Raw genomic sequence first — 203,628 nt, forward strand, 5'->3', positions numbered from 1 at the left:
CCCGACGCCCGACGCCCGACGCCCGACGCCCGACGCCCGACGCCCGACGCCCGACGCCCGACGCCCGACGCCCGACGCCCGACGCCCGACGCCCGACGCCCGACGCCCGACGCCCGACGCCCGACGCCCGACGCTGTCGGGGATCGCGATGCCGACGGCGATCGGCTTGTGGCCGGCGGTGGCCCTCGGGTGCTGGGTCCAACCCCGGGGAGCGCCCGGCGGGACCTCCACGGGCATCATCTGGCGATGGCCGGCTGGCAGGCTGAGGACGGGAGTGCACTTTCTCGGCAAATCCTGCGTAAAAGCTCTCCGACGGTCGATGGCAGACGCGATGACCGGGGGCGGCGGACGCCGGAGTCGCGGGAGCCCCGACGCCGGCGGCGGTTCCGGCGCTTCGCGGGCAACCGTCCACAGCCTGTGGACGAGGTGTCCTCACCTCAGAGATCCCCGGTTTCGGTCGGCACGTATCATGGCCTTGTCATGACCGTAAACCAGAAGAAATTTCGCCTGTCAGGCCCCAAACCGGGTCGCTGGCAGGGATTTACTGGACGCTTGCACAATTAGCGGCCTTCAGAGCCTTCATATCCGTGGAGTGCCTGCGTAGACTCCCGGCACCGGCCAAGGTGATCTGGCGGAACGCGGATTCAACCGGAAGCGGCACCCACAACCCGGATGGTGCCGCAACACCCGCCGAGGAAAAGTGCAGCACCGCCCGGGCAGGACGACCGGTCTTGCCGAGGAGAACGATGAGCAGGCACATGCTGGCACTGGAGCCAGCGTCCAATCTGGCCCTGAGCGGAAACAATCTCACCATCGTGATCGTGGTCGCCGCGGTCGCACTTATCGCGCTAGCCGTCGCCGGCGGCCTGGTACGCGAAGTGCTGTCCGCCGGCCAGGGCACCGAACGCATGCAGAACATCGCGCGCGCCGTGCAAGAAGGCGCCGCGGCCTACCTGACCCGACAGTTCCGCACGCTGGCGATCTTCGTCGTCGTGATTCCCTTCCTGCTGCTCCTCCTCCCCGGAGAGATGGACGTCCGCATCGGGCGATCGATCTTCTTCGTGGTCGGGGCGGTGTTCTCCGCGCTGACCGGGTTCATCGGCATGTGGCTGGCCGTGCGCGGAAACGTGCGCGTCGCCGCCGCGGCCAACGACTCCGGCGAGAAGCGCGCCATGCGCATCGCGTTCCGCACCGGGGGCGTGGCCGGGATGTTCACCGTGGGCCTCGGCCTGCTCGGCGCGGCCGTGGTCGTGGTCATCTACCAGGGCAACGCCCCCGGCGTGCTTGAGGGCTTCGGCTTCGGCGCGGCGCTGCTGGCGATGTTCATGCGAGTCGGCGGCGGCATCTTCACCAAGGCCGCCGACGTCGGCGCCGACCTGGTCGGCAAGGTGGAGCAGGGCATCCCCGAGGACGACCCGCGCAACGCCGCCACCATCGCCGACAACGTGGGCGACAACGTCGGCGACTGCGCCGGCATGGCGGCCGACCTGTTCGAGTCGTACGCCGTCATGCTGGTCGCCAGCCTCATCCTGGGCCGCGTGGCCTTCGGCGAGGAGGGGCTCGTCTTCCCCCTCATCGTCCCGATGATCGGTGTGGTCACCGCGATCATCGGCATCTTCGTCACCGGGATGCGCGACCGCGACCGCAACGGCATGGCGGCGATCAACCGCAGCTTCTTCATCTCGGCCGCCATCTCGGCGGTGCTCGTCACGGCGGCCGCGTTCTGGTACCTGCCCAGCAGCTTCAGCGGCCTGACCGGCGCCGCCGTCGAGTCCACCGCCGACCCGCGGCTCATCGCCATCGGCGCGGTCCTCATCGGTCTGGTGCTGGCGAGCGCCATCCAGCTGCTGACCGGCTACTTCACCGAGACCAACCGGCGTCCCGTGCGCGAGATCGGCGAGAGCTCGGCCACCGGCCCGGCCACCGTCATCCTGGCCGGCATCAGCGTCGGCCTGGAGTCGGCCGTCTACTCCGCCCTGATCATCGGCGGCGCGGTCTACGGCGCGTTCCTGCTCGGCTTCGGCAACGTGACGATCGCGCTGTTCGCGGTGGCCCTGGCGGGCACCGGCCTGCTGACCACGGTCGGCGTCATCGTGTCGATGGACACCTTCGGCCCGGTCTCCGACAACGCCCAGGGCATCGCCGAGATGTCCGGTGACGTCGAGGGCGAGGGCGCCCGCGTGCTCACCAGCCTGGACGCCGTCGGCAACACCACCAAGGCCATCACCAAGGGCATCGCGATCGCCACGGCCGTGCTGGCGGCGACCGCGCTCTTCGGCGCCTTCCGCACGGCGGTCGAGACCGAGCTGACCGCGGCGAGCGCGGCGGTCAAGGAGACGCTCGGCACGTTCTCCTCGTTCAGCCTCAGCATCGACCAGCCCAACGTGCTCGTCGGCCTGATCATCGGCGCCGCGGTCGTGTTCCTCTTCTCGGGGCTCGCGATCTCGGCGGTCGGCCGGGCCGCGATGCGCGTGGTCTTCGAGGTGCGCGACCAGTTCCGCAACAAGCCGGGCATCATGGACGGCACCGAGAAGCCGGAGTACGGCCGGGTCGTCGACATCTGCACCCGCGACTCGCTGCGCGAGCTGGCCACGCCCGGCCTGCTGGCGGTCATGACCCCGATCGCGGTCGGGTTCGCCCTCGGTTATGCGCCGCTGGGCGCGTTCCTGGCCGGAGCCATCGCCTGCGGCACCCTGATGGCCGTCTTCCTGTCCAACTCGGGTGGGGCCTGGGACAACGCCAAGAAGCTGGTGGAGGACGGTCACCACGGCGGCAAGGGTTCGGAGGCCCACGCCGCCACGGTCATCGGCGACACGGTCGGCGACCCGTTCAAGGACACCGCGGGCCCGGCCATCAACCCGCTGATCAAGGTGATGAACCTGGTGGCGCTGCTGGTCGCCCCGGCGGTGGTCCTCTACGCGGGCAGCCCGGCGATCCGCATCGGCATCACCGTGATCGCCGTGGGCGTGGTGGTCGCGGCCATCATCGTGTCCAAGCGGCGGTCGGTGACGAGCGAGCCGGCCAACGACAACAACCGCGACAAGGAAACCGTCTCGTCGTGACCCGCTGAACCAGCGAACGCCCGCTCCCTCCCGGGGGCGGGCGTTCCGCTTCCCCAGGTCCCGCCCGGGGCGACGCCCGCTTCACCAGGGAGCTCCCAGGGGAACGTCTTCCACGGGAAGTCCGGGGTAGATCCGGATTTCCAGGGGAGTCGAGGAACCTGAGCATCCCGATGGGAGACTGGGCACGTGAACGATGACAAGCGGCCGAGCGGAGGCAAGGCCCTGGGTTTCATCCTGCTGGCGATGCTGGTCGTCCTGGCCGTGCTCGTCGGGCTGGCCACCTGGGCGACGAGGAATGGATGACCGGTGCGGACCTTGATTGTGCTTCGCCACGCGAAGGCCGCCCAGATCGCCGGCCTGCTCGACCGCGAGCGGCCGCTGACCGACCGGGGCGAGCGCGACGCCGAGCGGGCGGGCGACGAGATAAGGGCGGCCGGGTTCGCCCCCGAGGTGGTGCTCTGCTCGCCGGCGCTGCGGACCAGGCGCACGGCGGAGCTCGCCTTCCCCGACGCTGAGATCAGCTACGAGCGCGACATCTACGAGGCGTACCCGGACGAGCTGCTCGAGCTGGTGCGCGGGTGTGATCCGGGGCTGGGCACGGTGGTGTTGTGCGGGCACAACCCGGGCGTGCACGAGCTGGCGCTGGGGCTGGCGGGCGGCGACTACGTGTTCAGGCCCGGGGCCTTCGCGGCGATCGGGGTCGAGTCGCCGTGGGCGGAGCTTGCGCCGGGTGAGGGCCGTCTGGTCACCCGCTGGGATCCCAAGGAGGGCTGACTCAGCCCGCCGTGAGCACGCCGTCCTCGGCGTCGGCCGCCTCCACCTCGTCGCGCGAGATGCCCAGCAGGTAGAGGATGGAGTCGAGGTAGGGGGTGTTGACCGCGGTGTCGGCCGCCTGGCGTACGACGGGCTTGGCGTTGAAGGCGATGCCCAGCCCGGCCGCCGCGATCATGTCGAGGTCGTTGGCGCCGTCGCCGATGGCCACCGTCTGCGGGATCGGCAGGCCGGCCTCGCGGGCGAACCTCTCCAGCGCCCGCGCCTTGCCAGGACGGTCGACGACCTCCCCGACCACGCGGCCGGTCAGCCGGCCGTCGATCACTTCGAGCACGTTCGCCGCGGAGTAGTCGATGCCGAGCTCCTCCACCAGGCCGTCGGTGATCTGCGTGAACCCGCCGCTGACGATGGCGAAGCGGTAGTCGAGCCGTTTGAGCGTGCGGACCAGCGTGCGGGCGCCCGGTGTGAGCACGACCTCCTTGCGCACGTGGTCGATCACCTCGGCGGGCAGCCCTTCGAGCAGCGCCACCCGCCGCCGCAGGGACTCGGCGAAGTCGAGCTCGCCGCGCATGGCCTCCTCGGTGACCCTGGCCACCTCGTCGAGGCAGCCCGCGTGCGCGGCCAGCAGCTCGATGACCTCGCCCTGGATGAGGGTCGAGTCGACGTCCATGACGATCAGGCGCTTGGCCCGCCGCGACAGGCCGGTGCGCTGCACGGCCACGTCGACCTCCTGGGCGGCGGCTTCGGCGGCCAGCTCGACCCGCAACGACGTGGGGTCGGCGCCGGAGACCGACAGCTCGATGCACGTGACGGGCCACTGGGCGAGGCGTTCGATGCGGTCGATGTTGGCTCCGGCGGCGGCGATGCGGCCGGCGATGCCCGCGATGGCGGCCGGCTGCAGGGTGGCGCCGAGCACGCTGACCGACAGGCGGCCGCGGCGGCGCTGCTCCTTGGCCTGGGAGCCGGTGGACAGCTCCACCTCCATGCCGAGGTCTTCGGCCACCCGCTCGACGGCGGTCCACATGGCGCCGAGTGTCGTGCCGGTGCCGGTGGAGGGGCCGCCGGCGTAGGCGACGAGCACGCCGAGCGTGAGCCGGCCTCGGATGACGACCTGCTCGATGTCCGCAACCGTCACCGGAAAGCCGGACAGAACGGAAAAAAGCCGTGAAGTAACGCCCGGGCGGTCAGGGCCGTTCAATGTGATCAGGAGGGTGCGCTGGTCCACATCCAGTCACGGTACTGCGCCCGCTCGGATGCTCGCGAAGCAGGATGGGCTTTGGGACGCGGGTGTGACCATCGGAGTGCGCCGTCCACCGGCCCGCCGCCGCCCGGCAAAATATCGGCAAAGGCCGGGCATGTCGGCGCCGGCGAGGGCAGCGCAGGGCCGCAGGCCACAGGCTAGCTCCGCAGGATCAGGTGGGTGTCGCCGAACTCGTGCCACAGATACCGCTCCCGCAGCGCCGCCTCGTACGCGCGGGCCAGCACCTTCTCGCCCGCGATCGCGCTCAGCATGAGCAGGTGGCTGGAGCGCGGCTCGTGCAACCCGGTGATCAGCCCCGTGACGGCCCGCACGCCGAGCTCGGGCGTGACGACGTGCCGGGTCCAGCCCGCCGACGCGGCCACGCGCCCGTCCGCGCCGGCGGCCGTCTCCAGAGCGCGTACGACGGTCGTGCCCGCGGCCACCACCCGGTTGCCGCTCTCCCTGGCCAGGTTCACCAGCCGCGCCGTCGGCCCCGGCACGTCGTACCGCTCCGCGTAGGGCGGCTCGTCCTTCTCCGGCGAGGCCACGCCCGTGTGCAGGGTGATCGGCGCGATCCCGATCCCGTGCGCCACGAGCGCCGCCACCAGGTCGGCGGTGAACGGCCGGGCCGCGCTCGGCATCTCGGCGCTGCCCGGCACGGTCGCGAACACCGTCTGGTAGTCCTCGATCGGCCAGTCCCGCTCCACGTACGAGTAGCGGATCGGCACCCCGTGACCGCGCAGGTACCGCTTCACGTCCCGGTCGAGCTCGGCGCGCCACAGGCGCGGCGTCTCCCGTTCGATCAGCCGCAACGTCGCCCGTCCCGGCAGCGGCAGCCACTCGCCGGGCTCGCCGCCGCCGTAGGGCTCGGACGCCTTGGAGGTACGGCGGCGCAGCTCCACCAGCCACGTGCCGTCCTCCCGCGCGGTCGAGAAGTGCACGGCCAGCCGGTCCAGCCGGACCGCCGCCGGCAGGGTCGCCGAGTTGTTCACCACGATCAGGTCGCCGGGGTCGAGCAGCTTCGGCAGGTCGGAGAAGCGGTGGTGGAGGGGGTCCAGGTCGCCGCGCGAGACCATCAGGCGTACCGCGTCCCTGGCCGTCCCCCTCGCCTCCGGCGGCTCGTGGGCGGACAGGCCGGGCGGCAGCGAGAAGTCCAGCGCGCCGCTCAGCGACGCGGTCATTGGAGGCTCACCTTGCCGCTGGCCGCGCGGGCGGCGACCATGTCGTGCAGCGCCGCGGCGACCTTGGCGGGGTCGCCCGCCGCGCCGGCCTCCTCGGCGCCCACGGCGTCGGCCAGCATGCGGGTGTTCATCTCGCCCGGGTCCACCCACCAGACGCGCAGCTCGGGCTCCTCGGCGGCCAGCACGTTGGACAGCTGCTCCAGCGCCGCCTTGCTGGCCCCGTAGCCGCCCCAGCCCTCGTACGGGCCCGTGGCGGCGTCGGAGGTGACGTTCACCACCGCGCCCTGGGCCGCCCGCAGCGCGGGCAGCGTGGCCTGGATGAGGGCGAGGGGAGCGGTCACGTTCGTCTCCAGCAACGTCCTGAAGGCCTCCAGCGGGTAGTCGGCGAGCGGCGGCAACGGGGTGACGCCCAGGTCGCTGGCGTTGTTGACCAGCAGATCCAGCTCGGGAGCGGCCCCGGCGAGCCGCCGGACGTGCGCCGGGTCCCGCACGTCGCCGGGTATGGCGGTGGCGCCCAGCTCGGCGGCGACCCGTTCCAGGTCGTCCGCGCCGCGGGCGGTGAGTACGAGGTTCCATCCCGCTCCTGCCAGGGACCTCGCCAGGGCGAGGCCGAGGCCGCGGGACGCGCCGGTGATGAGTGCGGTGTTCGTCATGCCCACGACGTTAGGAACGCGACGTGCGGCGGGCATCGGGCTGAGGGCCGGACCGGCCCTGGAACGATGGTCCTAGGACCTTAAGGTAGGTGACGTGGCCACCGATCGAGACGCAGTCCTGCAGGCGGTGAGCTCCGCGGTGCTCGCGGTCACCCGCCACCTGTCGGTCCGCGAGGTGCTGCAGGTCATCGTCCGCTCGGCGCAGCGGCTGCTCGACGCCCGCTACGCCGCGCTCGGCGTGCCCGACGACGACGGGTCGTTCGCCGAGTTCGTCGCCGAGGGCATCACCGACAAGCAGTGGGACGCGATCGGGCCGCTGCCGAGGCAGCACGGCATGCTGGGGGCGATGCTCCGCGACGGGGTGTCCGCCCGGCTGCCCGACCTGCGTGAGGACCCGCGGTTCGAGTGGTGGCCGAAGGCGCACCCGGTCATGAAGGACTTCCTCGGCGTCCCGATCCGCGACGGCGACGAGGTGCTGGGCATCATCTTCCTCGCCAACAAGCGCACCCCCGGCGGCTTCACGCAGGAGGACCAGGACCTCCTCACGCTCTTCGCGGCGCACGCCGCGATCGCGCTGACCAACGCCCGCCTCTACGAACGCGGCCGCGAGCTGGCCATGCTGGAGGAGCGCAACCGGGTCGCCCACGAGCTGCACGACGCGGTCACGCAGAAGTTGTTCTCGCTCAGGCTGACCGCCCAGGCGGCGCAGGCCATGCTCGACAAGGCCCCCGGCAAGGTCGCCCCTGAGCTCGAACGCGTCCAGCGGCTGGCCGGCGAGGCCCTGACCGAGCTGCGCGCGGTGATCGTCGAGCTGCGCCCGGCCGAGCTCGACCGGCACGGCCTGTCGGAGACGCTGCGCAAGCACGTGCGCATGCTCGACCGGCTCCACCCGTCCCTGGTGGTGTTCGAGTGCGGCGAGTTGCCGCCGCTGGACCCGGCGGTCGAGGTGGCGGCGCTCAGGGTGGCCCAGGAGGCGCTGCACAACGCGCTCAGGCACTCCGAGGCGTCCCGCGTCTCGGTGCGCCTGGCATACGAGGAGGGCAAGCTGGTGTTGACCGTCGAAGACGACGGCAGAGGCTTCGAGCAGGCCGACTCGCGCGGGCTTGGCCTGGCGTCGATGCGTGACAGGGCCGAGTCCGTCGGCGGCGTCATGACCGTCGAGTCGGCCCCGGGTAGGGGGACCATGGTGTGCGTGGAGGTGGGCGCGTGATCCGGGTGCTGATCGCCGACGATCACCCGGTGGTGCGTCAGGGGCTGCGGACGTTCCTCGATCTCCAGGACGACATCGCCGTGGTCGCCGAGGCGGGCGACGGGGCCCAGGCCGTCGAGCTGGTCGGCGAGCACTGCCCCGACGTGCTGCTGCTGGATCTGAAGATGCCCGTGCTCGACGGCCTCGGCGCGCTGGAGCGGCTGACCGGCACGGCGACCAGGATCGTCGTGCTGACGTCGGTGAGCGACCGGTCCGACGTGGGCCCCGCGATGCGCGCGGGAGCGTCCGGGTTCCTCTACAAGGACGTTGATCCGTCCGCGCTGGTCCAGGCGGTGCGCGCGGTGCACGGCGGCCAGGTGCTGCTCGCCCCCGAGGCGGCGGAGGCGATGCTGGCCTCGCCCGACGGCGCGTCCGGGGTGCCGGGGCCGGTGCCGCTGACCGAGCGGGAGCGGGAGGTGTTGTCGCTCATCGCGGCCGGCCGGTCCAACAAGGAGATCGCGCGGAGCCTGGCCGTGGCGGAGAAGACGGTCAAGACCCACGTGTCCAACGTGCTGATGAAGCTCGGCGTGCAGGACCGCACCCAGGCCGCGCTCTACGCCGTGCGGCACGGCCTCGGCTGAGCCGGCTACTGGTTCCTGATCGGCTCGAAGATCGCGTGGTGGGCCGCCACGAGCGCGCGGCGTACCGCACGGTCGAGCTCGCGCAGGGCCGCTCCTCGCGCCGCGACCTGCGCGACCGTGAGGCCGCGGTCGTCAGCCAGGCGCAGTACGGTGGCCAGCCGCGTGGCGAGCGTGGCCACGCGGTGCGCGCGAGCCGGATAACCCGGCGCAAGCTCGCCGCCGCGCTGCCCCAGCCGTTCGGGACGGTCGGCAACCGGGCCGTCGACGGAGGCCAGCGCTTCGGTGGCCGACCGCATCGCGTCGGACAGGTCGCGCTCGGCCTCGGCGAGCGAGGGCAGGTCATGGCGTACGGGGCCGGAGTCGTGCACTTCCAGACGCACACCGACATAGGACGATCCGCGGCGGTCCGGCAGGGGCAGCAGGCCGGTGTTCCGGCCGTCGGCCACGGCGATCGCGGCCTGGCCGGCGTCGACCGCGGCCGAGTTGAACGGCGCCGGGCCCGACAGGCCCAGCGGGTCGCCGGGCGCCGGCAGGGCGAGCCGAAGCTCGCGCAGGCCGCCCACGCGGAGATCTGCGAGGTATTTACGCAACGGAACGTCGCCCGCGACGACGGGACCGCCGGCGGCTTCCACGTGGTCAGCCGCCTCGTCGAGGCCGACGTGACCGGCGAGCCAGGCGTTGCCCCAGGCGACCAGGGAGGGACAGACAGGCGATTCAGGGCGCACCGATCCACGATAAGCGCTCGCCCTGCAATAGGTTTGTCCCCGTGGGTGACTCCTGAAGGAGGGATCGGGGATGGGTGGTCAGGTGCTGCGGCTCCAGGACGTCGCCGTCAGGCGCGACGGAGCGGCCCTGCTGCGCGGCATCGACTGGACGGTCAACGAGGACGAGCGTTGGGTGGTCATCGGCCCCAATGGCGCAGGTAAGACCACGTTGCTGCAGGTCGCTGCCACGTTGCTCTATCCGAGTGAGGGCCTGGTCGAGGTGCTGGGCGAGCGGTTGGGGCAGGCGGACGTCTTCGATCTGCGGCCGCGGATCGGGCTGGCGAGCGCCGCGCTGGCCGAGCGCATCCCGCCTGAGGAGAAGGTCATCGACCTCGTGCTGACCGCGTCGTACGCGATCATGGGCCGCTGGACGGAGGAGTACGACTCCAACGACGTCACGAGGGCCGTCGAGTTGATCGACATGATGGGCGCGGCCCATCTGATCAGGCGGAGGTTCGGCACGCTGTCCGAGGGCGAGCGCAAGCGGGTGCAGATCGCCCGCGCGCTCATGCCGGACCCCGAGATGCTGCTGCTCGACGAGCCGGCCGCCGGGCTCGACCTGGGCGGGCGCGAGGATCTGGTGCGCCGTCTGGCGCTGCTGGCGGGCGACTACCGCTCGCCGACGCTGGTGCTGGTGACGCACCACGTGGAGGAGGTGCCCACGGGGTTCACGCACGGGCTGCTGCTCCGGCACGGCTCTGTGGTGGCCCAGGGGCCGCTGGAGCACGTGATGACATCCGACAATCTCTCCCACACGTTCGGCGTGCCGCTCTCGCTGGAGCGGAGCGGTGAGGGCCGCTGGTACGCACGTCCGCACTAGATCGCCATTTATGCCGATAAAGTCGCTCGTCACTGAGTAGACGTTGCGGATAGCGGAAACCAAATAAGATCTACGGAGTCGGTCCCCTCGACTTCGGAGCGTCGCCATGTCCATCGAGCAGCTCATCGTCGCCCTTGTCGTGGTCGCGGCGGTGGGCTTCGCGGTGGCCCGTACGATCCGCATCATCCCGCAGGCCACGGCGGCCATCATCGAGCGCCTCGGCCGCTACCACCGCACGCTGACGCCGGGGCTCAACCTGGTGGTGCCGTTCATCGACCGCATCAAGGACCTGATCGACCTGCGCGAGCAGGTGGTGTCGTTCCCGCCGCAGCCGGTGATCACCTCCGACAACCTGGTCGTCTCGATCGACACCGTCATCTACTTCCAGGTCACCAACCCCAAGGCGGCCACCTACGAGATCGCCAACTTCCTGACCGGCGTCGAGCAGCTCACGGTCACGACGCTGCGCAACGTCGTCGGCGGCATGGATCTCGAGCGCACGCTGACCTCGCGCGAGGACATCAACACCGCGCTGCGCGGCGTGCTCGACGAGGCCACCGGCAAGTGGGGCATCCGGGTCAACCGGGTCGAGCTCAAGGCGATCGACCCCCCGGCCTCCATCCAGGACTCGATGGAGAAGCAGATGCGCGCCGACCGCGACAAGCGCGCCGCGGTGCTGGCCGCCGAGGGGCAGCGCCAGGCCTCCATCCTCGCGGCCGAGGGCGACAAGCAGGCCTCGGTGTTGCGGGCGCGCGGCGAGGCGGAGGCGGCCGTGCTGCGCGCCCAGGCGGACGCCGAGGCCCAGGCCATGCGCGCCAAGGGGCAGGCCGACGCGATCGGCATGGTCTTCAGGGCCATCCACGAGGGAAAGCCCGACCAGCAGTTGCTCGCCTACCAATACCTGCAGACCCTGCCGGAGATCGCCAAGGGCGAGGCCAATAAGATCTGGATCGTGCCGTCGGAGATGGGCAAGGCGCTGGAGAATCTCGGCGGTCTCTTCACACCCCCCAAAAACTCGGACACCCAGTGAGCGACCCGCTGCGAGGGCCATCGCCCCGGCCTTAGGCATGGCCGGCGGCGGTCCGGCGAGCGGGTTTCTCGGGTCAGGGAGGGTTTGTGACGGGGTGGGAACTGGCTGCGGTCTGCGTGGCCGGGGTGATGGCGGGCGCCATCAACGCGGTCGTCGGGTCGGGGTCGCTGATCACGTTCCCCACGCTGGTGGCGGTGGGCATCGATCCCGTCACCGCCAACGTGTCCAACACGATCGGGCTGGTGCCGGGCTCCTTCACGGCCGCCTACGGCTACCGCGTGGAGCTGCAGGGCCAGCGCGAACGCCTGGTGCGCCTGGGCGCGGCCTCGGCGCTCGGCGCGCTGATCGGCGGCATCCTGCTGCTGTTCCTCGATCCCGACGTGTTCGAGGTGGTCGTCGTCGCGCTGATCGCGCTGGCCTGCCTGCTGGTCCTGGTGCAGCCCAGGCTCAACGCCTGGCTGGCCGAGCGGCGGGGGAGGGCGCATCCGCACGGCGGCCTGGCGTTGTGGCTGGGCGTGCTGGCCTCGGGCGTCTACGGCGGCTATTTCGGAGCCGCCCAGGGGGTGCTGCTGATCGGGTTGATCGGCATCTTCCTCGATGAGGGCCTCCAGCGGGTGAACGCCGCAAAGAACGTGCTCGCGCTGCTGGTCAACGCCGTGGCCGCGGTGCTGTTCACGGTGGTCGCGGATGTCGACTGGCAGGCCGTGGCCGGGGTGGCGCTGGGCGCGATGGCCGGCGGCTTCCTGGGGGCCAGGCTGGGCCGGCGCATCCCGGCGCCCGTGCTGCGCGGGGTCATCGTCTGCGTGGGAATCGCGGCCATTATCGTACTGGTGTACGGATAAATTTCCGGCTATCTGGGTATGAATCTGTACATGAAGGGTGATTGGGTGGAGATCGTCATTGACGCGGGAGGGTCACCGCGTACCTACGAGATCACGGCCACCCGCGCCGGCCGGCGGGTCGAGGTGAACACGCGGCGGGGGCTCGTCGAGGTCAGCGAGGTCACCAGGACCGGCACCCCGGTGCGTACGGCCCGGTTCATGTCCAGTCGCATCCTCGCCCTCGTGGAGCACCCCGCCGACGAGGTCAGCTGAAGTCCGCCGCGCGGTCCTCCGCCCACCGGCGGAACGTCAGCGCGGGCCGCCCGAGCAGCCGCTCCACCGTGTCGGTGACCCGCTCGGGGCGGGTCACGAACGCCTCCCATCCCTGCAACGCCAGGTCCACGAAGGACGGGTCGCCCCAGGCCGCCAGGAGCTGCTCGCGGGCCTCGTCCACAGGGAGTTCCTCCCAGCGCACCTCGCGGCCGAGCACCTCGCCGATGACGCGCACCTGCTCGGCCTGGGTGAGCTGCTCGGGACCCGTGAGCACGTATTTCGCGCCGTTGTGCCCGGCGGAGGTCAGCACGTGCACGGCCACGGCCGCGATGTCCTTCTCGTGGATCAGCGACCTGGCGGCCTGCCCGAACGGCCAGCGCACGACGCCCTGCCCGATCTGGTCGGCCCACATGAGCGTGTTGGCCGCGAATCCGCCGGGTCGCAGGAACGTCCAGCCGACTCCCGAGTGCCGGATCAGCCGCTCCACTTCCTGGTGGAAGTACGCCGGCTCCCGGTCGTCCGCCAGATCCTCGACGTCCGCCGACAGGTAGACCACGCGCCGCGCGTGCTTGGCGATCGCCGTGATCGTGCCCGCGGCGCCCTCGGTGGAAGGGCCGGGCCAGAGCAGGAACACGCTCTCCACCCCGTCGAGGGCGGGCTCCAGGGTCTCGGGGGAGGTCAGGTCGCCGCGTACGGTCTCGACGGGCAGTTGCGCCCGTTCGGGATCCCTGGCGAGCGCCCGGACCTCCAGCCCGGCCTTCGCGAGCCGGGTCGCCACATGCCTGCCAACGTTGCCGGTCGCGCCGGTCACCAGAATCTTTCCCATGCGGCGACCGTAGGACCTCAAGCAAACTTCAGGTCAACCCCGGGCGCACCTGGAGCGTGCCGTCGCGCCTCACGCGCGTCTCGAACATGGGCGCGGGGGCGGTCGCGGGGCCGTGTTTCACCGAGCCGTCGGCCAGCCGGAACGTGCTGCTGTGCCACGGGCAGACCACACACGCCTCGCCGTCCTCCATGACGAGCCTGCCCTGGTGCAGCGGCCCGGCCAGATGGGGGCAGCGGTCGCCGAGCACGGTCACGGCCTCGCCCCGGCGCAGCACGAAGAGCTGGATGTAGCCGAGCCTGCGCGCCACGGGACGGCCGTCGGGCAGGTCTTTCAGCGCGCACAGGTCGTGCCAGCCCAGCGGCACCAGGTGGGTGACCTGCGGGGCGTGGTTGGCCCCTGCCGCCTGCCGGTAGGCCAGGTGGCCGCCGAGGTAGGCGCCGAGGCTGCCCACGCCGAGCCCGGCGAACGACAACAACCGGCCGGGACGCTCGTGCCCGCGCATCCGTGCCAGCAGCGAGGCGGAGAACAGGCCGAGGGCGGCCACGTTCGACGCCATGTGCACGAGACCCACCCGCTGCTGCTCGCGGTGGAGGGACGACCAGTCGGTCAGTCCCGCCGCGGCCGTCGGCAGGGCGTTGGCGATGCCGGTGGCCAGCAGCAGGCGCGAGGCCCGGGGGTCGGCGCGCGCCAGGTCCAGCACGGCGGCCGACATCCAGCAGCCGAGGCTCACCGTGGCGAGTGGCGGGTGCAGCGGCTTGCCGGTGGGCACGCCGTGCAGCAGGTCGCGTACCCGTCCCTGGGGGATGCGCCGGCGCACGGCCTTCGCCAGCGCCATGACGGCTTTGTCCATGGCTCTCGACTTCTCGAGCCGATCGGCGAGGGCGACCGGCCCGGCGAAACCCCTTAGCTGCCGACGCTTCGCTCGCACTTCCTCTTTCACGACAAGTCCCCTACCCCGGCCATGAGGGCATCACTCGGACAGGTGACCTCTCGCCGCGGAGAGCTCAACCAGCTCCAGCGCGTACGAACCGAGCGAGGGCGAGCCCTCCTCGATGATCCGCACCTTCTCCCTGACCTGGGCGGCCGTCACCTTGAACAGCGGCCACGTGCCGCCCTCCGTGTGGTGGTTGGCCAGGATCGGGGCGAAGCGGTCGAGTGCCTTGGCGAACTTCGCCTCCGGCGTCTTCCTGGCCTCGAACTCGTCCCACAACTCCCGCATCCGCGCCGCCTGGTCGGCGGGCAGCAGGCCGAAGATGCGGTCGGCGGCGGCCCGTTCGGCCTCGACCTGGGCGGAGACGGCCACCGGATCGTAGAGGAAGGTGTCACCGGCGTCGATCTCCACCAGGTCGTGCACCAGGAGCATGGCCACCACCCGTTGGAGGTCGGTCCCCGGTGGGGCGTGCTCGCCGAGGATCATCGCCAACGTGCCCACGTACCAGGAGTGCTCTGCGGTGTTCTCCCGTCGCGAACCGTCGATGAGATGGTTGCGGCGGATGATCCGCTTCAACTTGTCGATCTCGATGGCGAAGGCGATCTGGGTGTTCAGGCGGTCCTCTTCTGGTGCGATAGTCACGCGCGACACCCTATTGTGCGGTGATCACCCGGGATGGTGAAATCCTGACCGGATCTCCGCTGAACAGTGCGTGACCACCCGGAACGTCGAGCGCATGGGGAAGCCCCGGAGCCCCCGCGTGGTCTCCGGGGCTCGTGCCCCTGGGGTAGGCGCGGTCCCCCAGGTCTAGTGGCCGGCCCGCGCCAGCGTCATGTCCGCGCGGAGATCAGGCGGCTCCTCGACGTCGGGTCGTAGCGAGATCCACGCTCGCCGGCCGTACAACCTGTCCAGGCCGGGGGAGGCCGTGCCCGGCGCCTCGTCGCGCCGGACGATCTCCACGATCAGGAACTGCGAGCGCGTGCGGTGCCGGTAGACGTTCGCGCTCCTGGCCCAGCACGCTGCGGCGATCTCCTCGCTGTACGCCTCGAACTCCTCGGCGCAGATCCCGGCCCTCGTCAGGATCAGCGCCTTCTCGCCCCTGGACGTGGGCGTGATCCAGAGCACCAGCGGGATCCGCCCGGCCCTGGTGTGCATCGTGGTCTCCAGGCAGACCCGCTGCAGGCGGTGCCGGGAGATCACGCACCAGATGTGCGAGGTGACCCAGTTGCGGCCGGTCCTGGTCGCGGCCGGCACCGAGATGGCGCTGCTCAGCAGGATGAAGGGCATCCACCGGCCCTCCTGGGCGGCGCCGAGCAGCGACAGCGTGAACAGCGTCAGCGCCGCCGCGAGCAGCAGCTCCGTACGGATCCGCCAGAGCCTGACGAACCGGCCGCTCCGGCCGGGGGCGGGCAGGTCCTCGTAGCCGGGGTAGATCTGGTTACGCGGGTTCCTCGGCACGTCAAGACACCTCCTCCGTCACGCGGTGCGGGAGGCGGAGCTGGTCGAAGCGCGGGTCGCGGTAGCGGCGGGCGCCGAGTCCCACCCGCTCGACGGTCCAGCCCATGCGGTGCGCGAACTCGTCGGGCTCCATGCAGATCTCCCGGTCGGCCCATGCGACGAGTTCCCGGATCCGGGACTTGATTCGGCTGAGTCCCTTGGTACCTTGTGAGTACATAGAAGACCCCTTTCGCGGCATTTTGAGGTGGCTTCTTGGCCGGTCCGACGGCTGATGGCCGGTCTCGTCGCAGGGTGGCAGCCCATATGCGGCGAGTCGGATATCGGCCTCGGACCGGCTTTTTGCGTGCTCGAATGAGCGGACTCTCGCTGCGCGGTCAGGCGATGAAGTGGTCCTTCCGGCAAGTGGCCTCCCTGGGGTGGATTCTCAGTTCCGGGACGGCGACGTTGCCGGCGAGGCGGCCCGCGTGAGGGCGCGCGATCGTGGGCGGAAGGCCTGATGCGTACGGCCGTGTGGTCATATCGGCCTCCTCACCATCCAAGGTCCCTCCTGAGATCGATCGTCCCCCTAGGCCTGCGATGCTGCAAGACTTTGGGCAAGGGAAGATTTAAGTTTCTTCGCGACTTGCTTCACGGCTTGCGATGCAACTTGCACGAGAAGAGTCATAGGTCGGTCGACCTGCCACGAACTCCGGCTTCGCCACCCCTACCGAGCCTGTCTTGCCCCTACGCTCTCCCCGTGAAAGCCTTCATGGCAAGGCCGTACGCGACTATCCATGCAAGTTGCATGTACGATTGGCCGTACGGCCCACAAAGCCGGGCCCCCAAACGACCCCTTCCGGCTACACCTTCATTCCCGACAAGGAGAGTGGACGGTGCCATCGCAGCAGGGCAGTCCCACAGTACGCAGGCTCCGGCTCGGGCAGGAGCTGCGCCTCCTCCGGGAGCGAAGGAAACTCACCGGCGCCAAGGCCGCCCGCGAACTCGGCTGGTCGGCGAGCAAGGTCAGCCGCATCGAGGCGGCCAAGACCATGCCCGTCGCCGACGACATCAAGGCCCTGGCCGAGCTCTACCGCGTCGACGGGACGAAACTTGACGAGCTCTTCGGCCTGTTGCGGGATGCGGAGCAGCGCGGGTGGTGGGAAGATTACGAAGACACTCTTCCTGAGGAATACACAAGATTCCTCGGGCTTGAGGCGGAGGCGACCTCACAACGATCGTGGGAACCACAGATCGTGCCCGGTCTCCTGCAAACCGAGGACTACGCGCGGGAAGTCATCCTGGCCTCCCGGGGCATCGCGCGCATCACGCACAGCGGTGTCCGGAGCCGCGTCGAGGCCCGCCTCGACCGGCAGCGTCGCGTTCTGCACCGGGCACATCCCTGCGCGCTCACGGTCGTGCTGGATGAGTCGGCGCTGACGCGCCGCTTCGGGGAGCCTTCGGTGATGCACGAGCAGATGGAGCATCTCCTGGAGATCTCCCTGCTGCCGCACGTCAGCATCCATGTCCTCGCCCTGGACGCACTTCACCCGGTGAACACGAGCGCGTTCATCCACCTGAAGTTCCGTGACTTCGACGACGTGGTCTATCTCGAACAGCTGTACACCGCCCACTTCGTCGAAGATCTCGAACGCGTGGCAGGCTATGAGGCGGCCTTCGGCCACATCAGGTCGGAGGCGCTGGATGAGGACGAGTCGCGCGTGCTCATCCAACGTAAAGCTATGCTGTGGCGGCGTTAGTAACACCGAAACCTCAACAAGGGGCAATGGGGCCCCTTTGTCTATTTGGGGAGAGCATGCACATCCAACCTGTCGAGGCGGCTTGGCGGAAGAGCACCTTCTGCAATGGCGCAGACGCCTGCATTGAAGTCGCACCCTTGGCCAACGGTAATGTCGCGCTGCGCGACAGTAAAGAGCAGGACGGCCCTGTCCTGGTCTTCACTCCGGCGGAGTGGGAGGCTTTCACCGCGGGAGTCCGTGACGGTGAATTCGACATGGCCACCCTAGGGGCCGGCGCATAGAGAACGGCCCTGGCGCGTTGCTGACACAACCTTCAGGGCCGTTCGAGACGAGGCCTGGCACGCCTCGCCGCACTCCGGCTCACCTGCAGACTTGAGCACAGAAGACCTTCCAATGATGGCACACCCACAGTCCGGTTGATCAAGCGGCACGCATCAGGTGCCCCCGATATCCGCGCGATCCCGCCTCCGTGACAGCGGCGCCCCGCACTCTTTTCTCAAGCATTTGTCGCCGGGGCCCGACAGGGCGAGATGAATGGCCGTCTCCCGGCCCGTTCCCGCGAAAAAAATATGGTGCGAACGGCCTGCGTCCTGGATGGGGCGCAGGCCGTTCTTGTGCGGTGGTCGGGAAAGGCCAGGCCCTGGGCGACACCCTGCGTGAATGGTGCTCCCCGTGTTCGACGACACGCTTTCCGAGCCGCCCGTGACCTCCGGCGGCCGACGTCGCTGATCAGGTGAGGTCGGTCGACGTCGGAGGAGGGCGCACGGCTGTCCGTGGTGGGTCGTCGGGCCGTCGCGCGTGTGGCCAGGCGGAACGACGGGCCACGTGACGCGATGTCCGATTTGTTGTCAAACGTGTGGACTGCACGGTAACCGCCCTGCATGGCATGCTCGATCCCTGGAAGACAGGATTCGAGTGGAAGTGGCGGTAGATGAAACTCCCCCATGCCCTCCCGGTGCTCGCTGTCGTCGTGTCCCTGGCGGCATGCTCGTCGCCGCCGGAGAGGGAGCCGCAACGCGGGCAGGTGGAGCAGCAGCGGGCACCCTCCACGCCCTCGGCCACGCCCTCGGCGAAGCCGACGCCGCAGCGGCGGCCGTACACGATCGCCTTCGGCGGGGACGTGCACTTCGAGGGGATGTTGCGCCCCCGGCTCTCCAACCCGCGCACGGCTCTCGGGCCGATCGCGAGCGTGTTGCGCAAGGCCGATTTATCCATGGTGAACCTGGAGACGGCCATCACCACCGGAGGTACGCCGGCGCCGGGCAAGCAGTACACGTTCAGAGCCCCGCCCAGCGCGTTGAGCGCGTTGAAGGCCGCCGGGGTCGACGTGGCGTCCATGGCCAACAACCACGGCATGGACTACATGGACGACGGGCTGGCCGACACGCTGGCGGCGATCAAGCGCAGCAAGTTCCCCGTGGTGGGGATCGGGAAGGACGCGGCGCGGGCGTACCGGCCGTACCGGAAGACCGTGAACGGCAACCGGGTGGCGGTCATCGGGGCCACCCAGGTCATGGACGCGGAGTTCATCCAGTCGTGGACGGCCACGTCCGGCAAGGGCGGGCTGGCCTCGGCCAAGGACGAGGCGAGCCTGCTCCGGGCCGTACGCAAGGCGCGCAAGAACTCCGACACGGTGATCGTCCACCTGCACTGGGGGACCGAGATGCAGAAGTGCCCCAACCCGGCGCAGCGCTCGCTCGCCCCCAAGCTGGTCGAGGCGGGCGCCGACGTGGTGGTCGGCGGGCACGCCCACATCCTGCTCGGGTCGGGATATCTCAAGAACGCGTACGTCAACTACGGCATGGGCAACTTCGTCTTCTACAACTCCAACCCGGCGACCACGGGCAGGACCGGGGTGCTGACGTTGACGATCAACGGGCGGAAGGTGCTGAAGGACACCTGGACGCCGGCCACCATCCAGGGCGGCGTCCCGGTGCCGATGAAGGGGTCGTCCAGGACGCGGGCGGTCGCGGACTGGAAGGAGTTGCGCTCGTGTACGGGCCTGTCGGCCCGGCCCGGCAAGTGATCCCTCCCGTTGGTATTCTGCTGGACAGTGCGTCCAATAGGAGGTCGCGATGCGGTGGGTCGAGTCCGGTGACGTACGCCTGGCGCTCTTCGAGGAGGGTGACCCCGATCGGCCGACGATCGTCCTCCTCCACGGCTATCCCGACACCCACCGCGTCTGGGACGAGGTGGCCGCGCTCCTGCGCGACCGCTTCCACGTGGTGCGTTACGACGTGCGCGGGGCGGGCAGGTCCTCGGCCCCGCGCGACCGGCGCGCCTACGACTTCGACCACCTGATCGCCGACCTCGGCGCAGTGCTCGACGCCGTGGGCAAGTCCAGGGTCCACCTCGTGGGCCACGACTGGGGATCGCTGCAGGGCTGGGAGGCCGTCGCGCGGGAGGGCATCCGTGACCGGGTGGCCTCGTTCACCAGCCTGGGCGGGCCAGGGCTGCGGCAGATGCGGCATTTCATGCGGCACGGGCGGCGGCGTGACGTCGCGGCGCAGCGGACGAGGTCGTGGTACATCGGCGCCTTTCTGCTGCCCGCGCTGCCCGAGCTGGCCTGGGGCTCCGTCATGCCGCGGATCGTCACCCGCGCCCTGCTCGGCGAGGGCGTCACGCCACGGCCGGGGCATCCGGCGCCCACCCTGGCCGAGGACGGGCGCAACGGGCTCTGGCTCTACCGGCGCAACATGGCCGCCACGCTCGGCGACCCGGGCCTCGACCCGAGCGTCTCCGACGTGCCCGTGCAGATCATCGAGGCCACGCGGGACCGGTTCGTGACGCCCGCGCTGCCGGCCTCGTTCGACCGGTGGGTGAGCGGGTTGTGGCGCCGCAGGCTCGCGGCCGGGCACTGGGCCCACCGCAGCCGTCCCGGCGCCGTCGCCGGGATGATCGCCGAGTTCGCCTGCCATGTCGAGGGCGCCCGGGCCGGCACGGCGTTGCGGCGGGCGCGGGTGGGGAGCGGGCGAAGGAGGTTCGGCGGGCGGCTGGTGGTGGTGACGGGGGCCGGGTCGGGGATCGGGCTGGCGACGGCGCGGGCGTTCGCGGCGCACGGCGCCGAGGTGGTCTGCGCGGACATCGATCTCGCCGCCGCCCGGCGGGCCGCCGAGACGATCGGGAAGGACCTCGGGGGTACGGCACACGCGGTGCGGGTCGATGTCGCGGATACGGAGGAAATGGAGAACTTCTCGCGAAATATCATCGCCCAATATGGAGTGCCGGACATTGTGGTGAACAATGCCGGAATCGCGGTCGTTGGATCGTTTCTCGACCACACCGTGGACGACTGGCGCAGGACCGTCGACATCAATCTGTGGGGCGTTGTGCACGGATGCCGCCTGTTCGCCGCCGCCATGGTCGAGCGCGGCCAGGGCGGCCACATCGTCAACATCGCCTCCCTGGCCGCCTTCGCGCCCTCACGGCTGCTGCCCGCGTACTCCGCCTCGAAGGCCGCGGTGAAGATGCTCAGCGACTGCCTGCGGGCCGAGCTGGCCGGGCACGACATCGGGGTGAGCGCCATCTGCCCGGGCTTCGTCTCCACGGCCATCGCCCGCAACGCCATGTACACCGGTGCGGACCTGTACGACGACGCCGTACGCGGCCTGGCGCGGCGCGGATATCCACCCGAGCGCGTGGCCGCGCACGTTCTGCGTGCGGTGCACAGAAATCAGGCGGTCGTTCCGGTCAACCTGGAAGGAAAAATCGGATACGCCCTATCGCGGATTTCGCCACGGGCGATGCGCGGGCTGGCACGGTTGACCGGAACCACGTCGGTATCCAGAAATCGCGGGTAACGATCGCACGTACGGGAGAAGATGATTCCGTGTCCTCGCCGCAAATTGATGAAGACTGCAGCCAGCCCAAAGCACTCAGGCGGCAACCCGCACAGCGCCGCAGCGCCCGGCGCGTCGAGCGCATGCTCGACGCCTGCGCCGAACTGCTCGACGAGACCGGGTACGAAGCCCTGTCCACCACCCGCATCGCCGAGCGGGCAGGCGTGGCGATCGGGTCGGTCTACCAGTTCTTTCCCGACAAGCGCGCGATCACGCAGGAGCTCACCCGGCGCAACGTCGAGGAGTTCGTCCGCCGGGTCGACCGCAAGTTCCTGGAGGAGGACCACCGAGGGTGGTGGGAGGCGGTCGACGCGATCATCGACGAATACGTCGACATGCACCGCACGGTCGCCGGCTTCAAGAGCCTGCACTTCGGTGACGTCGTCGACCTCAACCTGCTCGACTCCGACTCCGACAACAACACCGTGATCGCCGGGCGGCTGCGCGGGTTGTTCCTGAAGGAGTTCGGCCTGGCCGACAGCCCCGAACTCGACCTCGCGGTGCTGGTGGCGGTCGAGGCGGGCGACGCGGTGCTGAAACTCGCCTTCCGCCGCGACCCCGACGGGGAACCGGAGATCATCGAGGCGGCCAAACACCTGATCCGCGGCTTTCTCTCCCGCCAGCTGCGTTCATGGTCGCCGCACGACTGAGCGCTCAGTGGCCGCCCGCGTACGGCGGCTCCGTCACCAGACCGGGCAGCCAGGCGGGCACGTCGTCCGGCTGCCAGTGCCGCCGCTGGCCGAGCGCGGCCGTCGGCAGTTCCTCATAGCCCGGCGCGGCAGGCGTGCGCAGGCACGGCCCCGGGTAGGAGACGGGACGCGCGTCCCTGGCCTCCCTGATGTGCAGGCGGGTCTCCAGGGCGCGCAGGCTGCGCTCCGCCGACTCGATGGCCTCGAGACGTGCCGACAGATAGCCGGCGAGGCCGGGGACGAGGGCCGACAGTACGACAGCGCAGGCCAGCGTGAAGGTCATCTGCTTGGACACGCCCATCACGGCCCCCTTCGCTCGCTTGACAGCGGAGCATCTGCTATATGCCCTGTGACCTGCACGAACACGCTCAGGGGGCGCAGAGTTGGGCGAGTCGTTACCGATTTGTGAGTGTGTGGATTGGCCAGGCAAACGGCCGGGCGGCTCGGTAGTCTCGCGGTGTGGCGCATGTGACCCGTGAGCACCTTGATCGTCTGCTTGAGCAGGCTCTATTGGCCGACGACCACGATTCCCTGGCCAGTCGGCTCTACGACGTCGCGCTCGACTATTCCTCGGGCGACGTCTCCCGGGCTTCCATCCTGGTCCTCGCCGCCGAGGAGTGGCGGGCGGCGGGCCAGCCGGCGCGCGCGATGGAGTGTTTCCAGCGCGCGGTCGAGGACGGTGGCGAGGCGGGTTTCGACCCGCGTGCCGGCATCGCCGACACGCTCTTCGAGCTCGACAGGCCCGACGAGGCGAGGGAGGTCATCGAGACGATACGCGCCGAGGGCGACGTCTCCACGGCGACCGCCCACACGATCGCCGAGACGCTCGTCGCCTACGGAGACCTCCGGGGTGGGCTCGAATGGGCCACCCAGGCGGTCCTCGACTGCGACGAGAACGACCCCGAGCAGGTGGCGCTGCTGCGCACCCGCTACCGCATCAGGGTCGATCTCGGGCTCCCGGAGGACGAGCTCGACGAGATGGTCTCCTGACCCGATCGCCTCGCGCGACGTCGCGGCCCGTCCCAGGGCGGGGCCGCCGGTGGCCGGAGTTCGCTGCGGCATGCCCGCAGAACAGCGCCGCAGAACAGCGCCGCAGAACAGGGGCCGCAGAACAGGGCCCGCAGAACAGGGCCCGCAGAACGGCGGCAGGATGCGAAGGGGCCGCGGCCGGACGGCCGCGGCCCCTTCGGTTATGGAGATCCGGGCGCGGCAGGCACGTTCCGCGCCCGGACGAGATGGCCGGACTGCGCGCTCACCGCAGGCCGAGGCCGTCGGTGACCCCCGTGACGCCCGGCACCGCCGACCGGCCGCCGGTCAGCATGGAGGTGCCCTCGACGCTCTCCACCGCCTTCGGCAGCAGCACGCCGATGACGTCCTCGCCGACCTCGCGGACGGGCTTGTCCAGGTCCTTCGGCGACCGGATGCGGGAGCCCGCGATGCGGTTGCTGTGGGCGGCCTGGCCGAGCGACATCTCCGCCGGCAGCTTGGCCAGCAGCGGCGTCTCGGGCAGGGACGGCAGGGAGGGCAGCGCCGGCACGCTCGACAGGGTCGACACGTCCTTCATGCCGGCCCGGCCCGGCACCGTGGGGAACACCACGGGCGAGGCGGAAGTCAGCATCGGCATGCCCCAGGTCGCCGCGACCCCGCCGATGTCGGCGCCGCCCAGCGCCGACTTTCCGGCGGCCAGGCCCGTCAGGCCCAGCTGCCTGGCCAGCCGCCCGGTCGCCATGGCCAGCTTGCCCGACTCCTCGGCGACCATCCGGCTGCCGCCAGTGCCGCCGTCGTTGATGTCCACCCTCGACTGCTCGTGGCAGAAGGACAGGGCCGAGTCCGGCGACAACACGACCGGCTTGGTGTTCGAGCAGGAGTCAGCCGTCGAGGGGGTCGCGGCCCACCACGTGACACCAGCGGTCACCGCCGCCACCGCGAGGATGCTTCGGACTTTCTGGGATGACACTGCACGTCCCCCTGATCGATTTCGCTGATCTGACGAACGCTGAACGTAGCCAGCCGGCCGGCCGGGGGAGCGCGGCTTGTCCGAAGTGTGGGGCGAACCTTACCCAGCTCCATGCCGCATGACCGCGGCATGACACGCCGGAGCTCGCGGAGCCCGGAAACCGTTCGGGTCTCCGGGCTCCCGGCCGGGCCTCAGCCGCGCTGGATGAGCAGCTCGTCGTCGCCGAGCTCCACCATGACCTTGTCGCCGTCGGCGATCTCGCCCGACAACACCGCCTTGGCCAGCTTGTCGCCGATGGCCGACTGGACCAGGCGGCGCAGCGGGCGGGCGCCGTACATCGGGTCGTAGCCCGTCAGCGCCAGCCACTCGCGGGCCGCCGGCGTGACCTCCAGCGTCAGCCTGCGGTCGGCCAGGCGCTGCGCCAGGCGGTCGACCTGCAGGTCGACGATGCGTGCCAGCTCCTCGGAGCCGAGCGCGTCGAAGAGGATCACGTCGTCGAGCCGGTTGAGGAACTCCGGCTTGAACGAGTTGCGCACCGCCCCCATGACGGCCTCGCGCTTGGCGCCGTTCTCCAGCTTGGGATCGACGAGGAACTGCGAGCCGATGTTGGAGGTGAGGATCAGGATCGTGTTGCGGAAGTCGACCGTGCGGCCCTGGCCGTCGGTCAGCCGCCCGTCGTCGAGCACCTGCAGCAGGATGTCGAACACCTCGGGGTGGGCCTTCTCCACCTCGTCGAGCAGCACCACGGTGTACGGGCGCCGCCTGACGGCCTCGGTGAGCTGGCCGCCCTCCTCGTAGCCGACGTAGCCGGGGGGCGCGCCGACGAGCCTGGCCACGCTGTGCTTCTCGGAGTATTCGCTCATGTCGATGCGGGTCATCGCCCGCTCGTCGTCGAACAGGAACTCCGCCAGCGCCTTGGCCAGCTCGGTCTTGCCCACACCGGTCGGCCCGAGGAACACGAACGAGCCCGTCGGCCTGTCGGGGTCGGCGATGCCGGCCCGGCTGCGGCGTACGGCGTCGGAAACGGCCTGTACGGCCTGCTGCTGGCCGATGAGCCGCCTGCCCAGCTCCTCCTCCATGCGCAGCAGCTTGGCCGTCTCCGCCTCCAGGAGCCGCCCCGCGGGAATGCCGGTCCACGACGAGATCACCTCGGCGATGTCGTCGGCCCCGACCTCCTCCTTGACCATGGTGTTGTCGGGCTGCGCCGCCTCGGACGCGGACTTCAGCACCTGCTCCAGCCGCGGCACCTCGGCGTACATGAGCCGGGACGCGGCCTCGAAGTCGCCGTCGCGCTGGGCCCGCTCGGCGGCGCTCCTGGCCTCGTCGAGCTGCTTCTTCAGCTCGCCGACCTTGTTGAGCCCGGCCTTCTCGTGCTCCCAGCGGCCGACCAGGGCGTTGAGCTCCTCCTGGCGGTCGGCCAGCTCCTGGCGCAGGCGTTCGAGCCGCTGGACGGAGGCCTCGTCGGTCTCCTTGGACAGCGCCAGCTCCTCCATCTTCATCCGGTCGACGTTGCGCTGGAGCTGGTCGATCTCCACGGGACGGGAGTCGATCTCCATGCGCAGCCGCGAGGCGGCCTCGTCGACCAGGTCGATGGCCTTGTCGGGGAGGAAGCGGTTGGTGATGTAGCGGTCGGACAGCGCGGCGGCGGCCACCAGCGCGCTGTCGGCGATCTGCACCTGGTGGTGGGCTTCGTAGCGGCCCTTGAGCCCGCGCAGGATGGCGATCGTGTCCTCGACCGTGGGCTCGCCCACGTAGACCTGCTGGAAGCGGCGCTCCAGCGCGGGGTCCTTCTCGATGCGCTCGCGGTATTCGTCGAGCGTGGTAGCGCCGATCATGCGCAGCTCGCCGCGGGCCAGCATGGGCTTGAGCATGTTGCCGGCGTCCATCGCGCCCTCGGCGGCCCCCGCGCCGACGACGGTGTGCAACTCGTCGATGAACGTCACGATCTGCCCGTCGCTCTCCTTGATCTCGGAGAGCACGGCCTTGAGCCGCTCCTCGAACTCGCCGCGGTATTTCGCGCCCGCCACCATCGCGCCCAGGTCGAGCGAGATCAGCCGCTTGTTGCGCAACGATTCGGGCACGTCGCCGGCCACGATGCGCTGGGCCAGCCCTTCGACGACGGCGGTCTTGCCGACGCCCGGCTCGCCGATGAGCACCGGGTTGTTCTTGGTGCGGCGGCTGAGCACCTGGATGACGCGGCGGATCTCGGAGTCGCGGCCGATGACCGGGTCGAGCTTGCCGCCCCTCGCGTGCTCGGTCAGGTCGACGCCGTACTTCTCCAGCGCCTGGTAGGTGTCCTCAGGGGTCTCGCTGGTGACGCGGGCGTGGCCGCGTACTTTCTCGAAGGCGTCGAGCAGCGCCTGCGGCGTCGCGCCCTGAGCCTTCAGCAGGTCGGCCACGGGTCCGCCGTCGGCGGCCAGGCCCACCAGCAGGTGCTCGGTCGAGACGTAGAGGTCTTCGAGCCGGTTGGCGTGCTGGGCGGCGGTGTTCATCACCGTCAGGAGGTGGCGCGAGCTCGACGGCGCCCCCACGGTCGCGCCCTGCGCCTTCGGCAGCGTTGCCAGCTGCTCCTCCGCCCGCGCCCGCAGCGCGCGCCAGTCGGCGCCGACGGCTTCGAGCAGCGGCACGGCGGTGCCGCCGGTCTGGGAGAGCAGCGTGGTGAGCAGGTGAACGGGGGCGATCTCGGGGTTGCCCTCGGCGGCGGCACGCCGCATGGCACCCGAGAGCGCCTCCTGGCTCTTCTGGGTGAGCTTGTAGTCCATCTTTTCTAGGCCCCCGGTGGCAGCTCGTAGCGGATCAGCGCTCGGACCATCCGCATCTCGGCACGCAGGCGGTGAACCTCCTCCCGCAGCCGCAGCGCTTCGTTCTCGAGCTCGAGAATCCGCTTGATGCCCGCGAGGTTGATGCCCTCCTCCTGGGAGAGCCGCTGCACCTCGCGGAGCTGGATGATGTCGCGTGTCGAGTAGAGGCGGCCGCGCCCCGCGGTGCGGCCGGGGCTGACCAGCCCCAGCCGGTCGTACTGGCGCAGGGTCTGGGGATGCAGCCCCGACAGCTGCGCGGCCACCGAGATCACATAAACGGGTGTGTCATCTGACAGGTCGAAATAGTTGGCGTCCATCGGCTACTCGCTTCTGGCTCGCTGAATGAGCTCAGCGCGTGGGTCCTCACTGGCGTTGGCGGTGTTGAACTCGGTGAGGAGCTCGCGCGACTTGTCGTCGAGCGTCTTCGGCACCACCACTTCGACTGTCGCGAGCATGTCGGCCTTGGTGCCGTCTTTGCGGGTGACGCCCCTGCCGCGCACGCGGAACGTGCGGCCGTTGGGCGTGCCCGGGGGGATGCGCAGCGTCACCGGCATGCCCTTGAGGACGGGCACCTTGATCTCGGCGCCCAGAGCGGCCTCCGTGAACGTCACCGGGACGGTGATCGTCAGGTTGTCGCCCGACCGGCCGAACACGGCATGCGGTTTGACGTGCGTCTGGATGTAGAGGTCGCCGGCGGGGCCGCCGTTCTCGCCCGGGGCGCCCTTGCCCTTGAGCCTGACCCGCTGGCCGTCGGCCACCCCCGCGGGGATGCGGGCCTGGATGGTGCGGGTGCTCTTGGCCCGGCCGTTGCCCTCGCACACGGGGCACGGGTCGTCCACGATCAGCCCGCGGCCCTTGCAGTCGCGGCAGGGCTCGGAGAAGGCGAAGTTGCCCAGGTTGCGGCTGGCCGCCCCGGTGCCCTCACAGGTGGGGCAGACCCTGGGGGTCGTGCCCGCCCTGGCGCCCGTGCCGGTGCACGCGGCGCAGGCGGCCGAACTCGTGAGCCTGAGCGACACCGTGGTGCCCTCGGCCGCTTCGGTGAACGTCAGCGTCACCTCGGACTCGACGTCCTGGCCGCGCCGCGGCCTGGACGTGGTCGAGGTGCGGGTGGAGCCGCCCCGGTTGAACAGCCCGCCGAACAGGTCGCCGAGCCGGTCACCCGCGCCTCCGCCGGAACCCGGCTGCGCCGTGCCGCCGAACAGGTCGCCGAAGTCGAACGGGAACCCGCCACCGCCGCCGGCCCGCTGGCCGCCCACCCCGGACCCGAACAGCGTGCGCGCCTCGTCGTACTCCTTGCGGCGCTTGCTGTCGGACAGGACGTCGTACGCCTCGGAGACCTCCTTGAACTTGGTCTCCTTGGTCGCGTCGCCCTTGTTGGTGTCGGGGTGGTATTGCCTGGCCAGCTTCCGGTAGGCCTTTTTGATCTCGTCGGCGGTGGCGGTCTTGGGCACACCAAGGACGGCGTAGTAGTCCTTCTCCAAGTAGTCCTTGGTGCTCATCTACGGCCCTTCGTCCTCGTGTCAGTTGTCGTCGTCATCGGACGCGGGGGTGGCGTCCTCGGGCTCGGCGACGGCCACCCGCGCCGGGCGTAGCACCCTGTCGCCCATCCGGTAGCCGAGCTGCAGCACCTCGACGGCGGTCGGCTCGGTCACCTCGGTCGAGTAGCTGTGCATCAGCGCCTCGTGGACCGTCGGGTCGAACGGGTCGCCCTTCTGTCCGAAGGGACTGAGCCCCAGCTTGGTGAGCACCGCTTCCAGGGACTCCGCCACCTTCGCGAAGCCTCCGGTCAGCTCGCCGTGGTCGCGGGCCCTTCCGATGTCGTCGAGCACGGGAAGGAGCTCTGTCAGCGCCCCCGCGACCGCCTGCTCGCGGACCGCCACCCGGTCGCGCTCGACCCGCCTGCGGTAGTTGGTGTATTCGGCCTGCAGCCGCTGCAGGTCGGCGGTCCGCTCGGCGAGCTGGGCCGCCAGCTCGCCGTTCTGCGCCTGCGGCGCCTCGGCGGGCGCCTCCTGCTCGTCGGCCGGGGCCTCGCGCACCTGGCCCGTCTCGGGGTCGATCTTGCGGTTGTCGCGGATCACTGGCTCCTCGTGCCCGTTTTCACGCGCCGGCATCACTTGTCCTTCTTCGGCTGGTCTTCGTCGACGATCTCGGCTTCGACCACGTCGTCATCGGCCTTCTGGCCCTCCTGACCGGACGCGGCGTCCTGCGGGGCGCCCTCGCCGCCGGCCTGCTGGCCCTGGCTCTGGGCGTAGATCGCCGAACCCATCTTCTGGCTGACGGTGGCGAGCTTCTCCGCCGAGGTGCGGATGACGTCGGTGTCGGTGCCTTCCAGAGCCTTCTTCAGCTCGGCCAGGGCGTCGTTGACCTCGGTCTTGATCTCGCCGGGGACCTTGTCGTCGTTCTCGCGGAGGAACTTCTCCGTCTGGTAGGCGAGTCCGTCGGCGTTGTTGCGGACCTCGGCCTCCTCGCGGCGCTTCTTGTCCTCCTCGGCGTACGACTCGGCCTCGCGCATCATCCGCTCGATGTCGTCCTTCGGCAGCGCGGAGCCGCCGGTGATCGTCATCGTCTGCTCCTTGCCCGTGCCCAGGTCCTTGGCGGAGACGTTGACGATGCCGTTGGCGTCGATGTCGAAGGTGACCTCGATCTGCGGGATGCCGCGCGGCGCCGGGGCGATGCCGGTCAGCTCGAACGTCGCGAGCTTCTTGTTGTAGGAGGCGATCTCGCGCTCGCCCTGGTAGACCTGGATCTGCACCGACGGCTGGTTGTCCTCGGCCGTGGTGAAGACCTCGGAGCGCTTGGTCGGGATCGTCGTGTTGCGCTCGATGATCTTGGTGAAGATGCCGCCCTTGGTCTCGATGCCCAGCGACAGCGGGGTCACGTCGAGCAGCAGGACGTCCTTGACCTCGCCCTTGAGCACGCCGGCCTGCAGGGCGGCGCCGATGGCGACGACCTCGTCGGGGTTGACGCCCTTGTTGGGCTCCTTGCCGCCGGTCAGCTCCTTGACGAGCTCGGAGACGGCGGGCATGCGGGTCGAGCCGCCGACGAGCACCACGTGGGCGATGTCGGCCACCTTGATGCCGGCGTCCTTGATGACCTGGTTGAACGGGCCCTTGGTCCGCTCGAGCAGGTCGGCCGTCAGCCGCTGGAACTCGGAGCGCGTCAGCTTCTCGTCGAGGTGCAGCGGACCCTCGGCCGAGGCCGTGATGTAGGGCAGGTTGATGTTGGTCTCGGACTGGCTGGACAGCTCGATCTTGGCCTTCTCCGCCGCCTCGCGCAGGCGCTGCAGGGCCATCTTGTCCTTGGCCAGGTCGACGCCGTGGGCGTTCTGGAAGCGCTTGACGAGCTCGTCGACGACGCGCTGGTCCCAGTCGTCGCCACCGAGGTGGTTGTCACCGGAGGTGGCCTTGACCTCGACGAAGCCGTGGCCGTCCTCCTGGCCGACGTCGAGCAGGGACACGTCGAAGGTGCCGCCGCCGAGGTCGAAGACCAGGATGGTCTGGTCCTGCTCCTTGTCGAGCCCGTAGGCGAGGGCCGCGGCGGTCGGCTCGTTGATGATGCGGAGCACGTTGAGGCCCGCGACCGTGCCGGCCTCCTTGGTGGCCTGGCGCTGGGCGTCGTTGAAGTAGGCGGGGACGGTGACCACCGCGTCGGTGATCTTCTCGCCCAGGTAGGCCTCGGCGTCCTGCTTGAGCTTCTGCAGGACGAAGGCGCTGATCTGCTGCGGCGAGAACTTCTTGCCGTCGATCTCCTGGGACCAGGTGGTGCCCATCTCCCGCTTGACCGACCGGATCGTCCGGTCCACATTGGTGACCGCCTGGCGCTTGGCGACCTCGCCGACCAGGACCTCGCCGTTCTTCGCGAAGGCGACCACGGACGGCGTGGTCCGCGAGCCCTGCGCATTCGCGATGACGGTGGGCTCACCGCCCTCGAGGATCGAGACGACGGAGTTGGTCGTCCCAAGGTCGATACCTACCGCACGTGCCATGAGTGAGTCCTTGTGGTCAAAGTTGAGTCTGGCAGACTCAAGCTAACGGATGTGTGTCGTCTTTGGCAAACGACTTGAGCCTACTCGACTCAACCCTCATGAGCGCCGAGACATTCCCGCAACAAAGGCCACATCACGCGCAACGGGGCAGCGGGTTCTGAGGTTCCGCGCCCCGCGAACCCCCGGCGCCGCGGGGGTGCGTCGCCGGGGGTTCGCGGGGCGGGCTGCTCGCGTTACGGCTTGGCGCCGTCCACCACCTTGCGCTCGCCGAGCGGCTTCTTGAGCTTGACCGTGGTGGTCTTCTCGATCGCGATCATGATGCAGGAGACGTTCTTCGCCTTGGGGGACGTGCCCTCGTACAGGGTGACCGTGACGCGCTTGGACGTCTCCTTGACCTTGACGCGGTCCAGCACCGTGCAGGGCTCCACCCCCGACTCCCACGTCAGCTGGAGCTCCTTGCCCTTGGCGACCGGCTTGGCCTTGGCCCAGCGGGCCTTGTGCACGTTGATGGCGTCGCCCGTCGGCTTGACCTGCTTGGGCCCCTTCGGGGGCGCCTTGCTGGGCACGGTGCCGACCGGGTTGGACACGACGGGCGGCTTGTCCTGGCTGGGGGAGGAGACCCGCTCGGCAGGCTGGGCCGTGCCGCAACTCGTCGCCAGCATCAGACATCCGGCCAGAAGGGGCGCTGTCATTGTCCGCATACCCCTACCACGGATCCCGCCGGCCGACGGTTCACCATAGTCTGGTCATGTGCTCCGTCAGGCATTGCTCGCTGTCTCCAAGAGCCGGCGCGCCGAGCGCCTCATCGCCGCGTCGCCGCTGACCAGGGATGTGGTCAGGCGCTATGTCGCCGGCGACGTCGGCGGCGCGGTCGACGAGCTGTCCCGCAGGGGGTTGCGCGTCTCCGTCGACCACCTCGGCGAGGATGTGACCGGCCGGGTCCAGGCCGAGGACACCGTGATCGCCTACCTGTCGCTGCTCCGCCTGCTGCCGGCGGGCGCCGACGTTTCGGTCAAGCTCACGGCGCTCGGGCTGCGGCTGTCGGAGGAGCTCGCCTTCGACCACGCCGCGGCCATCTGCAGGGCCGCGGCGGCCAGGGACGTCACCGTGACGCTCGACGCGGAGGAGCACGACACGATCGCCATGCTGCACGCCGTGCACGCCGCGCTGCGCAAGGAGCACCCCGACGTGGGCGTGGTGGTGCAGGCCTACCTGCCCGACTCGCTCGACCGCTGCGAGCAGCTCGGCGACGCCAGGGTGCGGCTGTGCAAGGGCGCCTACACCGCTCCCGGCGCCTACACCTCCACCGCCGACATCGACCGCTCGTTCGTACGCTGCCTGAAAGTGCTGATGGCCGGCGCCGGCTATCCCATGGTCGCCACCCACGACCCCAGGCTGGTGCGCATCGCCTCGACACTCGCCGTGCTCGACGGCCGCGACCCGGCCGGCTTCGAATACCAGATGTTGTACGGCGTGCGCCCCGACGAGCAGGCCCGCCTGGCGGCCCTCGGTTTCACGATGCGCGTCTACGTCCCCTACGGCGCCGACTGGTATCCCTACCTGATGCGCCGGCTGGCCGAGCGCCCCCGCAACCTGGCCTTCTTCCTGCGCTCCCTGCTGTCGCGGGGCTAGCCCGCGATGCCGGGGACGGGCCGGTAAGCTGCATCAGCGTCTATTCCTCGAGGGGCGGAAATGATCGCGATTCTGGGCACGGGCAAGATGGGCGAGGCGCTGCTGTCCGGGCTGCTGCGCGCCGGCTTCATGCCCGGCGACATCATGGCCACCACGCGCAGGGCCGAGCGGGCGCAGGCGCTGCGCGAGACCTACGGCGTGCGCACCGTCACCAACTCCGAGGCGGCCAAGGCGGCCGACACGCTGGTCCTCGCCGTCAAGCCCCAGGACATGGCCACGCTGCTGGCCGAGATCGCCCCCTACGTGCCCGCCGACCGCCTGGTGATCACCGCCGCGGCCGGCATCACGACGTCGTTCGTGGAGCAGCGGCTCGGCGTCGAGGTGCCCGTGGTCAGGGTGATGTCCAACACGCCCATCAAGTTCGACGAGGCGATGAGCGTGATCTCGGCGGGCGCGCACGCGGGCGAGGAGCATCTGAAGCTCACCGAGGCGCTGCTCAGCCCCGTCGGCAAGGTGCTGCGCATCCCCGAGTCGCAGCAGGACGCCGCCACCGCGCTCTCCGGCAGCGGCCCCGCCTACTTCTTCTACCTCGTCGAGGCCATGGTCGACGCGGGCATCCTGCTCGGCATGCCGCGGGCGGCCGCGCTCGACATGGTCACCCAGTCCATCGTCGGCGCCGCCGTGATGTTGCGCGACTCGGGCGAGCACCCGGTGATCCTGCGCGAGGCCGTCACCTCTCCTGGCGGCACCACGATCGCGGCCATCGCCGAGCTCGAGCGCCACAGCGTGCGGGCCGCGTTCCTGGCCGCCATCGAGGCGGCCCGCGACCGCGGCCGCGAGCTCGCCTCCGGCTGACCGCTCAGGCGTCGCGCCGCCGCAGCAACACGGCGCCGACGATCATGGTCACGGCGATCCAGGCGAGATAGACGCCGAAGCCGCTCCACGGGCCGCGCGAGGCGTTGCGGACCAGCGGGACGGCCACCTGCATGCCCGCGTTGGTGGTGAAGTGGTCGGCCACCGTCCGGCTCACCTCGCCCGGCAGCATGCCGGCGATCTGGGGCAGCACCAGCATCAGCGCGATGGCCGAGACGATCGCGCCGGGCGTGTGGCGTACGAGCGTGCCCAGCGCCAGCCCGAACAGGCCGCACGCGGTGAGGTAAAGGCCGCAGCCCACCACCGCCCGCACGGCCTCCGCCATGTCGAGCGAGGGCGGCTGGGTGATGGCGACGCCCACGGCGAGCGAGGCGGCCGACGCGAGCGTGCACACGACCAGGGAGGTGACCGTGAACACCACGATCTTGCCGGTCAGCAGGCTCATCCGCCTGGGCACGGCCATCAGCGACGTGCGGATACCGCCCGTACGGTATTCGCTGGAGATCACCAGCACGCCCAGCGTGGCGATGGACAGCGACGCGAACATGATGCCTGTCAGGCTCAGCATGACGGTCTGGGCGCCGGGGATGGCGTCCTCGGTCGAGCCCCTGGCGGCGGAGGCGATGAGCGTGCCGATGCCCAGCATCAGCCCTGCGGTGACGGCCAGCGTCCACATCGTGGAGCGGACCGAGCGGATCTTGGTCCATTCGGACCTGAGGATGTCGATCATGAGGTGAACTCCAGGCTGTCCTTGGTCAGCTCCATGTACGCCGCTTCCAGCGAGGGCTGCACGAACGTCAGCTCCGCCAGCGGGATCCCGGCCCGCGCGGTGAGCGTGCCGATCTCGACCGGGCTCATCGCGGTCACCCGCAGGTGGTCGTGGTGGAGCTCGCCCACCTTGATCAGCTCGGCGACCTCGGCCAGCCGGGGCGAGCGCACCCGTACGTAGCCCTGCGAGCTGCGCCCGATGAACTCCTCCACGCTCGTGTCGGCGATCAGCATGCCCTTGCCGATCACGATCAGATGGTCGGCGGTCTGCGCCATCTCGCTCATCAGGTGGCTGGAGACGAACACCGCGCGGCCCTCGGCCGCCAGCTCGCGCATGAACGTGCGGATCCACAGGATGCCGTCGGGGTCGAGCCCGTTGACGGGCTCGTCGAACAGCAGGATCTCCGGGTCGCCGAGCAGCGCGGCGGCGATGCCCAGGCGCTGCGACATGCCCAGCGAGAACCCGCCGATCCGGCGCCCCGCCACCTCGCGCAGGCCCACGGCCTCCAGCACCTCGTCCACCCGGCCGTTTTGGATGCCGTTGCTCTGCGCGATGGCCAGCAGGTGGTTGCGGGCGCTGCGCCCGCCGTGCACGGCCTTGGCGTCCAGCAGCGCGCCCACCTTGCGCAGCGGGTGCCGCAGCTCGGCGTACGGCAGCCCGTCCACGAGCGCCGTGCCGCCCGACGGCCGGTCGAGCCCCAGGATCATCCGCATGGTCGTGGACTTCCCCGCGCCGTTGGGGCCGAGGAAACCGGTCACCCGGCCGGGCTCGACGTCGAACGACAGGTCCGACACGGCTACGGTCTTGCCGTAGCGCTTGCTCAGGTTCGTTGCCCGTATCGCGGTCATGATCCCAGCGTGCCGTCGCGCGAGGTCGTGTGCCTCCTGCGCGGGAACCGCTTCCCGCGCGGGGGTCTGGGAGCCTGGTCCTACTCTCCCGGGTGGACGAGCGCCGCCTCGTAGGCGACGATCACCGCCTGCGCCCGGTCCCTTACGCCGATCTTGGCGAACAGGTTCGTCACGTGGTTCTTGACGGTCGAGGGGGACACGGACAGGGCCGCGGCGATCTCGGCGTTCGACCGGCCGCGGGCGATCAGCACGAGGATCTCCCGCTCGCGCTCCGTCAGACCGGCCACCCCGGCGGGCGCCGGGCGCCGGGGGCCCGCGTCCAGGGCTCCTGCGGCTCGTACGAACGTGCCGATCAGCCTGGTGAGCAGGCGCGGCGCGACGGCGGACTCGCCCCGGTGCACCACGCGCACGCCCTCGATCAGCTCCTCGGGGGAGACGTCCTTGGGCAGGAAGCCGCCCGCGCCCGCCCTGAGGGCCGCGACCACGTTCTCGTCCAGGTCGAACGTGCTCAGCGCGAGCACCCGGACCTCCGGCAGCTCCGACGTGATCAGCTCGGTCGCGCGAACCCCGTCGAGGCCCGGCATGTGCAGGTCCATCAGCACCACGTCGGGGCGCAGCCGCCGGCTCAGGTGCACCGCCCGCTCGCCGTCGCCGGCCTCGCCGACGACACACATGTCCGGCTGGGCGTCGAGCATCAGCTTGAAGCCCACGCGCACCAGCGCATGGTCGTCGGCCAGCAGCACTTCGATCACGGTGTCTCCAGGGGGATGCGGGCGTGTACGCGGAAACCTCCTTGCGGGGCGCGGGGCCCTGTGGAGAGCTGGCCGCCGCACAGCGCCACCCGCTCGGCCATGCCTCCGAGCCCGAACCCCGGCGACCCGGTCCCCTTCGTGCTGCCGTCGTCGACCACCTCGACCTCCACGGCGTCCGGTTCGTACGCGAGCCGCACGCTCGCCCGCGCGCCGGGTGCGTGCTTGCGCGTGTTGGTCAGCGCCTCCTGCACGATCCGGTACACCGCGTGGTCCACGACGGCGGGCAGCGCGACGGGCTCCCCCTTGACGGTCAGGTGCGCGGGCAACCCCGCCGACCTGGCCTCCTTGATCAGCGTGGGCAGCCGCTCGGCCCCCACCCCCGTGGCGGCGTCCGGCCCTTCCTGGCCGTCGGCCCTGAGCACGTCGAGCAGGCGGCGCATCTCGGACATCGCCTGGCGGGCGGTCTGCTCGGCGCTTTCCAGGGCGTCCCTGGTGACCTCCTGCTCGGCTGGGAGCGTGGCCCTGGCGCCGCCGACCAGGGCGTTGATCACGGTGATGTGGTGGGCGACCACGTCGTGCAGCTCCCTGGCGATGCGCCGCCGCTCGGCGCGGACCGCGGCGTCGGCGGCGTCGCGCCTGCCGCGTTCGTTCAGCTCGGTCCTGAGCCGGACGAGCTGCCCGACCCCGACGGGCACGCCGATGTTGAACAGGGCCGCGGCCCAGCCACCGTTGACCTGGTCCAGCTCCAGCACTGTCGCGTAGGCGACGATCGCCGCCGCGGAGGCGATCGCGGTCGTGCGGCCGGCGGTGTAGCGGCCCAGGCTGTAGTAGGCGATGAGCGCGGGGACGTTGCTGGACGGCGCGACGTCCGCCGTCACGCCGACCGCGTTGATCGCGGTGACCAGCGCGGTGACCAGGACCGGCCGGTGGCGCCGCATGAGCAGGAGCATGACGGCGACCAGGTACGGCAGCGCGGTCAGGGCGAGCGCGGTCCTCTCCATGACGAGCATGACGGGGATCCCGATGATCCCGGGGGAGCCGAGCACGATCACCAGCGTCCTGTCGAAGACCTTGGGACGCCGGAAGAAGCGGATGAGCCTGAGTAAGGACCGTGCTGGGCGCACGCTAAGACACTAAGTCACGAATCGGTGCGGTCGCGGGGAGATGTCCACCGGATGAACCCGGGCTACAACGAGGTGTCTGCGCTGCGGTAACGTCGGCGGGACAGGGCGATCGCGGAGGGGTGGCATGAGCCGGTCGACACAGGTGATCTGGGACGACGCTCTCACCTCCTACGATTTCGGCCCCGGCCATCCGCTCGCCCCCGTGCGGGTCGAGCTGACCATGGCGCTCGCCCGCGAGCTCGGCGTCCTCGACAAGGTCGAGGTGGCCGGATGCGTGCCCGCCACCGACGACGAGCTGGCCATGGTCCACGAGCGCGACTACATCGAGGCCGTCAGGCGCGTGTCCGCCGACGGCCGGCCCGATCTCGGCGCCGGGCTCGGCACCACCGACAACCCCGCGTTCAAGGGCGTGCACGACGCCTCCGCGCTGATCGCCGGCGCCTCACTGGCCGCCGCCCGCGCGGTCTGGGAGGGCTCGGCCGAGCACGCCGTCAACATCGCGGGCGGGCTGCATCACGCGATGCCCGCCACGGCCAGCGGGTTCTGCGTCTACAACGATCCCGCGCTGGCGATCGCGTGGCTGCTGCGCCAGGGTGCGGGCCGCATCGCGTACGTCGACGTGGACGTGCACCACGGCGACGGCGTGCAGGCGGCGTTCTACGACGACCCGAGGGTCCTGACGATCAGCCTGCACGAGAGCCCGCGCACGTTGTTCCCCGGCACCGGGTTCCCTCATGAGACCGGCGCCGACGGCACCGCCGTCAACGTGGCGCTCCCCGCCGGCTGCGGCGACCCCGGCTGGCTGCGGGCCTTCGACGCGGTCGTGCCGCCGCTGCTGCGCGAGTTCGGGCCGGAGATCCTGGTGACGCAGCACGGTTGCGACAGCCACGCGCTCGACCCGCTGGCCAACCTGATGCTCAGCCTCGACGGCCAGCGCACCGCCTACTCCGCCCTGCACCGCCTGGCTCACGAGACGGCGGGCGGCCGGTGGATCGCGACGGGCGGCGGCGGTTACGAGCTGGTGCAGGTGGTGCCGCGGGCGTGGACACATCTCATCGCGGAGCTGGCGGGCCATCCGATCGATCCGGCCACGCCGACGGGCGCGGAGTGGCGCCAGTTCGTACGCGATCGCACCGGCGAGACGGCGCCGCTGACCATGACCGACGGGCGCCATCCGGAATTCAACGACCTTTCCGGTGGTTATGACCCATCTGACCCCATTGACCGTGCGATCATGGCGACCCGAAACGCGGTCTTCCCCCTGCACGGGCTCGACCCCCTGCCCTGACGAGGAAGAAAAGCAGTGCTGAGCCGCGACGAACTCCGAGAGCACCTTGTCCAGAGCCGCATCGCCGGCGATGTCGCGACCTCCCGCGAGAACAACCTCGACCACTACAGTTCCCTGGCCAACGGCGATCCCTACTACATGCTGGGGCTCACGTTCGACCAGCCGTGGTCCTACCGCGACATCCTGGCGCTGATGGCGAAGTCCGCAGGCGTGGTCTCCGACCCGTCGCACCGCTGGGGCCAGGACACCATCGACCCCGACCTGACGATCGACGCGGTCGACGCCATGGCCGAGCGCGTCGCCGCCGTGCTGTCGCGGCCCTGCCCGTCCGTGTTGTTCGCCACCGGGCACCCGACCGGCCTGCTCGCCGTGCACCTGCCGCTGGCCAGGCTCTGCGCCGAGCGCGGCGCGCGGTTGCTGACCCCGGGGGAGGGCTGGACGTACTCCGGGTCGGGGTTCGCCCGGCCGCGGCAGATCCGCTATCTGCAGGGCGTCGCGATGCTCGACGACAAGGGCGGGTTCGTGCACACCCACGACGCCGACCCGATGCGCCACATGTTCTCCGAGCTCGACGGCGAGCTGCCCGATCTGGTTATCGCCGACCACGGCTGGGCAGGAGCGGCGGGAGAGGCAGGTGCGCCCACTGTGGGGTTCGCCGACAGCAATGACCCGGGGTTGTTCGTCGGTGAGGCTGAAGGGAAGATTGACGTAGTAGTGCCACTTGACGACAATGTGCTACCGCGATATTACGCTCCGTTGACGGAGCGGCTCGTCACTCTGGTCTCACGAGCCCTTCACGTCTAATTCGGTCCTCCCCATACCGTCTTTTCGCGCCTGCATTCCAAGAGGCTCGCCGTCCCTTTGCCAACTTTTGGCGGCGCTCCGGCGACTCTTATGTGTGGCAACTTGGACAGTTCCAACGTCCGGGTGAGGTGCTCGACCCGGCTGCTGGCCAGCGATTTTGCTGGTTCGGCTGACAGGTGGCTCCGTTGACTGAGAAAATAGGGGGTTTGCGCACTCGGAGTCCCGACTTACGCTGACGGCAGTACACGTGCGTGAGCAATGGCACCAGTGGGGATAACCCGTAAACACGTGCGGAAGAGGCGTCCGATGGGTGCAGGCGAAAGACCTCTCAGTGAGGTGAAGTTCCTGACCGTTGCTGAAGTGGCCACGGTCATGAGGGTGTCCAAGATGACGGTGTACCGGCTCGTCCACTCTGGCGAGCTGCCGGCCATCCGAGTCGGCCGGTCGTTCAGGGTGCCTGAGCAGGCGGTACACGACTATCTGCGGGAGGCCTACATCGAGGCTGGTTAGCGTAGCGACGTGGACGACCATGTCGTGAGTGCTGTCGCGGGAGAGGCCCGGTCGCCATAAGACGCGACCGGGTGCTCACCCCCCCAATGGGCGATCTACCGCCGATCGCCGGTAGTCTGTGAGCCGGTGTGCGCTCGCACTCCGTTCAGACTTAGTCACGACCTGGGGGTCCCGTGGGCTCTGTGATCAAGAAGCGCCGTAAGCGGATGGCGAAGAAGAAGCACCGCAAGCTGCTCAAGAAGACGCGCATCCAGCGGCGCAACAAGAAGTAACACCGACGCAGCTGCGAGGCGCTGATGACCCACACTGTGCTCGTCACCGGGGTCTCGCGCCACATAGGCGCCCGGGTGGCGAGCGAACTTGCCGCCGACCCGGACATCGGCCGTGTCATCGGAGTGGACACCGTGCCGCCCCCCTCGCTCACGCGAGACGGTGGCATCTCGCTCGGACGGACGGAGTTCGTCCGGGTGGATCTGCGCAGCCCCGACATCGCGCAGGTGATCGCGGCCGCGGACATCGGCACCGTTGTGCACATGAGCCTCGTCAGCGCTCCGTCAAGGAGCGGCGGCAGGGCCGCCATGAAAGAGCACAACGTCATCGGCACCATGCAACTGCTCGGTGCCTGCCAGCGGTCGGCGACCGTGCGGCGCGTGGTGGTCCGCTCCACCACCGCCGTCTACGGCTCGTCGCCGCGCGATCCTGCGGTGTTCACCGAGGACCTGGAGCCGCACGACGGCCCCAGCCACGGCTACGCCAAAGACGCGGTCGAGGTCGAGGGCTACGTCCGGGGTTTCGCTCGGCGCCGTCCTGACGTGACGGTGTCGCTGCTGCGCTTCGCCAACTTCATGGGTCCCGGCGTCGACTCGCCGTTGACGCGCTACTTCACCCAACCGGTGTTGCCGACCGTGCTCGGCTTCGACCCCCGGCTGCAGTTCGTCCACGAGGACGACGCGGTCGAGGTGCTGCGGCGGATGGCGACAGAGGATCACCCCGGCACGTTCAACGTGGCCGGGGTGGGCGTGTTGCTCCTGTCGCAGTGCACGAGAAGGGCGGGGCGGCCGTCGCTGCCGCTGCCCGCGCCCGCCTTCACGACGCTCGGCAGCGCCGCGCGCGGGCTCGGTCTGGTCGAATACTCGCCCGAGCAGCTCAGGCTGATGAGCCACGGACGGGCGGTCGACACCTCCAGGCTGGAGAACGAGCTCGGGTGGAGGCCCAAGTTCACGACCGCCGCGGCCTTCGACGACTTCCTGCGCTCGCGCCGCCTGCAGCCGTTCGGAGGTGCGCGGAGTTGAGCGTTCCCGACGAGGACGACGCTCGCGTCATCCCCATCAGCGCGGCGCCGTCCTACACCGGCGAGCCAGAGCCCCTGGCGAAGCTCCTGGCCTTCCTGCGCAGGCGCATCAGCGGCGACTACGACGTCGACGAGTTCGGCTACGACGCCGAGCTGACCGACAAGGTCGTCCTGGAGCTGATCAGGCCCCTCTACCACCATTGGTTCAGGGTGGAGACGGCCGAGCTGAAGAACATCCCGGACGAGGGCGGCGCGCTCGTCGTCGCCAACCACTCCGGCACGCTGCCCGTCGACGCGCTGATGTTGCAGGTCGCCCTGCACGACGAGGCGGGCAGGGCGCTGCGGCTGCTCGGCGCCGACCTGGTCTACCAGCTGCCGCTGCTCAGCCACCTGTCCCGCAAGACGGGCCACACGCTGGCCTGCCGCGAGGACGCCGACCGGCTGCTGCGCAAGGGTGAGCTGGTCGGCGTGTTCCCCGAGGGGTTCAAGGGCGTCGGCAAGCCGTTCTCCGAGCGCTACAAACTGCAGCGGTTCGGCCGTGGCGGCTTCGTGGCCTCGGCCATCCGTGCCGGGGTGCCGATCGTGCCCACCGCGATCGTCGGGGCTGAGGAGATCTATCCCAAGCTCGGCGACCTGAAGTTCCTTGCCCGGCTGCTCGGCCTCCCCTACCTGCCGATCACGCCGTTCTTCCCGCTGCTCGGGCCGCTCGGCCTGGTGCCGCTGCCGTCGAAGTGGGTGATCGAGTTCGGCGAGCCGATCCGCACCGACGACTACGAGCCGTCGGCCGCCGACGATCCCATGCTGGTCTTCAACCTCACCGACCACGTGCGCGAGGTCATCCAGCAATTGCTCAACGAGCTGCGGTTGCGGCGCGGGCCGGCTTTCCCGCTCCTTCTCTGACCGCCCGGTCTCGCACGGGCGAGGGCGCCTATGCGCTGGCCGGCTCGAGCGGGTTGCGGCGAGCTCTCCGTGACCGGCCTTCCGCCGGGGGGACAGGTCGTCAGCCCTGCGTGCGGTAGTGCCTGCGCAAGGCGATGCCCGCGGCGACGCCGCCCGCCACGGCGCCCACGCCCGCGGCGATGGGCAGCGCCGTCAGCGTGGCCTTGCGGCCGGTCCTGAAGTCCCTGATCGGCCAGTCGTGCTTCTTGGCGTATTCGCGCAGCTCGCTGTCGGGGTTGATGGCCACGGCGCGCCCGACCAGCGACAACATCGGCAGGTCGTTGGCGGAGTCGCTGTAGGCCGTGCACTGGGTCAGGTCGAGCCCCTCCCTGCGCGCCAGCGCCCTGACCGCCTCCGCCTTGGCCGGGCCATGGAGCAGGTCGCCGACCAGGCGCCCGGTGTAGACGCCGTTGCTCGACTCGGCGACCGTGCCGAGCGCGCCCGTCAGCCCGAGCCGCTGCGCGATGACCCTGGCCAGCTCGACGGGGGTGGCGGTGACCAGCCAGACCCGCTGGCCCGCGTCGAGGTGGCTCTGCGCGAGCGCCCGCGTGCCACCCCAGATGCGGTCGGCCATGACCTCGTCGTAGATCTCCTCGCCGAGGCGTACGACGTCGTCGACCTTGGCGCCGGCGACGAACGCGAGCGCGGTCTCCCTGGCCACCGCGATGTGCTCGGGGTTCTCGTTGCCGCGCAGCCGGAACACCGCCTGCCCCACCGCGAACTTGAACAGGTCGGACGTGGTGAACAACCCCCGGGTGGCCAGCCCGCGGGCGAAGTGGTAGATCGAGGCGCCGCGCATCATCGTGTTGTCGACGTCGAAGAAGGCCGCCGACTGGAGGTCGGGCTCGACCGGCGCGACGGTGACCGCTGCCTGTGCCGCGGCCTCGCCGGCGGCCTGGGGCTCCGTTTCGTGTCGTCGTCGCATTAGCCGCCACATGCGCTTCAGCTTATCGACCTACCCGGGGGCGACCAGACCTTTGATGTAGTCGAGGTAGCCCTCGGCCTGGGCCAGCTGATCCCGCTTGAGCTGCTGCAACATCGGCGCGACGACCTCCTGCTGGTGGCGGGCGAATTTTTTGATCTTCGGAGAGCGTGGTTCGGCCCGTCTCAGCCTGCTGATCCCCGCGCGCGTCGATTCCTCCATGTCCTTCAGCGTCCTGCCGACCAGCGGGCCGCCGTTGGACGAGCCGAGCAGGCTGGCGACCTCTTCCGCGCGGGCCTTGGCCGAGCGGAGCTCGCGCTCGCCGCGCGCGGCCTCGTTGGTGCTGAGCCCGACGAGAGCGCTCTCCGCGGCGCGCTTGAGAGGGTAGAGGGAGTCGCCGGGGACCGCCTGGTAGGTGGAGAAGGACGCGACCATCATGGCCGCCGCCAGTCCGAAGGCGGCCAGCTGCGACAGCAGCGGCCTCGGGCGCGGGGGCCGGCGGTGGGCGTGTCGTGGGCGGGCCGACCTCTCGGGCAGGAGTTCGCCGGTGATCGGCCCGGTGATCGGCCCGGTGATCGGCCCTGTGATCGGCCCGGTGATCGGCGCGGTGGTCGGCCCTGTGACCAGCTCGGCGCGGAGCCGGTCGCGGAAGGCGGGGTCAGGGGCGCCGCCGAGAGGCAGCCTGGGCAGGTCCGTGAGCTGCTCGAGCACGCGCTCCCGCCGTTCGCGTGCCCTACCCATGACGGCTCCCTTACGGATCCTGCTGTGACATTTGCCTAACGAGGTGCGGATGGTGGAGGTTACGCCAGGTCGTGCTTAAGAGCCCTGGCCAGCGCCCGGATGGCCCGAAACTGCAGCGCTTTGATCGCTCCGCTCTTCTTTCCCATGATGAGCGCGGTCTCCGCGAGCGACAGGCCGTGCAGGAAACGCAGGACCACGCATTCCTGCTGTTCGGGATTGAGATCCCGGACGGCACGCAGCACCCGGTCGTTGATGATGGCCGTGACCACGGCGTTCTCCGGAATGTGCGAGCCGTCGAGCGGGACATCGATCACTTCTCCCGTCGGCACCTCGAGCCGGTAGCGGCCGGACTTGAAGTGGTCGGTCACCAGGTTTCGCGCGATGGTCACGAGCCAGGCGCCGAAGTCGCGGCCCTGCCAGGTGAAGTCGGCGATCCTGCGCAGCGCGCGCAGGAAGGTCTCGCTGGTCAGGTCCTCGGCGAGGGGGTGGGAGCCCACCCGGAAATAGATGTAGCGGTAGACGAGGTCCACGTAGCGGTCGTAGAGCGTGCCAAACGACTCCGTGCAGCCGCTCTTGGCATGAAGCACCAGCGTGCGTACGTCATCGGGCACTTCTTCGTGCACGGCGAGCTCGCCCGTCAGGGCAGGCGCGGCGCCCGCTGGCGCAAGCAGCCCGGCGAACGGCGACGAGTCAGGCATCCGGTATCCCTGGGGGTAAGGGGTGCGGCTGCTCGAACACTCTAGAAATCAACCGGAAATTCCACAATCCACAGCATGCTGGCATGACTAGGCGTAATCGGAAGATACCGTGTTACCGCGAACCCCCGCCGCCTGCGGCGCGCATCTCGCTGCCCGTGGCCCCCAAGGGCGGCCCGAGCAGGCACGTTTCGTCTACGGCTACCGGCTGGGAGGCATAGTCCGGCAGCATTGGAGTCACCATGGAGATCCTCGTTGCTGTCATAGCCCTTGCCGGTGCGCTCCTGGCCGCGTTCGCGGCGGGCGCCCTGATCCAACGACTGAGGGACGAGCCGGACGGGTGGTTGATCGCCTGGACCGTCGCGGTGACCGCGCTCGCGCTGTCACTGGGCGTGATCGCCATCGGCTCCTTCTTCGGGTTCGGCAGCGTCACGTTCCGGATCTACCAGGTGACGGGGTCGTTGCTGGCCCCGCTCTGGCTGGCCGTCGGCATGGTGCAGCTGCTGGCGGAGAAGGCGCCGCCGAGATTCCTGTCCTGGTTGTTCGGCATCGCGCTCACCGTCGTCTCCGTCGCGATCATGATCTTCGACCCGCTCCGCGTCGAGCAGATGGGCCAGGCGCTGCCGTCGGGCTCGGCCGCCTGGGCGATCATCCCCAACTATCTGCTGACCGGCGTGCACGCCATCGACGCGCTGGTGATGCTGGCGATGCTCGTGGTCGCCGGGCTCAGGTGGCGCGACGGCGACGAGTACGACACCGACAACCTGCACGCCTCGGCCGTCATCGTCCCGTCAGGGCTGGCGCTCGTGGGCGCGATGCGGTTCTCGGTGCCCGCGATCTTCACCACGGCGCTGCTCGCCGTCGCCGCGGCGGCCGTCTGGTACACCGTGCTGCGGCCCCTGGCGCCGTACGAGGACGACGAGGACGACTTCGCCCCCGAGCGCGACGAGCGCCCGCCGCGCGGTGACGATCGCTCTCAGCGCCGCGACGTACGGGCACAGCACCGCGAGGAGCGGCCGGCGCCCGCGGTCCCGCCGGGGGAGCGCCCGATGTTCCGCGACGAGCAGCCGGGCCACCGGGGCCGGCCGGAGAGCGTGCCCGCCGCCGACCCGCCGCGCAGATCGTCGGGGCTGGGCGATCTTGTGGCCGAATATCGCGCGGGCGACCAGGAGGTCGACTACGCCGCCCGCATGGCGCCGCCGCCCGACGCCGGGCCCTCGACCGGCTACATCATGAACGGCGCGCCGCCCGCCGGCGCGTCGTCCCAGCGGCCCGACTTCGCCATGCCGGGCACGGGGTCGGTCTTTCCCGGCGCCGACGTGTTCACCCCGGCGCAGCAGCAGGCCGGCGGCAAGCCCTCGCCCAACATCTACGGCCTGCTCACCGTCTTCACGATCATGGACGGCGCGGGCGACGCGTTCGACATGCTGGCCGAGGCCACGGTCGAGGCGGTGCGCCGCGGCGAGCCCGACACGCTCGTCTACGCCTGCCACGCGGTCAAGTCGGCGCCCCTGCAGCGCATCGTCTACGAGCTTTATCGCGACGAGATCGCCTACCGCGACCACCAGCGCCAGCCGCACGTCGAGAGGTTCATCAACGAGCGGCAGGCGATGGTGCTGGCCACCAACGTCATCGAGCTCAACGTCAACGCCGCCAAGGTGGTGCCGCTGCCGACGGTGATGTTCTAGGCGCTGAGCGCGGCGCGCAGGCGGGTCTCGTCGACCCGCCAGAAGTCGTGCTGCACGCCGTCGATCAGCGTGACCGGGATCATCTCCCAGTATTTCTCCTTGAGCTCCTCGGAGGAGTCGATGCTGACCTCCTCCCACGGCACGCCGAGCTCGTCGGCCACTCTGGCGATGACCTCGCGCGCGTCGTCACACAGGTGGCAGCCGGGCTTGCCGAGCAGGGTGATGCGATGCATGAGGCCAACGGTATGCGAGACGTCCGCCACTTCGCGCCCGCGACTTTGTGCATCGGTTCACAAAGGGATTAACCTGAAAGACGGTTCGATTCCGTTCACCGCGGTCCCCAAGCCGCCTGTTCCCTGGAGCTCCGGCACGTGAAGAGCCCGTCCCAACCCCGTGACCGCGGCATTCCCGAGGCGACGGTCGCCAGGCTTCCGTTGTACCTGCGGGCGCTGCACGGGATGGCCGAGCGGGGCGTCGCGACCGTCAGCTCCGAGGATCTGGCCGGGGCCGCCGGGGTCAACTCCGCGAAGCTCCGCAAGGATTTGTCACATCTCGGTTCGTACGGCACGCGTGGCGTAGGCTATGAAGTCGAATACCTCGTCTACCAGATCTCGCGCGAGCTCGGCCTGACGCAAGACTGGGCGGTCGCGATCGTGGGAGTCGGCAACCTCGGGCGTGCGCTGGCCAACTACGGCGGCTTCGTCTCCAGGGGCTTTCGGGTCGCGGCGCTCGTCGATGCCGACCCCGAAGTCGTGGGCGACACCATCGCGGGATTGAATGTGGAGCACATCGACGACCTGGAAGCCGTGATCGTTCAGCGTGGAGTCTCGATCGTGGTTCTGGCGACACCTGCGGTGGCGGCGCAGAAGGTGTGTGATCGCGTGACAGCCGTGGGAGTGACCAGCATCTTGAATTTTGCCCCAGTTGTGCTTTCGGTCCCGGACGGCGTCGATGTCCGTAAAGTCGACCTATCAATCGAACTGCAGATTCTCGCGTTCCACGAGCAACGCAAGGCTGGGGGGCCACTCATGGCGGTGGACAGTCAATGAGTGTTCTGGCTATCGGACTCAGCCACCGGACGGCGCCGGTGGCCCTGCTCGAGCGCGTCTCGGTGACGGGTGACGCCCTCGCCAAGCTCCTGCACGACGTGCAGGGCGACCCCTGCGTGGCGGAGGCCATGGTCATCTCGACCTGCAACCGGGTCGAGGTCTACGTCACGGTCGACCGCTTCCACGCCGCCGTCACCGCCGTCAGCCGCCTGCTGGGCGTGCACTCGGGCGTCCCCGTCGAGGAGCTCACGCCACACCTCTACGTGCACTACGAGGAGCGGGCCGTCGAGCACCTGTTCTCCGTGGTGTGCGGCCTCGACTCCATGGTCGTCGGCGAGGGTCAGATCCTCGGCCAGGTCCGCCGCTCCCTCAAGCTGGCACAGCGCCGCGGCACCGTCGGCGCGACCCTCAACGAGCTGGTCCAGCAGGCGCTGCGGGTGGGCAAGCGGGCCCACCACGAGACCGGCATCGACCAGGCCGGAGCCTCCCTCGTCACCGCGGGCCTCACGCTGGCCGGCGACCTGGCCGGGCGGCGGGCGCTGGTGGTCGGCGCGGGCTCCATGAGCTCGCTGGCCGCCGCCACGCTGGCGCGGGCCGGGGTCACCGACATCGTCGTGGCCAACCGCACGTACGACCGCGGCGCCCGGCTGGCCGAGTCGGTCGGCGGCCGGGCGGTCGAGTTCTCCGCCGTGGCCGACGAGCTGGCCGGCGCCGACCTCGTCATCACCTGCACAGGCGCGGGCCGCCACGTCATCACGCCCGGCATGCTGACCCGGCCCGTGTTCCTGCTCGACCTGGCGCTGCCGCACGACATCGACCCCTCCGTACGCGCCGTGCCCGGCGTCACGCTGGTCGACCTGGAGACGATCCAGGACTCCGGCGTCGGCGCGCGCGAGGGCGACGCGGTCGAGTCCGTACGCGCCATCGTCGCCGAAGAGCTGCGGGCCTACGTCGACGCCGAGCGGGCCTCCAGGGTCACGCCGACCGTGGTGGCGCTGCGCAGCAAGGCGGCCGGCGTCGTCGAGTCGGAGCTCGGCCGGCTCCTCATGCGGATGCCCGACCTGGACGAGCGGGCGCGCGACGAGGTCGCCATGACCGTGCAGCGGGTCGTCGACAAGCTGCTCCACGAGCCGACCGTGCGCGTCAAGCGGCTCGCCACCTGCCCGGGCGGCGATCATTACGCCGAAGCGCTGCGCGAGCTGTTCGGCCTGGATCCGACGATGCCCGAGGCAGTGAGGGAGGTGGAGCTGTGACCTCGCTTCCGCACGCGTTGCGGCTGGGCACCCGCCGCAGTCTCATGGCGACCACGCAGTCCCAGATGGTGGCCGACGCCTACATGGAGCGCACCGGCCGCGCGATCGAGCTGGTCGGCATCACGACCTTCGGCGACGTGACCAGGGCCCACCTCGCGCAGCTCGGCGGCACGGGCGTGTTCGTCAGCGCGCTGCGCGACAAGCTGATCGACGACGAGGTCGACTTCGCTGTCCACTCGCTGAAGGACCTGCCCACCACGCAGGACCCCCGCTTCACGCTGGCCGCGCTCCCCGCCCGCCACGACCACCGCGACGCGCTGGTCGGGCCGCGCAAGTTCGCCGATCTCGCCCCCGGAGCCAGGGTCGGCACCGGCTCCCCCCGCCGGGTCGCCATGCTGAGCGCCCTGCGGCCCGACCTCGAATACGTCCCGATCCGCGGCAACGCCGACACGCGCATCGGCAAGGTCACCTCCGGCGAGCTCGACGCCGTCGTGCTCGCCTCCGCCGGCCTGAACAGGATCGGCCGCGACGCGGAGGTCGCGCAGATCTTCGAGGTCGAGGAGCTGCTGCCCGCCCCCGGGCAGGGCGCGCTGGCGGTGGAGTGCCGCGCCGACCGCGCCGACCTGGTCGAATTCCTCGGCGTGCTCGACGACCCGCGCACCCGCTCCGCGGTGACGGCCGAGCGCGCCGTGCTGAACGCGCTCGAGGCCGGATGCTCCGCACCGGTGGGTGCGTTCGCGGCCGATGACGGGCACACTCTGAACCTGACCGCAGTGGTCGTCTCGCTCGACGGCCGCGAGGCGGTCCGCAAGTCCGCCGCCGGCTCACCTTCGGAGGCTGCTAACCTGGGCCGCCTCCTGGCGGCCGAGATGATCTCCGAAGGGGCCGACAGATTGATGGGGGAGCAGTCCCATTGAGCTCCGATAGTCCAACCTCCGGTCTCGTCGCTTTCGTGGGCGCGGGACCCGGCGATCCCAAGCTGCTCACGCTCCGCGCCGCCGAGTTGCTCGGTAAGGCCGGCGTGGTGGTGCTCGACACGGAAACGCACAGCCCGCTGCTGGGGCACTGCCGCGAAGGCGTCGAGGTCGTCGAGGACGACCTCCAGTCCGCCGTCAAGCGCGCCGCGCGCGGGGAGGTCGTGGTCCGCCTGTGCGAGGGCGACCCGACGCTGTTCTCGTCGATCACCGAGGAGGTCGCGGCCTGCGCCGCGGCGGGGGTGGACTTCGAGATCGTGCCCGGCGTGCCGGCCGCGACCGCCGTGCTCGACTACGCCGGCATCCCGGCGGCCACCGAGATGCCGGAGTTCAGGGTCGTCGACGCGGCCCAGGACCAGGACTGGGCCGTCCACGCCGCCTGCCGCGGCACGCTGGTCATCTACCACGGCATCGGCGACGCCGTGGCCATCGGCAAGGCGCTCATCGCCGGAGGCAAGCCCGACACCACCCCCGTCGCGGTGACCAGCGGCGGCACCACCACCGAGCAGTACACCGTGGTGTCCTCGCTCGGTCGGCTCCAGGCCGACCTCAAGCACGCCGGGTTCATCGAGCCGGCCCTCATCGTGGTCGGCGACGCCGTGGAGTCGCGCGACAGGCTGTCGTGGTTCGAGACCAAGCCGCTGTTCGGGTGGCGGGTGCTGGTGCCGCGTACGAAGGAGCAGTCCCGCAGCCTGTCGGAGCAGCTCATCTCGTACGGCGCGGTGCCCGAGGAGGTGCCGACCATCTCGGTCGAGCCGCCCCGCACCCCGCAGCAGATGGACCGCGCCATCAAGGGCCTGGTCACCGGGCGCTACGAATGGGTGGCCTTCACCAGCGCCAACGCGGTCAAGGCCGTGCGCGAGAAGTTCGAGGAATACGGCCTCGACGCGCGCGCGTTCGCCGGGCTCAAGGTGGCCGCGGTGGGCGACGCGACCGCGCGGGCCCTGGTCGAGTTCGGGGTCAAGCCCGACCTGCTGCCGTCGGGCGAGCAGTCGTCCGAGGGGCTGGTGGCCGAGTGGCCGCCCTACGACTCGATGCTCGACCCGATCAACCGTGTGCTGCTGCCGAGGGCCGACATCTCCACCGACACGCTCGTGGCCGGGCTCACCGAGCTGGGCTGGGAGTGCGACGACGTCACCGCCTACCGCACCGTGCGGGCCGCGCCGCCGCCCGCGCCCATCCGCGAGGCCATCAAGGGCGGCGGCTTCGACGCCGTGCTCTTCACGTCGTCGTCCACCGTGCGCAACCTCGTGGGCATCGCGGGCAAGCCGCACAACGTCACCGTGATCGCGGTCATCGGGCCGCAGACGGCCAAGACCGCCGAGGAGTTCGGGCTCCGCGTCGACGTCATGGCCGGAAAACCGTCCGCGTCCGCCTTGGCCACCGCGTTGGCCGAGTTCGGAGCCAAGCAGCGCCAGGCGGCCGTGGCCGCCGGCGACACCCCGCGCCGGCCCTCGCAGAACCGCCGTGGCGCCAGGAGGAGGGCCAGATGAGCGCGCGATTCCCCGTCGCCCGTCCCCGCAGGCTGCGCAGGAGCCCCGCCCTGCGCCGCATGGTGGCCGGCACCAGGGTGCACCCCGCCGACCTGATCCTGCCCGCGTTCGTCAAGGAGGGCATCGCCGAGCCGCAGCCCGTGGCCTCGATGCCGGGCGTGGTCCAGCACACCCGTGACTCGTTGCGCAAGGCCGCCCACGAGGCCGCGCAGGCGGGTGTGGGCGGGCTGATCCTGTTCGGCATCCCGGCCGTGAAAGACGCGCGCGGCTCGGCCGCCGACGACCCCGACGGCATCCTTCAGGTCGCGCTGCGCGAGGTGAACGCCGAGGTCGGCGACGCCGTCGTGGTGATGGCCGACACGTGTCTCGACGAGTTCACCGACCACGGGCACTGCGGCATCCTCACCTCCTCGGGCGACGTCGACAACGACGCCACCCTGGAGCGGTACGCCTCGATCGCGGTCGCCCAGGCGGCGGCCGGGTCGCAGATGGTGGCGCCGAGCGGGATGATGGACGGCCAGGTGGGGGCGATCCGGGCGGCGCTCGACGGCGCCGGCCACGGCGACGTCCCTATCCTGGCCTACACCGCGAAATACGCCTCGGCCTTCTTCGGGCCGTTCCGCGAGGCCGCCGAGTGCGCACCGCAGTTCGGCGACCGCAGCACCCACCAGCAGGATCCCGCGGGCCCGCTGGAGGAGGCGCTGCGCGAGCTCCGCCTCGACCTCGCCGAGGGCGCCGACGCGGTCATGGTCAAGCCGGCCATGGCCTACCTCGACGTCATCACCCGCTTCCGCGACGAGGCCGACGTGCCCGTGGCGGCCTACCAGGTGAGCGGCGAATACGCCATGATCGAGGCTGCCGCGGGCAACGGCTGGGTCGACCGCGACCGGACGATCATGGAGTCCCTGGTCGCGATCAAGCGTGCGGGGGCCGACCTGATCCTCACCTACTGGGCGACCGAAGTGGCGCGGCGGCTCTAACCGAGGGGTTCCCGTCAACGCGTGAGGCGCGTGCGTTAGAGTGCGAGCAGACGAGAAAGCTGTTACACGGCTGCCGTTACGGCCTCGACCTGGCACGCACATGAGCAGGTTCTCGTCAGGCAACCAAGTGCCGGTGTGTCCCGCGTGTGCGTACGGCCCGGAGCCGGGACCTCCTCAGGCGCTGGACTCGACGGGAGACACCAATGGTGGGGGTACCACTGGCTCGGCGTACCAGAAAACGTTCGCGGCCTACACGCATCGATCTCGTGCTCGAATACGCCGCGATGGGCTGGCCCGCGGTGCCAGGGGCGTTCCCGCTGCGACAGGGGCCGCGCGCCTGTTCGTGTGACCGCCTCGGCTGTCCCGACCCCGGCGCCCATCCGCTGTCGCCCGCCTGGCACCTGCAGGCCACGACCGACCCGGCGCTGCTCACGCGCTGGTGGCAGGCCGAGCCGGAAGCCAACGTGATTCTTCCCACCGGCCGCGTGTTCGACGTCTTCGACGTGCCGCTCGCGATCGGACTCTCCGCACTCACCCGCATCGACAACGCCGGAGCGCACTCAGGCCCGGTCGCCGCCAAAGGCGACCGGGTCTTGTTTTACGTGGCGACACGGGGCAACCCGGAGGACGAGGACGAGTGGTGGTCGTGCCACCTCGACTGTGACCCCGCCACGATCGACGACACGCCTGGGCTGCGCTGGCACTGCCGTGACAGCTATGTCGTCGCGCCGCCCTCCACCCTGCCGGCCGGCCAGCCGGTCTCCTGGCTGCGGCCGCCCGACGGCCTGCCCCTGCCCGACCCGCTGCGCATCCTGGAGTGGCTGGCCGACTGAGGTCATGACCGGCGGATGTCGCGCTGGTCGACCTCGGTCACGACCTGCGCCACCGTGGCGAAGTCGTCGTCGACGTGCAGCACCGTGAGCCCATGGTGCACGGCGGTGGCGCACACCAGCAGATCGATGGGTCCGGCCGAGCGGTGCTGGCCTTTCTGGGTGAGTTTGTACTGTGCGTTCTCCACCCAACGCCAGGCGGTCTTCGGGACTGGCGCGAACTCGCAGAGCGTGTTGAGCTCCTCTTCCAGGTGGTCTCTATGGGCGGGGCCGGTGGCCGAATAGAGGAACTCCGTCCTGGTGGGCTCGCAGATCCGGAGCGGTTGCGTGGTGATCCGGTCGGCCCACTCCTCCAGCACATCGGTGTTCCGCAGGAGATGCCACAGTGCCGACGTGTCGACGAGGTAGGACATCAGGTGATGGCCCTTTTCCAAGCCGCTTTCGCCGCGCGGCGGGCCTGCGCCGCCTCGTCGAACTCGCCACGCTCTGCCCGGGCGGCCAGCTTCTCCAGGGCCTCGATCCGCCTTACCCGGGCGACGTACTCACGGAGGGCGACGTTCACGGTCTCCTTTTTGGTCGTCGTTCCCATCATGCGCATGGCCTCTTTGAGGGCGTCGTCATCGACGTCGATCTGTGTTACGGCCACGAATCCTCCCGATGTTGATGACCCTTATAGATAGCATACATCGCCACCATGGCGAGGTCGTCCCGCGACGAAGGGCGAGGGGGCCCGCGGCTAACCTGGGTCGGGTGAGCCGTACACAGAACTCCGAGGACCTGTTCGCCCGCGCCCGCCGGCTCGTGCCCGGGGGCGTCAACTCTCCGGTGCGCGCGTTCGGCGCGGTGGGCGGCACGCCCCGCTTCATGGCCTCGGCGCAGGGCCCCTACCTCACCGACGTCGACGGCAACCGCTACGTCGACCTGGTCTGTTCCTGGGGCCCGATGATCCTCGGCCACCGCCATCCCGCGGTCGTCGAGGCCGTGTCCGAGGCGGCCGCCCACGGCTTCTCCTACGGCACCGCCACGCCCGGCGAGGTCGAGCTGGCCGAGGAGATCGTCGGCAGGATGGCGCCCGTCGAGAAGGTGCGCCTGGTCAGCTCCGGCACCGAGGCGACGATGAGCGCCGTGCGGCTGGCGCGCGGCTTCACCGGGCGGTCCAAGGTGATCAAGTTCGCCGGGTGTTACCACGGGCACGTCGACGCGCTGCTGGCCGCGGCCGGGTCGGGGGTGGCGACGTTCGGGCTGCCGGACACGCCGGGCGTGACGGGGGCGGCGGCGGCCGACACGATCGTGCTGCCGTACAACTCGGTCGAGGCGGTAGAGCAGGCGTTCGCCGCCGGCGACGTCGCGTGCGTGATCACCGAGGCGTGCCCGGCGAACATGGGGGTGGTCCCGCCGCGCGACGGCTTCAACGCGCGGCTGCGCGAGTTGTGCACGGCCCACGGCGCGCTGCTCGTCGTCGACGAGGTGCTGACGGGCTTCAGGGTCTCGCGCTCCGGCTGGTACGGCCTCGACCCGGTCGACGCCGACCTGATGACGTTCGGCAAGGTCATGGGCGGCGGGCTGCCGGCGGCGGCGTTCGGCGGCCGGGCCGACGTCATGGCCCACCTGGCTCCTGAGGGCCCCGTCTACCAGGCGGGCACGCTGTCCGGCAATCCGCTGGCCTGCGCGGCGGGGCTGGCCACGCTCCGGGCGCTCGACGACGACGCCTACGCGCGCGTGGACGCCGCGGCGTCCCAGGTGGGCGGCGCGGCCTCGGAGGCGCTCGCCGCGGCGGGGGTGCCGCACCGGCTGCAGCGGGCGGGCAGCCTGTTCTCGATCTTCTTCACGGAGTCGGAGGTCACGAACTTCGAGGAGGCGAGGACACAGGACACCGCCGCGTTCACCGCGTTCTTCCATGCGATGCTGGAGCAGGGCGTCTACCTGCCGCCGTCGGCGTACGAAGCGTGGTTCCTGTCGGCCTCGCACGACGACGAGGCACTCAACCGCGTCGCCGACGCGCTCCCGGCGGCGGCGAAGGCGGCCGCGGCCTAGGCCGGCCGCGCGAGGGTGCTCTCCAGGCGCTCGGGGCTCCGCCGGACGCGGCGGGGCCTGCTGCCGGAGTAGAGCACGCCCGCGATGATGAGCGCCGCCGCCAGCACCGTGGGCCACGACAGCGGCTCGCCGGTCACCAGCGCCGCCGACGACATGCCGAACACCGGCACGAGCAGCGCGTACGGCCCCACGGTGGAGGCGTCGTAGCGGCGAAGCAGGAATCCCCAGGCGCCGAAGCCGCCCAGCGTGGAGACGAACGCCACGTACGCGAGGGACAACCAGCCCTCGAGCGGCGCGTCCAGCGTCGGCGCGCCCTCCAGCAGGAAGGACATGAGCAGGAGCGGCGGCGTCGACAGGGCGCTGACCCAGACCATGAAGCGCAGCGAGTCGGGGGGCGCGGCCCTGCGCTGGATGATGATGCCGACGCTCCAGGCGGCCGCGGCGGCCACGCAGAGCGCGAAGGCTCCGATCGGGCCCGACACGCCGAAGTCGAAGGCGACCAGGACGAGCCCGCAGAACGCGACGGCCAGCCCCGTGAGGCGGCGCGCGGTGAGCCGCTCACCGAGCAGCGTCGCCGCGAACAGCACGGTGAACAGTGCCTGCGTCTGCAGGACGAGCGAGCTCAGCCCGGCCGGCATGCCGGCCCGCATGCCGACGAGCAGCAGGCCGAACTGGCCCACGCCGATGGCCGCGGCCACCCCGGCCACCCAGCGCCATGCGACCCCCGGCCGCCCCACGAACAGCAGGGCGGGGAACGCCGCCAGGGCGAACCTGAGGCCGGAGTACTGCAGGGGTGCGAAGTGTCGAAGGCCGGTCTGCATGACGACGAAGTTGAAGCCTCAGACCAAGCGCAGGAGCTCGCCGCGAGAGAGCGACGTAGGAGCCAACGAGTGGCGAAGCGGGCGCGACCATGAGCACGCGGCTATGCCGACGGCGAGGGCGAGGTGCCGGGGGCTCATTCAGCGAGCGGGCTTCTGGTAGCGGATGCGCTGCTCGCGGGCCTGCTCGGCGAGGACCTTGAGGTACGAGACGGTGTCGGGGCGCTGCCTCTTCAGCTTGATGATTCTCATGCATCTATTTTCATCTGCTACACAATCAACCACAAGCGAGACTTTCTACGCTAAACCATTTAGACTGGCTTACATGTTGGACTTGAACCGGCTCAAGGCTCTTCACGCTGTGCACGTCTACGGGTCGGTCGGCGCCGCCGCCGACGCGCTGATGGTGACCCCGTCGGCGGTGTCCCAGCAGATCGCCAAGCTGGAACGGGAGACCGGCGCCAAGCTCATGGAGCGCAACGGCCGCGGCGTACGGCTGACCGACGCGGCCGGCCTGCTCGCCGAGCACGCCGAGCGCATCCTCGCCCTGGTCGAGACCGCGGAGGCCGACTTCGAGGCGCTGCGCGGCGAGGTCGTCGGCCGGCTCAACGCCGCCGCCTTCCCCACCGCCTCGCGCGGCCTCATGCCCGCCGCCCTCGTCGCGCTCAGGGGACGCCACCCCGACCTGTGGGTGCAACTGCACGAGCGCGAGCCCGAGCGCGTCGTACGCGACGTGGCCAGGGGCGAGCTCGACCTGGGCGTGATCCAGGACTGGCTCAACAGGCCCATGGCCATCCCCGACGGCCTGTCCAGGGCCACGCTGCTCGACGACATCGCCGACGTCGCGATCCCCGCCGACCACCCGCTGGCGGGCAGGAAGGAGGTGGAGCTGGCCCAGCTGCACGGCGAGCGGTGGATCAGCGGCTCGCCCGGCACCGTCTGCCACGACTGGCTGGTCTTCACGTTGCGCAGCGCCTCGATCGAGCCGGTGATCGCCTGCATGGCCGAGGAATATCCGACCCAGCTCGCGCTCGTGGCCGCCGGGCTGGGTTGCGCGATCGTGCCCCGGCTCGGCCGGGACTGCGTGCCCGACGGCGTGAGCCTCGTTCCCCTCAGGCCGCGCCAGTCACGCCGCATCTACGCGATCTGGCGCTCCGACGCAGCCCGCCGCCCCGCGATCAGGGCCATGGTCGAGGCGCTCGCCGAGGCCAGCAGGACGCAGGAGAACGCCTGGGCGGTCAGCTGAGCGTGACGGCCACGATGCCGCCGACGATCACGCCCGCCGCCAGCAGCCTGCGCCGCAGGTCGCCCTCGGCCAGCAGCCGCCCGCCGAGCAGGACCCCGATCAGCACGCTGACCTCCCGGGCCGGCGCCACCACGCTCACCGGCGCCATCGTGAAGGCGAACAACACCAGCACGTACGAAACGAAGATCAGCACAGCCGTCCCCACGATCCGGAACCGGTGCTCGCGCCACACGGGCAGCACCAGCTTGCGCCGCGTGCCCAGCACGACGGGCGCGAGCACGAGAGCACGGGCGGCCTCGCCGAGGTAGTTGAGCATGAGCGGCGCCACCGCGAACGCGGTCACCACCTGCGAGTCCCACACCGTGTAACCGGCGATGAACACCCCCGTGGCCAGCCCGGGCGCCACCGCCTTGAGCCCGGCACTCGCGTTGCCGCCGCTGAGCATGAACACGCCGATCCCGACCAGCACGATCCCCGCCACACCGGCCGGCGACGGCCGCTCGCCGAGGAACAGCACGGCGAAGAGGCTGGCCAGCATCGGCCCGGTGCCGCGCGCGACCGGATAGACGACCGACAGGTCCGCGGTGCCGTACCCCCGCTGGAGCAGCACGAAGTAGCCGAGGTGCAGGGCCATGCTGCCGCTGATCACGGCGAGGTCCTGCCAGGTAGGAAGGTCGGCCGTGACGATCAGGTATCCGGCGAACAGCGGCGCCCACACGACCGCGGCCGCGACGGCGACGAGCCAGACGAAGACGAGGCCGTCGGCCTGGGAGGCCTTCTTGCTCAAAATGTTCCACGAGGCGTGGGCGACGGCGGCGACCAGGATGAGGACGAGTGCCCATGGACTCAACGCGGCGCCTCCCCTCAGGGCGCGACTTTACCCTCGCGTGAACGCCGGGCTGACGCGGGCCCCAAGGGCTCGGCGCGTGGCTCGGCGCGACCGAGCGGATAGGCTGTGCCACACCATGGCTGAAATGACCGTCGTCCACCTTCTGCGTCACGGTGAGGTGCACAACCCCAAAGGCATCCTCTACGGCAGGCTGCCCGGCTACCACCTGTCGGAGACCGGCCGGCTCATGGCCGAGACGGTCGCCAAGGCGGTCGGCGGCCGTGACATCGTCGCCGTCTACAGCTCGCCGCTCGAGCGGGCGATGGAGACGGCGACGCCGCTCGCCGACAAGCTGGGCCTTGAGATCACGCAGGACGTCCGGCTGATCGAGGCCGGCAACCTGCTGGAGGGCCGCATCTCGGGGCCCGGCCTGGCGCTGCTGCGCAACCCGCGCAACTACCGCTATTTCTGGAATCCGCTCCGCCCGTCATGGGGCGAGTCCTATCCGGCCATCGTCCAGCGCATGCGCTCGATGATCGACGACGCCAGGGCGGCGGCGCGCGGGCACGAGACGGTGCTCGTCAGCCACCAGCTCCCCATCTGGGCGATCAGGATGGCCGCCGAGCGGCGCAGGCTCTGGCACGATCCCCGGCGCAGGCAGTGCGCGCTGGCCAGCCTCACCACGTTCACGTTCGACGGAGATCGTCTGGTCAGCGTGGGCTACAGCGAGCCGGCCGGCTCGCTCGATCCCGGCCCTTCAGTCCCCGGAGCCTGAGGCGCTCCCCGATGTACGGGGTGGGCGGCGCCGCCGGTAGAGTTGCAAGCTCTACCGGTTGTAGTACAAGGAGATCTTCCTCCGTGCGCACCAAGTCCATCCTTCTCGTTCTCCTGGCTGCGACGGTCGCCGGCTGCGCGGGCAATCAGAGCGGCCAGCCGCAGGCGGGTGACACCCGTTTCGTCGCGGGCGACGGGAAGATGCAGGTGTTCGAGGCGGGCGAGCGCAAGCCGGCGCCCGCGATCGAGGGCCCCACGCTCGACGGGGGCACCGCATCGCTCGCCGCGCACAAGGGCAAGGTCGTGGTGCTCAACTTCTGGGCCTCGTGGTGCGGCCCGTGCCGGGCCGAAGCTCCCGTGCTCAAGGAGGTCGCCGCCAAGACCAAGGACAGCGGGGTCGAGTTCCTCGGCGTCGACTTCAAGGACCGCCAGGCCGACGCGCTGGCCTTCGAGCGCACCGAGAAGACCGGCTACCCCCACATCTTCGACCAGCCCGGCAAGGTCGCGCTGGCCTTCCAGGGCACGGTGCCGCCGGCCGCCATCCCGTCCACGCTGATCATCGACGAGCGGGGCCGGATCGCGGCCAGGGCGCTGGGCGCGGTGAAATACACCGACCTGCTCAACGCGGTGACCAAGGTGCGCGATGAATGACGTCGTCGCCTCGGGCTCGCTGCTGCTCGCGGTGCCGATCGCGGTGCTCGCCGGGGTGGTGTCGTTCCTGTCGCCGTGCGTGCTGCCGCTGGTGCCCGGCTACCTGTCCTACGTGACCGGCATGAGCGCCGACCCCAAACGCGGGCGGCTGGTGCTCGGCACGGTCCTGTTCGTGGCCGGGTTCGGGCTGGTCTTCGTGCTCAGCGGGGCGCTGTTCGGCGGGCTCGGGTCGGTCATGCTCGGCAACGCCGAGATCATCACACGGGTGCTCGGCGTGCTCACCATCCTGCTGGGACTCGCGTTCCTGGGCGTCGTGCCCGGCCTGATGCGCGACGTGCGCATCCACCGGGTGCCGTCCGCGGGGCTGGCGGGCGCGCCGCTGCTCGGGGTGGTGTTCGGGCTCGGGTGGACCCCGTGCATCGGGCCCACGCTGGCCGTCGTGCTGGCGCTCGGGCTCAACGAGGGCAGCGCCGGGCGCGGGGCGCTGCTCGCGGTCGCGTACGCGCTCGGGCTCGGGCTGCCCTTCGTGGGGGCGGCGCTCGCCTACAGCAAGGCCCTGCGTACGTTCCGTGCCATCCGCAAACACTCGCGCCTGATCACCAGGGTCGGCGGCGGCATGATGGTGGCCGTCGGCGTGCTGCTCGTGACCGGGCTCTGGGGAGAGATGATCGCGGCCATGCAGGGTCTGATCGGCGCCTTCGAGCCGGTGATCTGATGAGCGTCCAGGAGCTGGAGAAGCCGCGCTCGCCCAGGCCGGCCGGGTTCGGGCCGGTGGGCTGGCTGCGCTGGGGATGGCGCACCCTCACCTCGATGCGTACGGCGCTGATCCTGCTGTTCCTGCTGGCCCTCGGCAGCGTGCCCGGCTCGGTGGTGCCGCAGCGCGGCGTCGAGCCCGGCAAGGTGGCCACGCTCTATGAGCAGAACCCGGCCCTCGCCGAGTGGTACGACAGGTTCCAGCTCTTCGAGGTGTTCTCCTCGACCTGGTTCGCCGCCGTCTACCTGCTGCTGTTCACCTCGCTCATCGGCTGCATCGTCCCGCGCACCACGACCTACCTGCGCGAGTTGCGCCGCAAGCCGCCCGCCGCGCCGAAACGGCCGTCCAGGCTGCCGCACTCCGCCACGTTCGACGGCGACCTCACGGTCGAGCAGGCCGCCCGGCGGCTGCGCGAGATGCGTTTCCGGGTCGCCACCGGCGACGGCTGGGTGTCGGCGGAGAAGGGCTACCTGCGCGAGACGGGCAACCTGTTCTTCCACGTCGCCCTGCTCGGCATCCTGATCGCGATCGGCGCCGGCTCGCTCTTCGGCTACCGGGGCAACGTCCTGGTCGTCGAGGGCGACGGGTTCGCCAACACGGTGGCCGCCTACGACCGGTTCATGCCCGGCAGCCAGGTGTCGGCCGAGTCGCTGGAGCCGTTCTCCTTCGAGCTGGCCGACCTCAAGGTCTCCTACCAGGTCACGGGCGAGAGGAAGGGCCAGGTGCTCGACTACGCGGCCCGCCTGAAGGTCAACGACTCGCCCGAGGCGCCCGCCCGCGACTACGAGCTCAAGGTCAACGAGCCCCTCGACGTCGGCGGCACCCAGACCTATCTGATCGGCAACGGCTACGCCCCCGTCTTCAGGGTGACCGACGGCAAGGGCCAGGTGGCCTTCGAAGGGCCCGTCCCGTGCCTCATCGAGGACAAGGCCACGATGACCTCGGGATGCGTGGTCAAGGCGCCCGACGCGCAGCCGGAGCAGCTGGGATTCCTGCTGCGCTTCCTGCCCACGAGCGTGCCGCTGACCGACGGCAGCCACGTCTCCGCCTTCCCCGGCGAGCTCAACCCCGAGGTGCAGGTGCTCGGAGCCTTCTCCGGTGACCTGGGCGTGCGCTCGGGCCGGCCGCAGTCGGTCTACGAGCTGGCGCCGCCCGAGGTGATGAAGAAGCTCAACCCGCTGCTCATGGCCTCCGACACGCCCAGGCCGCTGGCCGTGGGGCAGTCGGTCGACCTGCCGGGCGGCGTGGGCACGATCGAGTTCACCGGGGTCAAGGAGTGGATCACGCTCCAGACGACCTACGACCCCGGCCGCATTCCCGCGCTGGTGGCGGGCGGCACCGCCGTCGTCGCCATCGCCCTGTCGCTGATGATCAGGCGGCGCAGGGTGTTCGTCAGGATCGAGGGCGGCAAGGTCGAGGTGGGCGGCCTGACCCGCACAGAGGGTTCCGCGGCGGGCTTCACCGAGGAGTTCGCCGACATCGTCAAGGATCTATCAGCAGGAGAAAAGGATGTCCGCTGAGCAACTCGCCGAGCTGAGCGACCTTTTCGTCGTCGCCGCCGTCCTGCTCTACGTCGTCGCGATGATCGGGTTCGCGATCGAGCTCGCCTTCGGCCGGGCCCGTCCCGGTGCGGCCGCGCGGTCCGCGGCCGGCCCGCTCGCCGCCAGGAAGCCGGTCACGGTCGGCGCCACAACTGTTGACGGGGCGCCGGGCCGCGACGCGGTCACGGGGCTCCCGGGTGACCACGTGGACGCGGGCGACGACGCGACGGCGCCCGGAGGAGACGTCGCCGCGACGGTTCGGGACGGCGGCGCGCCGCAGTCGAGAACCGCGGTCAGGGCCGGTACGGCCGCCCTGGCGCTTGCGTGGCTCGGCTGGGCCGCGAACCTCGGCGCCATCGCCACCCGCGGCCTGGCCGCCGACCGGTGGCCCTGGGGCAACATGTACGAGTTCGTGGTGGCCATCTGCTTCGCCGCCGTGACCGCGTTCCTGCTCACCCAGGTGCGCACCAACGTGCGCTTCCTCGGCTCCTTCGTCATGGTCACCGCCGCGCTCGGTCTCGGCCTCGCGGTGAAGACCTTCTACACCACGGCGGGGCCGGTGGTGCCGGCGCTCGACTCGTACTGGATCGCCATCCACGTCTCCGCCGCGATCGTCGCCAGCGGCCTGTTCACGATCGCGGGGGTGTCAGGCGTGCTCTACCTGCTGCGCGGCGACGGGCTCTCGCGGCTGCCGGCCCGCGCCGACCTGGAGCGGGTGGCGCACCGGGCGATCGTGCTCGCCTTCCCGGTGTGGACGTTCGCCGTCATCGCGGGCGCTCTCTGGGCCGACCGCGCGTGGGGCCGCTACTGGGGCTGGGACCCCAAGGAGGTGTGGTCGTTCATCACGTGGATCGGCTACGCCGCCTACCTGCATGCCAGGGTGACGGCCGGCTGGCGCGGGAGGTCGGCGACGATCGTGCAGTTGGTGGCGTACGGTTGCCTCCTGTTCAACCTGGTCGGGGTCAACATCTTCTTCGAGGGCCTGCACAGCTACGCCGACGTGGACTAGCTGACGTCGTCACCGCGCATGCGGCGGTCGAGATCACGGAGGAAGTCGGGGTCGTCGTCCGGTCCCTTCGGCGTGCCGGGGCCCGGGGGGACGGGCCATGCCGCCCGCGGGGCCCGCGGGCGGCCACGGGCCATCCACACCAGGCCGCCGAGCAGCGGGATCAGCACGACTATCAGGATCCAGAGCGCTTTTGGTACGTTCCTAACTTCGTCTTCCGGCGTGGTCACCACGTCGAAGAGGGAGAAGAGCCAGAAGGCGAGCAGCCCAAGGCCGATAAGAACACCTGCCATGCCCGAACTGTAAGCCATCCTCAGCGTGATCGTGCCGCTTGATGTCCCATTTCGGGTGACTAGGAGAAGATCGACGTCGTACGGTGGAACCCGATGTGCCGGTCTGCATGGGCTTCACGGCGTTGAGGGGTGCGATGGCCTTTTCTCACGACAAGGGCCGGCATCGACGCGGACGTTGGTGGCGGCGCGGTTCCTACCTCTTCTCCCGGCGCGGCGAGGCGCCACCCGACTCCGAGCGCTCGTTCTGGTCCAACGCCCGTGAAAGGCGCAGGGAGGCCCGCGCGGCGGCCAGAGAACGCGAGGGCACGGACCGCCGGCGTCCGGCGGGCAGCGGCAAGCTCAGCGGCCGCCAGGAGCGGTCGGCCTGGCCCGGCGCGGGCCAGCCGGAACGCAGGCACTGGCCCGGGGGCGATCAGCCGGACCGCAGGCACTGGCCGGGGGCCGACCAGCCGGAGCGCGGCGCCTGGCCGATCGCCGGGCAGCCGGAGCGGGGATGGCCGGGCGGTGACCGTGCGGAGCGCGGGGCCCGGCCTGAAGGGGAGGCGGGGACGTCGCCGGGCCGTCGCGAGCGCCAGGTGACGTGGGACGCCTTCACGGTGCGCGAGCGCCGCGCGCGGCTGCCGGCCGCCGTGGCCGAGCGCCCCCGCTACACCTGGTACGACTTCGAGCTCAACGAGGAGCCGCCCAGGGCGCAGCCGAACCGGCCCGACGTGCCCTCGATGGGCGACGGTTTACGCCACTGCGGCAGGCTGGAGCAGATCCTGCACCGGCAGTGGGACGTCCGGAGAGGGCCGCCGTCCCCCGAGGTCGTCCACGCGGTGGAGAGCCTGGCCCGGCTGCCCGACGGGCTCAAGGACAAGCTCGCGGCCGGCCTCGAAGGCATCTACGTCGGCCCCGGAGGCGTGCCCGACCTCGACGACATGGGCTACTTACGCGGCGCCCCCTTACCGTCGGGCCGCGCGACCTGGGACATCTGCGCGGGTGCGTACGGGGACCGCAAGATCGTGGTGGGCGACCGTCCCTCGCCCACCCCTGACGTGATGATGCACGAGGTCGGCCACGCCATCGACGACGTCGATTCGGCGCACGGCGAGTGGGTATCGGACTCGCCCGAGTTCGTGCGGCTCTACGAGACGGCCATGCCGGTGCTGGCCTCGACGTTCCACCGCCAGGGAGGCGGGCTGGGACGCAAGGAGTTCTTCGCCGACGCCTTCGCCGCCATCGCCTCCCGCCAGCGTCCCGCCCTGGTGGACATGCTCGGAGGCGACACGCGGATGGCGCTCGACGTCATGCTGTTCTTCAACCGGCGCTACGGAATCTAGGTGGTCCACCATGTACGTCATCCGGCTCGCGGACGGGACGCTACGCGTGCCGCAGAGCCTGACCAGCGAAGACGGTCGGCTGATCGGCAACGCGTACGTGGAGCTCCAGCCCGATGATCCCGATTACGAGACGTTCCTGCCCGAGGCGCTGACGGAGGAGGAGGCAGCCGAGCGCCGCCGGCGCTGGGAAGAGGAGAACGACGATCTGGAACGCGAGTTCCTGGCCTTCAAGGCCGAGCAGGAAGGTGCCTGAGGGGGGAACGGACGGACAGGCGCCAGCCACGGTCGGCGGATGGCGCCGCCCCGTGCTCACCGTACGGAAGTGTGGCCGGGAAGCACGCAACAAGTCGATCCCGTCCGCGGTGATCCTGGCGGACAGGATCACCGACTGGACGGAACGTCAGACGCGCGGGGACTCACCTGCCGGCCTGTCGGCCGTGAGAACGTCCTCGCCTCGGAGAAGGGCGTGGACTTCCGACTCGCGGAAGCGCCGGTGCCCTCCGGGGGTGCGGATACTGCTGATGCGGCCTGCCGCAGCCCAGCGCGTAACCGTCTTTGGGTCTACCCGGAAGAGGGCGGCAACCTCTCCTGGGGTCAGCAGACGCTCGCTGCTACTCTCCACCAATCTCTCCCCCTCGCATCCCGCTTCCTGCCAGCGGGCGGACAGGTAACCAGTGTGTCGAGCGAAGCCTGATTTATCCGTGGTTTTCTACAAAGATCACGGGTTGTTATCAGCTGACTGCCCGATTGTTATATGATAGAGCCTCTTTGGGGCTCTCGTGGGTGTTTCTTTACGAAACTCCCTGACTGGGACAGTAGCAGTGCTCGCGTCTGATGCGAAGAGCGACCGCGACACGGGTCCGAGTAACCTCGAACCCGTGCGTCCCGTTCTCGTTTACACCGCGTCGCGGATCGGCCTGTTTCTGGTGACCCTGAGTGTGCTGTGGCTGCTCGGACTGACTAACCCGCTGGTGCTGATCGTCTGCTCATTCCTGATCAGCGGCATAGCCAGCTACGTCCTGCTGTCCAGACAGCGTGATGCCCTGAGTGCGCGCATCAGCGACAAGGTCGACCGGCCGAAGCCGCACGACGACTAGGGCAGGGGGAACATGCCAATCCGGGCATGGTACTCCCGTCCGAGTCTCGTCGTGTCGCTACCGACAAGTAGTCCGGTGGGATGCGCGTAAAACGCCTTCACGCCGATCCCGCGCTCGCGCGTCGGATTCCAACTCAGGGCCTTTCCCGTGCGCGGATGAATGGCGCCGATGCCGGGCCGTGACACCGCTCCAGGGCCGGCGGAGTCGCGGCCCCGCGGATTGTCCAGCCAGCGCAGGTGCCCGCCCACATAGACCGCCGCCCCCGTCACCGAGACCGCGTAGAGCGAATCGCCCCCCGTGCTGTTGACCCAGGTCGGCTTGATGCGCGAGCCCTTGGCGTAGGTCTCGAACCTGGCGGTCGTGTCGCACATGCCGGCCCTCGGGCCTCCCGTGGTGACCACCGCGAAATAGCGGCCGTCGGGGGAGAAGTCGAGGCCGCGCACGTACGACGGGAACGCGGCCATGCACTTGCGCGCGTACACGTCGGTCCGCCACGGAGCGACCCTGGCCACGCGCCCGCTGACGTCGATCAGCCCGAGCTGCGGCCTGGACGCGCCGTCGAGCGTGGTGAACGTGCCGTCCACGGCGAGCCTGTCGCGCGAGACGGCCAGCGCGTAGACCTTCACCTGCCTGGTCAGCGGCTTGCCCGGCGTGATGGCGAAGTCGGGGTCGGCCGCGCCGGTGACCGCGTCGAGCCTGGCCAGCGCGGTGCGCGGGCTGATGAAGTCGCCGCCGACGTACAGCTTGGAGCCCTGCCGGGCCAGCGTGGTCACCGTGCCGCCGCCGATGCGCGGTGCGAAGCCGGGCACCAGCGCGCCGTCGGAGAGGCGCAGCTTGGCCAGCGCCCTGGACGGCTCGTTGTTGACGCCGTAGAACTGGCCGCCGACGTAGACGGTGCCGCGCTCGCCCGCGGCCAGGCCGTGGACGGCGCCGGGGACGACGGGCGCGAAGTCCTCCAGGATCCGGCCGGTGGCCAGGTCGTAGGCGAACACGTTGGAGCGCGGATAGGTGGTGGTGCGGGCGGCGTCGGCGACCTCGCTGAACGCACCGCCGACCACGACGGTGCGACCCACGACGGCGATGGCGTTGACGATGCCGTCGAGCACGTGGGGAGTGCTGTCGATCGGGTCGGCCAGCACGACGCGAGGATGCGCGGTGGGGGCCGAGGCGATGATCGCCGCAAGGGCGAGACGGGCAAGCATTCGCCAATTTTTAGCAGACGTTGCGTAATGAGGTGGATACTTTCCGTTGAATGTTCCGGTGGCCATATGGTGTGGGCATGACGCGCGCTCAGTTGGACAAACAGCCGGACGAGGTCGCCGCGATGTTCGATCGCACCGCCCGGCGTTACGATTTCGTCAACGATGTGGTCTCCCTCGGGCAGGTCAGGCTCTGGCGCAGGGCGGCGGCCGCCGCGGTCGACGCGGGGCCCGGGGAGATCGTCCTTGACCTGGGGGCCGGCACGGGCACCTCCACCGACGCGTTCACCTCGCTGGGCGCGCGGGCGATCGCCTCCGACTTCTCGCTCGGCATGCTCCGCACCGGCGTGCGCCGCCACGGCGGCAACGCGTTGACGGGGCAGGGGGTGCCGTTCGTCGCGGGTGACGCGCTGCGGTTGCCGTTCGCCGACGACTCCTTCGACGCGGTGACGATCTCGGTGGCGCTGCGCAACGTGCACGACACCCCGCGGGCGCTGAAGGAGATGCTGCGGGTGACGAGGCCGGGCGGGCGCCTGGTGATCCTCGAGTTCTCGCACGTCACGTTCGCCCCGTTCAACCTGGTCTACCGCGAATATCTGATGAAGTTGCTGCCCAAGGTGGCCAAGGTGTTCGGGTCCAATGACGACTCCTACGAATATCTGGCGGAGTCGATCCGCGACTGGCCCGACCAGCCGACGCTGGCGCGCATGATCCAGGACGCCGGCTGGGAACGGGTGGCATGGCGCGACCTCACGATGGGGATCGTCGCCATGCACAGGGGGTTCAAGCCCGCCTGAGCTCGATGGTGATGAGGTGCGGGCACAGGCCCTGGAACCGGTGCCTGAGCACCAGTCGCGATCTCGGCTCGCCACCGCTCAGACCAGGCCCGCGGCGGCCCCGGGGGGTGGTCGATCTCCCGGCCGTTGTCTCTCGCGAACTCGTTGGGCCCGCGCCAGATCCACCTGTTCACGGCGGCGGTTGATTGTGCCCAGCTACCCTTGCGTTGTCTGCTCCCGCGTGTACTGTCGGACATGTCCGCGGCTCCGGATTTTGGTCTGAGTCAGAGTCAGGGTGCAGCGCGGCTACGGGCGGGTGGGTTCCGACCATCCGTCCATTCGCGCACCCGAAATTCCCGGATCTGCCCCTCCCTTCTTCCTCCGCATTCCTTCATGGCGGGCTACCACAAGGGTGTGCCGGAGGGCGTTCCCGTGCAATTCCCGCGGGGATGATGGCAGGGACTCTTTCCGGGGCGAAAGCAGACCTTCCCGGCGAGGATTGCCCAGTAGTTGAAATGGGCATAATCAGTGAATTCCTTGGGAGGAGCCGAGTGGTCGGAGAAATCAATCCGACACTCCGCCGCCGGAAGCTCGCCGCCGAGCTGCGGCGACTTCGCGAGGAGGCGGGGCTCCACGGCGTGCAGGTCGCGCGGTCCTTACGCTGGTCGACCTCCAAGATCTCGCGCCTCGAAACGGGCCAGGTGGCGCCTTCGGCCAAGGACGTGGCGCTGCTCCTCAAGCACTACGGAGTCGACGACGAGCTCAGCCGCCTGCTGCTCGAACTCGCCCACGGCGAGAACAAGGGGTGGTGGGACGCCTACGCGGACGTGTTCGCCGACGCCGTCGTGGAACTCTTCGGGCTGGAGGACGGCGCGAGCCTGGTCAGGGCCTGGGGGTCCTTCAGCCTCCCCGGGCTGCTGCAGACACGCGACTACGCCGAGCACATGGGTTACCTGGCCCGCATAGTCGAGATGGCGCCGCCCGGCAAGATCGAGCGCAGGACCCGTGCGAGGCTGCGCCGGCAGCGGGTGCTCATGAAGGACCCGCCGCTCAACTACTCCGTCGTGCTCGACGAGGCGGTCCTGCGCCGGCGTTTCGGCGACGCGGACGCCAAGCTGATGAGTGACCAGATGAGCCATCTCATGAAGATGAGCGACATGCCGAACGTCAGCATTCGCGTGCTCCCGCTGGAGCAACCGCATCCTACCGACATCGCCAACTTCATCCTTTTGAGCTTTCCCGCGATGCCGGTGCTGGGGCACATCTCCCGCGAGGCCGTCTACTTCGAGAACCATCCCGTTTTCACGCTGTCAGAAGACGAGGAGACGGTCCTCCAGTACTCTCTGGTGTTCGACGGGCTCCTGGGTCAGGCCCTGAGCGAGGAGGAGTCACGGGCTTTCATCGCCTCGCTGGCCGGCCTTTAGGCGATCATTTCGGAAAGTAATCGTCATCAATCGGTTACCAAGCGCTTCTACGATGCCTCCAACCACTAGTGTGGCCGTAGTGACTCTTGAGGCTGGGGGGACGCCGTCCGATGAACGGTTCTGTCCTGTCGGATGGCTGGCGGAAGAGCTCGTTCAGCGGAGCGGCAGGTGAGTGTGTCGAGTTCGCCAGGGGCGCCGGCGGAGAGATCATGATCCGTGACTCCAAGGACCCTTCCGGACCGGCCCTGATCTTCACCCCCGGCGAGTGGCGGGCCTTCGTCAAGGGGGTCCGGAACGACGAGTTCGACGTTTGACGGCGCCCGGCACGCAGGTAAAGGCCCTTCGTCAGGACGAAGGGCCTTGTCGTGTCCGGGAAGTGCCCCCCGACTGCCACTATGTGCACGAAAAGCAGTAGACTTCGGGCCGACAAGTTTGTGAAGGGGTTCACAAAGGAACGAAGGCGCGACACCCCAAGGCCTTCGAGCGTGTAGGACAGGACAGTCCAGTGACCGTGCCAGCAGCCCGACCTCAAGCGCAGGAGCTCGTCCCGAGAGAGCGAAGCCGACAGAGTGGCGCTGACGCGACCAGGGGCACAGCTGACGCTGATGTCATCGTCGTCGGCGCCGGCCCGGCCGGCTCCGCAGCCGCCTTCTACCTCGCCCAGGCCGGCCTCGACGTGCTGCTGCTGGAGAAGACCAGGTTCCCCCGCGAGAAGGTCTGCGGCGACGGCCTGACGCCGCGGGCCGTCAAGCAGCTGCTCAACATGGGGGTCGACATCGACGCCCCCGGCTGGGTCAGGAACAAGGGCCTGCGCGTCGTGGGCGGTGGCCTGCGGTTCGAGCTCGACTGGCCCCAGCTGGAGCGCTTCCCCGACTTCGGGCTCGTACGCACCCGGCAGGATTTCGACCAGATCGTCGCGGCCACCGCGGTGAAGACGGGCGCGCGCCTCATGGAGGGCGTCACCGTCACCGGCCCGGTGCTCGACGACCGCAGCGGCCACATCGTCGGCGTGACCACCAAGGACGGCCGTACGTTCCGCGCGCGCGTGGTCGTGGCCGCAGACGGCAACAGCACCCGCCTCGCCCTCGGCATGGGCCTGCACAAGCGCGAGGACCGCCCGATGGGCGTGGCCGTGCGCACCTACTTCGAGAGCCCCCGCCACGACGACGACTACCTGGAGACGTGGCTGGAGTTGTGGGACGGCGACACGCTGCTGCCCGGCTACGGCTGGGTGTTCGGCGTCGGCGACGGCACCGCCAACGTGGGGCTCGGCCTGCTCAACACCAGCGCCCAGTTCAAGAACATCGACTACCGCGACCTGCTCAGGCGCTGGTGCCGGTCGATGCCGGCCGACTGGGGCTTCACCGAGGAGAACATGACGGCGCCCATCCGCGGCGCCGCGCTCCCCATGGCCTTCAACAGGCAGCCGCACTACACGCGCGGCCTGATGCTGGTGGGCGACTCCGGCGGCTCGATCAACCCGTTCAACGGCGAGGGCATCGCGTACGCCATGGAGACCGGCGAGATCGCCGCCGAGATCATCGCAAAGGCCCTCAGGGGCACCACTCCCGCGCAGCGCGAGCGGACCCTGCGGGCTTACCCCCGCGTGCTGAAAGACGCATACGGTGGTTACTTCACTCTCGGCAGATGGTTCGTCGAGGCGATCGGGAAGCCGGGCGTGATGCGCTTCGGCACCAGGCACGGGCTTCCCCACCCGAGGCTGATGCGCTTCGCGCTCAAACTCCTTGGTAATCTCACCGACCGGCGAGGCGATGCGTCGGACAAGATCATAAACGCACTCTCGAAGGTCGCGCCACCAGCATGAATCTCACAACTGACAGATCCGGCTGCGCGCCCGCGCGCGCGGCGACTCCAGAGGAGGCGTAGCGATGGACCTTTACGTGCCCATCCTGGTGCTCGCCGTTCTCGCGGGGGGCTTCGCGATCTTCTCGGTCGCCATCGCTCCCTTCACCGGCCCCAAGCGCTGGAACCGCGCCAAGCTTGACGCCTACGAATGCGGCATCGAGCCGACGCCCCAGCCGGTCGGTGGTGGACGGTTCCCGCTCAAATACATGGTCACCGCGATGCTCTTCATCGTGTTCGACATCGAGATCATCTTCCTCTATCCGTGGGCGGTCTCGTTCGCGCCGGAGCTGAACGACGCGGGCCAGGCGATCGCCCCGGGCCTGGGGCTGTTCGCCCTCGTGGAGATGCTGCTGTTCATCGTCACCGTGCTCGCCGCCTACGCGTACGTGTGGCGCCGCAAGGGTCTGGACTGGGACTGAAAATGGGACTTGAAGAGAAACTCCCCAGCGGGTTCATCCTCAGCACCGTCGAGGCGGCCGCCGGATGGGCGCGTAAGAGCTCCGTGTGGCCGGCCACGTTCGGCCTCGCCTGTTGCGCCATCGAGCTGATGGCCACCGGTGGCCCCCACTACGACCTGGCGCGCTTCGGCATGGAGCGCGCTTCGGCGTCTCCTCGCCAGGCCGACCTCATGATCGTCGCCGGGCGGGTCTCGCAGAAGATGGCTCCCGTGCTGCGCCAGATCTACGACCAGATGGCCGAGCCCAAGTGGGTCATCTCCATGGGCGTGTGCGCCTCCAGCGGCGGCATGTTCAACAACTACGCCATCGTGCAGGGCGTCGACCACATCGTTCCGGTCGACATCTACCTGCCCGGCTGCCCGCCGCGGCCCGAGATGCTGATCGACGCGATCGTGAAGCTGCACGACAAGATCCAGAACATGAAGTTCGGCGCGCACCGCGCCAAGCAGATCGACGAGCTCGAGCTGCAGGCGCTGCGTACGCTGCCGCTGATCGACCAGGGGGCATCGAAGTGACCTCGCCCGACAACCTCCCTGGCAGCCCGGACAGCGGGCAGACGCCTGAGGCCCAGGTCCCCGCGGTGCCCGAGGCGCCCGTCGCCAGGCACGGCATGTTCGGGGCCTCGGACTCCGGCGACACCTCCGGCTACGGCGGTCTCGTCGTACGCCGGCAGCCCCAGATCTCGACGCCCCGCCCGTACGGCGGCTACTTCGACGAGATCGTCGACGCGCTCGCGCTCGACGACGCGATCGAGCGGGTCGTCGTCGACCGCGGCGAGCTCACCCTGCACGTCAAGCGGGAGCGGCTGGTCGAGGTGTGCCAGAAGCTGCGCGACGACCCGGCGCTGCGCTTCGAGCTCTCGCTCGGCGTGTCCGGCGTGCACTACCCGCACCTGACGGGCGAGGAACTGCACTCGGTCATCCACCTGTGCTCGATCACCCGCAACAGGCGCGTACGCGTCGAGGCCGCCTGCCCCGACGACGACCCGCACATTCCATCCACCGTTGGCGTTTACCCTGGTCATGACTGGCATGAGAGGGAGACGTACGACTTCTTCGGCATCATCTATGACGGCCATCCTGGCCTCACCCGGATCATGATGCCCGACGACTGGGACGGCCACCCGCAGCGCAAGGACTACCCGCTGGGCGGCATCCCCGTGGAATACCGGGGCGCCACCATCCCCTCGCCCGATCACAGGAGGTCGTACGCGTGAGCGAGCATGTCGAGCTGAGCGTTGACGACCGGCGGGAGGAACACGCGTGAGCACGGCTTATGACGAGGCGACCGAGGGCAAGGTCTACTCGGTCACAGGGGCCGACTGGGACCAGGTCGTGTCCGGCGTGCGCGACTCGCAGGACGAGCGCCTGGTCGTCAACATGGGCCCGCAGCACCCGTCCACGCACGGCGTGCTGCGGCTGGTCCTGACCCTCGACGGTGAGACGGTGACCGAGGCGCGCGGCGTCATCGGCTACCTGCACACCGGCATCGAGAAGAACATGGAATACCGGACGTGGACGCAGGGCACCACGTTCGTGACCCGCATGGACTACCTCTCGCCGATCTTCAACGAGACCGCCTACTGCCTGGGCGTGGAGAAGCTGCTCGGCATCGAGGACCGCATCCCTGACCGGGCGCAGGCCATCCGCGTGATGATGATGGAGCTCAACCGCATCGCCTCGCACCTGGTGGCCATGGGCACGTTCGGCATGGAGCTGGGCGCGACCACGCCGTTCCTGTTCGGCTACCGCGACCGCGAAATGGTCATGGACCTGTTCGAGTACATCACCGGCCTGCGCATGAACCACGCCTACATCCGGCCGGGCGGCGTGAGCGTCGACCTGCCCGCGGGCGCGGTCGACAAGGTCGGCGAGTTCCTCAAGGAGATGCCCAAGCGGATCAAGGACATCCGCAAGCTCCTCGACGAGAACCCGGTCTATGTCCGCCGCACGCAGGACGTCGCCTACCTCGACCTGACCGGCTGCATGGCGCTGGGCATCACCGGCCCGATCCTGCGCGCCGCGGGCCTGCCGTGGGACCTGCGCAAGTCGCAGCCCTACTGCGGCTACGAGACGTACGAGTTCGACGTCCCCACCGAGCGTGGGTGCGACGTCTACTCGCGCTATCTCGTCCGGATGAAGGAGATGGAGGAGTCCCTCAAGATCGTCGAGCAGGCGCTCGACCGCATCGCGGGGCCGCTCAAGGGCGACCCGGTGATGATCGAGGACAAGAAGATCGGCTGGCCCGCGCAGCTCGCGCTCGGCCCCGACGGGTTCGGTAACTCGCCCGACCACATCGCCCACATCATGGGCACCTCGATGGAGGCCCTCATCCACCACTTCAAGCTGGTGACCGAGGGCTTCAGGGTGCCGGCCGGGCAGGCGTACGCCAGCATCGAGTCGCCCAAGGGCGAGCTCGGCGCGCACGTGGTCAGCGACGGCGGCACCCGCCCCTACCGCGTGCACTTCCGCGAGCCGTCCTTCTGCAACCTGCAGGGCTTCCCCGCGATGGCCGAGGGCGGCCAGGTCGCCGACGTGATCGCCGCGGTGGCATCTATCGACCCCGTCATGGGAGGTGTGGACAGGTGAGCGAGCTTCGCGAGCGAACAATGAGACACAGCACCTGGGTCATGAGGGTGCCGGAGGCGCGCTCATGACCTATTCACCGGATGTCCGTGAGCGTCTCGAACGGGACGCCAAGGAGATCATCGGGCGCTACCCGAAGACGCGGTCGGCGCTGCTGCCCCTGCTCCACCTCGTGCAGTCGGAGGACGGCTACGTCTCCGACCACGGGCAGGAGTTCTGTGCCGAGATGCTCGGCATCAGCAAGGCCGAGGTCACCGGCGTCGCGACCTTCTACACCATGTACAAGCGCAAGCCGGTCGGCGACTATCACGTCGGCGTCTGCATCAACGCGCTGTGCGCGGTCATGGGCGGCGACCAGATCTGGGAGGAGCTGTCGGAGCACGTCGGCGTCGGACACGACGAGGCGACCCCCGACGGCAAGGTCTCGCTGGAGCGCCTCGAGTGCAACGCGGCCTGCGACTTCGCCCCCGTCATGATGGTCAACTGGGAGTTCTTCGACAACCAGACGCCCGAGTCGGCCAAGCAGCTCGTCGACGACCTGCGCGACGGCAAGGACGTGCGGCCCACGCGCGGCCCGAAGAAGCTCTGCACCTTCAAGGATGCCTCGCGCGTGCTCGCGGGCCTGCCCGACGGCCTGGCCGGTGACGGCCCGTCGGCCGCCGGCCCCTCGCTGGAGGGCCTGAAGGTCGCCAAGGCCAACGGATGGAAGGCCCCTGAGGCATGAGCGTCACTCTCACCCCGGTCCTGACCGCGAAGTGGGACCAGCCCGACTCCTTCACCCTCGACGGCTACGGCGAGTACGAGGCGGCCAAGAAGGCGCTGGGCATGGAGCCCGACGCCGTCATCCAGGCCGTCAAGGACTCCGGGCTGCGCGGCCGCGGCGGCGCGGGCTTCCCGACCGGCATGAAGTGGGGGTTCATACCCCAGGGGGATGGCAAGCCGCACTATCTCGTCGTCAACGCCGACGAGTCGGAGCCGGGCACCTGCAAGGACATCCCGCTGATGATGGCCAACCCGCACGCGCTGGTCGAGGGCGTCATCATCACGTCGTACGCGATCCGGGCCAGCCACGCCTTCATCTATGTGCGCGGCGAGGTGCTGCACGTGATCAGGCGGGTGCAGGCGGCCGTGCGGGAGGCGTACGCGAAGGGCTATCTCGGCACCGACATCCTCGGCTCCGGGTATGACCTGGAGCTGGTCGTGCACAGCGGCGCGGGCGCCTACATCTGCGGCGAGGAGACGGCGCTGCTCGACTCGCTCGAAGGCTTCAGGGGTCAACCGCGGCTCAAGCCTCCGTTCCCGGCCGTGGCGGGTCTCTACGCCTCGCCCACTGTGGTGAACAACGTGGAGTCGATCGCCAGTGTTCCCTCCATCATCGGCAACGGCGCCGACTGGTTCGCCGGGATGGGCACCGAGAAGTCGAAGGGCTTCGGCATCTTCTCGCTGAGCGGCCACGTCACCCGGCCCGGCCAGTACGAAGCGCCGCTCGGCATCACGCTGCGCGAGCTCCTCAGCATGGCCGGAGGCATCCGCGCCGGGCACCGGATCAAGTTCTGGACCCCGGGCGGCTCCTCCACGCCGATCTTCACCGACGAGCACCTCGACGTGCCGCTCGACTTCGAGGCGGTCGGCGCCAAGGGCTCGATGCTCGGCACCCGAGCCCTGCAGATCTTCGACGACACCACCTGCGTGGTCCGTACGGTGCTGCGCTGGACGGAGTTCTACGCCCACGAGTCGTGCGGCAAGTGCACGCCGTGCCGCGAGGGCACCTACTGGCTCAAGCAGGTGCTCAAGCGGCTGGAGGCGGGCCAGGGCACCGAGGACGACCTGGCCACGATCACCGACATCGCGGACAACATCCTGGGCCGGTCGTTCTGCGCGCTGGGCGACGGCGCCACCAGCCCGATCCACTCCTCGGTGAAGTACTTCCGCGATGAGTACCTCAAGCACTTCGAGATCGGCGGCTGCCCGTTCGACCCGAAGAAGTCCACTCTCTGGGGTGAGCAGTGACCGTCGTAGAGACCGAAACGAACCTGGTGACCCTGACCATCGACGGGTTCCAGGTCAGTGTCCCCAAGGGCACTCTGATCATCAGGGCCGCCGAGCTGCTGGGCATCCAGATCCCGCGGTTCTGCGACCATCCGCTGCTCGATCCGGCGGCCAACTGCCGGCAGTGCCTGGTCGACATCCCCGACGCGGGAAACGGCCGGGGCTTCCCCAAGCCGCAGCCGTCGTGCGCGATCGAGGTCGCCGAGGGCATGGTGGTGCAGACGCAGCTCACCTCGCCGGTCGCCGAGAAGGCGCAGCGCGCGGCCATGGAGTTCCTGCTGCTGAACCACCCGCTCGACTGCCCGGTCTGCGACAAGGGCGGTGAGTGCCCGCTGCAGAACCAGGCCATGTCCAACGGCCGCGGCGAGTCCCGGTTCCAGGAGCAGAAGCGCACCTTCCCCAAGCCGCTGCCGCTGTCGACGCAGGTGCTGCTCGACCGCGAGCGCTGCGTGCAGTGCGCGCGCTGCATCCGCTTCTCCGACCAGATCGCCGGTGACCCGCTCATCGAGTTCTTCGAGCGCGGCGCCAAGGAGCAGGTGCGCACGGCCGACGGCAAGCCGTTCAACTCCTACTTCTCCGGCAACACGGTGCAGATCTGCCCGGTCGGCGCGCTGACCGGCGCCGCCTACCGGTTCAGGGCCCGCCCGTTCGACCTGGTCTCCACGCCGAGCGCGTGCGAGCACTGCGCCTCCGGCTGCAGCATGCGCACCGACCACCGGCGCGGCCGGGTCACCCGCCGCCTGGCGGGCAACGACCCGCAGGTGAACGAGGAGTGGAACTGCGACAAGGGCCGCTGGGCGTTCACCTACGCGCAGCAGCCCGACCGGCTGAAGACGCCGCTGGTCCGCAACGAGGAGGGCGTGCTCGTGCCCGCCTCGTGGCCGGAGGCGCTGTCGGTGGCCGCCGAGGGCCTGGCCAGGGCGCGCGGCAGGGCCGGCGTGCTGGTCGGCGGCCGGGCCACGGTCGAGGACGCCTACGCCTACGCCAAGTTCGCCAGGATCGCCCTGGGCAGCAACGACATCGACTTCCGCGCCAGGCCGCACTCCGCCGAGGAGGCGCAGTTCCTGGCTCACGCGGTGGCCGGCAAGGGCATCGAGATCGACTACGCCGACCTCGAGAACGCCCCGCACGTGCTGCTCGTCGGGTTCGAGCCCGAGGAGGAGTCGCCGATCGTCTTCCTGCGCCTGCGCAAGGCGTGGATGAAGAAAGGGCTCAAGGTCACCTCGATCGCGCCGTTCGCGACGCCCGGCCTGGTCAAGATGGGCGGCACGCTCATCCGCACCGCTCCCGGCGCCGAGGCCGACGCCATCGGGGACCTGCTCGGCACGCTGGCCCCGGGCACGATCGTGCTCGCGGGCGAGCGCATGGCCACCGTGCCCGGCGCGTTCTCCGCCCTGCTGCGGCTGGCCAACGTCTGCGACGCCCGGCTCGCCTGGGTCCCGCGCAGGGCCGGCGAGCGCGGCGCGGTCGAGGCGGGCGCGCTGCCCAACCTGCTGCCGATCGGCCGCCCGGCCGACGACGAGACCGCCAGGGCCGAGGTCGCCAGGGCGTGGAACGTGGCCTCGCTGCCCGCCGGGCCGGGCCGCGACACCGCCGGCATCCTCGCCGCCGCCGGCGAGGGCGCGCTGGACGCGCTGGTCGTCGGCGGCGTCGACCCCTACGACCTGCCCGACCCCGCGGCGGCGCTCGACGCGCTCGAGCGCACGCCGTTCATCGTCAGCCTGGAGATCCGCGCCAGCGCCGTCACCGACCGCGCCGACGTGGTGCTGCCCGTCGCCGCCGTCCAGGAGAAGGGCGGCACGTTCGTCAACTGGGAGGGCAGGGGCCGCTCGTTCGAGGCGCCGCTCAAGGTGCCCGGGCTGCAGTCCGACCTCGCGGTGATCGGCAACCTGGCCGACCGGATGGACGTGCACCTCGGCCTGCCCGACGCCAAGGCCGTGCGGCGGGAGCTGTCGGGGCTGGGCGCCTGGCGCGGCAGCCGCGTCACCGCCCCGCACACCGCCACCCGCGCCCAGGTCGCCCCGGCGGCCGGCGAGGCGCTGCTGGCCACCTGGCACCTGCTGCTCGACGAGGGCAGGCTGCAGGACGGCGAGCCCTACCTCGCGGGCACCGCCCGCGAGGCCGAGGCGCTGGTCAGCGCGGTCACCGCCGCCGAGATCGGCGTCGCCGACGGCGACAAGCTCGTCATCGGCGGCACGGGCGCCGACACCGTCACGCTGCCGGCGCGCGTCGCCGACCTGCCGGAACGCGTGGTGTGGGTGCCGGCCAACTCCGGCGGCTGCTCGGTCACGCGTGACCTGCGCGCGGTGGCCGGCGACATCGTCACGATCGGGAGCGCCTCATGATGCACCTACTCGCGGCCGATCCCACCCTCGCCGACTTCGGCAAGGACCCGCTGTGGATCACCATCGTCAAGGCCGTGATGCTGTTCGTCTTCCTGATGCTGAGCGTCCTGTTCGGCGTCTGGTACGAGCGCAAGCTGATCTCGCGGATGCAGCACCGCTACGGCCCCAACCGGGCTGGCAAGTTCGGCCTGCTGCAGACCGTGGCCGACGGCCTGAAGATGGGCCTGAAGGAGGATCTCTTCCCGCGGACCGTCGACAAGGTCCTCTACCTGCTGGCGCCGGTCATCATGGTGGTGCCCGCGTTCCTGGCCTTCTCGATCGTGCCGTTCGCGCCGATGGTCAACCTGTTCGGCGTGCAGACGCCGCTGCAGCTGGTCGACCTGCCGGTGGCGGTGCTGTTCATGCTCGCCATGGGCGCGGTCTCGGTCTACGGCGTGGTGCTGGCCGGGTGGTCGTCGCGCTCGCCGTACGCGCTGCTGGGCGGGTTGCGGTCGGCGGCCCAGGTGGTCTCGTACGAGATCGCCATGGGGTTGTCGTTCGTGGCCATCTTCCTGTTCGCGGGCACGCTGTCGACGTCGGAGATCGTCGCGGCGCAGGAGCAGACGTGGTTCGCGGTGCTGCTGATCCCGTCGTTCCTGGTCTACGTGGTCTGCATGTTCGGCGAGGCCGCGCGCATCCCGTTCGACCTGCCCGAGGGTGAGGGCGAGCTGGTCGGCGGCTTCCAGACCGAGTATTCCTCGTCGCTGAAGTTCGCGCTCATCATGATGGGCGAATATCTGCACACGTTCACCGCCTCCGGCATCGCGGTGACGTTGTTCCTGGGCGGCTGGCGGGCTCCGTGGCCGATCTCGCTGTGGGACGGCGCGAACGTCGGGTGGCTGCCGGTGTTGTGGTTCTTCATCAAGTTCCTGCTGACGTTCAGCTTCATCGTGTGGGTGCGCGCCTCGCTGCCGCGCGTCCGGTACGACCAGCTCATGGCGTTGGGCTGGAAGGTGCTGATCCCGGTGAACCTGGCGTGGATCCTGCTGGTGGCCGCGGTGCGCAACGTCGTGATCAACGAGGGCGACCGGATGATCGGCATCGGGCTCGGCGCGGTGATCGTGATCGGGGCACTGGCCATCTGGATGCGGTTCGACACCGTCAACCAGCGGCGCAGGGAGGCCAAGAAGGCCCAGGTGGAGGCCGAGTTCGAGGAACTGTCCAAGGAGCCGGTGGCGGGCGGCTTCCCGGTGCCGCCGCTCGATCTGCCGCACTACCACGGGGTGCAGCACAAGGAGATTCCCAGTGGGACTAACTGATTGGCTGAACCCCGTCAAGGGCTTCGGGGTCACCTTCCATACGATGTTCAAGAAGCCCGTCACGACGAACTACCCGGAGGAGAAGAAGCCGACGGCTCCGCGCTTCCACGGGCGTCACCAGCTCAACCGCTGGCCTGACGGGCTGGAGAAGTGCATCGGGTGCGAGTTGTGCGCCTGGGCGTGTCCGGCCGACGCGATCTACGTCGAGGGTGCGGACAACACCGACGAGGAGCGCTTCTCGCCGGGCGAGCGTTACGGGCGCACGTACCAGATCAACTATCTGCGGTGCATCCTGTGCGGCCTGTGCATCGAGGCCTGCCCGACCCGCGCGCTCACCATGACGAACGAGTACGAACTCGCCGACAGCAGCCGCGAGAGCCTCATCTACACCAAGGAGATGCTCCTCGCGCCGCTGACCCAGGGCATGGAGCAGCCTCCGCACCCGATGCGGCTCGGCGAGACCGAAGAGGACTACTACCGCCTGGGACGGACCAATGGGTGAGACCATCACTTTCTGGGTGCTCGCTGTCGTCTCCGTCGGCGCCGCGCTCGGCGTGGTCTTCAACCGGAAGGCCGTCTACTCGGCGCTGATGCTCGGCACCGTGATGCTCAGCCTGGCCGTCCTGTACGCCGTGCAGGACGCGCCCTTCCTGGCCGCGGTGCAGATCATCGTCTACACCGGCGCGATCATGATGCTGTTCCTGTTCGTGCTCATGCTCGTCGGCGTGGACTCGTCGGACTCCTTCGTCGAGACGCTGAAGGGCCAGCGTTTCTGGGCCGCCGTCGCGGCGCTCGGCTTCGTGACGCTGATCGTCCTCGCCATCGGCAACGCGTTCTTCGGCGACCAGGTCGGGCTGGCGCAGGCCACGGCGCAGGGCGGCTACATCCGCTCCATCGCGCTGCTGCTGTTCACCAAGTACGTCTTCGCGTTCGAGATCACTTCGGCGCTGCTGATCACCGCCGCGCTCGGCGCGATGGTGCTGGCGCACCGCGAGCGGCTCACCGAGAAGGCCACGCAGAAGGACCTGTCCCGCGCCCGGTTCCAGGGCGATCGCCCGTCGCCGCTGCCCGGCCCCGGCACGTACGCCAGGAACAACGCCATCGACATGCCCGCGCTGCTGCCGGACGGGTCGGTCGCCGAGTCCTCGGTCAACCGCTACATCGCGCGCTACGACGTCGAGCACGGCCACCTGCCCGAGGACCCCAAGCTCGCCGCGGCCATCAGGCACCGGGCCGATGACGACGGCGCGGACACCGACGCCGACAAGAGCAACGGGGTGACCAAGTGACCACGCAGTACCTGATCCTTTCCGGGTTGCTGTTCGCCATCGGCGCGATGGGCGTGCTCATCCGGCGCAACGCGATCGTGGTGTTCATGTGCGTGGAGCTCATGCTCAACGCCTGCAACCTCGCCTTCGTCACCTTCTCCAGGCAGGTCGGCAACCTGGAAGGCCAGATCATCGCGTTCTTCGTGATGGTGGTGGCCGCGGCCGAGGTCGTCGTCGGCCTGGCCATCATCGTGACGATCTTCCGAACCCGCAGGTCCGCGTCCGTCGACGACGCCAACCTGCTGAAGTACTAAGAGGTGACTGGTGGAATCTCATATCGCTGAGATCGCCCAGCACACCGGCGGCGTGATCGGACTGTCCGGGCTGATGATCGCCTTCCCGCTCGTCGGGGCGTTCATCCTGCTGGTGTTCGGCCGGTTCACGAACCGCTGGGGCCATCTGCTGGGCGTGGCCATGTCCCTCGCCTCGTTCGTCGTGGCGGTGCTGGCGTTCTTCGAGCTGATCGGGTTCGGGGCGGAGGAGCGCCGGCGGGCCGTGCACCTCTACGAGTTCATCCCCGGCATGGTCGACATGGGGCTGCTGATCGACCCGCTGTCGATCAGCTTCGCCCTGTTGATCACCGGTGTGGGCTCGCTGATCCACATCTACTCCATCGGCTACATGTCGCATGACGAGCACCGGCGCAGGTTCTTCGCCTACCTCAACCTGTTCGTCTCCGCGATGCTCCTGCTGGTGCTGGCCGACAACTACGTCGGTCTGTTCATCGGCTGGGAGGGCGTGGGCCTGGCCTCGTACCTGCTGATCGGGTTCTGGCAGTTCAAGCCGTCGGCGGCCACCGCGGCGAAGAAGGCGTTCGTCGTCAACCGCGTCGGCGACTTCGGCCTGCTGGTCGGCATGTTCGTGATCTGGACCACGTTCGGGACGCTCACGTTCCAGGGCCTCGGCGAGCAGATCACGCCCGGCACCGAGAACGGCACCATGCTGGCCATCGGCCTGCTGCTGCTCCTCGGCGCGTGCGGCAAGTCGGCGCAGTTGCCCCTGCAGTCGTGGTTGCTCGACGCCATGGAGGGCCCGACCCCCGTGTCGGCCCTGATCCACGCCGCGACCATGGTCACCGCCGGCGTCTACCTCGTGGTGCGCTCGGGGGCGTTCTTCTTCCCCGAGGGCTCGGGGGCCGCGCTCGCCGTGGCCGTCGTCGGCGCGGCCACGCTGCTGGCCGGTGCGATCATCGGTTGCGCGAAGGACGACATCAAGAAGGGCCTGGCCGGCTCGACGATGTCGCAGATCGGCTACATGATGCTCGGGGCGGGCCTCGGCCCCGCGGGCTACGCGTTCGCGATCGGCCACCTGATCACGCACGGCTTCTTCAAGGCCGACCTCTTCCTCGGCGCCGGCTCGGTCATGCACGGCATGAACGACGAGGTCGACATGCGGAAGTACGGCGGGCTGCGCAAGTTCATGCCCATCACCTTCGCCACGTTCTTCATCGGCTACCTGGCGATCATCGGGTTCCCGCTGCTGTCCGGCTACTTCACCAAGGACGGCATCATCGAGACCGCGGTGCACCACCAGCCGATCCTCGGCTGGCTGGCCGTGCTCGGCGCGGGCATCACCGGCTTCTACATGTCGCGGATGGTCTTCATGACCTTCTTCGGCGAGAAGCGCTGGGCCGACGACGCCCACCCGCACGAGTCGCCGTCCGTCATGACCATCCCGCTGATGGTCCTGTCGCTCGGCGCGCTCGGCCTGGGCGCCTACCTCGTCCTGAGCAACCGGCTGATGGTGTTCCTGGCCCCGGCGGTCGGCCGGCCCGAGGAGCTGCCCGCCTTCCACTTCACCAGCACCCCCGGCCTGGCGACCCTGGCGCTCGTCGCGGTCGGCGCGGCCTTCGCGTGGATGAGGTACGGCCGGGCCGAGGTTCCGTCCGTGCAGCCGCGCGGCTCCTTCCTCACCACGTTCGCCCGGCGCGACCTGTACGGTGACGCGCTCAACGAGTCGCTCTTCATGCGTCCCGGCCAGTGGCTGACCCGCCTCGCGGTGTTCTTCGACAACCGCGGCATCGACGGGCTGGTCAACGGTCTGGCGGCGGGCATCGGCGGCAGCTCCGGGCGCCTGCGGCGGATCCAGACGGGCTTCGCCAGAACGTACGCGCTGTCCATCCTGATCGGTGCCGCCCTGCTGACCGGCGCCCTGCTCCTCGTTGGGAACATCTGATGTCACCCTGGCTTCCGATACTCATGGCGGTGCCCGTGCTGGGCGCCATCGTGGTGGCCCTGCTTCCCAAGGGCAGAGACAAGCTGGCCAAGCAGGTCACGCTGCTGGTCTCGCTGGCGGTGCTGGTCCTGACGGGCGTCATGGCCGCCGGGTTCAAGCCGTCGGGCGAGCGCTTCCAGTTCGTCGCCGAGTACGACTGGATCCCGAGCTTCGGCGTGAAGTTCGGGGTCGGCGTCGACGGCGTGGCGCTCGTGCTGATCGCGCTCTCTGCGGTGCTGGTGCCGATCGTGGTGCTGGCCTCGTGGCACGACGCCGACGGCGTCAAGACCGCCGACGGCACGCTCATCACGCCCAAGCGCTCGGTGAAGACGTACTTCTCGCTGCTGCTGGTGCTGGAGACGATGATGATCGGCGTCTTCGCGGCGACCGACATCTTCCTGTTCTACGTCTTCTTCGAAGCCATGCTGATCCCGATGTACTTCATGATCGGCTCGTACGGCGGCGCCCAGCGGTCCTACGCGGCCGTGAAGTTCCTGCTGTACTCGTTGTTCGGCGGCCTGCTCATGCTGGTCGCGGTCATCGGGCTCTACGTGGTCGCGGGCAAGCAGACGTTCATGTTCCCCGAACTCGTCGGGGCCATCCAGGACCCGACGATGCAGAAGTGGCTCTTCGGCGGGTTCTTCATCGCCTTCGCGATCAAGGCGCCGCTGTGGCCGGTGCACACGTGGCTGCCCGACGCGGCCGCGCAGGCTCCGGCCGGAGCCGCCGTGCTGCTGGTCGGCGTCCTGGACAAGGTCGGCACGTTCGGCATGCTCCGCTTCTGCCTGGAGTTGTTCCCCGACGCGGCCAAGACGTTCACGGTGCCGATCATCGTGCTGGCGGTCATCAGCATCATCTACGGCGCCATCGTGGCCATCGGGCAGACCGACATGAAGCGGCTCATCGCGTACACGTCGATCTCGCACTTCGGGTTCATCGTCATGGGCGTGTTCGCCATGTCGTCGGTCGCCCAGTCCGGCGCGGCCCTCTACATGGTCAACCACGGCTTCGCCACCGGCGCGCTGTTCCTGGCCGCCGGGTTCCTGATCGCCAGGCGCGGCTCGCCGTTCATCGGCGACTACGGAGGCGTGCAGAAGGTCGCGCCGGTGCTCGCGGGCTTCTTCCTCGTCGCCGGTCTGGCCGGGCTCTCCCTGCCGGGCCTGTCGTCCTTCGTGAGCGAGTTCATGGTCATGATCGGCACGTACTCGAGCCAGGCCCACGGCTCGGGGGCGCTGACGGCGGCCGCGGCCGTCTCCGCGGTGGCGGTGATCCTGGCGGCCGTCTACATCCTGTGGATGGTGCAGCGGACCCTGAACGGCCCGACCGCCGAGCCGGTCAAGCCGTTCAAGGACCTGAACGCCCGCGAGGTCTGGGTGCTGGCTCCGCTGGTCGCCCTGATCATCGGGTTCGGGTTCTTCCCCGCGCCGCTGCTCAACGTGATCAACCCGTCAGTGCAACAGACGCTGACCAACGTGGGCGTACCCACCTCCACCATCGCTGAGAAGGGGACAGGTCAGTGAACTCCATCCCAGCGCCGACGATCGAATACGGCACGCTCGCGCCGCTGCTGGTGGTCTTCGGCGCTGCCATCATCGGGGTGCTCGTCGAGGCCTTCGTGCCGCGCTACATGCGCAAGCCGATCCACGTGGCGCTCACCCTGCTCAGCCTGGCCGGCGCATTCGCGCTGGTCCTCCTCCAGGTCGTGCGCGGCCAGGTGTCCACCACGGCCTCCGCCGTGGGCGCGCTCGCGGTGGACGGGCCCTCGCTGTTCATCTGGGGCGTCATCCTCGTCCTGTCGTTCGTCTGCGTGCTGCTCATCAACGACGAGGGTCACTTCGTCGCCTCGGCCGCGGCCGTTCCGGGCAGCGCCGACGAGGAGGAGGCGGAGTCCGCGGGTGGCGGCCACACCGAGGTCTATCCGCTGGTCCTGTTCGCCGTGGGCGGCATGCTGCTGTTCCCGGCCTCGCACGACCTGCTGATGATGTTCGTGGCCCTCGAGGTCATGTCGCTGCCGCTCTACCTGCTGTGCGGCCTGGCCCGCCGGCGCCGCCTGCTGTCGCAGGAGGCGTCCATGAAGTACTTCCTGCTGGGCGCGTTCTCCTCGGCGTTCTTCCTGTACGGCGCCGCGATGATCTACGGCTTCGCGGGCACCGTCTCGCTGCCGGGCATCAACCAGGCCCTGGCCGCCGGCGGCGCGCTCGACCCGCTGCTGATGATCGGGCTCGCGATGCTCGGCGTCGGCCTGATGTTCAAGATCGGCGCGGCTCCGTTCCAGGCCTGGAAGCCCGACGTCTACCAGGGTGCACCCACGCCGATCACCGCTCTGATGGCCTCCGGCACGCTCGTGGCGGCCGTGGGCGCCGTGCTGAGGGTGTTCTGGGTGGGTCTGGGCAACCTCGACTGGAACTGGCGGCCGGTCATCTGGGGGATCGCCGCGCTCACCATGATCGTCGGCTCGATCCTGGCGATCACGCAGACCGACATCAAGCGCATGCTGGCCTACTCGTCCATCGCGCACGCGGGCTTCCTGCTCGTCGGCGTGATGGCCACGTTCGGCACCGCCGCGCAGAACGCGGCCTCGCTGAAGGCGATCCTGTTCTACCTGGCGGTCTACGGCATCACCACGGTCGGCGCGTTCGCGGTGGTCACGCTCGTACGCGATCCGGGCGGCGAGGCGGGGCACCTGTCGCGCTGGGCCGGGCTCGGCAAGCGCGCGCCGATGCTGGCCGGGGCGTTCGCCTTCTTCCTGCTGGCCTTCGCCGGCATCCCGCTGACCAGCGGCTTCTTCGGCAAATATGCCGTGTTCGCGGCCGCGCTGGAGAGCGGCACGCAGCCCGGCGACTCGATGGGCGGCTGGATGGCGGCGCTGGTGGTCGTGGGCGTCGTGGCCTCGGCGATCGCGGCGTTCTTCTACGTCCGCGTGATCGTGCTGATGTTCTTCAGCGAGCCCTCGGCCGACGGACCGGCGATCGCGGTGCCCAGTATGGGAACCGTGGCCGTCATCGCCGTCTCCCTGCTGGTTACCGTAGGAGTGGGGCTCTACCCGGAGTCCGTGCTCGGTGTTGCTGACGACGCTGCTCGCAGCCTGTTCATTAGATAAGGGGATCCCGTATGTCCGCGCCTCCCGTGGTTGACCTTCCCATTGAGGACGAGCGGTTGGCGCAGGACGTGGCCAACGGACTGGCCGCGGTCGAGAAGCTGCTGCGCTCGTCCGTGGAGAGCGAGGACGCCTTCGTCACGGAGGCGTCCAAGCATCTCATCGAGGCCGGTGGCAAGCGGTTCAGGACGTTGATGGTGTTGCTGGCCGCGCAGTTCGGCGACCCGTCCGCGCCGGGTGTGGTGCCCGGCGCGGTCGTGATCGAGCTGACCCACCTGGGCTCGCTCTACCACGACGACGTCATGGACGAGGCCCCGGTACGCCGGGGCACGCCCTCCGCCAACGCCCGGTGGGACAACACCGTGGCGATCCTCACCGGCGACTACCTGTTCGCGCAGGCCTCCGACATCCTGGCCGACCTGGGTCCCGAGCTGATCCGCATCCAGGCCCAGACGTTCTCCCGCCTCGTCCAGGGGCAGATCCGCGAGACCATCGGCCCGCGCGACGACGAGGACCAGGTCGGCCACTACCTCAGCGTGCTGTCCGACAAGACGGGCTCGCTGATCGCCGCCTCGGGCCGCTTCGGCGCGCTGCTGTCCGGGGCTCCCGCGGACGTGGAGGAGCGGCTCAGCCGCGCGTGCGAGGCCATCGGGGTGGCCTGGCAGCTCGGCGACGACCTGCTCGACGTGGCCTCCACCGGGGCGGAGTCGGGCAAGACGCCGGGCACCGACCTGCGCGAGGGCGTCAGGACCCTTCCGGTGCTGTACGCGCTGGCCTCGGGTGAGACGTCCCGGCTGACCGCGCTGCTGTCGGGACCGGTCGCCGAGGAAGAGGTCGAGGAGGCGCTGACGCTGCTGCGGGCGCACCCGGGGATGGCGCGGGCGCGGCGGGAGCTGGAGTCGTGGGTGGACCGGGCCCGTGCCGACATTTTCGGCCTTCCCGACATCCCCGCCAAGAACGCATTTTTGGCGCTATGTGACTACGTGGTGGAGCGCAGCGGCTGATCGCCCGCCGGTCCGCTCGGGGGATCGCCCGCTCGGCCGCCCGCCGGTTCGCCCGCTGGGGTGGCCGATCGCCTGACCCGGGCGGCCGTACGCGCCGTCCTGAGGCTGTCGTACGTGAAGACCGCCAGCGCCACCCAGACGATCGCGAAGCCGATCCACCTGCTGGGCGGCATGACCTCCTGCACGATCAGCACGCCGCACGCGAACTGCAGGATCGGCGCGATGTACTGCAGCAGCCCCATGGTGCTCAACGGCACCCGGATGGCCGCCGCCCCGAAGCAGATCAGCGGCACCGCCGTGACCAGGCCGCCGCTCGCCAGCAGCGCCGCGTGCCAGATCCCTTCGGTCCCGAACGTCGCCGCGCCGGTGCCCTGCAGGAAGAGCAGGTAGCCGAGGGCCGGCAGGAGCAGGACCAGCGTCTCCACGGCCAGGCTCTCGGTCGCGGCCACGTTCGCCCGCTTCTTGACCAGCCCGTACACGCCGAAGCTCATCCCCAGCGTCAGGGCGATCCACGGCGGCCGCCCGTAGTCGACCGTCAGCACGAGCACGGCCAGCGCCCCGAACCCCACCGCGGTCCACTGCAACGGCCGCAGCCGCTCCCGCAGCAACACCACCCCGAACAGCACGTTGACGAGAGGGCTGATGAAGTACCCCAGGGCGCTCTCGACCACGTGCCCGGTGTTCACCGCGTAGATGTAGGTGCCCCAGTTGACGGTGATCACGACGGCGGCGAGGCTCAGCAGGCCGAGCTTCGCCGGCCGGCGGGCCAGCTCCCTGAACCACGACCAGTGCCTGCGCACGGCCAGCACGGCGGCGACGGCCACCAGCGACCACACCATCCGGTGCGCCAGGATCTCCACGGCGTCCGAGGGCTTCAGCAGGGGCCAGTAGAGCGGGAACAGACCCCACATGGTGTAGGCGGCGGCCCCGAACAGTACGCCGCGCCGAAGGTCAGGCATGTACCCCAGTTTCGGGCATTACCACCTTTAAACACAAACGTGTTTCTCTATAGGGAATTATGCAGGATCTCTTAAGTGTTGACGGGTATGTAGGCTGAGGGAAGACCTCTGGAGGTGCGAGATGGGCTGGCTGTTCGGCGGCAACAAGACATCGATGGTCCGACCGGAGGACGCCCTGCCGGGACGCGCGGAGCCCATGCCCGTGCCCGCCCGCCACGCCGTCCTCGACGCCCCCCTCGCCCCGCCGTACGCACCGGGGCTGGAGGTCGCCGACTTCGGCCTCGGCTGCTTCTGGGGCGCCGAGCGCATCTTCTGGCAGACCCCGGGCGTCGTCACGACGGCCGCCGGCTACCAGGGCGGCCACACCCCCAACCCGACGTACGACGAGGTCTGCAGCGGCCTCACCGGGCACGCCGAGGTCGTCAGGGTCGTCTTCGACCCGGCGAAGGTGTCGTACGAAGAGCTCCTCAAGGTCTTCTGGGAGGCTCACGACCCGACGCAGGGCATGCGCCAGGGCAACGACGTCGGCACCCAGTACCGTTCGGCCATCTACTACCACTCCCCGGAGCAGCAGAAGGCCGCCGAGGCGTCGCGCGACGCCTACCAGCAGGTGCTCAAGCAGGCCGGCTACGGCGACATCACGACCGAGCTCGCCCCCGCCGGCCCCTTCTACTTCGCCGAGGACTATCACCAGCAATATCTGTACAAAGTGCCCAACGGGTACTGCGGCATCGGCGGCACGGGCGTCAGCTGCCCCGTCGGCCTGACCTCAGGGGAGGCCTGAGCTGATGCTCGGCCCGGGGCGCTGCGCTTCTATATAGAAAGATGTACAGTTGATGCATGACTGTTCTCCACGACGCTAATGAGCTGAGCGTCACAGAGGCGGCCCAGCGAGGCGTTGCCCGCCTGGTGGCTGATGCGGAGCAGGGGACCGACCTTGTGGTCACCCGGCGGCATCAGCCAGTGGCGGCCGTCGTGAGCATTCGCCGGCTCAATGAGCTGGAGGAAGCGGCGGCTGATCTTCGCGATCTGGCGCTGGTGCTCGCCCGGTCGGTCACGGATACGGGGGAGCGGGTCTCGTTTGATGAGGTGCTTGCCGCTTTCGGGCATACTCGCGAGTCGCTGTCCGCCATCCCGGACGATGAGTGAATCGTGTCCGACGTCGTCTTCACGGCGCCGACGGTCGACGACCTCCGGCGTATCGGCCCGGACGCGGTGCCTAAAGTACTCAAGAAGATCCTGCTCCTCCTGGACAACCCTGAAGCCGGCTACCCGCTGGGCGGGGAACTGAGCGGTTTCCGGAAGCTGGTGGTCGGTCGCAATACCTGGCGTGTCGTCTACCGCATCACCGAGGACAAGGCGGTGGAGATCTGCGAGGTGTGGGCTGTCGGTGAGAGGGCCGACGCGGAAGTGTACGCGGAGGCGACAGCGAGGGTTCGCGAGGCGGGTGCGGACCGGCCCGAGATCATCCAGCTCGGCCAGGTGATCGAACGCCTCGGCGCGCTGGCCGATCACATTCGAGTGGAGAAAACTCCTCCTAGGGAACCGGTTCCAGATTGGCTCGCGGACCGGTTGATCTACACGGTTGGGATGGCGCGTGAGCATGTTGCCGCTCTCGATCTTCGAGAGGCGGTCGACATGTGGGCTGAGTACCGATCCAAGCCTCATTAGGTCGCGCTGTTCGCCGCTCCGATCGCGATCGTCGCGGTGGTCCGCACTGTCGGCGCCATCGTCGGCGCCTTCGACGGCGGTTCGGTGCTGGTGGCGCTGGACTCCGGTCTTTTCCTCCTCAGCGAGGGCGCCGTTCAGGCCCTTTTCGTGGTGACCTTCGTTCGCAACCATCGGCACTGGTTCGGCCGGCGCCGCTCGGCACCGGCCTCTCCTGAGCCGGCCGGCCTGACCTCCGGCGAGGCGTAGACCTGCGGAGGCCCGCGATCAGGCGGCCTTGCCGCGGGCGATGTAGACGTTCATGCCGGTGAAGTCGAGGGTGATGTTGTACGGCTTGTAGAAGCTGTGGAAGAAGGTGACCGGCACGTCGAACCCGAGGGGGGCGAGTGCGGACTCCGGGTGCGTGTTGCAGTAGATGTCGTGGGCGGTGGCGCTGCCGAGGCGGATCTCCTTCGGATAGCACGGGTAGGTGACCGCTGGGTGGCTGTGAGCGTGAGTCCTGATGGGGCGGTCGTAGTCGGTGCGGATCCGCAACCGTTCGGCCGTATCCCCGTGCATGACCGCGGCGGCCTCGCTGCCTCCGCCGATGGGCAAGGCCACCACGCGCGGGCCTGAGCCGGCGACGCTGCCCCTGCTGTGGACCATGTGCTCACGGGCCAGCCACAGCGGCAGGGGCTCCGCGCCCGCCCGTTCGGCGGCGGCGCGCGCCTGCCTGGCCGCTTCCGGGGTGTTGCGCCGCAGGATCAGCGATCGGCCCGCGTAGTCGAAGGTGGTCAGCAGGTGGTAGAAGACCCACGTGCCGATCATGCCGTCGTTGCCGGTGTCGACATCTCCGCCCGACTCCGACTCCGACCACGCCACGGGGATGTTACGCAGTTCGATGCCGCCCAGCCTGAACGAGTCCAGCACCCCGAAGTACTGCCATATGGTGCCGTCCAGATAATCGATCTTCTGGCTGGCGACGGGGCTCAGCCCGGCCTCCTTGGCCACCGTCGAGGACAGGCCCAGCCATGGGGAGCCGGTGTAGAACGTGAAGCGTTTTGACGATCCACCGTTGACCGAGGCCTCCACCAGCGGTTTCGGGTCCATCTGCGGCCAGGGCAGCCGCGCGATGTCGCCGTGGATCTGGTACGGCTCGCCGCGGACCGCCGCGAACCACGTGGCGAAGACGTCCCTGCCGGCCGCTTGCCAGTGTGGTGCGGCGAGGGCGAACTTGTCCTGCCGGATGTAGCAGTCGGCCAGGAACCGGTTGGCATCCTTGTCGCCGGGTGCCAGCCCGATGGCCATCTTGAGGTATTTCTCGGCTTCGGGGAACCGGTTGGCCAGCAGCCCGACGTAGCCGCGCCGGCGGGCCGCGTTCAGGTTCGCGGGGTCTGCTCTCAGGATCTCCTCGTACGCGCGCCCGGCCTGCTCGAACTTCCCCGCCTTGAACAGCGCGTCCGCGTCACCGCCGCGGGCTCGGGCCGTGGCCGCCCCGCCCAGCAGCGGTGCGGTCGCGGCGGCACCGGCCAGCACGGTGGCGCCCCGCAGCAGGGAACGCCGGTCCCATCTTCCGCCTTCAACCATGCCTTTCTCCTTTACGTCGATCGTCGTCCGCTGCACCTCGCCGTCCGGCGGACGGTCACAGCAGCTCCCGCCGGTTCGGCTCGCCCCGCTCGGTGAGGGCGACGCCGTAGTTGCCGGGGGCGTCCGGGCCGCCGACGTCGACCCGGCGCGGGCGGCCGGGGACGGGTGGTCTCGTGCCGGGCCAGCCGGTCCAAGTGCTTCACGCACGCCGGCGACAGCCCGTCCCGTGCTCTCCCGCCGTCAACCCCATCCACTGTCGGCCGACCGTGTCCCCGCCTCGTGCGCCCGGTGTCATCGTTGGGTCACGGTCGCGGCGTCTCGCCGGTCCGCCTGCTGCCGGCTCTGCCTGTCGCGGGCGCTCCCATGGGTGGGCGATGAGGGGGCCGGTGCGACCGCGTCACCTCGTCGTACGGGTGAGCACGCCCAGTGGGTCGGCCAGCAGGTCGGAGAAGCCGAGTTCGGCGGCGCCGACCAGGGTGGCGTCGTCCCCCAGGGCCGAGGTGCGCAGTCTCACCCGTTCGCGCGCGACGGGCAGCACGTTGGCGGCGATGCGGGCGCGTACCTGGGCCGCGGCGCCCGGATACATGTCGCGCAGCATGCCGCCGAAGACGACCATGCCGGGGTTGAAGAGGTTGATGAGGTTGGCCACGCCGATGCCGAGCCAGTCGCCGACCTGGCGCAGCGCCTCCTGGGCTGCGGGATCGCCACGGTCGGCGTCGTCCACCACGGCTCGTACGGCGTCGCGGCCGAACAGGTCGGCGGGCCGGCCCGCGGCGTCGAGGAGTGCCCGCTCGCCGGCCTCCGCCTCCAGGCAACCATGGGAGCCGCATCCGCAGGGACGCCCGTTGTACGGGTTCACCACCATGTGCCCTAGCTCGCACCCGTAGCCGCCGTCGCCGTCCAGCAGCTTGCCGCCCACGATGATGCCGCCGCCCACGCCGACGTCCCCGTGGAGGTAGATCAGGTTCTGGAAGCCGGCGCCCGCTCCGCGTTGCTGTTCGGCCAGCGCGCCGAGGTGCGCCTCGTTGCCCACGGCAACCGGCAGGCAGAGGCCCAGCCGGCGGCCGAGCTCGGTGCCGAACGCCTGGTCCACCCAGCCCATGTCGGGCCCGAAGCGCACCATGCCGTCGCCCGGCCGGATCATGCCGCAGTAGGAGGCGCCGACGCCGACGCACACGGAGTCCGGAGGCGCCGTACGGTGCAGCTGCCGGCCGAAGCGGGCGAGCACCTCGACCACCCGGTCGAGGTCGGCTCCGGCGCGCGGGCGGACCGTCTCCCTGCGGTCCAGCATGATCCCGCCGAGCGCCACCCGGGCGGCGACCAGCCGGTCCACGGCGACGTCGAAGGCGAGCACGTAGACCTGGCCGGAGTCGGGGCGGACCACCAGCGACGGCCGTCCCGCCCGGCCGGTGTCGGCGGGCAGCTCTTCGCGGACCAGGCCTGCCGTGGCGAGCTCGGTGGTCAGCGCCATGATGGTGCTGCGGTTCAGCCTCATCCGCTCGGCCAGCGCCGTGCGGGAGACCGCGCCGCCCAGGTGCACGTGCCGGAGCAGGGTGCCGGCGTTGTGCCGGCGGATCTCCTCCTGGGCCAACCTGACCTCCGGGATCGTCCCGTCCACTCAAGTATCTGATCTGGACGATACCCGGACAACGGCCTCCGGGGCTTCAGGCGTCAGGCGCAGGTGTAGCCGGAGGGGAGGGCGGTGTCGCCGTTCGGGCGGCTCGCCTGGAAGCCGACGCCGCCGGCGCTGGCCCCGGGGGCGAGGGTGCCGTTGTGGCCGGCGTTCCTGATGGTCACGGTCTGCCCGCTGACGGTGGTGGCGCCGTTCCACGAGCCGGTCAGCGTGTGCCCGGCCGGCAGGGTGAAGGTGACGGTCCAGCCGGTGATCGTCGTCGTGCCGGTGTTGGTGACGGTGAGCGGCTGGATGACGTACCCGGTGCCCCACTGGGTCTGGACGGTGGCCTCGGCGGTGCAGCCTCCGGTGGACGTGCCGGGCCGGGTGGTGATCTGCGCGGTGGTCGAGACCGGCGAGGTGTTGCCCGCGGCGTCCCTGGCCCTGACCTGGTAGCGGTAGGTGGTGTCGGGGGTCAGGCCCGTGTCGCCGTACGAGGTCGTGGCCGAGGTGGCGACCTGGGCGAACGTGCCGCCGCTCGCGCCGGGGGCGCGCAGGATGTCGTAGCCGGTGACGCCCTGGTCGTCCGTCGACGCCGTCCAGGTCAGGCTCGTGCCGGTGGACGTGGTGCCCGAGGCCGTGAGGCCGGTCGGGGCGGTCGGCGGGGAGGTGTCGCCGGAACCGTCGCCGAGGGACGGCGTCTGCCAGTCTCGCCACTCGGCCAGGTTGCCCTGCGCCCTGGACGAGATCCTCATCGCGCCGGGTGCGTTGCCCGTCTTGAGGAGGAACTTCTGGATGTGCTGCTGCAGCGGGGTCCGCCACTCCGACCGGTTGGCGCAGTGGCTGCCGTCCTGGACGTCGGACCAGTAAGTGATGTTGTCTCCGGCGCCGAGCGCTTTGTACACCTCCGCCCCGCCGAGGGCCGCCACGCTGGCCGACCTGGGACCCAGGTTGGTGATGTGGGGGTTGTCCATGATGAAGAGCCCGCGCGGGGCGATCATGGCCACTGTTTCGTGCGTGTCCACAGGCAGCCGGTTCGGGTTGCCGGTGAAGGAGCCGAACGCGTCGCCCAGCCATGGTTGCTCGCCGTACGCGCTGCTCAGGCTCTGGGCGCCCTCCCCGGGGATGCCGCGGAAGATGGGCACGCCCGCGCTGCCCGACTCGATCGGCATGGTCAACGCGATGCGCTGGTCGAACGCGCCCACCACGAAGGCGCCCTTGCCGAACCGCGAGCATCCGGTGACGCCGGTGGCATCCGCTCGCAGGATGCCGCCGCCCGACTGCTCGATGACGTCGATGATGCGGCTCACGCCCCAGGCCCAGGCGACCAGCAGTCCGGTGCTGCTCGACGAGCCGTAGACGTCGTAGAACGCGCCCTGCTTGTTGTTGCGCGGTGTGCCCTCCCTGCCGACCGCGTACGGGTCGTAAGTGATGACCGCCGCCCCCGCGGCCCTGATGGCGGCCGTGTCGGCGCCGAAGCCTCCCAGCACCACGACCGCGGGGAACGGCCCGGAACCGCTCGGCAGCGAGACACCGGCGGAGAAGCCGGTGCTCCTGCCGTTGTGGTTGACGTTCACCGTGATGCCGGTGCTGGAGACCGTGCCCGTGACGCTCGCCGGCTTCGCGGGCTTCTCGCCGTAGACGAATCGTTCCGCCAGCTTCTTGATCTCCGCCCGCCGGCACCGCCAGTCGGACCTGGCGGTGATGCGCGTGCCGTCCAGCTTCCTGAAGGGGTCGGGGAGCCGGGAGTCGGACGGCAACGATCCTTCGCCGGGCAGGCCGGTCACCGCGCAGCCGGCGCCCTCGTCCTCGACGCCGGCCGCGAAAGACACGGCGGGGGCCGCGGCGGGAGCCGCAGTGACGGCCGCAGTGACGGCCGCAGTGGGGGCCGCAGCGAGCGCCGCTGTCTCCGCTCCGGCGGCCCAGAGTGCCGCCGCCACCAGCGCGACGGCCGCCGTATGCATCGTCGAGCGGCCCGAGCATCTGATCACTGTGGCTCTCCTTCCGCACGGGGGTGCGGGCGACGATCGCCGATCGATCGTTCAGCGCGCGCGTCCAGCCGCTGATCAGTGTGGGAATTGCTCCGAAACATGTCAACGGTTCATGGAAATTTTTCGGAACAGGGCGGGGGAGACGCCTTGTGACCAGGCGTTGGCGGTGGCGGGGCGATGAAACTACGCCGTTTGGAAGGCCCGCGTCCGCCTGGGCCGGGCTCCGAAAGTTTCGGTCCAGCGGGCGGTCAGGCGTCCTGCTTCGCGGCCGCGAAGTGGCGGGGGAGCCCGGTCATGGCGACGTCGAGGGCGCGGGTGACGTCCTCGATCAGGGCGGCTCCGTGCCGCCCGTTCTCGATGGAGGCCCGGCCGGCGCTCGCGAGCGCTCCCACCATGGCTCCCACGACGGCGTGCGCGGTGACGTCGTCCAGGTCGGGGAACACCTCCCGCAGCGCCTTCGCCCACTCGTGCTGGAGGTCGAAGATCCAGCGCAGCGCGATCGCCCGCAGCGCGGGAACGGTGAGGGCCAGACGCGTGCGGATCACGACCAGGTCCTCGTCGGCGTCGACGCTCCACCGTCCCGGTTCCAGCACCATGGCGAAGGCCCGCCGCAGCAGGCTCTCCAGCGACTCTCCCGGATGGGGCGCCGAGGTCAGCGTGCGTATGGCGTCGACCCGCTCGGGATAGTCGGCGAAGGCGAGGTCCTCTTTCGCGGGGAAGTGCTTGTAGAACGTGGCGGGCGACAGCTCGGCGGCCGCGCAGATGTCGGCCACGGTGGTCTGGTCGTATCCCCGCTCCGCGAACAGCCGCAGCCCTGTGTGCACCAGGGTCTGCCGGGTGCGCCGTCTCTTGCGCTCCCGCAAGCCCATCTGCTCCGCCATGCGCTCAGCATAGTAGACAGCGTATGAAGGTATGTATTATCTAAAAGTAGAGACTCTCTACTAAGGAGGAGGTCGTATGGCCGCCGGGCCTGGTACACGACCCATGCAACTGCCCACCGCGCGGGAGCACCCCTTCGACCCGCCCGCCCCGCTTCGCGACCTCGCCGCCCAGGGACCGCTGCACCCGCTGAGCTTCCCCGACGGTCACATCGGCTGGGTGACGACCAGTCGCGATCTCGCCCGTGCCGTGCTGGCCGACCAGCGCTTCAGTGCCCGGCAGGACCTGCGTCACCTGCCCTTCGAACACGCACTCGGCGAGGACCCCGGCGCGCCGATGCTGCCTGGGATGTTCCTGCGCCTCGACCCGCCCGACCACACCCGCTACCGCAGGCTGCTGACCGCCCACTTCACCGTGCGCCGGCTCAACGGGCTGACCCCGCGGATCCAGCAGATCGCCGACGAGTGCCTGGACGCGATGGAGCGGGCGGGCTCCCCGGCCGACCTGGTCCAGCACTTCGCTCTGCCGATCCCCTCGCTGGTGATCTGCGAACTGCTCGGCGTGCCGTACGCCGACCGGTCGGAGTTCCAGGGCACCACGGAGACGATGGTCCGCCTGGGCACGCCCAAGGAGGAGTACATGGCCGCCATGAACCACCTCTACGGCTATTTCCGCCGGCTGGTCGCGGCCAAGCGCGCCGACCCCGGGGATGATCTGCTCAGCGCGCTCGTCACCGGCAGCGACCTGACCGACGAGGAGCTCACCGGCGTCGGGCTGGTGCTGCTCATCGCCGGGCACGAGACGACCGCCAACATGCTCTCCCTCGGCACCTACGCCCTGCTGCGCCATCCTGACCAGCTCGCCGCCCTGCGCGCCGACCCCACGCTGATCGACGGCGCGGTCGAGGAACTGCTCCGGTACCTGTCGATCATCCAGTTCGGCGCGCAGCGCACCGCGCTGGAGGACGTCGAACTGGAGGGCATGACCGTCAGGAAGGGGCAGACGGTGGTGATCTCCATCCCGATGGCGAACCGCGACCCCGGACAGTTCGGCGACCCCGACACCCTCGACCTGGCCAGGCAGGCCACCGGCCACGTGAGCTTCGGTCACGGGGTGCACCAGTGCCTCGGCCAGCAGCTGGCCAGGATCGAGATGCGGGTCGCGTACGCGGCGCTGTTCCGCCGATTCCCCGGCCTGCGCCTCGCCGTGCCCGAGGAGGAGCTCGCGATGAAGACCGACATGGCCATCTACGGGGTGCACCGGCTGCCGGTGGCCTTCGATCCCGCCTGAGAGCGCCCTGCCGGGCGGGTGCCGCGGCCCGGCGGAAATCCGTTCGACGCCGGGCTCGCGGGCTGCCTACTGTTGACCGCCTGAGCACATTGTCACGGACACGAGCGGGATGGGGCGTACGGCATGACGGGAGCGGCGGGGCCGGAGTTCGCTCAGGAGCGCATCTGGGACGCCGAGGCTGCTCGGCGCTATGACACGCCGGGCACCGGCATGTTCGCGCCCGAGGTGCTGGAGCCGACCGTGAGCCGCCTCGCCGAGCTCGCGGGCGGCGGGCGGGCGCTCGAGTTCGCCATCGGGACCGGCCGCGTGGCCGTGCCGCTCGCCGAGCGTGGGGTGCCGGTCACCGGCGTCGAGCTGTCGAGGCCGATGATCGAGCAGCTGCGTACGAAGGTGGACGAGGCGACGATCCCGGTGGTCGCCGGCGACATGGCGACCGCCTCGGCCCCTGGGCCGTACTCCCTCGTCTATCTCGTCTTCAACACGATCTCCAACCTGCTCTCCCAGGCCGAACAGGTCGCGTGCTTCCGCAACGCCGCCCGCCACCTCGAGCCCGGCGGCCGGTTCGTGATCGAGTTGTGGGTGCCCGAGCTGCGCAAGCTGCCACCGGGCCAGCCGGCGACGGTCTTCACCGCCGAGCCCGGCTACGTCGGCCTCGACACCTACGACGTCCTGCGGCAGCTGGTCGTGTCGCACCACTTCACCTTCGACGAGGGCAGGCAGGCCGAGCTGTTCCGCAGCCCGCACCGCTACATCTGGCCGGCCGAGCTCGACCTCATGGCCCAGCTGGCCGGGTTCGAGCTGGAGTCCAGGCACGCCGACTGGGCCGGAGCCGAGTTCACCGCGGAGTCACGTTCGCACGTGTCCGTCTACCGCCTCCCGCCCGGCCGGCCGTGAAAGGGCGGATCCTCTCGCGGTGCGGGCGCCTCTTGTGGAGGACGGTCATGCCGGGGAGGAGACCCGGACGGGTGACGCCATGACCATGGCCGGGCGGCGGGCGCGCTGATCGACTCTGCCGGACTCGTGCAGGTCCGTGACGGGCGGCCACCTGCCGTCCCGTCATGATGAATCCGAAACCCTGCGTCTATTATTGGTCCCGATGGCGATGATCTCCATCACATCCTCATTGCGGGCAGGAATGTCGCGGCCGGCTCAACCGTGCAGGTCATCACCGCTAACTTGACGTTAACCACGTGTTTCGCGGAGGCGGAAATTCGTTGGCGGGTGGTTCTGCAGGTGGACAAGGAGCGGCGGGCGGCAGATATTGGAGCAGGAGGTTTTCATGGATGTGCGCCTTGACCATCTCGTCTGCTGGGTTGCCGACCAGCGCAGGTCCCTGCATTTCTACGAGCAGGTGCTCGGGCTGCCCGGGGTGCGGACGGAGGAGTTTCGCGATGGAAAGGCGGCCTTTCCCAGCGTGCGGATCTCGGCTGGGACGATCCTCGATCTCATCGCGTACGACGCCTTAAAAGGGGTCGACGAGCACACGGGGGTGAAGGGCAGTTCCGGGCATCCGATCAACCATTTTTGTCTGTCCGTGGCCAAGGAGGATTTCGACGCCCTCCAGGTCCGGTTGAAACAGCACGGAGTGGAGATCTCCGGCACCGCGACCAACATCTTCGGCGCCCAGGGCATCGCTCCCGAGGCGATTTACTTTCCTGATCCCGATGGGAACGTGCTGGAAGTCCGCTATTACGATTGATCGTTTCGGGGGCGCGGCCGGCACGGTGCGTCCGCCGGAGCCCGGGAAGTGTCGGCCGCGTCTGGTACACAGTCGGGCATGGGTGTGAGCGTCGATGAGTTCCTCGAGCTGCTGAACGAGCTGCCCGAGGTCCGGATGAGCCACGGTGGCGAGTGGATCGGGCTCAAGGTGCGTGACAAGGGCTTCGGCTACCTGTGGGAGGCGACCGAGACCGTCGGGCTCAAGGCCACGATCGAGGAGCAGATCGCCCTCGTGGCCGAGCGGCCCGAGGTGTTCGAGGTGCAGTTCACGGCAGGGCGGTTCGGCTGGGTGGTGGTCCACCTCGACAAGATCGACTCTGACGAGCTGTTCGAGCTGGTGGCCGAGGCGTGGTGCCTGACCGCGCCGAAGCAGCTGGTGGACGATTTCGAAGCCACCCACCAAATCGGGCAACAGGTGCAGTCTGGGTAATCTCGGGCAGCGTGACCCATGTGAACATGCGGCTGCGGGAGTGGCGCGCCGACGACGCCCCGGCCGTGCTGCGCGCCTTCCAGTCCCCCGATCTGCGGCACCAGGCGCCGTGGCCCGTCGTCACCCTCCAGGACGCCATGGGCTGGATCGCCGCCTGGCCGGGGGCCGGTCACGCCTTCGCCGTGACGGTGGGCGAGCAGGTCGTGGGCAACGTCGCGGTCGCCGGCATCGACGCCCGCGGCAACGGCTGGGTCTCCTACTGGGTCGTGCCCGCCTACCGCGGGCGGGGCATCGCGGCGGCGGCCACCGACGAGCTGGCCCGATGGGCGTTCGGCGAGCGTGGCCTCCACCGGCTGGGGCTGGAGCACCGCACGAACAATCCGGCGTCGTGCCGGGTCGCCACCAAGGCGGGCTTCCGGCCCGAGGGGATCGAGCGGGGCAAGCTCTGCCACGAGGGAGTGCGCTACGACGTCGAGCGGCACGCCCGGCTGGCGACCGACCGCTGAGGCGTTGGGTTCCGGAGGGAGTGCCTGGTCACCGACCGGCGCGCTGATCTACCCTGTGCGGGTGGACAGCGAGAGTCTGGCGGCGGCCGGGCTGCTGGCGGCCCTGAGCCGGGCGTCGGGGATTCTCGCGGAGTTACGCCATCCCTTCGTGAGAAGCGAGCGCTTCTCCTACTTCTTCCCTCCCGCGGGCGCCAGGACCGGCGCCACCTTCATCCTGCCCGACGGCCGCGAGGTGCGGTTCGAGGTGTCCATCGCCGCCTCGGGCGGCGCCTTCCAGGTGGCGGGCACGATCACGGCGGAGGGCGAGTCCCTGCTCGACCTGCCGCGCAGGAGCCTGCCCGGCGTCTCCGACGCTCTCGCCGTGCTCGACGACTACGCGGGGGAGGTGGCGGCCCCGGCGGGACGGCTGATCGACCGACTCCTCGACGAAGTTGTCTGATTGTCAGACAGTAAGGCACAATGGCGAGCATGAGGAAGGGACCGCTCGCCGTCGTCGGCGCGTCCGTGCTCTGGGGCACGGCGGGCACGGCCGGGCTGCTCGTCTCCGCCGACTCCGTGGCGCTGGCCGCCGCGCGGCTCGTCATCGGGGGCACGGCGCTCGCCCTCTACGCCGGAGCCGGTCTCAGAAGCGCGTTCAGGCCCGGGCTCCTGCCGGCCGCCGCCGCGGTGGCCGCCTACCAGCTCTGTTTCTTCGCCGCGGTCGGCCGCACCGGCGTGGCCATCGGGACGGTGGTCGCGATCGGCAGCGGGCCCGTCTTCACCGGGCTGCTCTCCTGGTTCCTGCACGGCCGCAGGCCGAGCGGGCGCTGGACCGTCGCGACCACGGCGGCCATCTGCGGGTCCGCCGCGCTGATCGCCGGCGGCGGGGCGCAGGCGGGTGGGGAGGTGGTGTCGGGGGTGCTGTTCGCGCTGCTGGGCGGGTTGCTGTACGCCTTCTACACCGTCATGGCGGCCCGCGAGATCGGCCGGGGGGTCAGGCCGGACGCCGTGATGGGGGTGATGTTCGGCGGGTCGGCGGTGATCATGTTGCCGATCCTGATGGCGAACGGGGTCTCCTGGCTGGGGGAGCCGCGCGGGCTGGCCGCCGTGCTCTATCTCGGGCTCGGCACCACCGCCCTGTCCTACTTCCTGTACGGCCGAGGGCTGCGCACCACCCCCGTGGCCACGGCCGCCACGCTGGCGCTGGCCGAGCCGGCCGTCGCGGCGCTGCTCGGCCTGGTCGTGCTGGGCGAGCGGCTGGCCCCGGTGTCGGTCGCCGGGCTCGTCCTGCTGGCCCTGAGCCTCGTCGCGGTGGCCGTACCGGAAAGAAGGCCGGAAAGGGCGTTAGAGTCGCAGCCGTGACGTTGCCGCTCAGACCCGTCTCCACAGTGGGCGCGCTCGCCGACGCCCTGCGCAGCAGGGTGCTCTCCGGCGAGATCGCGCCCGGCACCCCGCTGCCCGAACAGGAGATCGCCGCGTCCTACGGCGTGGCCAGGCCGACCGTGCGGGAGGCGCTGGCGACGCTGGTGCACGAGGGCCTGCTCAGGCGCGAGCGCAACCGCAGCGCCTACGTCCCGGAAGTGACGCTCTCCGATCTCGACGATCTCATGTACGTCCGGCGGCCGCTCGAGGACCTGATGGCCCAGGCGGTGGCCGGGCGGCGGGTGCCGGAGGCCGACGCGGCCCTGCACCGGATGGCCGCGCTCCCGGCCACGGCGGCGTGGTCGGAGAGCGTGGCCGAGCACATGGCGCTGCACGAGGCGCTGATCGAGGCGGTGGGAAGCCCTCGGCTCGAACGCCTCTACGGCGCCCTGGCCGCCGAGACCAGGCTCGGGCTGGTCCGGCTGCGCGAGGTCTACGAGGACAGGGAGGTGCTGGTGCGCGAGCACCGCGAGCTGCTCGACGCGATCGCCGAAGGGCCGCAGGACGCGGCGCGGGCGGCGGTGGCGGCGCATCTCAGCCACTCGTGGGGCGGCCGCCACCGCTGAGGTGTCCCGGGGCGCCGAAAGCGTGCCCGGCAAACGCCCTTCATTGCGTACGAACCCTTGCGGGACCACCCCTGAACTCGCAAGAATCGCGCCCATGCACGGCAATCCGATGCCGGACTCCTACGTGTACGTCACGGAAGAAGGCGTCACCCGTCACTATGCTGACGGTAGCGTCGAGGCTCTCGCCTGGGAGGACGTCGTCGAGGTCCGTGTCGTCACGGAAGCCGGCGCGGACGTCCTCTACATCCTGCTCGACCGCGACGGCGAGGGTTGCGTCGTGCCGCGTTCCGCCACGGACGCCGGCTTTCTCGCCCGCCTGCGCTACCTGCCGGACTTCGACCTCGACCGGCTCACCCTGGCCGCCGACTCCACGCGTGACGGGGTGGTGGTCGTGTGGCGCAGCCCGGATCCGCCGTCGGCGCTGCCGGACCTGGAGTACGACTAGCGCAACCCGGCTGAACGATTCACGAATTTGTCGCCGTATTTCCTCGTTCACTGCCACTTCTGGACCGTTCCGTCAAGCCCTCATGCAGCTCAACAATCGTCCGGTTGTGGACATATGCCGTTATTCCCCACGCCTGAATCGATCTTTAATCTTTAGTGGGGGCCGCCGCCCTTGATTGTTCGAGGGACTTGTCAACCCGTGTGGTGCAAGGAACGTCAACAGCGGTGCATCGAGTATCAGGTGGTGTTATGAGGGTGGGGACTGGGGAGTCCGCTGTCGTGCTCCTCGAGGCCGTACCACGTCGTGCGTCGAGCATCTGGACGCGGGCGTACCTGCGGCTCCTGTTATCCGGCGACACGATGTGCGTGCTGCTCGCGTGCGTCTGCGTGCTGGGCGTCCGGCTCGTCGCCGGTGTGTACGTTCCGCCGGCCGAGTACCTGCTGGGATTCGGCCTCGTCGTCTCCTGGCCCGTCGCGCTCATGATGGGCGGCGCCTACCGCCAGCGCGCCAACGGAGAGGGCACCGACGAGTTCAAGGCCGTCTTCAACGGTGGCGCCGGGCTGATGGCCACGGTCGCCATCATGGCCTACGCCACGCAGACCACGATCGCGCGCAGTTTCGTCATGGCGATGTTGCCGCTCGCGCTGCTCGCCACGCTCTATTTCCGCTATCGCATGCGTAAACGTCTTCACCGGAGAAGAGCGGTGGGCGAGTACATGCGGCAGGTGGTCGCGGTCGGGCACCGGGAGTCGATTCTCGACCTCGTGATGCAGTTCAGGCGCCAGCCCTATCACGGAATGCGCGTGGTGGGGGCGTGCCTTCCCGAGGGCGGAATGGACGTCGACCTGGACGGTGTTCCGGTGCTGGGCTCGTTCGGCGACGTGGCGAACGTCGTGGAGCGCGAGAAGGCCGACGCCGTGGCCGTCCTGGCCTGCCCGGAGTTGGACGGGGCGGCGCTGCGCAGGCTGGCCTGGAGCCTGGAGACCGCGCGTACCGACCTCTTCGTCGCGCCCGCGCTCCTCGACGTGGCCGGGCCGCGCATCAGCATCAGGCCGGTGGCCGGGATGCCGCTGCTGCACGTGGAGCATCCGGAGTTCGACGGCACGAAGCAACTCGTCAAGAGCGTGTTCGACCGGCTCGTGGCCGGGAGCGCGCTGCTGCTGCTCGCCCTGCCGCTGCTGGCGATCGCGCTGGTGATCCGGCTGACGAGCCCGGGGCCCGCGCTGTTCTTCCAGGTCAGGGTCGGCAAAGGCGGCGAAGAATTCCGCGTCGTGAAATTTCGTACGATGGTGGTGGATGCGGAGCAGCGCAAACGTGTACTCCTCGACGCGAACGAGTTCGACGGAGTGCTCTTCAAGATGAGGAACGATCCAAGGATCACCCGGGTAGGCGCCTTCCTGCGCCGGTACTCGCTCGACGAGCTGCCCCAGCTGCTCAACGTCATCCGCGGCGAGATGTCCCTCGTCGGCCCCCGCCCGCCGCTGCCGGAAGAGGTCGGCAAGTACGGGACCGACGTCCGCCGCCGCCTGGTGGTCAAACCGGGCATGACCGGGCTCTGGCAGGTCAGCGGCCGCTCCGACCTGACATGGGAGGAGTCCGTACGCCTCGACCTGCGGTATGTGGAGAATTGGTCGCTCATCCTCGACCTGCAGATTCTCTGGAAGACCTGGTCCGTCGTCACCCGTGGAGAAGGGGCTTACTAGCTGTGAAAGCACTCGTGCTCGCCGGAGGGTCGGGCACACGGCTGCGGCCCATCACGCACACCTCGGCCAAGCAACTCGTGCCGGTCGCCGGCAAACCGGTCCTGTTCTACGGCCTGGAGGCGATCGCGGCGGCGGGGATCACCGAGCTCGGCATGGTGGTCGGCGACACCCAGGCCGAGATCGAGGCGGCCGTGGGCGACGGGTCGGCGTTCGGGCTGCAGGTGACGTACCTGCGGCAGGAGGCGCCGCTCGGGCTGGCCCACGGCGTGCTGATCGCCCGCGACTTCCTCGGCGACGACGACTTCGTCATGTATCTCGGCGACAACTTCATCGTGGGCGGCATCACCGACCTGGTCGCCCGGTTCGTCCGCGAGCGGCCGGCCGCCCAGATCATGCTCACCGAGGTCGGCGATCCGCGCCAGTTCGGCGTGGCCGAGCTCGACGGCGCGGGGCGGGTCGTCGGCCTGGAGGAGAAACCCGCGCGTCCCAAGAGCGATCTGGCGCTGGTCGGCGTCTACCTGTTCAGCCCGGCGGTGCACGCGGCGGTGGCGGAGCTGAAACCGTCGTGGCGGGGCGAGCTGGAGATCACCGACGCCATCCAGTGGCTCATCGAGGCAGGGCTGCGGGTGGAGTCATCGGTGATCACCGGCTACTGGAAGGACACCGGCAACGTCACCGACATGCTGGAGGTCAACCGGCTGGTCCTGGAGTCGGTGGAGCCGCGCGTGAGCGGCCACGTGGACGCGGCCAGCGACCTGGTGGGCCGGGTCGTGGTCGAGCCGGGCGCGGTGGTCGAGCGCTCGCGGGTGGTCGGCCCGGCGATCATCGGCGGCGGCGCGCGGATCCGCGACAGCTACGTCGGCCCGTTCACCTCCATCGGCGCGTCGTGCACGATCACCGGCAGCGAGATCGAGTACTCGATCGTGTTGCCCAGGGCATCCATCGCGGGAGTGGGCCGGATCGAGTGGTCGCTGATCGGCCACGACGTCGAGGTCACCCCCGCGCCCCACACCCCCAGAGCCCACCGTTTCGTACTGGGCGATCACAGCAAGGTGCAGATCAGTTCATGAGAGTTCTGGTGACGGGTGGCGCGGGGTTCATCGGCTCCCACTTCGTGCACGGCCTCGACGCAGCGGACGTGACCGTGCTGGACAAGCTCACGTACGCGGGAAGCCGGGCCAACCTCGACGGCGTGCGGCACACGTTCGTGCACGGCGACGTCTGCGACGCCGGCCTGCTGGCCGAGGTCGTGCCCGGCCACGACGTGGTGGTGAACTTCGCCGCCGAGTCCCACGTGGACCGGTCGATCGAGGGGGCGGCCGAGTTCGTGCGCACCAACGTGCTGGGCACGCAGACGCTGCTGCAGGCGTGCCTGGAGGCGGGGGTGGCCAAGATGGTGCAGGTGTCGACCGACGAGGTGTACGGCACCATCGAGTCGGGCTCCTGGACCGAGGACGCGCCGCTGGCGCCGCGCTCGCCGTACGCGGCCTCCAAGGCGGGCGCCGACCTGATCGCCCGCTCCTACGCGATCACCCACGGGATGGACGTCTCGATCACCCGGTGCGGCAACAACTACGGGCCCCGCCAGTATCCCGAGAAGATCATCCCGCTGTTCGTCACGCGGCTGCTGCGCGGCGCGACCGTCCCGCTGTACGGCGACGGCGGCAACGTGCGCGACTGGATCCACGTCCAGGACCACTGCGCGGGCATCCGCCTGGTGATGGACAAGGGCGAGCCCGGCGAGGTCTACCACGTCGCGGGCACGGCCGAGCTGACCAACCTGGAGCTGACCGGCCGCCTGCTGGAGGCCTGCGGCCGGGACTGGGACCTGGTCGAGCACGTCGAGGACCGCAAGGGCCACGACCGCCGGTACTCGCTCGACGACGCGAAGCTGCGCGCCCTGGGCTACCGGCCGGAGATCCCGTTCGAGCAGGGGCTGAAGGACACCGTGCGCTGGTATGCCGAGCACCGGGGCTGGTGGGCGGCTTGACAGGAGGCGTCATGAGATGGCTCATCACGGGCGCGGGCGGCATGCTGGCCACCGACGTGCTCGACCGTACGGCGCTGACCGGCGACCCGGTGGTGGCGCTCGCCCGCAGCGAGCTGGACCTGCGCGACCGGCGCGCGGTGCGCGACTTCGTGTGCGCCTACCGCCCCCGAGCGGTGATCAACTGCGCGGGGTGGACCGCCGTGGACGCGGCCGAGTCGCGCGAGGCGGAGGCGCTGGCGATCAACGGGCACGCGGTGCGCTGGCTGGCCGAGGCGTGCGACCAGGCCGGGTCGCGGCTGGTGCACGTGTCGACCGACTACGTCTTCGACGGCGCGAGCGCGGCGCCGTACCGCGAGGACGCGGCCACCGGGCCCGTGAACGCCTACGGGCGCACCAAGCTGGCGGGGGAGCGCGCGGCGCTGGAGCACGGCCATTACGTCGTGCGGACCGCCTGGTTGTACGGCGCGGCAGGTACCGACTTCGTCCGGACCATGATCAGGCTGGCCGGTGAGCGGCCGTTCGTGGACGTGGTCGACGACCAGCGCGGGCAGCCGACGTGGGCGGCCGATCTGGCCGACTTCCTCGTACGGCTGGCGCAGTCGGACCTGCCGCCGGGCGTCTACCACGGCGCATGCTCGGGCGAGACGACGTGGTACGGCCTGGCCAAGGAGGTCTTCACGCTCCTCGGCGCGGACCCCGGGAGGGTGCGGCCGGTGACCAGCGCCGACTGCCCGCGCCCCGCCCGGCGTCCGGCCAGCAGCGTGCTGGCCTGCACCAGAGCTGAGCCGCTGCGCCACTGGCGGGCGGCGCTGCACGCGGCCTGGCCGGTCATCGCCGCGAATGCGGGGCCTCAATGCAACGTGGCGTAGAACTCCTGGCACGCGCGATAGTCCGGCAGCAGCCCGGCCGCGAGCGCCTCGTCGAGCGAGGGAGCCGCGGCGTCCTTCTCCGACAGCACGGGCTCCACCTCGGGCGGCCAGCCGATCGCGAGCGCCGGGTCGAGCGGGTGGACGCCGTGCTCCCGGCCCGGCGCGTACGGCTGCGAGCACAGGTAGACCACCGTGGCCTGCTCGCTGAGCGCCATGAACGCGTGCCCGAGCCCTTCGGCGACGAGCATGCCCCGCCGCGTGCGGTCGTCGAGCGTCCGCGCCTCCCAGCGGCCGAACGTGGGCGAGCCCGCCCGCAGGTCGGCGACCACGTCGAGGACGCTGCCCGACACGCACATCACGTACTTCGCCTGGCCGGGCGGCACGTCGGCGAAGTGCACGCCCCGCAGCACCCCGCGGCCGGACACCGAGCAGTTGACCTGGGCGAGGTCGAACGGCCGCGGCAGGTCGGCCGCGCGGAACGCCTCGAGGAAAGAGCCACGGGGGTCGGTGTGGACGCGCGGCGTGTACACCCACGCTCCGTCGATCGAGAGGCGCTCCATGAGCGCAGCATGACAGAGCACTCCACCGCAAGGTAACTCTTCATCCCCTATGCCAGCCGATCAGGAGGAATACCCCATGATGACTGCGGTCTTCTCCAACAGCGATGCGAGCGACGAGAGGCGGCGCGAGCTCCTCTACCAGGGCGAGGTGTTCGTGTACGCGGCCTCGCCGGCCACGACGGAGCTGATCGGCTTCGCCAGGGAGCTGATCTCGGAGGCCTTCGGCGGGCTGGACCCGGAGACGGCGCAGCACGAGATGCCGGTCGAGGCCTTCGCCGAGGTGCTGGCCGGGCTCAAGCCCCGCTTCATCCACCACCCCCGGTGCAAGGAACTGCTGCCCGCCGTCATCGAGGAGCGCGGCTGCGACCTCGGGCGGACCTATTTCGACGTGCCCAGGATGCGCACCTCCACCTCCAACGACTATCTGGTCTCCGGCATCTCCTACGCCTTCCACCCGCACCGGGACTGCTGGTATTCGGCGCCGTTCAGCCAGGTCAACTGGTGGATCCCGATCTACGGCGTGGTGCCCGAGAACGTCATGGCCTTCCACCCGCGCTACTTCGACCAGCCGGTGCGCAACAGCAGCAGGGTGTACGACTACGCCGAGTGGAACCGCACCAGCAGGCAGTCCGCGGCTGCGCACATCCGTAGTGACACCCGCGTCCAGCCGCGGCCCGAGCAGCCGATCGATCTGGAGCCGCAGGTGCGCGTGGTGCCGGAGGCCGGCGGGACGCTCATGTTCTCCGGAGCCCAACTGCACTCAACCGTGCCGAACACCTCGGGCAGGACCAGGTTCAGCATCGACTTCCGCACCGTGCATCTCGACGATGTTCGCGCCCGGCGCGGCGCGCCGAACGTGGACGCCCGGTGCACGGGCACGACGCTGCGGGACTTCGTCCGCTGTAACGATCTGGCCCCCATGCCCGAAGATCTCGCGCTGGAGTACGAGAGCGCGGCCCTTGCCGGAGCGAGCTGAATGAACACCTGCCGACTGTGCGGCTCACATGAGCTTGCCGGGGTCGTGGACCTCGGCGCGACTCCGCCGTGCGAGCTGTTCCTGACCGTGGAGCAGCTCGACGAGCCCGAGCCCACCTACCCGCTGCACCTGCGGGTCTGCACCCGCTGCCGGCTGGCCCAGCTGCCGCCGCTGATCACGCCGGAAGAGACGTTCACCGAGTACGCCTACTTCTCCTCGTTCTCGACCTCCTGGGTTGAGCACGCGCGCCGGTTCGTGGACCAGGCGGGACCGCGGCCGGGCGACTTCGTGGTGGAGGTGGCCAGCAACGACGGCTACCTGCTCCAGCACGTGGTGGAGCGAGGGGTGCGCTGCCTGGGCATCGAGCCGTCCGCCAATGTCGGGAAGGCGGCGGCCGCCAAGGGGGTGCCGACGCTCACCGCATTCCTCACGCCGGAGGTCGGGCGGCGGGTGCGCGCCGAGCACGGGCCGGCCGATCTGGTGGTGGCCAACAACGTGTACGCGCACATCCCCGACATCGTCGGCTTCACGAAGGGCCTGCGGGCGCTCGTGGCGGATGACGGCCGGGTCTCCGTCGAGGTGCAGCACCTGCTGACGCTGATGGAGCTCAACCAGTTCGACACGATCTACCACGAGCACTTCCAGTACTACACGGTCGCCTCGGCGCAGCGGGCGCTGGCGAGCGGCGGTCTGCATCTCGTCGACGTCGATCTGCTGCCGACACACGGCGGGTCGATCAGGCTGTGGGCGCGGGCGGCGGAAGGGCCCGTGTCGCCGCGGGTGGTCGACGTGCTGGCCAGGGAGAAGGCTGCCGGGCTGCACGAGTCGTCCGGGTACGAGGACTTCGCGGCGCGGGTGGCCAAGGTGCGGCGCGACCTGCTGAGGTTTCTCATCGACGCGGCCGACGCGGGCAGGACCGTCGTCGGATACGGCGCTCCCGGCAAGGGCAACACCCTGCTCAACCACTGCGGGATCCGGCCCGACCTGCTCGCGTACACCGTGGACCGCAATCCGTACAAACACGGCCGGTTCACGCCCGGGTCGCGGATCCCGATCCGCGCGCCCGAGCGGATCGCCGAGGACCGGCCCGACTACGTGCTGGTGCTGCCGTGGAACCTGCGGGATGAGCTGGTGGAGCAGCTCGCGTACGTCCGTGAGTGGGGAGGCGCTCTGGTCTTCCCGATTCCGAGTCTGGAGGTCGTCGCATGAAAGTCGTGCTCTTCTGCGGCGGGCGCGGCACCCGGATGCGCAGCGGCGCGCCCGGCGGGGACATGCCCAAGCCGATGCAACTCGTCGGCCCCCGCCCGCTGGTCTGGCATGTCATGCGCTATTACGCGCACTTCGGGCACAAGGAGTTCGTCCTGTGCCTCGGCTACGGGGCCCAGCACATCAAGGAGTTCTTCCTGACGTACCAGGAGACAGGGTCGAACGACTTCATCATGCGCAACGGGCACGTCGAGCTGCTGTCCACCGACATCTCGGACTGGCAGGTGTCGCTGATCGACACCGGGCTCGACGCGCCGATCGGCGAGCGCTTACGCAGGGTGCGACCGTACCTCGGCACGGACGAGATGTTCCTGGCCAACTACGCGGACGTCCTCACCGACGCCCCGCTGCCCGACATCATCGACCGCTTCGCCGCCTCGAACGCGGGCGCGTCGATGATGGTGGTGCCGCCGACCAACACCTTCCACGTCGTCGACGTCAGCGAGGGCGGGCTCGTCGGCGGCATCACGCCTGTCAGCACGATGCCGCTCTGGGTCAACGGCGGCTTCTTCGTGCTCCGCCAGGAGATCTTCGAGCACATCCCGGAGAACGGCGACCTGGTGGCCGACGGCTGCGCCGAACTGGCCAAGAGGGGCCGCCTGCTGGCCTACCCCCATCGCGGTTACTGGCGGCCGAGCGACACCGTCAACCAGCGCCTGGAGCTGGACCGTTCCTGGGCGAGAGGCGAGCGGCCCTGGGCGCTGTGGGAAGCATGATCGGTCTGCGCCCCGCGCAGCTGGACGCGGTCGTCGCGCTCGGCGCGCACTGCGACGACATCGCCATCGGCGCCGGTGCGACCCTGCGGACGATCTGCCGCAACCGCCCGGGGCTGCGGGTGGACGCGCTGGTGTTGTCCGGCGGCGGCACCGAGCGGGAGGCGGAGGAATGGGCGGCGCTGGCGGCCTTCTGCCCTGGCGCCGACCTCAGCCTCACCGTGCTCAAGGTGCCCGACGGGCGGCTGCCGGCGCACTGGGACGAGGCCAAGAACGCCCTGGAGGGCCTGCGCGCCAGGACCCGGCCCGGCCTGATCCTCGCCCCCTGGACCGGCGACGCCCACCAGGACCATCAAGGGCTGGCCCGGCTCGTTCCGACAGTGTGGCGGGATCACCTGGCGCTGGGCTACGAGATCGTCAAGTGGGACGGCGACCTCGGGCGCCCTTCGGTCTACCAGCCGCTCGACGACGACATGGCCGAGACCAAGGTGAGGTTGCTTCAGGAGCACTACCACTCGCAACGGCACCGCCCCTGGTACGACAGGGAGGCCTTCCTCGGGCTCGCGCGCATCCGCGGCGTCGAGTGCAACGCCAGGTACGCCGAGGCGTTCCACGTGACCAAACTGACCATCGATCTGGCTGGAGACTGACTGTGCGGATCCTACTGACCGGGCACCAGGGTTACCTGGGCAGCGTGATGGCTCCCGTGCTGTCCGCCGCGGGGCACGACGTCGTCGGCCTCGACTCCGGGCTGTTCGCCGACCGCGTGCTCGGGCCGGCGCCTCATGATCCGCCCGGCTACGCGGTCGACCTGCGGGACGTGAGTGCCGAGATGCTCGACGGCGTCGACGCGGTGGCACACCTCGCCGCGCTGTCGAACGACCCGCTCGGTTCGCTGGCCCCCGAGCTGACCTACGACATCAACCACCACGCCTCCGTGCGGCTGGCCCGGCTGGCCAGGGATGCCGGCGTGCGCAGGTTCGTCTACGCGTCCACCTGCTCGGTCTACGGCGCTTCCGGTGGCGACGACCTGGTGAACGAGGACGCGCCGCTGCGGCCCGTGACGCCGTACGCGGAGTCGAAGGTCAGGGTGGAGGACGACCTGGCCAAGCTGGCGGACGACGACTTCTCGCCGGTGTTCATGCGCAACGCGACGGCGTTCGGGTTCTCGCCCAGGCTGCGGGCCGACATCGTGCTCAACAACCTCGTCGGCCACGCGCTGCTGGCCGGGGTGGTGAAGGTGCTCTCGGACGGTACCCCGTGGCGGCCTCTGGTGCACGCGCTCGACATCGCCGCAGCCTTCGCCGCCGTGCTCGCCGCGCCGCGCGAAGCGGTCCACGCCACGGCCTTCAACGTCGGCACCGAGCGCAACAACCTGCGGGTTTCGCAGATCGCCGAGCACGTGGCCGCCGCGGTGCCCGGCGCACGGCTGCTGGTCACCGGCGAGACCGGCGGCGACCCCCGCTCCTACCGGGTGGACTTCTCCAGGATCAGGGCCGTGCTGCCGGGCTTCGACTGCGCCTGGAGCGTCGAGGCGGGCGCGGCCGAGCTGGCCGCGGCCTACGCCACGCATGGCCTGACCACGCCGGCCTTCGAACGGAGCTTCGCCCGGCTGGCCCGCATCGCGGCCCGCCAGGCCGAAGGCAGCGTCGGCGCCGACCTGAGGCCGGTGGGGCATGTCTGAGCCGCTGATCGGCATCGGCCTGCCGGTCTACAACGGCGAGCCGTACCTCACCAGATCCCTCGACAGCCTCATGGCGCAGAGCGAGACCGACTTCGAGCTGGTCATCGGCGACAACTGCTCCACCGACGGCACCGAGGAGATCTGCCGCGAGCTGGCGCGCAAGGACCCGCGGGTGAAGTACGTCCGCCGCGAGCGCAACATCGGCGTGCTGGGCAACCACAACCGCCTGATCAAGGAGACGCGGGGCGAGTTCTTCTCCTTCGCCTCCTCCGACGACGAATACCACCCCGACCGGCTGGCCAAGCTGGTCGCCGCGCTGCGCGCGGAACCCGGCGCGGTGCTTGCCTTCTCCGCGGCCGAGGAGATCGACGAGGACGGCGACGTGCTGCGCGTCTGGCGTAACTCCATCAGAACCGACCATCCGTCGCCGGTCGTACGCATGCGCGCCAAGCTCGCGGACCCGGAGGAGAACCTCCAGCTCTACGGCCTGATCCGGCGCTCGGCAATGGAGCGGGTGCGTCCGCAGGCGCCCTTCAAGGGCAGCGACCGGGTGACGATCGTCGAGCTGGCCCTCCTGGGGTCGTTCGTGGCGGTGGACGAGCCGCTGCTGCGCCACCGTCAGCACACCCAGCGCATGAGTGAGGTCGTCGACGCGCGCGCCTACCGCATGCGGGAGCAGGGCACCGAGCGCCGCTTCTACCTGCCCAACGTCGAGGAGGGCGTCTTTCTGCTGCGCGGTGTCAACCAGGCGCCGCTGACGCGGGGGGAGCGGGTGCGCGGCTACGCCTCGCTGTGGCCGTGGGTGTGGCGCAACACCATCCCCATGGCACGTAACGTCGCCCACGCCGGACTGGATGTCCTACGGAGGCGGCACTGAAAGACGGGACGCGATGGCGGCAACGGCGGAGCTGGGCGGCAAGTTCAAACGGGGCCTCGCGTTCAGCCTGATCAACACGGTCCTGTCCCGGCTGGTCACCTTCACTCTGGGCATCGTGCTGGCGCGCATCCTGACGCCGGAGGAGTTCGGCATCTACGCCACGGCGCTGCTGGTCCAGCTCTTCCTGATGGTGATCAACGATCTCGGTGTGGGCAACGCGCTGATCCGCCGGGAGGGCGAGGTCAAGCCGATGATCCCGACCGCCTGGACGATGTCCGTGGGCGGCGGGTTGATCTGCACGATCCTGGCCTACTTCGGCTCCGGCACCCTGGCCTGGGCGCTGGGCAGCCCGAACGCCACCGGCGTGCTCCAGCTCATGTCGCTGAACATCCTGATCAACGGCTTCGCCTCGGTGCCCGCCTCGGTGCTGGCCAGGGAGTTCCGCCAGGGCAAACGGCTGAAGGCGGACGCGGCCGGGCTGGTGGTCAACGTCACGCTCACCTTCACCCTGGCCATGACCGGGTTCGGGCCTTGGTCGCTGGCGATCGGGCACGTCACCGCGGGGGCGTTCGTGAACGTGCTGCTGATGGCGTTGTCGGGCTGCTGGCCGGTCTTCGGCTTCGACCGCCGCCACAGCGGCGAGGTGGCGCGCGTCGGGCTGGCCATGGCCGGGTCCTCGGTCCTGCTCATCGCGCTGCAGGGCACCGCCCAGGCGGTCACCGGCCGCTTCCTCGGCGAGGCCGCCATCGGCCTGTTCTTCATCGCCAACAACGTGGCCAACTGGCCGATCCAGATCATCTCCAAGACCCTGGAACGGGTGGCGCTGCCCACCTTCGCCCGTGCTCGCGAGGGTGACGGCGACTTCGGCACCACCGCGGGCACGGTGATCGGCGTGGCGGCCGGGGCCGTGCTCATCTGCGGCACCGGCCTCGCCGTACTGGCCGAGCCGATCGTGCAGGTCGTCTACGGCCACCAGTGGCTGGCCGCGGCCACCATGCTGGCCGGGCTGGCGCTGGCCAACGTCGCCAGGATCGTCGCCGAGCTGGTCTTCCACCTGCTCATCGCGGCCAACTCCATGCTGATCTCGGTGCTGCCGCAGCTCGCCTGGCTGCTGGTGCTGGTGCCCGCCTCGGCGATCGGCGCGCACGTGTGGGGCTTCGAGGGCATCGGGTGGGCGCAGGCGGCCGTGGGCTTCGGCTGGGCCGTTCCCGTGCACCTGTGGTGCGCCCGCAAGGCAGGGGCGCGGCTGGGCGCGCTGCTGCGCACGCTGGTGCTGCCCGTGTCGATCTCGGCGGTGCTGGCGCTGCTGCTGTTGGGGCTGGTGACCGTCGCGCCCAACGAGCTGGTGGCGATGCTGGGCGGTGGCGTGCTGATCGCCGGTGCGCTGTTGCTGGTCTACCGGCAGGTCAAGAGGCTAACCGCCATCGACGCACGGTAGCTCGGGGCCCAGCCAGGTGACCCGGTAGGCCGCGTCGATCCGTACGAGCCGGTTGTCGGCCCAGGCGGAGATGGCCGAGCACGAGCTGTCCACGGGACTGTAGAGCCAGGCGTCCAGGACGACCCGGTTGCCGGTGACGATGTACTTCCACCTGTCGCCGCCCTTGTGCACGCGGATGGTGGAGCTGCCGCCGATGAGCAGGTTGTCCACGACGGTGGCCTCGGGCGAGCCGTCGGAGATGAAGATCGGCGCGGTGACCCCGGAGGCGGGCACCTGGCGCTGGTCGAAGGTGTTGTGGCGGATGACGATGTCGCGGCCGCCCCGGTAGGCCTGGAAGCCGTCGGAGTGCCACTCCTCCTCACCGCACAGCAGCGCGTAGGAGTCCTGGATCAGCACGTTGTCGCCGCCTGTTCCGAACGCGTCGCCGTGGCCGACGACCTTCACCCGGGTGGCTGTGAACTCCGACTCGCTGACACCGGTCCCCGCCTCGCAGGAGTCGGGCCGGCCCACCGTCGAGTCGGTGATGGCGAACGAGCCCTTCCCGCGGGGACCGTTACGGCTGTTGTCGACCCAGCCCTCGATCCAGCTGTCGCGGATCACGACGTCCTCGCCCTCGACGAGCAGGTTGCCGGTGATGTGCAGGCCGTCGATCACCTGGCCGTCCTTGTCGGCGACGAAGTCGCCCTCGGCCTTCTTGAGCTCCTTGCCCGGCGGCACGCCGGTGCACTCGGGAGTCGGATATTCCGGCGGCGGGGGACAGGCCCGCCCCCCGGAGGGCGTGGCCGGGCTGCTGGCAGGCGTGGAGGAAGGGCTGCCGGCGGGGGAGGGGCTGGTGCGCGGCGGGGCGCTGTGCTCGCCGGCGGCGGGCGGCGAGCCTCCGTCGGAGGAACGGCCGGTGCTGTTCACGGCGAGCACGCCCGCGCTCACCACGGCCACGCCCGCGCTCAGCACGGCCACGCCGACGGCCAGGCGTAAGGCCACGCCCGAGCGCCGCTTGCTGGGTGAGGGCATGGGTGATCCGTCCTTCGAGAGGTCAGGTTTCGATTCTCGCCGACGATCCGGCGGCACGCGCGGAGCCGACCGGTTCGCGCTGGTGCCGGAGCAGGGCGCCGCACGCGCCCACCGTGAGGAAGACCAGGCCCGTGATCAACGCGTACGCGAGCATGTCGAAGGTGATCGCCGCGACCGTGGGCACCGACAGGCAGGCGACCAGCGTCATCGCCAGGTCGCGCAGCTCGGGGTCGCCGGTGAGGGAGCGCACCCGCAGGGCCGCGTAGATGCCCGACAGGAAGACCGCCACCAGCGCGAACAGCCCGACGATCCCGTTGTCCAGCAAGGTCATCATGTACTGGTTGTCCAGCCAGCCGTACTTCAGCGGCAGGTTGGTGCCCACGCCGTGGCCCAGCCACGGGTAGCGCTCGATGCGCAGGGAGGTCGGCGCGTAGTCGACCAGACGGCCCTTGATGCTGTTGTCCTGGCTGAAGTTGGAGAACAGCGCGATCAGGGTGCCGACCAGGCCGGGCACCAGGATGCGCATGATGACCAGGAAGACGCCCGCGGCGATGGCCATCCTGACCCGCACCCGCCATGACCAGGAGTAGAACAGCACCAGCCCGGCGACCGCCGCGCCCAGGATGGCCGAGCGGGACAGCGAGAACATGATGCCGCCGCTGATCATGGCGAAGCAGCACCACCACAGCCACTGCCTGGGCTCCTTGCGGCGGTTGGCACGGAAGGCGAAGTAGAGGGCGAGCGGCGCGGTGAAGGCGCACATCACGCCGTACTCGATGGGGTGGCCCGCGGTCCCGGACGGCCGGCGGAAGATGGATCGCTCCAGGATGGTCTCTTCGGTGGAGACCGAGCGCAGCCCCGGCAGGGTCAGGAAGTCGGTGAGGTCGACCCCGAGCCGCGACTGCAGGATGCCGACGAACGACATGAACGTCGCGCCCACCACCATGCACTTGAGAACGAGTTCCACGCCCTTGCGGGTGCGCAGCCCGTCCACTGCCGCCAGGCCGGCGGCGATGACCGAGAAGAGCGTGATGAGCGTGCGGTCGGTGGCCTTGAGCTCGTCGGCCGGCAGACCGGAGTAGGTGGCCGCGCCGTAGGTCAGCAGTTGCGTGATGGCGTAGCAGAACAGGACGGTACGCACGACGTTGCGCCCCTTGGCCACGCCGAGGGTGTCCACCTGCTGGGCGCAGAACCACAGGACGCCGATGCCGAGACCGAAGAGCATCGTCGGTGCCAGGTCGAGCGGGATGCCCTGTAGCACCAGCTTGGCCGGCAGGGCGCACAGCACCAGCACGTACGTGCACAGCAGCACCGTCGCGTCCTTGAGCGGGCGCCCGGAGTCCGCCGTGACCGGTGGAAGGACCGTCGTAGTCACGGCTTCAGTCGGTCACGCGAGGGATGTCCGTCAGGGTGTCATCGTCGGCCGGGCCGGTGAGCTCCTTCGACGGGATGGCGGGGACGGCGCCGTTGTACTGCTTGACCTGCTCGGCCTGCTCATCCGGCTGCGGCTCGGGCTCGGGTGGTGCTTCCTGCTCGGGCACGGCTCGCGCCTCCTGGCGGCGGCGTCGCTGGTTGAGGTAGCTCTCGGTGCCGTAGACGGCCAGCAGACTGGCCGCCAGTCCGACGCCGAGGGCGGCGCCGGCGGCGCGCAGCTTGAGATTGTTCTGACCGATCGGCGTCGTGGGCTCGATGATCGGCGTCATCACGATGTAGGTGGCGGGGATCGAGGGCGCCAGCCTGCGCTGGTGCTTGAGCAGGTCGAGCCTGGTGCGGACAATGGCGTCGGTCACCATCCGCCTGGCACGCTCCGGCGAGGTGCTGGTGGCCTTCACGGCGATGAAGGGCCCTTCCAGTTCGCCGCTGGTGACCGAGAGGCTGTCGTCGGAGTCCGGGTCGACGAGAGTGTCGGCGACCTCGGGCGTGTTCATCGCCTGGATCAGGAAGGTCGACGTGATCCTGAGGCCCTCGTCGAACGCCAGCAGTGGGTTGGCGTAGGCGTTCTCCGCAGGGTTGCTGGCCACCTGCGAACCGCCCGTCGGGACGGTGAGGATCAATAAGCCCTCGGAGTCGTAGTACGTCGGGTAGGTGATGAAGATCGCTCCCGTGACGCCGAGGGCGGCCAGGAACATGGGCACGGTGACGTACCACCGCCGCACCATGACCTGCAGGGTCTTCCAGAGATCCACGACATTAACCCCTCAGCGACATGTCCCGGCGCACGGTGATTCTCGCCCAGTCCAGATCGAGATACAAGTCCGCGAAAACACCCACAGCCTGCCGTGAATTTCCAGCTTCTGCGATGTCCGAAATCGGACAGTTTATTCGTGTAACGAGCTCTGGAACGTGCCCGATATTGGTGCGGATAAGTGCGTCTTTGGGGGAGCGATTGTCATACGCCCAGCTGCTCGCGCAGCTCAGCCCAGCTTCCTGCCCGGGTGTCGCGAGGGCTGAGCGTGGTGACGGGGAGTGGCCAGGTGATCGCCAGTTCGGGATCGTCGAACCTGACCGACAGGTCCTCGGCGGGATCGTGTTCGCGGTTGATTCGGTAACACGTGTCGGCCTCTTCCGTCAGCACCTGGAAACCATGCATAAAGCCCGGTGGCACGTAAAGGCAGGCGAAACTGACATCGTCCAGCAGGTACGCGGCCGAGCGCCCGAAAGTCGGCGAACCCGGCCGGGCGTCCACGATCACGTCATGCACCGCGCCGCGCGCGCACCGTACCAGCTTGGCCTCGCCCGGCCCGCTCCTGCCGTGCAGCCCGCGCACCGTCCCGAGCTTGGAACGCGACTGGCTGTCCTGCACGAAGGAGTGCGGCTCCAGGCCCGCCCCGGCGGCCACGGTCGCGTCGAAGGTGCGGGTGAAGAAGCCTCGCTCGTCACGGTGGGGGGTGGGCACGAACAGCAGCACGCCGTCCAGTTCGCCACGTCTGATCTCCATGAGCGCATGATGTCCAAAGGAGACACCGTGATCCAGTGCCGGTTCTGCCGCTCCGCCTCCGGCCGCGTCGTCCTCGACCTCGGACCGCAACCGGCCTGCGACCTGTTCCCGCCGGCCACCGATCAGGGACCGGATCCGGTTCACCCGCTGCGCATGTGGGCGTGCGCCGCCTGCGGCCTGGCCCAGCTCGCCGAGGACCCGGCCGGCGCGGAGGAGCCGCGCGGAGCCGAGCCGGCCGCCCTGGTCGAGCAGGCCCGCGACGCGGTCTCCCGGATACGCCTGGCCGGCTGGCTGGACGGGGTGCGCACGGTCGCCGAGTTCGGCAGCCCGCACGGCGGTTCCTGGCTGGGACTGGTGGACCTCACCCCGGTGGACGGCCCAGGCGCGATGGAGGGCGGGGCAGACCTGGTCATCGACTGCTTCGGGCTGATGCACGAGCCCGACCAGGCCGCGGGGCTGGCCGCCCGCGCCGAGTGCCTGGCCCCGGGCGGTGTGCTGCTGCTGCAGTTCCACAGCCTCGCCGCGATCCTGCGCGGCGGCCAGTGGAACGCTCTGCGGCACGGCCACCACGCGTACTACTCCACCCCGGTGCTGGCCGCCATGCTGCGCCAGGCCGGGCTGGTCGCGCGCAGCGCCTTCCGCTTCGACCTGTACGGCGGGACCGTGCTGCTGGCCGCCACCCGCGACGGTGAGCCGGACGAGTCGGTCACCACCCTGATCGAGGAGGAGGTGGCGGCAGGCGTCACCGACCCCGCGGTGCTGGAGCGCCTGGGACAGGACGCCACGCGCGGCGCCGAGAAGCTGCGTGCCCTGCTGGCCGAGCAGAGCGGCCCGGTCATCGGGTACGGCGCGGCCTCCCGGGCCGTCGCGCTGCTGTGCCGCGCGGGCGCGCACGCCGGCCGGCTGCCCGCGGTGGTCGACGCCTCGCCGGCCAAGCAGGGCCGCCGCATGCCCGGGACGGACATCCCGATCGCCGGCCCGGAGCGCCTGGCCGGGGCGGGTCAGGTCCTGCTCTTCCTGCCCGACCTGCTCCCGGAGGTCCGCGCGAGCTACCCGGACGTCTCCGGCTGGATCGTGGTCCCGTGACCGGCCTCAGCGTGGTGATCGCCGCGCACGACGAGGAGCGTGTGCTCGGTCGCTGCCTGGACGCGCTGCTGCCGCAGGGCGAGCCGGAGGTGGTCGTGGTCGCCAACGGTTGCGCCGATCGCACCGCCGAGATGGCGCGCGAGCGCGGCGTGAAGGTGATCGAGCTGCCCGCGCCGGGCAAGGTCGCCGCCCTGCGCGCCGGAGACGCCGCCTGCGCCGCGTTCCCCCGCCTCTACCTGGACGCCGACGTGGTGCTCGCGCCGGGCTCTGTGGCGGCGATGCTGGCCTGCCTGGCCGGGACGGGCTTGTCCGCCTGCGCGCCGGAGCCCGAGCTGGACCTGGCCGGCGTTTCGCGGGTGGCGGCCGGTTTCCACCGCGCCCACGAGCGGCTCATGGCGGGCCGCCGCGGGCTGGCGGGCACGGGCGCCTATCTGCTGACCGAGGCCGGCCACGCCCGCGTGTGGCCGATGCCGGACGTGCTGTCCGACGACGGCTGGGCGCACCGCTCGTTCGCTCCGGCCGAGCGGGCCACCGCGGGCCGGTCGCTGGTACGCCCGGCCCGCACCGTCGCCGCCGTGGTGCGCCGCAGGGCCCGCGTACGGCAGGGCAACCGGCAGCTCGACCGGCTGGGCCGTACCGAAACCAGGCTGGGCGGTGCGGACCTGGTGACACTCGTGCGGCGGCGGGAGGTGGCGGTGTGCGACGCCGCATGCTTCGTCGCGGTGCTCGTCGCGGAGCGGCTGGCCGGGCCGCGAGCCGGTGGCGGCTGGGCTTCGGATCGTTCCAGTCGTGAGTAACGTCGCGGCAATTTCGCCGAAATAGGTGGAGAAGGAAGGTCTTCATGGGGGACGAGAGGGTTCCTATGCAGGATGTGACATTCGCCTTTCAGCGGGCCGAGCTCATGGCCCACGCCGAGCGGTTTCGCGAGCAGTTCGCCACGGCCGAGCCGTTCCCCCACGTCGTGATCGACGACTTCCTGCCACCCTCGGCCCTGGAGCCGGTGCTGGAGGAGTTCCCCGAGCCGCGTGGCGTCACCTGGCAGGAGTTCGACAGCGCCAGGGAGATCAAGCTGGCGCTGTCGGACACCGAGTTGATGGGGCCCGTGACGCGGAATCTGCTCCACGAGTTCAACGGCCAGGTGTTCGTGGACTTCCTGGAGGCGCTGACCGGCATCACCGGCCTCATCCCCGACCCGCACTTCGACGGCGGCGGGCTGCACCAGAGCCGCGCCGGCGGCTACCTGAAGGTGCACGCCGACTTCAACAAGACCAAGCGCCTCAACCTGCACCGCCGGCTCAACGGCATCCTCTACCTGAACCGGGACTGGTCGCCCGAGTGGGGCGGCGACCTGGAGTTATGGGACAGCGACATGACCGCGTGCGTCAAGCGCGTGGCCCCGCTCTTCAACCGTTTCCTGATCTTCGCGACCACCGACAACGCCAACCACGGCCTGCCCGACCCGATCACCTGCCCGCCCGACCGCGCCCGCCGCTCGATGGCGCTGTACTACTACACCAACGGCCGCCCCCAGGAGGAGTTCAGCGGCGAGCACAGCACGCTGTTCCGCCAGCGGCCCGGTGAGGACTTCAAGGGCACCTTCCGGCAGAGGCTCAAGCGCTGGGTGCCGCCCGCGCTGGCCGATCTGTTCTCCCGGCGCGGCGCATAGTGGCGGGCGAGCACGTCCTCATCGTTGTGCAGAACCTTCCGGTTCCCCTGGACCGCCGGGTCTGGCTGGAGTGCCGGGCGCTGAAGGCGGCCGGCTACGAGGTCTCGGTGATCTGCCCCCAGGGCCCCGGCGACCCGGCCTACGACGTGCTGGAGCGCGTGCACCTGTACAAGTACGCGCCGCCGCGCCAGGCCGCCGGTCCGGTCGGTTACGCCTGGGAGTTCGTGTACTGCTGGATCCGCACGGCGCTGCTGTCACTCAAGGTACGGCGCCGCCGCAGGTTCCACGCGCTGCAGGCGTGCAACCCGCCGGACACGTACTGGGCGCTGGCGCGGCTGTGGCGGCCCTTCGGCGTGCGCTTCGTCTTCGACCACCACGATCTCAATCCCGAGGTGTTCCGTTCCCGCTTCGGCGAGCCGGCCTCCCTGGCCGGGCGGTCGCAGCTCAAGGCGCTGCTGTGGCTGGAGCGCCGGACCTTCCGCGCCGCCCACCGGGTGATCTCCACCAACACCTCCTACCAGAACATCGCGGTCGGGCGCGGCGGCGTGCCGCGGGAACTGTCCACCGTGGTCAGGTCCGGCCCCGACACCACTGTGATGCGGCCAGGCCAGCCGGTGCCCGAGCTGCGCCGCGGCCGGAAGCACCTGCTGGTCTGGCTGGGCATCATGGGCCCGCAGGACGGCGTGGACGTCGTGCTGCGCATCGCCGAGCAGGTGATTCACCGGTACGGCCGCACGGACGTGGGCTTCGCCCTGCTCGGCTTCGGCGACTGCCTGGAGGACCTCAAGCGCCTGGCGAGCGAGCTGAGGCTCGACGAGCACGTCGAGTTCACCGGACGGGTGGGACCGGAGGAGATCGCCCGCTACTTCTCCACCGCCACCGCCGGGCTCTCGCCCGACCCCTTCAGCCCGCTCAACGACGTCTCCACGATGAACAAGACCATGGAGTACATGGCCTTCGGCCTGCCGGTGGTGGCCTACCGGCTCACCGAGACGGCCGTGACCGCAGGGGAGTGCGCCGTCTACGCCGACCCCGACGACCTGGACGGCTTCGTCAAGGAGCTGATCGCGTTGCTGGACGACCCGCCGCGCCGCGCGACCCTGGGCGCGGCGGGACGCCACCGCGCCGAGACCGTGCTGGACTGGCGCCGGCAGGCCGAGGCCTACGTGGCGGTCTACGACTCGATCTTGCGCAACCAGACCTCGCGCCAGTAGGGATAGATGGAGCGCGGGCAGTGCCGGTGGTAGACGGCCTGGCAGATGACGTTCTCCAGGATCAGGCAGTCCTTCAGCTTGATCATGCGGCCGGTGGGCTCGTCGATGATGCGCTCGACGCGGCGCAGCACGCGGGCCCGCTTGCCGCAGTAGAGCAGCATCTCGGCGTCGAAGACCATGCCCCGGTTCTTGTTGTCGGGCCGCAGCGTCTTGACGATCTCCTCCTTGCTCTTGACCTCGACCAGGTCGCCGGGCCGCAGGCCGAGCGGTTCGGCGGGCGGTGTCGGGCCGGTGGCCGTGCCGCGCAGGAACGGCCACTCCTCGCCGCCCCTGATGCGCAGCCGACGCGGCAGCCGTAGCGTACGCCGCTGGAAGATGTTGAACGCCAGCACGGCCAGGCCGCGCAGCACGGTCAGCAGCCGCTCGTTGCGCGTACGCACGTCGTGGACGTACTGGCTCCAGTCGTAGGGCCCCAGCCCGCCCTCGGAGGCGTTCAGCAGCTCGGTGGCCTGGCAGCGGTGAAGCGGCTCGCCGTCCTCCGCCGTGCCCCGCACGGTGTCCTTCTCCAGCGTCTCCAGCGCGGCGCCCCCGCCCTCAGGCGGCCTCGGCCCGCCCTCCAGCCACTCCTCGCGGAAGAACAGCAGGCACCCGGCCTGGCAGCCGCCGTGCGCGCTGCCATCGCAGCGGGCGCCGACCAGGTGCACCGTGTTCTGCATGCGCCGCCTGGTGCCGGTCTGCTGGATCGTGTCGCAGGTCTTGTCCGCTCGCTTGTACACCCGCATTTCCTGGCCGGCGTAGGCCAGCATCTCCGGCATGAACGGTAGCCCGCCCAGTCTGCCGTTCTCGTCCAGGGAGGCGAGGATCTCCTCCTTGCCGCGCACCCGCACGATGTCCCCTGCGCGCACTTGCGCGACGTCCCCCGCGCGAAGCTGCTTGTTCAACGTCCCCTCCTGAGCACCTTCTTGGCTGTCGCGATCAGTGCGTTCCTGGCCTTGCGTACCGGGCTGGCGGTGACCTCGCCCTCGCAGACCAGGATCTGCCCGGTCATCGCCCGGCGTTTGTACTCGTCCTCGCCGCGCCCCAGGTCGATGCGTGCCACGCCCATGTGGGGCGCGGCCGCGATCAGCTCGCGCAGCAGGATCCAGCCGGGCGACAGGCGCGCGTGCGCCGGGTCGTAGACGGGAAACCACCAGTGCAGCACCCCGCCAGAGCGCAGCCCGAAATGCGCCGCCAGCAGGTGCGGCCCGGCGTGCACGGCCGACAGGACCCCGGCGAACTCCGGATCGCGGGCGGCCAGCAGCTTGTGCAGCATGTCGGCCCGCCTGGGATCGGTGAAGTAGTCACGGGCTCCGGTGGCCGTGTACTGGGCCCGCTTGAGCTCGATCACCCTGTCGAGCAGCGCGTGATCGAGCGCGTCCGCGGTGAGGACCACCTCGCCCAGCTCCCGCCCCGCCTTGCGGGCCCGGCGCCTGGCCTGCGCCAGGTTGTCCTTGGCGGTACGCGAGGCCCGGCCGAGGTAGCCGTCCAGGCCGCCGGTGACCTCCAGGAAGGGCGAAGGGCGGCGGCGCCTGACCCATCGGTCGAAGTCCGGCTGCTCCAGCAGGTGGTCGAAGGCCAGGCCGCGCACCCGTGCCGCCCGGACGAACTCCAGGGCGGGGAAGGCGGTGCCCGGTGCCCGGATCGGCGCCTGGAAGTCGGCGGCCGGCCAGCCCGCCGGCCTGGCGATCGAACCGTCGCGCTGGAAGGGCAGCAGCGCCAGCACCTCGGGGTCGCCGTGCACCGCGACCTGGATCTCGCGCCCGCTCGCGTGGACTGCGGCGGCGAAATCGGGGTGGAAGTAAGGGCTGTCCAGCGCCGGATCGGTGGCCCTGAGCCGGTGCCAGGCGGCCAGCTCGTCCGGCGTGAGGGCGTCGAAGGCGACGATGCGCACGTCAGCCCCCCGGAAGCTTCCGCAGCCGGCGCGCTGGCCGCACCAGGGCCACCAGCGCGGCGCGAGCCGTACGCTGACCGCGCAGCGCCCTGACCGCCTCGCCCAGCAGCACCGCGGCGAAGTAGGCGGCGCCGCGCACTGGACCGTTCCGGTCGCGGAACAACCTGACCCGGTTGACCGCGATCAGCGCGGCCAGCATCGGGCTGGTGTCGGACTCGCCGCCGATGTGCTCGAAGACCGCCTCGGGCTCGTACCACAGGCTCCAGCCCAGGTCGGCGGCTCGTAGCGCGTACTCGGTCTCCTCGCTGTAGAGCAGGAAGGACTCCTCCCACGGACCGGCCGCCCGCACCAGCGGGGTGGCCACGAGCATGGCCGCACCGGTGGCCCAGGCCGCCGGGCAGGGCCGCTCGTAGGCCGCAGGGTCGGTGACCAACTCGCCCAGCCGGCTCGACCGCCCGGCCAGGGTGCCGCCGAGCACGGCCTGCGCCAGCGCCCGCGTGACAGTGGGCGCGCGGCGCAGCGAGGGCTGCAAGGAGCCGTCCGAGTTGACCAGCTTCGGTACGGCGATGCCGCATCCGGGACGGTCCAGCGCGCGCGCCAGCACGGGCAGCGACCCCGGCGCCAGGCGGCAGTCCGGGTTGAGCACCAGCACGGCGTCGACCGCGCCGAGGTCGAGCGTCGCGACCGCCGCGTTGATCGCCGCCGCGTAACCGGCATTGCGCCCGAGTTGCACGATCCGGCACCCGGCCGCCTCGGCCACCCGGACGGACTCGTCGCGGGAGGCGTTGTCGGCGACCACCACCCCGGCCAGGTCGCGGGGGAGCGAGCTGAGGCAGTCCTTCAGCACCTCGGCGCTGTTGTAGCTGACGATGACGGCCGCTATGCGCGTCATCAGCGGAGACGCTTGATCGTCCGCGAGACCAGTTTCCTGGCCCGCATCCCGGGTGACCGGCTGTCCTCCAGCAGGGCGGTGGCCCAGCCGGGACCGATGTCGCGGTGGAGGCTGGTGCGCGGCTGGAGCCAGGCGCCGGCACGGGCCCGGCCGCCGTCACTGGTGTAGGCGAGGCTGACACCCGCCCGGCGTAACCTGGCCAGCACGTGCCGGTCATAGGAGCCGAACGGGATGGCCACCCTGCCGACCGGCTCCCCACACAGCTCGCTGAGCACCTCGGGGGCCCGCGCCAGCTCCTCGGCCTCCTGCCCGGGCGCGAGCCGCCGCCAGTCGCGGTGGGCCCAGCCGTGCGAGCCGATACGCATGCCCTGCTGCACCAGTTCCCGCACGCCGTCGGCGTCCAGCCTGGCCCGCTCGCCTAGCCGGCCGGCCAGCACGAAGAACTCCGCGCGGAGCCCCCGCTCCAGCAGGGCCGGCAGACCGATCTCCAGGTCGGAGTCGTTGCCGTCGTCGAAGGTGAGCCTGACGTCCGGCCGGTCCTTCACCTCATCGAGGACCTGCTCGAACTGTTCGACACTGACCCACGTCACGTCCTCGCCGGGGTCGAGTTCCCGGAGTGGTTCGCCGATGCCGTGGACAGTCAGGTTGAGGACCGAACGGGTCAATGTCCCCCGACCTCTCTAGTGGCAGCCGTCCCGATCAATATCGTTCCAAAGCGCCGTACTTGTTACATCTCGCAGTGGCCGGTTCCGGCCGTTCCAGAGCTGTTGCCACGGCCTTTGAGCACGTCTAAGGTGACGTGGGTTCCGGCGTAGGGCGGGGATGCATGGAGCAGCGGGCACGTGACCTGGTCGCGGAGGCCGACAATGCGGCCCCGGCACGATTACCGTCCCTGACGGGTCTGCGCTGGCTGGCCGCCTTCGGCGTGTTCGGCTTCCACATCCTGGCCAACCAGACGATGACCAGCGATCCCGGGTTCGTCCACGGGATGGGTGTGCTGTTCGGCGCCGGCGCCTCAGGGGTCTCGCTGTTCTTCGTGCTGTCCGGGCTGGTGCTCACCTGGTCGGCCCGCCCCGGTGACCGCCCTGTGCGCTTCTGGCGCAGGCGGGCCGCGCGGGTGCTGCCCGACCACGTGGTGACCTGGCTCTGCGTGCTGGCCATGCTGGCGCTGGTCGGGCGCGAGCTGTCGGCGGGACCCGCGCTGGCCGGGCTCGTCCTGGTGCAGCCGTGGGTGCCCGACGAGGGCTACTACTTCGCCGTCAACACCCCGGCCTGGTCGCTGGCCTGCGAGGCGTTCTTCTACGCCGTCTTCCCCTGGCTGGTCGCCCTGGTACGCGCGGTGCCCGCGCGGCGCTGGTGGCTGCTCGCCGTGGGACTGGTGGCCGGCGTCTGGGCGGTGTCCGCTCTGGCGACGCTCATGCCGGAGCCGCGCGCCTACTGGTTCGTCACGATCTTCCCGGTGACCCGGCTGCTGGAGTTCACGCTCGGGATCTGCCTGGCGCTGATGATCCGGAACGGGCGTTGGCGCGGGCCCGGGGTGGGCGTCTCGGCGGGCCTCGTGGCCGTGGCCTATCTCGCCGCCGGGCTCGTTCCCGAGCCCTGGGGCTGGGTGGCCTGGATGGCGGGCCCGCTGGCACTGCTCGTCGCCGCGCTCGCCGCCGCCGACGCACGGCGCGGGCGCGGCCTGCTGGGGCATCCCTGGCTGATCCGGCTCGGTGAGATCTCCTTCGCCTTCTACCTGGTGCACCAGCCGGTGATCCGGCTGGGCACCAAGCTTCTGGGTCACGACCTGAACGCGGTGGCGGTGGTCGCCGTGTCGGCCGGCATGTTGGTGGTGAGCGTCGGCCTAGCGTGGCTGCTGTTCAGGTTCGTCGAGCGGCCCATGGAACGCCGGCTGCGTCCTGTGGAGGGCGGGCGCGTGGAGCGCCACTTGAGGCACTAGCCGGCCCGCGTACCATCGCAGGGTCCGCGCCAGCCCCTCCGCCAGCGGCGTGGCCGCCCGCCAGCCGAGCACCTCCTCCGCCGGTCGCACGTCGGCGAGGTGGGCGCGGTCACGTGCCCGGTCGGCGATCGCTCCGTAGACGGGTGCCACGGACGTCCCAGCCAGCCGGTGGAGCAGGTCCACGGTGGCCCGGATGGAGGTGCCCGTGCCGCTGCCCACGTCCAGGGCCTGGCCGTCGGCCGCGCCGCTCAGCGCAGCGGCCACCAGCGCGTCGACGACGTCGTCGACGAAGACCCAGTCGACCAGGCGGGTGCCGCTGCCCACCTGCGGTGACCGGCCCTGCAGGAGCTCGGTGGCCACGTACGGCACGAGCTTGCTCAGGTCCTCCTGGCCGGGGCCGTACACCATGGCGATGCGCAGGACCGTCACCGGGACGTTCCACAGATGGTGGAAGAGCATGGCGTAGCCGGTGGCGGCGGCCTTGGCGGCGGAATAAGGGGAGTGCGGGGCGACCGAGCCGGCGTGCGGCTCCTCGACCGAACCGGCGAACACCAGCCTGGCCGGCGTGCGCGTGGCGGCGGCCAGGAGGTTGACCGCGGTCAGCAGGTTGCCGCCCAGTGTCTCGGAGACCATCGCGACCTCGCGCCTGCCGCTGACCTCCCCGGCCAGGTGGAAGACCACCTGAGGGCGGATCGCCCGCATCAGGGCGGCGGTCGCCTCTTCCTCGCGCAGGTCGCACTGGTGCCAGATCTCGCCGTGCAGGGAAGCCCGCGGCCCCCGGCTGACGGCGTGGACCTCGACCGACAACCCCCGGAGGCGGCGGGTCACGTGGGCGCCGATGAAACCGGAAGCTCCGGTGATCAGAACGCGGTGCATGCTCTCTCCTAAGTGTCGACTTCAGAATGATCACGAGGAAAGAGCGGTCCGGGCGGTGCCCGGGGGGAATGTAAGCCGGGTGGGCCTGGATCAGGGTCAGGATCGGGCCTGGCCCGTTGCCGTTCCCGGCGATGGCGCGCGCGGGGTCTGCGAAGGGAGCGGCGGCGCAGCGCCCGAGAGCGGGCGGGAGCGGGCCGGCGCGTGGCTGTCGGGTTACGCCGGGGCGCGCTCGACGAGAGGGCGGGGCGAGGGCTGCGCGACAGCGGGCACAGCCGCTCGTCGCCCTGCTCGACCGGCAGGTGCTCGCCGGTCAGGTGCTCGACCGCCGACGGCGGTGGATGGGTGCTCGCGGACGGCTCGGTGGGCGCCGCGAGCACGAGTAATATCAGGACCAGCCAGTGCAGGACCACCAGGCCATTGTCACGGCTGGCCCGCCGGGTGTCTCCGTCTTGGAGCGATCCAGCAGAGCCGTCGATCTGTCGCCCCGGGATGGTGATCCCTATCATCGGGTAATGGTCCCGTTACAAGAGCATGCCGGGTTCGCCGAATCCGAGCGGCTGCAGAGCCGCCTGCACGAGCTCGTCCCTGGAGGGGCGCACACCTACGCCCGCGGCAGCGACCAATATCCAGAGGGCATGGCACCGGTGCTCGTGCGCGGCTCGGGCGCCAGGGTCTGGGACGCCGACGGCAACCGCTACGTCGAATACGGCATGGGCCTGCGCGCGGTCACGCTGGGTCACGCGTACGAGCCCGTGCTGGCCGCGGTGCGCGCCGCGCTCGAGGACGGGCTGAGCTTCAGCAGGCCGACCGACCTGGAGGTGTCGGCGGCCGAGGACTTCCTCCGCCACGTGCCGGGCGCCGAGATGGTGAAGTTCGCCAAGAACAGCTCGGACGCGACCTCGGCCGCGGTCCGGCTGGCCAGGGCGGCGACCGGACGAGACCTGGTGGCCATCGGCGACCAGCCTTTCTACTCGACGGCCGACTGGTTCATCGGGACGGTGGCGATGAACGCCGGCGTGCCCGCGGCCGTACGCGAGCTGACCGTGCGCTTCCCCTTCAACGACCTCCACTCGCTGCGGGCGCTCTTCGAGCGGCACGACCGGCAGGTGGCGTGCGTGGTCATCGAGCCGGCGACCGCGACCGCCGAGCCGGCGCCCGGCTACCTGGAAAGCGTGCGTGCGCTCTGCGAGGAGCAGGGCACGGTGCTCGTGTTCGACGAGACGATCACCGGGTTCCGCTGGGCCATGGGGGGCGCGCAGACGTTCTACGGCGTCACGCCCGACCTGTCGTGCTGGGGCAAGGGCATGGGCAACGGCTTTCCCATCTCCGCCCTCGCCGGCCGTCGGGAGCTGATGGAGCTCGGCGGCCTGCGTACCGACCGGCCGCGCGTCTTCCTGCTGTCGACCACGCACGGGCCCGAGCGGGTCTCTCTGGCGGCCTTCCGCGCGGTCGTGCGCGCGTATGAGGAGGGCGACCCCATCGCGATCATGGAGCAGCGCGGCCGCGCGCTCGCCGAGGGGGTCAACGCGGCGGCGGCCGAACTCGGCCTGGGGGACCACGTCGCCGCCGTCGGCCGGCCGTCGTGCCTGGTGTTCACCACGGCCGATCACGAAGGGCGGCCGTCACAGGCCCATCGCACGCTGTTCATCCAGGAACTGCTCAGGCGCGGGGTGCTGGGGCAGTCCTTCGTCATCTCGGCCGCGCACACGGCCGGCGACGTGGCCCACACCGTCGAGGCCGTACGCGAGGCTCTGGCGGTGTACGCCAAGGCGCTCGAAGCACGCGGTGTCACAGGGCTGCTGAACGGGCGCCCGGTCGCGCCCGCGCTCCGCGGCCTGGCGGAGCCGCGCCGGCTGCGTTGACGGGGGAGCTCCCGCGTGACCGCGGCGGCTCCCCCGCGAACGTCAGCCGATGCGCCAGGTGTCGCCACCCAGCAGCAGCTCGCTCAGGTCGCCGGTCCCCGTGCGGGCCGCGGCCTCGTCGAGCTGCTCGGCCATGAGAGTGTCGTAGGCCGGGCGGGCGACCTGCCGGAAGATGCCGATCGGCACGTGCTCGAACGCCGGCTCGTCGAGCCTGCTGAGCGCGAAGGCCACCGACGGGTCGGGGTTGTGCGCGTCGTGCACGAGGATCTGGTCGTCGCTCACGCTGTCGCGGGCCACCACCTCGATGCCCCCGCTCGTGGCGCGTACGACGGCCTTCGAGGCGCTCGCGATGGGCTGGCCGTGTTCCAGCCGCACCGTGATGTCGTCGCGGACCTCGGGGTCCTTGAGCTGCTCGAAGGCGTTGTCGTTGAAGATGTTGCAGTTCTGGTAGATCTCCACCAGCGACGTGCCGTGGTGCGCGGTCGCCTCGCGCAACACCGACTGCAGGTGCTTGCGGTCGGAGTCGATGGTCCTGGCCACGAAGGACGCCTCGGCGCCGATGGCCAGCGAGATCGGGTTGAACGGCTTGTCGAGCGACCCCATCGGCGTCGACTTGGTGATCTTGCCGACCTCGCTCGTGGGGGAGTACTGGCCCTTGGTCAGACCGTAGATCCGGTTGTTGAACAGCAGGATGTTGAGGTTGACGTTGCGGCGCAGCGCGTGGATCAGGTGGTTGCCGCCGATCGAGAGAGCGTCGCCGTCACCGGTGATCACCCACACCGACAGGTCGGGACGCGAGGCGGCCAGCCCGGTCGCGATCGCCGGCGCCCGGCCGTGGATGGAGTGGAACCCGTAGGTGTTGAGGTAGTACGGGAACCGCGACGAGCACCCGATGCCGGAGACGAACACGATGTTCTCGCGCTTGAGCCCCAGCTCGGGCAGGAAGCTCTGCACGGCGGCCAGGATCGCGTAGTCGCCGCAGCCCGGGCACCAGCGCACCTCCTGGTCGGACTTGAAGTCCTTCAGGGTCTGCTTCACGTCGGTCTTGGGAACGAGCGAGAGCCCCTTCCCATTGACTAGCTCAGTCACTGTCGATCACGTCCTGGATGACTCCGGCCAGCTCCTCCGCCTTGAACGGGAGCCCGCGCACGCGGTTGTAGCTGATCACGTCGACGAGGTAGCGGGCCCGCAGCAGCAGGGCCAGCTGGCCCAGGTTGATCTCGGGCAGCAGCACCTTGTCGTAGCGCTTGAGGATCTCGCCGGTGTTGGCGGGCAGCGGGTTGAGGTGGCGCAGGTGGGTCTGGGCGACCTTGCCGCCGCCCTTCCTGATGCGCCGCACGGCGGCGGCGATCGGGCCGTACGTCGAGCCCCACCCGATGACGAGCACCCTGGCGTCGCCGTCGGGGTCGTCGAGCTCGAGGTCGGGCACGTCGATGCCGGCGACCTTGGCGGCCCGGGTGCGGACCATCAGGTCGTGGTTGGCGGGGTCGTAGGAGATGTTGCCGGTGCCGTCGGCCTTCTCGATGCCGCCGATGCGGTGTTCGAGGCCGGGGGTGCCGGGGATGGCCCACGGGCGGGCGAGGGTCTCGGTGTCACGCTTGAAGGGCAGGAACGTGCCGTCCTCGCTGTTCGGAGCGGTCGTGAATTCCTGCGATATGTCCGGCAGATCGGAAATTTCGGGCAGGCGCCAGGGCTCCGAGCCGTTGGCCAGATAGCCGTCCGACAACAACATGACCGGCGTGCGATATTTGACGGCGATCCTGGCCGCCTCGATGGCCGCGTCGAAGCAGTCGCTCGGCGACATCGGCGCCACCACCGGCACCGGCGACTCGCCGTTGCGGCCGAACAGGGCCATCAGCAGGTCGGTCTGCTCGGTCTTGGTCGGCATGCCGGTGCTCGGCCCCGCGCGCTGCACGTCGACGACGATCAGCGGCAGCTCGGTGGTGACCGCCAGGCCGACGGTCTCGGCCTTCAGCGCCACGCCGGGACCCGACGTGGTGGTCACGCCCAGCGACCCGCCGAACGCGGCCCCGAGCGCCGCGCCGACACCGGCGATCTCGTCCTCGGCCTGGAAGGTGCGGATCCCGAACCGCTTGTGCTTGGACAACTCGTGCAGGATGTCGCTCGCCGGGGTGATCGGATAGGACCCCAGGAAGAGCGGCAACTTCGACTGCACGCTGGCGGCGATCAGACCGTAGGCGAGCGCCTGGTTGCCGGAGATGTTGCGATAGACGCCCGGAGCCAGCCGCGCGGGCTTGACCTCGTAGCTCACCGAGAAGCCCTCGGTCGTCTCGCCGTAGTTCCAGCCCGCCTGGAAGGCGGCGATGTTGGCCTTGGCGATGTCGGGCTTCTTCGCGAACTTCTGCTCGAGGAACTTGACGGTGTGCTCGGTCGGCCGGTGGTAGAGCCAGGACAGCAGGCCGAGGGCGAACATGTTCTTCGACCGCTCGGCGTCCTTCTTCGACAGGTCGAAGTCTTCGAGAGCCTTGACGGTCAGCGAGGTCAGCGGGACCGCGTGCACGCGCCACTCGCTCAGGGAGTCGTCCTCGAGCGGGCTGGCGGCGTAGCCGACCTTCTGCAAGTTGCGCTTGGTGAACTCGTCGGTGTTCGCGATGATGTCGGCGCCCCTGGGCAGGTCGCCGAGGTTGGCCTTGAGCGCGGCAGGGTTCATCGCCACGAGCACGTTCGGCGCGTCGCCGGGCGTGAGGATGTCGTGGTCGGCGAAGTGCAACTGGAAGCTCGAGACGCCGGGCAGCGTGCCCGCGGGCGCGCGGATCTCGGCGGGGAAGTTGGGCAGGGTCGACAGGTCGTTGCCGAACTCCGCCGTGCCCGCCGTGAAACGGTCGCCGGTGAGCTGCATGCCGTCGCCGGAGTCTCCGGCGAATCTGATGATCACGCGGTCGAGTTGCTGGACCTGCTTCGTCACAGCTCAGTCCTCCTCGACGCGCCAAGGCGCGGTTGATGTAGGCGCGTTCTCTGTTTCCATGCTAGATCCTCGGAAGGTCACGCGTTTGCGGGCCGCGAAAGCGGGTAACGCGGCCGGGGTCAGGGTGAGGCGGGAGAACGACGACACAGCCCGGACGCGAGCCTGCAGAGGTCCACATGCAGGCGGGCGAACAGGACGGTTCGGGTCACGTGCGCCAACTATACGTCCCCCTACACGCGCACTATGTCTGGGGCTGCTCGCTCCCAGACGTGTACATGCGTCCGGCCTGCATCCCCGCAGTGCCGTACAACTCGGGAACGGTGACAAAGCTGTAACCCTTCCCGCGCAACCTTTCGAGGATGTCCGGAACGGCATCGACGGTTTCCCGATGGATGTCGTGCATGAGAATGATCGCACCTGGATGCGCCTCGCGCACCGCTCGTTCGACGATGTCGGCAGATTTCCCGCCCTCGTGGTCGTGGGTGTCGACGTCCCAGGTGACCAGTGACATGCCCTGCTCGGCCGCGACGGCGCGCAACTCCGGGCCCACGGCCCCGTACGGCGGTCGCACGAGCGTCGGCGTGCGCCCGGTCGCGACGGAGATCGCGTTCCCGGCCTCCCTCAGCGAGTCGGCGATCTTGCTGGTGGTCACGTCGGCAAGGTTCCTGTGCGTCCAGCCGTGGTTCCCGACCAGGTGACCCTCGGCGCTCATCCGCAACACCAGGCCGGGGTCGGCGGCGGCGTTCGCGCCGAGCGGGAAGAACGTCGCCCGCGCCCGGCCGTCCTGGAGCCGGTCGAGCAGCGCCCCGGTGTAGGGACCGGGACCGTCGTCGAACGTCAGCGCCACGCACTTGGTCTCGGCGCAGTCGGTGGTCACGGCCAGGTTCCTGACGGCCTCGGTGTTGTTCGCGGGGTGGCCCGTGGGCGGAGGGCCGTTCAGGTCCTCCGCGGCCCTCCGCGCCGCCGCCCTGACGCCGTCCTGCGCCCGCGCCCCCAGGCCGGACAGCAGCGGCGTGACGTCGTCAGCCGGCACGGCCACCGCCACCCGGCCCAGCCGGCACGGCCCGGCCTGGCAGTCGTCGAACTCGACGACCAAGTCCCCGTCGCGGTTGAAGGCCATCGAGTCGAACCGGTCGGCGTCCGCGATGATCCCGCCCGCCACGATCTGCGACCCGCGCTCCTGGATCAGGCGCCGCTTGACCAGCACGCCCAGCCTGCGCAGCGCGTCATCGCCCGCGAGCAGGCCGGAGGAGCGGACCGCCCTGCCGTCGTGCGGGTCGAACCAGTACGTCCGCGTGGAGTGTTGCCAGCCCGCCTTCAGCTTCTCGCCGGTGCGCATCCGCACGGCGATCGCCCCGGGGGAGGTGGCGGCGAGCTGCCAGTTCACGTTCAGCTCGGACCGGGTGCCGGCCGCCCTCGTCCTCGCGCGCTCGCGGAAGGCGCGCAGTTGCGCCCGTGCCCGCTCGCGCAGCGTCCGGTTGAGCGCGGGAGCCTCGTCCAGCTCGGGGTAGGTGATGTGCGCGTATGTGCCGTCGGCGGAGTCGCTGTCGGTGAGCGTTCTGGTGGACAGTCCGACCACGGTCGTGGGGTCGACAAAGTCGATCGACGTCGGCTCTGCCGGGACCACGATGTCCCTGTCGGGTGCGGTGGCGGCCACGCCGCAACCGGACACCGAGAGGGCCAGCAGAGCGATTCCTGAAGAGAATCGCTTTTTGCGCATGCATGTCAGGGTATGGGGGCGATCTTCTGGTTTACCCTGATTTGGGATGATCAGGTCCTGACTTTTGACCATCTCCCGGTTTGCGTCTCCCCTGAGTTACCATCCCGTCATGGACGGCTATTTCGGGTCGTACGTGCTCGTCGCCGCGCTGCTCGCCATCGGCGTCGCCATCGTGGCCGGCGCCCTGCTCGCCAACCGCCTGCTCCGCCCGTCCAGGCCCACGCCCGACAAGCTGACCACGTACGAGTGCGGGGTCGACCCGGTGGGCGAGGGCTGGGCGCAGTCCCAGGTCCGCTACTACGTCTTCACGTACCTCTACGTGGTGTTCGCGGTGGACGCCGTCTTCCTGTTCCCCTGGGCGACCGTCTTCGACGCCCCCGGCTACGGGCTGACCACGCTCGTCGAGATGTTCGTGTTCCTCGGGTTCATCGCCCTCGGCATCGTCTACGCCTGGCGCAAGCGCGTACTCACCTGGACGTGAGGGTGTGGCACGTTGTGTGCCATGTATGCCGTGTCCGTCTGCCCTCAGTGCGACCAGCCGCTCAAGACCGAGCCGACCTTCCCCTCGTGGTGCCTCTCGTGCGACTGGAACGTCGTACGCGACGGCGGAAGGCGGGAGCACGCGCGGCCGGCCCGATTATCAGCCAGGCTCGTCCGCGGCCTCCACGAGGACGTCCTCCGCTCGGAGAAGGAACCCGGCGGACTCCCGGCGGGCACGGCCCGCGTCGCCGGCTACGCCCTCGCCTGCCTGACCCACCTCCTCACCCCCGCTCTCCTCCTCCTCGCCGGCTACCTGCTGACCCGCGGCAGCCTCTTCGCCGTGCTCCCCGCCCTGGTGGCCCTCGACCTCGCCTGGCTGCTGCGCCCCCGCCCCGCCCCCTTCCCCGGCGGCGCGCAGCCCCTCACCCGCGAGGACGCGCCCGACCTGTACGCCCTGCTCGACCGCATCGGCACGGAGATCAAGGCGCCCCGGACCGACCTGGTCGCCGTCAGCGGCGAGGTGAACGCGTCCTTCAGCACCTACGGCTGGCGGCGCCGGCGCCTGGTCGAGATCGGCTACCCGCTGTGGGCGATCCTGACCCCGCAGGAACGCGTCGCGCTCCTCGCCCACGAGATGGCCCATGCGAGCAACGGCGACGACCGGCACGGGCTCGTCGTCGGCAGCGCGCTGCACTCGCTCACGGTGCTGCGCGAACTGACGACATTCGGCTGGGAGCCGGGGGACGGCCTCTCCCGCTGGCTCGCCGAATCCCTGCTGGCCCTGCTCGGACTCCCCGTACGCGGGCTCATCGCCGCGATGGAACTGCTGCTGCACCGCGCGTCACAACGTGCCGAATACCGGGCCGACGCGATGGCGGCGCGGGTCGCGGGCGTGCCGGCGACGGCCTCGCTCCTGGACGCGACGGTCACCAGGGCGGCCTCCGCCCTCTGGTTCCTGGAGACGAGCGCGCTCACGGTGAAACCCGAACGATTGTGGACGGCCCTGCGCACGTCCGCTGACGCGGTGCCCGACTCGGAGCTGGAGCGCCGCCGCCGCGCCGCCCGCCTGGAGGAGCTGCGGGTGGACAACACGCACCCGCCGACGTACCTGCGGATGGAGTGGGTCGCGACGCTGCCCTACCAGGAGGCACGGGTGGCGGCCGGGGACGCGGCGCGCGGGGCGGACGGCGCCGAGCTCGACGCGGCGGCGAGCCGCGTGGCGCGGGCCATCAGGGAGAACGCGCAATCAGCCCGCTACCGCTGACCGCGCGGTGGTCATCGGGAGCGCAACGGCTGTTCACGCCAGGGAAGATTCCTTTGCGTTCCCCCTGATGCGCGTAAGAATGGGCACATGGCAGCAACGGACCTCCCGATGCCCACAGTGGGGCCGATCTCCAGGTTGGCCCCCAAACCCATGCGCTTCGTGCTCAACTGGGGCAGGCGCTATTCGCTGTGGGTGTTCAACTTCGGCCTTGCCTGCTGCGCCATCGAGTTCATCGCGACGTCGGCGAGCCGCCACGACTTCATCCGCTTCGGCGTCATCCCGTTCGCCAACGGTCCCAGGCAGGCCGACCTCATGATCGTCTCCGGCACGGTCACCGACAAGATGGCCCCCGCCGTCAAGCGCCTCTACGAGCAGATGCCCGACCCGAAATACGTGATCTCGTTCGGCGCCTGCTCCAACAGCGGAGGCCCCTACTGGGACTCCTACTGCGTGACCAACGGCGTCGACCAGATCATCCCCGTGGACATCTACGTCCCCGGCTGCCCGCCCAGGCCGGAGGCGCTGCTCTACGGCATCACCAAGCTCCAGGAGAAGATCGCCGGGGAGAAGCTCAGCGACCGCTACGTCTGGTCCCGCGCCCACTCGTCGGAGGAGGCGTGACCGCCCGGATCGCCGAACGGTTCGGCGAGCGCGCGGAGATCACCGAGTCGTACGGCGACGTCACCGTCGACGTCGCCCCCGACGGCTGGATCGAGCTGCTGACGTTCGTCCGCGACGAGCTCGGCCACACCTTCTTCGACTGGCTGACCGGCGTCGACGACCCGCCGGACACGTTCCAGATCGTGGCCCACGTCTGCAACCCCGACGCCCGCACCCGCCTGCTGCTGCGCACCCGGGTCCCGCGCGCCGACCCTCACCTGCCCAGCGCCGTCGACGTCTACAGGGGCGCCAACTGGCACGAGCGCGAGACGTACGAGATGTTCGGGGTGATCTTCGACGGTCACCCCTACCTGGTGCCGCTGCTGCTGCCTGACGGCTTCGAAGGCCATCCGCTGCGTAAGGACTTCGTCCTGGCCGCCCGCGTGGCCAAGGCATGGCCCGGCGCCAAGGAACCCGGCGAGTCGGGGCACGGCGCCCCGAGCCGCCGCAAGACGCTTCCGCCAGGAGTTCCAGCCGACTGGGGGCCGCCCGATGCTTGACGTGGTGCTGAGCTTCGCCGTCATCCTCCTCGTGTTCCTGGTGCTGCCGCTGATCGTGGGCCAGACCGAGCACAAGGTCATGGCGCACATGCAGTCGCGGCTGGGGCCCATGTACGCGGGCGGCTTCCACGGCTGGGCGCAGCTCATCGCCGACGGGGTGAAGTTCGCGCAGAAGGAGGACGTCGTCCCGGCCGCGGCCGACCGCCGCATCTTCATGATCGCCCCTGGTGTGGCGCTCGTGCCCTACCTCCTCGTGCTGATCGCCATCCCCCTCGACCGCGGCCTCGTGGCCGTCGACCTCGACCTCGGCCTCTTCTTCGTGCTCGCCGTCATGGGCGTGGGCGTGCTGGGCGCGATCATGGCAGGGTGGGCCTCGGCCAACAAATACTCCGTGCTCGGCGGCATGCGCTCGGCGGCCCAGCTCATGGCGTACGAGCTGCCGCTCGTGCTGGCGGCCTCGTCGGTGGCGATGGCGGCGGGCACGCTGTCGATCCCCGGCATCGTCGAGGCGTGGCAGTGGTGGTGGTTGCCGTGGCAGGCCATCGGCGGCGTCGTCTTCTTCGTGGCCGGGCTCGCGGAGCTGCGGCGCCCGCCGTTCGACATGCCGATCGCCGAGTCCGAGATCATCATGGGCCCGATGACGGAGTACACCGGCATGCGCTTCGCGCTGTTCATGCTCTCGGAATATGTCGGGATCGTGGTCCTGTCGTTCCTGACCACCGTCCTGTTCCTGGGCGGCTGGCACGGGCCGTTCCTGCCCGGCTGGTTGTGGACCCTGGTCAAGGTGTTCGCGCTGGCGTTCGTGGTGATCTGGCTGCGGGTGACCTATCCGCGGCTGCGCGAGGACCAGTTGCAGAAGCTCGCCTGGGCCGGGCTGGTCCCGCTGGCGCTCGTGCAACTGGCGCTCACCGGGGTCGTCAAGGTCATCGTCTGACGGGCACAGCCCGGTCCTCCGCGCGTGACGACGTCAGGCGTAGTGGCGGTAGATGGCGCGGGCGACACAGGCCGGCTTGTCCGCCCCTTCGATCTCGACGGTGAAGTCGAGGTGCATCTGCACGCCGTCGCCGGGCACGTCCTCGACCGAGGCGACGGTGGCGGCCAGGCGGACCCGGGCGCCCACCTTGACCGGGCTGGGGAAGCGGACCTTGTCCAGGCCGTAGTTGATGCTCATCTTCACGCCCTGGATGTCGAGCACCTCGTTGAACAGCGGGATGACCAGGGACAGCGTCAGGTAGCCGTGGGCGATCGCGCCGCCGAACGGCCCGCCCGCGGCCCTGCCGGGGTCGACGTGGATCCACTGGTGGTCGTCGGTGGCGTCGGCGAAGGTGTTCACCCGGTCCTGGGCGATCTCCAGCCAGCCGCTGTGGCCGAGACTCTCGCCGGCCAGCGCCCTGATCTCGTCGAGCCCGTACGCCGTGGTGGTCATGCGTCCGTCGTCCTCTCCTGGGTGCCGAGCCCGAGCAGGCGTACGGCGTTGTCCTTCAGAATCCTCGGGCGGACCTCGGGCTTGATCTCGAGCTTGTCGAAGTCGGCCAGCCAGCGGTCCGGGGTGATCACGGGGTAGTCGGACCCGAAGAGCACCTTGTCCTTGAGCAGCGTGTTGGCGTACCTCACGAGCTGCGGCGGGAAGTATTTCGGCGACCAGCCCGACAGGTCGATGTGGACGTACGGCTTGTGGGTGGCTACCGCCAGCGCCTCGTCCTGCCAGGGGAACGACGGATGGGCCAGGATGATCCGCAGCTCGGGGAAGTCCACGGCCACGTCGTCCACCAGCATGGGATTGCCGTATTTGAGCCGGATGCCGCCCCCGCCGGGGACACCCGCGCCGATGCCGGTCTGCCCGGTGTGGAACAACGCCGGGACACCCAGCTCCTCGATCGCCTCGTACAACGGGTACGCCACGGGGTCGTTGGGGGCGATGCCCTGGATGCTCGGGTGGAACTTGAACCCGCGCACTCCGTGCTCCTCGACCAGCCGCCGCGCCTCTCGCGCGCCCGCCCTGCCCTTCCAGGGGTCGACGCTGGCGAACGGGATCAGCACGTCGGCGTGCTCGGCGCAGCTCTCCGCGACCTCCTCGTTCGAGATGCGCGGGTGCCCGGTGGCGTGCTCGGCGTCCACGGTGAACACCACCGCGGCCATCTTCCGCTCCCGGTAGTACGCGGCCATCTCGGGGATGGCCGGCTTCCGGTGCCCGTGGGCCTTGAAGTAGTCCTCCGAGGCGCCGAACAGCTCCGGGCTGAGCGAGCCGTGCCCGTCCTTGGAGATCTCCGCGTGGGTGTGCACGTCGACCGCGACCAGCTCGGCGACGTTCATGGCCGCCATGTCAGGCCCCCTGCCCGTCCGAGGCGGGGACCTTGGGCGCGGGGACCCCGTACGTCTCCGGCTCGGCGCCGACACCCGAGTGCCAGGAGGCGGCGATGGCCTCGGCCGTCCACCCTCCGTCGGCGAGGGCGACGGCCTTCTCGCCGGGGTGGGACCACAGGGCGAGGCGGTCGCCGCCGATGCCGATCGCCTGGCCGGTCACCTCCGCGGAGGCGTCGGAAGCGAGGAACACGACGAGCCCCGCCACGTCCTCGACCGTGCCCAGGCCCTCGTCCTTGCGCAGCCAGCCGGGCAGCGGCCGGCCGGTCCGCTCGGATTCCTCGATGATCGGCGCGAACACGGGAATGGTCTTGGTCATCCCGGTCGCGGCCACCGGCACGACCGCGTTCACCGTGATCTTCGCCCTGGCCAGCTCCATCGCCCAGGTTCTGGCCATCGCCACGATGCCGGCCTTGGCCGCCGCGTAGTTGGTCTGGCCGAAGTTCCCGCGCTGGCCCGCCGGCGAGGAGATGAGGATCAGCCGGCCGCCGGTGCCCTGCTCGCGCATCTGGACCGCCGCGGCCCGCGCGCAGGTGAACGTGCCGCGCAGGTGCACGTCGATCACCGCGTCGAAGTCGTCGTCCGACATCTTCCACAGGACCCGGTCGCGCAGGATCCCCGCGTTGGTGACCATCACGTCAAGCCGGCCGAACTCCTTGACCGCTGTGGCGACCAGCCGGTCGGCCACCTCGGCTGAGCCGACGGGGGCCTCGACCCTCAGCGCGCGGCCACCGCTCCCGGTGATGGCGGCGACGGCCTGCGCCGCCGCCGCGGCGTCCACGTCGTTGACGATCACCGCCGCTCCGGCTGTGGCCAGCGCCTCGGCGTATGCGCGGCCGAGCCCGCGGCCCGCACCTGTGACAACGGCGACTTTGCCGGACAGATCCATTGCATTCCCCCTGAGGTGTGAGGCGGATGAGGCGAATATATGTCGATATTGTGACGAACGTCAAAGATTTGCCTAACGTCCTGAGGTCGGCCTACTCTCGTGCTGTGACGCGCACCGACGGGGACGACGACGGGCAGCCGGCTTCGGCCCCGCGGCCGCAGTCGCTGCTGTTCAGCTTTCTGGGGATCTACGTGCTGGGCCGCGACCTTGCCGTCTACTCGGGCAGCCTCATCGAGGTGTTCTCCCGCCTGGGCGTCTCCGAGGAGGCGGTCCGGTCGACGCTGGCCCGCATGGTGAAGCGAAACCTGCTGGCCCGGCACCGCCGTGGGCGCAAGACGTACATCGGGCTCACCGAACGGGCCGAACAGGTGCTGGAGGACGGGCGCCGCCGCGTCTGGGAGACCGGCGCGGTCAACCGCGCATGGGACGGCACCTGGACCCTCGTCGGGTTCTCCCTCCCCGACAGCCTGCGCACCACCAGGCACGACCTGCGCTCCCAGCTCGTCTGGGCCGGGTTCGGCCTGCTGCAGAGCGGGCTGTGGATCGCCCCCGGCACCAAGGACACCGGCGATGTCCTCACCTCCCTCGAGTCGGGCGATCTGCGGGTCGACGACCACGTCACCGTGCTGCAGGCCCGGGCGCTCAAGCCCACAGAGTCGGCCGACCTCGTCCGCAAGGCCTTCGACACCGAGCAGATCGCCGGCCGCTACCGGGCCTTCCTCCGCCGCTGGGACACCCCGCATCCGGTGCCGGCCGCGGCCGACGACCTCGCCCGCCAGCTTCTCCTGCACACCGACTGGCTCCAGCTCATCCGGCAGGACCCGCATCTGCCCGCCGAACACCTGCCGCAGGACTGGCCGGCGATCCGGGCCGAGCAGGTCTTCCACACGCTCGCCCGCGTCTACGAACAACCCGCGCGTGAAGTGGCGTCGGCGATCCTCGACACGTCCGGCGTACGGCAGGACCCACCCTGACCCCGCCCGGCGCGGAGCTCTACCCGGGTCGGGCCATGACGACGTCCTCCAGCCACCGACCGACGCGTTCGACCATGTCGTCGTCGAAGGTGCGGGTGTCGACGTTGTCGGCATGGATCTCGAGCACGGGAAACCCGGCCGCCTCCAGTGCCCTGGCGGTGAAGTAGCTGCCCCGGGGGTCGTCGGAGACCAGATGGACCACGCCGTCGACGCCGTGCGAGCGGGCCTCCTTCACGTACCACTCGCTCGACCACGGCGGGGTGTAGAGCTGATCGCTGAAGGCGGCGAAGCGCGCCGCCAGCGCCCTCATGGGGTCGTCGCCGTAACGGATATAACCGTCGGCGGCGACGGCGAGGTACATCGACCAGACGAACACCGCCCCGTACTCCTCCTGGAAGCGCTGGTAGAAGCCCATGTCGTACCAGAGGCCGCGGCCGATCCACATCAGCCTGGCCCGCTCCTCCTGGCACGCGCCCACGCCCGCGTCGACCCGGTCGCGCACCTCCTCGTAGAAGCGCCTGGCGAGGTCCCTGGCCCACTCGGTGCCGCGGTGCCACTGCGGGAGCATGACGCTGGGGATGCTGTCGACGACGCCGAGCGGCGCGGGCCGGGCGCGGGCGACGAGGGCACGCGTCTTCCTGTTCCACTCCCCCTGCTCGTTGGCCAGGGCCATCACCTCGCGGAAGCGGGACTCGTCGAACCGCCTGCCGGTGGTGGTCTCCAGGAACCTGACGAGGTTCTCCAGCTCCGCGGTGAGCAGATCCAGCCTGGCCGGGCCGACGGCCTCTTCCCACCGGTGCGGCATGAGCTCCCACCAGTTGACGGGGACCTCGTTCTCGGCGGCGCTCTCCAGGGGGTAGAAGGTGACCCCCGGCTCCTGCCCCCAGATGTCGAAGATCTTGCGGGTGACGTCGCCGGAAGCGTCGCCGACGACGATGTCCGGCCCCGGCAGGCCGCCCCACGGGCCCGCCTCCGGCTCCGGGTCGAACGCGGAGCCGAGGGTGACCGCGTTGTACTGCTCGGAGTAGTCGGGGTAGCCGCGCTGCCGCACCAGCTCCAGGTAGTGCCCCGACCGCTGCTTGGCGGTCACCAGAGAAGCCCACCATTGGCTGACCGCGTACGGGATGTCCATCGTGCGGAAGATCTCGTGCGGGACGTCCGCGTTCAGCAGGGCGAACGGCTCGCCGGCGGCGACCCGCCCGCGCAGGTCGGCGAACCATTCGCGCTGGTGCCTGCCCGCCTCGGCCGCCGTGTCGAGGGATTTCACACTGCGCGATCTCACGTTGGGCATGGATGTTCCTTCCGCAGGGCGGCCAGATCGGCACGCCCGTAGTCCTGGTGCTCCAGCAGCACGGCGGGGATGTCCAGCGCCGCGCGCTGCGCGGGGAAGTCCCAGGCCGGGGCCTCGTCTCCGGCCCTGCAATAGGCGACGAAGAGCTCGGCCCCGCAGTGCCGTACGGCCGCCGCCGCGCGCGCGGCCCGCTCGCCCGCCGTGCCCCTGTGGGCGGTCGGGCCGCCGTGGTGGTAGCGCTCGGCCAGCGCGTCGAGGCCGCCCGCGCCGACCGGCTCGTTCACGAAAGGGCCGCCGAAGGAGTGGTCCTCACCGACGATCACCAGGCCCTCGGACTCGATGGCCTCGTACACGTGCGGCGTGTCGTGGTCGCTGCCGCTCAGGAAGACGCGCCGCCCCGCGTGCTCCGGGAGCTGATCCGCCTCGACCAGCAGCCGTTCCAGCAGCGCGACGTGCTCGTCCACGGGCAGGACCGCATTGGCCACCGCGAGGAACTGCCTCCCCGTGAGGCGGGCGGGCACGGCCCTGCGCAGCTCGGCGGCGGCGGCCAGCAGCCGGCGCCGCACGTCGTGCGCCGCCACCGCCCCGGCCAGGTCGAGGGGGCGGCCGGTCCAGGCCTCGAGCCTGGCGGCGAACTCGCCGATCCTGCGCCGGTTGTACCGGGCGGTCGTGCGGTGCGGCAGGTGCAGGATGTCCACCAGGTACGCCTCGGGCAGCCCCGAGCCCGGCTCCACGCGGCACAGCTCGCGCAGCGCGTAGAACAGCCGCAGGGACGCCTCGCAGTCGCGCGAGACCACGATGCGATCCAGCTCGCCGAAGGAGCCGGCGAGCAGCCGGGCGAGCACCGAGCGGGCCACCGGGTCCACCCCGCGGCCCAGGTATCGGTCTCCGAGCGCGGACCCGGACCCCGGGTCGCCCGTGAGACGGAACGCACCGACTCCCGCGGCGGTCAGCAGCTCGACCGGCATGTCCGCCCCGACGTAGCCGACGACCGCGGTCCGGCCGCCGGTCCGGCCCTTCGAGGCGGCAGGAGGCGCGCCGCGCCGGGCGTACGCCTCCTCCAGCGCGGCCAGGGCCGTGCGCACGTCAGATCACCCCTTCCTCGGCCAGCTCCTTCAGCTCGGCGCCGGAGTAGCCGAGCAACCCGCCGTAGATCTCGGCGTTGTGCTCGCCGAGGCCGGGCGCCGGCCGGTCGAGCGCCGCCTCCGAGTCGGAGAAGCGGATCGGCACGCCGGTCCCGTACAGGTCCGCGTGGCGGCCGTGGCGGGGATGCTCCAGCGGCACGACCTCCTCGCGCTCCAGCACCAGCGGGTCGCGCACGCCGTCGCCGGGCTCCCGCACCTCGGCTGCGGGCACGCCATGCCGGGTGAGCAGGTCGAGGACCACGGCGAGCGGCCGGTCCGCCGCCCACGAGCCCACCAGCTCGTGCAGCTCCCCGGAGTTGGCCACGCGCGCGTCCCGGGAGGCGAACCGCGGGTCCGCGGCCAGGTCGTCGCGCCCCATCGCCGCGAACAGGCCGCGGGCGAAGGCGTCGGTCGGGCCGCACAGCGCGAACCAGCCGTCCGCGGCGGGAAACGTGCCGAACGGCGCCAGCCTGGGCACGGTCGTCCCCGTGCGCATGGGCAGGCCCAGCTTCTCGTAGGCGTCGAAGGGCTCGCACGCGACCAGCGAGGTGAGCGCCCCGAGCATGGACACGTCCACGTGCTGGCCCTGGCCGGTCGCGTCGGCCCGCAGGACCGCGGCGAGCGTGCCGATCACCGCGTACAGCGGCGCGACCAGGTCGCCCACCGGCAGCCCGAAGCGGACAGGCGGCTCGCCGGGGGTGCCCGCGGTCATCATCACGCCGCTGAGCGCCTGGATGATGGTGTCCATCGCCTTGCCCGAGCCGGGACCGCCCTGCGCGCCGAACCCGCTGATCGACGTGCACACGATCCGCGGGTTGATCGTGCTCGCCCAGTCGTGGCCGATGCCGAGCCGCGCCGTGACGCCGGCGCTGTAGTTGTCGATCATGATGTCCGACACCCGGACCAGACCGGCCAGGACGTCGCGGGCGCGGGGGTGCTTCAGGTTCAGCGTGACGCTCTGCTTGTTACGGCCCCGCAGGAGCATCGACACGGACATGTCGTCGTCTCCGCCGCGGGTCAGTGCCAGCCCGTCGGCGCCGAGATAGGGGGCGTTGTTGCGGGAGCTGTCGCCGCCGGTCAGCGGATTCTCCACCTTGATCACACGGGCGCCGAGCCCGGCCAGCAGCAGGGTCGCGTACGGCCCGGACAGCGCGGTGGTCAGATCGATCACCGTACGGCCGGCCAGCGGGCGTTCAGCCACGCAGCACCACCTCGTCCCCCTCCCAGCGGAACTCCGTCTCCAGACCCGCCTGCCGCGTGATGCGCTCGATGTACTCCACGACCCGCCGTCCCTCCTCGTCGTCGCCGAGCGGCACCGGCCGGCCGGCGCCGTCGATCCAGCAGGGCACGAGACCGGCCGAGACCAGGCCGTTCCGGTCGAAGCGGCAGAGCGCGATCGCGGTGTTCCGGCTCTCGGGATGAAAGGGGTAGTACGGCATGTCCGGGTCCGGGGCGAAGCCGTACAGCTCGACTCTGCGGCGCGCCCACGCGGCCCGCTCGCCTTCGTCGCCTGTCGCGGGCGTCAACGCGTGGGTGACGGTCACGAAGTTGCCCAGCCCGTGGTAGATCGGCCTGCCGCGGTACATCTCGACGCCTCGCATGATGTGGGCGTGGTGGGCGAACACGGCGTGCGCTCCGGCGTCGACGGCGGCACGGGCGACGGGCCGCTCGTACATCGCCAGCACGGCGGGTGTGTGCCCGACGCCCTTGTGCAGCGACACCAGCACGACGTCGGCCTCGGCGGCCAGGGCCGCCACGTCGGCCGCCAGCCGCTCCAGGCCCGCGGGGTCGGCGAAGGTGTAGACGGCGGGCGGCCCGCCGGGGCTGGCGTGGTCGAGCTCGTAGTGGGTCAGCACCTTGACGTACGCGCAGCCCGGCTTGCGGCTGGTCGCCCAGGACTCGCGCGGCCCGACGCAGTTGTAGCTCAGCACGCCGATCCGCAGCCCGCCGCGCTCCACGACCGCGGGACGGCGGGCCTGGCCGAGGGTCATGCCGGCGCCCGCGGTGGCCAGCCCGGCCTCGGTCGCGTACCTGATGGTGTCGGCCACTCCCTGGTCGCCGACGTCGTAGACGTGGTTGCCCGCGAGCGTCACCACGTGGAATCCGGCCTCGGCGACCGCGGAGAGCGCGGCGGGATCGGCGGGCGGCGCGGGTACGTCGGTGCTGACCTGGGCGGTGGACGTGCTGTGGGGCACCTCGATGTGGCCGATCACCACATCGCCCCGGCCCAGCGTCTCCCGTGCCGGGGCGAAGAAGGACGCGGGGTCGGGCTCGTCGACGACGAGGTCGCCGACGGCCATTACCGTGCAAGTCAAGAGGTGGTCTCCTCCTCGAGCGCGCGTTCGTCAGGGGTTGGGGCCGCGCGCCCGGAGAAGCGCGACAGGAAGGCTCGCAGACGGGGCGAGGCGGGATTGTCGAAGATCTCCTCGGGAGTGCCGGTCTCGACCACCCGGCCCTCCTCCATGAAGACGCAGCGATCGGCCACCTCGCGGGCGAAGCTCATCTCGTGCGTCACGATGATCATGGTCATGCCGCCGCGGGCCAGATCGAGCACGACGCTCAGCACCTCGTCCACCAGCTCGGGATCGAGAGCGCTGGTGGGCTCGTCGAAGAGCATGATCCTCGGGTGCGTGGCCAGGGCCCTGGCGATGGCGACGCGCTGCTGCTGGCCGCCGGAGAGCATCCGGGGGTGGGCGTCCGCCTTGCCGGCGAGCCCCACCCGCTCCAGCAGCCGCAGCGCCTCCTCGCGCGCCTCCTCGGGGGCGCGGCCGTGGACCGCCACCTGGGCCTCGACGACGTTGCGCAGCACGCTCCAGTGCGCGAACAGGTTGAACTGCTGGAAGACCATGCCCATGCGGCCGCGCTGGGCGGCCACGCGGCGGTCCGGCAGGGGACGCAGGTGGCCCCTGTGCATCTCGTGGCCGAGCAGTTCCCCGTCGAGGTACATGGCCCCGCCGTCGATGTTCTCCAGCTGGTGGACGCAGCGGACCAGGGTGGACTTGCCCGACCCGGACGGGCCGATGACGGTGACGACCTCGCCCTCGTGCACGTCCAGGTTCACCCCGTCGAGCGCCAGGTGGTCGCCGAACCGCTTGCGCACGTCATGGACGCGCAGGACCGGTGTCACCGCTGCCCCCTTCCGAAGTGCTGCTCCAGGCGCCGCTGGCCGAGCGACAGCACGGTGACCACCGCCAGGTACCAGGCGCAGGCGACGATCAGCAGCGGCACGATCTCGTAGGTCCTGTTGTAGATCACCTGCACCGAGTACAGCAGGTCGGCCATCGCGATCACGCTGACCAGGGAGGTGCCCTTGAGCAGGCTGATGAACTGGCTGCCGGTGGGCGGGACGATCACCCGCATCGCCTGCGGAAGCACGACCTTGACGAAGCTCTGCCGGGATGTGAAGCCCATCGCGCGGGCCGCGTCACGCTGCCCGCCGTCCACGGCCAGGATGCCGGCCCTGACGATCTCGGCCATGTACGCGGCCTCGTGCAGGGTGAGCCCGATGACGGCGGCGGTCAGCGAGCTGATCACGGAGTTGGTCGGCCACGAGACGAAGGTCGGGCCGAACGGCACGCCCAGCGAGATCCGCGGCAGGAGGTAACCGAGGTTGAACCAGAAGATCAGCTGGACCAGGGGTGGTATGCCGCGGAAGACCGCGACGTAGACGCCGCAGGCCCAGGCCACCGGCCTGAAGCCGCTCAGCCTGCCCGACGCGAGAAGCACCCCGAGCACGCTGCCCAGCGCCATCCCGATGACGGTGAGCAGCAGCGACATGCCGAGACCGCGCAGGATGTTCGGGTCGAACAGGTAGGTGCCGACCACCGGCCATTCGAACCGCGGGTTGGTGACGAGGAACCAGGCGAACTGCGCGACGAGCACGAGGAGCACGGCTCCGACCACCCAGCGCAGGGGGCGGATGCGGGGACGGGCCGAGGCGACGTCCACGACCTGCGGCGCCGAGCTCACTGCGCCGCCGCTGTGTTCATCCGGGGTTCTTCCACCGCCACCTTCTGGAGCCCGTACCTGTCCATGATCTTCTTGTACTCGCCGTTCTCGAAGATCTCCTTGAACGCGTCGAGCATGACCGGGCCGAGACCGCTGGACTTGGGCACGAGCATCGCCAGCTGGTCGACGCCGGCGCCCTGCTCGTCGGTCTGCGTGACGTACGTGAAGGCGTCCTTCTGCTTCACCATCACGTCGAGGGCCGCGCTCTCGGTCATGCCCGCGGCGTCGGCGCGGCCGGACGTGGCGGCGAGGATGGTGCCGTTCGTGTCGGCGAAGCCGATGAAGTCGATCTGCGGCTTGCCCTGCTTGGCGCACCATTCGGTCAGGCGCTTGGCCTGGTCCTCCACGATGCTGCCGGCGGTGCCGGCGACCCGCTTGCCGCACAGGTCACCCGAGCTCTTGATGGCCGAGGACCCGGCCTTGGGGATCAGATAGGAGGTCCGGGTGACCATCCAGACGATCGCGTCGAACTGCTTCTCGCGCTCGGCGGTGTCCTTGACCGGCCCGTTGAAGGCGTCGTACCTGGAGGCGAGCATGCCGGAGAGCGCCGCGGGCAGGCCGCTGACGATCGAGATCTCGGTGCGGACCCCCAGCGCCTTGCCGAGGGCGTCCTGCAGATCCTTGTCGATGCCCGTGACGGTCTTGCCGTCGTTGGCGACGATCCGGTAGGGCGGGTGGGAGTCTCCGGCAAATCGGATGACGCCCGTCTCCTTGACGGCATCGGGTAGGGCGTCGTACAGCGCCGTCGCGCCGGCCGGCCGCTGCGTCTCACCGCCGCCTCCGCCGCATGCTGCGGCACCGGCGAGAGTCAATACCGCCGCACTCGCGAGAACGGTCCTGGGCAGTCTCATGGTGGTCCTCCCGCGACCGGACTAAGGCTGCAGTTAGTTGTGCGGTCGTTGGGGTAAGTGTCACACCTAAGGGTGCACGCCTGTCAAGAGCCGGTTGTGCGGGGGAGCGATCAGGTGGGCGTGAGGATGGAACCGGTCCGGTGGTGGGCGACCAGTTCGGCCAGTCCGGGCTCGAACTCCGCGACGATCTGCTTGACGCGGAACTCGGCGAGCGGCCCGAGGGTGTCGTAGATCTCCACGAAGAGGTCCCTGGCCGCGGCGCGCGGCCAGTCGGCGGGCAGCAGCTCCGCCGGCAGGTCGGGATCGTGGTTGGGGAACGTCCGCCAGGTGTCCATGATCCCCGAACGCGCCACCAGCGCCTCGGACGCGCCGACCGCGCCCTTGCGGACGCGTTCCAGGAGGGGCGCGTACCGGGCCACGAACTCCTCGTAGGTGCGCCGGAGCTGATCGAAGTCCCACGCCTCCTGCGGGGCGCGCATGCCCGTCAGGTCCAGGGCCTCGGCGCGGAAGACCGTCGCCATCGGGATCTCCAGCTCGGTGAGCACCGCCGCCGCGCTGTCGGTGTTCGCCCGCGGCGAGACCCACAGCCCGTCGTAGAGCGGGGCGAAGCCGAGCCAGCGCAACCTCGCGCGCAGCGCGTGGCGCAGGTCGCGCTGTTCCTCGGAGATGGAGAAGGCCGCCATCACCCATCTGCCGTCCCAGGCGCCCTGCTCCAGGCCGAAGGACATGATCCGCTGCCTGCCCTCCAGCATCACCGCGGCGGCCCGGTCGGTCAGCCGGTAGTAGGTGCGCCGCCCGGACTTGGACGACTCCAGCAGATCCCGTCTGGTCAGGCGGCTGAGCGCGGCCCTGGCCGCCACGGCGGAGACCCCGAACTCCTCGGCCAGCCGCACCAGGGCCGCGGACGGCAGCTGCTCGGGCCGGCTGATCCAGTAGTCACCGAGCAGCGTCGTGATCAGGTGCTGCGGGGGTGCGCCGATCTGGAAGCGCGGAAAGTCGACGTTCCCTGCCTCGGACAGCTCTCTATCATTCACAGCGAGAGTATATTGGCAACGCTTGGACGTGCGCTCGTTATGGGAATGTCATGCTTCCATGGTGGCTCTCGATGCGGGGCGTCAGCGGGCCTCGCCGCCCTCCGCCCGCCACGCGCCGGCCAGGTCGCCACCGGCGAGGAGGTCCAGGCGGTCGCGGTCGGTCGTCGCGTCGAAGCTCGTGTGACGGTGGGCCACCGGCGACTCCAGGCCGGACACCTGCGTGAAGGTGTGGTGCGCTGCCAGCCCGGCCAGCTCGGGGTCGAATCCGGCGAGGATCTCGCGGAAGCGCTGCTCCGCCGGCTCTCCGAGCGAGTCGTAGATCTGCACGCACAGCCGCCTGGCCTCGTCGCGCGGCCAGCCGGCGGGAAGCAGCTCGGCGGGAAGGTCGGGGTCGAGCGTGGGGAACACCCGCCAGTCGGTCATGATCGCGGTCCGTAGCCGCAGCGCTTCCGCAGGGCACGGGACGGACATCGCCAGCCGCTCGGCGACCGGCCGGTGGGTGCGGATGAAGCGCAGGTAACGTTCGCGCAGCGCGGTGACGTCGAAGGCGCGGGCCGGCACCGGGTCCAGGTCGTCGTCGGCGACCTTGCGGGCCCGGAACACCACCGCCCCGCGCACGCCCAGCCTTCGCGCGAGCTCGACGACGTCGTCCGTCATGTCGTGCGGGGACACCCACACCGCGTCGAAGATCATGCCGAAATGCAGGAGACGCAGCCCGTCGCGCAGCGCGCGGCGGGTGTCCCGCTGGTCCTCGGGCACCGAGAACGTGACGACCGTCCACTTCCCGTCCCAGCGCGGGGTGGCGGCGCCGAAGGTCAGCAGCCGGCGCATGTGCGCCACGATCACGTCGTTGGCCCGGGGCGGCAGGCCGTACGCGGTGGTGCGACCGTTGCGGGAGCTGGTCAGCAGCCCTCGCGAGGTGAGCCGCCGCAGGGCGGCGCGGGCGCTGGCCGCGGTGATGCCGAACTCCTCCAGCAGCCGCACCAGCGCCGCCGACGGGATGTGCTCCTGCCGCCAGAACCAGTAGTCGCCCAGCAGCGTGGTCAGCAGCCGCTGTGGCTCGGCCCCTTGCCGAGCCCTTGGCAGGGAGCCGGGCTCCGGCGACGCGGCCACCTGGCGTCGGTCCATCGTCAGACTCCTCAGCCGGTGAGGGGCCCAGCAGGCCACGCCCGATCACGGACGGGCTGACCGGGCTCGACCTGGGTGAATTTTACGGCGTCCGGGCATCCCGGCGTGGTCGGTCCGGGAGGCGACGATCGCGTGAGACGCCTCCTTCAGCGTGGCACGTGAGGGCGCAGGAAACGGCCGGGGGAGTAGCGGACGAACTCCGCGCCGCCCAGGGCCGGGTCCTCGGCGGCCAGGCGTGCGGCGAGCCGGTTGAGCTGATGAGCATTGACGCCCGTCCAGCGGCCGGTGACGACCCGGCTCCGCAGGGTCCGCACCGCGGCGACGAACTCGGCTCCGGTGTAGCGGCAGTGGCCCGGCCGGTCGACGAACGCCTGGCGCAACATCTCCCCGTTTCCGGCGCGCCGCACCACGTCGGAGTAGGCGCGGGCCTGGGTGACGGTGGGGTAGTTGTCGCCGCGCTCGTGCACCGTCAGGACAGGGACGCCCAGCGCGCCGCGTGGGGTGAAGTTGTCCTCCATGTAGGTGACGGCGCCGGGGTCGGCGGAGACACGCGGCGCCGCGCCCAGGGCCGCGAGGTCGGCGTCGAGGTCCAGCCCCGCGCTGCCGTAGAGGGCCCGCACCTGTTCCATGCGCCCCGACTGCCGTAGTGCCCGGCGGTAGTCCACGCCCGTGTTCCAGGAGAAGTTCCCGCCCGCCCGCTGTTCCAGCGGATGGCGGGGAGAGAAGACGGTCGCCATGAACGCCGCGTACTGCTGGGCCTGTTGTGCGGCCCAGTCGCGCGCCGCCGGTTCCGGGGTGCCGGGGACCGACCAGGTGGAGACCTGGGCGAAGGACGCGGCCAGGGCGATGCGGGCCCGGCCGGCCGGAGTCTGCTGGGCGGCGCCCAGGACGGCGCGGGCGGCCGCGGTGCTCCGCGCCTCCTCCTCCGCCGAGGCCAGCCGGACGAGCTTGACCGCGTCGTCGCCGGGGGCGAGCAACGTCTTGAACGCGAAGGCCGCGTCGAACGACTGGTTGAGCATCGCCACCGGCCCGGCGACCGAGGCGCAATAGGGCAGCGCGCCGTCGATCAGGTCGGGCCGGCGTTCGGCCAGGCCGGCCGCGATGGCGCCACCCATCGAAGCCCCCCAGGCGAGGGTGACCGCGGGTGTCCCTGCCACCTCGGCGAACGTGGCGAGCGTGGCCGCGGAATCCCGCAGGGTCTCCTCGACGGCCCAGCCGTCCCCGTAGGGCCGGGTGCCGGCCAGGGCGTAGCCGTGGGCCAGCAGCCGGCGCCGCGCGGCGGTGTCACCGCCGAGGTCGGCCGGCAGGTGCTGCGGGCCGGCTCCCTGGCCGTAGCCGGGACTGAACGCCAGCACGGTGCCGTTCCAGCCGCGCGGGACCTCGATCGCGTAGGTGGCGCCGCTCGGGTGGACGCCCGTGACGCTGATGGGACTGGCCCGGCCGGTCGTCGCCGAGGCGTGGGGCAGGCCGGCGGCCGGTGGGAGGGCGAAGGCCGTGGCCGTGAGCACCGTCACGGCAAGGGTCGCCCGATTCATCACTGAACGGGGATTGATGTCCGCCTCCATGGGTGGGAAGCTGCAGCGACGAAACTAGGCAACAGTTAGATGGACGGTCGTCAAGATTTAGCCGCTCATAATGTTCGACAGTAATCCTACGGTCGTCACAGAACCGTTGACAATGCTCGTGGACCTGCTTACTTTGGCCCGACCACCTGCATGTGAGGAGCCTCGATGTTCCGAAAGTCAGCTCTGGGCGTCATCGCGGCGGGTGCCGCGATCGCACTCCTGCCCGCCTGTGGTGCCGGTCCAGGAAGCACCCGCAGCGCATCCGCAGACGGTGGCCGGCCCGGCGAACTGGTCTTCGCCGCCATCCCGTCGGAGCAGAGCGACAACCTCGAAGCGTCGTTCGCCCCGATCGTCTCCGCGCTGCGGAAGGACCTCGGCGTACCGGTGCGGTTCCAGGCCGTCACCAGCAACGCCGCCGTCGTCGAGGCCCAGGTCGCCAAGCGGGTGGACGTCGCCGTCTACGGAGCCTTCAGCTACTACCTGGCCCGCAGCCGCGCCGACGTCGAGCCCGTCGCCGTCCCGCTGGCCGTCCCGGACGGCGACCCCGGCGCGCACGCCTACGGGGTGACCCGCGGTGACGACAAGAGCATCGCCTCGCTCAAGGACGTCGCCGGCAAGGACGTCTGCTTCACCGACCCGGGCTCCACGACCGGCTATCTCCAGCCCCTCGCCTCGCTGCGGGAGGCCGGCGTCGATGTGGACAACGACGTCAAGACCGTGTTCACCCACGGGCACGACACGGCGGTCGCCTCGCTGCTGGCCGGCGACTGCGACATCGCCTTCGTCGGCGACGTCTTCATCGACCAGTTGCTGCCCGCCCGCGGCCAGCTCAAGCCGGGGCAGGTCACCAAGGTGTGGACCTCGCCGCTCATCCCCGGGCCGCCGATCGTGGTCGGCACGTGGCTTCCGCAGGACGTCCGCGACAAGATCTCCAAGACGGTGACCGGCCTGACCGCCACCGGCGCGGCCTCCGCCGGGCTGTGCAAGGGCAACGAGATCAAGGGGCCGAAGAACTGGGGCCGGCACGCCGACGCCACGGCCTGCGCCCTCGGCACCTCCACCGCCTGGACGTTCGTCAAGGCCACCGACGCCACCTACCAGCCGATCGCGCGCATCTGCGAGATCACCAAGGCCGAGGTCTGCACGTCCGGTGGCTGAGGAACCCGCCGCGATCGGCGACCCCGTGCTACGGCTGTCGGAGGTCGGCAAGGGCTTCCACGGCGTCACCGTGCTCGACGACGTCTCGCTGGACGTCCCGCGGAGCCAGTTCGTCGCCCTGGTCGGCCCTTCAGGAGCCGGCAAGTCCACGCTGCTGCGGCTGGTCAACGGCATGCACCTGCCGGACAGCGGCACCGTGCGCACCCTGGGCGAGGACCCGGCCGCCTGCTCCCGCAGCCGGCTGCGCGCCCTGCGCGCCAGGGTCGGCTTCGTCTTCCAGCAGTTCGGCCTCGTCGGGCGGCTGTCCGCGCTGGAGAACGTGCTGATGGGCGCGCTCGCCACGCTGAAACTGCCCAGGTACGGGGTGATGAGCTACCCCCGCGCGCTGCGGGTCAGCGCCGTGGAACATCTGGACCGGGTCGGGCTGGCCGACCTGCGGTTCCAGCGCTGTGACACGCTCTCCGGCGGGCAGCAGCAGCGGGTCGCGGTGGCCCGGACCCTGCTGCAGAGCCCCGAGCTGATCCTCGCCGACGAGCCGGTCGCCTCGCTGGACCCGGCGGCGAGCGTGCTGGTGCTGGAGATCCTCAAACGGATCAGCGCCGAGGACGGCATCTCCGTCGTGTGCAGCCTGCACCAGGTTGAGTACGCGCTCTCCACCGCCGACCGGGTCGTGGCGCTGCGCGGCGGCCGGCTGGTGCTGGACGAGCCCGCCGCCGGCCTCACCGCCGAGCGGCTGCGGGAGATCTACGGCCCTGCGGCTTCCTGGGGGCCAGGCTGATGACCAGCACCACCCCCGCCACGCACGCCCCCGCCGCGCCGGACCCGGGCCCGCTGCGGCCGCCGTGGAGCGCCCGCGCCCTGGTCGCGGCAGGGCTGCTCGTCGCGGCCGTGGCCGTGACCTGGCTGACGTTCTGGTGGATCGGCCTGTCCCCGGCCACGCTGGCCGCCGGTCTCGACGACACCGCGCGGCTGCTGCGCCGGATGTGGCCGCCCGCCCTGTCCGGCGCCGGCGACGTCGCCTGGATGATCATGGAGACGCTGCTCATCGCCGTGGCGGGCACCGGCCTGGCGGTGCTGGCCTCGGTGCCGCTGGCCTTCACCGCCGCGCGCACCCACCGCGGGCCCCGCTGGCTGCGCCCGGTCGCGCGGGTGACCGTCGTGCTGACCCGGGCCGTGCCGACGCTGGCCTTCGCGATCCTGTTCGTACGGATCTTCGGCCTGGGTCCGCTGGCCGGCGCGCTCGCCGTGGCCGTGCACTCGGTGGGCATGATCGCCAAGCTGCTGGCCGACGCCGTCGAGGAGGCCGACCCCGTCCCCGCCGAGGCCGCCCGCGCGTGCGGGGCCGGCGAGGCGCAGGTGGCCGTCTCCACCGTCCTGCCCCGCGTCTTCCCCGCGCTGACCGCCATCGTGCTGTACCGCCTGGACATCAACATCCGGACGTCGGCCGTGCTCGGCGTCGTCGGGGCCGGCGGCATCGGCGTGGCGTTGCAGACCGCGCTGGGCAGCCTCAATTACCACCGGGCGGCGGGCATCATCTGCGTGATCGTCGCCCTGGTGCTGCTGCTGGAGCTGCTGTCGGTGGCGGTCCGCCGCCGCGCCAGAGCCGGCCGGTCCGCCGCGGGCTCGACGGGCCCCGCCGCGCTGCCTGCCGGGCGTGCCCCGCACGACGTCGGCTGGGACCGAGGCCGGGTGCTGCGGGTGGCCGGCACGGTCGCCACCGGGGCGGTCTTCCTCGTGTCACTGTGGTCCCTGCAACCCGACCTGGGCCGGCTGTCCGGCGCCTGGACGAACCTGCGCGGCGTCCTCACCGGCATGTGGCCGCCCGCGTTCTCCGGCGACCTGGTCATGGCGGTGCTGGAAAGCCTGCTCATGGCACTGGGCGCCGCCGCGGTGGGCGCCGCGTGCGGGCTGGTGCTGGCCCTGCTCACCGCCGTCAACACCACCCCTTGGCGGCCGCTGTCCGTGGTGGTCCGGGTGCTGCTGGTGGTGGTCCGGGGCATCCCCGACCTGGTGTACGCGCTGCTGTTCGTGGCCGCGCTGGGGCTCGGCCCGTTCGCCGGCTTCCTGGCCCTGTGGATCTCCTGCACCGCGCTGGCGGCCAAGTTCTTCGCCGACTCGCTGGAACAGCTCGACCCGCTGCCGCACGAGGCGCTGACCTCGGTCGGCGCCCGCCGGTGGCAGTCCTTCGCCGCCGGGACCTGGCCACAGTTCGTGCCGTCCTTCACCGGCAACGGCCTGTTCGTGGCCGACCTGGCGCTGCGCGAGTCGATCGTGCTCGGCATCGCCGGCGCGGGCGGCGTCGGCTACCTCATGCAGGAGTCGATCGCCACGCTGAGGTACGACACCACCGCCGCGATCGTCATCGCGATCGCCGTCGTCGTGTACGCCATCGAGACGCTCGCCCGGATCGCGCGCAGGCACCTGCTGTGAACGAAGGGAATCCACCATGACGACCACCGGCGACGGCCTCGGACGCGCCTCCGACTGGGACCCCACCGCACCGGAGACCTTCGACAGCTCCCACGAGACCTACGCCGAGCTGCGGCGGCGCTGCCCGGTGCCGTGGAGCGACGCCTTCGGCGGCTTCTGGGCCGCCACCCGCTACGCGGAGGTGGTGCGGGTGGCCAGGGACAGCCAGACGTTCAGCACCGCGGTGCAGAACGTCGTCCCGCACGTGCCGCGCGCCCAGCGCCGGCCGCCGCTGCACTTCGATCCGCCCGAGCACGAGATCTACCGCGCCCCCATGGACCGGGTGCTGCGCCGCAGCGTGGTACGGCGTCTCGAACCGGCCTTCGCGCAGGCGGCACGCGAACTGCTGGAGCCGCTGCTGGCCCGCGGCGGCGGCGACTACTCCCAGGAGTTCGCGCTGCCGTATGCGGCGCAGTGCTTCGCGATCTTCCTCGGCCTGCCGGTCGACCAGGTGCTGGAGATCCGCCGGATCGGCGTCGAGTACAGCTTCGCCATCCAGGAGATGGACCGGGCCCGAGTCATGGCGGCCAGTGACGAGTTGTACGCCATCGCCCGGGCCATCGTCGACAACCGCCGGGCCGACCCCCGCGCCCCGGACGAGGACCTGGTGAGCAGCCTGCTGCGGGCGTCCGGCGACCCGGAGCGGCCGATCCCGGACGACCTGGTGGTGGCCACCGTACGGCAGACCGTCGTGGCCGGCATCGGGGCGCCGCACGCCGTGCTGGGCAGCGCGGCCGTCCACCTGTCCCGCGACCCTGACCTCCAGGACCGGCTGCGCGCCGACCCCGGGCTGCTGCCGGCGACGATCGAGGAACTCCTGAGGCTGTACGCCCCCTACCGGGTCTTCGCCCGCACCGCCACACGGGACGTCGAACTCGGCGGCCGCACGGTGCGCGCCGGCGAGGCCATCGCGATGATCTTTCCCTCGGCGAACCGGGACGAGGCGGTGTTCGACGACGCCGACCGGCTCGACCTCGAGCGGCGGCCCAACCGGCACCTCGCGTTCGGCCGGGGCGCGCACCGCTGCCCCGGCGCGGCGATGGCCCGGCTGGAGATGACGGCCGCGCTGGGCGAGCTGCTCGCCGGCACCACCCGCGTCGAACCGGACGGCGAGGTGGAGATGTTCAACTGGCTGGAGTTCGGGCCGAGATCGGCGCCGCTCCGCCTGGTCCCCCGCGGCTGAGCCCGTCTCCCGGGCCGCCGTCCGGCCGGCCATCCACACCCCTGCTCCCGTCCATCAACCGTGGAGGAAACGCGTCATGTCAGCCCGCTTCATCACCGCGCGGACCTTGCTGGCGGTGACCGTGGGGGCAGCCGTCCTCACCGTCCCCGGCTCCGCCGCAGCATCGTCCGCCGTGGGGTCGTTCGCAGTGGCGTCGTTCGCTCAGAATCCGCCACCGCAGGAGCCCTCCGCGGCCGGCGGCCCGACGCCGGCCGTGCTGCCCACGGTCCGGGAGGCCGCCGACGGGTTGCCCGGGCACACCGTCTACCGCCCGGCCGAGCTCAAGGCGCTGCGGAAGGGCAGCCTGCCCGTGATCGTGCACGGCAACGGCGCCTGCGCGACGAGCAACCTCGAAGGGATCACGTTCCTCACCGGCCTGGCCTCCCAGGGATACATCGTCGTGGCCAACGGCGGGGTGGACGAGTTCCCCGTCCCCAGCACCCCGGACAGGACGACGGCGCACCCTGAGGCGCTCCTCGCGGCCGCCCGTTGGGCCACCGAGTCGAAGCGGGCCCGCAAGCAGTTCGACGGACGGGTGGACACGACGCGGGTCGGCGTGCTCGGCCACAGCTGCGGCGGCATCGAAGCTCTCGCCGCAGGGACCGACCCCATGATCGACGCGGTCGCCGGATTCAACACCGGATACCTTGCGGAGCCGAGCTTCGGCGGCTACGGGCGCGACCGGCTCGCCGACCTGCACACCCCCACGCTCCTGGTCAACGGCGGTCCCGACGACGTCGCCCAGCAGAACAGCGTCGAGAACTACGCCATGCTCGACGTCCCCGCCGTCCTGGCCAGTGACGCGGCGGCCGGCCACGTCGGCCTGATCGCGGGGCTCCAGGCGACCATGGGCTGGCAGGTGGCCGCGGACTGGTTCGACTACGTCCTACGCGGGGATCGGGCCGCCGGGGCGCGCTTCGCCGGCCCCGGCTGCGGGCTCTGCACCGAGGACGGCTGGACGATCGAGTCGAAGGGACTGCCGCTGTGATCAGCCGAACGATCGTGTGCCTGGCCGCCGCCGCGGTGACGGCCGCCGGCTGGAGCGGAACCGCCGGCGCAGCCCTCGCCGGGCCCTCCGGTGACACACCGTGCCTGCCGGACTCTCCCGCCCGCCCCAGCTGCGTCAGCGGCACCCTCGATGACGGCACGCCCTACGAGTTCGTCGTCCCGGCCCGCTGGAACGGCACTGTGGTGGTCGCCCTCGACTTCGCCGGTTCGGGCCCGAACGAGCCCCTGACCGCGCGGTTGCTGGCCGACGGCGTGGCCCGCGGCGGGACGAGCCGGGCGATCACCGGCTGGGACATCCGGTCCGCCATCGACAACCAGGCCGAAGCGCTGGCCCGCTTCGAGCAGGCCTACGGCCGGGCCCGCAAGGCGATCGCCTCCGGGACCTCGATGGGAGGTTTCGTCGCCGCAGGCGTCGCGCAGGTCCACCCCCACGCCTTCGACGCGGCCGTCCCGATGTGCGGCGGACTGGGCGGGTCCGTCGCCCAGTGGAACCAGAAGCTCGACACGCTCTTCGTGCTGGAGCGCCTGATCGCGCCGGGGTTGCCGGTCATCGACATCCCGGAGGACGTCGAGTCGGCCAGGAAGGCGTGGATCGACGCCCTCGCCGCGGCGCAGCAGACTCCCGAGGGCCGGGCCAGGATCGCACTCGCCGCCGCGATCGGCCAGCTGCCCGCCTGGGGCCGCAACCCCGACGGGTCCGCGCCGCCGCCTCCGGACGGCAGGGACGCCGGCGCGCTGGAGGAGGGCGCCTACCTGGCGCTCGCCGGTGGCCCCCTGCCCTACGTCGGGCAGGCCATGAGCAGCCGGCGCCAGATCATGGCGGTGGTCGGCGGAAACCCGTCCTGGAACACCGGCGTGGACTACGCGAGGCAGCTGCGCTTGGCCGATCCGGCCCTCCGGCGTGCCGTCGGGGAACTGTACGAGGCGGCAGGCCTGGAACTCGCGGCCGACTTGAAGGACCTGGCCGCCGCGCCTCGCGTCGCGGCGGACCCGGACGCCGTCGAGCGGTTCTCCCGCGGCATCGTCCTGGACGGCGAGCTGCGGATTCCCGTGCTGACCCTGTCGGGCACCGGTGACCAGATCTCCACCGTCGCCCAGCAGCAGTCGTACGGGGAGAAGGTGCGCCGGGCCGGCGCGAGCTCCCTGCTGCGCCAGACGTACACGCACACCGTCGGCCACTGCGACTTCTCGCCGGCGGAGCAGCAGGCCGCGCTGGCGACGGTGCTCGACTGGCTGCGGAGCGGTCACTGGCCCGCGACGTCGGCCCGGGCGATGAATGCCCGCGCGGCGGCGCTGAGGGCCGACCCCGCCCCTCGGTACGCCTCGTTCAGCCCACCCCGGTTCAACCGGCCCTACCCGCGCTGAGCCGCACGGCCCGCCTGGGCGGATCGGGCGTCAGTGAACGATGGCGAGCATCACGTCGGAGGCTGAGGGGCGTTCGTCCGGGCGCTTGTTGAGGCAGGCGCCCACGATGCCTCGTAAAGCGGGCGGCAGCGGCGACAGATCAGGGTGGATCGTGAGCACCCGGTTGAACACGGCAGGCACCGTGTCCTCCCCGAACGCGGGCCGGCCCGTGGCCGCGAAGATGATCGTCGATGCCCAGCTGAACACGTCGGAGGGCGGGCCCACGGTCTCTCCTGAGAGCTGCTCGGGAGACATGTAAGGGGGAGTGCCGACCATCTTCCCCGTCGTCATGGTCACCTGGTCGAGCGCCTTGGCGATGCCGAAGTCGATCACCCGGGGGCCGTCGTGCCCGATCAGCACGTTGCTCGGCTTGAAGTCGCGATGGACGATGCCCGCCTTGTGGATGGCCGCCAGCGCCCCGGCCGTGGCCAGCGCCAGCCGGGTCAGCCCGTCCTCGTCGCGCGGGCCATGCTTCTTGACCAGTTGCTCGAGCGACGGGCCCTCGACGTATTCGCTGACGATGTAGGGGTGCCGGCCGGAGATGTTCACATCGAGCAGGCGGGCTGTGGAGAACGTCGCCACCCGCCGGGCCGCGTCCACCTCTCGCGCGAACCTCTTCCGCGCCATCTCGTCGACCAGGTCATGCAGCACCTTCACCGCCACCCGCGCCCCGTTGGGCGCGGTCGCCAGGTAGACCGCGCCCTGCCCGCCCCGCCCGAGCTCCCGGAGCACCTGGTAGTGGCCGACCCACTCCGGTTGCCCGGGACGCCGCCGATGCGGCGGGCTGGGGGAGGTGGTGCGCTTGTGCACGTCCATCGGCCGGTGCGGAGGAAGGGGCGTCGCTCTGAGGCGGGCGCGCACCATCTGGGGCACGAGGATGCCCGCATGGATGGCCCCTCCGCCCCAGCTGAGCAGCAGCCCCAGCGTGACCAGAACGGCCAGGAACTCCGGGACGTCCTCGAAGCTGGCGTAGGCGAGGGCCGAGATCGTGAACGAGCCGATGCCGACGAGGTAGACGCACGCGGCGACGAAGTGCCAGACGTTCCGCAACCAGTAAGCCGCGAACCCGATGCTGAACGGGGTCGCCAGGCCGCAGGTGAACAGGGGCAGGCAGGCCCACAAGACGGCGGCCGCCCACCTCCCGCCACTGGGACGGACTGAATGGCTGTGGTGCATGGCGGAGAGACTATCGTTCAAGTACCGGTTCATATCGGGCGAGTGCACAGGTTGTGGATAACCGCCTCTCAGCCTGTGGATAGCTGTGGAAAAACTGGGGACAATGCTCTGGCTCATTCACCTGCGAGGCCAAGTGCGTCATGATGTTGAACATGGGGCGGATACCGGGAGTCGGACTGGCAAAAGGGCTGTCCATCACCCTTCGCCACATGCTGCGTAAATCGGTCACGCAGCAGTATCCCGAGGTCAAGCCCGCTCTACCGCCGCGGAGCCGGGGCGTTATCGCCCTGGTTGAGGAAAACTGCACCTCTTGCATGCTCTGTGCCCGGGAATGCCCAGACTGGTGCATCTACATCGACTCGCACAAGGAGACCATCCCGGCCCCCGAGGGCGGCCGCGCCCGCCAGCGCAACGTCCTCGACCGCTTCGCCATCGACTTCTCCCTGTGCATGTACTGCGGCATCTGCATCGAGGTGTGCCCCTTCGACGCCCTCTTCTGGTCGCCGGAGTTCGAGTACGCCGAGGGCGACATCCGCAACCTCCTCCACGAGAAGGACAAGCTGGCCGCCTGGACCCAGACCGTACCGCCGCCGCCTGCTCACGACCCCGGCGCCGAGCCGCCGAAGGAACTCACGGCCGCCCCGCGCCGCCCGGCCGCCTCCCGCGCCACGCCGTCCGCCAGGCAGCCCACCGCGCCGAAGCCCGCGACCGCACCGGATCCCGACGGCGCGGCGGACCCCGCGGGCGGCACGTCCGAGCCCGCCGAGGAGAGGTCCACGTCCGGCACGCCGGAGCCGACCGCGGACGCGCCTACGACAGGCCCCGCGGCGCCATCACGGCCCGCAGGCGGTCGGGAGCGTCCCCGCCGATCCATGGCCGACGTACGGGCCATCCGCCCCCCTGGCGCCCTTCCGCCCGGAGCTCAGGGCGACGCTCCAGCCGAAGGCCCTGACCCGGCGGACACCGGCGGACCGGCGGCTCCCCCGACCGGCCCCGAGAGCTCCGAGCCCGAATCCGCGGAGGACACCGGACGCTCCGAGGGGCAGGAAGCCCGCCCTCAGGGACCGGCTTCGTCCACAGGCCGGCCGTCCCCGGACACGTTGTCCACAGCTTCGAGCCACCCGCAACCCGAGCCCGGCCCGCCGGAGCAGACTTCACCCGCGAGCCCCCGCAAGCGGAGGATGGCCGATCCACGGTCCATCCGTCCGCCAGGGCGGCTCGGTCCTGACGACACAAGGGAGTCCGAGGAGGAGTCGTGACCGAGGCGGTGCCCTCCTACCTGTCACCCACCGGGCAAGAGATCGTCTTCTTGCTGCTGGGCGCGGTAGCGGTCGGATCGGCGCTGCTCGTCGTCACGACGAGGCAACTCGTTCACGCCGCCCTCTGGCTGGTGGTCTGCTTCGGCGCGCTGGCCGGCGGCTATCTCGTCCTGACGGCGGAGTTCGTGGCATGGGTCCAGGTCCTCATCTATGTCGGCGCGGTGGTCGTGCTGATGTTGTTCGGCATCATGCTCACCCGCGCGCCCATCGGCCCCTCCGCGGGTCTCGACAGCGGCAACCGGGTGGTCGCCGCCGTGGTGGCGGTGGCGACGGCGGCGGTCCTGGTCACCGTGGTGATCGACGGTTTCCGCACCGCCTACGCCCCGCTGCGCCCGGGCAAGGGTGCCGCCAAAGAGCTGGGCGCCAGCGTGTTCGCCACCTGGGTGCTGCCTTTCGAGGCGCTGTCCGTGCTGCTGCTCGCCGCGTTGATCGGCGCGATCGTGCTGTCACGCACCGACATCCCCGGCGGCTCACCCGCCGAGCCCGCGAGCGCTCCGCCCTCCGCCCGGCCGGGAAACTCCCGCTCCCCGAGCAGCCCCGAGACCGCCCAGCCGCCGGCCCGGTCCGGGAACACTTCGCCGTCCGACCAGACCATGGGCAGCACACCACCCGAGCAGACCGGGGGTCACTAGTGCACATCGTCTACCCGGCGGTCGTCTCCGCGCTCCTGTTCTCCGTGGGCGTCTACGGCGTGCTCGCCCGGCGCAACACGATCCTGGTGCTGATGTCGGTCGAGCTGATGCTCAACGCCGTCAACCTCAACCTGGTCGCGTTCGACGTGTGGCTGGGTGACCGCCTGCACAGCGGTCAGGTGCTCACCCTCTTCGTCATCGTCATCGCCGCCGCGGAGGTGGGCCTCGGCCTGGCCATCATCCTGGCGCTCTACCGCAACCGCCGCACCGTCGACATCGACCATCTCCGCGACCTCGCCGAGCCCGCCGACGACCCCGGGCGCCCGCAGACCGTGCCGAGCATGCCCGCCGGCGACGGGCTACGGACAGCCCCGCGCACTCTCACCGACCCGCCCGGCCCGCCGGCGCCTTCGGAACCACGCGCCGACGACCCCGGCCAGGAGCAGCCGGCCGCCGGTCGCGGGGGCGACAGGCCCGTCAGGCGAGGGGGCCCGCGATGACGACTTTTCCCCTGCTGGCGGTCCTGCTGCCGTTCCTCGCCGCCTTCGCGGGCCTGCTGCTCTCCCGCCTGCCCCACAGCGAAGGCCCCGGGGCAGGAGCGGCGGCCGCGCGGGCGAACACCAGGGCGGCCTGGATCGCCGTCCTGCCCACGGCCGCCTCCGCCGTCCTGGCCATCGGGCTGGCCTGGGGCCCCGGGTTCGCCTTCCTCAACGGGGAAGGCGCCACCACCTCGCCGCCCACCGGCCAGACCTACGGCACGATCGTCACCGGCGGCGTGCCGATCTCGCTCACCCTGCAGGCCGACAACCTGTCGGGCGTCCTCGGCGTCCTGGTGACCCTCGTCGCCCTGGCCGTACAGATCTACTCGGTCGGCTACCTCAAAGACGACCCGCGCTACCCCTCCTACAGCGCGTTCATCAGCCTGTTCACCAGCGCGATGTTGCTGGTCGTCTACGCGGGCGACCTCCTGGTCCTCTACGTGGGCTGGGAGATCATGGGCCTCTGCTCCTACCTGCTCATCGGCCACTGGTGGGAAGACCGCGGCAACTCGCGCGCGGCGGTCAAGGCGTTCCTCGTCACCCGCCTGGGCGACGTCGGCTTCCTCTTCGGCATCTTCGTGCTGGGCCTGGCCGCGGGCAGCTTCCGCGTCGCCGACGTGCTGGCGAGGGTGCCGGAGATGTCGCCGGCCACCCTGGTGACGGCCACGATGTTGCTGCTGGCCGGGGTGGCGGGCAAGAGCGCCCAGGTGCCTTTGCACACCTGGCTGCCCGACGCGATGGCCGGTCCGACGCCGATCAGCGCCCTCATCCACGCCGCGACCATGGTCGCCGCCGGGATCTTCATCGTGGCCCGGCTCTTCCCCGCGTTCCTGGCCGCCCGGCCCACGCTCGACGTGCTGGCCGTCATCGCCGCGCTGGGCATGCTGGGCGCCGCGCTGGCCGCGCTGGCGCAGGACGACCTGAAACGCGTGCTCGCCTACTCCACGGTCAGCCAGCTCGCCTACATGGCCGGCGGGCTCGCCGCGGGCTCCGACACGTCGGCCGTCTTCCACCTCGTGACGCACGGGGCGTTCAAGGCGCTGCTGTTCCTCTGCGCGGGCGTGGTCATCCACCACGTCGGCTCCAACCTGATGGCGCGGATGGGCGGCCTGCGCCGGGAGATGCCGGTCACGTTCGTGGCGACCACGATCGGGTTCGCCGCGCTGATGGGCCTCCCGCCGGCCAGCGGCTTCTTCAGCAAGGACAGCCTCCTCGTGGCGATGGACGGCGCGCTCGCGACCGGGGTGCTCACCGACGCGGCCGCCCTGCTCCTGTACGCCTGCGCGCTCGCGACCGTGGCCGTCACCGGCGCGTACGCCACCAGGGCCTGGCTCCGCACGTTCTTCGGCGAGGCGACACCCGCGGCGCTTCCCGAGCCCGAGCCGGGCACCGCCCACGTCGTCGACGGCCGTGAGGCCCCCCGCTCGATGCTCGTGCCCGTCGCCCTGCTCGCCGTTCCCGCCCTGCTGCTGGGCTTCGCCGTCGAGCCGCACCTCGCGCTCGGCGTGGCGGCGACCAGCGTCGTGCTCGCCCTGCTCGGGGCGGGGGTGGTCTACGCTTTCTGGCGCATCGACCCCGCCGCCGACCCGGCCCGCCTGCTGGGGCCGTTCCGGGCGCCGTGCGAGCGGGCGTTCCACGTCGACGGCCTCTACGCCGCGCTCTTCGTACGCCCGGTCATGGTGCTGGCCAGGCTCGTGGTCAGCACCGACGACCGGGTCGTTGACGGCGCGGTGCGCGGGTCGGGCAGGTCGGCGCGTGGCCTGTCGGGAGCGCTGAGGTTCGCCCAGAACGGCAACGTGCAGCTCTACGTGAGCGGGCTGCTGGCCGGTGTCCTGCTGATCGTGGTCGGGGCGGTGGTGTTCACATGATGGGCTGGCTTCCCGTCGCGCTGCTGGCCGTGCCGCTGCTCGGCGCGCTCCTGCTGCTCCTCGCGCCGCGGGCGCTCCGTCCCCATCTGCGCGCGTACGGGCTGGTCCTGTCCGGCGTCACGCTGGCGCTGGCCGTGCTGCTGGTGGCGGCGTTCGACTACGGTCAGGCGGCGCGCCCGCAGTTCGAGATCGACCAGCCGTGGATCCCCGGGCTGGGGCTCCGCTTCCACCTCGGCGTCGACGGGATCTCGCTGCCGCTGGTCGCGCTGACGGCCCTGCTGACGTTCCTGTGCTTCGTCTACCTCTGCTGGGGCCGCGCGCGGGCCGGCGAGCAGCTCATGACGGCGCGGCCGAGAGCGCTCGTGTTCACGCTGCTCGTGCTCGAGATCGGCATGATCGGCACGTTCCTCGCCCTCGACCTGCTGCTCTTCTTCGTGTTCTTCGAAGTCGTGCTCATCCCGATGTACTTCCTGATCGGCATCTGGGGCGGCGAGGGGCGCAGGGCGGCGTCGGTCAAGTTCATCCTGTACACCCTGCTCGGCTCGGTCGTGATGCTGCTCGGCCTGCTGCTCGTGTGGGCGCAGACCGGCACGCTCGACATCGAGGCGCTGGCCGCGGCCCACGGCGCCGGCATGGCGAGGTCCGTACAGATCCTGGCGTTCGTGGCGATCGCGGTGGGCCTGGCGGTCAAGACGCCCATGTGGCCGCTGCACACCTGGCTGCCCGACGCCCACACCGAGGCTCCCACCGTGGGCTCCGTGCTGCTCGCCGGGGTGCTGCTCAAGATGGGCACGTACGGCTTCGCCAGGATCGCCATCCCCGTCCTTCCCGAGGGGGCCGCGGCCGTGGCGCCGTGGCTCGGAGCGCTCGCCGTCGTCGGCATCGTCTACGGCGCCCTCGCCTGCCTGGCGCAGCGCGACCTCAAACGCATGATCGCCTACTCCTCGGTCGGCCACATGGGCTTCGTCCTGCTGGGCTTCGCCACGCTGACCCCCGTGGGCATCAACGGCGCCCTCTTCGCCAACGTCGCCCACGGCCTGATCACCGGCCTGCTGTTCTTCCTGGCCGGGGCGGTCAAGGACCGCTACCACACCGCCGACATGCCGTCGCTGGGCGGCGGCCTGCTGGCCACGGTGCCCCGGCTGGGTGCGGTGCTCACGTTCGCGTCGATCGCCTCGCTCGGGCTGCCGGGCCTGGCCGGGTTCTGGGGGGAGATGCTGGCGCTGTTCGGCGCCTTCCAGCCGGCGAACACCCTGCCGCGCCCGCTGTTCCTCACCTACATGGTGATCGGCGGCCTGGGCGCGGTGCTGACGGCGGCGTACTTCCTGGTCATGTTGTCCCGCGTCACCCACGGCCGTCCCGCCCGTCCGGCGGAGCGGGTCCTCCAGGGCGCGGGCGGTCCGTCACCGGGTGCGGGCCATCCGGACGCACCGGATGGTGACGCCCATGACACCCCCGGCGAGCGCCCGGTGGCGCCGCTCGACGCCGGCGGCGGGCCGGCCGAGATCGGGGACCGACCGGACGACGTCCGCACCCACGAGCTGCTGGCCTGGACGCCGCTCGTGGTGCTGATCCTGCTCTTCGGGCTCTGGCCGGGCCTGCTGCTGTCGCTCACCACCCCGGCCGTGCAGCTCCTGCTGGGAGGCGCCTCGTGATCCAGCAGATCGACTATCTCGTCATTGCACCCCCGCTGGTGCTCGCGCTGGCGGCCGGTCTGGTGCTGCTGCTCGACGCGTTCCTCCCGGCCCGCCCGCGCACGAGGGGCGTGCTGGGGCTCGTCACGCTGGCGGGCGTGCTGGTCTCCCTGGCTTTCGTGCTCGTCCAGGCGGCAGGGGGCGGCACGCCGCGGTCGACGTTCTGCGTCCCGCCGAGCCTCGCGGACCCGGCGACGGCGCAGTGTTCGTTCGTGGCCGACCGGTTCACGCTGGTGTTCGCGGGCATGGTGCTGGTCGCGGCCGTGGTGGTCGTGCTGCTGTCGATGAGCGAGCTGGCCGGCGGCGGCATCCCGGTGGGCGAGTGGTATTTCCTGCTCCTGTGCACGTTCGTCGGCGCGGTCACCCTGCCGGCCTCCCGCGACCTGATCATGCTCGTGGTGGCGCTCGAGCTGGTGTCGCTCCCTGTCTTCGCCCTCACCGCGCTCAAACGCTACGACGGCCGCTCCTCCGAGGCCGCGGTGAAGCTGTTCGTCGTGTCGGTGGTGTCGACCGCCGTCATGCTGTTCGGGGTCTCCCTGCTGTACGGCATCGCGGGCACGGTCTTCCTGCCCCGCCTGGGGGCCGTCTTCAGCGGCCAGGCCCAGGCGCCCGGCGTGGCGCTCGTTCAGGGCGACCTGCCCGCGGTCGGCACGGTCGGCGTCGTCCTCGTCGTGGCGGGATTCGCGTTCAAGATCGCCGCAGTGCCGTTCCACTTCTGGGCGGCGGACGTCTACCAGGGCGCGCCCGTGCCCGTGGCCGCGCTGCTCTCGGTCATCTCCAAGGCGGCCGGGTTCGCGGGCCTGATCCTCGTCCTGGTGGCCGCGCTGTCCGGGCAGGCCGCCACGTGGGTCCCGATCATCGCGGTTCTCGCCGCGCTGACCATGACCGCGGGCAACCTGCTGGCCCTGCGCCAGCGCTCGGCCGTACGCCTGCTGGCCTGGTCGTCGGTGGCGCAGTCCGGCTACATCCTGGCCCCGCTCGCCGTGACGGTCACCGCCGACGGCGGCACCGCGATCGGCGCGTCCATGGCCTACCTCGTGATCTACGCCGCGATGAATCTGGGCGCGTTCGCGGTCGTCATGCTCGTCTCGAAGACCACGGCCCGCAACGAGCTCGACGACTACCGCGGGCTGGTGTTCCGCCGTCCCGCCGCCGGGCTCGCGCTGGCGTTCTGCCTGATCTGCCTGGCGGGGCTGCCTCCGGGGCTGGCCGGGCTCTTCGCGAAGGTGTTCGTCTTCCGCGAGCTCGTCGAGGGCGGCTCCGGCTGGCTGGCGCTGGTCATGGCGGTCAACACCGTGATCGGCCTCTACTACTACGCCGTCTGGACGGCGCGCCTGTTCGCCTCGGCCCCCCAGCCGGAGCCCGCGCCGGAGCCCGCGCCGCCGCGCACGTTCCCGGCGACCCTGCCGGCCATCGGGATCGCCGTGGCGGTCGCCGTGTTGTTCTCGGTCGCGCCGCAGCTGGTTCTCGACGTGACAGCTCTGTCCGCGTTCGGTTGACGCGCGATGACATGCGGGTGAAAGGTCGCGCTCTGCCTTCAGCTGAGCACGCCGGGGAACGAAGAACCGGGTCATCATCGTTGGACTGAGGTGAACCCAGGCACGAAAGGGGGAGCCTTGCACCACAACGGTCTGCGCACCGCCGTTCTGCTCGGCGGATTGTCGGCGTTCATTGTGGCGGTGGGCGCGTGGTTGGGCGGCGGCACCGGTGTGCAGATGGCGCTGGTGCTCGCCCTGGCGACCAACGGCGTCGCCTACTTCTTCTCCGACCGCATCGCCCTGTCGGCCATGCGTGCCCGGCCCGTCGGCGAGGTCGAGCACCCCACCCTCTACCGGATCGTGCGCGAGCTGTCGACGCAGGCCAGGCAGCCGATGCCGCGCCTGTACATCTCGCCGACCGTGCAGCCCAACGCGTTCGCGACGGGACGCAGCCCGCGCAAGGCCGCGGTGTGCGTGACGTACGGGCTGACCCAGCTGCTCGACGAGCCGGAGCTGCGCGGTGTGATCGGGCACGAGCTGTCACACGTGTACAACCGCGACATCCTCGTCTCCTCGGTGGCCGGTGCGCTGGCCACGATGATCACCTGGCTCAGCTATGTGGCCGTGTTCTTCGGCGGGTCGGATGACGACGAGGGGCCGGGTTTCCTCGGCGCGCTGCTGATGATGGTGCTCGGGCCGGTCGCGGCCGGAATGGTGCAGATGGCGATCTCGCGCGCGAGGGAGTTCCAGGCCGACGAGTCGGGCGCCCGGCTCACGGGCGACCCGCTCGCGCTGGCCTCGGCGCTCCGCAAGATCGAGCTGGGCGCCCGCCGCCTCCCGCTTCCGGAGAACAGCCGCCTCACCTCGGCCTCCCACATGATGATCGCCAACCCGTTCAGCGGCTCCGGCTTCGGCCGCCTGTTCTCCACCCACCCGCCCACCTCCGAGCGAGTTGCCCGACTTGAGCGCATGGCCGGATATCGTCGTTGACGATGGGCCGATTTCCACGATTAACCAAAGCGGAGCGCAAGCTCTGGGACGCCTTCCCCACGGGCCGGCTCGTCGAGCTGAGCCCTTTGGAGATCAGCGCCGGCCGCCCGGCAGGGTCGAACGCACCCACCGACGGCCACACCTGGGGCCCCGACCGTACGATCAGGGCCGAGGTGATCACCCGGCTGCTGCTCGGCGCCCGTGACGACGGCGGGGGCGCCGCGCCGGCCCTGCGCCTGCGCGGCGCCAGGATCACCGGCCGGCTGTCGATCGTCGGCGGCACGATCCCGTACGAACTCGTCCTGAGCGGCTGCCACCTGGACGAACCCATCCAGCTCACCGGCTCCGCCACCCGCACCATCCGCCTGACCGACTGCCACTTCCCGGGCCTCAGCGGCGGCGGCATGCGGGTCGCAGGCCACCTCAGCCTCTCGGGCTCCCACAGCACCGGCACCGTCCGCGTGAGCCGGGCCCAGTTCGAGAGCGGCCTGTGGCTGGGCGGCACCAAGGTGGTGTCCGACGACGGGAAGTGGGCGCTCTACGCGAACTCCATCGTCGTCGACTCCGGCATGTACATGCGCAACGCCGACCTCACCGGCGGCGTCAGCCTGGTCGGTTCCCGCCTGAACGGGGGGTTCTTCCTCGACGGCGCCACTCTCCGTAATCCCGGCAAGGACGCCCTGACCGCCGACAACATGGTCGTCGAAGACAGCATGCGCTGCACCGGTGGATTCCAGGCATCCGGCTGCGTACGGTTGCGCGGCGCCCGCGTCAACGGCACGCTCGCGTTCGCCGGCGTCCTCAGCAGCCCCGACACCCGCTACGCACTCCACGCGAGCCACATGGAGGTTCGCGAGCTGTCACTCACGCCGTCGGAGCCCATCGACGGCGTCGTCACCCTCGCCCACACCACGGTCGGCACCCTGCACGACAGCCCCGACACCTGGCCGGACAAGCTCCGCCTCAACGGCCTCACGTACGACCGTCTGCGCGGTTCTGGCGTGGCCCGGCGCATCGAGTGGGTGACGCGCGACCCGGAGGGGTTCCGGCCGCAGCCGTACGAGCAACTGGCCGCGTGGTACCTCAGCGACGGCAACGACGCGCTCGCCCGCCGCGCCCAGCTCGCCAAGTTGCGCGCCAGGCGGCAGACACAGGGGCTGGGCGGCCGGATGTGGGGGCGGCTGCTCGACGCGGCCGTCGGGTACGGCTACCGGCCATGGCTGGCCGGCATGTGGTTCACGCTCCTGCTGGCCGTCGGAACGGTCGTCTTCGCACTCAACCCACCCAGGGCCCTCAAACCCGATGAGAGCCCCGATTTCAACTCGTTCGCCTACAGCTTCGACCTCTTGCTCCCGATCCCGGCGTTCGGGCAACGGGAGATGTTCGACCCGGCGGGCTGGACGCAGTGGCTCGCGTACGGGCTGATCGTCTGCGGGTGGATCCTGGCGACGGCGCTGATCGCGGGCGCTACGCGAGTCCTCCGCCCGCAGTGATCTTCCGCAGGATCTCCGCGAGATTCACGGGGAAGAAGACCTCGCGCGTGCTCTCGAGCTCCGCCACGCTCCACCACCTGTAGGCGGTCGTCGTGTCCTTCTCGATCTGCTCCATGTGCTCGAACGACACCGCCGCTTCGGATCCGACCCTGACCGCGAAGAACGTCTGATCCTGCGTGATGGCGTAGTCGGACCACTCGAACTCGATCACGCTGGATCCGTACGGACCGGTGAACTGGCTCACGTCCGCCCGGATCCCGACCTCCTCGAACAACTCCCGCGCCGCCGCCTCCTGCAACGTCTCGCCGCCCTCGGCGGCCCCGCCGATCGTGAACCAGAACGGCTGATCAGGGCGAGCAGGATCAAAACCGTGAAGCAGCAGAACGCGATCCTGATCATCAAGGGGCAGGGCACGTGCCGTGAAGCGGCGCAGGGGGATCTTCGTCACGACAACTGAGCATAGGCGGGCCGGACCCGAGGCACAGGCGGGGTCACGCCGCCCTCGTACGAGAACGCCGCGCCCGGCCATGTGCCCCGTATGCCCCTCAGCCACCTCCGGAGCCGTCGCGGTTCCACGCCCGCGAACTAGCGGTAGTTCACGAACTGCAGGGCGATGTCCAGGTCCTTGCCCTTGAGCAGCGCGATGACGTCCTGGAGGTCATCCTTCTTCTTCGAACTGACCCGAAGCTCCTCGCCCTGAATCTGCGCCTTGACCCCCTTCGGCCCCTCATCGCGGATCATCTTCGAAATCTTCTTGGCGTTCTCCTGGTCGATGCCCTCCTTCAGGCTGACCAGCAGGCGGTATTCCTTGCCCGACAGCTTGGGCTCGCCCGCATCGAGAATCTTCAGCGACAGGCCCCGCTTGACCACCTTGTCCTTGAACACGTCGAGTGCGGCGTTGGCCCGCTCCTCGCTGTTCGCCTTGACCTCGATGTTCTCCTGCCCGGACCAGCTGATGGCCGCCCCGGTGCCCTTGAAGTCGAAACGGTGCCCGAGCTCCTTGACCGTCTGGTTCAGAGCGTTGTCGACCTCCTGCCGGTCGATCTTGCTGACGATGTCGAACGACGAATCAGCCAAAACACCCATCCTCTCAGCTGCGAAAGCACTCTCCGGATCCCGCCGGCACGGCGTACGCGGCGCGGACCCAGCGCACGAGCCTAGCCAGCATCGGCCCGCCATGCAGGCCCCCAACCCGTCGCGCCCCCCACCACACCGTTCACCCGCTCCCACCGACGCCCCATCCGGCCCGTTTCCGCGGAGACCCACGCGCCGCCACCCCTGGAACTCGTCACCCCTAGAGGTCTGAACGGCGTTCCCACCGCGTCGCGTCACCGTGGAGGTCTGAACGGCGTTCCCACCGCGTCGCGTCACCATGGAGGTCCGTACGGCGTTCCCACCGCGTCGCGTCACCGTGGAGGTCTGAACGGCGCTCCACGTCGTGTCACGCGCCTTCACGTCCGTGACACGTTCCCGGCCCTCCCGGGGCGTTCCACACGACACGGCCGCGCACGGAGGATGTTGCGTGCGCCGAAGGACCGGCCAGCGCCGGTGTGGCACGCGACCGCGATCCGGCCCGGGACAAACCGGTGTCACGTACACCTCGGAAGTCCGCTATCCTTCTGTCTGTCGCCGCGAGAGCGGAAGACACGGCAGGTTGCCCGAGTGGCCAAAGGGAGCGGTCTGTAAAACCGTCGGCTCAGCCTACGCAAGTTCGAACCTTGCACCTGCCACCAGCAGTAGCTGCAGGCCAGAGGCCCTACGGGGCCTCTTCTGCATTTCAGGGGTGTGCAGCCAGATGCAGCCCTGAGCGGCCGTTTGTCGGTGGTCACGGGATATACGCGGGATGGATCTGAGGGCGTTCCCCCAGGTCGAGGCCCATGCCCCGGAGTCTGTGCGGGATGACGCGGCCCTGCAACGCCGAAAGGCCCCGGGGAAGCCGGAGCCCTTCGAGTGGTGCTGTTCGGGATCTCATGCGGTCAGTACGTTCGCGATCCGCTGGTTGACGATGTCCTCCTGGCCGTCGATGCACTTGGCATACACGCGCAGCAGGACATCCACGCCGTGACCGGCACGGGAAGCTACCTCTGGAGCCGGTACGCCGCCGTTTAGCCAGAGCGAGACGGCCGCGTGCCGAAGGTCGTAAGGCCGCCGGGCGAGCGGTGAGGCGACCTGGGCGGGCGTGAGAGCCAGGGCGCGGGCTTCCTGCCAGACCTCGGTGTAGGCCGTCGAGGCGACCACGCCGCCGCGCTCACTGCGGAACAGCCGCCCGTCAGGAGCTACGCCGAACTCTTCGATGTGTTGCCGAAGGATCTTCACCAGTTCCGGAGGGATCGGGATCCGGCGGACGTCATCTTCGCCCCGATGTTTGAGACCGCGCAGCTCGTGAGCGTCCCCGGTGTCGGTCCATCGGCGGTTCACCTCGGGTCGTGAGCTGTTGAGGGTGAGCCGTCCCCAGCCGTTCGCCGGAAGGTGGCAGTCCTGTTCGCGGAGACTGACCGCCTCGCCGGGGCGGAGGGCGGCGAAGTACATGCAGGCGAACATGGCCATCAATCGCCGGCCCCGCCCCTTCCCGTCACGCTGGCGCTTGCCCACGTAGGTGAGCGCCACGAGTAGTTCCCTGGCCTGACGAGGGTTGACCACGACCCGCGGATCCACGGTCTCGGTCGTCTTCGGTAGCTTCCACTTGATCCGGTGCAGCGGGTTGGACGGCAGTTCTTCCAGCTCGACCGCGTACTCGAAGACGTGGTGAAGGACAGCGCGCTTCCGCCTGATCGTGTTGGCGCCGGCCTGCTTGCCGTCGAGGCGGAGCGCGAGGGCGTCGAGGGCCGGGCGGACGGCCTTGGTGTCGTTGAGGTCTTCCATGGTGAGCGACGCGGCTTCCAGCCAGCGGACGGCCCGCGCGATGTCGGCGGGCATGGCGGGCCGCTTCCCTTCAGGCAGCAGCACGTATTGGCGCAGGGCCTTACGGAGGAGGGCGGCATCCGGGCGCCCGGCCATCTCCGTCGTCAACGCCGGAAGAGCCGTCGCAAGAGCGTCCGACATGCTGTCACGGCTCTTGGCAGCTGCGTACGGCCAGCGGGCCTCAACGTACGCCTTCACGAAGTCGAGGACCGTCCGCGCATCCTTGGCCTTGGTCATCGACTCGGGGAGACCTGTCTCCAGGTCGAACGCTTCTCCCCGTCGCGCGGCCTGCCGCAGGTCCGTCAGAAAGCTCTCGCCGAGGGCCTTGGTCGTGTACGTCTTGGACTTCTCCCGGCCGCCGACCTTCCAACGCACCTCGTAGGAGGGTGACTTGCTGGACTTGTTCCGCCGGATCTCCCAGAACTTCACGTCGTATGAGGTCGTCATGCTGCACTCCGGAGGGATTCGAGCCAAGCATCAAGGTCGCTGCGGTAGATGCGGAGCTCACCGTTGGGCAGGCGAATGCCCTTCGGGGCCTTGCCGATCTCGCGCCAGCGGTAGAAGGTGCGGCGAGAGACGCCGCCGAGTTCTTCGAGGACCTGCGCGACGGTGAGGAGTTCGTTTCGTTTGCTCATGCCGCCCTTCCCGTCTGCTCAGTTGCCGAAAAGATCTCGGCCCGCTGCTTGGGCTTCGAGTTGGGCCATATGGGCGCGCCATCGTTGGCGTTCGGCCACGGTGCGGAGGAGCCGGACGGCCAGCGGTGGCACGTTGGCGTCTCCGGCCGGGACGGGCTTCCAGGTGTATCGGTGGGGGTCTGGTGGTTGGTCGGTCTGGCCGAGGGCTTCCAGGACCCACGTGCGGCGGTCCTGCTTGTGTTCGGCGAGGGTCTTGTTGGACCACTTGCGGGAGACCAGGACGCGGCGCCCGGCGTAGCCGAGGTGTTCGGGCTTGTGGGCCGTGCCACGGCAGCGGCCCGGGGTTATCCCGGCTTTGGCTCCCTTGGGCTGGATGCCGTAGCGGAGCCAGTTCGCGCAGGTGGGCGAGCAGGGTTCGAAGCGCAGCGCCTCGGCCAGGCGGGCGGCGTGGTCGCGGCGCGCTTGGTCGTCGGTGTCGAGGCTTTCGCCGAGTGACTTGGTCAGGTACTTGGACAGGTAGCGGATGCACTGGTCTGCGTCGGGTGTGCCGGCCAGGACGCCTTGCACGTCCACTTGAGTGCCGAAGCGGATCACGTGCAAGGGTTCGGCCGTGTCGTCGGTGTCGAGCTGGTCGAGCGCCTCGCCCCAGGTGGGCAGGACCTCACCGGTGGCCGGATCGACGTAACCGGCCTGGTCATCCCAGACGGGCAGGTGCTCGCCGTCGAAGACGACCCGATCGGCCGGGGGCCACCACACTTGGTGATAGGTGGCCGCCGCGATCTGCTTGATCTCCGCCCTGGGCAGGGTACCCCTGATCGCCATGTGCAGGTGCGGAGCGAGCCGCTTTTGCGGCTCGACGGCGGCGAAGTACTGCACGTCGTAGCCCGCCACCCGGCGGAGGTTCTGCACGAAGCGGTCGACCAGCTTGGAGAAGTGCAGCGCGTCCCGGGCCGCGCGGGCGTAGTCGTAGGTGTCGGGATCGACCGGGACGCCGTCGCGGATCTTGCCGTAGCTGGGCAGGGTCAGCGTGACGAACAGCGATGGTCGGTAGACCTTGCCGTCCGAGCTGGTGAACGTCCGGCCGAGCGTGGTGCTGGCCATCTTGCGGCTGGGCAGGTCCGGGCAGTCTTGCCGTCGGCGGGTGGATCGGGTGCGTTTAGGGGTGGTCCGGCCGAGGACGTTGCCGCGCATCCCGGCCGCGTTGATCTCGTCGTCCAGGCCCGAGAGGACGGCGTCCAGGTCGGTGGTGTCCTCGCCGGCCTGCTCGGCGGCGTCGCGGCGGGCTTGCATGTCGGCGCGGAACTCGATCAGCCAGCGTTGTTCGTCGTTCGGTTCGTCCGGGGTGATGGCGGGTTCGTGGTCGAGGTGCCAGCCTTCCCGGCATTGGGCCATGCGGAGTTGCCGGTTGCGCTTGGCGCACGGTGGGCAGACGGCCTCCCTGGTAGTCCCGCAGGACACATCGATGATCTCGCTCTGCCCGGTCTGGAGGTCGATGCGCTTGAGCGCGATGGGGCGGATGCAGACGCCGTACTGCTTGGCGACCTCCAGAGCGACGTCACGCGCCCACGGCATGCGCAGCCGTTCGGCCCGGGGCAGAGCGCGATCGTAGGTCACTGATCCTCCCCGTCGTCGGCGACGATGAGCGCGCCCTGGCCGCATTCGCGGCACTCGACGAGGCCCGGCTCCAGGTCGAGCCAGAGCGTGTTGTCGGACCGGCAGGTCGAGCAGCGCAGCCCTTCCAGCAGGTAGGTCATGTCACGCATCGGGGCTCACCTCCGTTTCGGCGATCTCAGCGCACAGCCGGTACCGCCCGTCGTAGGGGTGGGCGAGCACGCGGGCCTGGTAGAGCTCGAAGACCCGCATGCGGGGCAGGTCCCGGGCGGTCAGCAGGACCATGAGGGGGCGGCCTGTCACCAGGTCGAGTTCGTCGGCGGTGCCGTGGAAGCAGATCCTCATGCCGCCTTCCCGTAGGTGGCGACCATGGCGCGAATGTCGGTGTCGGAGACGTAGGCCGCGCGGACCCGGACGGGTTCGGGGCTGGTCTCCAGGCGGACGTAGCCGATGCCCGCGCCGAGTTCGGGGACGGGTGAGATGTGGTCTGCAAGGGCGCCACGGCCGCGGGCTCCGTCGCCGAGGACCATGTCCACCTGTTCCGACTCGTCCAACCTGAGGGCGATCTTGTCGGGGAACAGGTTGCGGATGTTCATGACCTCCTTGCGGGGGTCCTGGAGTGCTGCCAGGACGCCGACGCCGACCGCGCGGCCCTGGGTGGTGAGCGTGGCCAGCGCGGCGGAGATGCGCTGCTTGAGCTGGCGGTCCGTCTGGTACGCGGTCAGGAACGCCACCTCATCGACCACGACCAGGACGAACGGGTCCTCGACCGTGGGCGTGTGGTTGCGCTGGAGCCCGGCGAACCGGGCGGCCCGCTTCTGCATGATGCTCACGGCCTCATCGAGGAGATCGGCGCACTCTTGCGGAGTGGCGGCGAAGCGCGATCCGAACAGATCCCGCCCGTAGGACAGTTCCATCAGCTTGGGATCCAGCGCCCACAACTCCACCAGGCCCTCACGTGCGGCGGGCAGGAGCCCGCGGATCGCGGACCACAGGATCGAGCCCTTGCCGGCCCCGGTCGCACCGGCCACGAGCACGTGAGTGCCGTGAACCTTGAGCAGCCAGGGCCGCCCGTCCTCCTGCTTGCCGACCTCGATCGCTTCGACGGTGGCCACGTCCGGCAGCGGGCGCGAGGGGATCGGGACGGCGAGCGGGTCGTGACGCGGGAATGTCAGCGTCAGCCGTCCATCGTGGGTCAGTGCGACCCGGCAGGAGGCGGCGCCGAAGCCCTGGGCGAGGTGGTCGAGGCGGTCGGCCCAGTCCTTGACCGCCTGGCCCTTGAGCATGCGCACGGTCACCAGGTCCGCCCACGGGGTGCAGGTGACCTTGACGAGGCGGGGCAGGTAGTCGCGTCCCCGGATGTGCCTGCCGAGGCCGGAGACGATCATGACGGGTTGCCAGTGGCGCCGGTAGATCCAAATGAGCCGCCACCAGGCTTGCAGCCGACGTCCGACCAGCCGGACGAAGGAGTCCCGGTCGGTCAGTGCCCAGGCGGCGAGGCCGGCTGGGGTGGGTGCGGTGAGCAGAAGCGCGGTCTGCCAGCCGTACAGGAGGGTGAGCACGCCGGGCGCGACGGTGGCCAGCGTGGCGACGGGGTGCCGCCAGGTCATCCGGACCAGCCCGGCCAGGACACGCCCGGCGAGGATGATCAGAGTGAGGATGGCGGGGGTGGTGACGATGGCCGGGCGGAAGACGACGGCCGTGTCCGGGGTCGTGGTGACGAGGTTGCGCGCCTCGTCTCCAGGCAGGCGCTTGAACATAAGCTGGACACCTCCTCGTTGATGTGGAAGTCGCGGGAGAGCAAGGGGGCCGCCGGAAGTTGCCGCTTCTGGCGGCCCCGCCTTACGGGTCAGGCCGCCCCGGTGGCGGTCTGGTCGGTGGCCGGCTGTTCGGCGTGCAGGCGCTCGCAGTCGGCCAGGTAGCGAGCGGCGGCGTTGAAGATTTCGCGGGCGGTGTCCAGGTCGGCGCTGGTGACCGGCCCGGCTCCGGTGGTGGAGATGTGCACGTCCGTGTCACGCGAGCTGATCTCCAGGTACGGCCGGGGGCTGTTGAACAGCATTCCGGCGCTGACCCGCAGGCCCGGCGTGTGGAACGAGATGGACAGATGGGGCGCGGAGTCCGGCCGCATCGTCAGCGTGACGTAGGTGTATGGGCCGGAGCTCACGCCGCTGCCTCCTTACCGGCGGCCGGTGCGGCCTGCTGCTTGGGACGGGCGGGCTTCATGCCGGTGGCCCGGTAGGAGTAGGCCAGTCGTCCGGCCGGGTTCACGTACGGCGTGATGGTCATGCCGGTGAACTCGACCGGCGCGATCGGCAGGCCGGCCAGCGCGGGCGGGGCGACGGGCTCGGTCTCGGACAGGATCTTGACCGCGATGGTCTTCTGACCGGCCTTGAGGTTCGGGTCGCCGTCCATGACGGGGACCTGCCAGATCGGCTCACCGGTCGTCTTGTCCCGGGCGTAGACGGTTTTGCCGCCGGTCGAGGCTTCGAAGTTCTTGACCTGCTCGACCTGGCCGACGAGGAAGCAGCCGTGCGGGAACGCCTGCTCGAAGCTGACCGGGATCGGTCCTTGGATTGCCATGAGGGATCCTCCTTTCGTCGGGGACGACTCTTCGTTCGCTCGTCCACTTGTCCGTATGAGTTGAGAGTAGGTGATCACAACTCGTCCGCACAAGTGGATGAGCGGTAAGGGGCGGGTAAGAGTTAGCTCACCTTGAAGACATCTTCGAGTTCGTGCAGGCTCCCCGGCAGGGCCAGGCTGACCACCATGAGCACGTTGCCGGCGGGGTCGTGCACCGTGGCGAGCACGCCGAGGACCGGCCCGGACGAGCCGAGCAGCTCGGCCTCTTCCTTGGTGGGCGTGCGCGCGTTGATCCGCTCGGTGATGTGGTCGAAGCGCAGGTGCTTGACGGCTTGGAGGTGCTGGCGGATGCCGCGTCGCAAGGGTTCGGGCTTGTCCAGGTCGGTGCCGAGGGCGTGTTCCAGCGGGACCCAAACGGTCTCTACCGCCGAGATCACATTGGCCTGCCGCGCGAGCCGCCTGCGGACGACCACAGGGGTCTTCTCGGCGACGCCGAGCAGCCGGGCGACATGGCGGGGCGCCGGAACGCGCCCGGCCTCAAGCACGGCATCCAGGCTCTCGCCCTGCTCTGCCGTCATCAGGCTGGGGCGTACCCGGTCGGCCGCGCTCTGCGGACGGCCTTTGACGAACGAGCCGCGCCCGTGCTCCCGTTCGATCCACCCCTGCATGGCGAGAGTCTGCAACGCCCGCACGACCGTGGTCCGGCCCACGCCGAGTTCGCGCACAAGCTGGGTTTCGGACGGCAGCATGTCGCCGGGGGCGTACTCGCCCGATTCGATGCGATCCTGAATCGTCCGCATGACCTGCGCGTATTTAGGTGGGGCGAAATCCATGCCCATCTCAACCGCCCGTTCACTCTTCCACTTGTGCGCATAAGCACAGTACCGGCTGAGCCATGGCCTGTCAGCGGCCCGCGTTCATAGGCGAGCAGGATCTAACTCAGCAGTCCGCCAGCACGGCCACGCATTCGGGGCAGGCCCGGGAGACATGCGGGGCGAAACTCACCGACCAGCCGCAGATCGGCAGCGGTTCGACTGGAGCCGAGCAGAGAGCGGCCTTCGTACCGGGGATGACGGCGTGCACCCGCCCCGACGCCAGGCCGGCCACATAGGCCGGGGGAGCGGCCAGCTCAACCGGCTCCTTGAGGTCGAGGTCATCCCATTGCAGCGGCCAGCGCTGGGCGCCGCCGGGCAGATCGAACGGCTGCTCATCGAGCTGGACGAGGGCCGCCGTGCCGTTACGGAGCACCGCGACCACAACGCCCTCCCGGCCTACCAGCGCAGCGTGGTTGGCCCGGACGCGGGCGTGGCTGTGCAGGGTGCTCACGATGGTGGCCCGCCAGCCGAGGCGGTTCACAACGGCTCCGCCGAGGTGGGCGAGTGGTGCGAGGTGATCGGGCGGTGCTGGGTGCGGAGTTCGGCGTACCGCAAGGCGATCCGGCGAGCCGCCCGGAAAGGGTCGGTCGCGGGGTGCCAGGCGTAAATCACGCGGCGGCGATCGGCATTCCATCCGGTACGCCACCAAAAACGCGCGCCGTCGCACCAGACGACCAGGCCCACCCAGACCGAAACCAGTGCCAGCCCGTAACCGTCGTGGACGTCGGAATTGATGCCGTCCTGCCGCAAAGCATCGCGCAGTGTTTCGGCCGACCGGCACGGGTCCATCGCGACCATGACCGGAGAGATCATTTCTCCACCCGCTCGAATCGCACCGAACCGGCCGGATCCACGTACGCGCGGAAAATCTCGCGCTGCGCCTGGGCGCTCTCACCAGCGCCGAAGTCGTGGAAGGTGTGCCAGATGCTGCCCCGGACCGCAGCCTCGCGCGACATGGCACGCATCGCGGTGCGCAGCTCGTCCATCGCGGTCGCCTGGAACCCGCTCCACCCGCTCGGACCGACGATTTCGCCATTCTCGGTGAGGATGCGGACGGCCCAGGAGAAGCCCTCCCGCAGCGTCTCAGAAGAGCCGGTGCAGGAACGGCAGTCCTCCTGAGCGGACGCGGCCAGGCCCAGCCCGGAGGCGGTCACGTGGCCGCGACGAGTGACGATCTTCCAGCCTCGCCCCTCGCACTCTGTGCATCTAACTGGCGTTGTCATGCCGGTCAGCATGAATGTCCATGCTTTTTAGACCTATCTCACGCTGATATAGCACGAGCGCATATAGGCTTCACGCCAGAGCACGACATCATCCCGGCAACAGGACGCCGGAGGTCCGAAATGCAAAATGGCGCGTTCGACCCAATTGAGCTACCCGCCGCCGTCTGGGATCAGGACGAGACCCGGGAAATACTCAAGAGCCGCGACATTGCCGGACTTTTCAGGATCGCTCGCAAATACGGCGCCAGTCAGGTCCGCATCGGCACCGCCACCGGCCTCGGCCAGCCCCGCGTCAACAAGATCCTCAACGGCGGAGGCTGCATCAAAGAACTCGCCGTCATCGAACGTGTCGCCAACGGCCTGCGCCTGCCCGACCACGCCCGCATGCTCCTCGGCCTGGCGCCGCTGACTGGAACACCCCAGGCCCACGACGAGGACGACGAGCATGAGGACCAGGCCCGCGAACTCGCCGAACTGCTCGACAGCACGGCCACCATCGACCCCACCACGGTCATGATCCTGCGCACCGACACCAACAACCTGCGCCTCCTGGACCGGCGACTCGGGGGAGTGGCCATCGCCGACAAGATGCGCGCCCAGATCTCCCAGATCCAGCGCGCCCACCGCCACGCCGTACGCCCCGGCATGCGCGCCGAACTCGCCCACCTCCTCGCCGAAACCGCCTCACTGGCCGGATGGCAGGCCATCAACGCCCTGGCACTCAAAGACGCCTGGCACCACTACGAACAGGCCAGGGCCGCCGCCTACGAAGCCGAGGACCCCGCCGTCCTGGCCTACGTCTCCGGCGAACAGGCCTACGTCCTGATGGAACTCGGCCGGCCTGCCGAGGCAATGGAACTCCTCCAGCACGTGCACGCCCAGCACCATGCCCGCGTACCCGCCCGGCTCAGAACCTGGCTCTCAGCCGCCGAAGCAGAAGCCGCCGCCGTCCTGGGCGACGAGACCACCTGCCGCCGCGCCCTCGATCAAGCCGTCTCGCTGCTCCCCGAGGGGGACACCGACCAGGACATGCCCTACCTGTCGATCAACACCCATCACCTGGCCCGCTGGCGCGGCAACTGCCTGGTCCGCTTCGGTGACCCCGCCACCGCCGAGGACCTACGCTCAGCCCTGGCCGGGATGGACGGCACCTACAACCGCGCCGAGTCCGGCGTACGCTGCGACCTCGCCCACGCCCTGATCGCCGCCGGAGACCCCGAAGCCGCCCAGCCCCACATACAACGAGCCCAGCAGTTGGCCACCATGACCGGCAGCCGCCGGCAACGCCGCCGCATCAACGAACTGGCAAAAGCCGTCAACCGCGGTCTTGGTTGTTGAGCCACACCTGAGCCTGAAGCACCCCGACCAAAGTCCCCGACGTCCAGATGTCCCCGCGCGCCACCATGCCCGGGATCTCACTCATGGGGACCCACTCGATCCGGTCGGCCTCCACCTCACCCTCAGGCTTGCCCACCAGCTCCGCCCCGCGCCCCACGAACAGGATGTGCTCGGAGTCCACCATCCCAGCCATCGGCTGATACGAGACCAGATGCTCGAGACCCTTGGGTCGATACCCGGTCTCCTCTTCCACCTCCCGCAGAGCGGTGACCATCGGATCCTCGCCGGCTTCGATCAGCCCGCCGGGCAATTCCCACCCCCACCGATCGAACACAAACCGATGCCGCCACATCAGGAGAACGCGGTCTTGCTCGTCCAAGACGACGGCGATTGCCGCGCGGTCGAGATGCACCACGTGATGCTCGAACCGCTCACCACCCGGGATCTCCACATCCGCCAGCCCCAACCGGATCCACCGGTTGTCATAGACCAGACGTTCCCCATGCACGACCCAGCGCGTCAGCTCAGCGTCATCACCCACACTGTGAAGCTACCTGCTTGGAGGCATGTGGCACACGGCTTTCAACCGAGAGAGGCATGCAGTGACTCGGCCTTAGCACCTGACGTATCAGATCGCCTGAGTGTTCCGCCCTGCACATAGCATGAGTTTGTATCGTTCCTAACTTTCAGCGCAGTGAACAGCAGTAGTTGATTCTCTGGCTGACAATCAGCGCTATAGCGTCAGCGACGTCCTTCAGAAATATCTTGTAGTTCTGAATCTCGGGTGGAGTGGGAGTCTCACTGCGATCGCCATGGGCGATCTTATTACGTCGGTCGACAATCTCGCCGAGCTTGACAGCTACCCTAATCGTGGTGGCTTCGTCGCCTCTTTGTTTGATAGCAAGATTAACTGCTTCATCAATTCGGGAGATCGCGTCGTCTACTCCGATAAGGCCAAAAACTTCGCCCAATACCTCCGGGCGAGCATTTGTGAACTGGCGCGTCAGTATTTTTGCTGACAAGAGATGAGGGGCGACGGTTCGATCATCATCCCAAAGCTGGGCATACGACGTAAAGAGCTTTCTAGTACGATTGATACGCTCTTCTCCTGATGTCCCCAGAATCTCGTCTATTCGCCCTCGTGTCATCAATTCCAGTAGTGGGTCTGGAATTCGCCGAGCAGGTGGCTTTGCTGCGCAGATTTCATCGATTAGCTCGGTGAGGGCGGCCTTAATAAACCCTTCAAAGTGGGCAACCAGCATCACCATACATGCGCGAGTTATGGCATTGCCCAACTCCCGCTGAAGGCGGTGATCAGAAGGGAGCCCTTCGTGCAATGTTTGATTCGGCGCAGCGGTGAGAAGGCTGTCAACTTCTCGTAAGCTATCCATGAATTCAGGGAGAGATCCGAGGTTCTGCGTTTCCACTGGACACCGTCAGTTGGAGTGTTCGGAGAGATTTGGGATGTTGCATCTCACGCCTAGGCGAATGAGGCCTACGGCAAACTGCCCTATCCGTCCGTGCAGTCTGGTCTTGTCAGCAGTGGCGCGGCCGATGGCGATCTGGAAAGCCTCTGCTTCGAGCAATTCAGTTCGCAATGCGCGAACCTTCTCTGACTTCCTTACAGCCTCAGCCCGGTCCGCAAAAGCTATCGGGAGCATTAGGGCGTCGAAAAGTGCCTTATTCAAGGCGCCAGATTTGCCATCTCTAACAATTCGGAAAGCATTGGGCCCAAATATCTCGTAGACCGTACGGCATGTATCCCTGAAAACATCAACTACTTCGGCGCTGGGTCTTGAGTTCCTATGCCTCCGCATATAAGCATTCAGAAGCTGCCTCAGTGGGGGTCGGTAATCGGTGAGATTTTCATACAAGGCGAAAAATCTAAGCGCCAACTCTTCGTATGCCATCCGGTTGTTTTTGAGGCCACCAAGTATCCGGCTGTAGTTCTCATCTTTGGCAAGCTCGCGAAGGAACTTATTTAGCGTTCCTCTGTAGATGCAGTTACGCAATTCCTGTGCTGCGAGCATGGCCGAACCGGTGTTGAGGCGCTCAAACACGTCAAACTTGATATCCGGGTGTGAATCCTCGGTGATGACAATACAGCGGATGGTGCGATTGCTAAGGCGTCGCTGGTCTTTGATAGGAAGTTCGCTGTACTTCCTGCCGTCGAACTCTTTGATGACGGATACGCCGCGGAGCGCGAACCCATCCTGCAAGAAGTCGTTGATAGTGGTGATTCGTTGAAGGCCGTCAATCACTTCATATGTCCCGTCCTCGTTCTCGGCGAAATAGCAGACGGGAACGGGAATGTTAAGAAGTAGGCTCTCGATAAGGCGACTTGCTTTGGACCTGTCCCAGACATATTTTCTCTGGTATTCGATGCTAAGTAGCAACCGGTGGCGATTTATGTCGTCGACGAGGGTGGACAGGGAGAGATCGTAAGGTTGCGTCACCAGCTTTCTGTCGTCTGGCGAGACGTCGAGGGGATACTCGGTTTGCTCTGCGGTAGCCTCCTCTTCCTCGTCGCTGAAAAGGGCTTCTTGCTCCAAGCTGTCCGCCATCTCAACCTCGCCTCCCTGTGTAGCAACACTCACATGTTAAGAGTTGGTATGCCAGTCGTACTGCCGAATTGCTCACATAGGGATCAAGCGGCGGCGCGGCGCGCCGCCGTACCCCCGGCCCTCCGCCCGCCCGCCGTCCGGGCGTGCGGCCTGGGGGCCGGTCCCGGACGGCGGCGGGACACCGGCCCGGGCACCGCACGCCGGCCCCGCCGTACCAACCGAACGGCTCCGGCCGGGGTTGCCGCGCCGCCGTGCAGATTCAGCTCTACGATCGCCACTGCACGGCGGGTCGCCATACAGGGTTGGGGGCGATCGACGATCCGGTGCTTCGTCCCTCAGCACCGGTTCACCGGGGCTAGTTGGTTGCGGTCTGCTGCCGAGCTGAGGCATGGCTTGCTAGGGTCCGGTGGCCGATGTTTGCTATACGTAGCGGATCTCGTCTGCGGCAGCAGGTGGGAACGGACCTTAGGAAAGGCTGCGTTGCTGCGCTCAACCCGACCCCCCGCTGATCTGCCATCCCACTAGGGACGCACAGAGCATTGTCACGAGAGGTGCCGCCACCTTCCGGCCGCCGATCGAGACCCGAAGGTCATTCGTTCGATCATCGCGCACCACCTTGCCTTTCTTGTCTCGCGAAAGATCATGCTTCCGTGTGTACGAGACTTCCGGGAAGACCATGCAGAGGACCGTCACGAAGATTGTCATCAGCTCGGGAGTCGAGTTCAGCGCAGCACCCGCTTTTGACCAGCATACGCCGCCGACAGAGACGATGGGGAGCAGAGGGGGTCTCTCGCTTGGGTGGGTCCAACAGGATGAAGTCGTGCCTGGAGAGAGCGGGAGGTGGGCTGAGCTGACTGCCCGACCATCAGGGGCCAGTGCGGGCGGTCGCCAACAGTCAGTCCGGTCAGTGCTGGATTGTAAGGCTCGTGCGACCTTTGCTCGGAATCGTTCGGTATACCGCTAGGGGCACGACAGAGAATCCAGGGTATTGCGGCAAGTCCGTAAAGCCTTGCGTGCCTAGGTAATGCAGGAAGTCATTGATGAAAGTAGAAGTGCGCCCCCGCATCAATTTAGAGTTCTCATCCACCAGCTTCTGGCTCGGAGATTGAAAGCTACTAAGTTCGCGCGAATAGTGGCCAACTGTGCCAACGATGGTCCACGCCTGTGGCTCGAAGCCGTAGCGCGCAAATAGAATTTCGGGATCTCCGTCCAGGAATTGGCGCCCTTCCTGAAGTCGTGACCCAATTAGTAGTTTGTCGTCGCTTGTAGGCATTGCGTTGAAGTGTAGGCCGGGAGAGAAAAGTCCTCGACAAAGCTTGACGAGGGCCCGCAGATGTGTAGATGTGAAGACCGTTCCAGTATCACTCTTGATGCCAGAGAAATCAGGGATAAGATCTTCTAGCTCTTTCTTCTCGCCGAGAGCAGTGTTTGATTTAGCCGGACGTTGTGGCTTCTTGTTCCCCTGCGATGTGGAGGTTGCGGGGAGTGCGCCGATTCCCTCTAGACCGGTATAGGTGGCAACAAAACTCGAGAATACCGTAGCGATGTAACGGGCATCAAAAAGGCGCCCTGGCGCTGTTATGCGCACAACTGTACCAGCAGGGAAATCCCTTTGGATCGCTCCCGAATGCCAGTTTGCGGGGTCGGCAACAATGTCGGTTATATCTTCCAGGAAACCTTCCGATTCCATGGAGTTTTCCAGTGTGGGGAAAAGAGCGTCACCTAGAGATTTGTGCATATATCTCTCAGTTCCCCAGTTTTGATAGTGATTCGCTACACCACGCAGCCCAGCCTCAGTTCTTTTGTCATGCTTTGTCGTCTCTCGCTCTTCCTCAAAGATCCCTCCGTCGAGCTGTGCTTGCATGGAGCGAACTTTGTCCGTATCTACATATAGAAATTCTCGGAGGATCATTCTACTTCTTCCTCTTTTCTAGCTAGTTTTGACGGTCCGAGGCGAAACTATACCCACTGCGCGAGAGGAGTGCCTCTGAACGTTGCTATGTTATGTGATGCGCCCTTTGTCCAAATAGGGAGTAATGTGTTCGTCTAGCATTGATAGAGTCCAGAATGTCGCATGTCGATGGCTTCGGCAGGTCAGGATCAGGAGGACAGAGCGATTTGCAAGCAGGGAGTTCGCCGACCTGTATGCGGGTTGTGGCTGCTTTGCTGTACTGCCAAGGAAGCGCACGCGGGCAAGCCTCAGCGTACGTCTACGGGATATGTGCAGGCCGGGGCCCGCAGGCCCCGATTGATCGTCTTGTTTAAATCTGCAGGTTCAGAGGGGTCGTGGCCGGCTCGGCCTCGCGGGATATACGCGGGATGATCTTCCCTGGTATCAGAAAGGCGAGAGTCGTACCCCAAGGTCAGAGGCCTGATGCAGTCAGGAACGTCGACCCGCTGTAAAACCGTCGGCTCAGCCTACGCAAGTTCGAACCTTGCACCTGCCACACGCAGTAAGCGCAGCTCAGAGGCCCTTCGGGGCCTCTTCTGCGTTTCAGGGGTATGCAGCCGGATGCCGCTCTGAGCGGCCCGTTGTCGCTGGTCCACCAATATACGTGCAATGATCTTGAGCGCGTTTCCGCAGGTCGGCGGCCGGATTCGGCCAATACGCGGCCAAGACGAAGAGCCCCGGTGGTGGGCCGGGGCTCTGGGTGCGGTTGGTACGTGGTCATGCGGCGAGGGCGTCGCCGATCCGCTTGTTGGCGATCTCCTGTTGGCCGTCGATGCACTTGGCGTAGACCCTCAGGAGGACATCGACGCTGTGCCCTGCCCGTTCGGCCACGTCCGGGGCTGAGACGCCCGCGTTCAACCACAGGGAAACGGCCGCGTGCCGGAGGTCATAGGGCCGCTTGGCGAGCGGAGAGGCGACCTGGGCGGGTGTGAAGGCCAGGAGGCGGGCGTCCTGCCAGACCTCGGTGTAGGCGGTGGAGGCCACGACACCGCCTCGTTCGCTGCTGAAGATGCGACCGTCCTTGGCGATCCCGTACTCGGCGATGTGCTCGCGGAGGATCTCGACGAGTTCGGGAGGGATAGGCACCGGGCGGACGTCTTGCCTGCCCCGGTGCTTGAGGCCGCGTTCTTCGTGGGCGTCTCCGCTGTCGGTCCACTGGGTGTTGACCTCCGGCCGGGATACGTCGATCGTGAGCCGTCCCCAGCCTGACGCGGGCAGGTGACAGTCCTGGATGCGAAGTCCTACCGCTTCGGCCGGGCGTAGGGCGGCGTAATACATGCAGGCGAAGAGGGCCATCAGCCGCCGGCCTCTGCCGCGTCGGCCCACGTAGGTCACCGCGGTCAGCAGTTCTTGTGCCTGGCGCGGATTCACCACGACCCGAGGGTCTACCGTCTCGGTGGTCTTGGGCGGCTTCCACTTGACCTTGTGCAGCGGATTTGCCGAAAGCTCCTCCAACTCCACCGCGTACTCCAGGAGGGCGTGGAAGACGGCACGCTTGCGGGCGATCGTCGTTGAGGCCGCCGCGCTGCCGTCGAGGCACAGCGTCAGGGCGTGCAGGGCGAGCCGTACCGTCTTGGCGTCCTCCAGGCTCGCCAAGTCCAGCGAGGCCGCTTTCAGCCAAGCCACCGCGGACCGGGAGACCGACAGCACCCGGCACAACCGCTTCACGCCGAAGGCGTCGCGGTGGTCGGCAACGAACTGGAAGCGGCTCACCAGTTCGTCTCGCCCGCGAAATATTTGGCAGCTTTGCGAAGAATGTCGCGCTCCAGCTCCAGCTCCCGGATGCGGGCTTTGAGCTGCTTGTTCTCGGCTTCCAGCACGTCGTCGGACGAGAGCGGCCCGCTGGCCGGCTCCTCGACCGACCCCTTCTTCCTGGCTCCGGCGGTGCCGTTCGCGCGGGCCTCACGCACCCACAGGCGCAGCGTCTCGGGGTGCACGCCCAAGTCCCGGCCGACCGACGCGTACGTCCGGCTCGGGTCAGACAGGTACAACGCGACAGCGTCCGCCTTGAACTCCGGCGGATACGACTTCATCGCCACGTGGAACTCCTTGCCTCCGGACGTCCATCATCCGGCACTCAAGGTGTCCACACTTCGGGGGAAGGGCCCCAGGAAGTGGGCGAGTGTCGTCATGCGGCCTCCCCGAACTGCGCGACCATGGCGCGGATGTCGGCATCGGAGACGTAGGCGGCCCGGACGCGTATGGGCTCGGGTGAGGTTTCCAAGCGCATGTAGGCGACACCTGCGCCCTGCTCCGGGACGGGCGAGATGTGGTCGGCGAAGGCACCTCGATCCCGTGCGCCGTCGCCGAGGACCATGTCCACCTGTTCGGACTCGTCGAGCCTGAGCGCGATCTTGTCGAGGAACAGGTTGCGGATGTTCATGACCTCTTTGCGTGGGTCCTGGAGCGCCGCCATGACGCCGACCCCGACCGAGCGGCCCTGAGTGGCGAGCGTGGCCAAGGCAGCCGAGATGCGCTGCCGGAGGTGCTTGTCTGGCTGGTAGGCGGTCAGGAACGCCACCTCGTCGACGAGCACCAGGACGAACGGATCCTCGATCGTCGGCACGTGCGAGCGCTGGAGACCGGCGAATCGAGCCGCACGCTTCTGCATGACGCTGACGGCCTCATCAAGCAGATCGGCGCAGTCGGCCGGGTCGGCGGCGTACCGGCCTTGAAACAGCTCCCGTCCGAAGGACAGCTCCATCAGTTTGGGATCGAGTGCCCAGACTTCCACGAGGCCCGCCCGCATGGCCGGGAGCAGCCCGCGGATGGTATCCCACAGGAACGAGCCCTTACCGGCCCCGGTCGCGCCCGCGATCAGGACATGCGTGCCATGGACCTTGAGCCGAAGCGGTTGCCCGTCCTCCTGCTTGCCGATCTCGACCGGCCCCACGGTCGGCTCCTCTGGGATGGGGAGCGCTGGTATGGGCTCGGCGAGCGGGTCGCTTCGCGGGAAGGTCAGCAGCAGGCGGCCGCCCTTGACGAGAGCGAGGCGGCAGGACGCAGCGCCGAAGCCCTGGGCGAGGTTGTCGATGCGGTCGGCCCAGTCCTTGACCGCCTGGCCTTTGAGCATGCGGACGGTGACGCGGTCGGCCCAGCCGTCGCATTGGACATGGACGAGGCCGGGTAGGTAGTCGCGGCCGTGCACGCGCTTGGCGAGGCCGGAGACGTCCATGACGGCCTGCCAGTGGCGGCGGTAGACCGACACGAGCCGCCACTAGGCCAGCAGCCGCCAGCCGACGAGGCGGGCGAAGGAGTCACGATCAGCGAAGGCCCAGGAGACCAGGGCCAGGACGACGGCGCCGAGGACGGAGGCCGCGAAGGGCCAGCCGTACCGAGTCCAGATAACGCCGAGAGCGGCCGGGACAGCGATGGCGACAGGATGACGCCAGATCGCACGAACGAGGCCAGCGAGGACACGCCAGCCGTAGATGAGCAGAGTGACGACGGCGGGAGTCTTGAGCACGGCCGGGCGGAAGACGACGGCCGTGTCGGGCTTGGTGGAGACGAGGCTGCGCGCCTCATCGCCAGGCAGCCGCTTGAACATAAGCTGGAAACCTCTCGTGATGTGCAGTCAGGGGAGAACCGAGGGGCCGCCGGAAGTTGCCGCTTCCAGCGGCCCCGCTTCGTGTCAGGCCGCGTCTGTGGCGCCCTTGGCCGACTGTTCGGCGTGCAGGCACTCGCAGTCGGCCAGGTAGCGAGCGGCGGCGTTGAAGATCTCTCGGGCGGTGGCCAGGTCGGCGTCCGTGACCGGCCCAGCTCCGGTGGTGGAGATGTGCACGTCGGCCTCGTGGGAGCTGAACTCCAGGTACGGCCGCGGATTGCTGAGCAGCATTCCGGCGCGAACCTTGAGACGCGATGTGTGGAAGGAGACCCCGACGTGCGGCGCGGACTCGGGGCGCATGGACAGGGTGACGTAGGTGTAGGGCCGGTGCTCGCTCACGCCGCCACTCCCTGACCGTCGGGGAGCCCGTAGAAGCTGCGCTCTATGGAACGGGCGAAGCGGGAGGCCTCGCGGGCGAGCTGGCGCGCGAACTCCAGGTCCTGCTCCGTGACGGGTCCGCTTGTGGTGACCAGGACGGAGGTGGCGCCGAAGTCGAGCGCCAGGACGGGCTCACGGCGGGTGAACGGGTGGTTCATGGTGCGGGCGGCATGTCCGGTGGTCAGCCGGATCACGCTGTTGCGAGGGGTACGGCGACGGGTCATTAGGCGGCGTCCTTTCCGGCCTTGCCCGTCGGGGCGGTCTGGGTGGTCTGGCGGGGAGCGTGCATCTCGCGGACCTTGATGGAGTAGGCGAGACGGCCGTTGCCGTTGACGTACGGCGTGATGGAGATCCCGTCGAACTCGACGGGGGTGAAGGGCAGGCCCGGCATGGGCGACGGCGGCACCGGCTGGACCGGGGCCAGGATCTTGACCGCCACCGTTTTCTGCGCGGGCTTGAGGGTCGGGTCACCGTCCATGACCGCGACCTGCCAGACCAACTCAGCGGTCTGCTTGTCGCGGGACTGCACGAACCGGCCGTTGGATGAGGCGTCGAAGTCCTTGACGGGCTCGACCTCGCCGACGATGTAGCAGCCGTGTGGGAAGACCATGGCGAAGGTGACGGGGATGGGACCTTGCAGAGCCATAACAGCTTTCCTCTCTTGGCTGACAGGCACTTAACCTATCGAGTGATTAGAGCGTAACTCTGCGTAGCTTGCTAGGTCAAGTGACTAGGCGACGGTGACGGCGGTGTCACTGATCCGATAGACACTCACCCAAGGCGATCGCCGCGACATTCCAGGAGGATCAAGTGCGAATCTTGTGGGGCTGCTTAGCCGTAGTCGTGATTGCCCCACTAGTCGGGCTGTTCTTGCTGATCATGATCCCGGTGTGGCGCGACAACGCTCGGTTCGACGACTTCCGTGAGCGAGTGCTGGCCTATCCGCTACCGCCCGAGACCCGCAGCAAGAGCGACAGCGAGACCACCTTCGGCAAGATGTCCGGCGGGAGCGGCGACTACTGCGAGTACCAGGTTCGGCTGATGCTTCAGACTGGCTTGTCGCAGAAGGAGATCTGGGCCCACTACGGCAAGGCCGCCATCGCCGGCGCCGACGACGGCGAGAAAGTGGAGGTCCGCCTACGCTTCGGCGAAGAGACCGGAGACGGTAGAGCCGTCATCGTGGAGTTCGGCGACATCAGCCCCAGCGATTGGGACTGGCGCTGCACATGAACGGCTGCTCTCTCAGGTGACCGGATAGGCGTCTTCTAGCTCATGGCGATCCGCAGGAAGTAGAACTTCCAGGACAGCAAGCGGCCGCCCGGATGCCTCGCGAACCGCGCCGAACACGGCCAGCAGGGGAGCAGTCTTGGGCATGACCAGTTGCTTGGCCTCGTCAGAGGTGGGCATGCGGGCGGTGATCTGCTCAAGGATGTGATCGAAACGGACGCCCTTACGCGCCTGGAGATGCTCTCGCAACCCTTGCTTCAGCGCCTCGCCACTGGTCAGATCGGTCCCCTCGGACAGCTCCATTGGCACCCACAGCGACACCAGGTCGGTCGGCTCACCCTCACGCGCGATCAAGCGCCGACGCACGAAAGCCCGGCTCTTGGGCTCCAGGCCCAGCAACGCGCCCACCCGGTTCGGCACGGCTCGCGCACCCACCTCGATGACCTCGCCCGCGAAGTCGGCCTCCGGCCTGGTCAGATACGCCTGTCCAGGCCGATTCCGCTCGCGCGATGCCAGCGCGGGCCGGCCACGGACGAAACGCCCCTTGCCCTGCTGAGATTCGATCCAGCCCTGCTCACGCAAAACCCGCAGAGCGGCGACAACGGTGGGACGGGAGACGCCGAACTCTTGGATGAGCTGGTTCTCGCTCGGCAGCAGGGCGCCCGGCGGGTAGTCCCCTGACTCGATACGCCGCTGAAGAGTGTGCACAAGCTGTGCATACTTCGGTGGCACGGACTCTAGTGACATCATGACCGTCCAGCACCCGACAAGTTGTTTTACTAAGTTTGAGCGTAACCGGATCGCCACTGCGTGTCCACGCGGATTGAAGAAGCGACGGCCATACGAACGAACTCGGCAGGTAGACCAGCGCACGGCCCGGGGGATGGCGACGTGGGATTTCGCTGAACCTGCCTGCCGAGAGAGGAGGCACGACGAGGCGGGTGGGATGAGCGCCCGACCCCCTCCGACCGGGAGCAACCCTCCTCGCCGTGCCCGTCATCACCTGGCGATGTACTCAGCCAGGACGCTTGCCGCACCCTCCGGATCGCTCGTCGGGTGGCACCTCTCGGCGTTCTGCCACGAGTAGTAGGCCCCGCCGTACCCGACGAACACCCACACCGGCAGGCCAGGCACAACCGGATGCACCATGAGCGCGCTGTTGTTGTCCCGCAGTTCGGCGTTGACACCGAGGTTCGTGAGCTGGTCACGCAGCCGGACGAGCTTGTCGCCCTCTTCCTGGTTCTGCATGAAGCCGTTCGCCGCCGCCAGCATGATCGAATTCACCTTTCGCTCCCTTCGGCCCGGCCGCTTCCGAGGCAGTCGAGACACTCCCGCTCCCCACTTGTGGACGGCTCTCCGTCGCTGTCGTCGATGAGGAGCGCACGGCGTGAGTCACGCAGCTTGATCCCGCGCCCCCGGCATGCGGGGCAGGGTGCACCATCGCTCTTCTCATCAGGCCGGATCACCGTCGCCATCTCCTCGTTCATCCGGCGTTCCCTGTGGCGGGAGGCCGCGTGACGTACCGTGGTTGATTGATGACAAGTCCACCGGCAACCGCATCTGAGCAGGACCCCTGAACGGCCCCCTTGTTTCCCCTTTCGAGCCCCCAGCCGGGAGGAAGAACCGCAGATGCCCGACTACATCCCGAACGTGCGACTTCGCGCATGGCGCAACGAGCACAGGCTCACCCGCGCGGACATGGCCGACCGCATCAACGCCACACCGGTAGGCATCGCCGAACGCCTGACATGTGACGAGGAACGGGTTCGCCGCTGGGAGGCCGGCGAAGTCCGCTGGCCACGCACGCCGTACCGGCTGGCGCTCACACAGTTGACCGGCATGGAACCCGAAGCGCTGGGGTTCTCTCCGAACAGGCAGTCGGACAGCCGCCTCATCGAGGCGAAAGCGATGCCGATGGATGCCCTGCGGGCAGAGGCTGACTTGTACGGGACGATGGAGCTTGCGCAGCAACTCCAGGCGTCCGACGTTGGAACCGGAACGCTGGAGGCTCTCGCCGAGGCCGTTGATTTGCTGTGTCGTGCGTATCCCGTGGTGCCTGCTGGCACACTGCGTGATCGTACGCAAAAGCGCCTGGCTCAGATCAATCACCTACTCGCCGGGCGCCTCACCCTTGACCAGCACCGCGAGTTGCTTGTAATTACGGGCTGGCTCACTGCCCTGCTGGGATGCGTTCACTACGACCTAGGGGAGCGAGAGGAGGCCGAGACCGCCCGACGTACCGCCTTCGAAATGGGCCGACAGGTGGGGCATGGGGAACTCATGGGGTGGGCACATGAGATGTCAGCGTGGTTCGCCCTCGTCGAAGGCCGCTACGAAGACGTCGTGACCGCCGCCCGTATGGGCCAGGCAGTAGCCGGCATCAGCAGCGCCATGGTGCAACTCACCCTCCAGGAAGCTCGCGGGCTGGCCCGTATCGGCGACCGCCGCGAAGCCGACCGCGCTCTCACCCGCGGCGCCGAAGTCCTCAGCAGCCTCCCGATGCCAGAACACCCGGATCACCACTTCGTGTTCGACCACTCCAAATGGGTCTTCTACGCCGCCACCTGCTACACCTGGCTGGCTGACGACGATCGCGCAGAGGAACACGCTCGCGAAACCATTCAGATGCACACCCGCCCTGATGGCACCTCAAACGCGCCTATGCGGGTCGCCGACGCCCATATCGACCTGGGCATCGTTTACGCCCGACGCGGCGATCTCGACGCGGCATTCGATGAGGGCATGGCCGCATTCGACATCGATCGACGATCTCTCACCGACCTCGTCAACCGTGCAGCAGATCTCGACCGTGTCCTCCAACTGCACTACCGCCGAGAAGCCCTTGCCAAACAATTCCACGAGCGGTTCATAGTCGCGCGTCGTGCGCTCAGCAGTCGACGGCCTGAACTACTAGATTAGTGTCCTGCTTCTGACGGGAAAGACTCAGTACCTATCAAGACTAGACGACAAGCAGCCAATGAATACTCGCCCTATCAAACAGCGACTCCAGAGAGCGATGACCAAATTGCCTTGCAGTCGGCGCCGGTGAGAACGCTCTCCGGTTCGAGTGCATTATCCCAATCGCTTACGTTGCGATCTGCTACCCAATCTCGTAGCTGTTCATAGCTGGCCGAGGTGGGGACACCTTGGAGTGTCTCAGTCATGCCTTGAGCGGCAGCACGTGGCACTCCGACCATACGGAGGCTCACTGCTTCGCGAGTAGGTACACCGTAGAACACCAGTGATGGAATGTGGGAGAAGTCGCTCACTGTGTGATTGCCTCCAAGCGAAAGGCGCTGCAAAACGCCAAGCCCCCAAGGAATCTGACTGATCAACCGAGAATAGAGATAATGACCAGCGCGACGCCTCCGATCAGTAGCATCAGAAATATGCCTGAACCATTTATCTGCGATATCTATAACGGTACCTCCTGCTACCCAGTCGCGTACGATTCCCGCAATTCTAGATGCGTCAAACACGCCCGCGCCACCTTCCCCAAGAGTCAGCTCGGGAACTTCCCCTAGCATCGAGATCGCGGATGTGAGCGATGAAGGATCTGATGCAAACAAATTGCTGGCCGTCCAAAATTCAGGACTGCGAAACTCCGGATGCTCTTCGCGTTGTTTGGCATACAACAGATCAACGGAATAGAGGCTGAATCCTGTGCCATCGGCTAGGGACAAATACCCTGGCTGACGTCCTTGCAGTTGCTCAACGTACCGACGAGTTAAGCGGACCAGTCGCTCAGCAGCGGAGCTGTCCACCTCACGAGCTTGGTGATAAACGAGGCTGGAGCGTAGTACGTCTTCGAGTTCTGCCGCTGAAAAATCTAGGCCGGCAACGCGAATCGCGTGAGTAAGATATTGAAGGAAAGTCCCCAATTCTTCATTCTGCCTGACAAATCCGATGTCGAGTTCAGATGTGGCTAGAGATACGCTTCTTATCGCGTTGAGTAGTACGCTCGCAAGCTCTGCGGCCTCTCCCCGGAGGAAGTTTCGAGCTGTTTCTATATCGTTATTATTTGCAGCAGGAAAAAGTACAAGGCCCAGACGATCCCGTAGCGCTCGGCCTGCGCGTCCCGCGATATTCCAAAATTCTGAGTACGACATCGGGGCCATGCCGTTCCGTCTGCCCTGGTACTTGAAAAGGGTCTCGACAATCACGCTTCCTATAGGAAAATTAACGCCTTGAGCGAGGGTGGTGGTCCCACAAACCACTTGGACATCTTCACGGTCGATTAGCAGCTCGATAAGATAGCGGAGATCGTGAGAAAGGCCAGCGTGATGGTATGCGACGCCCTTTTTGATTAGTCGCGCCAATTCGTGTTCATTCCCGAGCTCGCTCTGAATATAGCGGACTACAGCGTCGCCGAAGTCAGACAGCGGACGATTCTCCATGTGAGCCGCTATTTCTGTAGCCCGGATTTCCGCCACGGACCGCGACCTCGCAAGCACCAAGACGCCTCCTCGTCGCGCAAGGCGCAGGACAGTAGACACCGAGACCGAGCCCTTGGTCTTCTTGTGAGGAAGTCTGACCGACCCCAAATCGACTTCCAGCTCTTCATTAAGATCGACGTTGCTAGAGCTGGGTAGGGTCTTAAGGATAAGTCGTGGCTGCCTGTTCCTTGGCTTTCTCCAAAAGCTAGCGGCAGTTATGCGCTCGCTAGGCCTCCAAGACACACGAATCGTGCCCTCCGTGCTGTCACCTAGCCATGCTGCCAATGTATCCCCGTTGGGCACAAAGGGCGTTAGAAGGAGAAATCGAGCGTCAGCACGTTCCCTTTTCAAAGTTCCCAAAAGCAGCTCAAGACGCGCACCCCGTGCACCATCGGCAATATTGTGGGCTTCATCTACCACAATGAGAGAAAGTTCTCTGACAACGGGATGATCCGATCTAATGAGTAAATCCAACTTCTCAGGCGTAACAACGAGGACATCCACGTTGCGGCGCAATAGTATATCTTCTGTTGGATCTAGCTCGAATACGGGAACGGCAGCCTCAACCCGATAGCCTAGAGAGCCAATGTCGCTGCGAAGTCGTATGACGATCTGATTTATCAAAGCCCTGGTGGGCACAACATATGCGATTCGACTGTCGGGGTTAAGCGCGAGTGCTTGCACAATAGAGAACTCGGCAATAAGTGTCTTCCCGGCCGACGTTGGCATCTCGACTACGATTGCTCTCTTGGCCGGGTCTAGGAGGCTGGATCCCAGAGCAGTGCGTTGGCTGGGCCAAAGCTCAAGCAGCGGAGAGTGCCGATCTTCTCCAGTTAGGTGGTCCACGAATTCACGGATTCGAGTGCCTAATGTTCTAGTATTGAACCACACGCTACTCTTTATAAGTTGTCGTGCACCCGCAGAAAGCATGTCAGCGAAATGCAGTAGCTCAGGTTCGGGTTGCAACTCAAGAATCTCAGTCACATTGGAGGCGTGGCGGTCAATCTGAAGCAGTGCATCTGATGGCGCTCCATTAATCGTGTATCTCGCCGCGATATCAACTATCTTGGCCAGGTTGAAAAGAGAGATTAGTCGGCCGGCAGCCGTTCTATCTTCCTGTGCCCTACGAAGCATCGCCTCTTGGTGCCCTCGCTGCAGATGCCTCAATGCTTCAATCTCTGATACTGCGGCATGCACGTCTGCCCAGCCACCTTCTTTGCGACATAGAAGAATGAAGCTACGTGCGATTCTCAATAGAAGCTCGTGTGGCCAGTCGTGGGGCAGATTGGATGTGTCGAAATTATAGCTAGGCTGGCTTTCTTGCAGCAGCATTCGAAGCTCTGCCCTGCGCCCGGCCAGCAATGCATCAATGGACAAATAGAAGTAGTGAAACACTTTGCCGTGCGTATTGACATCTGAGAGATCAGTGGTTCTTCGACAGAGAAAAGCCTTGTCGAACAGCGTCGCGCCGTCGTCTTCGCTGCCGTCCACATCGAGAGCAAGTCGCTCAATGGCGGTCGCTAGTGATGACTGATCCTCGTTATGCCAGTCGAAGATCGAGCGCTGTTCAAGCAGATCCTGCATAGCTTCGGCAAAGTAGGTTGTTCGGGAAGCTTCAATAACATCATTGAGTTGAAGCTCGTTAATCAACTCTCGAATCTGTTCGATGTTCATTGCGCCTCCCTCGCCTTACAATATACCGAATCAGCAAATTCCTCAATAGGGACCGATATTTTAGCTATGCAGAAGCATATGACGGCTGGCGATAGTTCATCCGGACTAGTATGGAACAGACCAAAATCTGCCTGTTGTCCAGTATTATGCGTTCGCATGAGCACTGGGAGTACGATGATAGGCAGCTTTCGTTGGGACCATAGCAAGATTGCGCGTCCGACTTTGGATCGATGCTCTTCCTTGGAATGCTTGTGAGCCCAATTTAGCTCTTGCAATATTTTAGTATGGTTAGTGATGATTTTCTTTAGCTGGTTTCTCATGCTGTCGTCGGCCTGGTCGACTACAGCGGGAGGAGAGGATGCTGAGTTTGACGCCTTGACCTCGCCGCAAACCAGACTCAGGCATCCAGAGCCAGATTCATGCAGGGCTAAGAGGTCCATGCCCCTAGTGGGCTGTCCTGGGATCTCCTTGTTCCGCACACGGTTAGCTATCACGGAGCTTCCGTGGATTCGTTCAGCTACCAGGTGCGCTAAGACCTCAGCTGTCTCGTTTCGTGCCATGTCGAGATGGGGCCTACCTGGGTTCTGCCCAGCCTGAGGCACCGATGCCTCGGTAACCTCTTGCAGTAGCGCCTCGATGTCCGGTAGGTCGACGATGTCGTCTAGGCCAGCCAGGGCATCTGTGAGCGTGAGTCGCAGCCTCTCTGGCTCAACGTAGAGGTCTCGAATCGTCTCTGCGAAGAGATCTAGGGCCGCGTCGGCGTCGACGTCGTAGATGACGTAGCGATGCTCACCCTGCCACGCTTCGAAAGCAAGCGTAAATCCGGGCAGAGCCACCGCGCCTCCACATATGCGAGCAAGTCAACCGCGGTGATCGTACAGTTGGTGATCGACTAAGTAAATGCGCACAAAGTAACACCCCGTGCGATTGCGGTGGGCGGGAGTCGAAGACGTGTTATGGCATCTCCTAATCGGGACAAGTCTATCGCGAGGCAATGTCCGCTTTAAGCCGATCTATCGCATCTATCCTAATTTGATGTCGATCGTACGTTCGGAATCTTAGGGGGTTAGCATAAATCAGCTTGGAACGTAACATTTCTATGAAAGCGTCGTGGTGTTGCGATAGAGGCTGGAGTTACAGGCGCCAATAGGTAGTGACCGTGCGTGTCTCGCTAGTAGTCGAGGCTTACGTGGAGTCGCGCTCTGCACTGCTACTTTGGTGAGAACCAAGGTGGACGTAGGTAATGCCCTCCAATACCCGCTCCCAGGGAAGGCATGATCAGCGGAAGTCGTTGTGTAGCCGTGGACTGCCGAATTGCTCTCACAGGTATCAAGCGGCGGCGCGCCGCGCCGCCGTACCCGGCCCGCCGCCTGCCCGCCGCCCGGGCATGCGGCCTGGGGGCCGGTCCCGGACGGCGGCAGCGCGGGCCGCACCGCCGACCAACGCGCCCGCCGTACCCAACAATCCCGCCGTACCGAGCGGCTCACCGCCGTTCACCGGCCTCTGGAATGATCTACCGCATGCGAACTCGGCTCTTCTTCGTGCGTCACGGAGACTCCCTCCACAAACGAGACGGAGTAGTAGGCGGACCGAAAGGATGCCGCGGCCTCACCGACACCGGACGCGAACAGGCCGCACTACTCGGGCAGCAGTTCAGCTCTGATATCGGAAGCGACAAAGCGTCGGTCTACTCTTCACCCCTGCCGCGCGCCGTGGAAACAGCCGCCGCAATCTCCAAGGCCAGCGGCTTGCCCTCCACACAAGACTGCGGCCTCTGCACCTGGCACACGCCGCCAGAGGCAGACGGACTCACCCACGAAGAGTTCTTTCGACGTCTCGACATCGAAGGCGGCGGAATCTACCGACCCTTCCAAGAGGGCAACGAGACCTGGGCCGAGATGGTGACCCGCACCAGTCGCGCCATCATCGACATCGCCCACCGCCACCGTGGAGAAGCCGTCATCATCGTCGGCCACGCTGAAACGGTCGAGATCTCGTTCAACGCCCTCGGACTGCTACCGGTCTACCGATCCTTTGACCTGAAGGTGTCCCCCGCCTCGATAACGGAGTGGGTTACCGACCAGGACCCCACGCAGTGGCCACCTCCCAGGTGGACACTCACCCGATTCAACGAAACCCCAGCCTCCGGCGGGGGCACTCCTGCTCCGGGATGATCGCCGCGCCGGGCGTCAAGGCCGTGGGTGGTTGAGGTGGAAGCCTGAGCATCCCGTCACCATCGCCCCAGGGCAAGCCAAGCAGACCAAGGGCCTGGGGCGAAGGTCGTTCCTCCAGTTGGGGGCTCCACCTTCACCCCAGGCCCTTGGCCCGCTTCCCTGACGGGTGGGACGACGGCGACGGGATGCTCAGGCAGGACAGTTGCTGGCGGTGCCAGGCGTCTTTCGCACGCACGTACGATCGCCTAGTCTGTCGCGAGCATAGAAGCCAGGCGATCAAGACCGGGGGTCCAGGTGGGGGTCGTCTACGACTATTACCGGGCGGCGGACAGGCAGGCCGCCGCGGAGAAGCCCGACAGTCCCCGTGCCGTGGAGAAGCCCATGGCCGGCGTACCGTCTTTTGACGCGGTGGACGCCAAGGGGATCGATCCCATCGTGATCCTCGGGAAGTTCATAGCTCTCGCCAGAGAGACTCCGTACAGCTTGGGCTTGGTGCAGACGATCACTGTCTATCCGCCGCCCGAGGGCGCTCCGGCGACGGTCGAGGAGTGGGAGGCTCTTCCGGATGACTCTCCCTACAAGGAAGGAGCGGGAATCGAAGAGCTCTCAGTAGACGTGCGCGACACGCTCGCCGGCATCTCGGACAGCAGGTTAGGGCAGCTCGCTGAGGGCTGGGCACAGATCGAGGAGTTCGCCGATTTCCCGCCCGACGAGGGGTTCCTTCTGGAGGTCCTTACAGAGCTGCGCGGTCTTGCTCAGCGGGCACAGAAGGAAGATCAGATGATCTACTGCTGGATCGGTGGCTAGGGTCTCTCCCAAGGTCCAGTTCGAGCACTTGGCGTCTGCCCCAAAGGCCGCTGTGCAATATGCGTGCAATGATCATGAGACTTGAGGCAACGAGACATGGCTGCGGTCCAGGTGAAAGGCCTTTTGCCGTTCGTAACGGTCACGCGCTGTAAAACCGTCGGCTCAGCCTACGCAAGTTCGAACCTTGCACCTGCCACACGCAGTAAGCGCAGCTCAGAGGCCCTACGGGGCCTCTTCTGCATTTCAGGGCTATGCAGCCGGATGCCGCTCTGAGCGGCCGTTTGTCGGTGGTCACGGGATATACGCGGGATGGATTCGGGGGCGTTTCCCCCGGTCGAGGCCCACGATCCGGAGTATGCGCGGGATGACGTGGCCCCTGCAACGCCGAAAGGCCCCGGGGAAACCGGAGCCCTTCGAGTGGTGCCGTTCGCGATCTCATGCGGTGAGCACGTCCGCGATCCGCTGGTTGACGATGTTCTCCTGGCCGTCGATGCACTTGGCATAGACCCTAAGCAGGACGTCCACCCCGTGGCCGGCGCGGGCGGCTACCTCTGGAGCCGGTACGCCGCCGTTGAGCCAGAGCGAGACGGCCGCGTGTCGCAGATCGTACGGCCGCCGCGCGAGCGGTGAGGCGACCTGAACCGGTGTGAGAGCGAGGGTGCGGGCTTCCTGCCAGACCTCGGTGTAGGCCGTCGAGGCGACTACGCCGCCGCGCTCACTGCGGAACAGCCGTCCGTCAGGCGCGACGCCGAACTCTTCGATGTGTTGCCGAAGGATCTTGACCAATTCCGGCGGGATCGGGATGCGGCGGACGTCGTCCTCGCCCCGATGCTTGAGGGCCCGCAGCTCGTGTGCGTCCCCGGTGTCGGTCCAGCGGCGGTTCACCTCGGGGCGCGAGCCGTCGAGCATGCGCCGTCCCCAGCCGTCCGCCGGGAGGTAACAGTCCTGCTCGCGGAGGCTGACCGCCTCACCAGGCCGGAGGGCGGCGAAGTACATGCAGGCGAACATGCCCATCAACCGACGCCCCCGCCCCTTCCCGTCACGCTGGCGCTTGCCCACGTAGGGATTGCGCGGAGCAAGGCTGCGGTCAGCGCCTGAAGAAGGCCTTGCACACGCGTGCCTCGACCCCCTTCTCGCTGGCGCACGGACGGGGACGTTCGGCGTGTCGCCGAATTCGTGGGCGCGTCTTCGCTGGCTCAGCCACGTGGGGCTTGCTGTCTCTTCTGGAACTCGACAGTATCTGTTTGCCTGGCGATGGTCGCTTGGAAGGTGTGGGTGTCGCTGTAGGTGTTGTCGCAGACTGCGTCGGCAGAGCGGGCGACGGTTGTGTTACGGCGATGTGGACGGCTACCGGCGGGGGCATACGAGGCGCTGCCTGAGTGCTTCGCCCGAGTGAGAAGCCACCTGCGGTCCCCACGGCGAGTGCAAGCCTGACCCATATCAGGCCGTAGCCGTGCCTCGGGTCGGATGGTGACCTGCGTAGGAACGCGGACGGTGGAAGGTTGTTCATGGTCGCCCTCAAGATCGTCGACGTGGCTGCCCGACGCTAGGTATGACTTCAGTGACGGGGCGCTCGTTGCCGCCTTGACCAAGGCATGGAAGAAGGATCCGCGGCCGATGACCCGGTCTGAACGTTGATCTTTTAGCAGGTCACCGTCTTGTTCGTCCTGGCCTGCGTCAACCAGTAGGCCGCCGCCTAGCCTTCGGCGCGGGCTACAGCGCCTCTCTTGCTTCCCCGCGTGCGTGGGGAGGACCCGGTCTGGCCGTACCAGGGGCCGACCTGCGGCGGATCACCCCCACGTGCGTGGGGAGGACTCGTCCACGCGAATCTCCAGGGCCGGGCGGAGCGGATCACCCCCACGTGCGTGGGGAGGACGCCACGGCTCCGGGTCGTCCGCCTCCTCCACCGGATCACCCCCACGTGCGAGGGGAGGACCGGTCATCGACTGGGAGATCACGCCGATCATCCGGATCACCCCCCGTGCGTGGGGAGGACGTGCCGATAGGCGTGTCTAGCCCCAGTCGCGGCGGATCACCCCCACGTGCGTGGGGGAGGACGAGCGCGTGGTCACCGCCCTGGGGAAGACGGACGGATCACCCCCACGTGCGTGGGGAGGACGCGCGCAGCTTCGACACCGCAAACCGGCACATCGGATCACCCCCACGTGCGTGGGGAGGACGGCAGATCCCGGCGTGATGGGGTCTGCCTGGGTCGACGACGTGACGCCGTCGCTGGCCTGATGTCCGAATGGCGAACCCTTGCTCGTTGTCAGCAGGATGGATCAGTACTGCCATGCCCTCGCCGACGCTCGCGCTGACCGCTGCCCACAATTCGTCGCGGACGCGAGCAGAAACGGTGCCGACGAAGAGGCCAGGGCAGGGTTCGATGAGCCAGCGTGACAGCGCTCCGCCGACATGGTCGGGGATGGCGGTGGTGGAGATGACGATCATCGATGCCATGAGTCACTCCAATGGGACGTCGATGAACTCGTATCCGTAGTTCACTCCGGCAGGCAGAGCGCCAGCGTCGGGATCCCATAGGTGAACCAGATCCGTGGTTCGGTCGGCGACTGAATCGCCCCGGCTTCGGTGGAGACTTGATCTCTTGAGAGGATCGAGTCCATGCCTGGTAAGTCTCCCTACCCCGCCGAGCTGCGGCCGAGCGGTGCGGATGGTCGCCGAGGTGCGGCCGGATTACCCGACCGAGTGGGCCACGATCAACGCGGTCGCGACCAAGCTCGGCATCGGCACCGCGGAGACACTGCGCACCTGGGTCCGTCAGGCCCAGATCGACGAGGGCAGCCGGCCCGGCCGCACCACGGATGAGTCGGCCGAGCTGAAGCGGCTGCGCCGGGAGAACGCCGAACTGCGGCGGGCCAACGAGATCCTGAAGGCCGCCTCGGCTTTCTTCGCGGCCGAGCTCGACCGGCCACACACGCACTCGTGACCTTCATCGACCAGCACGCCGACGTGTTCGGTGTCGAGCCGATCTGCCGTGTCCTGACCGAGCACGGCTGCCCGATGTCCACCAGCACCTACTACGCCGCCAAAAGCCGCCTGCCCTCGGCCCGCACGGTGCGCGACGCCGAACTGGACGAACACATCACCCGCATCCACGCCGCCAACTACGGCGTCTACGGCGCCCGCAAGGTCTGGCAACAGCTGCTGCGCGAGGGGCATCGGGTGGCCCGCTGCACCGTCGAACGCCGCATGCGCGCGCTCGGCCTGCAAGGCGCGCGCCGAGGCAAGAAGATCCGCACCACGACGCCCGATCCCGGGCACGAGCGGGCGGCCGACCGGCTGCGGCGCGACTTCACCGCCACCCGGCCGAACGCCGCCTGGGTGGCCGACTTCACCCACGTGACGGCCTGGCGCGGGCTGGTCTACGTCGCGTTCGTCGTCGACGTCTACTCCCGGGCGATCGTCGGCTGGGCCGCCTCCCTGACCAAGCACACCACCCTCGTGCTGGACGCCCTGGACATGGCGTTGTGGCGGCGCGAGCGCACCGGCCACCCGGCCGGGCCGGGACTGATTCATCACTCGGACGCGGGCAGTCAATAGCGGGCAGTCAATATACGTCTTTCCGGTTCACCACCCATCTGCTGGCGGCCGGCATCGACGCCTCCGTCGGCACGGTCGGCGACTCCCTCTTAACCGGCCAATACCTATGTTTCCCCAGGTCAGCGACACGCCGTGATTTGCTACCTGCTGGCCGGATGGGGCCATCGCGGGTACATCTGTCCTCATGATCGAACAGGGACTCCGGCTGG

208 protein-coding genes, 1 tRNA gene and 2 pseudogenes are annotated in these 203,628 nt (G+C 69.3%); 116 read left to right on the plus strand and 95 right to left on the minus strand.

Annotation, left to right across the window (positions count from 1 at the left end; translation table 11 throughout):
• Nucleotides 1-746: 746 nt before the first annotated feature.
• Nucleotides 747-3,062, plus strand: coding sequence for a sodium-translocating pyrophosphatase (locus ABGB14_RS35865; RefSeq protein ID WP_347648299.1), 2,316 nt, complete (start codon nt 747-749; stop codon nt 3,060-3,062).
• Between the two features lie 306 nt (nt 3,063-3,368).
• Complete coding sequence (locus ABGB14_RS35870) at nt 3,369-3,836, plus strand: histidine phosphatase family protein (RefSeq protein WP_347648300.1); 468 nt, start codon at nt 3,369-3,371, stop codon at nt 3,834-3,836.
• Nucleotide 3,837: 1 nt separating this feature from the next.
• Here the strand turns inward: ABGB14_RS35870 and serB are convergent, their stop codons facing one another.
• From serB to ABGB14_RS35885, 3 genes are all read right to left on the minus strand, one after another.
• Nucleotides 3,838-5,058, minus strand: coding sequence for a phosphoserine phosphatase SerB (gene serB, locus ABGB14_RS35875; RefSeq protein ID WP_347648301.1), 1,221 nt, complete (start codon nt 5,056-5,058; stop codon nt 3,838-3,840).
• Between the two features lie 173 nt (nt 5,059-5,231).
• On the minus strand, nt 5,232-6,254 hold the full coding sequence (locus ABGB14_RS35880; protein WP_347648302.1) for an S-adenosylmethionine:tRNA ribosyltransferase-isomerase: 1,023 nt from the start codon (nt 6,252-6,254) through the stop codon (nt 5,232-5,234).
• Nucleotides 6,251-6,907, minus strand: coding sequence for an SDR family oxidoreductase (locus ABGB14_RS35885; RefSeq protein WP_347648303.1), 657 nt, complete (start codon nt 6,905-6,907; stop codon nt 6,251-6,253). Before ABGB14_RS35885 ends, ABGB14_RS35880 begins: the two co-directional genes overlap by 4 nt.
• 94 nt (nt 6,908-7,001) lie before the next feature.
• Here ABGB14_RS35885 and ABGB14_RS35890 point away from each other — a divergent pair, with 94 nt between their 5' ends.
• Together ABGB14_RS35890 and ABGB14_RS35895 are read left to right on the plus strand one after the other, a co-directional pair.
• Nucleotides 7,002-8,117 (plus strand): GAF domain-containing sensor histidine kinase, encoded by a 1,116-nt coding sequence (locus ABGB14_RS35890; RefSeq protein WP_347648304.1) that lies wholly within the window; start codon nt 7,002-7,004, stop codon nt 8,115-8,117.
• Complete coding sequence (locus ABGB14_RS35895; protein WP_347648305.1) at nt 8,114-8,737, plus strand: response regulator transcription factor; 624 nt, start codon at nt 8,114-8,116, stop codon at nt 8,735-8,737. Before ABGB14_RS35890 ends, ABGB14_RS35895 begins: the two co-directional genes overlap by 4 nt.
• A 5-nt stretch (nt 8,738-8,742) precedes the next feature.
• On the opposite strand, the gene ABGB14_RS35900 is transcribed toward ABGB14_RS35895, so the two are convergent.
• Nucleotides 8,743-9,462 (minus strand): hypothetical protein, encoded by a 720-nt coding sequence (locus ABGB14_RS35900; RefSeq protein ID WP_347648306.1) that lies wholly within the window; start codon nt 9,460-9,462, stop codon nt 8,743-8,745.
• Between the two features lie 70 nt (nt 9,463-9,532).
• Here ABGB14_RS35900 and ABGB14_RS35905 point away from each other — a divergent pair, with 70 nt between their 5' ends.
• The 4 genes from ABGB14_RS35905 to ABGB14_RS35920 all read left to right on the plus strand — a co-directional run bounded on the left by ABGB14_RS35905 (nt 9,533) and on the right by ABGB14_RS35920 (nt 12,445).
• On the plus strand, nt 9,533-10,321 hold the full coding sequence (locus ABGB14_RS35905) for an ABC transporter ATP-binding protein (protein ID WP_347648307.1): 789 nt from the start codon (nt 9,533-9,535) through the stop codon (nt 10,319-10,321).
• Nucleotides 10,322-10,427: 106 nt separating this feature from the next.
• Nucleotides 10,428-11,351, plus strand: a complete 924-nt coding sequence (locus ABGB14_RS35910; protein ID WP_347648308.1) for an SPFH domain-containing protein — start codon at nt 10,428-10,430, stop codon at nt 11,349-11,351.
• Between the two features lie 86 nt (nt 11,352-11,437).
• Nucleotides 11,438-12,193: a sulfite exporter TauE/SafE family protein gene (locus ABGB14_RS35915; protein WP_347648309.1), complete on the plus strand. Its 756-nt coding sequence runs from the start codon at nt 11,438-11,440 to the stop codon at nt 12,191-12,193.
• Between the two features lie 45 nt (nt 12,194-12,238).
• Nucleotides 12,239-12,445, plus strand: a complete 207-nt coding sequence (locus ABGB14_RS35920; protein ID WP_246083453.1) for a hypothetical protein — start codon at nt 12,239-12,241, stop codon at nt 12,443-12,445.
• Here ABGB14_RS35920 and ABGB14_RS35925 read toward each other — a convergent pair.
• The 5 genes from ABGB14_RS35925 to ABGB14_RS35945 form a co-directional block, all read right to left on the minus strand.
• The gene (locus ABGB14_RS35925; RefSeq protein WP_347648310.1) at nt 12,438-13,271 is read right to left on the minus strand and encodes an NAD(P)H-binding protein; all 834 of its coding nucleotides are present in this window, start codon (nt 13,269-13,271) and stop codon (nt 12,438-12,440) included. The two genes, ABGB14_RS35920 and ABGB14_RS35925, sit on opposite strands and share 8 nt — an antisense overlap.
• Nucleotides 13,272-13,299: 28 nt before the next feature.
• A complete protein-coding gene (locus ABGB14_RS35930) occupies nt 13,300-14,121 on the minus strand; it encodes a Rieske 2Fe-2S domain-containing protein (protein WP_347648311.1) in 822 nt (273 codons plus the stop codon).
• Between the two features lie 120 nt (nt 14,122-14,241).
• Nucleotides 14,242-14,853 carry an HD domain-containing protein gene (locus ABGB14_RS35935; protein ID WP_347648312.1) on the minus strand — a complete coding sequence of 204 codons (612 nt, stop codon included), beginning with the start codon at nt 14,851-14,853 and terminating at the stop codon, nt 14,242-14,244.
• Between the two features lie 156 nt (nt 14,854-15,009).
• Nucleotides 15,010-15,660 carry a hypothetical protein gene (locus ABGB14_RS35940; RefSeq protein ID WP_347648313.1) on the minus strand — a complete coding sequence of 217 codons (651 nt, stop codon included), beginning with the start codon at nt 15,658-15,660 and terminating at the stop codon, nt 15,010-15,012.
• A gap of 1 nt (nt 15,661) precedes the next feature.
• A complete protein-coding gene (locus tag ABGB14_RS35945) occupies nt 15,662-15,877 on the minus strand; it encodes a hypothetical protein (RefSeq protein ID WP_347648314.1) in 216 nt (71 codons plus the stop codon).
• A 655-nt stretch (nt 15,878-16,532) separates the two neighbouring features.
• Here ABGB14_RS35945 and ABGB14_RS35950 point away from each other — a divergent pair.
• The 5 genes from ABGB14_RS35950 (at nt 16,533) to ABGB14_RS35970 (ending at nt 21,885) form a co-directional block, all read left to right on the plus strand.
• On the plus strand, nt 16,533-17,396 hold the full coding sequence (locus tag ABGB14_RS35950; RefSeq protein ID WP_347648315.1) for a helix-turn-helix transcriptional regulator: 864 nt from the start codon (nt 16,533-16,535) through the stop codon (nt 17,394-17,396).
• 56 nt (nt 17,397-17,452) lie between these two features.
• Nucleotides 17,453-17,677: a DUF397 domain-containing protein gene (locus ABGB14_RS35955; protein WP_132637975.1), complete on the plus strand. Its 225-nt coding sequence runs from the start codon at nt 17,453-17,455 to the stop codon at nt 17,675-17,677.
• 650 nt (nt 17,678-18,327) lie between these two features.
• The gene (locus ABGB14_RS35960; RefSeq protein WP_347648316.1) at nt 18,328-19,422 is read left to right on the plus strand and encodes a CapA family protein; all 1,095 of its coding nucleotides are present in this window, start codon (nt 18,328-18,330) and stop codon (nt 19,420-19,422) included.
• Between the two features lie 49 nt (nt 19,423-19,471).
• Nucleotides 19,472-21,196: an SDR family oxidoreductase gene (locus tag ABGB14_RS35965; protein WP_347648317.1), complete on the plus strand. Its 1,725-nt coding sequence runs from the start codon at nt 19,472-19,474 to the stop codon at nt 21,194-21,196.
• A 29-nt stretch (nt 21,197-21,225) separates the two neighbouring features.
• Nucleotides 21,226-21,885 (plus strand): TetR/AcrR family transcriptional regulator, encoded by a 660-nt coding sequence (locus tag ABGB14_RS35970; protein WP_347648318.1) that lies wholly within the window; start codon nt 21,226-21,228, stop codon nt 21,883-21,885.
• A gap of 4 nt (nt 21,886-21,889) precedes the next feature.
• On the opposite strand, the gene ABGB14_RS35975 is transcribed toward ABGB14_RS35970, so the two are convergent.
• Entirely contained in the window at nt 21,890-22,225 is a 336-nt protein-coding gene (locus tag ABGB14_RS35975; protein ID WP_347648319.1) for a hypothetical protein, read from the minus strand.
• A gap of 158 nt (nt 22,226-22,383) precedes the next feature.
• On the opposite strand from ABGB14_RS35975, the gene ABGB14_RS35980 reads away from it, so the two are divergent.
• The gene (locus ABGB14_RS35980) at nt 22,384-22,914 is read left to right on the plus strand and encodes a tetratricopeptide repeat protein (RefSeq protein ID WP_347617259.1); all 531 of its coding nucleotides are present in this window, start codon (nt 22,384-22,386) and stop codon (nt 22,912-22,914) included.
• Between the two features lie 262 nt (nt 22,915-23,176).
• On the opposite strand, the gene ABGB14_RS35985 is transcribed toward ABGB14_RS35980, so the two are convergent.
• From ABGB14_RS35985 to ABGB14_RS36015, 7 genes and pseudogenes are all read right to left on the minus strand, one after another.
• A complete protein-coding gene (locus ABGB14_RS35985) occupies nt 23,177-23,839 on the minus strand; it encodes a hypothetical protein (protein WP_347648320.1) in 663 nt (220 codons plus the stop codon).
• 233 nt (nt 23,840-24,072) lie between these two features.
• On the minus strand, nt 24,073-26,643 hold the full coding sequence (gene clpB / locus ABGB14_RS35990) for an ATP-dependent chaperone ClpB (RefSeq protein ID WP_347648321.1): 2,571 nt from the start codon (nt 26,641-26,643) through the stop codon (nt 24,073-24,075).
• Nucleotides 26,644-26,717: 74 nt separating this feature from the next.
• A pseudogene (locus tag ABGB14_RS35995) lies at nt 26,718-26,999 on the minus strand (helix-turn-helix transcriptional regulator); the annotation flags it as partial.
• A 3-nt stretch (nt 27,000-27,002) separates the two neighbouring features.
• The gene (gene dnaJ / locus ABGB14_RS36000; protein WP_347648322.1) at nt 27,003-28,181 is read right to left on the minus strand and encodes a molecular chaperone DnaJ; all 1,179 of its coding nucleotides are present in this window, start codon (nt 28,179-28,181) and stop codon (nt 27,003-27,005) included.
• Nucleotides 28,182-28,202: 21 nt separating this feature from the next.
• Complete coding sequence (grpE, locus tag ABGB14_RS36005; protein WP_347648323.1) at nt 28,203-28,793, minus strand: nucleotide exchange factor GrpE; 591 nt, start codon at nt 28,791-28,793, stop codon at nt 28,203-28,205.
• A complete protein-coding gene (gene dnaK, locus ABGB14_RS36010; RefSeq protein WP_347617254.1) occupies nt 28,793-30,667 on the minus strand; it encodes a molecular chaperone DnaK in 1,875 nt (624 codons plus the stop codon). Before dnaK ends, grpE begins: the two co-directional genes overlap by 1 nt.
• A gap of 233 nt (nt 30,668-30,900) precedes the next feature.
• Nucleotides 30,901-31,359 (minus strand): hypothetical protein, encoded by a 459-nt coding sequence (locus ABGB14_RS36015; protein ID WP_347648324.1) that lies wholly within the window; start codon nt 31,357-31,359, stop codon nt 30,901-30,903.
• A gap of 58 nt (nt 31,360-31,417) precedes the next feature.
• Here ABGB14_RS36015 and ABGB14_RS36020 point away from each other — a divergent pair, with 58 nt between their 5' ends.
• Nucleotides 31,418-32,299 (plus strand): proline dehydrogenase family protein, encoded by an 882-nt coding sequence (locus tag ABGB14_RS36020; protein ID WP_347648325.1) that lies wholly within the window; start codon nt 31,418-31,420, stop codon nt 32,297-32,299.
• Between the two features lie 60 nt (nt 32,300-32,359).
• Complete coding sequence (gene proC, locus ABGB14_RS36025; protein ID WP_347648326.1) at nt 32,360-33,154, plus strand: pyrroline-5-carboxylate reductase; 795 nt, start codon at nt 32,360-32,362, stop codon at nt 33,152-33,154.
• A gap of 4 nt (nt 33,155-33,158) precedes the next feature.
• Here proC and ABGB14_RS36030 read toward each other — a convergent pair whose 3' ends face one another.
• The 4 genes from ABGB14_RS36030 to ABGB14_RS36045 form a co-directional block, all read right to left on the minus strand.
• Nucleotides 33,159-33,902 carry an ABC transporter permease subunit gene (locus tag ABGB14_RS36030; RefSeq protein ID WP_347648327.1) on the minus strand — a complete coding sequence of 248 codons (744 nt, stop codon included), beginning with the start codon at nt 33,900-33,902 and terminating at the stop codon, nt 33,159-33,161.
• A complete protein-coding gene (locus tag ABGB14_RS36035; protein ID WP_347648328.1) occupies nt 33,899-34,789 on the minus strand; it encodes an ATP-binding cassette domain-containing protein in 891 nt (296 codons plus the stop codon). Before ABGB14_RS36035 ends, ABGB14_RS36030 begins: the two co-directional genes overlap by 4 nt.
• 80 nt (nt 34,790-34,869) lie before the next feature.
• Complete coding sequence (locus tag ABGB14_RS36040) at nt 34,870-35,541, minus strand: response regulator transcription factor (protein WP_347648329.1); 672 nt, start codon at nt 35,539-35,541, stop codon at nt 34,870-34,872.
• Nucleotides 35,538-36,665: a histidine kinase gene (locus ABGB14_RS36045; RefSeq protein WP_347648330.1), complete on the minus strand. Its 1,128-nt coding sequence runs from the start codon at nt 36,663-36,665 to the stop codon at nt 35,538-35,540. Before ABGB14_RS36045 ends, ABGB14_RS36040 begins: the two co-directional genes overlap by 4 nt.
• Before the next feature lie 124 nt (nt 36,666-36,789).
• On the opposite strand from ABGB14_RS36045, the gene ABGB14_RS36050 reads away from it, so the two are divergent.
• The 6 genes from ABGB14_RS36050 to ABGB14_RS36075 all read left to right on the plus strand — a co-directional run bounded on the left by ABGB14_RS36050 (nt 36,790) and on the right by ABGB14_RS36075 (nt 41,458).
• A complete protein-coding gene (locus tag ABGB14_RS36050) occupies nt 36,790-37,953 on the plus strand; it encodes an acetoin utilization protein AcuC (RefSeq protein WP_347648331.1) in 1,164 nt (387 codons plus the stop codon).
• Nucleotides 37,954-37,968: 15 nt separating this feature from the next.
• Entirely contained in the window at nt 37,969-38,757 is a 789-nt protein-coding gene (locus ABGB14_RS36055; protein ID WP_347648332.1) for a phosphatase, read from the plus strand.
• A gap of 306 nt (nt 38,758-39,063) precedes the next feature.
• The gene (locus ABGB14_RS36060) at nt 39,064-39,267 is read left to right on the plus strand and encodes a helix-turn-helix domain-containing protein (protein ID WP_026214222.1); all 204 of its coding nucleotides are present in this window, start codon (nt 39,064-39,066) and stop codon (nt 39,265-39,267) included.
• Between the two features lie 173 nt (nt 39,268-39,440).
• Complete coding sequence (locus ABGB14_RS36065) at nt 39,441-39,539, plus strand: AURKAIP1/COX24 domain-containing protein (RefSeq protein ID WP_018654693.1); 99 nt, start codon at nt 39,441-39,443, stop codon at nt 39,537-39,539.
• Nucleotides 39,540-39,563: 24 nt separating this feature from the next.
• Nucleotides 39,564-40,559, plus strand: a complete 996-nt coding sequence (locus ABGB14_RS36070; RefSeq protein ID WP_347648333.1) for an NAD-dependent epimerase/dehydratase family protein — start codon at nt 39,564-39,566, stop codon at nt 40,557-40,559.
• 29 nt (nt 40,560-40,588) lie between these two features.
• Nucleotides 40,589-41,458, plus strand: coding sequence for a lysophospholipid acyltransferase family protein (locus ABGB14_RS36075; protein WP_347648489.1), 870 nt, complete (start codon nt 40,589-40,591; stop codon nt 41,456-41,458).
• 100 nt (nt 41,459-41,558) lie between these two features.
• Here ABGB14_RS36075 and ABGB14_RS36080 read toward each other — a convergent pair whose 3' ends face one another.
• Genes ABGB14_RS36080 through ABGB14_RS36090 form a run of 3 tightly spaced genes read right to left on the minus strand, consistent with a single transcriptional unit; the run spans nt 41,559 to nt 43,858 of the window.
• Nucleotides 41,559-42,422 carry an HAD-IB family hydrolase gene (locus ABGB14_RS36080; RefSeq protein WP_246083048.1) on the minus strand — a complete coding sequence of 288 codons (864 nt, stop codon included), beginning with the start codon at nt 42,420-42,422 and terminating at the stop codon, nt 41,559-41,561.
• Between the two features lie 30 nt (nt 42,423-42,452).
• Nucleotides 42,453-43,160 carry a DUF5667 domain-containing protein gene (locus tag ABGB14_RS36085; protein ID WP_347648334.1) on the minus strand — a complete coding sequence of 236 codons (708 nt, stop codon included), beginning with the start codon at nt 43,158-43,160 and terminating at the stop codon, nt 42,453-42,455.
• Nucleotides 43,161-43,219: 59 nt separating this feature from the next.
• Nucleotides 43,220-43,858 (minus strand): sigma-70 family RNA polymerase sigma factor, encoded by a 639-nt coding sequence (locus tag ABGB14_RS36090; protein ID WP_347648335.1) that lies wholly within the window; start codon nt 43,856-43,858, stop codon nt 43,220-43,222.
• A 239-nt stretch (nt 43,859-44,097) separates the two neighbouring features.
• Between ABGB14_RS36090 and ABGB14_RS36095 the strand changes: the two genes are divergently transcribed.
• Nucleotides 44,098-45,543, plus strand: a complete 1,446-nt coding sequence (locus ABGB14_RS36095) for an antibiotic biosynthesis monooxygenase (protein ID WP_347648336.1) — start codon at nt 44,098-44,100, stop codon at nt 45,541-45,543.
• Here ABGB14_RS36095 and ABGB14_RS36100 read toward each other — a convergent pair.
• Nucleotides 45,540-45,776, minus strand: coding sequence for a glutaredoxin family protein (locus ABGB14_RS36100; protein ID WP_347648337.1), 237 nt, complete (start codon nt 45,774-45,776; stop codon nt 45,540-45,542). The genes ABGB14_RS36095 and ABGB14_RS36100 overlap by 4 nt on opposite strands.
• A gap of 138 nt (nt 45,777-45,914) precedes the next feature.
• Between ABGB14_RS36100 and ABGB14_RS36105 the strand changes: the two genes are divergently transcribed.
• The 6 genes from ABGB14_RS36105 to ABGB14_RS36130 all read left to right on the plus strand — a co-directional run bounded on the left by ABGB14_RS36105 (nt 45,915) and on the right by ABGB14_RS36130 (nt 52,125).
• Entirely contained in the window at nt 45,915-46,592 is a 678-nt protein-coding gene (locus tag ABGB14_RS36105) for a redox-sensing transcriptional repressor Rex (RefSeq protein ID WP_347648338.1), read from the plus strand.
• Nucleotides 46,589-47,845 (plus strand): glutamyl-tRNA reductase, encoded by a 1,257-nt coding sequence (locus tag ABGB14_RS36110; protein WP_347648339.1) that lies wholly within the window; start codon nt 46,589-46,591, stop codon nt 47,843-47,845. Before ABGB14_RS36105 ends, ABGB14_RS36110 begins: the two co-directional genes overlap by 4 nt.
• Complete coding sequence (gene hemC, locus ABGB14_RS36115) at nt 47,842-48,762, plus strand: hydroxymethylbilane synthase (protein WP_347648340.1); 921 nt, start codon at nt 47,842-47,844, stop codon at nt 48,760-48,762. The genes ABGB14_RS36110 and hemC overlap by 4 nt, the downstream gene beginning before the upstream one ends.
• 35 nt (nt 48,763-48,797) lie before the next feature.
• The gene (locus ABGB14_RS36120) at nt 48,798-50,312 is read left to right on the plus strand and encodes a uroporphyrinogen-III synthase (protein ID WP_347648341.1); all 1,515 of its coding nucleotides are present in this window, start codon (nt 48,798-48,800) and stop codon (nt 50,310-50,312) included.
• Nucleotides 50,309-51,292, plus strand: a complete 984-nt coding sequence (hemB, locus tag ABGB14_RS36125; RefSeq protein WP_347648342.1) for a porphobilinogen synthase — start codon at nt 50,309-50,311, stop codon at nt 51,290-51,292. The genes ABGB14_RS36120 and hemB overlap by 4 nt, the downstream gene beginning before the upstream one ends.
• 203 nt (nt 51,293-51,495) lie before the next feature.
• Entirely contained in the window at nt 51,496-52,125 is a 630-nt protein-coding gene (locus ABGB14_RS36130) for a bifunctional DNA primase/polymerase (protein WP_347648343.1), read from the plus strand.
• 2 nt (nt 52,126-52,127) lie between these two features.
• Here ABGB14_RS36130 and ABGB14_RS36135 read toward each other — a convergent pair whose 3' ends face one another.
• Nucleotides 52,128-52,535, minus strand: a complete 408-nt coding sequence (locus tag ABGB14_RS36135) for a PIN domain nuclease (RefSeq protein ID WP_347648344.1) — start codon at nt 52,533-52,535, stop codon at nt 52,128-52,130.
• Nucleotides 52,535-52,768 (minus strand): type II toxin-antitoxin system VapB family antitoxin, encoded by a 234-nt coding sequence (locus ABGB14_RS36140; protein ID WP_347648345.1) that lies wholly within the window; start codon nt 52,766-52,768, stop codon nt 52,535-52,537. The genes ABGB14_RS36135 and ABGB14_RS36140 overlap by 1 nt, the downstream gene beginning before the upstream one ends.
• A gap of 104 nt (nt 52,769-52,872) precedes the next feature.
• Here ABGB14_RS36140 and hemL point away from each other — a divergent pair, with 104 nt between their 5' ends.
• Entirely contained in the window at nt 52,873-54,156 is a 1,284-nt protein-coding gene (gene hemL, locus ABGB14_RS36145; RefSeq protein WP_347648346.1) for a glutamate-1-semialdehyde 2,1-aminomutase, read from the plus strand.
• On the opposite strand, the gene ABGB14_RS36150 is transcribed toward hemL, so the two are convergent.
• A complete protein-coding gene (locus ABGB14_RS36150; protein ID WP_347648347.1) occupies nt 54,153-54,977 on the minus strand; it encodes an EamA family transporter in 825 nt (274 codons plus the stop codon). The genes hemL and ABGB14_RS36150 overlap by 4 nt on opposite strands.
• A 322-nt stretch (nt 54,978-55,299) precedes the next feature.
• Here ABGB14_RS36150 and ABGB14_RS36155 point away from each other — a divergent pair, with 322 nt between their 5' ends.
• Nucleotides 55,300-56,220 carry a LysR family transcriptional regulator gene (locus tag ABGB14_RS36155; protein WP_347648348.1) on the plus strand — a complete coding sequence of 307 codons (921 nt, stop codon included), beginning with the start codon at nt 55,300-55,302 and terminating at the stop codon, nt 56,218-56,220.
• Here ABGB14_RS36155 and ABGB14_RS36160 read toward each other — a convergent pair.
• The gene (locus tag ABGB14_RS36160) at nt 56,213-57,070 is read right to left on the minus strand and encodes a DMT family transporter (RefSeq protein ID WP_347648349.1); all 858 of its coding nucleotides are present in this window, start codon (nt 57,068-57,070) and stop codon (nt 56,213-56,215) included. The two genes, ABGB14_RS36155 and ABGB14_RS36160, sit on opposite strands and share 8 nt — an antisense overlap.
• Nucleotides 57,071-57,185: 115 nt before the next feature.
• Here ABGB14_RS36160 and ABGB14_RS36165 point away from each other — a divergent pair, with 115 nt between their 5' ends.
• The 5 genes from ABGB14_RS36165 (at nt 57,186) to ccsA (ending at nt 61,778) form a co-directional block, all read left to right on the plus strand.
• Nucleotides 57,186-57,824 (plus strand): histidine phosphatase family protein, encoded by a 639-nt coding sequence (locus tag ABGB14_RS36165; RefSeq protein ID WP_347648350.1) that lies wholly within the window; start codon nt 57,186-57,188, stop codon nt 57,822-57,824.
• Between the two features lie 83 nt (nt 57,825-57,907).
• Complete coding sequence (locus ABGB14_RS36170; RefSeq protein WP_347648351.1) at nt 57,908-58,474, plus strand: TlpA disulfide reductase family protein; 567 nt, start codon at nt 57,908-57,910, stop codon at nt 58,472-58,474.
• Nucleotides 58,467-59,189 (plus strand): cytochrome c biogenesis protein CcdA, encoded by a 723-nt coding sequence (locus ABGB14_RS36175; protein ID WP_347648352.1) that lies wholly within the window; start codon nt 58,467-58,469, stop codon nt 59,187-59,189. Before ABGB14_RS36170 ends, ABGB14_RS36175 begins: the two co-directional genes overlap by 8 nt.
• On the plus strand, nt 59,189-60,748 hold the full coding sequence (locus tag ABGB14_RS36180) for a cytochrome c biogenesis protein ResB (RefSeq protein WP_347648353.1): 1,560 nt from the start codon (nt 59,189-59,191) through the stop codon (nt 60,746-60,748). Before ABGB14_RS36175 ends, ABGB14_RS36180 begins: the two co-directional genes overlap by 1 nt.
• Nucleotides 60,738-61,778: a cytochrome c biogenesis protein CcsA gene (gene ccsA / locus ABGB14_RS36185; protein WP_347648354.1), complete on the plus strand. Its 1,041-nt coding sequence runs from the start codon at nt 60,738-60,740 to the stop codon at nt 61,776-61,778. The genes ABGB14_RS36180 and ccsA overlap by 11 nt, the downstream gene beginning before the upstream one ends.
• Here the strand turns inward: ccsA and ABGB14_RS36190 are convergent.
• On the minus strand, nt 61,775-62,068 hold the full coding sequence (locus ABGB14_RS36190) for a PLD nuclease N-terminal domain-containing protein (protein ID WP_132592429.1): 294 nt from the start codon (nt 62,066-62,068) through the stop codon (nt 61,775-61,777). The genes ccsA and ABGB14_RS36190 overlap by 4 nt on opposite strands.
• 134 nt (nt 62,069-62,202) lie before the next feature.
• Between ABGB14_RS36190 and ABGB14_RS36195 the strand changes: the two genes are divergently transcribed.
• Both ABGB14_RS36195 and ABGB14_RS36200 read left to right on the plus strand, forming a co-directional pair.
• Nucleotides 62,203-63,390, plus strand: coding sequence for a hypothetical protein (locus tag ABGB14_RS36195; protein WP_347648355.1), 1,188 nt, complete (start codon nt 62,203-62,205; stop codon nt 63,388-63,390).
• Between the two features lie 10 nt (nt 63,391-63,400).
• A complete protein-coding gene (locus tag ABGB14_RS36200) occupies nt 63,401-63,643 on the plus strand; it encodes a hypothetical protein (RefSeq protein WP_347648356.1) in 243 nt (80 codons plus the stop codon).
• A gap of 147 nt (nt 63,644-63,790) precedes the next feature.
• Here ABGB14_RS36200 and ABGB14_RS36205 read toward each other — a convergent pair whose 3' ends face one another.
• On the minus strand, nt 63,791-64,012 hold the full coding sequence (locus ABGB14_RS36205; RefSeq protein WP_026214226.1) for a BldC family transcriptional regulator: 222 nt from the start codon (nt 64,010-64,012) through the stop codon (nt 63,791-63,793).
• A 256-nt stretch (nt 64,013-64,268) separates the two neighbouring features.
• On the opposite strand from ABGB14_RS36205, the gene ABGB14_RS36210 reads away from it, so the two are divergent.
• Nucleotides 64,269-64,487, plus strand: coding sequence for a DUF4229 domain-containing protein (locus ABGB14_RS36210; protein WP_347648357.1), 219 nt, complete (start codon nt 64,269-64,271; stop codon nt 64,485-64,487).
• Here the strand turns inward: ABGB14_RS36210 and ABGB14_RS36215 are convergent.
• Nucleotides 64,484-65,689: a hypothetical protein gene (locus tag ABGB14_RS36215; RefSeq protein ID WP_347648358.1), complete on the minus strand. Its 1,206-nt coding sequence runs from the start codon at nt 65,687-65,689 to the stop codon at nt 64,484-64,486. The two genes, ABGB14_RS36210 and ABGB14_RS36215, sit on opposite strands and share 4 nt — an antisense overlap.
• A 77-nt stretch (nt 65,690-65,766) precedes the next feature.
• Between ABGB14_RS36215 and ABGB14_RS36220 the strand changes: the two genes are divergently transcribed.
• The 19 genes from ABGB14_RS36220 to ABGB14_RS36310 all read left to right on the plus strand — a co-directional run bounded on the left by ABGB14_RS36220 (nt 65,767) and on the right by ABGB14_RS36310 (nt 86,130).
• On the plus strand, nt 65,767-66,483 hold the full coding sequence (locus ABGB14_RS36220; RefSeq protein ID WP_347648359.1) for a demethylmenaquinone methyltransferase: 717 nt from the start codon (nt 65,767-65,769) through the stop codon (nt 66,481-66,483).
• 530 nt (nt 66,484-67,013) lie between these two features.
• Nucleotides 67,014-67,886 (plus strand): helix-turn-helix transcriptional regulator, encoded by an 873-nt coding sequence (locus ABGB14_RS36225; protein WP_347648360.1) that lies wholly within the window; start codon nt 67,014-67,016, stop codon nt 67,884-67,886.
• Nucleotides 67,887-67,996: 110 nt separating this feature from the next.
• Nucleotides 67,997-68,200, plus strand: coding sequence for a DUF397 domain-containing protein (locus ABGB14_RS36230; protein WP_347648361.1), 204 nt, complete (start codon nt 67,997-67,999; stop codon nt 68,198-68,200).
• Nucleotides 68,201-68,391: 191 nt separating this feature from the next.
• Nucleotides 68,392-69,711, plus strand: coding sequence for a geranylgeranyl reductase family protein (locus ABGB14_RS36235; RefSeq protein ID WP_347648362.1), 1,320 nt, complete (start codon nt 68,392-68,394; stop codon nt 69,709-69,711).
• Between the two features lie 64 nt (nt 69,712-69,775).
• A complete protein-coding gene (locus ABGB14_RS36240; RefSeq protein WP_132592415.1) occupies nt 69,776-70,171 on the plus strand; it encodes an NADH-quinone oxidoreductase subunit A in 396 nt (131 codons plus the stop codon).
• A gap of 2 nt (nt 70,172-70,173) precedes the next feature.
• The gene (locus ABGB14_RS36245; RefSeq protein WP_347617218.1) at nt 70,174-70,725 is read left to right on the plus strand and encodes an NADH-quinone oxidoreductase subunit B family protein; all 552 of its coding nucleotides are present in this window, start codon (nt 70,174-70,176) and stop codon (nt 70,723-70,725) included.
• Nucleotides 70,722-71,426 carry an NADH-quinone oxidoreductase subunit C gene (locus tag ABGB14_RS36250; RefSeq protein WP_347648363.1) on the plus strand — a complete coding sequence of 235 codons (705 nt, stop codon included), beginning with the start codon at nt 70,722-70,724 and terminating at the stop codon, nt 71,424-71,426. The genes ABGB14_RS36245 and ABGB14_RS36250 overlap by 4 nt, the downstream gene beginning before the upstream one ends.
• A gap of 46 nt (nt 71,427-71,472) precedes the next feature.
• Entirely contained in the window at nt 71,473-72,798 is a 1,326-nt protein-coding gene (locus tag ABGB14_RS36255) for an NADH-quinone oxidoreductase subunit D (RefSeq protein ID WP_347648364.1), read from the plus strand.
• 34 nt (nt 72,799-72,832) lie between these two features.
• Nucleotides 72,833-73,519, plus strand: a complete 687-nt coding sequence (gene nuoE / locus ABGB14_RS36260) for an NADH-quinone oxidoreductase subunit NuoE (protein WP_347648490.1) — start codon at nt 72,833-72,835, stop codon at nt 73,517-73,519.
• On the plus strand, nt 73,516-74,805 hold the full coding sequence (nuoF, locus tag ABGB14_RS36265; RefSeq protein WP_347648365.1) for an NADH-quinone oxidoreductase subunit NuoF: 1,290 nt from the start codon (nt 73,516-73,518) through the stop codon (nt 74,803-74,805). The genes nuoE and nuoF overlap by 4 nt, the downstream gene beginning before the upstream one ends.
• Nucleotides 74,802-77,189 carry an NADH-quinone oxidoreductase subunit G gene (locus tag ABGB14_RS36270; protein WP_347648366.1) on the plus strand — a complete coding sequence of 796 codons (2,388 nt, stop codon included), beginning with the start codon at nt 74,802-74,804 and terminating at the stop codon, nt 77,187-77,189. The genes nuoF and ABGB14_RS36270 overlap by 4 nt, the downstream gene beginning before the upstream one ends.
• Entirely contained in the window at nt 77,186-78,487 is a 1,302-nt protein-coding gene (gene nuoH, locus ABGB14_RS36275) for an NADH-quinone oxidoreductase subunit NuoH (RefSeq protein WP_347648367.1), read from the plus strand. The genes ABGB14_RS36270 and nuoH (ABGB14_RS36275) overlap by 4 nt, the downstream gene beginning before the upstream one ends.
• Nucleotides 78,474-78,989, plus strand: a complete 516-nt coding sequence (gene nuoI / locus ABGB14_RS36280; protein WP_347617211.1) for an NADH-quinone oxidoreductase subunit NuoI — start codon at nt 78,474-78,476, stop codon at nt 78,987-78,989. The genes nuoH (ABGB14_RS36275) and nuoI overlap by 14 nt, the downstream gene beginning before the upstream one ends.
• Nucleotides 78,982-79,776, plus strand: coding sequence for an NADH-quinone oxidoreductase subunit J (locus tag ABGB14_RS36285; RefSeq protein ID WP_347648368.1), 795 nt, complete (start codon nt 78,982-78,984; stop codon nt 79,774-79,776). Before nuoI ends, ABGB14_RS36285 begins: the two co-directional genes overlap by 8 nt.
• Nucleotides 79,773-80,069 (plus strand): NADH-quinone oxidoreductase subunit NuoK, encoded by a 297-nt coding sequence (gene nuoK / locus ABGB14_RS36290; RefSeq protein WP_347648369.1) that lies wholly within the window; start codon nt 79,773-79,775, stop codon nt 80,067-80,069. Before ABGB14_RS36285 ends, nuoK (ABGB14_RS36290) begins: the two co-directional genes overlap by 4 nt.
• Nucleotides 80,070-80,142: 73 nt before the next feature.
• Nucleotides 80,143-81,990: an NADH-quinone oxidoreductase subunit L gene (gene nuoL / locus ABGB14_RS36295; RefSeq protein ID WP_347648491.1), complete on the plus strand. Its 1,848-nt coding sequence runs from the start codon at nt 80,143-80,145 to the stop codon at nt 81,988-81,990.
• Nucleotides 81,990-83,549 carry an NADH-quinone oxidoreductase subunit M gene (locus ABGB14_RS36300; RefSeq protein WP_347648370.1) on the plus strand — a complete coding sequence of 520 codons (1,560 nt, stop codon included), beginning with the start codon at nt 81,990-81,992 and terminating at the stop codon, nt 83,547-83,549. The genes nuoL and ABGB14_RS36300 overlap by 1 nt, the downstream gene beginning before the upstream one ends.
• The gene (gene nuoN, locus ABGB14_RS36305) at nt 83,546-85,129 is read left to right on the plus strand and encodes an NADH-quinone oxidoreductase subunit NuoN (protein ID WP_347648371.1); all 1,584 of its coding nucleotides are present in this window, start codon (nt 83,546-83,548) and stop codon (nt 85,127-85,129) included. The genes ABGB14_RS36300 and nuoN overlap by 4 nt, the downstream gene beginning before the upstream one ends.
• A gap of 11 nt (nt 85,130-85,140) precedes the next feature.
• Complete coding sequence (locus tag ABGB14_RS36310) at nt 85,141-86,130, plus strand: polyprenyl synthetase family protein (protein WP_347648372.1); 990 nt, start codon at nt 85,141-85,143, stop codon at nt 86,128-86,130.
• Here ABGB14_RS36310 and rarD read toward each other — a convergent pair.
• Nucleotides 86,106-87,089 carry an EamA family transporter RarD gene (gene rarD, locus ABGB14_RS36315; protein ID WP_347648373.1) on the minus strand — a complete coding sequence of 328 codons (984 nt, stop codon included), beginning with the start codon at nt 87,087-87,089 and terminating at the stop codon, nt 86,106-86,108. The genes ABGB14_RS36310 and rarD overlap by 25 nt on opposite strands.
• Before the next feature lie 121 nt (nt 87,090-87,210).
• Between rarD and msrA the strand changes: the two genes are divergently transcribed.
• The 4 genes from msrA to ABGB14_RS36335 are packed head-to-tail and all read left to right on the plus strand — an operon-like array spanning nt 87,211 to nt 89,006.
• Entirely contained in the window at nt 87,211-87,873 is a 663-nt protein-coding gene (msrA, locus tag ABGB14_RS36320; protein WP_347648374.1) for a peptide-methionine (S)-S-oxide reductase MsrA, read from the plus strand.
• A gap of 56 nt (nt 87,874-87,929) precedes the next feature.
• A complete protein-coding gene (locus ABGB14_RS36325; protein ID WP_347648375.1) occupies nt 87,930-88,238 on the plus strand; it encodes a type II toxin-antitoxin system prevent-host-death family antitoxin in 309 nt (102 codons plus the stop codon).
• A gap of 3 nt (nt 88,239-88,241) precedes the next feature.
• Nucleotides 88,242-88,760: a type II toxin-antitoxin system RelE/ParE family toxin gene (locus tag ABGB14_RS36330; protein WP_347648376.1), complete on the plus strand. Its 519-nt coding sequence runs from the start codon at nt 88,242-88,244 to the stop codon at nt 88,758-88,760.
• Between the two features lie 36 nt (nt 88,761-88,796).
• Nucleotides 88,797-89,006: a hypothetical protein gene (locus ABGB14_RS36335; protein WP_347648377.1), complete on the plus strand. Its 210-nt coding sequence runs from the start codon at nt 88,797-88,799 to the stop codon at nt 89,004-89,006.
• Nucleotides 89,007-89,024: 18 nt separating this feature from the next.
• Here the strand turns inward: ABGB14_RS36335 and ABGB14_RS36340 are convergent, their stop codons facing one another.
• From ABGB14_RS36340 to ABGB14_RS36355, 4 genes are all read right to left on the minus strand, one after another.
• Nucleotides 89,025-90,323 carry an aspartyl protease family protein gene (locus ABGB14_RS36340; RefSeq protein WP_347648378.1) on the minus strand — a complete coding sequence of 433 codons (1,299 nt, stop codon included), beginning with the start codon at nt 90,321-90,323 and terminating at the stop codon, nt 89,025-89,027.
• A gap of 397 nt (nt 90,324-90,720) precedes the next feature.
• Nucleotides 90,721-91,941 carry an ROK family transcriptional regulator gene (locus ABGB14_RS36345; protein ID WP_347648379.1) on the minus strand — a complete coding sequence of 407 codons (1,221 nt, stop codon included), beginning with the start codon at nt 91,939-91,941 and terminating at the stop codon, nt 90,721-90,723.
• A gap of 53 nt (nt 91,942-91,994) precedes the next feature.
• Nucleotides 91,995-93,926 (minus strand): cellulose binding domain-containing protein, encoded by a 1,932-nt coding sequence (locus tag ABGB14_RS36350; RefSeq protein WP_347648380.1) that lies wholly within the window; start codon nt 93,924-93,926, stop codon nt 91,995-91,997.
• Between the two features lie 248 nt (nt 93,927-94,174).
• The gene (locus ABGB14_RS36355) at nt 94,175-94,807 is read right to left on the minus strand and encodes a helix-turn-helix domain-containing protein (protein ID WP_347648381.1); all 633 of its coding nucleotides are present in this window, start codon (nt 94,805-94,807) and stop codon (nt 94,175-94,177) included.
• Between the two features lie 103 nt (nt 94,808-94,910).
• Here ABGB14_RS36355 and ABGB14_RS36360 point away from each other — a divergent pair, with 103 nt between their 5' ends.
• From ABGB14_RS36360 to rfbD, 13 genes are all read left to right on the plus strand, one after another.
• Complete coding sequence (locus ABGB14_RS36360; protein ID WP_347648382.1) at nt 94,911-96,095, plus strand: cytochrome P450; 1,185 nt, start codon at nt 94,911-94,913, stop codon at nt 96,093-96,095.
• A gap of 123 nt (nt 96,096-96,218) precedes the next feature.
• Nucleotides 96,219-96,989, plus strand: a complete 771-nt coding sequence (locus ABGB14_RS36365) for a class I SAM-dependent methyltransferase (protein ID WP_347648383.1) — start codon at nt 96,219-96,221, stop codon at nt 96,987-96,989.
• 385 nt (nt 96,990-97,374) lie between these two features.
• Nucleotides 97,375-97,794: a VOC family protein gene (locus ABGB14_RS36370; RefSeq protein ID WP_347648384.1), complete on the plus strand. Its 420-nt coding sequence runs from the start codon at nt 97,375-97,377 to the stop codon at nt 97,792-97,794.
• A 78-nt stretch (nt 97,795-97,872) separates the two neighbouring features.
• The gene (locus ABGB14_RS36375; protein WP_347648385.1) at nt 97,873-98,244 is read left to right on the plus strand and encodes an MmcQ/YjbR family DNA-binding protein; all 372 of its coding nucleotides are present in this window, start codon (nt 97,873-97,875) and stop codon (nt 98,242-98,244) included.
• An 11-nt stretch (nt 98,245-98,255) separates the two neighbouring features.
• On the plus strand, nt 98,256-98,750 hold the full coding sequence (locus ABGB14_RS36380) for a GNAT family protein (protein ID WP_347648386.1): 495 nt from the start codon (nt 98,256-98,258) through the stop codon (nt 98,748-98,750).
• Between the two features lie 61 nt (nt 98,751-98,811).
• Nucleotides 98,812-99,189 carry a hypothetical protein gene (locus ABGB14_RS36385; RefSeq protein WP_347648387.1) on the plus strand — a complete coding sequence of 126 codons (378 nt, stop codon included), beginning with the start codon at nt 98,812-98,814 and terminating at the stop codon, nt 99,187-99,189.
• A 29-nt stretch (nt 99,190-99,218) separates the two neighbouring features.
• Nucleotides 99,219-100,091, plus strand: coding sequence for an EamA family transporter (locus ABGB14_RS36390; protein ID WP_347648388.1), 873 nt, complete (start codon nt 99,219-99,221; stop codon nt 100,089-100,091).
• Nucleotides 100,088-100,717, plus strand: a complete 630-nt coding sequence (locus ABGB14_RS36395) for a GntR family transcriptional regulator (protein ID WP_347648389.1) — start codon at nt 100,088-100,090, stop codon at nt 100,715-100,717. Before ABGB14_RS36390 ends, ABGB14_RS36395 begins: the two co-directional genes overlap by 4 nt.
• A gap of 94 nt (nt 100,718-100,811) precedes the next feature.
• Nucleotides 100,812-101,162 carry a hypothetical protein gene (locus ABGB14_RS36400; RefSeq protein WP_347648390.1) on the plus strand — a complete coding sequence of 117 codons (351 nt, stop codon included), beginning with the start codon at nt 100,812-100,814 and terminating at the stop codon, nt 101,160-101,162.
• Nucleotides 101,163-101,410: 248 nt separating this feature from the next.
• On the plus strand, nt 101,411-102,865 hold the full coding sequence (locus ABGB14_RS36405) for a sugar transferase (protein WP_347648391.1): 1,455 nt from the start codon (nt 101,411-101,413) through the stop codon (nt 102,863-102,865).
• A 2-nt stretch (nt 102,866-102,867) separates the two neighbouring features.
• A complete protein-coding gene (locus ABGB14_RS36410; RefSeq protein WP_347648392.1) occupies nt 102,868-103,935 on the plus strand; it encodes a glucose-1-phosphate thymidylyltransferase in 1,068 nt (355 codons plus the stop codon).
• Entirely contained in the window at nt 103,932-104,855 is a 924-nt protein-coding gene (gene rfbB, locus ABGB14_RS36415; protein ID WP_347648393.1) for a dTDP-glucose 4,6-dehydratase, read from the plus strand. The genes ABGB14_RS36410 and rfbB overlap by 4 nt, the downstream gene beginning before the upstream one ends.
• Before the next feature lie 11 nt (nt 104,856-104,866).
• Nucleotides 104,867-105,724 (plus strand): dTDP-4-dehydrorhamnose reductase, encoded by an 858-nt coding sequence (rfbD, locus tag ABGB14_RS36420; protein WP_347648394.1) that lies wholly within the window; start codon nt 104,867-104,869, stop codon nt 105,722-105,724.
• Here the strand turns inward: rfbD and rfbC (ABGB14_RS36425) are convergent.
• Nucleotides 105,706-106,284: a dTDP-4-dehydrorhamnose 3,5-epimerase gene (rfbC, locus tag ABGB14_RS36425; protein WP_347648395.1), complete on the minus strand. Its 579-nt coding sequence runs from the start codon at nt 106,282-106,284 to the stop codon at nt 105,706-105,708. The two genes, rfbD and rfbC (ABGB14_RS36425), sit on opposite strands and share 19 nt — an antisense overlap.
• A 76-nt stretch (nt 106,285-106,360) precedes the next feature.
• Between rfbC (ABGB14_RS36425) and ABGB14_RS36430 the strand changes: the two genes are divergently transcribed.
• The 7 genes from ABGB14_RS36430 to ABGB14_RS36460 are packed head-to-tail and all read left to right on the plus strand — an operon-like array spanning nt 106,361 to nt 113,238.
• Nucleotides 106,361-107,260, plus strand: coding sequence for a hypothetical protein (locus ABGB14_RS36430; protein ID WP_347648396.1), 900 nt, complete (start codon nt 106,361-106,363; stop codon nt 107,258-107,260).
• Nucleotides 107,261-108,469: a class I SAM-dependent methyltransferase gene (locus ABGB14_RS36435; protein ID WP_347648397.1), complete on the plus strand. Its 1,209-nt coding sequence runs from the start codon at nt 107,261-107,263 to the stop codon at nt 108,467-108,469.
• Nucleotides 108,466-109,242 carry a glucose-1-phosphate cytidylyltransferase gene (locus ABGB14_RS36440; protein ID WP_347648398.1) on the plus strand — a complete coding sequence of 259 codons (777 nt, stop codon included), beginning with the start codon at nt 108,466-108,468 and terminating at the stop codon, nt 109,240-109,242. The genes ABGB14_RS36435 and ABGB14_RS36440 overlap by 4 nt, the downstream gene beginning before the upstream one ends.
• Nucleotides 109,239-109,889, plus strand: a complete 651-nt coding sequence (locus tag ABGB14_RS36445) for a PIG-L family deacetylase (RefSeq protein ID WP_347648399.1) — start codon at nt 109,239-109,241, stop codon at nt 109,887-109,889. The genes ABGB14_RS36440 and ABGB14_RS36445 overlap by 4 nt, the downstream gene beginning before the upstream one ends.
• Nucleotides 109,890-109,891: 2 nt before the next feature.
• Nucleotides 109,892-110,923, plus strand: a complete 1,032-nt coding sequence (locus ABGB14_RS36450; protein ID WP_347648400.1) for an SDR family oxidoreductase — start codon at nt 109,892-109,894, stop codon at nt 110,921-110,923.
• Nucleotides 110,916-111,800, plus strand: coding sequence for a glycosyltransferase (locus tag ABGB14_RS36455; RefSeq protein ID WP_347648401.1), 885 nt, complete (start codon nt 110,916-110,918; stop codon nt 111,798-111,800). The genes ABGB14_RS36450 and ABGB14_RS36455 overlap by 8 nt, the downstream gene beginning before the upstream one ends.
• Nucleotides 111,801-111,813: 13 nt before the next feature.
• Nucleotides 111,814-113,238 (plus strand): oligosaccharide flippase family protein, encoded by a 1,425-nt coding sequence (locus ABGB14_RS36460; RefSeq protein WP_347648402.1) that lies wholly within the window; start codon nt 111,814-111,816, stop codon nt 113,236-113,238.
• Here ABGB14_RS36460 and ABGB14_RS36465 read toward each other — a convergent pair.
• From ABGB14_RS36465 to rfbC (ABGB14_RS36480), 4 genes are all read right to left on the minus strand, one after another.
• Nucleotides 113,215-114,249 (minus strand): hypothetical protein, encoded by a 1,035-nt coding sequence (locus ABGB14_RS36465; protein WP_347648403.1) that lies wholly within the window; start codon nt 114,247-114,249, stop codon nt 113,215-113,217. The two genes, ABGB14_RS36460 and ABGB14_RS36465, sit on opposite strands and share 24 nt — an antisense overlap.
• Before the next feature lie 22 nt (nt 114,250-114,271).
• Nucleotides 114,272-115,624 (minus strand): O-antigen ligase family protein, encoded by a 1,353-nt coding sequence (locus tag ABGB14_RS36470; protein ID WP_347648404.1) that lies wholly within the window; start codon nt 115,622-115,624, stop codon nt 114,272-114,274.
• A gap of 4 nt (nt 115,625-115,628) precedes the next feature.
• Nucleotides 115,629-116,435, minus strand: a complete 807-nt coding sequence (locus ABGB14_RS36475) for a hypothetical protein (RefSeq protein ID WP_347648405.1) — start codon at nt 116,433-116,435, stop codon at nt 115,629-115,631.
• Nucleotides 116,436-116,638: 203 nt separating this feature from the next.
• Nucleotides 116,639-117,187 carry a dTDP-4-dehydrorhamnose 3,5-epimerase gene (gene rfbC / locus ABGB14_RS36480; protein ID WP_347648406.1) on the minus strand — a complete coding sequence of 183 codons (549 nt, stop codon included), beginning with the start codon at nt 117,185-117,187 and terminating at the stop codon, nt 116,639-116,641.
• A 27-nt stretch (nt 117,188-117,214) separates the two neighbouring features.
• Here rfbC (ABGB14_RS36480) and ABGB14_RS36485 point away from each other — a divergent pair, with 27 nt between their 5' ends.
• From ABGB14_RS36485 to ABGB14_RS36500, 4 genes are all read left to right on the plus strand, one after another.
• On the plus strand, nt 117,215-118,273 hold the full coding sequence (locus ABGB14_RS36485) for a class I SAM-dependent methyltransferase (protein ID WP_347648407.1): 1,059 nt from the start codon (nt 117,215-117,217) through the stop codon (nt 118,271-118,273).
• Complete coding sequence (locus ABGB14_RS36490; RefSeq protein WP_347648408.1) at nt 118,270-119,070, plus strand: glycosyltransferase family A protein; 801 nt, start codon at nt 118,270-118,272, stop codon at nt 119,068-119,070. The genes ABGB14_RS36485 and ABGB14_RS36490 overlap by 4 nt, the downstream gene beginning before the upstream one ends.
• 65 nt (nt 119,071-119,135) lie before the next feature.
• Nucleotides 119,136-119,939: a 2OG-Fe(II) oxygenase gene (locus ABGB14_RS36495; protein WP_347648409.1), complete on the plus strand. Its 804-nt coding sequence runs from the start codon at nt 119,136-119,138 to the stop codon at nt 119,937-119,939.
• 26 nt (nt 119,940-119,965) lie between these two features.
• Nucleotides 119,966-121,153 (plus strand): glycosyltransferase family 4 protein, encoded by a 1,188-nt coding sequence (locus ABGB14_RS36500; protein ID WP_347648410.1) that lies wholly within the window; start codon nt 119,966-119,968, stop codon nt 121,151-121,153.
• On the opposite strand, the gene ABGB14_RS36505 is transcribed toward ABGB14_RS36500, so the two are convergent.
• The 4 genes from ABGB14_RS36505 to ABGB14_RS36520 are packed head-to-tail and all read right to left on the minus strand — an operon-like array spanning nt 121,114 to nt 124,640.
• The gene (locus tag ABGB14_RS36505) at nt 121,114-122,094 is read right to left on the minus strand and encodes a hypothetical protein (protein ID WP_347648411.1); all 981 of its coding nucleotides are present in this window, start codon (nt 122,092-122,094) and stop codon (nt 121,114-121,116) included. The genes ABGB14_RS36500 and ABGB14_RS36505 overlap by 40 nt on opposite strands.
• Entirely contained in the window at nt 122,091-123,083 is a 993-nt protein-coding gene (locus ABGB14_RS36510; protein ID WP_347648412.1) for a GNAT family N-acetyltransferase, read from the minus strand. Before ABGB14_RS36510 ends, ABGB14_RS36505 begins: the two co-directional genes overlap by 4 nt.
• Nucleotide 123,084: 1 nt before the next feature.
• Entirely contained in the window at nt 123,085-123,975 is an 891-nt protein-coding gene (locus ABGB14_RS36515) for a glycosyltransferase family 2 protein (RefSeq protein ID WP_347648413.1), read from the minus strand.
• Nucleotides 123,975-124,640 (minus strand): polysaccharide deacetylase family protein, encoded by a 666-nt coding sequence (locus tag ABGB14_RS36520; RefSeq protein ID WP_347648414.1) that lies wholly within the window; start codon nt 124,638-124,640, stop codon nt 123,975-123,977. Before ABGB14_RS36520 ends, ABGB14_RS36515 begins: the two co-directional genes overlap by 1 nt.
• A gap of 161 nt (nt 124,641-124,801) precedes the next feature.
• Between ABGB14_RS36520 and ABGB14_RS36525 the strand changes: the two genes are divergently transcribed.
• Nucleotides 124,802-125,917, plus strand: a complete 1,116-nt coding sequence (locus ABGB14_RS36525) for an acyltransferase (RefSeq protein WP_347648415.1) — start codon at nt 124,802-124,804, stop codon at nt 125,915-125,917.
• Here ABGB14_RS36525 and ABGB14_RS36530 read toward each other — a convergent pair.
• A complete protein-coding gene (locus tag ABGB14_RS36530; protein ID WP_347648416.1) occupies nt 125,822-126,793 on the minus strand; it encodes an NAD(P)-dependent oxidoreductase in 972 nt (323 codons plus the stop codon). The two genes, ABGB14_RS36525 and ABGB14_RS36530, sit on opposite strands and share 96 nt — an antisense overlap.
• Nucleotides 126,794-127,305: 512 nt before the next feature.
• On the opposite strand from ABGB14_RS36530, the gene ABGB14_RS36535 reads away from it, so the two are divergent.
• Nucleotides 127,306-128,655, plus strand: coding sequence for a glutamate-1-semialdehyde 2,1-aminomutase (locus ABGB14_RS36535; RefSeq protein ID WP_347648417.1), 1,350 nt, complete (start codon nt 127,306-127,308; stop codon nt 128,653-128,655).
• A gap of 42 nt (nt 128,656-128,697) precedes the next feature.
• Here the strand turns inward: ABGB14_RS36535 and ABGB14_RS36540 are convergent, their stop codons facing one another.
• From ABGB14_RS36540 to ABGB14_RS36550, 3 genes are all read right to left on the minus strand, one after another.
• Complete coding sequence (locus ABGB14_RS36540; RefSeq protein ID WP_347648418.1) at nt 128,698-129,744, minus strand: 2-oxoacid:ferredoxin oxidoreductase subunit beta; 1,047 nt, start codon at nt 129,742-129,744, stop codon at nt 128,698-128,700.
• Entirely contained in the window at nt 129,737-131,581 is a 1,845-nt protein-coding gene (locus ABGB14_RS36545) for a 2-oxoacid:acceptor oxidoreductase subunit alpha (protein ID WP_347648419.1), read from the minus strand. The genes ABGB14_RS36540 and ABGB14_RS36545 overlap by 8 nt, the downstream gene beginning before the upstream one ends.
• Before the next feature lie 241 nt (nt 131,582-131,822).
• A complete protein-coding gene (locus tag ABGB14_RS36550) occupies nt 131,823-133,301 on the minus strand; it encodes a polysaccharide deacetylase family protein (RefSeq protein ID WP_347648420.1) in 1,479 nt (492 codons plus the stop codon).
• A 109-nt stretch (nt 133,302-133,410) separates the two neighbouring features.
• Between ABGB14_RS36550 and ndhC the strand changes: the two genes are divergently transcribed.
• From ndhC to nuoH (ABGB14_RS36575), 5 genes are all read left to right on the plus strand, one after another.
• On the plus strand, nt 133,411-133,782 hold the full coding sequence (gene ndhC, locus ABGB14_RS36555) for an NADH-quinone oxidoreductase subunit A (protein WP_347648421.1): 372 nt from the start codon (nt 133,411-133,413) through the stop codon (nt 133,780-133,782).
• Between the two features lie 30 nt (nt 133,783-133,812).
• Entirely contained in the window at nt 133,813-135,045 is a 1,233-nt protein-coding gene (locus ABGB14_RS36560; RefSeq protein WP_347648422.1) for a M48 family metallopeptidase, read from the plus strand.
• Nucleotides 135,046-135,195: 150 nt separating this feature from the next.
• Nucleotides 135,196-135,666: an NADH-quinone oxidoreductase subunit B family protein gene (locus ABGB14_RS36565; RefSeq protein WP_347648492.1), complete on the plus strand. Its 471-nt coding sequence runs from the start codon at nt 135,196-135,198 to the stop codon at nt 135,664-135,666.
• Complete coding sequence (locus ABGB14_RS36570; RefSeq protein ID WP_347648423.1) at nt 135,663-136,205, plus strand: NADH-quinone oxidoreductase subunit C; 543 nt, start codon at nt 135,663-135,665, stop codon at nt 136,203-136,205. Before ABGB14_RS36565 ends, ABGB14_RS36570 begins: the two co-directional genes overlap by 4 nt.
• On the plus strand, nt 136,198-137,139 hold the full coding sequence (nuoH, locus tag ABGB14_RS36575; RefSeq protein ID WP_347648424.1) for an NADH-quinone oxidoreductase subunit NuoH: 942 nt from the start codon (nt 136,198-136,200) through the stop codon (nt 137,137-137,139). Before ABGB14_RS36570 ends, nuoH (ABGB14_RS36575) begins: the two co-directional genes overlap by 8 nt.
• 33 nt (nt 137,140-137,172) lie before the next feature.
• On the opposite strand, the gene ABGB14_RS36580 is transcribed toward nuoH (ABGB14_RS36575), so the two are convergent.
• Genes ABGB14_RS36580 through ABGB14_RS36590 form a run of 3 tightly spaced genes read right to left on the minus strand, consistent with a single transcriptional unit; the run spans nt 137,173 to nt 139,455 of the window.
• Complete coding sequence (locus ABGB14_RS36580) at nt 137,173-137,631, minus strand: MaoC family dehydratase (protein ID WP_347648425.1); 459 nt, start codon at nt 137,629-137,631, stop codon at nt 137,173-137,175.
• Nucleotides 137,628-138,527, minus strand: a complete 900-nt coding sequence (locus ABGB14_RS36585) for an amidohydrolase family protein (protein ID WP_347648426.1) — start codon at nt 138,525-138,527, stop codon at nt 137,628-137,630. Before ABGB14_RS36585 ends, ABGB14_RS36580 begins: the two co-directional genes overlap by 4 nt.
• 1 nt (nt 138,528) lies before the next feature.
• Nucleotides 138,529-139,455: an SDR family oxidoreductase gene (locus tag ABGB14_RS36590; RefSeq protein WP_347648427.1), complete on the minus strand. Its 927-nt coding sequence runs from the start codon at nt 139,453-139,455 to the stop codon at nt 138,529-138,531.
• Between the two features lie 104 nt (nt 139,456-139,559).
• On the opposite strand from ABGB14_RS36590, the gene ABGB14_RS36595 reads away from it, so the two are divergent.
• Nucleotides 139,560-140,429 carry a PaaX family transcriptional regulator C-terminal domain-containing protein gene (locus ABGB14_RS36595; RefSeq protein ID WP_347648428.1) on the plus strand — a complete coding sequence of 290 codons (870 nt, stop codon included), beginning with the start codon at nt 139,560-139,562 and terminating at the stop codon, nt 140,427-140,429.
• 19 nt (nt 140,430-140,448) lie between these two features.
• Here the strand turns inward: ABGB14_RS36595 and ABGB14_RS36600 are convergent, their stop codons facing one another.
• The 10 genes from ABGB14_RS36600 to ABGB14_RS36645 form a co-directional block, all read right to left on the minus strand.
• The gene (locus ABGB14_RS36600; RefSeq protein WP_347648429.1) at nt 140,449-141,720 is read right to left on the minus strand and encodes a 2-hydroxyacyl-CoA dehydratase family protein; all 1,272 of its coding nucleotides are present in this window, start codon (nt 141,718-141,720) and stop codon (nt 140,449-140,451) included.
• Nucleotides 141,708-142,805: a 2-hydroxyacyl-CoA dehydratase family protein gene (locus ABGB14_RS36605; protein WP_347648430.1), complete on the minus strand. Its 1,098-nt coding sequence runs from the start codon at nt 142,803-142,805 to the stop codon at nt 141,708-141,710. The genes ABGB14_RS36600 and ABGB14_RS36605 overlap by 13 nt, the downstream gene beginning before the upstream one ends.
• Nucleotide 142,806: 1 nt before the next feature.
• A complete protein-coding gene (locus ABGB14_RS36610) occupies nt 142,807-144,045 on the minus strand; it encodes a CoA transferase (RefSeq protein ID WP_347648431.1) in 1,239 nt (412 codons plus the stop codon).
• A complete protein-coding gene (locus tag ABGB14_RS36615; protein WP_347648432.1) occupies nt 144,038-145,159 on the minus strand; it encodes a CapA family protein in 1,122 nt (373 codons plus the stop codon). The genes ABGB14_RS36610 and ABGB14_RS36615 overlap by 8 nt, the downstream gene beginning before the upstream one ends.
• On the minus strand, nt 145,156-145,971 hold the full coding sequence (locus ABGB14_RS36620) for an amino acid ABC transporter ATP-binding protein (RefSeq protein WP_347648433.1): 816 nt from the start codon (nt 145,969-145,971) through the stop codon (nt 145,156-145,158). Before ABGB14_RS36620 ends, ABGB14_RS36615 begins: the two co-directional genes overlap by 4 nt.
• Nucleotides 145,968-146,813 carry an amino acid ABC transporter permease gene (locus ABGB14_RS36625; RefSeq protein ID WP_347648434.1) on the minus strand — a complete coding sequence of 282 codons (846 nt, stop codon included), beginning with the start codon at nt 146,811-146,813 and terminating at the stop codon, nt 145,968-145,970. Before ABGB14_RS36625 ends, ABGB14_RS36620 begins: the two co-directional genes overlap by 4 nt.
• Complete coding sequence (locus tag ABGB14_RS36630; RefSeq protein WP_347648435.1) at nt 146,810-147,703, minus strand: transporter substrate-binding domain-containing protein; 894 nt, start codon at nt 147,701-147,703, stop codon at nt 146,810-146,812. The genes ABGB14_RS36625 and ABGB14_RS36630 overlap by 4 nt, the downstream gene beginning before the upstream one ends.
• Nucleotides 147,704-147,813: 110 nt before the next feature.
• Nucleotides 147,814-148,737, minus strand: coding sequence for a PaaX family transcriptional regulator C-terminal domain-containing protein (locus ABGB14_RS36635; protein ID WP_347648436.1), 924 nt, complete (start codon nt 148,735-148,737; stop codon nt 147,814-147,816).
• 81 nt (nt 148,738-148,818) lie between these two features.
• On the minus strand, nt 148,819-149,865 hold the full coding sequence (locus ABGB14_RS36640) for a PaaX family transcriptional regulator C-terminal domain-containing protein (RefSeq protein WP_347648437.1): 1,047 nt from the start codon (nt 149,863-149,865) through the stop codon (nt 148,819-148,821).
• Between the two features lie 146 nt (nt 149,866-150,011).
• Nucleotides 150,012-151,379 (minus strand): alpha/beta hydrolase, encoded by a 1,368-nt coding sequence (locus tag ABGB14_RS36645; protein WP_347648438.1) that lies wholly within the window; start codon nt 151,377-151,379, stop codon nt 150,012-150,014.
• A gap of 216 nt (nt 151,380-151,595) precedes the next feature.
• Between ABGB14_RS36645 and ABGB14_RS36650 the strand changes: the two genes are divergently transcribed.
• The 6 genes from ABGB14_RS36650 (at nt 151,596) to ABGB14_RS36675 (ending at nt 158,652) form a co-directional block, all read left to right on the plus strand.
• Nucleotides 151,596-152,588, plus strand: a complete 993-nt coding sequence (locus ABGB14_RS36650) for a phosphate/phosphite/phosphonate ABC transporter substrate-binding protein (protein WP_347648439.1) — start codon at nt 151,596-151,598, stop codon at nt 152,586-152,588.
• Nucleotides 152,581-153,366, plus strand: coding sequence for a phosphonate ABC transporter ATP-binding protein (locus tag ABGB14_RS36655; protein ID WP_347648440.1), 786 nt, complete (start codon nt 152,581-152,583; stop codon nt 153,364-153,366). Before ABGB14_RS36650 ends, ABGB14_RS36655 begins: the two co-directional genes overlap by 8 nt.
• On the plus strand, nt 153,366-155,018 hold the full coding sequence (gene phnE / locus ABGB14_RS36660) for a phosphonate ABC transporter, permease protein PhnE (protein WP_347648441.1): 1,653 nt from the start codon (nt 153,366-153,368) through the stop codon (nt 155,016-155,018). The genes ABGB14_RS36655 and phnE overlap by 1 nt, the downstream gene beginning before the upstream one ends.
• Before the next feature lie 16 nt (nt 155,019-155,034).
• The gene (locus ABGB14_RS36665) at nt 155,035-156,240 is read left to right on the plus strand and encodes a cytochrome P450 (protein ID WP_347648442.1); all 1,206 of its coding nucleotides are present in this window, start codon (nt 155,035-155,037) and stop codon (nt 156,238-156,240) included.
• 76 nt (nt 156,241-156,316) lie between these two features.
• Complete coding sequence (locus tag ABGB14_RS36670) at nt 156,317-157,267, plus strand: hypothetical protein (protein ID WP_347648443.1); 951 nt, start codon at nt 156,317-156,319, stop codon at nt 157,265-157,267.
• Nucleotides 157,264-158,652, plus strand: coding sequence for an alpha/beta fold hydrolase (locus tag ABGB14_RS36675; RefSeq protein WP_347648444.1), 1,389 nt, complete (start codon nt 157,264-157,266; stop codon nt 158,650-158,652). The genes ABGB14_RS36670 and ABGB14_RS36675 overlap by 4 nt, the downstream gene beginning before the upstream one ends.
• A gap of 30 nt (nt 158,653-158,682) precedes the next feature.
• On the opposite strand, the gene ABGB14_RS36680 is transcribed toward ABGB14_RS36675, so the two are convergent.
• The gene (locus ABGB14_RS36680) at nt 158,683-159,867 is read right to left on the minus strand and encodes a serine/threonine-protein kinase (protein WP_347648445.1); all 1,185 of its coding nucleotides are present in this window, start codon (nt 159,865-159,867) and stop codon (nt 158,683-158,685) included.
• A 209-nt stretch (nt 159,868-160,076) separates the two neighbouring features.
• Here ABGB14_RS36680 and ABGB14_RS36685 point away from each other — a divergent pair, with 209 nt between their 5' ends.
• From ABGB14_RS36685 to ABGB14_RS36720, 8 genes and pseudogenes are all read left to right on the plus strand, one after another.
• Nucleotides 160,077-161,126: a 4Fe-4S binding protein gene (locus tag ABGB14_RS36685; protein ID WP_347648446.1), complete on the plus strand. Its 1,050-nt coding sequence runs from the start codon at nt 160,077-160,079 to the stop codon at nt 161,124-161,126.
• Complete coding sequence (locus ABGB14_RS36690; protein ID WP_347648447.1) at nt 161,123-161,818, plus strand: NADH-quinone oxidoreductase subunit J; 696 nt, start codon at nt 161,123-161,125, stop codon at nt 161,816-161,818. The genes ABGB14_RS36685 and ABGB14_RS36690 overlap by 4 nt, the downstream gene beginning before the upstream one ends.
• Nucleotides 161,818-162,132 (plus strand): annotated as a pseudogene (gene nuoK, locus ABGB14_RS36695) (NADH-quinone oxidoreductase subunit NuoK); the annotation flags it as partial. The gene ABGB14_RS36690 and the pseudogene nuoK (ABGB14_RS36695), both read left to right, overlap by 1 nt.
• A 182-nt stretch (nt 162,133-162,314) precedes the next feature.
• Nucleotides 162,315-164,225, plus strand: a complete 1,911-nt coding sequence (locus ABGB14_RS36700; protein WP_347648448.1) for an NADH-quinone oxidoreductase subunit L — start codon at nt 162,315-162,317, stop codon at nt 164,223-164,225.
• Entirely contained in the window at nt 164,222-165,880 is a 1,659-nt protein-coding gene (locus ABGB14_RS36705; RefSeq protein WP_347648449.1) for an NADH-quinone oxidoreductase subunit M, read from the plus strand. Before ABGB14_RS36700 ends, ABGB14_RS36705 begins: the two co-directional genes overlap by 4 nt.
• Nucleotides 165,877-167,418: an NADH-quinone oxidoreductase subunit N gene (locus ABGB14_RS36710; protein ID WP_347648450.1), complete on the plus strand. Its 1,542-nt coding sequence runs from the start codon at nt 165,877-165,879 to the stop codon at nt 167,416-167,418. Before ABGB14_RS36705 ends, ABGB14_RS36710 begins: the two co-directional genes overlap by 4 nt.
• Before the next feature lie 117 nt (nt 167,419-167,535).
• Entirely contained in the window at nt 167,536-168,387 is an 852-nt protein-coding gene (gene htpX, locus ABGB14_RS36715; RefSeq protein WP_347648451.1) for a zinc metalloprotease HtpX, read from the plus strand.
• Nucleotides 168,388-168,389: 2 nt separating this feature from the next.
• A complete protein-coding gene (locus ABGB14_RS36720) occupies nt 168,390-169,880 on the plus strand; it encodes a hypothetical protein (RefSeq protein WP_347648452.1) in 1,491 nt (496 codons plus the stop codon).
• Here the strand turns inward: ABGB14_RS36720 and ABGB14_RS36725 are convergent.
• Together ABGB14_RS36725 and ABGB14_RS36730 are read right to left on the minus strand one after the other, a co-directional pair.
• Nucleotides 169,855-170,328 (minus strand): NUDIX domain-containing protein, encoded by a 474-nt coding sequence (locus ABGB14_RS36725; RefSeq protein WP_347648453.1) that lies wholly within the window; start codon nt 170,326-170,328, stop codon nt 169,855-169,857. The two genes, ABGB14_RS36720 and ABGB14_RS36725, sit on opposite strands and share 26 nt — an antisense overlap.
• 137 nt (nt 170,329-170,465) lie before the next feature.
• Nucleotides 170,466-170,966 carry a YajQ family cyclic di-GMP-binding protein gene (locus tag ABGB14_RS36730; RefSeq protein ID WP_347648454.1) on the minus strand — a complete coding sequence of 167 codons (501 nt, stop codon included), beginning with the start codon at nt 170,964-170,966 and terminating at the stop codon, nt 170,466-170,468.
• 562 nt (nt 170,967-171,528) lie between these two features.
• Here ABGB14_RS36730 and ABGB14_RS36735 point away from each other — a divergent pair.
• Nucleotides 171,529-171,613: transfer RNA gene (locus ABGB14_RS36735), tRNA-Tyr, on the plus strand.
• A gap of 235 nt (nt 171,614-171,848) precedes the next feature.
• On the opposite strand, the gene ABGB14_RS36740 is transcribed toward ABGB14_RS36735, so the two are convergent.
• From ABGB14_RS36740 to ABGB14_RS36795, 12 genes are all read right to left on the minus strand, one after another.
• Nucleotides 171,849-173,228 carry a site-specific integrase gene (locus tag ABGB14_RS36740; protein WP_347648455.1) on the minus strand — a complete coding sequence of 460 codons (1,380 nt, stop codon included), beginning with the start codon at nt 173,226-173,228 and terminating at the stop codon, nt 171,849-171,851.
• Nucleotides 173,225-173,416, minus strand: coding sequence for a helix-turn-helix domain-containing protein (locus ABGB14_RS36745; RefSeq protein ID WP_319708962.1), 192 nt, complete (start codon nt 173,414-173,416; stop codon nt 173,225-173,227). The genes ABGB14_RS36740 and ABGB14_RS36745 overlap by 4 nt, the downstream gene beginning before the upstream one ends.
• A gap of 18 nt (nt 173,417-173,434) precedes the next feature.
• A complete protein-coding gene (locus ABGB14_RS36750) occupies nt 173,435-174,988 on the minus strand; it encodes a replication initiator (RefSeq protein WP_347648493.1) in 1,554 nt (517 codons plus the stop codon).
• A gap of 38 nt (nt 174,989-175,026) precedes the next feature.
• Complete coding sequence (locus tag ABGB14_RS36755) at nt 175,027-175,179, minus strand: hypothetical protein (RefSeq protein WP_347648456.1); 153 nt, start codon at nt 175,177-175,179, stop codon at nt 175,027-175,029.
• On the minus strand, nt 175,172-175,372 hold the full coding sequence (locus ABGB14_RS36760) for a hypothetical protein (RefSeq protein ID WP_347648457.1): 201 nt from the start codon (nt 175,370-175,372) through the stop codon (nt 175,172-175,174). Before ABGB14_RS36760 ends, ABGB14_RS36755 begins: the two co-directional genes overlap by 8 nt.
• A complete protein-coding gene (locus ABGB14_RS36765) occupies nt 175,369-176,787 on the minus strand; it encodes an FtsK/SpoIIIE domain-containing protein (RefSeq protein WP_347648458.1) in 1,419 nt (472 codons plus the stop codon). Before ABGB14_RS36765 ends, ABGB14_RS36760 begins: the two co-directional genes overlap by 4 nt.
• Nucleotides 176,788-176,876: 89 nt before the next feature.
• Nucleotides 176,877-177,191: a hypothetical protein gene (locus ABGB14_RS36770; protein WP_347648459.1), complete on the minus strand. Its 315-nt coding sequence runs from the start codon at nt 177,189-177,191 to the stop codon at nt 176,877-176,879.
• Nucleotides 177,188-177,607: a plasmid replication, integration and excision activator gene (locus ABGB14_RS36775; protein WP_347648460.1), complete on the minus strand. Its 420-nt coding sequence runs from the start codon at nt 177,605-177,607 to the stop codon at nt 177,188-177,190. Before ABGB14_RS36775 ends, ABGB14_RS36770 begins: the two co-directional genes overlap by 4 nt.
• Nucleotides 177,608-177,729: 122 nt before the next feature.
• On the minus strand, nt 177,730-178,440 hold the full coding sequence (locus ABGB14_RS36780) for a GntR family transcriptional regulator (protein ID WP_347648461.1): 711 nt from the start codon (nt 178,438-178,440) through the stop codon (nt 177,730-177,732).
• Between the two features lie 106 nt (nt 178,441-178,546).
• Entirely contained in the window at nt 178,547-178,963 is a 417-nt protein-coding gene (locus ABGB14_RS36785; protein ID WP_347648462.1) for a hypothetical protein, read from the minus strand.
• Nucleotides 178,960-179,295, minus strand: a complete 336-nt coding sequence (locus ABGB14_RS36790) for a hypothetical protein (protein ID WP_347648463.1) — start codon at nt 179,293-179,295, stop codon at nt 178,960-178,962. Before ABGB14_RS36790 ends, ABGB14_RS36785 begins: the two co-directional genes overlap by 4 nt.
• Nucleotides 179,292-179,717 (minus strand): hypothetical protein, encoded by a 426-nt coding sequence (locus ABGB14_RS36795; RefSeq protein ID WP_347648464.1) that lies wholly within the window; start codon nt 179,715-179,717, stop codon nt 179,292-179,294. The genes ABGB14_RS36790 and ABGB14_RS36795 overlap by 4 nt, the downstream gene beginning before the upstream one ends.
• A gap of 108 nt (nt 179,718-179,825) precedes the next feature.
• On the opposite strand from ABGB14_RS36795, the gene ABGB14_RS36800 reads away from it, so the two are divergent.
• Nucleotides 179,826-181,043 carry an XRE family transcriptional regulator gene (locus ABGB14_RS36800; RefSeq protein WP_347648465.1) on the plus strand — a complete coding sequence of 406 codons (1,218 nt, stop codon included), beginning with the start codon at nt 179,826-179,828 and terminating at the stop codon, nt 181,041-181,043.
• Here ABGB14_RS36800 and ABGB14_RS36805 read toward each other — a convergent pair.
• The 10 genes from ABGB14_RS36805 to ABGB14_RS36850 all read right to left on the minus strand — a co-directional run bounded on the left by ABGB14_RS36805 (nt 181,021) and on the right by ABGB14_RS36850 (nt 190,186).
• Nucleotides 181,021-181,584, minus strand: coding sequence for an NUDIX hydrolase (locus tag ABGB14_RS36805; protein WP_347648466.1), 564 nt, complete (start codon nt 181,582-181,584; stop codon nt 181,021-181,023). The genes ABGB14_RS36800 and ABGB14_RS36805 overlap by 23 nt on opposite strands.
• A 145-nt stretch (nt 181,585-181,729) precedes the next feature.
• Nucleotides 181,730-182,470, minus strand: a complete 741-nt coding sequence (locus ABGB14_RS36810; protein WP_347648467.1) for an MAE_28990/MAE_18760 family HEPN-like nuclease — start codon at nt 182,468-182,470, stop codon at nt 181,730-181,732.
• Between the two features lie 9 nt (nt 182,471-182,479).
• On the minus strand, nt 182,480-183,640 hold the full coding sequence (locus ABGB14_RS36815; protein WP_347648468.1) for a DUF262 domain-containing protein: 1,161 nt from the start codon (nt 183,638-183,640) through the stop codon (nt 182,480-182,482).
• A gap of 871 nt (nt 183,641-184,511) precedes the next feature.
• Nucleotides 184,512-185,471, minus strand: coding sequence for a hypothetical protein (locus ABGB14_RS36820; protein ID WP_347648469.1), 960 nt, complete (start codon nt 185,469-185,471; stop codon nt 184,512-184,514).
• Nucleotides 185,472-186,275: 804 nt separating this feature from the next.
• Nucleotides 186,276-187,597, minus strand: a protein-coding gene (locus ABGB14_RS36825; RefSeq protein WP_347648470.1) for a transposase whose coding sequence is annotated in 2 segments (ribosomal slippage) — nt 186,276-187,288 and nt 187,288-187,597 — 1,323 coding nt in all. Because the reading frame shifts where the segments join, the coding sequence is not laid out codon by codon here.
• Between the two features lie 89 nt (nt 187,598-187,686).
• Nucleotides 187,687-188,766: an FtsK/SpoIIIE domain-containing protein gene (locus ABGB14_RS36830; RefSeq protein WP_347648471.1), complete on the minus strand. Its 1,080-nt coding sequence runs from the start codon at nt 188,764-188,766 to the stop codon at nt 187,687-187,689.
• A gap of 9 nt (nt 188,767-188,775) precedes the next feature.
• Entirely contained in the window at nt 188,776-189,105 is a 330-nt protein-coding gene (locus ABGB14_RS36835) for a hypothetical protein (protein WP_347648472.1), read from the minus strand.
• Between the two features lie 84 nt (nt 189,106-189,189).
• Entirely contained in the window at nt 189,190-189,501 is a 312-nt protein-coding gene (locus ABGB14_RS36840) for a hypothetical protein (RefSeq protein ID WP_347648473.1), read from the minus strand.
• Complete coding sequence (locus tag ABGB14_RS36845; protein ID WP_347648474.1) at nt 189,498-189,764, minus strand: hypothetical protein; 267 nt, start codon at nt 189,762-189,764, stop codon at nt 189,498-189,500. The genes ABGB14_RS36840 and ABGB14_RS36845 overlap by 4 nt, the downstream gene beginning before the upstream one ends.
• On the minus strand, nt 189,764-190,186 hold the full coding sequence (locus tag ABGB14_RS36850; protein ID WP_347648475.1) for a plasmid replication, integration and excision activator: 423 nt from the start codon (nt 190,184-190,186) through the stop codon (nt 189,764-189,766). Before ABGB14_RS36850 ends, ABGB14_RS36845 begins: the two co-directional genes overlap by 1 nt.
• Nucleotides 190,187-190,410: 224 nt before the next feature.
• Here ABGB14_RS36850 and ABGB14_RS36855 point away from each other — a divergent pair, with 224 nt between their 5' ends.
• Entirely contained in the window at nt 190,411-190,770 is a 360-nt protein-coding gene (locus ABGB14_RS36855; RefSeq protein WP_347648476.1) for a hypothetical protein, read from the plus strand.
• A 12-nt stretch (nt 190,771-190,782) separates the two neighbouring features.
• Here ABGB14_RS36855 and ABGB14_RS36860 read toward each other — a convergent pair whose 3' ends face one another.
• Nucleotides 190,783-191,475: a GntR family transcriptional regulator gene (locus ABGB14_RS36860; RefSeq protein ID WP_347648477.1), complete on the minus strand. Its 693-nt coding sequence runs from the start codon at nt 191,473-191,475 to the stop codon at nt 190,783-190,785.
• A 291-nt stretch (nt 191,476-191,766) separates the two neighbouring features.
• Nucleotides 191,767-192,051 (minus strand): hypothetical protein, encoded by a 285-nt coding sequence (locus tag ABGB14_RS36865; RefSeq protein WP_347648478.1) that lies wholly within the window; start codon nt 192,049-192,051, stop codon nt 191,767-191,769.
• Nucleotides 192,052-192,396: 345 nt separating this feature from the next.
• On the opposite strand from ABGB14_RS36865, the gene ABGB14_RS36870 reads away from it, so the two are divergent.
• Nucleotides 192,397-193,686 carry a hypothetical protein gene (locus ABGB14_RS36870; RefSeq protein WP_347648479.1) on the plus strand — a complete coding sequence of 430 codons (1,290 nt, stop codon included), beginning with the start codon at nt 192,397-192,399 and terminating at the stop codon, nt 193,684-193,686.
• Nucleotides 193,687-193,760: 74 nt separating this feature from the next.
• Here ABGB14_RS36870 and ABGB14_RS36875 read toward each other — a convergent pair whose 3' ends face one another.
• Nucleotides 193,761-196,877 carry a DEAD/DEAH box helicase gene (locus ABGB14_RS36875; protein ID WP_347648480.1) on the minus strand — a complete coding sequence of 1,039 codons (3,117 nt, stop codon included), beginning with the start codon at nt 196,875-196,877 and terminating at the stop codon, nt 193,761-193,763.
• Nucleotides 196,874-197,713 carry a Hachiman antiphage defense system protein HamA gene (locus ABGB14_RS36880; RefSeq protein WP_347648481.1) on the minus strand — a complete coding sequence of 280 codons (840 nt, stop codon included), beginning with the start codon at nt 197,711-197,713 and terminating at the stop codon, nt 196,874-196,876. Before ABGB14_RS36880 ends, ABGB14_RS36875 begins: the two co-directional genes overlap by 4 nt.
• Before the next feature lie 684 nt (nt 197,714-198,397).
• On the opposite strand from ABGB14_RS36880, the gene ABGB14_RS36885 reads away from it, so the two are divergent.
• Entirely contained in the window at nt 198,398-199,051 is a 654-nt protein-coding gene (locus tag ABGB14_RS36885; RefSeq protein WP_347648482.1) for a histidine phosphatase family protein, read from the plus strand.
• A 294-nt stretch (nt 199,052-199,345) separates the two neighbouring features.
• Nucleotides 199,346-199,858, plus strand: a complete 513-nt coding sequence (locus ABGB14_RS36890) for a hypothetical protein (protein ID WP_347648483.1) — start codon at nt 199,346-199,348, stop codon at nt 199,856-199,858.
• A 435-nt stretch (nt 199,859-200,293) separates the two neighbouring features.
• Here ABGB14_RS36890 and ABGB14_RS36895 read toward each other — a convergent pair whose 3' ends face one another.
• From ABGB14_RS36895 to ABGB14_RS36905, 3 genes are all read right to left on the minus strand, one after another.
• Entirely contained in the window at nt 200,294-200,917 is a 624-nt protein-coding gene (locus ABGB14_RS36895) for a hypothetical protein (RefSeq protein WP_347648484.1), read from the minus strand.
• Nucleotides 200,918-201,952: 1,035 nt separating this feature from the next.
• On the minus strand, nt 201,953-202,318 hold the full coding sequence (gene cas2e, locus ABGB14_RS36900) for a type I-E CRISPR-associated endoribonuclease Cas2e (protein ID WP_347648485.1): 366 nt from the start codon (nt 202,316-202,318) through the stop codon (nt 201,953-201,955).
• Between the two features lie 41 nt (nt 202,319-202,359).
• Nucleotides 202,360-202,482, minus strand: a complete 123-nt coding sequence (locus tag ABGB14_RS36905) for a hypothetical protein (RefSeq protein ID WP_347648486.1) — start codon at nt 202,480-202,482, stop codon at nt 202,360-202,362.
• 47 nt (nt 202,483-202,529) lie between these two features.
• Here ABGB14_RS36905 and ABGB14_RS36910 point away from each other — a divergent pair, with 47 nt between their 5' ends.
• Nucleotides 202,530-202,805, plus strand: coding sequence for a transposase (locus tag ABGB14_RS36910; protein WP_347648487.1), 276 nt, complete (start codon nt 202,530-202,532; stop codon nt 202,803-202,805).
• A complete protein-coding gene (locus ABGB14_RS36915; protein ID WP_347648488.1) occupies nt 202,802-203,419 on the plus strand; it encodes an IS3 family transposase in 618 nt (205 codons plus the stop codon). Before ABGB14_RS36910 ends, ABGB14_RS36915 begins: the two co-directional genes overlap by 4 nt.
• The last annotated feature ends 209 nt before the right edge of the window (nt 203,420-203,628 follow it).

Source organism: Nonomuraea sp. B10E15 (assembly GCF_039871615.1).
Lineage (GTDB): Bacteria > Actinomycetota > Actinomycetes > Streptosporangiales > Streptosporangiaceae > Nonomuraea.

Coding starts and splice junctions, on each gene's coding strand:
- ABGB14_RS35865 (WP_347648299.1), top strand. CDS start 747: ATGAGCAGGCACATGCTGGCACTGGAGCCAGCGTCCAATCTGGCCCTG.
- ABGB14_RS35880 (WP_347648302.1), bottom strand. CDS start 6,254: ATGACCGCGTCGCTGAGCGGCGCGCTGGACTTCTCGCTGCCGCCCGGC.
- ABGB14_RS35885 (WP_347648303.1), bottom strand. CDS start 6,907: ATGACGAACACCGCACTCATCACCGGCGCGTCCCGCGGCCTCGGCCTC.
- ABGB14_RS35905 (WP_347648307.1), top strand. CDS start 9,533: ATGGGTGGTCAGGTGCTGCGGCTCCAGGACGTCGCCGTCAGGCGCGAC.
- ABGB14_RS35910 (WP_347648308.1), top strand. CDS start 10,428: ATGTCCATCGAGCAGCTCATCGTCGCCCTTGTCGTGGTCGCGGCGGTG.
- ABGB14_RS35925 (WP_347648310.1), bottom strand. CDS start 13,271: ATGGGAAAGATTCTGGTGACCGGCGCGACCGGCAACGTTGGCAGGCAT.
- ABGB14_RS35930 (WP_347648311.1), bottom strand. CDS start 14,121: ATGGACAAAGCCGTCATGGCGCTGGCGAAGGCCGTGCGCCGGCGCATC.
- ABGB14_RS35945 (WP_347648314.1), bottom strand. CDS start 15,877: ATGTACTCACAAGGTACCAAGGGACTCAGCCGAATCAAGTCCCGGATC.
- ABGB14_RS35955 (WP_132637975.1), top strand. CDS start 17,453: ATGCACATCCAACCTGTCGAGGCGGCTTGGCGGAAGAGCACCTTCTGC.
- ABGB14_RS35960 (WP_347648316.1), top strand. CDS start 18,328: ATGAAACTCCCCCATGCCCTCCCGGTGCTCGCTGTCGTCGTGTCCCTG.
- ABGB14_RS35965 (WP_347648317.1), top strand. CDS start 19,472: ATGCGGTGGGTCGAGTCCGGTGACGTACGCCTGGCGCTCTTCGAGGAG.
- ABGB14_RS35975 (WP_347648319.1), bottom strand. CDS start 22,225: ATGGGCGTGTCCAAGCAGATGACCTTCACGCTGGCCTGCGCTGTCGTA.
- clpB (WP_347648321.1), bottom strand. CDS start 26,643: ATGGACTACAAGCTCACCCAGAAGAGCCAGGAGGCGCTCTCGGGTGCC.
- dnaJ (WP_347648322.1), bottom strand. CDS start 28,181: ATGAGCACCAAGGACTACTTGGAGAAGGACTACTACGCCGTCCTTGGT.
- grpE (WP_347648323.1), bottom strand. CDS start 28,793: ATGCCGGCGCGTGAAAACGGGCACGAGGAGCCAGTGATCCGCGACAAC.
- dnaK (WP_347617254.1), bottom strand. CDS start 30,667: ATGGCACGTGCGGTAGGTATCGACCTTGGGACGACCAACTCCGTCGTC.
- ABGB14_RS36015 (WP_347648324.1), bottom strand. CDS start 31,359: ATGACAGCGCCCCTTCTGGCCGGATGTCTGATGCTGGCGACGAGTTGC.
- proC (WP_347648326.1), top strand. CDS start 32,360: ATGATCGCGATTCTGGGCACGGGCAAGATGGGCGAGGCGCTGCTGTCC.
- ABGB14_RS36030 (WP_347648327.1), bottom strand. CDS start 33,902: ATGATCGACATCCTCAGGTCCGAATGGACCAAGATCCGCTCGGTCCGC.
- ABGB14_RS36035 (WP_347648328.1), bottom strand. CDS start 34,789: ATGACCGCGATACGGGCAACGAACCTGAGCAAGCGCTACGGCAAGACC.
- ABGB14_RS36050 (WP_347648331.1), top strand. CDS start 36,790: ATGAGCCGGTCGACACAGGTGATCTGGGACGACGCTCTCACCTCCTAC.
- ABGB14_RS36060 (WP_026214222.1), top strand. CDS start 39,064: ATGGGTGCAGGCGAAAGACCTCTCAGTGAGGTGAAGTTCCTGACCGTT.
- ABGB14_RS36070 (WP_347648333.1), top strand. CDS start 39,564: ATGACCCACACTGTGCTCGTCACCGGGGTCTCGCGCCACATAGGCGCC.
- ABGB14_RS36080 (WP_246083048.1), bottom strand. CDS start 42,422: ATGCGACGACGACACGAAACGGAGCCCCAGGCCGCCGGCGAGGCCGCG.
- ABGB14_RS36085 (WP_347648334.1), bottom strand. CDS start 43,160: ATGGGTAGGGCACGCGAACGGCGGGAGCGCGTGCTCGAGCAGCTCACG.
- ABGB14_RS36090 (WP_347648335.1), bottom strand. CDS start 43,858: ATGCCTGACTCGTCGCCGTTCGCCGGGCTGCTTGCGCCAGCGGGCGCC.
- ABGB14_RS36095 (WP_347648336.1), top strand. CDS start 44,098: ATGGAGATCCTCGTTGCTGTCATAGCCCTTGCCGGTGCGCTCCTGGCC.
- ABGB14_RS36100 (WP_347648337.1), bottom strand. CDS start 45,776: ATGCATCGCATCACCCTGCTCGGCAAGCCCGGCTGCCACCTGTGTGAC.
- ABGB14_RS36110 (WP_347648339.1), top strand. CDS start 46,589: ATGAGTGTTCTGGCTATCGGACTCAGCCACCGGACGGCGCCGGTGGCC.
- hemB (WP_347648342.1), top strand. CDS start 50,309: ATGAGCGCGCGATTCCCCGTCGCCCGTCCCCGCAGGCTGCGCAGGAGC.
- ABGB14_RS36130 (WP_347648343.1), top strand. CDS start 51,496: ATGGTGGGGGTACCACTGGCTCGGCGTACCAGAAAACGTTCGCGGCCT.
- ABGB14_RS36135 (WP_347648344.1), bottom strand. CDS start 52,535: ATGTCCTACCTCGTCGACACGTCGGCACTGTGGCATCTCCTGCGGAAC.
- ABGB14_RS36150 (WP_347648347.1), bottom strand. CDS start 54,977: ATGCAGACCGGCCTTCGACACTTCGCACCCCTGCAGTACTCCGGCCTC.
- ABGB14_RS36155 (WP_347648348.1), top strand. CDS start 55,300: ATGTTGGACTTGAACCGGCTCAAGGCTCTTCACGCTGTGCACGTCTAC.
- ABGB14_RS36165 (WP_347648350.1), top strand. CDS start 57,186: ATGGCTGAAATGACCGTCGTCCACCTTCTGCGTCACGGTGAGGTGCAC.
- ABGB14_RS36175 (WP_347648352.1), top strand. CDS start 58,467: ATGAATGACGTCGTCGCCTCGGGCTCGCTGCTGCTCGCGGTGCCGATC.
- ABGB14_RS36180 (WP_347648353.1), top strand. CDS start 59,189: ATGAGCGTCCAGGAGCTGGAGAAGCCGCGCTCGCCCAGGCCGGCCGGG.
- ccsA (WP_347648354.1), top strand. CDS start 60,738: ATGTCCGCTGAGCAACTCGCCGAGCTGAGCGACCTTTTCGTCGTCGCC.
- ABGB14_RS36190 (WP_132592429.1), bottom strand. CDS start 62,068: ATGGCAGGTGTTCTTATCGGCCTTGGGCTGCTCGCCTTCTGGCTCTTC.
- ABGB14_RS36195 (WP_347648355.1), top strand. CDS start 62,203: ATGGCCTTTTCTCACGACAAGGGCCGGCATCGACGCGGACGTTGGTGG.
- ABGB14_RS36200 (WP_347648356.1), top strand. CDS start 63,401: ATGTACGTCATCCGGCTCGCGGACGGGACGCTACGCGTGCCGCAGAGC.
- ABGB14_RS36215 (WP_347648358.1), bottom strand. CDS start 65,689: ATGCTTGCCCGTCTCGCCCTTGCGGCGATCATCGCCTCGGCCCCCACC.
- ABGB14_RS36220 (WP_347648359.1), top strand. CDS start 65,767: ATGACGCGCGCTCAGTTGGACAAACAGCCGGACGAGGTCGCCGCGATG.
- ABGB14_RS36230 (WP_347648361.1), top strand. CDS start 67,997: ATGAACGGTTCTGTCCTGTCGGATGGCTGGCGGAAGAGCTCGTTCAGC.
- ABGB14_RS36240 (WP_132592415.1), top strand. CDS start 69,776: ATGGACCTTTACGTGCCCATCCTGGTGCTCGCCGTTCTCGCGGGGGGC.
- ABGB14_RS36245 (WP_347617218.1), top strand. CDS start 70,174: ATGGGACTTGAAGAGAAACTCCCCAGCGGGTTCATCCTCAGCACCGTC.
- nuoF (WP_347648365.1), top strand. CDS start 73,516: ATGAGCGTCACTCTCACCCCGGTCCTGACCGCGAAGTGGGACCAGCCC.
- nuoH (WP_347648367.1), top strand. CDS start 77,186: ATGATGCACCTACTCGCGGCCGATCCCACCCTCGCCGACTTCGGCAAG.
- ABGB14_RS36285 (WP_347648368.1), top strand. CDS start 78,982: ATGGGTGAGACCATCACTTTCTGGGTGCTCGCTGTCGTCTCCGTCGGC.
- nuoL (WP_347648491.1), top strand. CDS start 80,143: ATGATCGCCTTCCCGCTCGTCGGGGCGTTCATCCTGCTGGTGTTCGGC.
- ABGB14_RS36300 (WP_347648370.1), top strand. CDS start 81,990: ATGTCACCCTGGCTTCCGATACTCATGGCGGTGCCCGTGCTGGGCGCC.
- ABGB14_RS36310 (WP_347648372.1), top strand. CDS start 85,141: ATGTCCGCGCCTCCCGTGGTTGACCTTCCCATTGAGGACGAGCGGTTG.
- rarD (WP_347648373.1), bottom strand. CDS start 87,089: ATGCCTGACCTTCGGCGCGGCGTACTGTTCGGGGCCGCCGCCTACACC.
- msrA (WP_347648374.1), top strand. CDS start 87,211: ATGGGCTGGCTGTTCGGCGGCAACAAGACATCGATGGTCCGACCGGAG.
- ABGB14_RS36325 (WP_347648375.1), top strand. CDS start 87,930: ATGACTGTTCTCCACGACGCTAATGAGCTGAGCGTCACAGAGGCGGCC.
- ABGB14_RS36340 (WP_347648378.1), bottom strand. CDS start 90,323: ATGGTTGAAGGCGGAAGATGGGACCGGCGTTCCCTGCTGCGGGGCGCC.
- ABGB14_RS36355 (WP_347648381.1), bottom strand. CDS start 94,807: ATGGCGGAGCAGATGGGCTTGCGGGAGCGCAAGAGACGGCGCACCCGG.
- ABGB14_RS36360 (WP_347648382.1), top strand. CDS start 94,911: ATGCAACTGCCCACCGCGCGGGAGCACCCCTTCGACCCGCCCGCCCCG.
- ABGB14_RS36365 (WP_347648383.1), top strand. CDS start 96,219: ATGACGGGAGCGGCGGGGCCGGAGTTCGCTCAGGAGCGCATCTGGGAC.
- ABGB14_RS36370 (WP_347648384.1), top strand. CDS start 97,375: ATGGATGTGCGCCTTGACCATCTCGTCTGCTGGGTTGCCGACCAGCGC.
- ABGB14_RS36375 (WP_347648385.1), top strand. CDS start 97,873: ATGGGTGTGAGCGTCGATGAGTTCCTCGAGCTGCTGAACGAGCTGCCC.
- ABGB14_RS36390 (WP_347648388.1), top strand. CDS start 99,219: ATGAGGAAGGGACCGCTCGCCGTCGTCGGCGCGTCCGTGCTCTGGGGC.
- ABGB14_RS36400 (WP_347648390.1), top strand. CDS start 100,812: ATGCACGGCAATCCGATGCCGGACTCCTACGTGTACGTCACGGAAGAA.
- ABGB14_RS36405 (WP_347648391.1), top strand. CDS start 101,411: ATGAGGGTGGGGACTGGGGAGTCCGCTGTCGTGCTCCTCGAGGCCGTA.
- rfbB (WP_347648393.1), top strand. CDS start 103,932: ATGAGAGTTCTGGTGACGGGTGGCGCGGGGTTCATCGGCTCCCACTTC.
- rfbD (WP_347648394.1), top strand. CDS start 104,867: ATGAGATGGCTCATCACGGGCGCGGGCGGCATGCTGGCCACCGACGTG.
- rfbC (WP_347648395.1), bottom strand. CDS start 106,284: ATGGAGCGCCTCTCGATCGACGGAGCGTGGGTGTACACGCCGCGCGTC.
- ABGB14_RS36430 (WP_347648396.1), top strand. CDS start 106,361: ATGATGACTGCGGTCTTCTCCAACAGCGATGCGAGCGACGAGAGGCGG.
- ABGB14_RS36435 (WP_347648397.1), top strand. CDS start 107,261: ATGAACACCTGCCGACTGTGCGGCTCACATGAGCTTGCCGGGGTCGTG.
- ABGB14_RS36440 (WP_347648398.1), top strand. CDS start 108,466: ATGAAAGTCGTGCTCTTCTGCGGCGGGCGCGGCACCCGGATGCGCAGC.
- ABGB14_RS36445 (WP_347648399.1), top strand. CDS start 109,239: ATGATCGGTCTGCGCCCCGCGCAGCTGGACGCGGTCGTCGCGCTCGGC.
- ABGB14_RS36455 (WP_347648401.1), top strand. CDS start 110,916: ATGTCTGAGCCGCTGATCGGCATCGGCCTGCCGGTCTACAACGGCGAG.
- ABGB14_RS36460 (WP_347648402.1), top strand. CDS start 111,814: ATGGCGGCAACGGCGGAGCTGGGCGGCAAGTTCAAACGGGGCCTCGCG.
- ABGB14_RS36465 (WP_347648403.1), bottom strand. CDS start 114,249: ATGCCCTCACCCAGCAAGCGGCGCTCGGGCGTGGCCTTACGCCTGGCC.
- rfbC (WP_347648406.1), bottom strand. CDS start 117,187: ATGGAGATCAGACGTGGCGAACTGGACGGCGTGCTGCTGTTCGTGCCC.
- ABGB14_RS36495 (WP_347648409.1), top strand. CDS start 119,136: ATGCAGGATGTGACATTCGCCTTTCAGCGGGCCGAGCTCATGGCCCAC.
- ABGB14_RS36515 (WP_347648413.1), bottom strand. CDS start 123,975: ATGACGCGCATAGCGGCCGTCATCGTCAGCTACAACAGCGCCGAGGTG.
- ABGB14_RS36525 (WP_347648415.1), top strand. CDS start 124,802: ATGGAGCAGCGGGCACGTGACCTGGTCGCGGAGGCCGACAATGCGGCC.
- ABGB14_RS36530 (WP_347648416.1), bottom strand. CDS start 126,793: ATGCACCGCGTTCTGATCACCGGAGCTTCCGGTTTCATCGGCGCCCAC.
- ABGB14_RS36535 (WP_347648417.1), top strand. CDS start 127,306: ATGGTCCCGTTACAAGAGCATGCCGGGTTCGCCGAATCCGAGCGGCTG.
- ABGB14_RS36550 (WP_347648420.1), bottom strand. CDS start 133,301: ATGCGCAAAAAGCGATTCTCTTCAGGAATCGCTCTGCTGGCCCTCTCG.
- ndhC (WP_347648421.1), top strand. CDS start 133,411: ATGGACGGCTATTTCGGGTCGTACGTGCTCGTCGCCGCGCTGCTCGCC.
- ABGB14_RS36565 (WP_347648492.1), top strand. CDS start 135,196: ATGCGCTTCGTGCTCAACTGGGGCAGGCGCTATTCGCTGTGGGTGTTC.
- nuoH (WP_347648424.1), top strand. CDS start 136,198: ATGCTTGACGTGGTGCTGAGCTTCGCCGTCATCCTCCTCGTGTTCCTG.
- ABGB14_RS36580 (WP_347648425.1), bottom strand. CDS start 137,631: ATGACCACCACGGCGTACGGGCTCGACGAGATCAGGGCGCTGGCCGGC.
- ABGB14_RS36585 (WP_347648426.1), bottom strand. CDS start 138,527: ATGGCGGCCATGAACGTCGCCGAGCTGGTCGCGGTCGACGTGCACACC.
- ABGB14_RS36590 (WP_347648427.1), bottom strand. CDS start 139,455: ATGGATCTGTCCGGCAAAGTCGCCGTTGTCACAGGTGCGGGCCGCGGG.
- ABGB14_RS36600 (WP_347648429.1), bottom strand. CDS start 141,720: ATGCCCAACGTGAGATCGCGCAGTGTGAAATCCCTCGACACGGCGGCC.
- ABGB14_RS36630 (WP_347648435.1), bottom strand. CDS start 147,703: ATGAGACTGCCCAGGACCGTTCTCGCGAGTGCGGCGGTATTGACTCTC.
- ABGB14_RS36640 (WP_347648437.1), bottom strand. CDS start 149,865: ATGGACCGACGCCAGGTGGCCGCGTCGCCGGAGCCCGGCTCCCTGCCA.
- ABGB14_RS36650 (WP_347648439.1), top strand. CDS start 151,596: ATGTTCCGAAAGTCAGCTCTGGGCGTCATCGCGGCGGGTGCCGCGATC.
- phnE (WP_347648441.1), top strand. CDS start 153,366: ATGACCAGCACCACCCCCGCCACGCACGCCCCCGCCGCGCCGGACCCG.
- ABGB14_RS36665 (WP_347648442.1), top strand. CDS start 155,035: ATGACGACCACCGGCGACGGCCTCGGACGCGCCTCCGACTGGGACCCC.
- ABGB14_RS36670 (WP_347648443.1), top strand. CDS start 156,317: ATGTCAGCCCGCTTCATCACCGCGCGGACCTTGCTGGCGGTGACCGTG.
- ABGB14_RS36680 (WP_347648445.1), bottom strand. CDS start 159,867: ATGCACCACAGCCATTCAGTCCGTCCCAGTGGCGGGAGGTGGGCGGCC.
- ABGB14_RS36685 (WP_347648446.1), top strand. CDS start 160,077: ATGCTGCGTAAATCGGTCACGCAGCAGTATCCCGAGGTCAAGCCCGCT.
- ABGB14_RS36700 (WP_347648448.1), top strand. CDS start 162,315: ATGACGACTTTTCCCCTGCTGGCGGTCCTGCTGCCGTTCCTCGCCGCC.
- ABGB14_RS36705 (WP_347648449.1), top strand. CDS start 164,222: ATGATGGGCTGGCTTCCCGTCGCGCTGCTGGCCGTGCCGCTGCTCGGC.
- ABGB14_RS36720 (WP_347648452.1), top strand. CDS start 168,390: ATGGGCCGATTTCCACGATTAACCAAAGCGGAGCGCAAGCTCTGGGAC.
- ABGB14_RS36730 (WP_347648454.1), bottom strand. CDS start 170,966: ATGGGTGTTTTGGCTGATTCGTCGTTCGACATCGTCAGCAAGATCGAC.
- ABGB14_RS36740 (WP_347648455.1), bottom strand. CDS start 173,228: ATGACGACCTCATACGACGTGAAGTTCTGGGAGATCCGGCGGAACAAG.
- ABGB14_RS36745 (WP_319708962.1), bottom strand. CDS start 173,416: ATGAGCAAACGAAACGAACTCCTCACCGTCGCGCAGGTCCTCGAAGAA.
- ABGB14_RS36750 (WP_347648493.1), bottom strand. CDS start 174,988: ATGCCGTGGGCGCGTGACGTCGCTCTGGAGGTCGCCAAGCAGTACGGC.
- ABGB14_RS36755 (WP_347648456.1), bottom strand. CDS start 175,179: ATGCGTGACATGACCTACCTGCTGGAAGGGCTGCGCTGCTCGACCTGC.
- ABGB14_RS36760 (WP_347648457.1), bottom strand. CDS start 175,372: ATGAGGATCTGCTTCCACGGCACCGCCGACGAACTCGACCTGGTGACA.
- ABGB14_RS36765 (WP_347648458.1), bottom strand. CDS start 176,787: ATGTTCAAGCGCCTGCCTGGAGACGAGGCGCGCAACCTCGTCACCACG.
- ABGB14_RS36775 (WP_347648460.1), bottom strand. CDS start 177,607: ATGGCAATCCAAGGACCGATCCCGGTCAGCTTCGAGCAGGCGTTCCCG.
- ABGB14_RS36780 (WP_347648461.1), bottom strand. CDS start 178,440: ATGGATTTCGCCCCACCTAAATACGCGCAGGTCATGCGGACGATTCAG.
- ABGB14_RS36790 (WP_347648463.1), bottom strand. CDS start 179,295: ATGATCTCTCCGGTCATGGTCGCGATGGACCCGTGCCGGTCGGCCGAA.
- ABGB14_RS36795 (WP_347648464.1), bottom strand. CDS start 179,717: ATGCTGACCGGCATGACAACGCCAGTTAGATGCACAGAGTGCGAGGGG.
- ABGB14_RS36800 (WP_347648465.1), top strand. CDS start 179,826: ATGCAAAATGGCGCGTTCGACCCAATTGAGCTACCCGCCGCCGTCTGG.
- ABGB14_RS36820 (WP_347648469.1), bottom strand. CDS start 185,471: ATGCAAGCACAGCTCGACGGAGGGATCTTTGAGGAAGAGCGAGAGACG.
- ABGB14_RS36835 (WP_347648472.1), bottom strand. CDS start 189,105: ATGTTCAAGCGGCTGCCTGGCGATGAGGCGCGCAGCCTCGTCTCCACC.
- ABGB14_RS36845 (WP_347648474.1), bottom strand. CDS start 189,764: ATGACCCGTCGCCGTACCCCTCGCAACAGCGTGATCCGGCTGACCACC.
- ABGB14_RS36850 (WP_347648475.1), bottom strand. CDS start 190,186: ATGGCTCTGCAAGGTCCCATCCCCGTCACCTTCGCCATGGTCTTCCCA.
- ABGB14_RS36870 (WP_347648479.1), top strand. CDS start 192,397: ATGCCCGACTACATCCCGAACGTGCGACTTCGCGCATGGCGCAACGAG.
- ABGB14_RS36875 (WP_347648480.1), bottom strand. CDS start 196,877: ATGAACATCGAACAGATTCGAGAGTTGATTAACGAGCTTCAACTCAAT.
- ABGB14_RS36885 (WP_347648482.1), top strand. CDS start 198,398: ATGCGAACTCGGCTCTTCTTCGTGCGTCACGGAGACTCCCTCCACAAA.
- cas2e (WP_347648485.1), bottom strand. CDS start 202,318: ATGGCATCGATGATCGTCATCTCCACCACCGCCATCCCCGACCATGTC.
- ABGB14_RS36905 (WP_347648486.1), bottom strand. CDS start 202,482: ATGGACTCGATCCTCTCAAGAGATCAAGTCTCCACCGAAGCCGGGGCG.
- ABGB14_RS36910 (WP_347648487.1), top strand. CDS start 202,530: ATGGTCGCCGAGGTGCGGCCGGATTACCCGACCGAGTGGGCCACGATC.